Annotated in this window: 216 protein-coding genes, 4 tRNA genes and 1 pseudogene (1 of these 221 cut by a window edge); 141 read left to right on the forward strand and 80 right to left on the reverse strand. The window is 70.8% G+C overall.

The genetic code is table 11. The features are described from left to right. The first annotated feature begins 17 nt into the window (after positions 1-17). Complete coding sequence (sigJ, locus tag ACTU3I_RS06510; protein ID WP_442924845.1) at positions 18-893, forward strand: RNA polymerase sigma factor SigJ; 876 nt, start codon at positions 18-20, stop codon at positions 891-893. On the opposite strand, the gene ACTU3I_RS06515 is transcribed toward sigJ, so the two are convergent. Together ACTU3I_RS06515 and ACTU3I_RS06520 are read right to left on the reverse strand one after the other, a co-directional pair. Further along, positions 877-1,845, reverse strand: coding sequence for a DMT family transporter (locus ACTU3I_RS06515; RefSeq protein WP_442924846.1), 969 nt, complete (start codon positions 1,843-1,845; stop codon positions 877-879). The two genes, sigJ and ACTU3I_RS06515, sit on opposite strands and share 17 nt — an antisense overlap. Positions 1,846-1,851: 6 nt before the next feature. Then, positions 1,852-2,073: a hypothetical protein gene (locus ACTU3I_RS06520; RefSeq protein WP_442924847.1), complete on the reverse strand. Its 222-nt coding sequence runs from the start codon at positions 2,071-2,073 to the stop codon at positions 1,852-1,854. A gap of 75 nt (positions 2,074-2,148) precedes the next feature. Between ACTU3I_RS06520 and ACTU3I_RS06525 the strand changes: the two genes are divergently transcribed. Then, positions 2,149-2,982 (forward strand): siderophore-interacting protein, encoded by an 834-nt coding sequence (locus ACTU3I_RS06525; protein WP_442924848.1) that lies wholly within the window; start codon positions 2,149-2,151, stop codon positions 2,980-2,982. Between the two features lie 15 nt (positions 2,983-2,997). On the opposite strand, the gene ACTU3I_RS06530 is transcribed toward ACTU3I_RS06525, so the two are convergent. Together ACTU3I_RS06530 and ACTU3I_RS06535 are read right to left on the reverse strand one after the other, a co-directional pair. After that, positions 2,998-3,996, reverse strand: coding sequence for a DNA-3-methyladenine glycosylase family protein (locus tag ACTU3I_RS06530; RefSeq protein ID WP_442924849.1), 999 nt, complete (start codon positions 3,994-3,996; stop codon positions 2,998-3,000). A 134-nt stretch (positions 3,997-4,130) separates the two neighbouring features. After that, complete coding sequence (locus tag ACTU3I_RS06535; RefSeq protein WP_442924850.1) at positions 4,131-4,847, reverse strand: winged helix-turn-helix domain-containing protein; 717 nt, start codon at positions 4,845-4,847, stop codon at positions 4,131-4,133. A gap of 435 nt (positions 4,848-5,282) precedes the next feature. Between ACTU3I_RS06535 and ACTU3I_RS06540 the strand changes: the two genes are divergently transcribed. The 6 genes from ACTU3I_RS06540 (at position 5,283) to ACTU3I_RS06565 (ending at position 8,827) form a co-directional block, all read left to right on the forward strand. Beyond that, entirely contained in the window at positions 5,283-6,725 is a 1,443-nt protein-coding gene (locus ACTU3I_RS06540) for a GH1 family beta-glucosidase (RefSeq protein WP_442924851.1), read from the forward strand. A 34-nt stretch (positions 6,726-6,759) separates the two neighbouring features. Next, positions 6,760-7,299 carry a toxin gene (locus ACTU3I_RS06545; RefSeq protein WP_442924852.1) on the forward strand — a complete coding sequence of 180 codons (540 nt, stop codon included), beginning with the start codon at positions 6,760-6,762 and terminating at the stop codon, positions 7,297-7,299. A gap of 161 nt (positions 7,300-7,460) precedes the next feature. Then, positions 7,461-7,760, forward strand: coding sequence for a GNAT family N-acetyltransferase (locus tag ACTU3I_RS06550; RefSeq protein WP_442924853.1), 300 nt, complete (start codon positions 7,461-7,463; stop codon positions 7,758-7,760). Between the two features lie 7 nt (positions 7,761-7,767). After that, the gene (locus tag ACTU3I_RS06555; RefSeq protein ID WP_442924854.1) at positions 7,768-8,172 is read left to right on the forward strand and encodes a DUF1622 domain-containing protein; all 405 of its coding nucleotides are present in this window, start codon (positions 7,768-7,770) and stop codon (positions 8,170-8,172) included. A 78-nt stretch (positions 8,173-8,250) separates the two neighbouring features. Next, positions 8,251-8,484, forward strand: coding sequence for a hypothetical protein (locus tag ACTU3I_RS06560; protein WP_442924855.1), 234 nt, complete (start codon positions 8,251-8,253; stop codon positions 8,482-8,484). Position 8,485: 1 nt separating this feature from the next. After that, positions 8,486-8,827, forward strand: coding sequence for a hypothetical protein (locus tag ACTU3I_RS06565; RefSeq protein ID WP_442924856.1), 342 nt, complete (start codon positions 8,486-8,488; stop codon positions 8,825-8,827). Positions 8,828-8,955: 128 nt separating this feature from the next. On the opposite strand, the gene ACTU3I_RS06570 is transcribed toward ACTU3I_RS06565, so the two are convergent. Then, on the reverse strand, positions 8,956-9,708 hold the full coding sequence (locus ACTU3I_RS06570; protein ID WP_442924857.1) for an alpha/beta fold hydrolase: 753 nt from the start codon (positions 9,706-9,708) through the stop codon (positions 8,956-8,958). 64 nt (positions 9,709-9,772) lie between these two features. Here ACTU3I_RS06570 and ACTU3I_RS06575 point away from each other — a divergent pair, with 64 nt between their 5' ends. Both ACTU3I_RS06575 and ACTU3I_RS06580 read left to right on the forward strand, forming a co-directional pair. Continuing rightward, positions 9,773-10,066 carry a DUF2277 domain-containing protein gene (locus tag ACTU3I_RS06575; RefSeq protein ID WP_442924858.1) on the forward strand — a complete coding sequence of 98 codons (294 nt, stop codon included), beginning with the start codon at positions 9,773-9,775 and terminating at the stop codon, positions 10,064-10,066. Between the two features lie 6 nt (positions 10,067-10,072). Beyond that, positions 10,073-10,468: a nitroreductase family deazaflavin-dependent oxidoreductase gene (locus ACTU3I_RS06580; protein ID WP_442924859.1), complete on the forward strand. Its 396-nt coding sequence runs from the start codon at positions 10,073-10,075 to the stop codon at positions 10,466-10,468. 20 nt (positions 10,469-10,488) lie between these two features. Here the strand turns inward: ACTU3I_RS06580 and ACTU3I_RS06585 are convergent, their stop codons facing one another. Beyond that, positions 10,489-10,977: an 8-oxo-dGTP diphosphatase gene (locus ACTU3I_RS06585; protein WP_442924860.1), complete on the reverse strand. Its 489-nt coding sequence runs from the start codon at positions 10,975-10,977 to the stop codon at positions 10,489-10,491. A 115-nt stretch (positions 10,978-11,092) separates the two neighbouring features. Here ACTU3I_RS06585 and ACTU3I_RS06590 point away from each other — a divergent pair, with 115 nt between their 5' ends. From ACTU3I_RS06590 to ACTU3I_RS06600, 3 genes and pseudogenes are all read left to right on the forward strand, one after another. Then, on the forward strand, positions 11,093-12,247 hold the full coding sequence (locus ACTU3I_RS06590) for an exonuclease SbcCD subunit D (protein ID WP_442924861.1): 1,155 nt from the start codon (positions 11,093-11,095) through the stop codon (positions 12,245-12,247). After that, positions 12,244-15,237 carry an AAA family ATPase gene (locus ACTU3I_RS06595; protein ID WP_442924862.1) on the forward strand — a complete coding sequence of 998 codons (2,994 nt, stop codon included), beginning with the start codon at positions 12,244-12,246 and terminating at the stop codon, positions 15,235-15,237. Before ACTU3I_RS06590 ends, ACTU3I_RS06595 begins: the two co-directional genes overlap by 4 nt. Before the next feature lie 38 nt (positions 15,238-15,275). Then, positions 15,276-16,795, forward strand: a pseudogene (locus ACTU3I_RS06600) (MFS transporter). On the opposite strand, the gene ACTU3I_RS06605 reads toward ACTU3I_RS06600, so the two are convergent. The 4 genes from ACTU3I_RS06605 to ACTU3I_RS06620 are packed head-to-tail and all read right to left on the reverse strand — an operon-like array spanning position 16,783 to position 19,166. After that, positions 16,783-17,340 carry a 5'-methylthioadenosine/S-adenosylhomocysteine nucleosidase family protein gene (locus ACTU3I_RS06605; RefSeq protein WP_442924863.1) on the reverse strand — a complete coding sequence of 186 codons (558 nt, stop codon included), beginning with the start codon at positions 17,338-17,340 and terminating at the stop codon, positions 16,783-16,785. The pseudogene ACTU3I_RS06600 and the gene ACTU3I_RS06605 overlap by 13 nt on opposite strands. Positions 17,341-17,365: 25 nt before the next feature. After that, on the reverse strand, positions 17,366-17,494 hold the full coding sequence (locus ACTU3I_RS06610) for a hypothetical protein (RefSeq protein WP_442924864.1): 129 nt from the start codon (positions 17,492-17,494) through the stop codon (positions 17,366-17,368). 7 nt (positions 17,495-17,501) lie between these two features. Next, on the reverse strand, positions 17,502-17,690 hold the full coding sequence (locus tag ACTU3I_RS06615; RefSeq protein ID WP_442924865.1) for a hypothetical protein: 189 nt from the start codon (positions 17,688-17,690) through the stop codon (positions 17,502-17,504). Between the two features lie 9 nt (positions 17,691-17,699). Continuing rightward, entirely contained in the window at positions 17,700-19,166 is a 1,467-nt protein-coding gene (locus ACTU3I_RS06620; RefSeq protein ID WP_442924866.1) for a lipase maturation factor family protein, read from the reverse strand. A gap of 100 nt (positions 19,167-19,266) precedes the next feature. Here ACTU3I_RS06620 and ACTU3I_RS06625 point away from each other — a divergent pair, with 100 nt between their 5' ends. Next, positions 19,267-19,818 carry a hypothetical protein gene (locus tag ACTU3I_RS06625; RefSeq protein ID WP_442924867.1) on the forward strand — a complete coding sequence of 184 codons (552 nt, stop codon included), beginning with the start codon at positions 19,267-19,269 and terminating at the stop codon, positions 19,816-19,818. 112 nt (positions 19,819-19,930) lie between these two features. Here the strand turns inward: ACTU3I_RS06625 and ACTU3I_RS06630 are convergent, their stop codons facing one another. Then, positions 19,931-21,985 carry an NAD(+) synthase gene (locus ACTU3I_RS06630; protein WP_442924868.1) on the reverse strand — a complete coding sequence of 685 codons (2,055 nt, stop codon included), beginning with the start codon at positions 21,983-21,985 and terminating at the stop codon, positions 19,931-19,933. 100 nt (positions 21,986-22,085) lie between these two features. Between ACTU3I_RS06630 and ACTU3I_RS06635 the strand changes: the two genes are divergently transcribed. Continuing rightward, complete coding sequence (locus ACTU3I_RS06635) at positions 22,086-25,604, forward strand: TM0106 family RecB-like putative nuclease (RefSeq protein ID WP_442924869.1); 3,519 nt, start codon at positions 22,086-22,088, stop codon at positions 25,602-25,604. A gap of 48 nt (positions 25,605-25,652) precedes the next feature. Here the strand turns inward: ACTU3I_RS06635 and upp are convergent, their stop codons facing one another. Continuing rightward, the gene (upp, locus tag ACTU3I_RS06640) at positions 25,653-26,285 is read right to left on the reverse strand and encodes a uracil phosphoribosyltransferase (RefSeq protein ID WP_442924870.1); all 633 of its coding nucleotides are present in this window, start codon (positions 26,283-26,285) and stop codon (positions 25,653-25,655) included. Positions 26,286-26,329: 44 nt separating this feature from the next. Between upp and tadA the strand changes: the two genes are divergently transcribed. Then, complete coding sequence (tadA, locus tag ACTU3I_RS06645) at positions 26,330-26,791, forward strand: tRNA adenosine(34) deaminase TadA (RefSeq protein WP_442924871.1); 462 nt, start codon at positions 26,330-26,332, stop codon at positions 26,789-26,791. 43 nt (positions 26,792-26,834) lie between these two features. On the opposite strand, the gene ACTU3I_RS06650 is transcribed toward tadA, so the two are convergent. The 5 genes from ACTU3I_RS06650 to ACTU3I_RS06670 form a co-directional block, all read right to left on the reverse strand. Then, positions 26,835-27,797 carry an LLM class F420-dependent oxidoreductase gene (locus ACTU3I_RS06650; RefSeq protein ID WP_442924872.1) on the reverse strand — a complete coding sequence of 321 codons (963 nt, stop codon included), beginning with the start codon at positions 27,795-27,797 and terminating at the stop codon, positions 26,835-26,837. Between the two features lie 12 nt (positions 27,798-27,809). Beyond that, on the reverse strand, positions 27,810-28,751 hold the full coding sequence (locus tag ACTU3I_RS06655) for a cation diffusion facilitator family transporter (protein ID WP_442924873.1): 942 nt from the start codon (positions 28,749-28,751) through the stop codon (positions 27,810-27,812). A gap of 5 nt (positions 28,752-28,756) precedes the next feature. Further along, a complete protein-coding gene (locus ACTU3I_RS06660; RefSeq protein ID WP_442924874.1) occupies positions 28,757-29,869 on the reverse strand; it encodes an alpha/beta fold hydrolase in 1,113 nt (370 codons plus the stop codon). Between the two features lie 88 nt (positions 29,870-29,957). Continuing rightward, positions 29,958-30,623 carry an SRPBCC domain-containing protein gene (locus ACTU3I_RS06665; protein WP_442924875.1) on the reverse strand — a complete coding sequence of 222 codons (666 nt, stop codon included), beginning with the start codon at positions 30,621-30,623 and terminating at the stop codon, positions 29,958-29,960. A 22-nt stretch (positions 30,624-30,645) separates the two neighbouring features. Next, the gene (locus ACTU3I_RS06670; protein WP_442924876.1) at positions 30,646-30,990 is read right to left on the reverse strand and encodes an ArsR/SmtB family transcription factor; all 345 of its coding nucleotides are present in this window, start codon (positions 30,988-30,990) and stop codon (positions 30,646-30,648) included. Between the two features lie 67 nt (positions 30,991-31,057). Between ACTU3I_RS06670 and proC the strand changes: the two genes are divergently transcribed. Next, positions 31,058-31,903 (forward strand): pyrroline-5-carboxylate reductase, encoded by an 846-nt coding sequence (gene proC / locus ACTU3I_RS06675; protein ID WP_442924877.1) that lies wholly within the window; start codon positions 31,058-31,060, stop codon positions 31,901-31,903. Positions 31,904-31,964: 61 nt separating this feature from the next. Here the strand turns inward: proC and ACTU3I_RS06680 are convergent, their stop codons facing one another. Together ACTU3I_RS06680 and ACTU3I_RS06685 are read right to left on the reverse strand one after the other, a co-directional pair. Continuing rightward, complete coding sequence (locus tag ACTU3I_RS06680) at positions 31,965-32,636, reverse strand: potassium channel family protein (protein WP_442924878.1); 672 nt, start codon at positions 32,634-32,636, stop codon at positions 31,965-31,967. Then, entirely contained in the window at positions 32,629-34,071 is a 1,443-nt protein-coding gene (locus tag ACTU3I_RS06685; RefSeq protein ID WP_442925307.1) for a TrkH family potassium uptake protein, read from the reverse strand. The genes ACTU3I_RS06680 and ACTU3I_RS06685 overlap by 8 nt, the downstream gene beginning before the upstream one ends. A 100-nt stretch (positions 34,072-34,171) precedes the next feature. Here ACTU3I_RS06685 and ACTU3I_RS06690 point away from each other — a divergent pair, with 100 nt between their 5' ends. After that, positions 34,172-34,567 carry an ArsR/SmtB family transcription factor gene (locus ACTU3I_RS06690; protein ID WP_442924879.1) on the forward strand — a complete coding sequence of 132 codons (396 nt, stop codon included), beginning with the start codon at positions 34,172-34,174 and terminating at the stop codon, positions 34,565-34,567. Between the two features lie 11 nt (positions 34,568-34,578). On the opposite strand, the gene ACTU3I_RS06695 is transcribed toward ACTU3I_RS06690, so the two are convergent. Both ACTU3I_RS06695 and ACTU3I_RS06700 read right to left on the reverse strand, forming a co-directional pair. Continuing rightward, positions 34,579-35,367: an ABC transporter permease gene (locus ACTU3I_RS06695; RefSeq protein ID WP_442924880.1), complete on the reverse strand. Its 789-nt coding sequence runs from the start codon at positions 35,365-35,367 to the stop codon at positions 34,579-34,581. Then, entirely contained in the window at positions 35,364-36,248 is an 885-nt protein-coding gene (locus tag ACTU3I_RS06700) for an ATP-binding cassette domain-containing protein (protein ID WP_442924881.1), read from the reverse strand. The genes ACTU3I_RS06695 and ACTU3I_RS06700 overlap by 4 nt, the downstream gene beginning before the upstream one ends. A gap of 82 nt (positions 36,249-36,330) precedes the next feature. On the opposite strand from ACTU3I_RS06700, the gene ACTU3I_RS06705 reads away from it, so the two are divergent. From ACTU3I_RS06705 to ACTU3I_RS06730, 6 genes are all read left to right on the forward strand, one after another. Continuing rightward, positions 36,331-37,269 carry a TetR/AcrR family transcriptional regulator C-terminal domain-containing protein gene (locus ACTU3I_RS06705; protein ID WP_442924882.1) on the forward strand — a complete coding sequence of 313 codons (939 nt, stop codon included), beginning with the start codon at positions 36,331-36,333 and terminating at the stop codon, positions 37,267-37,269. Positions 37,270-37,372: 103 nt separating this feature from the next. Beyond that, complete coding sequence (locus tag ACTU3I_RS06710) at positions 37,373-37,564, forward strand: helix-turn-helix domain-containing protein (RefSeq protein WP_442924883.1); 192 nt, start codon at positions 37,373-37,375, stop codon at positions 37,562-37,564. Positions 37,565-37,648: 84 nt separating this feature from the next. Further along, complete coding sequence (locus ACTU3I_RS06715) at positions 37,649-37,747, forward strand: 30S ribosomal protein bS22 (protein WP_003792170.1); 99 nt, start codon at positions 37,649-37,651, stop codon at positions 37,745-37,747. A 75-nt stretch (positions 37,748-37,822) separates the two neighbouring features. Further along, on the forward strand, positions 37,823-38,116 hold the full coding sequence (locus tag ACTU3I_RS06720) for a rhodanese-like domain-containing protein (RefSeq protein WP_442924884.1): 294 nt from the start codon (positions 37,823-37,825) through the stop codon (positions 38,114-38,116). Between the two features lie 38 nt (positions 38,117-38,154). Continuing rightward, positions 38,155-38,439, forward strand: a complete 285-nt coding sequence (locus ACTU3I_RS06725) for a glutaredoxin family protein (protein ID WP_442924885.1) — start codon at positions 38,155-38,157, stop codon at positions 38,437-38,439. Next, complete coding sequence (locus ACTU3I_RS06730) at positions 38,436-38,738, forward strand: Dabb family protein (protein WP_442924886.1); 303 nt, start codon at positions 38,436-38,438, stop codon at positions 38,736-38,738. Before ACTU3I_RS06725 ends, ACTU3I_RS06730 begins: the two co-directional genes overlap by 4 nt. Before the next feature lie 7 nt (positions 38,739-38,745). Here ACTU3I_RS06730 and ACTU3I_RS06735 read toward each other — a convergent pair whose 3' ends face one another. The 6 genes from ACTU3I_RS06735 to aspS all read right to left on the reverse strand — a co-directional run bounded on the left by ACTU3I_RS06735 (position 38,746) and on the right by aspS (position 45,524). Continuing rightward, positions 38,746-39,918: a mechanosensitive ion channel family protein gene (locus tag ACTU3I_RS06735; protein WP_442924887.1), complete on the reverse strand. Its 1,173-nt coding sequence runs from the start codon at positions 39,916-39,918 to the stop codon at positions 38,746-38,748. Positions 39,919-39,956: 38 nt separating this feature from the next. Next, on the reverse strand, positions 39,957-41,060 hold the full coding sequence (locus tag ACTU3I_RS06740; RefSeq protein WP_442924888.1) for an ABC transporter ATP-binding protein: 1,104 nt from the start codon (positions 41,058-41,060) through the stop codon (positions 39,957-39,959). Further along, entirely contained in the window at positions 41,057-41,860 is an 804-nt protein-coding gene (locus tag ACTU3I_RS06745; RefSeq protein WP_442924889.1) for an ABC transporter permease, read from the reverse strand. The genes ACTU3I_RS06740 and ACTU3I_RS06745 overlap by 4 nt, the downstream gene beginning before the upstream one ends. Beyond that, positions 41,857-42,798, reverse strand: a complete 942-nt coding sequence (locus ACTU3I_RS06750) for an ABC transporter permease (RefSeq protein ID WP_442924890.1) — start codon at positions 42,796-42,798, stop codon at positions 41,857-41,859. Before ACTU3I_RS06750 ends, ACTU3I_RS06745 begins: the two co-directional genes overlap by 4 nt. Beyond that, positions 42,795-43,940 carry an ABC transporter substrate-binding protein gene (locus ACTU3I_RS06755; protein WP_442924891.1) on the reverse strand — a complete coding sequence of 382 codons (1,146 nt, stop codon included), beginning with the start codon at positions 43,938-43,940 and terminating at the stop codon, positions 42,795-42,797. Before ACTU3I_RS06755 ends, ACTU3I_RS06750 begins: the two co-directional genes overlap by 4 nt. A gap of 240 nt (positions 43,941-44,180) precedes the next feature. Beyond that, complete coding sequence (gene aspS / locus ACTU3I_RS06760) at positions 44,181-45,524, reverse strand: aspartate--tRNA(Asn) ligase (protein WP_442924892.1); 1,344 nt, start codon at positions 45,522-45,524, stop codon at positions 44,181-44,183. Positions 45,525-45,704: 180 nt separating this feature from the next. On the opposite strand from aspS, the gene ACTU3I_RS06765 reads away from it, so the two are divergent. The 6 genes from ACTU3I_RS06765 to ccsB are packed head-to-tail and all read left to right on the forward strand — an operon-like array spanning position 45,705 to position 51,103. After that, positions 45,705-46,388 (forward strand): DedA family protein, encoded by a 684-nt coding sequence (locus tag ACTU3I_RS06765; RefSeq protein WP_442924893.1) that lies wholly within the window; start codon positions 45,705-45,707, stop codon positions 46,386-46,388. A gap of 59 nt (positions 46,389-46,447) precedes the next feature. After that, positions 46,448-47,077, forward strand: coding sequence for a histidine phosphatase family protein (locus ACTU3I_RS06770; protein ID WP_442924894.1), 630 nt, complete (start codon positions 46,448-46,450; stop codon positions 47,075-47,077). Next, a complete protein-coding gene (locus ACTU3I_RS06775; protein WP_442924895.1) occupies positions 47,077-47,670 on the forward strand; it encodes a TlpA family protein disulfide reductase in 594 nt (197 codons plus the stop codon). Before ACTU3I_RS06770 ends, ACTU3I_RS06775 begins: the two co-directional genes overlap by 1 nt. Next, a complete protein-coding gene (locus ACTU3I_RS06780) occupies positions 47,667-48,419 on the forward strand; it encodes a cytochrome c biogenesis CcdA family protein (RefSeq protein WP_442924896.1) in 753 nt (250 codons plus the stop codon). Before ACTU3I_RS06775 ends, ACTU3I_RS06780 begins: the two co-directional genes overlap by 4 nt. Before the next feature lie 16 nt (positions 48,420-48,435). After that, positions 48,436-50,106 (forward strand): cytochrome c biogenesis protein ResB, encoded by a 1,671-nt coding sequence (gene resB, locus ACTU3I_RS06785; RefSeq protein WP_442925308.1) that lies wholly within the window; start codon positions 48,436-48,438, stop codon positions 50,104-50,106. Positions 50,107-50,110: 4 nt separating this feature from the next. Continuing rightward, a complete protein-coding gene (gene ccsB, locus ACTU3I_RS06790) occupies positions 50,111-51,103 on the forward strand; it encodes a c-type cytochrome biogenesis protein CcsB (protein ID WP_442924897.1) in 993 nt (330 codons plus the stop codon). A 95-nt stretch (positions 51,104-51,198) separates the two neighbouring features. Here the strand turns inward: ccsB and ACTU3I_RS06795 are convergent, their stop codons facing one another. After that, positions 51,199-53,157 carry a YhgE/Pip family protein gene (locus tag ACTU3I_RS06795; RefSeq protein ID WP_442924898.1) on the reverse strand — a complete coding sequence of 653 codons (1,959 nt, stop codon included), beginning with the start codon at positions 53,155-53,157 and terminating at the stop codon, positions 51,199-51,201. Beyond that, positions 53,154-55,916 carry an MMPL family transporter gene (locus tag ACTU3I_RS06800; RefSeq protein WP_442924899.1) on the reverse strand — a complete coding sequence of 921 codons (2,763 nt, stop codon included), beginning with the start codon at positions 55,914-55,916 and terminating at the stop codon, positions 53,154-53,156. Before ACTU3I_RS06800 ends, ACTU3I_RS06795 begins: the two co-directional genes overlap by 4 nt. Positions 55,917-56,034: 118 nt before the next feature. Between ACTU3I_RS06800 and ACTU3I_RS06805 the strand changes: the two genes are divergently transcribed. Next, on the forward strand, positions 56,035-56,661 hold the full coding sequence (locus tag ACTU3I_RS06805) for a TetR/AcrR family transcriptional regulator (RefSeq protein ID WP_442924900.1): 627 nt from the start codon (positions 56,035-56,037) through the stop codon (positions 56,659-56,661). A 9-nt stretch (positions 56,662-56,670) separates the two neighbouring features. Here the strand turns inward: ACTU3I_RS06805 and ACTU3I_RS06810 are convergent, their stop codons facing one another. Further along, a complete protein-coding gene (locus ACTU3I_RS06810) occupies positions 56,671-57,657 on the reverse strand; it encodes an o-succinylbenzoate synthase (RefSeq protein WP_442924901.1) in 987 nt (328 codons plus the stop codon). Positions 57,658-57,736: 79 nt separating this feature from the next. Here ACTU3I_RS06810 and ACTU3I_RS06815 point away from each other — a divergent pair, with 79 nt between their 5' ends. The 5 genes from ACTU3I_RS06815 (at position 57,737) to ACTU3I_RS06835 (ending at position 61,982) form a co-directional block, all read left to right on the forward strand. Beyond that, positions 57,737-58,072: a PadR family transcriptional regulator gene (locus tag ACTU3I_RS06815; protein WP_442924902.1), complete on the forward strand. Its 336-nt coding sequence runs from the start codon at positions 57,737-57,739 to the stop codon at positions 58,070-58,072. A 1-nt stretch (position 58,073) separates the two neighbouring features. Next, entirely contained in the window at positions 58,074-59,027 is a 954-nt protein-coding gene (locus ACTU3I_RS06820) for a permease prefix domain 1-containing protein (protein ID WP_442924903.1), read from the forward strand. 30 nt (positions 59,028-59,057) lie between these two features. Beyond that, complete coding sequence (locus ACTU3I_RS06825) at positions 59,058-59,843, forward strand: LLM class F420-dependent oxidoreductase (protein ID WP_442924904.1); 786 nt, start codon at positions 59,058-59,060, stop codon at positions 59,841-59,843. Then, positions 59,840-60,742 (forward strand): 1,4-dihydroxy-2-naphthoyl-CoA synthase, encoded by a 903-nt coding sequence (locus ACTU3I_RS06830; protein ID WP_442924905.1) that lies wholly within the window; start codon positions 59,840-59,842, stop codon positions 60,740-60,742. The genes ACTU3I_RS06825 and ACTU3I_RS06830 overlap by 4 nt, the downstream gene beginning before the upstream one ends. Positions 60,743-60,824: 82 nt before the next feature. Beyond that, entirely contained in the window at positions 60,825-61,982 is a 1,158-nt protein-coding gene (locus ACTU3I_RS06835) for an AMP-binding protein (protein WP_442924906.1), read from the forward strand. A 59-nt stretch (positions 61,983-62,041) separates the two neighbouring features. Here ACTU3I_RS06835 and ACTU3I_RS06840 read toward each other — a convergent pair whose 3' ends face one another. After that, on the reverse strand, positions 62,042-62,425 hold the full coding sequence (locus ACTU3I_RS06840; protein ID WP_442924907.1) for a VOC family protein: 384 nt from the start codon (positions 62,423-62,425) through the stop codon (positions 62,042-62,044). A 66-nt stretch (positions 62,426-62,491) separates the two neighbouring features. On the opposite strand from ACTU3I_RS06840, the gene ACTU3I_RS06845 reads away from it, so the two are divergent. Beyond that, positions 62,492-63,463 (forward strand): 1,4-dihydroxy-2-naphthoate polyprenyltransferase, encoded by a 972-nt coding sequence (locus ACTU3I_RS06845; RefSeq protein ID WP_442924908.1) that lies wholly within the window; start codon positions 62,492-62,494, stop codon positions 63,461-63,463. A 183-nt stretch (positions 63,464-63,646) separates the two neighbouring features. Here ACTU3I_RS06845 and ACTU3I_RS06850 read toward each other — a convergent pair whose 3' ends face one another. After that, positions 63,647-63,913 (reverse strand): DUF4229 domain-containing protein, encoded by a 267-nt coding sequence (locus ACTU3I_RS06850; RefSeq protein WP_442924909.1) that lies wholly within the window; start codon positions 63,911-63,913, stop codon positions 63,647-63,649. Positions 63,914-63,977: 64 nt separating this feature from the next. Between ACTU3I_RS06850 and ACTU3I_RS06855 the strand changes: the two genes are divergently transcribed. Genes ACTU3I_RS06855 through ACTU3I_RS06865 form a run of 3 tightly spaced genes read left to right on the forward strand, consistent with a single transcriptional unit; the run spans position 63,978 to position 67,060 of the window. Beyond that, on the forward strand, positions 63,978-64,409 hold the full coding sequence (locus ACTU3I_RS06855; RefSeq protein ID WP_442924910.1) for a PLD nuclease N-terminal domain-containing protein: 432 nt from the start codon (positions 63,978-63,980) through the stop codon (positions 64,407-64,409). A 2-nt stretch (positions 64,410-64,411) separates the two neighbouring features. Further along, positions 64,412-66,184, forward strand: coding sequence for a 2-succinyl-5-enolpyruvyl-6-hydroxy-3-cyclohexene-1-carboxylic-acid synthase (gene menD, locus ACTU3I_RS06860; protein WP_442924911.1), 1,773 nt, complete (start codon positions 64,412-64,414; stop codon positions 66,182-66,184). 18 nt (positions 66,185-66,202) lie between these two features. Beyond that, complete coding sequence (locus ACTU3I_RS06865; RefSeq protein WP_442924912.1) at positions 66,203-67,060, forward strand: PPK2 family polyphosphate kinase; 858 nt, start codon at positions 66,203-66,205, stop codon at positions 67,058-67,060. A gap of 179 nt (positions 67,061-67,239) precedes the next feature. On the opposite strand, the gene ACTU3I_RS06870 is transcribed toward ACTU3I_RS06865, so the two are convergent. After that, complete coding sequence (locus tag ACTU3I_RS06870) at positions 67,240-68,511, reverse strand: isochorismate synthase (protein ID WP_442924913.1); 1,272 nt, start codon at positions 68,509-68,511, stop codon at positions 67,240-67,242. Between the two features lie 43 nt (positions 68,512-68,554). Here ACTU3I_RS06870 and ACTU3I_RS06875 point away from each other — a divergent pair, with 43 nt between their 5' ends. The 8 genes from ACTU3I_RS06875 (at position 68,555) to ACTU3I_RS06910 (ending at position 75,520) form a co-directional block, all read left to right on the forward strand. Next, on the forward strand, positions 68,555-69,088 hold the full coding sequence (locus ACTU3I_RS06875; RefSeq protein ID WP_442924914.1) for a DUF402 domain-containing protein: 534 nt from the start codon (positions 68,555-68,557) through the stop codon (positions 69,086-69,088). Continuing rightward, entirely contained in the window at positions 69,085-69,822 is a 738-nt protein-coding gene (gene ubiE / locus ACTU3I_RS06880) for a bifunctional demethylmenaquinone methyltransferase/2-methoxy-6-polyprenyl-1,4-benzoquinol methylase UbiE (protein WP_442924915.1), read from the forward strand. Before ACTU3I_RS06875 ends, ubiE begins: the two co-directional genes overlap by 4 nt. A 9-nt stretch (positions 69,823-69,831) precedes the next feature. Further along, complete coding sequence (locus ACTU3I_RS06885; RefSeq protein WP_442924916.1) at positions 69,832-70,893, forward strand: polyprenyl synthetase family protein; 1,062 nt, start codon at positions 69,832-69,834, stop codon at positions 70,891-70,893. Positions 70,894-70,941: 48 nt separating this feature from the next. Next, positions 70,942-72,315 carry an FAD-dependent oxidoreductase gene (locus ACTU3I_RS06890; protein WP_442924917.1) on the forward strand — a complete coding sequence of 458 codons (1,374 nt, stop codon included), beginning with the start codon at positions 70,942-70,944 and terminating at the stop codon, positions 72,313-72,315. Positions 72,316-72,590: 275 nt separating this feature from the next. Then, positions 72,591-73,559, forward strand: coding sequence for an alpha/beta hydrolase (locus tag ACTU3I_RS06895; protein ID WP_442924918.1), 969 nt, complete (start codon positions 72,591-72,593; stop codon positions 73,557-73,559). Between the two features lie 26 nt (positions 73,560-73,585). Further along, positions 73,586-73,819: a hypothetical protein gene (locus tag ACTU3I_RS06900; RefSeq protein WP_442924919.1), complete on the forward strand. Its 234-nt coding sequence runs from the start codon at positions 73,586-73,588 to the stop codon at positions 73,817-73,819. A gap of 81 nt (positions 73,820-73,900) precedes the next feature. Further along, a complete protein-coding gene (locus ACTU3I_RS06905; RefSeq protein ID WP_442924920.1) occupies positions 73,901-74,884 on the forward strand; it encodes a PIG-L family deacetylase in 984 nt (327 codons plus the stop codon). Positions 74,885-75,217: 333 nt separating this feature from the next. Beyond that, a complete protein-coding gene (locus ACTU3I_RS06910) occupies positions 75,218-75,520 on the forward strand; it encodes a hypothetical protein (protein ID WP_442924921.1) in 303 nt (100 codons plus the stop codon). Here ACTU3I_RS06910 and ACTU3I_RS06915 read toward each other — a convergent pair. Then, positions 75,511-75,999 carry a YajQ family cyclic di-GMP-binding protein gene (locus tag ACTU3I_RS06915; protein WP_442924922.1) on the reverse strand — a complete coding sequence of 163 codons (489 nt, stop codon included), beginning with the start codon at positions 75,997-75,999 and terminating at the stop codon, positions 75,511-75,513. The genes ACTU3I_RS06910 and ACTU3I_RS06915 overlap by 10 nt on opposite strands. A 65-nt stretch (positions 76,000-76,064) precedes the next feature. Here ACTU3I_RS06915 and ACTU3I_RS06920 point away from each other — a divergent pair, with 65 nt between their 5' ends. Both ACTU3I_RS06920 and ACTU3I_RS06925 read left to right on the forward strand, forming a co-directional pair. Continuing rightward, positions 76,065-76,553 (forward strand): FBP domain-containing protein, encoded by a 489-nt coding sequence (locus tag ACTU3I_RS06920; RefSeq protein ID WP_442924923.1) that lies wholly within the window; start codon positions 76,065-76,067, stop codon positions 76,551-76,553. 106 nt (positions 76,554-76,659) lie between these two features. Continuing rightward, a tRNA-Tyr gene (locus tag ACTU3I_RS06925) sits at positions 76,660-76,744 on the forward strand. Positions 76,745-76,918: 174 nt separating this feature from the next. Here the strand turns inward: ACTU3I_RS06925 and ACTU3I_RS06930 are convergent. Further along, complete coding sequence (locus ACTU3I_RS06930) at positions 76,919-77,815, reverse strand: LysR family transcriptional regulator (RefSeq protein ID WP_442924924.1); 897 nt, start codon at positions 77,813-77,815, stop codon at positions 76,919-76,921. A gap of 104 nt (positions 77,816-77,919) precedes the next feature. Here ACTU3I_RS06930 and ACTU3I_RS06935 point away from each other — a divergent pair, with 104 nt between their 5' ends. Beyond that, a complete protein-coding gene (locus ACTU3I_RS06935; protein ID WP_442924925.1) occupies positions 77,920-81,351 on the forward strand; it encodes a bifunctional proline dehydrogenase/L-glutamate gamma-semialdehyde dehydrogenase in 3,432 nt (1,143 codons plus the stop codon). Positions 81,352-81,432: 81 nt separating this feature from the next. After that, positions 81,433-82,386: a hypothetical protein gene (locus tag ACTU3I_RS06940; protein WP_442924926.1), complete on the forward strand. Its 954-nt coding sequence runs from the start codon at positions 81,433-81,435 to the stop codon at positions 82,384-82,386. An 11-nt stretch (positions 82,387-82,397) separates the two neighbouring features. Here ACTU3I_RS06940 and ACTU3I_RS06945 read toward each other — a convergent pair whose 3' ends face one another. Next, positions 82,398-83,984, reverse strand: a complete 1,587-nt coding sequence (locus ACTU3I_RS06945; protein WP_442924927.1) for a phytoene desaturase family protein — start codon at positions 83,982-83,984, stop codon at positions 82,398-82,400. Positions 83,985-84,024: 40 nt separating this feature from the next. On the opposite strand from ACTU3I_RS06945, the gene ACTU3I_RS06950 reads away from it, so the two are divergent. From ACTU3I_RS06950 to ACTU3I_RS06970, 5 genes are all read left to right on the forward strand, one after another. Beyond that, positions 84,025-84,819 carry an inositol monophosphatase family protein gene (locus ACTU3I_RS06950; protein WP_442924928.1) on the forward strand — a complete coding sequence of 265 codons (795 nt, stop codon included), beginning with the start codon at positions 84,025-84,027 and terminating at the stop codon, positions 84,817-84,819. Between the two features lie 144 nt (positions 84,820-84,963). Then, a complete protein-coding gene (locus ACTU3I_RS06955; RefSeq protein ID WP_442924929.1) occupies positions 84,964-86,247 on the forward strand; it encodes a M23 family metallopeptidase in 1,284 nt (427 codons plus the stop codon). 66 nt (positions 86,248-86,313) lie between these two features. After that, positions 86,314-86,385 (forward strand) — tRNA-Thr (locus ACTU3I_RS06960). A gap of 25 nt (positions 86,386-86,410) precedes the next feature. Next, a tRNA-Met gene (locus ACTU3I_RS06965) sits at positions 86,411-86,484 on the forward strand. A gap of 325 nt (positions 86,485-86,809) precedes the next feature. Beyond that, positions 86,810-87,322: a GAF domain-containing protein gene (locus ACTU3I_RS06970; RefSeq protein ID WP_442924930.1), complete on the forward strand. Its 513-nt coding sequence runs from the start codon at positions 86,810-86,812 to the stop codon at positions 87,320-87,322. Here ACTU3I_RS06970 and ACTU3I_RS06975 read toward each other — a convergent pair. Next, positions 87,309-88,028: a hypothetical protein gene (locus tag ACTU3I_RS06975; protein ID WP_442924931.1), complete on the reverse strand. Its 720-nt coding sequence runs from the start codon at positions 88,026-88,028 to the stop codon at positions 87,309-87,311. The genes ACTU3I_RS06970 and ACTU3I_RS06975 overlap by 14 nt on opposite strands. Positions 88,029-88,068: 40 nt before the next feature. Here ACTU3I_RS06975 and ACTU3I_RS06980 point away from each other — a divergent pair, with 40 nt between their 5' ends. From ACTU3I_RS06980 to ACTU3I_RS07000, 5 genes are all read left to right on the forward strand, one after another. After that, positions 88,069-88,431 (forward strand): nuclear transport factor 2 family protein, encoded by a 363-nt coding sequence (locus ACTU3I_RS06980; protein ID WP_442924932.1) that lies wholly within the window; start codon positions 88,069-88,071, stop codon positions 88,429-88,431. Next, the gene (locus ACTU3I_RS06985) at positions 88,428-88,913 is read left to right on the forward strand and encodes a transporter substrate-binding domain-containing protein (protein WP_442924933.1); all 486 of its coding nucleotides are present in this window, start codon (positions 88,428-88,430) and stop codon (positions 88,911-88,913) included. Before ACTU3I_RS06980 ends, ACTU3I_RS06985 begins: the two co-directional genes overlap by 4 nt. Next, positions 88,910-89,890, forward strand: a complete 981-nt coding sequence (locus ACTU3I_RS06990; protein ID WP_442924934.1) for a cation transporter — start codon at positions 88,910-88,912, stop codon at positions 89,888-89,890. Before ACTU3I_RS06985 ends, ACTU3I_RS06990 begins: the two co-directional genes overlap by 4 nt. A 148-nt stretch (positions 89,891-90,038) precedes the next feature. Then, the gene (locus ACTU3I_RS06995) at positions 90,039-91,520 is read left to right on the forward strand and encodes an aldehyde dehydrogenase family protein (protein WP_442924935.1); all 1,482 of its coding nucleotides are present in this window, start codon (positions 90,039-90,041) and stop codon (positions 91,518-91,520) included. A 74-nt stretch (positions 91,521-91,594) separates the two neighbouring features. Continuing rightward, positions 91,595-91,741: a hypothetical protein gene (locus tag ACTU3I_RS07000; protein WP_442924936.1), complete on the forward strand. Its 147-nt coding sequence runs from the start codon at positions 91,595-91,597 to the stop codon at positions 91,739-91,741. Between the two features lie 23 nt (positions 91,742-91,764). Here ACTU3I_RS07000 and ACTU3I_RS07005 read toward each other — a convergent pair whose 3' ends face one another. The 3 genes from ACTU3I_RS07005 to ACTU3I_RS07015 form a co-directional block, all read right to left on the reverse strand. After that, the gene (locus ACTU3I_RS07005; protein ID WP_442924937.1) at positions 91,765-92,715 is read right to left on the reverse strand and encodes a helix-turn-helix domain-containing protein; all 951 of its coding nucleotides are present in this window, start codon (positions 92,713-92,715) and stop codon (positions 91,765-91,767) included. A gap of 135 nt (positions 92,716-92,850) precedes the next feature. Next, positions 92,851-94,137, reverse strand: coding sequence for an aspartate aminotransferase family protein (locus ACTU3I_RS07010; protein WP_442924938.1), 1,287 nt, complete (start codon positions 94,135-94,137; stop codon positions 92,851-92,853). After that, positions 94,134-95,171, reverse strand: coding sequence for a phosphotransferase enzyme family protein (locus ACTU3I_RS07015; protein ID WP_442924939.1), 1,038 nt, complete (start codon positions 95,169-95,171; stop codon positions 94,134-94,136). The genes ACTU3I_RS07010 and ACTU3I_RS07015 overlap by 4 nt, the downstream gene beginning before the upstream one ends. Positions 95,172-95,256: 85 nt before the next feature. On the opposite strand from ACTU3I_RS07015, the gene ACTU3I_RS07020 reads away from it, so the two are divergent. The 5 genes from ACTU3I_RS07020 (at position 95,257) to ACTU3I_RS07040 (ending at position 100,940) form a co-directional block, all read left to right on the forward strand. Further along, on the forward strand, positions 95,257-95,859 hold the full coding sequence (locus tag ACTU3I_RS07020) for a TetR/AcrR family transcriptional regulator (protein WP_442924940.1): 603 nt from the start codon (positions 95,257-95,259) through the stop codon (positions 95,857-95,859). Beyond that, positions 95,856-96,653: an SDR family NAD(P)-dependent oxidoreductase gene (locus ACTU3I_RS07025; protein ID WP_442924941.1), complete on the forward strand. Its 798-nt coding sequence runs from the start codon at positions 95,856-95,858 to the stop codon at positions 96,651-96,653. The genes ACTU3I_RS07020 and ACTU3I_RS07025 overlap by 4 nt, the downstream gene beginning before the upstream one ends. A 118-nt stretch (positions 96,654-96,771) precedes the next feature. Then, the gene (locus ACTU3I_RS07030; RefSeq protein ID WP_442924942.1) at positions 96,772-98,253 is read left to right on the forward strand and encodes an APC family permease; all 1,482 of its coding nucleotides are present in this window, start codon (positions 96,772-96,774) and stop codon (positions 98,251-98,253) included. Positions 98,254-98,390: 137 nt separating this feature from the next. Then, complete coding sequence (locus tag ACTU3I_RS07035; protein WP_442924943.1) at positions 98,391-100,430, forward strand: primary-amine oxidase; 2,040 nt, start codon at positions 98,391-98,393, stop codon at positions 100,428-100,430. Positions 100,431-100,457: 27 nt separating this feature from the next. Next, the gene (locus tag ACTU3I_RS07040) at positions 100,458-100,940 is read left to right on the forward strand and encodes a hypothetical protein (protein ID WP_442924944.1); all 483 of its coding nucleotides are present in this window, start codon (positions 100,458-100,460) and stop codon (positions 100,938-100,940) included. Between the two features lie 3 nt (positions 100,941-100,943). On the opposite strand, the gene ACTU3I_RS07045 is transcribed toward ACTU3I_RS07040, so the two are convergent. After that, a complete protein-coding gene (locus ACTU3I_RS07045) occupies positions 100,944-101,576 on the reverse strand; it encodes a TetR/AcrR family transcriptional regulator (RefSeq protein ID WP_442924945.1) in 633 nt (210 codons plus the stop codon). Positions 101,577-101,861: 285 nt separating this feature from the next. Here ACTU3I_RS07045 and ACTU3I_RS07050 point away from each other — a divergent pair, with 285 nt between their 5' ends. The 14 genes from ACTU3I_RS07050 (at position 101,862) to ACTU3I_RS07115 (ending at position 116,456) form a co-directional block, all read left to right on the forward strand. Beyond that, on the forward strand, positions 101,862-102,881 hold the full coding sequence (locus ACTU3I_RS07050; protein ID WP_442924946.1) for a sugar ABC transporter substrate-binding protein: 1,020 nt from the start codon (positions 101,862-101,864) through the stop codon (positions 102,879-102,881). Positions 102,882-102,949: 68 nt separating this feature from the next. Beyond that, positions 102,950-104,449: a sugar ABC transporter ATP-binding protein gene (locus ACTU3I_RS07055; RefSeq protein ID WP_442924947.1), complete on the forward strand. Its 1,500-nt coding sequence runs from the start codon at positions 102,950-102,952 to the stop codon at positions 104,447-104,449. Continuing rightward, on the forward strand, positions 104,446-105,435 hold the full coding sequence (locus ACTU3I_RS07060) for an ABC transporter permease (protein WP_442924948.1): 990 nt from the start codon (positions 104,446-104,448) through the stop codon (positions 105,433-105,435). Before ACTU3I_RS07055 ends, ACTU3I_RS07060 begins: the two co-directional genes overlap by 4 nt. Next, a complete protein-coding gene (locus tag ACTU3I_RS07065) occupies positions 105,432-106,454 on the forward strand; it encodes an ABC transporter permease (protein ID WP_442924949.1) in 1,023 nt (340 codons plus the stop codon). The genes ACTU3I_RS07060 and ACTU3I_RS07065 overlap by 4 nt, the downstream gene beginning before the upstream one ends. Positions 106,455-106,475: 21 nt before the next feature. Then, positions 106,476-107,897: an amidohydrolase family protein gene (locus tag ACTU3I_RS07070; protein ID WP_442924950.1), complete on the forward strand. Its 1,422-nt coding sequence runs from the start codon at positions 106,476-106,478 to the stop codon at positions 107,895-107,897. Next, positions 107,894-108,907, forward strand: a complete 1,014-nt coding sequence (locus tag ACTU3I_RS07075) for a Gfo/Idh/MocA family protein (protein WP_442924951.1) — start codon at positions 107,894-107,896, stop codon at positions 108,905-108,907. The genes ACTU3I_RS07070 and ACTU3I_RS07075 overlap by 4 nt, the downstream gene beginning before the upstream one ends. A gap of 111 nt (positions 108,908-109,018) precedes the next feature. Beyond that, complete coding sequence (locus ACTU3I_RS07080; RefSeq protein ID WP_442924952.1) at positions 109,019-110,158, forward strand: PucR family transcriptional regulator; 1,140 nt, start codon at positions 109,019-109,021, stop codon at positions 110,156-110,158. A gap of 207 nt (positions 110,159-110,365) precedes the next feature. Then, positions 110,366-111,775 (forward strand): amidohydrolase family protein, encoded by a 1,410-nt coding sequence (locus tag ACTU3I_RS07085; protein WP_442924953.1) that lies wholly within the window; start codon positions 110,366-110,368, stop codon positions 111,773-111,775. After that, complete coding sequence (locus ACTU3I_RS07090; protein ID WP_442924954.1) at positions 111,772-112,668, forward strand: NAD(P)-dependent oxidoreductase; 897 nt, start codon at positions 111,772-111,774, stop codon at positions 112,666-112,668. The genes ACTU3I_RS07085 and ACTU3I_RS07090 overlap by 4 nt, the downstream gene beginning before the upstream one ends. Further along, a complete protein-coding gene (locus tag ACTU3I_RS07095; RefSeq protein WP_442924955.1) occupies positions 112,665-113,765 on the forward strand; it encodes an LLM class flavin-dependent oxidoreductase in 1,101 nt (366 codons plus the stop codon). Before ACTU3I_RS07090 ends, ACTU3I_RS07095 begins: the two co-directional genes overlap by 4 nt. Then, positions 113,762-114,328: a carboxymuconolactone decarboxylase family protein gene (locus ACTU3I_RS07100; RefSeq protein WP_442924956.1), complete on the forward strand. Its 567-nt coding sequence runs from the start codon at positions 113,762-113,764 to the stop codon at positions 114,326-114,328. The genes ACTU3I_RS07095 and ACTU3I_RS07100 overlap by 4 nt, the downstream gene beginning before the upstream one ends. Further along, complete coding sequence (locus tag ACTU3I_RS07105) at positions 114,328-115,083, forward strand: alpha/beta fold hydrolase (protein WP_442924957.1); 756 nt, start codon at positions 114,328-114,330, stop codon at positions 115,081-115,083. Before ACTU3I_RS07100 ends, ACTU3I_RS07105 begins: the two co-directional genes overlap by 1 nt. Then, entirely contained in the window at positions 115,080-116,225 is a 1,146-nt protein-coding gene (locus ACTU3I_RS07110) for a flavin reductase (protein WP_442924958.1), read from the forward strand. Before ACTU3I_RS07105 ends, ACTU3I_RS07110 begins: the two co-directional genes overlap by 4 nt. Before the next feature lie 99 nt (positions 116,226-116,324). Beyond that, positions 116,325-116,456: a hypothetical protein gene (locus ACTU3I_RS07115; RefSeq protein WP_442924959.1), complete on the forward strand. Its 132-nt coding sequence runs from the start codon at positions 116,325-116,327 to the stop codon at positions 116,454-116,456. Between the two features lie 6 nt (positions 116,457-116,462). Here ACTU3I_RS07115 and ACTU3I_RS07120 read toward each other — a convergent pair whose 3' ends face one another. The 7 genes from ACTU3I_RS07120 to ACTU3I_RS07150 form a co-directional block, all read right to left on the reverse strand. After that, positions 116,463-117,293 (reverse strand): carbohydrate ABC transporter permease, encoded by an 831-nt coding sequence (locus ACTU3I_RS07120; RefSeq protein WP_442924960.1) that lies wholly within the window; start codon positions 117,291-117,293, stop codon positions 116,463-116,465. Then, complete coding sequence (locus tag ACTU3I_RS07125; RefSeq protein WP_442924961.1) at positions 117,290-118,237, reverse strand: carbohydrate ABC transporter permease; 948 nt, start codon at positions 118,235-118,237, stop codon at positions 117,290-117,292. The genes ACTU3I_RS07120 and ACTU3I_RS07125 overlap by 4 nt, the downstream gene beginning before the upstream one ends. After that, on the reverse strand, positions 118,237-119,469 hold the full coding sequence (locus ACTU3I_RS07130) for a sugar ABC transporter substrate-binding protein (RefSeq protein WP_442924962.1): 1,233 nt from the start codon (positions 119,467-119,469) through the stop codon (positions 118,237-118,239). The genes ACTU3I_RS07125 and ACTU3I_RS07130 overlap by 1 nt, the downstream gene beginning before the upstream one ends. 192 nt (positions 119,470-119,661) lie before the next feature. Continuing rightward, positions 119,662-121,020: an NtaA/DmoA family FMN-dependent monooxygenase gene (locus ACTU3I_RS07135; protein ID WP_442924963.1), complete on the reverse strand. Its 1,359-nt coding sequence runs from the start codon at positions 121,018-121,020 to the stop codon at positions 119,662-119,664. After that, the gene (locus tag ACTU3I_RS07140) at positions 121,013-122,317 is read right to left on the reverse strand and encodes an amidohydrolase family protein (RefSeq protein WP_442924964.1); all 1,305 of its coding nucleotides are present in this window, start codon (positions 122,315-122,317) and stop codon (positions 121,013-121,015) included. Before ACTU3I_RS07140 ends, ACTU3I_RS07135 begins: the two co-directional genes overlap by 8 nt. 23 nt (positions 122,318-122,340) lie before the next feature. After that, entirely contained in the window at positions 122,341-123,588 is a 1,248-nt protein-coding gene (locus ACTU3I_RS07145; protein WP_442924965.1) for an adenosylhomocysteinase, read from the reverse strand. Next, complete coding sequence (locus ACTU3I_RS07150) at positions 123,585-124,364, reverse strand: hypothetical protein (protein ID WP_442924966.1); 780 nt, start codon at positions 124,362-124,364, stop codon at positions 123,585-123,587. Before ACTU3I_RS07150 ends, ACTU3I_RS07145 begins: the two co-directional genes overlap by 4 nt. Positions 124,365-124,484: 120 nt before the next feature. Between ACTU3I_RS07150 and ACTU3I_RS07155 the strand changes: the two genes are divergently transcribed. Both ACTU3I_RS07155 and ACTU3I_RS07160 read left to right on the forward strand, forming a co-directional pair. Next, positions 124,485-125,855, forward strand: a complete 1,371-nt coding sequence (locus ACTU3I_RS07155; protein WP_442924967.1) for an O-acetylhomoserine aminocarboxypropyltransferase/cysteine synthase family protein — start codon at positions 124,485-124,487, stop codon at positions 125,853-125,855. Continuing rightward, positions 125,852-127,069, forward strand: a complete 1,218-nt coding sequence (locus ACTU3I_RS07160) for an acyl-CoA dehydrogenase family protein (RefSeq protein ID WP_442924968.1) — start codon at positions 125,852-125,854, stop codon at positions 127,067-127,069. The genes ACTU3I_RS07155 and ACTU3I_RS07160 overlap by 4 nt, the downstream gene beginning before the upstream one ends. A gap of 275 nt (positions 127,070-127,344) precedes the next feature. On the opposite strand, the gene mgrA is transcribed toward ACTU3I_RS07160, so the two are convergent. From mgrA to ACTU3I_RS07190, 6 genes are all read right to left on the reverse strand, one after another. After that, entirely contained in the window at positions 127,345-128,421 is a 1,077-nt protein-coding gene (gene mgrA / locus ACTU3I_RS07165) for an L-glyceraldehyde 3-phosphate reductase (RefSeq protein WP_442924969.1), read from the reverse strand. 56 nt (positions 128,422-128,477) lie between these two features. Further along, positions 128,478-129,182, reverse strand: a complete 705-nt coding sequence (locus ACTU3I_RS07170) for a hypothetical protein (protein ID WP_442924970.1) — start codon at positions 129,180-129,182, stop codon at positions 128,478-128,480. Beyond that, positions 129,179-130,453, reverse strand: a complete 1,275-nt coding sequence (locus ACTU3I_RS07175) for an LLM class flavin-dependent oxidoreductase (RefSeq protein ID WP_442924971.1) — start codon at positions 130,451-130,453, stop codon at positions 129,179-129,181. The genes ACTU3I_RS07170 and ACTU3I_RS07175 overlap by 4 nt, the downstream gene beginning before the upstream one ends. Then, positions 130,450-131,682 carry an acyl-CoA dehydrogenase family protein gene (locus ACTU3I_RS07180; protein ID WP_442924972.1) on the reverse strand — a complete coding sequence of 411 codons (1,233 nt, stop codon included), beginning with the start codon at positions 131,680-131,682 and terminating at the stop codon, positions 130,450-130,452. The genes ACTU3I_RS07175 and ACTU3I_RS07180 overlap by 4 nt, the downstream gene beginning before the upstream one ends. Then, positions 131,679-132,770 carry a nucleoside hydrolase gene (locus ACTU3I_RS07185; RefSeq protein ID WP_442924973.1) on the reverse strand — a complete coding sequence of 364 codons (1,092 nt, stop codon included), beginning with the start codon at positions 132,768-132,770 and terminating at the stop codon, positions 131,679-131,681. The genes ACTU3I_RS07180 and ACTU3I_RS07185 overlap by 4 nt, the downstream gene beginning before the upstream one ends. 110 nt (positions 132,771-132,880) lie before the next feature. After that, positions 132,881-133,459 carry a flavin reductase family protein gene (locus tag ACTU3I_RS07190; protein ID WP_442924974.1) on the reverse strand — a complete coding sequence of 193 codons (579 nt, stop codon included), beginning with the start codon at positions 133,457-133,459 and terminating at the stop codon, positions 132,881-132,883. 171 nt (positions 133,460-133,630) lie between these two features. Here ACTU3I_RS07190 and ACTU3I_RS07195 point away from each other — a divergent pair, with 171 nt between their 5' ends. From ACTU3I_RS07195 to ACTU3I_RS07210, 4 genes are all read left to right on the forward strand, one after another. Continuing rightward, positions 133,631-134,485 (forward strand): sulfurtransferase, encoded by an 855-nt coding sequence (locus ACTU3I_RS07195; RefSeq protein ID WP_442924975.1) that lies wholly within the window; start codon positions 133,631-133,633, stop codon positions 134,483-134,485. 75 nt (positions 134,486-134,560) lie between these two features. Then, complete coding sequence (locus ACTU3I_RS07200; protein ID WP_442924976.1) at positions 134,561-135,505, forward strand: ATP-grasp domain-containing protein; 945 nt, start codon at positions 134,561-134,563, stop codon at positions 135,503-135,505. Further along, positions 135,502-136,293, forward strand: a complete 792-nt coding sequence (locus ACTU3I_RS07205) for a hypothetical protein (protein ID WP_442924977.1) — start codon at positions 135,502-135,504, stop codon at positions 136,291-136,293. Before ACTU3I_RS07200 ends, ACTU3I_RS07205 begins: the two co-directional genes overlap by 4 nt. After that, a complete protein-coding gene (locus tag ACTU3I_RS07210) occupies positions 136,290-137,549 on the forward strand; it encodes an NtaA/DmoA family FMN-dependent monooxygenase (protein ID WP_442924978.1) in 1,260 nt (419 codons plus the stop codon). Before ACTU3I_RS07205 ends, ACTU3I_RS07210 begins: the two co-directional genes overlap by 4 nt. Positions 137,550-137,551: 2 nt before the next feature. On the opposite strand, the gene ACTU3I_RS07215 is transcribed toward ACTU3I_RS07210, so the two are convergent. Continuing rightward, the gene (locus ACTU3I_RS07215) at positions 137,552-137,905 is read right to left on the reverse strand and encodes a carboxymuconolactone decarboxylase family protein (RefSeq protein WP_442924979.1); all 354 of its coding nucleotides are present in this window, start codon (positions 137,903-137,905) and stop codon (positions 137,552-137,554) included. Between the two features lie 121 nt (positions 137,906-138,026). Between ACTU3I_RS07215 and ACTU3I_RS07220 the strand changes: the two genes are divergently transcribed. From ACTU3I_RS07220 to ACTU3I_RS07280, 13 genes are all read left to right on the forward strand, one after another. Then, positions 138,027-139,361 carry an aminotransferase-like domain-containing protein gene (locus ACTU3I_RS07220; RefSeq protein ID WP_442924980.1) on the forward strand — a complete coding sequence of 445 codons (1,335 nt, stop codon included), beginning with the start codon at positions 138,027-138,029 and terminating at the stop codon, positions 139,359-139,361. Between the two features lie 144 nt (positions 139,362-139,505). Then, positions 139,506-141,029, forward strand: coding sequence for an ABC transporter substrate-binding protein (locus tag ACTU3I_RS07225; RefSeq protein ID WP_442924981.1), 1,524 nt, complete (start codon positions 139,506-139,508; stop codon positions 141,027-141,029). Positions 141,030-141,052: 23 nt separating this feature from the next. Beyond that, on the forward strand, positions 141,053-142,075 hold the full coding sequence (locus ACTU3I_RS07230; protein WP_442924982.1) for an ABC transporter permease: 1,023 nt from the start codon (positions 141,053-141,055) through the stop codon (positions 142,073-142,075). Beyond that, the gene (locus tag ACTU3I_RS07235; RefSeq protein WP_442924983.1) at positions 142,072-143,019 is read left to right on the forward strand and encodes an ABC transporter permease; all 948 of its coding nucleotides are present in this window, start codon (positions 142,072-142,074) and stop codon (positions 143,017-143,019) included. The genes ACTU3I_RS07230 and ACTU3I_RS07235 overlap by 4 nt, the downstream gene beginning before the upstream one ends. Beyond that, entirely contained in the window at positions 143,009-143,884 is an 876-nt protein-coding gene (locus ACTU3I_RS07240; protein WP_442924984.1) for an ABC transporter ATP-binding protein, read from the forward strand. The genes ACTU3I_RS07235 and ACTU3I_RS07240 overlap by 11 nt, the downstream gene beginning before the upstream one ends. Then, positions 143,881-144,741, forward strand: a complete 861-nt coding sequence (locus tag ACTU3I_RS07245) for an ABC transporter ATP-binding protein (RefSeq protein ID WP_442924985.1) — start codon at positions 143,881-143,883, stop codon at positions 144,739-144,741. Before ACTU3I_RS07240 ends, ACTU3I_RS07245 begins: the two co-directional genes overlap by 4 nt. Before the next feature lie 17 nt (positions 144,742-144,758). Further along, positions 144,759-145,862: an LLM class flavin-dependent oxidoreductase gene (locus ACTU3I_RS07250; RefSeq protein WP_442924986.1), complete on the forward strand. Its 1,104-nt coding sequence runs from the start codon at positions 144,759-144,761 to the stop codon at positions 145,860-145,862. Then, positions 145,862-146,572, forward strand: a complete 711-nt coding sequence (locus tag ACTU3I_RS07255; RefSeq protein ID WP_442924987.1) for an alpha/beta hydrolase — start codon at positions 145,862-145,864, stop codon at positions 146,570-146,572. The genes ACTU3I_RS07250 and ACTU3I_RS07255 overlap by 1 nt, the downstream gene beginning before the upstream one ends. Further along, entirely contained in the window at positions 146,569-147,891 is a 1,323-nt protein-coding gene (locus ACTU3I_RS07260) for an O-acetylhomoserine aminocarboxypropyltransferase/cysteine synthase family protein (protein ID WP_442924988.1), read from the forward strand. Before ACTU3I_RS07255 ends, ACTU3I_RS07260 begins: the two co-directional genes overlap by 4 nt. After that, a complete protein-coding gene (locus ACTU3I_RS07265; RefSeq protein WP_442924989.1) occupies positions 147,891-148,931 on the forward strand; it encodes an LLM class flavin-dependent oxidoreductase in 1,041 nt (346 codons plus the stop codon). The genes ACTU3I_RS07260 and ACTU3I_RS07265 overlap by 1 nt, the downstream gene beginning before the upstream one ends. 196 nt (positions 148,932-149,127) lie before the next feature. After that, a complete protein-coding gene (locus ACTU3I_RS07270; protein WP_442924990.1) occupies positions 149,128-149,784 on the forward strand; it encodes a fasciclin domain-containing protein in 657 nt (218 codons plus the stop codon). A 67-nt stretch (positions 149,785-149,851) separates the two neighbouring features. Then, a complete protein-coding gene (locus ACTU3I_RS07275; protein ID WP_442924991.1) occupies positions 149,852-151,453 on the forward strand; it encodes a molybdopterin-dependent oxidoreductase in 1,602 nt (533 codons plus the stop codon). Between the two features lie 21 nt (positions 151,454-151,474). Further along, on the forward strand, positions 151,475-153,265 hold the full coding sequence (locus ACTU3I_RS07280) for a gamma-glutamyltransferase family protein (RefSeq protein ID WP_442924992.1): 1,791 nt from the start codon (positions 151,475-151,477) through the stop codon (positions 153,263-153,265). Positions 153,266-153,439: 174 nt separating this feature from the next. On the opposite strand, the gene ACTU3I_RS07285 is transcribed toward ACTU3I_RS07280, so the two are convergent. After that, positions 153,440-154,153 (reverse strand): hypothetical protein, encoded by a 714-nt coding sequence (locus tag ACTU3I_RS07285; RefSeq protein WP_442924993.1) that lies wholly within the window; start codon positions 154,151-154,153, stop codon positions 153,440-153,442. Between the two features lie 227 nt (positions 154,154-154,380). On the opposite strand from ACTU3I_RS07285, the gene ACTU3I_RS07290 reads away from it, so the two are divergent. Together ACTU3I_RS07290 and ACTU3I_RS07295 are read left to right on the forward strand one after the other, a co-directional pair. Then, complete coding sequence (locus ACTU3I_RS07290) at positions 154,381-154,839, forward strand: SRPBCC family protein (protein WP_442924994.1); 459 nt, start codon at positions 154,381-154,383, stop codon at positions 154,837-154,839. A gap of 97 nt (positions 154,840-154,936) precedes the next feature. Further along, a complete protein-coding gene (locus tag ACTU3I_RS07295; RefSeq protein WP_442924995.1) occupies positions 154,937-155,428 on the forward strand; it encodes a GNAT family N-acetyltransferase in 492 nt (163 codons plus the stop codon). On the opposite strand, the gene ACTU3I_RS07300 is transcribed toward ACTU3I_RS07295, so the two are convergent. Further along, on the reverse strand, positions 155,425-157,248 hold the full coding sequence (locus ACTU3I_RS07300; RefSeq protein ID WP_442924996.1) for a glycoside hydrolase family 15 protein: 1,824 nt from the start codon (positions 157,246-157,248) through the stop codon (positions 155,425-155,427). The genes ACTU3I_RS07295 and ACTU3I_RS07300 overlap by 4 nt on opposite strands. A 163-nt stretch (positions 157,249-157,411) precedes the next feature. On the opposite strand from ACTU3I_RS07300, the gene ACTU3I_RS07305 reads away from it, so the two are divergent. From ACTU3I_RS07305 to ACTU3I_RS07320, 4 genes are all read left to right on the forward strand, one after another. Beyond that, a complete protein-coding gene (locus tag ACTU3I_RS07305) occupies positions 157,412-157,972 on the forward strand; it encodes a Dps family protein (protein ID WP_442924997.1) in 561 nt (186 codons plus the stop codon). A gap of 62 nt (positions 157,973-158,034) precedes the next feature. Beyond that, positions 158,035-158,925: an SDR family oxidoreductase gene (locus tag ACTU3I_RS07310; protein ID WP_442924998.1), complete on the forward strand. Its 891-nt coding sequence runs from the start codon at positions 158,035-158,037 to the stop codon at positions 158,923-158,925. A gap of 122 nt (positions 158,926-159,047) precedes the next feature. Further along, positions 159,048-160,373 (forward strand): O-acetylhomoserine aminocarboxypropyltransferase/cysteine synthase family protein, encoded by a 1,326-nt coding sequence (locus ACTU3I_RS07315; protein WP_442924999.1) that lies wholly within the window; start codon positions 159,048-159,050, stop codon positions 160,371-160,373. Then, positions 160,370-161,692, forward strand: coding sequence for an LLM class flavin-dependent oxidoreductase (locus ACTU3I_RS07320; RefSeq protein WP_442925000.1), 1,323 nt, complete (start codon positions 160,370-160,372; stop codon positions 161,690-161,692). The genes ACTU3I_RS07315 and ACTU3I_RS07320 overlap by 4 nt, the downstream gene beginning before the upstream one ends. A 104-nt stretch (positions 161,693-161,796) precedes the next feature. Here the strand turns inward: ACTU3I_RS07320 and ACTU3I_RS07325 are convergent, their stop codons facing one another. From ACTU3I_RS07325 to ACTU3I_RS07345, 5 genes are all read right to left on the reverse strand, one after another. Beyond that, positions 161,797-162,957 carry a cystathionine gamma-synthase gene (locus tag ACTU3I_RS07325; RefSeq protein ID WP_442925001.1) on the reverse strand — a complete coding sequence of 387 codons (1,161 nt, stop codon included), beginning with the start codon at positions 162,955-162,957 and terminating at the stop codon, positions 161,797-161,799. Beyond that, positions 162,954-164,291, reverse strand: coding sequence for a cystathionine beta-synthase (locus ACTU3I_RS07330; protein WP_442925002.1), 1,338 nt, complete (start codon positions 164,289-164,291; stop codon positions 162,954-162,956). The genes ACTU3I_RS07325 and ACTU3I_RS07330 overlap by 4 nt, the downstream gene beginning before the upstream one ends. A gap of 164 nt (positions 164,292-164,455) precedes the next feature. Next, the gene (sufU, locus tag ACTU3I_RS07335; RefSeq protein WP_442925003.1) at positions 164,456-164,887 is read right to left on the reverse strand and encodes a Fe-S cluster assembly sulfur transfer protein SufU; all 432 of its coding nucleotides are present in this window, start codon (positions 164,885-164,887) and stop codon (positions 164,456-164,458) included. Then, positions 164,884-166,140, reverse strand: coding sequence for an aminotransferase class V-fold PLP-dependent enzyme (locus ACTU3I_RS07340; RefSeq protein WP_442925004.1), 1,257 nt, complete (start codon positions 166,138-166,140; stop codon positions 164,884-164,886). The genes sufU and ACTU3I_RS07340 overlap by 4 nt, the downstream gene beginning before the upstream one ends. Before the next feature lie 242 nt (positions 166,141-166,382). Continuing rightward, complete coding sequence (locus ACTU3I_RS07345) at positions 166,383-167,153, reverse strand: NADPH-dependent F420 reductase (RefSeq protein WP_442925309.1); 771 nt, start codon at positions 167,151-167,153, stop codon at positions 166,383-166,385. Here ACTU3I_RS07345 and ACTU3I_RS07350 point away from each other — a divergent pair. From ACTU3I_RS07350 to ACTU3I_RS07375, 6 genes are all read left to right on the forward strand, one after another. After that, the gene (locus tag ACTU3I_RS07350; RefSeq protein ID WP_442925005.1) at positions 167,132-168,004 is read left to right on the forward strand and encodes a DUF2510 domain-containing protein; all 873 of its coding nucleotides are present in this window, start codon (positions 167,132-167,134) and stop codon (positions 168,002-168,004) included. The genes ACTU3I_RS07345 and ACTU3I_RS07350 overlap by 22 nt on opposite strands. 10 nt (positions 168,005-168,014) lie before the next feature. Beyond that, positions 168,015-168,809, forward strand: coding sequence for a sulfite exporter TauE/SafE family protein (locus ACTU3I_RS07355; RefSeq protein WP_442925006.1), 795 nt, complete (start codon positions 168,015-168,017; stop codon positions 168,807-168,809). Positions 168,810-168,846: 37 nt separating this feature from the next. Then, positions 168,847-169,293 carry an FAS1-like dehydratase domain-containing protein gene (locus ACTU3I_RS07360; protein ID WP_442925007.1) on the forward strand — a complete coding sequence of 149 codons (447 nt, stop codon included), beginning with the start codon at positions 168,847-168,849 and terminating at the stop codon, positions 169,291-169,293. Continuing rightward, positions 169,290-169,688: a MaoC/PaaZ C-terminal domain-containing protein gene (locus ACTU3I_RS07365; protein ID WP_442925008.1), complete on the forward strand. Its 399-nt coding sequence runs from the start codon at positions 169,290-169,292 to the stop codon at positions 169,686-169,688. The genes ACTU3I_RS07360 and ACTU3I_RS07365 overlap by 4 nt, the downstream gene beginning before the upstream one ends. Positions 169,689-169,691: 3 nt before the next feature. After that, complete coding sequence (locus tag ACTU3I_RS07370; RefSeq protein WP_442925009.1) at positions 169,692-170,828, forward strand: UDP-N-acetylmuramate dehydrogenase; 1,137 nt, start codon at positions 169,692-169,694, stop codon at positions 170,826-170,828. A gap of 75 nt (positions 170,829-170,903) precedes the next feature. Beyond that, positions 170,904-172,292 (forward strand): SPFH domain-containing protein, encoded by a 1,389-nt coding sequence (locus tag ACTU3I_RS07375; RefSeq protein ID WP_442925010.1) that lies wholly within the window; start codon positions 170,904-170,906, stop codon positions 172,290-172,292. Between the two features lie 64 nt (positions 172,293-172,356). On the opposite strand, the gene ACTU3I_RS07380 is transcribed toward ACTU3I_RS07375, so the two are convergent. The 5 genes from ACTU3I_RS07380 to aceB form a co-directional block, all read right to left on the reverse strand. After that, a complete protein-coding gene (locus tag ACTU3I_RS07380) occupies positions 172,357-173,556 on the reverse strand; it encodes a pyridoxal phosphate-dependent aminotransferase (protein ID WP_442925011.1) in 1,200 nt (399 codons plus the stop codon). 50 nt (positions 173,557-173,606) lie between these two features. Then, positions 173,607-173,948, reverse strand: coding sequence for a hypothetical protein (locus ACTU3I_RS07385; RefSeq protein ID WP_442925012.1), 342 nt, complete (start codon positions 173,946-173,948; stop codon positions 173,607-173,609). A gap of 49 nt (positions 173,949-173,997) precedes the next feature. Beyond that, a complete protein-coding gene (locus ACTU3I_RS07390; protein WP_442925013.1) occupies positions 173,998-174,330 on the reverse strand; it encodes a YciI family protein in 333 nt (110 codons plus the stop codon). 239 nt (positions 174,331-174,569) lie between these two features. Continuing rightward, positions 174,570-176,165 (reverse strand): isocitrate lyase, encoded by a 1,596-nt coding sequence (locus ACTU3I_RS07395; protein WP_442925014.1) that lies wholly within the window; start codon positions 176,163-176,165, stop codon positions 174,570-174,572. Between the two features lie 25 nt (positions 176,166-176,190). Then, positions 176,191-177,825, reverse strand: coding sequence for a malate synthase A (aceB, locus tag ACTU3I_RS07400; RefSeq protein WP_442925015.1), 1,635 nt, complete (start codon positions 177,823-177,825; stop codon positions 176,191-176,193). 141 nt (positions 177,826-177,966) lie between these two features. Here aceB and ACTU3I_RS07405 point away from each other — a divergent pair, with 141 nt between their 5' ends. From ACTU3I_RS07405 to ACTU3I_RS07420, 4 genes are all read left to right on the forward strand, one after another. Further along, the gene (locus ACTU3I_RS07405) at positions 177,967-179,445 is read left to right on the forward strand and encodes a helix-turn-helix domain-containing protein (protein ID WP_442925016.1); all 1,479 of its coding nucleotides are present in this window, start codon (positions 177,967-177,969) and stop codon (positions 179,443-179,445) included. Between the two features lie 314 nt (positions 179,446-179,759). Then, positions 179,760-181,355 carry a glucoamylase family protein gene (locus ACTU3I_RS07410; RefSeq protein WP_442925017.1) on the forward strand — a complete coding sequence of 532 codons (1,596 nt, stop codon included), beginning with the start codon at positions 179,760-179,762 and terminating at the stop codon, positions 181,353-181,355. Positions 181,356-181,439: 84 nt separating this feature from the next. After that, positions 181,440-182,048, forward strand: a complete 609-nt coding sequence (locus ACTU3I_RS07415; protein WP_442925018.1) for a TetR/AcrR family transcriptional regulator — start codon at positions 181,440-181,442, stop codon at positions 182,046-182,048. A 27-nt stretch (positions 182,049-182,075) separates the two neighbouring features. After that, the gene (locus tag ACTU3I_RS07420) at positions 182,076-183,389 is read left to right on the forward strand and encodes a M18 family aminopeptidase (RefSeq protein ID WP_442925019.1); all 1,314 of its coding nucleotides are present in this window, start codon (positions 182,076-182,078) and stop codon (positions 183,387-183,389) included. 194 nt (positions 183,390-183,583) lie between these two features. Here the strand turns inward: ACTU3I_RS07420 and ACTU3I_RS07425 are convergent, their stop codons facing one another. The 5 genes from ACTU3I_RS07425 to ACTU3I_RS07445 all read right to left on the reverse strand — a co-directional run bounded on the left by ACTU3I_RS07425 (position 183,584) and on the right by ACTU3I_RS07445 (position 189,605). After that, a complete protein-coding gene (locus ACTU3I_RS07425) occupies positions 183,584-184,738 on the reverse strand; it encodes a glycoside hydrolase family 1 protein (protein WP_442925020.1) in 1,155 nt (384 codons plus the stop codon). A gap of 49 nt (positions 184,739-184,787) precedes the next feature. Continuing rightward, positions 184,788-185,678, reverse strand: coding sequence for a carbohydrate ABC transporter permease (locus ACTU3I_RS07430; RefSeq protein WP_442925021.1), 891 nt, complete (start codon positions 185,676-185,678; stop codon positions 184,788-184,790). 1 nt (position 185,679) lies between these two features. Further along, positions 185,680-186,615 (reverse strand): carbohydrate ABC transporter permease, encoded by a 936-nt coding sequence (locus ACTU3I_RS07435; RefSeq protein ID WP_442925022.1) that lies wholly within the window; start codon positions 186,613-186,615, stop codon positions 185,680-185,682. Between the two features lie 10 nt (positions 186,616-186,625). Beyond that, complete coding sequence (locus tag ACTU3I_RS07440) at positions 186,626-187,924, reverse strand: sugar ABC transporter substrate-binding protein (RefSeq protein ID WP_442925023.1); 1,299 nt, start codon at positions 187,922-187,924, stop codon at positions 186,626-186,628. 145 nt (positions 187,925-188,069) lie between these two features. Further along, positions 188,070-189,605, reverse strand: a complete 1,536-nt coding sequence (locus ACTU3I_RS07445) for a PucR family transcriptional regulator (protein WP_442925024.1) — start codon at positions 189,603-189,605, stop codon at positions 188,070-188,072. Between the two features lie 106 nt (positions 189,606-189,711). Here ACTU3I_RS07445 and gabT point away from each other — a divergent pair, with 106 nt between their 5' ends. From gabT to ACTU3I_RS07525, 16 genes are all read left to right on the forward strand, one after another. After that, entirely contained in the window at positions 189,712-191,064 is a 1,353-nt protein-coding gene (gene gabT / locus ACTU3I_RS07450; protein ID WP_442925025.1) for a 4-aminobutyrate--2-oxoglutarate transaminase, read from the forward strand. A 35-nt stretch (positions 191,065-191,099) separates the two neighbouring features. Further along, positions 191,100-192,476: a flavin monoamine oxidase family protein gene (locus ACTU3I_RS07455; protein WP_442925026.1), complete on the forward strand. Its 1,377-nt coding sequence runs from the start codon at positions 191,100-191,102 to the stop codon at positions 192,474-192,476. Beyond that, positions 192,473-193,360, forward strand: coding sequence for a universal stress protein (locus tag ACTU3I_RS07460; RefSeq protein WP_442925027.1), 888 nt, complete (start codon positions 192,473-192,475; stop codon positions 193,358-193,360). Before ACTU3I_RS07455 ends, ACTU3I_RS07460 begins: the two co-directional genes overlap by 4 nt. After that, positions 193,357-194,916, forward strand: coding sequence for an APC family permease (locus ACTU3I_RS07465; RefSeq protein WP_442925028.1), 1,560 nt, complete (start codon positions 193,357-193,359; stop codon positions 194,914-194,916). The genes ACTU3I_RS07460 and ACTU3I_RS07465 overlap by 4 nt, the downstream gene beginning before the upstream one ends. 15 nt (positions 194,917-194,931) lie before the next feature. Then, positions 194,932-196,293 carry an NAD-dependent succinate-semialdehyde dehydrogenase gene (locus ACTU3I_RS07470; protein WP_442925029.1) on the forward strand — a complete coding sequence of 454 codons (1,362 nt, stop codon included), beginning with the start codon at positions 194,932-194,934 and terminating at the stop codon, positions 196,291-196,293. Next, complete coding sequence (locus ACTU3I_RS07475; RefSeq protein ID WP_442925030.1) at positions 196,293-197,204, forward strand: hypothetical protein; 912 nt, start codon at positions 196,293-196,295, stop codon at positions 197,202-197,204. The genes ACTU3I_RS07470 and ACTU3I_RS07475 overlap by 1 nt, the downstream gene beginning before the upstream one ends. Then, positions 197,201-197,656, forward strand: a complete 456-nt coding sequence (locus ACTU3I_RS07480) for a hypothetical protein (RefSeq protein WP_442925031.1) — start codon at positions 197,201-197,203, stop codon at positions 197,654-197,656. Before ACTU3I_RS07475 ends, ACTU3I_RS07480 begins: the two co-directional genes overlap by 4 nt. A 163-nt stretch (positions 197,657-197,819) precedes the next feature. Further along, positions 197,820-197,892: transfer RNA gene (locus tag ACTU3I_RS07485), tRNA-Trp, on the forward strand. A 46-nt stretch (positions 197,893-197,938) separates the two neighbouring features. Next, entirely contained in the window at positions 197,939-198,214 is a 276-nt protein-coding gene (gene secE, locus ACTU3I_RS07490; RefSeq protein ID WP_442925032.1) for a preprotein translocase subunit SecE, read from the forward strand. Positions 198,215-198,277: 63 nt separating this feature from the next. Continuing rightward, entirely contained in the window at positions 198,278-199,414 is a 1,137-nt protein-coding gene (gene nusG / locus ACTU3I_RS07495; protein WP_442925033.1) for a transcription termination/antitermination protein NusG, read from the forward strand. Between the two features lie 116 nt (positions 199,415-199,530). Then, positions 199,531-202,536, forward strand: coding sequence for an alpha-mannosidase (locus ACTU3I_RS07500; RefSeq protein ID WP_442925034.1), 3,006 nt, complete (start codon positions 199,531-199,533; stop codon positions 202,534-202,536). 133 nt (positions 202,537-202,669) lie between these two features. Further along, positions 202,670-203,101 carry a 50S ribosomal protein L11 gene (gene rplK, locus ACTU3I_RS07505; RefSeq protein WP_442925035.1) on the forward strand — a complete coding sequence of 144 codons (432 nt, stop codon included), beginning with the start codon at positions 202,670-202,672 and terminating at the stop codon, positions 203,099-203,101. A 14-nt stretch (positions 203,102-203,115) separates the two neighbouring features. Then, positions 203,116-203,808 carry a 50S ribosomal protein L1 gene (rplA, locus tag ACTU3I_RS07510; protein WP_442925036.1) on the forward strand — a complete coding sequence of 231 codons (693 nt, stop codon included), beginning with the start codon at positions 203,116-203,118 and terminating at the stop codon, positions 203,806-203,808. Between the two features lie 103 nt (positions 203,809-203,911). Continuing rightward, a complete protein-coding gene (locus ACTU3I_RS07515; RefSeq protein WP_442925037.1) occupies positions 203,912-204,766 on the forward strand; it encodes an amino acid ABC transporter substrate-binding protein in 855 nt (284 codons plus the stop codon). Between the two features lie 32 nt (positions 204,767-204,798). Beyond that, complete coding sequence (locus tag ACTU3I_RS07520) at positions 204,799-205,464, forward strand: amino acid ABC transporter permease (RefSeq protein ID WP_442925038.1); 666 nt, start codon at positions 204,799-204,801, stop codon at positions 205,462-205,464. Further along, positions 205,451-206,224, forward strand: a complete 774-nt coding sequence (locus ACTU3I_RS07525; RefSeq protein ID WP_442925039.1) for an amino acid ABC transporter ATP-binding protein — start codon at positions 205,451-205,453, stop codon at positions 206,222-206,224. Before ACTU3I_RS07520 ends, ACTU3I_RS07525 begins: the two co-directional genes overlap by 14 nt. A gap of 11 nt (positions 206,225-206,235) precedes the next feature. Here ACTU3I_RS07525 and ACTU3I_RS07530 read toward each other — a convergent pair whose 3' ends face one another. After that, the gene (locus ACTU3I_RS07530; protein WP_442925040.1) at positions 206,236-206,679 is read right to left on the reverse strand and encodes a MarR family winged helix-turn-helix transcriptional regulator; all 444 of its coding nucleotides are present in this window, start codon (positions 206,677-206,679) and stop codon (positions 206,236-206,238) included. Between the two features lie 65 nt (positions 206,680-206,744). On the opposite strand from ACTU3I_RS07530, the gene ACTU3I_RS07535 reads away from it, so the two are divergent. Continuing rightward, entirely contained in the window at positions 206,745-207,119 is a 375-nt protein-coding gene (locus ACTU3I_RS07535; RefSeq protein WP_442925041.1) for a VOC family protein, read from the forward strand. A 37-nt stretch (positions 207,120-207,156) separates the two neighbouring features. Further along, entirely contained in the window at positions 207,157-208,761 is a 1,605-nt protein-coding gene (locus tag ACTU3I_RS07540) for an amidohydrolase (protein WP_442925042.1), read from the forward strand. A 6-nt stretch (positions 208,762-208,767) separates the two neighbouring features. Here the strand turns inward: ACTU3I_RS07540 and ACTU3I_RS07545 are convergent, their stop codons facing one another. Together ACTU3I_RS07545 and ACTU3I_RS07550 are read right to left on the reverse strand one after the other, a co-directional pair. Beyond that, positions 208,768-209,043: an acylphosphatase gene (locus ACTU3I_RS07545; protein WP_442925043.1), complete on the reverse strand. Its 276-nt coding sequence runs from the start codon at positions 209,041-209,043 to the stop codon at positions 208,768-208,770. 34 nt (positions 209,044-209,077) lie between these two features. Continuing rightward, a complete protein-coding gene (locus tag ACTU3I_RS07550; RefSeq protein WP_442925044.1) occupies positions 209,078-209,725 on the reverse strand; it encodes a LysE/ArgO family amino acid transporter in 648 nt (215 codons plus the stop codon). 69 nt (positions 209,726-209,794) lie between these two features. Here ACTU3I_RS07550 and ACTU3I_RS07555 point away from each other — a divergent pair, with 69 nt between their 5' ends. Next, the gene (locus ACTU3I_RS07555) at positions 209,795-210,685 is read left to right on the forward strand and encodes a LysR family transcriptional regulator ArgP (RefSeq protein ID WP_442925045.1); all 891 of its coding nucleotides are present in this window, start codon (positions 209,795-209,797) and stop codon (positions 210,683-210,685) included. Here ACTU3I_RS07555 and ACTU3I_RS07560 read toward each other — a convergent pair. From ACTU3I_RS07560 to ACTU3I_RS07575, 4 genes are all read right to left on the reverse strand, one after another. Further along, positions 210,672-211,706, reverse strand: coding sequence for an NADP-dependent oxidoreductase (locus ACTU3I_RS07560; RefSeq protein WP_442925046.1), 1,035 nt, complete (start codon positions 211,704-211,706; stop codon positions 210,672-210,674). The two genes, ACTU3I_RS07555 and ACTU3I_RS07560, sit on opposite strands and share 14 nt — an antisense overlap. 67 nt (positions 211,707-211,773) lie before the next feature. Further along, positions 211,774-212,319, reverse strand: coding sequence for a MarR family winged helix-turn-helix transcriptional regulator (locus tag ACTU3I_RS07565; RefSeq protein ID WP_442925047.1), 546 nt, complete (start codon positions 212,317-212,319; stop codon positions 211,774-211,776). A gap of 1 nt (position 212,320) precedes the next feature. Then, positions 212,321-214,012, reverse strand: a complete 1,692-nt coding sequence (locus tag ACTU3I_RS07570; protein ID WP_442925048.1) for an MDR family MFS transporter — start codon at positions 214,010-214,012, stop codon at positions 212,321-212,323. A gap of 99 nt (positions 214,013-214,111) precedes the next feature. Further along, a complete protein-coding gene (locus ACTU3I_RS07575; protein ID WP_442925049.1) occupies positions 214,112-214,780 on the reverse strand; it encodes a YqaJ viral recombinase family protein in 669 nt (222 codons plus the stop codon). A gap of 246 nt (positions 214,781-215,026) precedes the next feature. On the opposite strand from ACTU3I_RS07575, the gene ACTU3I_RS07580 reads away from it, so the two are divergent. From ACTU3I_RS07580 to rplL, 3 genes are all read left to right on the forward strand, one after another. Next, a complete protein-coding gene (locus ACTU3I_RS07580) occupies positions 215,027-216,016 on the forward strand; it encodes a type IV toxin-antitoxin system AbiEi family antitoxin domain-containing protein (RefSeq protein WP_442925050.1) in 990 nt (329 codons plus the stop codon). Between the two features lie 369 nt (positions 216,017-216,385). Continuing rightward, positions 216,386-216,901 (forward strand): 50S ribosomal protein L10, encoded by a 516-nt coding sequence (rplJ, locus tag ACTU3I_RS07585; protein WP_442925051.1) that lies wholly within the window; start codon positions 216,386-216,388, stop codon positions 216,899-216,901. Between the two features lie 44 nt (positions 216,902-216,945). Further along, the gene (gene rplL, locus ACTU3I_RS07590) at positions 216,946-217,335 is read left to right on the forward strand and encodes a 50S ribosomal protein L7/L12 (protein WP_442925052.1); all 390 of its coding nucleotides are present in this window, start codon (positions 216,946-216,948) and stop codon (positions 217,333-217,335) included. 64 nt (positions 217,336-217,399) lie between these two features. Here the strand turns inward: rplL and ACTU3I_RS07595 are convergent, their stop codons facing one another. Continuing rightward, positions 217,400-218,449 (reverse strand): LacI family DNA-binding transcriptional regulator, encoded by a 1,050-nt coding sequence (locus ACTU3I_RS07595; protein WP_442925053.1) that lies wholly within the window; start codon positions 218,447-218,449, stop codon positions 217,400-217,402. 250 nt (positions 218,450-218,699) lie between these two features. Between ACTU3I_RS07595 and ACTU3I_RS07600 the strand changes: the two genes are divergently transcribed. From ACTU3I_RS07600 to ACTU3I_RS07610, 3 genes are all read left to right on the forward strand, one after another. Continuing rightward, entirely contained in the window at positions 218,700-220,025 is a 1,326-nt protein-coding gene (locus ACTU3I_RS07600) for an ABC transporter substrate-binding protein (protein ID WP_442925054.1), read from the forward strand. Between the two features lie 100 nt (positions 220,026-220,125). Further along, positions 220,126-221,259, forward strand: a complete 1,134-nt coding sequence (locus tag ACTU3I_RS07605) for a carbohydrate ABC transporter permease (RefSeq protein ID WP_442925055.1) — start codon at positions 220,126-220,128, stop codon at positions 221,257-221,259. Continuing rightward, positions 221,259-221,680 carry the start of a carbohydrate ABC transporter permease gene (locus ACTU3I_RS07610; protein WP_442925056.1) on the forward strand. 550 nt of this gene lie beyond the right edge of the window, so only the first 422 of its 972 coding nucleotides appear in the window; the start codon lies at positions 221,259-221,261; its stop codon lies off the right edge, out of view. Before ACTU3I_RS07605 ends, ACTU3I_RS07610 begins: the two co-directional genes overlap by 1 nt.

The raw sequence follows: 221,680 nt of genomic DNA on the forward strand, positions 1-221,680 counted from the left end.
CGGGAGGAGGTGCGCGCGTGGAGTCTTCTGTCGAGTCGGAACGGCCGCAGCTGACCGCCATGGCCTACCGGATGCTGGGCACCGTCGCAGACGCGGAGGACGCCGTGCAGGAGACCTTCGTGCGCTGGTATCGCCTGAGCGACGAGGAGAGGGCCGGGGTGCGATCGCCCGGCGCGTGGCTCGGGCGCGTCGTCGGGCGGGTGTGCCTGGACATGCTCGGGTCGGCGCGCGTGCGACGCGAGCTCTACGTCGGCGAGTGGCTGCCGGAGCCGCTGCCGGAGCACTCGCCGCTCGTCGGCGCGCTCGGCGGGGACCCGCTGGAGCGGGTGACGCTCGATGACGCGGTCAGCATGGCCCTGCAGGTCGTCCTGGAATCGCTGAGTCCCGCCGAGCGGGTGGCGTTCGTGCTTCACGACGTCTTCGGCCTCAGCTTCGCGGAGATCGCGACGACGGTGGGGCGTTCGGAGGCCGCGACCCGCCAGCTCGCCGCCTCGGCGCGCCGGCACGTCCGCGAGCGACGCGCCGGGATGGCGCCGCGGGAGCGTCACGATGCGCTGATGCAGGCGTTCGCTCGGGCGTGCCTCAGCGGGGATTACGAAGCAGTGGTCGCCGTGCTCGATCCCGCTGTGGTGCTGCGCAGCGACGGCGGCGGCGTCGTCTCCGCCGCTCGCCGCCCGGTGCAGGGCGCCGACCGCGTCGCCCGGTTCGTCCTGGGCCTGCCGCGTCTGCAGCCCGATGGACAGCTCGAGGCCGTGGTCACGCCCGACGGGCTCGGCTTCGTCGCCCGTGTGGGCGGACAGCTCCACAGCGTGTGGACGCTCGGTGTGGCCGGCGACCTGGTCAGCGACCTGTGGATCGTCGCCAACCCCGAGAAGCTCACGCTCTGGGAGTGACCTCGGGGTCCGCCGCGGCCCGTTCGGTCGGTCCGGCCAGCTCAGCCGGTTCCGGGAGCGCCGATCCGGGCGGGCTCGGCTCGATCTGCGGCCGCGCGAGCGTCGCGATCACCACGCCCACGAGCGCGATGGCTCCGCCGAGTGCCTTGACGGGGTCCAGCGTCTCGCCGAGCAGGAGCGCGAAGCCGTACCCGAGCGCGGGGATCGCCGCCGTCGCGACCCCCGAGACCGCGGCGGGCACGCGCTCGGCGCCGTAGTTGTAGAGCACCAGGGTGGGCGCGGTGACCACGAGAGCGAGCACCAGGATGGCGATCAGTCCGCGCGGGTCGGTCGGCACGCTCGCGGCGCCGGTGAGCATCTCCCACCCCAGCCACGGGAGCATCAGGATCGTGCCCCACACTCCGGTCGCGGTCGCGAGCGACAGGGCGTCCGGGGCATCCGCGTGCCCGCCGTCGCGTCGGAGGAGAACCGTGTAGATCGCGTACGACGCCAGGGCGCCGATGTTGAGCGCGACACCGATGTCGACGCGGAATCCGGATGCGGCGACGAGACCCACGCCGAGGGTCGCGAGGGCGAGGCCGACGATGGTGCGCGTCGAGAGCCGCTCGCGGATCATCGCGACCGCGGCCACGGCGGTGAGGACGGGCAGGAGCGAGACGACGAGGGCGGCGGTGCCCGGCGTCGTGAAGAGCAGGCCGATATTGGCGAGCGAGTAATACAGAGTGACGCCGGTCAGGCCCAGGAGGATCGTGCGAGGCTGACGAAGCGTGCGCCAGAAGGCGGGGCGACGTGCCGCGAGCGGGACCAGCACGACGAGCGCGAGCGCGAACCGGCAGACCGACAGGACGGCCGCGGACCCGGTCTCCAGCGCCCAGCCCGACAGGACGTAGGCGAACGACCAGAGAACGACCGAGAGCCCGATCGCGCCGATGGGCAGCCAGCGAGCGGCCACCGCGTTTCAGAGCTCGATGCCGCGGTCGTCGTCGTTGACGCCGCTGTTGCGCCCCCGCCACGACTCGTAGGCGATGAGCCATCCGATCGACACCGCGGCACCGAGGACGATCCCGAGCCAGATGTTTCCGAAGATGAGACCGAACAGCACCCCGAGGGCGAGGAGGAGCACGGTTCCCAGCAGCCACTGCGTGCGGCCGCGCGGCCATCCGGTGCGAGGTTCGGGCATGTCTCCAGACTAGGGCCTCACCTCGCCGTTCCCCGCGTCACCGATAGGGTTAGGGCAACCTAACTTGGAGGCGCCATGGCACGCACGAATGCGAACGAGGGCCGTGTGAAGCCCGTCGATGCGACCCTCGGGACGATGCACGTCCTGCGCCGCGAGCGCATCTCGCCGTCATTCGCGCGGGTGACACTCGGCGGCGGGGACGTCGCGGCGTTCCGGTATCTCGGGTTCGACCAGTGGTTCCGCCTCTTCCTGCCGGTGAGCGAGGCGTCGCTGTCGCGTCTGCCCGCCACACTCGACACGTTCGCCTACCTGCGCTACCTCGCCATCGCCAAGACCGATCGTCCGGTGCTGCGCAACTACACCGTGCGCGCGTACCGCCCGGACGGTCCGGAAGGACCGGAGCTGGACGTCGACTTCGTGCTCCACGGGTCCGCCGCCGAGGGGACCTCGGGGCCGGCGGCGACGTGGGCGGAGACCTGCGCCGCCGGCGACGCGGTGGGCATCCTCGACGAGGGACTGATGTGCGCACCTCCCGCCGATCGGTCATCGGTCGCGGTGCTGGTGGGCGATGAGACCGCGGTCCCCGCCGCGATGGGGATCCTGGAATCGATGCCGCGCGACGCGCGAGGCACGGCGTACCTCGAGATCCCGCATCCGGACGATCGTCAGTCCGTCGATGCTCCGGAGGGCGTCGACGTGCGCTGGATCGTCCGCGAGGACGCTGCGGCGGTCCCGGGCGCTGCGGCCCTGAGCGCGCTGGTCGCCGACGCTCTGCCGGCCGGGCCGTTCTACGCCTGGGCCGCGGGCGAGCAGGCGCTCGCCGCCGGCGCCCGGCGGCACTGGGTGTCCGGCGGCGTGCCCAAGAACGCCATCCGCTTCTGCGGGTACTGGAAGGCGCGACGCCACTGAGTCGCGGATTCCGGCTCAGCGGTCGCGGTGGTCCTCCGGATGCAGTCGCGGGCCGCGGCGCGGCTCGAAGACGCCGCTGAGCAGGATCAACCGCACCACGCGCTGCCGGTGGCCCGCCCACGGCTCCAAGAGCTCCAGCATCCCGTCGTCGTCGACGCGGGAGCCGGTGAGGACGTAGCCCACCTGGTGCGCGAGGTGGAAGTCGCGGACGCTGACGGCGTCGGGGTCGCCGAAGGCCCGGATGCGGGTCTCGGCGCTCGTCCACACGCCCACGCCGTGGAGGCTCGTGAGGACGCGATCGCGGTCGTCGCCGCCGACGGCGGCCTCGGCCGCGCGCACGAGCGAATCGCCGCGGCGTGCCGCCTCGACGATCGTGCGCGACTGCGGCGGCTCGAGTCCGGCCCGATGCCACGCCCACGACGGGATGCGGCGCCAGCCCTCCATCGAGGGCGGAGCGAACATCGGCTGCGGCGTCGGGCCGGGGGCGCGTTCGCCGTACCACGTGACGAGGCGCCGCCACGCGCCGAAGGCCTGCATCCCGGTGACCTTCTGCTCGATGATCGCGCTGACCAGTGCGTCGAAGACCAGATCGGTGCGGCCGATCCGCAGATCGGGGTGCCGGCGCGAGACCTCGGCGATCAGCGGATGCGGTGAGGGGTCGAATCCGTCGGGGTCATCCAGCGCCCCGCACAGCGCGGGGAGCTGCGTCAGCGCCCAGTCGGCCCCGGGTCCCCACGCCGCGGCGCGGATGCCGCCTCCGCCGCTCTCGCGGATGGCGAGGGTCGCGATGCCGTCGGGGGTGCGGCTGACGCGCCAGAGAACGCCACCGACGCTCTGCAGGGTGGGGTCGCCGGCGCCGTGGCGCTGTGCGAGCACCGCGCGACGGATGTCGATCGGGTGGCGCGGCCGATACTCGGCCTCGCGGGCTCGGCCGGGTTCGGGGCGCGGGTCGCGGATCGTGCCGTCTCGCCGGGGGTCGCCGGCGAGCCGCGTGCGCACTCCGCTCGGCCTCATGCCGCCACCCTACGTCGGGCCGCCCCCATCCAGAGCCGCCTGCGGGCGCCGAGAACAGGAGATCTGCCGGTTTCAGGACGGATGACGCGCGGAACGTCCTGTTCTGAGCGAATCTCCTGTCGCGGGAAGACGGGTCAGAAGCGGTCGGGCGAGGGGGTGCCGTGGCCGTAGCGGATGACGACGTCGGCGTGGCGGTCGAAGCGGTAGCCGACGCCGCGCACGGTGCGCACGATGTCTTCGTAGGCACCGAGCTTCGCCCGCAGGCGCCGCACGTGCACGTCGATGGTGCGCTCGCCGGGCGTCTCGTCGTCGGTCGTCCCCTGCCACAGCGACGAGACCAGCTCGCTGCGGTCGATGGTGCGGCCCTCGCGCAGCACGAGGTACTGCAGCAGCTCGAACTCCTTGAAGGTGAACTGGGCCGATTCGCCGTCGAGCAGCACGCGCTTGCGCGAGATGTCGACGACGACGCCGCCCGGGACGCGGTCGACCTCTTCGGGCTCCTGCTTGGTGCGCGCCACGGCGGCGGGCTCGTGGAGCGCGAGGCGGACGACGTCCACATCCCGCCCGCCGGCGCCGGTGGGGGCGAGGGCGACTGTCGCGTAGGTCTGCGCGCTCGGGGCGAGATCGGCGATCGTGCGCCGGATCGCGTCGACGAGCACGTTGAGGCTGACCCCGTCGGCGGCGGCCTTCACCTCGTCGAGGCCGACGTAGAGGGCGAACCCGCGGGGCGCGGTGCCGGGGGGGAGGTTGCGCGACGCGGGCGCCGGCTCGGCAGGGGTCGCGTCGGTGGTCGGCACGGCGTGGAGGTGGCGGACGGGGGCGGGGCGGTCGAGGAGAGCGGGAGTCGACATGGAAGTGGTTGTCCTTGCGGAAGGAACCCGGGCGATGGCGGCGGGTTCGGATGCTGCGGGGAGGTGGGCCGGTGTCGGCCCGGGAATCGAGTTCTCCGGGTACGCGGGATCGCCACGAGGCCCAGTGTTCTCGGGGGACGTCATCGCTCGTCGTTCAGAGGATTCGAGCGGCGTCCGGCGGATTCACCGTGTCAGCGACACATTCGACACGAAACAACGCGGCCGGCCATCATCATGGCGGCAGTCCCGTTCGCCTCCCAGGCGGACAGAGAGCGTGCGTTGTCAGTCATGGGGCCGATTATGTCCGATTGCGTCGAAGTGCGTCAAATGAGGACTGCCCGCGGCGGCGTATATGACGAACTGTGACGACCCCCGGCATCGGCCGCTCGACGGCATCGGGAGGGCGTGGGAGCGGTCCCGTGTAGGCTTCCGCGGATGACGACGCACTCCGCCGCAGGCAACGCCGACTACCGCGATCGCGGCCTCGTGTTCCCCGCCGGATTCACGTTCGGGTCGGCGACGGCCTCGTACCAGGTGGAGGGCGCCGCGACCGAGGACGGCCGCGGCCCCTCGATCTGGGACAGCTTCAGCCGCACCCCCGGAAAGGTCTGGAACGGCGACACCGGCGACATCGCGTGCGACCACTACCACCGGTGGGAGGCCGACCTCGACCTCATGGCAGAGCTCGGGCTCGGCGCATACCGATTCTCGATCGCGTGGCCGCGCGTCATCCCCGCCGGGACCGGCGCCGTGAATCCCGCGGGGCTCGACTTCTACTCGCGGCTCGTGGACGGGCTCCTCGAGCGCGGGATCCGCCCGGTCGCCACGCTGTACCACTGGGACCTCCCGCAACCGCTGGAAGACGCCGGCGGATGGCCCGCCCGCGCGACCGCCGACGCCTTCGAACGGTACGCCGAGGTCGTCGGTGGGGCCCTCGGGGACCGCGTCCACACGTGGACGACGCTGAACGAGCCGTGGTGCTCGGCGTACCTCGGCTACGGGCAGGGCGGGCACGCCCCCGGGAGGCACGAGCCGGCGGCGGCCCTCACCGCCGTGCACCACCTCAACCTTGCCCACGGCAGGGCGATCCAGGCACTGCGGGCCACCTCCACGGGCGACCCCGAGTACTCCGTGACGCTCAACTTCCACGTCGCCCGCGGGCGAGGCGACCGCGCGGACGAAGCGGTGCGCCGCGTGGATGCCCTCACCAACCGCGCGTTCACGGGGCCGATGCTGCGCGGCGCGTACCCGGCCGACCTGCTCGAGGACACGGCATCCGTCACCGACTGGGCCTTCGTGGCAGACGGCGACCTCGCCACGATCGCCCAGCCCCTCGATGTGCTCGGGGTCAACTACTACTCGACGGTGACCGTGCAGATGTGGGACGGGGTGTCGCCGAAGCAGCAGCACGACGGACACAAGGCCGCACCGCGGGGCACGGCGTGGCCGGGGAGCGACGGTGTGCTGGAGTTCCTCGAGCCGCCGGGTCCGTACACGGCGATGGGCTGGAACATCGCGCCAGAGGGTCTCGAGGAGCTGCTGGTGTCGCTGCGCGGGCAGTTCCCCGATCAGCCGCTCATGGTGACCGAGAACGGCGCCGCGTTCGACGATGTCGTCGAAGGCGACGGATCGGTGCGCGACGCCGAGCGTCTCGATTACCTCCGTCGTCACTTCACGGCCGCCCATCGCGCGCTCGCCCGTGGCGTCGACCTGCGCGGCTACTTCGTGTGGTCACTGCTCGACAACTTCGAGTGGGGCTACGGCTACGCCAAGCGGTTCGGGATCGTGCGGGTCGACTTCGACACGCTCGAGCGCACCGTGAAAGACAGCGGCGCCTGGTACGCCCAGCTCGCGCGCACGGGGGTGCTGCCGGACTGACGCGCCCCGAACGCGCCCGTGGCAGGGTGGAGCGGTGAAGCTGCGGGTGGTCGGGGTGTCGGGGGCGGGCAAGACCCGGCTCGCGCGCTCGGTCGGCGCGGCCCTGAGACTGCCGGTCCTCGAGCTCGACGCGGTCTTCTGGGACGCCGGATGGGTCCAGCGCGACGTCGATCAGGCGCTCGCGCGCGTCCGCGACTTCGTCGCTGCGCATCCGGAGGGCTGGGTGATCGAGGGGAACTGGAGCTCGAAGCTCGCCGGGCTGCTGGACCCCGGCACCCCGGGCGGCGCGGACGCGTGGGTGTGGCTGGACTACCCGCGCCCCGTCGTGATGCGCCGCATCGTCGCGCGGACGCTCCGGCGGGGGCTCACGCGCGAGGAACTGTGGCACGGCAACCGCGAACGCCCTTCGGGCTGGCTGCGGTGGGATCCGGAGCGCAACGTCGTGCGGTGGGCCTGGGTGCAGCATCCGGTTCTGCGGGAGCGGATGCTGCGGCGTGCGGCTGCCGGGGAGCCGGTGGTGCGCCTGCGCAACCCGCGTGCCGCCGAGGAGTGGCTCGCCGGTTTGGGGCGCTGAATGTGGTTCGGGGCGACCGATGAGCGCCCCGAAGCACATCCCGCGCCCCAAAACCGGGGATGGACCCGGGGACGAACCGGGGATGGGCCCGGGGACGAACCGGGGATGCCCCGGAGGAGCGAAATCGCGCCGGGAGGGCGGCACGGGCGTAACCTGTCGTCGTGACCGAACTCCGCTTCACCGACGAGAAAGACGCCTCGCGGTACACCCTGCACCGCGGGGACGATCTCGTGAGCGTGCTCGATTACCGCGACGACGGGCGCACCGTGGCGATGACTCGGGCGTACACCATCCCGACGTTCCGCGGCCACGGGTACGCCGCCGAGGTCGTCGAGCGCGCCATCGCGCAGCTCGAGGCGGCCGGTGACCGCGAGGTCATCCCGGTGTGCTGGTACGTGGCCGACTGGTTCCAGGCCCACCCCGAGCGCGCCGGCATCCTGCACGCGCGTCGCTCCGCCTGACGTCCACATGGAAGACCTCTTCACGGCCGTCGCTGTCGCCTTCGAGACGATCGGCGCCGTGTCGATGGCCCTCGGCTTCGTGCTCGCCGTGATCCTCAGCATCCGCGCGTTCACCCGGCGACAGGGCGGTGCTGCGGCGTTCTCGGTGCTGCGGACGACGCTGGGCGGCGCGATCCTCCTGGGCCTGGAGGTGCTCGTGGCCGCCGACCTCATCCGCACCATCACGCAGAAGCCGTCGCTCGAAGACGCGCTCATCCTGGCCATCATCGTGCTCATCCGCACCGTGCTGTCGATCTCCATCCAGATCGAGGTCGACGGCGTCCTGCCATGGCGTCGGGCCCTGCTCACGAGCGGCGCGCAGGTGGTCGCCGGCGCCGTGACGCGCGATCGCGCCGCCTCCCGCGGCGAATAGACCGCCGGCCCCCGGCCGTCAAGCCCCTGCATCATCGCTCGCGTCCCGTCAGGGTGGGAGCAACGGAAGGAGCACGTCATGGACGAGCGCGATCTACCCGAGGGCGTCATCGACGCCGACCCGGCCGGCGGCTGGGAGAGCGGGAGCACGGCCGACGGTGAGACAGCGGAGCAGAGCGCGGATGCAGCCGGCTCGCCGGCGCTGACCGACGACGGGTCACCGGCCAACGTCGAGGGCGCGGCGGACGGCGTCGAGAGCGACGTGCCGACCCAGGGGATCGACCCCGACCTTTCGACGGACGAGGAGGCCTGACGTGTCGGACGCGAACGAGCCCGAGCGGGCGGACGAGGGCGCCACCGTCGAGCACGGCGAGGGCAGCGGCGCCGACACGGTCCAGGGCGGTGCCGTCGGTCCCGACGCCGGTGCCGGCGCGGGGACCTCGTCGACGGGCACGCAGGACGCCCCCGCCATGGACATGCACGACACCACCGACGAGGACCGTATCGCGGGCGTCGTCGCGCAGACCCGCCTGGACGTCGGCGACGCGTCGGAGGAGCGGATCCTCGACGTGCTCCGCCAGCGCTTCGACGACATCGGTCTCGAGCCCGGCGACGACCGCGTGCGCGCGCTCGCCGCCGAGATCGCGCACCGCTGACCCGCGGCATCCGGTGCCGGCGGCGGCGCGCTGCGCAACTCCTCAAGATTGGTGCGATGGCGGGCCGAAGCCCCCGGGATTCCGCGGCGCGCCGGCGACGCCGACCCGATCTTGAGGAGTTGGGACGACTACGAGGCGACGAAGGCGCGGATGAGGGCGACCGCGGCCGCGGCATCCCGGATCAGCGTCTCGTGTCCGCGGTCGGGAATCTCCTCGAGGCGCCCGTCGGGGACGCCGTCGGCGACGAAACGGCACCATTCCCTCGGGCAGACCGGATCGTCGGCGCCCCGCAGCACGAGGGTGGGAACGGCGACGCGCGCCAGCGAGTCCTCGGGCCGGTGGGCGAGCATGGCCCGGAACTTGCGGCGCAGGTGGGGCCCCGCCCGCAGATACTCACGCGCGCCGGCGAACAGCACCTTCGGGTGCTCGTCCCGCAGGTCGCGGGCGAGCCGTGCGATCTGCGGGAGAGGTCGCCGCGCGGCCCGGTCGACCGTGGGCGCGACCAGCACGAGGCACGAGACGAGCCCCGGATGCCGCGCCTCGACCTCCAGCGCCACCTGCGAACCCAGGGAGTGGCCGATCAGCACCACCGGGCCGGGAACGCGCGTGACGAGGTAGGCCGCGACGAGGTCGGCCATGCGCTCGATCGTGGGGGTGCGGGACGGCTCCGGCGCCTCGCCGTAGCCGGGCAGGTCGACGGCGATGACGTGGCCGTGCCGGCGGAGGAGCCTCGCGGCGTCGGCGAAGACGCTGCGGCCCATGCCGATCCCGTGGACGAGCACGAACGTCCGCTCCCCGGCTCCCGCCGCCTCGGCCACGAGCACGGACCCGTCATGCGAGAACGACGACACGGACGCGGTGTCGCTCAGTTCGGGTTCCACCCTGCGACGCTATCGAACGCGGCGGCTCTGGATCGCGGCGGCGCCCGAGCGTACGGTGGGCGCCATGTGCCGCAACATCCACACCCTCCACAACTTCGAGCCGGCCGCCACGAACGACGAGGTGCACGCCGCCGCGCTGCAGTACGTCCGCAAGATCGCCGGGACGACCAAGCCGTCGAAGGCCAATCAGGCCGCATTCGACCGCGCGGTGGCTGAGATCGCCCACGCCACGGGTCACCTCCTTGCCGACCTCGTTGCCGTGGCTCCCCCGAAGAACCGCGAAGAAGAAGCCGCGAAGGCGCGTGAGCGCGCCGAGCGCTCCGGTCGCTATGCGCCCCGGGTGCCGGCGGCCTCCTGAGCCGCCGTGGCCTCCCGTCTTCGCCGCGCGTACCTCAGGCTCCTCAACCGCACCCTCAACCCGATCACGCTGCGCGCCGCACGGCGCGGCCGTGGACCGTTCTCGCTCATCCGGCATGTGGGGCGCAAGACCGGTCGCGTGTACGAGGCGCCCGTCATCCTCGCCGACAGCGCCGGCGGACTCGTCGCCGAGTTGACGTACGGCGACACCGTGAACTGGTACCGCAACATCCGTCACGGCGGCGGCGAGGTCGTCCATCGCGGCCGGCCGTACCGCATCGTGTCGGTCGAGCCCCTCGAGCGCGAGGCAGGACTGCGGGCTTTCTCGCCCGTGCAGCGGACGGTGCTGCGGATGCTGCGCCGGCGCGAGTTCCGCCTGCTCCGGGTTGCGCCGATGGGCTGAGGGTGCGGGTCCGGCGGGCGTCAGCCGGCGGGGCGGAGCTCCTCGCCGACGACCGTCGCGAGGTCGTCGCCGAACGTGTAGGTCGCCGCGATCGAGCCCCCGGCCAGGACGGCGGGGAGCCACCGTGCGGCGTCATCCCACATGCGGTCGAACGGGATGTCGGCGGTGGCGAACCACGCCGGCACGATCTCCTCGGTCTCGACCGGCTCGCCGTCCCAGCGCCGGCACGTGAAGACGTGCGAGCGCTGCGACCACGCCGGGCGCGTGGGGAAGAGGTAGTCGAGCACGCCCGCCGCCTCGAGATCGGCGGCGTCGATGCGGAGCCCCGTCTCCTCGTGCACCTCCCGGACCGCGGCCTCGCGCACGCTCTCGCCGGCTTCCACCTTGCCGCCGATGCCGACGACCTTGCCGAGACCGAGGCCCGTGCGCTTGTAACCGAGGAGCACCTCGTCACCGCCGTCCGCCCGCGCGCGCAACAGGTAGACGACGCACACCCCGGGCAGATCCACGATCCGAGGCTAACCCGGCGATGTTACGGGTGGATGGCGCGGCTGGGCGCTCGCTCTCGGCGAACCGCCCGTGCGCTTTCGCGGCGATGTCGGCGGGGCGACGTACCGTGGCGGCATGCGCATCCTGCACACCTCGGACTGGCACATCGGGCGGTCGTTTCACGGCCACGCCACCCTCGATGCGCTGCGCGGCGTGCTCGACGCGATCGTCGCCCAGGTGCGCGAGCATCGCGTGGACGTCGTGGTGCTCGCCGGCGACGTCTTCGACTCCGCCGCGCCGTCGCCGGCGTGCTACACGCTGCTGACCGACGCGCTGAGCGCCCTCTCCGACGCGGGAGCGCGCATCGTGGTGACCAGCGGCAACCATGACTCCGCCGCCCGCCTGGGCTTCCAGGCGGCGCTGCTGCGGGAGGGCATCGCCGTGCTCACCGACCCCCGCGGTGTCGGCATACCGGTGACAATCGACGATGCCGACGGACCCGTGCACTTCTACGGCATCCCGTATCTCGAACCCGCCGTCGTCCGCGCGACGTGGGAGGGGACCGACCTCCGCAGCCAGGCGCAGACGATGGCGCACGCGATGACACTCGTCCGCGCCGACATGGCGGTCCGCGGCGGCCGGTCGGTCGCGATCGCGCACTGCTTCGCCGCCGGCGTCGAGGCGACACCCGGGGTCGAGCGGGAGATCCGGCAGGGCGGTCTCGACGTCGTGCCGCTGTCGACGTTCGACGGACCCGACTACGTCGCCCTCGGCCACATCCACGGTCGCTCTCAGCTGTCCGAGCGCGTGCGCTACGCAGGCGCCCCGCTGCACTACAGCTTCGGCGAGGCCGACAAGCCGCGCGGATCGTGGCTGGTCGACCTCGGGCCCGACGGGCTCGCGGCTGTCGAGTGGCTGCCGCTTCCCCTCCCACGACGGCTGGTCACCGTGCGCGGCACACTCGACGAGCTCCTCGCCCACCCCCGGTACGCCGAACACGAAGACGCCTGGGTGTGCGCCCAGTACACCGACGCCACACCGCAGAGCGACCCGATGCGGCGGCTGCTGCGTCGCTTCCCGTTCTGCGCGACCGTCCAGCACACGCCCGAGGGCCTTCCCGTCGCCGACGGTCTCGACTACGCCGAGCGCGTGCGCGCCGCGCACGACGACGTCGAGCTCTTCGACGCCTTCCTCGCGCACGTCCGCGCCGGCGAGGGCGCGACCGACGACGAACGCGCCCTGATCCGCGAGGTGCTCGACACCCGCACGCTCACCGAGGCGAGCCGATGAAGCTGCACCGCCTCGAGCTCGAGGGCTTCGGGCCGTTCCGCGAGCGCCAAGCGGTGGATTTCGACGCGTTCGCCGACGACGGCATCTTCCTCATCGCCGGCCGTACCGGCGCGGGCAAGTCCAGCGTCCTCGACGGCGTGTGCTTCGCGCTGTTCGGCGGCGTCCCCCGCTACGAGAACGGCGAGCGGCGCCTGCGCAGCGACCACTGCGACCCCGACGACCTCACCGAGGTCTCGCTGGAGTTCTCCACCGCGGGCCGCCGGTGGCGAGTGACGCGGTCGCCCGAGTACGAGCGCGCCAAGAAGAACGGGACAGGCCTCACGACGCAGTCGCCGCAGGCGCTTCTCGAGGTGTGGGGCGACGACACCTGGGTCGGGGTGGCTGCACGGCCGCGCGACGTCGGCGAGCGGCTCGACGAGATCGTGGGGCTCTCCCAGCAGCAGTTCCTGCAGGTCATCCTCCTCGCCCAGAACCGCTTCGCCCGGTTCCTCCTCGCCCGCAACGACGAGCGCCAGGCCGTGCTACGCACGCTCTTCGGCACGCGCACATACGAGCAGTACGCCGACATCCTCGACGGCCTGCGCAAGGAGGCCTCCCGCGCCCTCGAGTCGGTCGATGAACGCGTCCGGATGCTGCTCGACGAGGCCGAACGCGCCGCCGCGACCGCCGGTCTCACCGGCGACGAGCCCGTGGACGACGGCGACCTCCCTGCCCGGCTCGGCGAGGCGGTGCGAGTGGTCGAGCGCGCTGCGTACCGCGCCGAGGCGGCCGCGCACGAGCAGGCGCGCGCGGACGCGGAGCTCGACCGGATGCTGGCGCGCGAACGCACCCTGGCAGCGCTCGCCGAGCAGCAGCAGCAGCGTCTCGACGCCCGCGCCCGGCTGGCCCTGCTCGACCTCGATGCGCCGGCGATCGCCGAGGCGCGCGAGGTCCTCGCCGCCGCGCGGTCGGCGGAGGAGCTCCGCGGGGCGCTGGAGAGCGTCGAGCGCACCAGGGCCGTCGCCGACCGTGCCGACGCCGCGGCCGCCGCGGCCGTGGCCGCGTGGCTCGCCGCCGGCGAGTCGGCCGCCGCACCGCGGGCTCTCCAGCGCCGTGACGACCAGCTCGCCGCGATCATCGCCGCGTGCGACGCCGCCCTCGCCGCCGATGCCGAGCTCACCGAGGCGGAGGCGGAGCTCGCGGCCGCATCGGTCTCGGCGACCGAAGCCGACGAGGCGATCGCGATCCTCGACGAGCAGCGCGCCATCGTCCCCGCGACGCTGGAGAGACTCGCCGCGCAACTGGCAGCGGTCGCCGCCGCGCCGGCGCGGCGTGAAGGTGCGGCCGCGGCGCTCGCGCAGGCGAGGCAACGTCGCGACGCCGCCCGCGAGGCGGAAGATCTCGTCGCCGCCCTCCGCGACACGGAGCGCGAGATGCTGGCTCGCAGCACGGAGCTCGCCGCGAGCACCACCCGCCACACCACGCTTCTGCAGCGCCGCCTCGCGTCCTCTGCCGGCGACCTCGCGGCGGGTCTGGTCGACGGCGAGGCCTGCCCCGTGTGCGGCGGCACGGAGCATCCGCATCCGGCGGCGCCCACCTCCGACCCGGTGACCGACGCTGATCTCGACGACGCCGCGCGCGCCAAGGAGGCCGCGTGGGAGGCCGATCGCGTGGCCGCTGAGGCCTTCGAGACCGCGCGAGCGGCGCACGCCGCGGCGGCTGCGCGCGCCGGCGGGGTCGACCTCGCCGCCGCCGAGAGCGCGCTCGCCGAAGCCGAGACGTCGCTGACCTCGATCGAAGCGGATGCCGCGTCCGCCGAGCGTCTGACAGCGGAGCGCGATGCCCTCACCGCCGCCGACGCGGCGGCGGCCGAGGCGCGGACGACGCTCGTGGCCGACGCGGCGCGGCGGCGGCAGGACGCGGCGCTGGCCGCGCAGCGCGTCGCCGCGCTTCGGCAGCGCGTGGACGAGGCGCGGGGCGACGCGCCCACCATCGGCGAGCGGCGCTCCGACGCCGAGCGCCGCCGCGGGCTTGTCCGCGCGGTGCGCGACACGGCCGCGGAGGCGGCCGTCCATCGCCAGGTCGCGGCCGACGCCGCCGCCGACCGCGACGCGCGGCTCGCCGTGTCCCGCTTCGCCGACGTCGGTGAGGCGCGGGCGGCGCTCCGCAGCACCGCCGAGCGCGCGGCGCTTGACGAGCGGATCCGCGCGCACGACGCCGCCGACCGTGCCGACCGTCAGCGCCTGCTCGAGTTGGAGCTCGCCCTCGCCGACCAGCCCGACGCGCCGATCGACCTCGCACCGGTGCGCGCGGAGGTGGCAGCCGCCCGCGCGCACGTGACCGCGGCCGCGGAGGCGCGAACGCGCGCCACCGGCGACCTCGCCCACCTGCGCGACCTCGCCGAGAGAGCCGACGCGACGCACCGCAGCGTCTCCGAGGCGAGCGCCCGCGCGGCGGTCGTCTCCCGGCTGGCGAACACCGTGGCCGGACGAGCGCCGAACACCCATCGGATGACGCTCGAGGCGTTCGTCCTCGCCGCCGAGCTCGAGGAGATCGTCGCCGCGGCGAATCTGCGACTCGCGGCGATGTCATCCGGTCGATACCGGTTGCAGCACTCCGACGCCGTGGCGGCGCGAGGGGCGTCGTCGGGTCTCGGACTGGAAGTGCTCGACGCGTTCACGGGTCAGGCCAGGCCGCCGCAGTCATTGTCCGGGGGCGAGACGTTCCTGGCTTCTCTGGCGCTGGCGCTCGGACTCGCCGAGGTCGTCACGGCCCGGGCGGGCGGCATCCGGCTCGACACCCTCTTCGTCGACGAGGGCTTCGGCTCTCTCGACGACGAGACGCTCGACCTGGCCATGCGCACGCTCGACGAGCTCCGCCAGGGAGGGCGCACCGTGGGAGTCATCAGCCATGTCGCCGCCATGAAAGAGCAGATCCCCGCTCAGCTCGTCGTCTCCGCCGGCGCCGCGGGGCCGAGCATCATACGGCAGGGGAGCGCCGTTCCCGCCTGAGCATCCGGCGGACGCTCGCCCGGAGTAGCCTGTCAGGAATGTCCGACGCGCCAGCTTCTCGTCCCGCCGACGGTGCACCGCCGGTCACACGCGACATCGAGCTTCCGCCCTCGCACCGCTGGCGCGCGTACTGGATCGCCGTGTCGGTAGCGGCGCTGACGATCCTCGATCTGACGAAGGTCAACGTCGCTCTTCCGTCGATCGAGACCGCCCTCTCGGCCGGGCCGACGGAGCTTCAGCTCGTCGTCTCCGGCTACATCCTCACGTTCGGTCTGGTCCTCGTTCCCGCCGGTCGCCTCGGCGATCTGCGCTCGCGCCGGCTGCTGTTCATCTCGGGCTGTCGCTGTTCGTGCTCACGAGCCTGGGCTGCGCGCTGGCGCCCGACGCCGGGCTGCTCCTCCTTTTCCGCCTGCTGCAGGGGGTGGCGGCGGGCATCCAGATGCCGCAGGTCCTCGGCCTCGTGCAACAGCTGTTCGCCGGAGCGGAACGCGGGCGGGCCTTCGGTCTCTTCGGCGCGACCATCGGCATCGCCACGGCGTTCGGCCCCACGCTCGGCGGCCTCCTCATCGCCGTGGGGGGCGCGACCGACGGATGGCGCCTGATCTTCTGGATCAACGTGCCGCTGGGCATCCTCGTGCTGATCCTCGCCGCGTGGTTCCTCCCGAACACGCGCACGAAGTCCTCCCGCCGGCTCGACCTCGATCCCGTCGGCGTCGTCCTCTTCGCGCTGGTCGTGCTGTCGCTGATGTGGCCGTTCCTCTTCACGACCGGCTCGCCGGACGACGACCCTCGACGCTGGTGGCTGTTGGCGGCATCCGCGGTCTTCGTCGCTCTCTTCATCTTCTGGGAGCGGCGGTACGGGGCCCGCGGGCGATTGCCGCTCATGCCGTTCCAGATCTTCCGCGCCGGGTCGTTCCGCAACGGCGTCCTGGTCTCGTCGACCTACTTCGCCGCCGCCCCCGCCATGTTCCTCCTCGGCACGCTGTACCTGCAGACGGGCCTCGGGCTCGAGCCGGTCTACGCCGGAATGGTGACGATCGGCTTCGCCGTCGTCTCGGCCTACTCGTCGTGGCTCGGCGGGTCGCTGGTCAACCGGTTCGGACGGCCGCTCGTAGTGTGGGGGCTCGCCGGAATCCTCGTGACGGTCCTCGGCCTCGTCGCCGTCGTGCTCTACACCGACCCGGCCTGGACGGCATGGGCGATGGCGGGGGTCATGGTCGTCGGCGGCTTCGCGGGCGGCCTCGTGATCGCGCCCAACCAGACGCTCATGCTGGCCGACATCCCAGTGCGCGAGGGCGGTGTCGCCGGCTCGATCGGCCAGCTCGGTCAGCGCATCGGCACCGCGGTGGGCACGGCGGTGGCGCTCGCGCTCTTCTATGCCACGGTGTACCGCGAGCAGGGCGACGAATCCGATCTCGTCGTCTTCCACGACGCGTACGCCTCGGGCATGATCGCCGTGGCGGTCTTCGTCGGCCTCGCCCTCATCGCCGGTGTCGTCGACCTCGCCTCGCGCCGTCGGAACGGCGAGCCGATGACACCCGTGGATCAGACGCCGTAGACCTCGCGGACGTGCGCGCGCAGCTGGCGTGAGCACTCGATCACCGCCACATCCCAGAGCTCCGTCGCGCCGTCCTGCGCGCGGTCGGAGATCGCCTTGAGGATGCGGATCGGCACGCCGAACTGCGCGGCGACCCAGGCGTACGCGTAGGACTCCATGTCGACCATGCGCGCGCCGAGCGAGCGGATGGTGGCGACCGCGGCGGCGTCGTCGACGAAGTGGTCGCCCGTGGCGATGGTCACGCCCTCCCACGACAGACTCACGCGCGTGGGCAGGGCGATGTGCTGCCCGAGCACGCCGTCGAGGTCTTTGACGTCGTGCTGCACCGTCGCGTCGATGTCGTACACGCCCGGCTCGAGATCGGGGTCGATCGCCCCGGCGGTACCGACGACGACGATCTCGTCGTACGCCGATGCGTCGAGCGCGCGCGTCAGCGCATAGGTGGCGCGGAGCTTCCCGACGCCGGTGAGCAGGCGATCGAAGCCGGCGATCTCGGGTTCGAATGCGACGAGTTCGGACTCATGGGCGGCGACGAGAAGTCTCACCCCGCCATTGTGCCGTCTCCGCGGCTCAGCCGCCGCCGAGGATCCCGATCACGCCGCTGATGAGCATGTAGCCGCCGATCGCGCCGACGACGATCCAGATGCCGATCCGGGCGGGGGTGACGCCCTTCTTGGGGTCGTTGTCGAGAGGGGGCACGGAGTCCTCAGGGTCGGACGAGCACGAAGACGGCGGCGGCGAGGGTCAGCACCCCGCCGGCGAGGCCGATGGCGCCGACGATCGGGCCGCCGCCGAAGAGGAAGGCGGCCACGCCCAGCGCGAGGAACACCGCGCCGAGCGCGATCCCCACGATCGGGGCGACCCGCAGACGGCGGGCGGCGTGCTCCTCTTCCATCCCGCCAGGCTACCGGTTCGCCGATTCGGCTCTGCCCACCGGCCCCCGGATCGTCGCGAGTCTGGTTCGTGCCCAGACGTGACCGGTCGCCCGCCGCTCCGAGCGCGTGGTGAAGCGGTAGTGGTACGAGTCCACGCGCAACCAGGCCGGTCGTCGTCCCTCGAACGGATCGTGGGCGAGCAGGCGCAGCATCCGCGGATCGGCGTCCAGGAGGCGCGCCAGGAACTCCTCGAACCAGTCGTCGAGCGAGCGGCCCAGGGGGAGGAACCACATCAGCCAGTCCAGGCGCAGGTGATACGGCGCGATCTGAGGGGGGATGCGGGACACATCGCCGGGCTTGCCGCGGAACGCGTATTCGAGCCAGACGGCGTCGCGGTCGGCGGGATCATCGGACTCGGTGCCGACTATCACGTACTCCACCCGCCGGCGTGTCACGGTTCCGAACGCGCCGTAGGCGTTGGCGAGGTTCCAGCGGTTGAAGGCGGCGTTCATGAGCTGCCGCCGGGCGGTCAGGTTCCGAAGCGCCGGCCAGCTGATCACGGCGTAGGCGATGGCCACCGCGAGGGTGACCCAGAGCCAGGGCAGCGGCAGCACGGCCGCGGGGGCCGCCCCGGGCAGCCCCACGGCCGAGAACGCGACGATGATCGTGAGGACGTTCAGCCACGCGAAGTTGCCGGTGGCGACGAGCCACAGCTGCGTGGCGATGACGACCGCCGCCGCCGCGGTGCCGATCCACACGAACCCGTCCCAGGGGATCCAGACCCGCAGAGCGGGGACGAAGAGGAACCACGGCACGACGAGTTGCGAGAAGTGGTTGCCGAGCACCTCCCATTCGTGGAACCAGCGGGGGAGGAGGTGCGCCTGCCTGCTGAGCGGCCCCGGCATCGGCTGGGTCTCATGGTGGAACGTCAGCGCGCTGAGGTCGCGCCACTCCGCGCCGCCGCGGATCTTGATCATCCCGGCGCCGAACTCGAGGCGAAACAGCAGCCACCACAGCAGCACGACGACGACGGTGGGGGGCGGCGACGCGGACGACCCCAGGAAGCCGGCGAGGAAGCCCGCCTCCAGCAGCAGCATCTCCCATCCGAAGCCGTAGAAGGTCTGACCGATGCTGACGACCGACATGTAGGTCGCCCACACGAAGAGGAAGCACACGAGCGGCACCCACGGCGGCGCGAGCTGGGGGAGCCCGGCCACGAGGGCGAGGGCGACGGCGATCCCCGCGACGCAGATCGCGGTCAGACGGCGGTCGGAGTAGGGCCACCAGCGGAAGATCGTCGGATGCAGCAGCCGCCGCGCGCGCTTCGACGAGCGCGCCCACGCCAGCAGCCGCGGCGCGGGGGACAGTCCCCGTTCGCCCAGCAGCGCCGGGAACTGCGCGATCGTCGAGACGAAAGCGACGACGTACACGGCCGCGACGCCCCGCTGCACGACCTCACGCCCGAAGACGTAGGCGACCGCCGCGAACCCGTCCATGGGCCCGAGGGTAGAGCGCTCCGACCTCGGGCGCACGTGGGTTGCGTGCACGCCCGCGCGCTTGCCGAGCCGCTCCGGCGCGGGTGTCGTACCGTAGAACATGGCGCATTCATCCAGAACCGGAACCATCGTCGCGATCGTCGGTACCAGCTCGGACGACGCGCTCGACACGCTGGAGGGGCTGCCGGGCGTGGAGACCCTGAGCCTCCACGGCACCGAGCCGGCCCTGGCCGCGCGGCGCATCGCCGCGGCGACGACCCCCTGGATCGTCCACGACGCCGACCCCCTCGAGCACGTGGCCGCAGCGTGGGTGGAGCTCTACGAGGAGCGCGCGACGCTCGGAACCCTCGAAGTGGAGGTGGAGACGACGCTGGCCGACTTCGAGGCCGGCCGCGCCATCATGCCCGACTACTACGTCGTGCTCGACCCCGACCAGGCCGACGCGACGTGGCGGCACTGGTGGCTGGGCGCGCTCGGGCACCGTGCCCCTCGCCGCATCCTTCCCCTCGCCGCGCCGTCATCGCCCCGGGACGCGGCGTTGCGGCGTCTCCTGACGGCGCTTCCCACCTCGCGGCCCTGGCCGGAGCCGTCGTCGTGGCTGCCGGGGCTGCCGTTCGACATCCCCGACCGCGTCGGACTCCACGAGTCATAGCCGCTTCCCGGTCAGCGAGACTGCACCCCCGCCACGAGACAGCCGACGACGGACGCGGTCTCGTGGCGCAGATGGAGTTTCGCGGGGGGACGGGGCGACGGGGCGACGCGGGTCAGCGGGGGAACACGTCGGGCAGAGCGGCGTGGAGCTCGTCGAGCCACACGCGCGCGTTGCCGTCGGATGGCGCGCGCCAGTCGCCGCGCGGCGACAGCGAGCCCGCCGGCGACACCTTCGGCCCGTTGGGGATGGCCGAGCGCTTGAACTGCGCGAAGGCGAAGTAGCGCTGCAGGAAGACCTCGAGCCACTTCGCGATCGTGGGGAGGTCGTAGGCGTAGCGCTTGTCCTCGGGGAACCCCGGCGGCCATTCGCCCGCCTCCGCCTCCCGCCACGCGGAGTAGGCGAGGAACGCGATCTTCGACGGCCGGAATCCGAAGCGCAGGATGTGGTGGAGCGTGAAATCGTGCAGGGCGTAGGGGCCGATGCGGTCCTCCGTCGACTGCATCTTGCCGCTCGCGTCCGCAGGCACGAGTTCCGGGCTGATCTCGGTGTCGAGAACCGCCTGCAGCACGTCTTTCGCCTCGTCGACCTCGCCGGCGGCGATCACCCACCGGATGACGTGCTGGATGAGCGTCTTGGACAGCCCGACATTGACCGCGTAGTGGCTCATGTGGTCGCCGACGCCGTACGTCGCCCACCCCAGGGCCAGCTCCGACATGTCGGACGTGCCGATCACGAGTCCGCCGTGGTGGTTGGCCAGACGGAACAGATAGTCGGTGCGCAGTCCCGCCTGCACGTTCTCGAAGGTCACGTCGTGTACCGGCTCCCCCTTGGCGAAGGGGTGGCCCAGCTGCTCGAGCATCTCCTGCGCGGCGGGGCGGATGTCGATCGTCTCGATCGAGGCGCCGAGGGCCTCCGCCAGCGCGATCGCGTTGCTCTTCGTGCCCTCGCTCGTGGCGAACCCCGGCATCGTGTACGCGAGGATGTCGCTGCGCGGCCGACCCATCCGATCCATGGCGCGGGCGATCACGAGGAGGGCGTGCGTGGAGTCGATGCCCCCGCTGACCCCGATCACGGGCTTGGGCTGCCCGATTGCCGTGAGTCGCTGCTCGAGACCGGACACCTGGATGTTGAACGCCTCGTAGCAGTCCTGTGCCAGCCGCGCCGGGTCATCCGGGACGAACGGGAATCGATCGAGGGGTCGCCGCAGGCCGATCGCCCCGGCGGGAGGCGTCAGCACGAAGTGCACCGTGCGGAAGAACGGCTCGTCGGTGCGGCGGTTGTCGTCGAAGGTCCCCTGCCGGAGGCGATCCTGACGAAGCTTGTCGAGGTCGACGTCGACGACGCTTCGTCGCGGACCGTCGGGGAAGCGCTCGGTGGTGGCGAGCAGCTGGCCGCCCTCGTAGATCATCGTCTGCCCGTCCCAGGACAGGTCGTTCGTCGATTCGCCCTGACCCGCCGCGGCGTAGGCGTACGCGGCGAGGCAGCGCAGCGACTGCGATGAGGCGAGAAGGTTCCGGTCATCGGCCCGGCCGATGGTGATGGGGCTGCCCGAGAGGTTCAGCAGCACCGTGGCGCCGGCCAGCGCGGCACGGGAAGACGGCGGAACGGGGACCCACATGTCCTCGCACACCTCGGCGTGCACCACGAGCCCGGGCACGTCGAGGGATGCGAACAGCAGGTCGGGCCCGAAGGGTGCCTCGACGTCGCCCACGCGGATGTCCTCGCCCGCCTGATCGTCGCCGGCGGCGTACCAGCGGCGCTCGTAGAACTCGCGGTAGTTCGGCAGATACGACTTCGGCGCGACTCCGAGGAGCTCGCCGCGGTGGATGACCACCGCGCAGTTGTAGAGCCGATTGCGGTGCCGCAGCGGCGCCCCCACCACGAGCACCGGGAAGAGCTCGACGGATGCCTCGACGAGCCGGCCGATCGCGGCCTCCACCGCATCCAGCACCGGGTCTTGCAGGACGAGGTCGTCTATCGCGTATCCCGTGAGACACAGCTCGGGGAAAAGCGCCACCGCGACGGCGTCCTGGTCGCACTCGCGGGCGGTGGCCAGCACCGCGTCCGCGTTCGTCACGGGGTCGGCGATCGCCACCGGGATGGTGCAGGCGGCGACGCGTGCGAACCCGTGCCGGTAGGCGTTGTCGAAGGCAAGGCTCTCGCTCACGCACCCATCCTGGCAGGTGGCCGCGCCGGCGGCATCCGGGGTTGACCGCGTGCGCGGCGAGGTCGGAGGGCCCGGTTAGGGTCGGATGCGGAAGGGGAACATGCGGTACATCGAGAGCGAGGCCCGGCTCGTCTGGAGCGCGAGCGACCTGAAGGCGGCCGCGGAGTGCGAGTTCGCGTGGCTGCGCGCCATCGACGCCAAGCTGGGGCGGGTCGCGGCGGTCGAAGATCCCGACGATCCCACTCTCGAACGCGCGGGGCGCCTGGGCACCGCCCACGAGCTGGGGGTGCTCGCCGAATACCGCGTCCGTTACGGCGGGGGCGTCGTGGAGATCCCCGAGACGCGATCATCCGACGCCGCGGCGCTCGCCGACGCGGTGGCTTCGACGCGCAGGGCGCTGGAGTCCGACGCCGACGTGATCTATCAGGCAGCCTTCGCGACCGAGGAGTTCGTGGGCTTCGCCGATTTCCTCGTGCGCCCTTCGGCAGGCTTCGGGACCGGGAGGAGAGGGGCATGGCTGGTGCAGGACACCAAGCTCGCGCGGCATGCCCGCGTCACCGCGCTCATGCAGCTTGCGGCATACGTCGAACAGCTCGACCGCCTCGGTGTTCCGCGGTCCGACCGGGTCGAGCTGTTGCTGGGCGACGGCACCGTGAGCGAGCACGCCGTCGACGACCTCCTGCCCGTCTTCGAGTTGCGACGGGCGCGGCTGCGCGCGCTCATCGCCGATCGCCGCATCGATCTCGGTACGGCGGGGGAGCCCATCGCGTGGGGCGACCCAAGGGGCGAGCTCGCCGTGGTCGCGTGCGGGCGATGTGCGACGTGCGAGCTCGAGGTGGTCGCCTCCCGTGACCTGCTGCTCGTGGCGGGGATGCGCCCCGTCCAACGCGCGCGGCTCCTCGCCGCCGGCATCCGTACCATCGACGCCCTCGCCGACGCCGACGAGGCGCCGTCGGCGATGAGCGCAGACACGTTCGCGTCGCTGCGCACGCAGGCGCGGTTGCAGTTGCGAAGCCCCGCGCCCGCGGATGCCGCGGAGCCGGTGGTGCCGGTCTACGAGGTCGTCGAACCTCGCGCACTGGCCGCACTTCCCCGTCCCGATCTCGGCGACCTGTTCTTCGACTTCGAGGGCGATCCGCTCTACACAGAGGGCAGCGGAGCGCACTGGGGGCTGGACTACCTCTTCGGCTGGGTCGACCTGCGCGAGCAGTACTCCACGCTCTGGGCGCACGACTTCGCCGCGGAGCGGGCGGCGCTGGAGCGCTTCCTCGATCTGGTGGCCCTCCGTCGTCAGCAGCATCCCGACATGCACATCTACCATTACGCGCCGTACGAGCCGACGCACCTGCTCACCATGGCGGCGCGGTACGGCGTGCGGGAGGCCGACGTCGACCGGCTGCTGCGCGAGGGCGTGTTCGTCGACCTGTATCCGATCGTGCGGCGTGCCCTCCGGGTCGGATCGAGGTCGTACTCCATCAAGAAGCTCGAGCCGCTCTACATGGGCGACGAGGTCCGTACGTCCGACGTGCAGCGCGGCGACGACTCGATCGTGAAGTACGTGCAGGCGCGAGCCCTCGCCGCCGACGGCGACACCGACGCCGCCGAGGCCATCTTCGGCGATCTCGCCGATTACAACCGGTACGACTGCGTGTCGACGCGGCGCCTCCGCGACTGGCTCGTCGACCGCGCGCGCGAGGCGGGACTGGTGCCCGCGCGGGGCCTGGAACCCGAAGAGGTGGCATACGCCGAGTCGCCGCGCGCACTGGCGCTGCAGCGGTGGGCCGCCGACGCCCCCGAAGAGGAGGCTGCCGCGCTGCGGCTCGGGGCCGCCGCGATCGATTACTACCCGCGCGAGGCCAAGTCGTTCTGGGCCACGCACTTCCTGCGTCTGCGCGAACCCGTCTCGGTGTGGGAAGACACGCGGGACGTCGTGATCGTCGACGCCGGCCGCTCGCGTGTCGTCACCGACTGGCACTTCCCCGAAGAGGGCCGCGGCGGAGAACGGCGGATCCTCGAACTGCGCGGAGACATCGCGCCCGGAACGCGGCTGAGTGCCGGCGGGGAGCCGTTCGCGGTCTACGAGCTGCCGATGCCCTTCCCCTATCAGCCACGGCCGCGGTGGATCCACGGCACCAAGTGGGTCCGGGTGGTCGAGGTGCTCGACGACGGCGCGATCGTGGAGGAGACCGCCGTCGACGGCGCCACGTGGACGGAGCTGCCGATCGCCCTCACTCCCGCTGCGCCGCCTCGCGCGGGCAATCAGCAGGCCGCGATCGACGCGTGGGCGGATGCGGTGCTGGCCGCGTCGCCCGTCCTCCCGTACGACGCCGCGACCGACATCCTGCTGCGCCGTCCGCCGCGGACGCTCTCCGCCGGCCTGACGCCGTCAACGGGCGACGACGTGGCGGCGATCGTCCGCAGCGTCGCCGACCTCGACGGCAGCTACCTCGCCGTGCAGGGGCCGCCGGGGACGGGCAAGACCTACGTCGGTTCGCACGTCATCGCGCGGCTGGTCGCCGAACGCGGGTACAAGATCGGCGTCGTGGCGCAGTCGCATGCCGTCGTGGAGAACATGCTCGAGCGCGTGGTCGCGGCGGGGGCGCCGGCATCCCTCGTGGGGAAGACGCCGAAAGACCCCGACGGCACGCCGTCCTTCACGCCCCTGCCGCGCAACGGGATCGCTGCCTTCACCGCAGAGCACGCCGCCGGCGGGTATGTCGTGGGCGGCACCGCGTGGGACTTCAGCCACGAGGGCCGCATCCCCCGGGGAAGTCTCGATCTCCTGGTGATCGACGAGGCGGGCCAGTTCTCCCTCGCGTCAACGATCGCGGTGTCCCTCGCCGCCTCCCGCCTGCTCCTGCTCGGCGATCCGCAGCAGTTGCCGCAGGTGAGCCAGGGCACCCACCCCGAGCCGGTCGACACCTCCGCGCTCGGCTGGGTCATGGACGGTGCCGAGGTCGTGCCGCCCGAGTACGGCTACTTCCTCTCGCGCACTTGGCGCATGCACCCTCGGGTGGCCGCGCCGGTGTCGGTGCTGTCGTACGAGGGGAAGCTGGCGTCGCATCCGTCCACGGCGCTGCGCAGCCTCGACGGGATCGAACCGGGCGTCCACCCCGTGCCGGTGCGCCACACCGGCAACGCGACGTGCTCACCCGAGGAGGCCGCCGAAGTCTCCCGGATCGTCGCCGATCTCGTCGGCCGCACCTGGACATCCACCTCGGTCGACGACGAAGGAGCGGCGCGCACCCTGCCGCCGCGGGCCCTGCGTCCGGACGACATCATCGTCGTGACGCCGTACAACGCGCAGCAGGTCGCCGTGGAGGAGGCGCTCGCCGACGCCGGTCTCGCCGATGTCCGGGTGGGCACCGTCGACCGGTTCCAAGGTCAGGAGGCGGTGGTCGCGATCGTGTCGCTCGCCGCGTCATCGGGGCGCGATGCGCCGCGCGGACCGGAGTTCCTGCTCCTGCGTAACCGCATCAATGTCGCGCTGTCGCGCGCGATGCAGGCGGCGTACCTCGTCTACTCGCCGGGTCTGCTCGACGACCTGCCGCGCACTCCGGAGGGCGTCACCCGTCTCAGCGCCTTCGCGCGCCTCGTTTCTGCCGTTCGACTTGCGTGAATCGGCTGCCTCGCTCGCGCGAATGGCAGCCGATTCACGCAAGTCGGGTCAGACGGTGCCGTAGAGGCGGTCGCCGGCGTCACCGAGGCCCGGGACGATGTAGCCCTTCTCGTTGAGCCGCTCGTCGAGGGCGCCCAGGACGAGGGTGACGTCGCGGCCGTCGACCTGCCGTTCGATCGCCGCCACGCCCTCCGGGGCGCCGAGGAGGCAGATCGCCGTGACGTCCTGCGCGCCGCGCCGGAAGAGGAAGTCGATCGCGGCGCCGAGCGATCCGCCGGTGGCGAGCATCGGGTCGAGCACGAAGCACTGGCGGTCGCTGAGGTCGTCGGGAAGGCGCTCGGCGTAGGTCGAGGGCTCGAGGGTCTCCTCGTTGCGCACCATCCCGAGGAAGCCCACTTCGGCCGTCGGGAGGAGCTTCACCATGCCCTCGAGCATGCCGAGACCCGCGCGCAGGATGGGCACGACGATCGGCCGGGGCTCGCTGATCTTCACACCGACCGTCGTGGTGACCGGTGTCTGGATCTCGTGCGGCTCCACCCGCACGGCGCGGGTCGCCTCATACGCCAAGAGGGTGACGAGCTCCTCGGTGAGCTGACGGAACACCGGCGAGGGTGTGCGGTGGTCCCGCAGCACCGTGAGCTTGTGGGTGATGAGGGGGTGGTCGGCGACGTGCACACGCATAGGCTCAATCTATCCGCTCGACCCCGTTCCCACCTCGGAGCCGCATGACCATCCAGCCCGCCGACGCGCGCGCCATGCGCCGCGCCCTCGTGCTCGCGAGGGAGGCCGGCGCCGACGGCGACGTCCCCGTCGGTGCCGTGGTCACCGACGCGGACGGCGCGATCATCGGCGAGGGGCGGAACCTCCGTGAGCTCACCTCCGACCCGACGGCGCACGCCGAGGTGGTCGCGATGCGCGCGGCGGCGGCATCCGTCGGATCCTGGCACCTCGCCGGGTGCACGCTGATCGTCACGCTGGAGCCGTGCGCGATGTGCGCCGGCGCTGTGCTGCAGGCGCGTCTCCCGCGGCTCGTCTTCGGGGCGTGGGACGACAAGGCCGGGGCGGTCGGGTCGGTCTACGACATCGTGCGCGACCGTCGGCTGCCGCACCGCGTGGAGGTTCTCGCCGGCGTCGAGGCCGAGGCATCCGCCGCCCTCCTCCGCGATTTCTTCGGCAGCCGGCGTTAGTCCCCCGTCGACTCGCCAGCAAACGCGCGTTTTTCGCGTGAAATCACGCGCTTTCTGGCGACTCGACCGGATGCTGGCGCGGGAGGTGCGGAAGGACCTCGCTCCCGAGGAACTCCAGCTGGTCGAGATCGCGAAGATCCATGAGCTGGAAATACACGCGCTGGGCGCCCAGGGCTCGCAGCCGCTCGACCTTCGCCACGATCTCGTCGCGGCCGCCGGCGACGTTGCCGCCGTGCGTCCGGAAGTCGGCGAGGTCGCCGCCGATGGCTGTCGCACGCCTGCGCAGATCCGCCTCCGACGCTCCCGCGAGCGTCGGAGTGGCCACCGAGAGCTTCAGGGTGGCCGGGTCGCGTCCGAGGTCGTCGCAGGCCGCCCGCACGCCCGCGAACTTCTCGGCGACCACATCCTCGGGGACGAAACCGATGTTGAACTCGGTCGCGAAGCGCGCCGCGAGCGCAGGCGTGCGCCTCGGGCCGCCGCCGCCCACGATGACCGGCATGCGCTCCTGGACGGGCTTGGGGAGGGCGGGGGAGTCCTCGATCGTGTAATGGGTGCCCCGGAAGCCGAATCGCTCGCCCACCGGCGTCGACCACATGCCCGTCACGATGGCCAGCTGCTCCTCGAGAATGCCGAAGCGCTGGGCGGGGAAGGGGATGCCGTACGCGCGGTGCTCGCGTTCGGCCCATCCCGTGCCCAGGCCGAACTCCACGCGCCCGCCCGACATCTGGTCCACCTGCGCCACCTGCACGGCGAGCACGCCCGGCCAGCGGTGCGTCGCCGACGACACCAGGGTCCCGAGACGGATGGTGCTCGTCTCGCGTGCGAGCCCGGCCAGCGTGGTCCACGCATCCGTGCCGCCGGGGAGCGGATCGCCCTCGCCCATCCGCAGATAGTGGTCGGAGCGGATGAACGCGTCGAACCCGAGGCGCTCCGCTGCCAGCGCGAACGCGAGCTGATCGTCGTACGAGAAGCCCTGCTGGGGCTCGGTGAAAACGCAGTACTCCACGTTCCCAGTCTGTCAGCCGGGGACGGGGACGTCGCCGACGGCCGCGCGGTCGACGTCGGGCTCCAGATAGATCACACGCGCCACCGGCACCGCGGCCCGGATCCGCTGTTCGACGATGTCGATGCGATCCGCCGCCCCGGCGAGCGTCTCACCGGCGGGCAGGGCGATCTTGGCCGCGACCAGCAGTTCGTCGGGCCCGAGATAGAGCGTCTTGATGTGGATGACCCGGTCGACCTCCGGCCCGGCTTCGATGGCGCGGACGATGCGGTCGTGGTCGGCATCCGTCGCCCCCTCGCCGACGAGGAGGCTCTTGGTCTCGATGCCGAGCACGATCGCGACGAGAACGAGGAGGGATCCGATCGCCAGCGTCCCGATCGCGTCGAAGAGCGAATTGTGCGTCAGGGCGGTGAGCCCGACGCCGGCCAGCGCCAGGACCAGGCCGATCAGCGCGGCGACGTCCTCGAGGAGGACCACCGGGAGCTCCGGTGCTTTGGCGCGGCGCACGAACGACACCCATGACTGGCCCGGCTCACGGACGTGATTGCTCTCTTTGATGGCGGTGCGGAGCGAAAAGGACTCCAAGCCGATGGCGATCACGAGCACCACGATCGGAATCCAGACGTTCTCGAGCTCGTGAGGGTGGTTCAGCTTGTCGATGCCCTCGTAGATCGAGAACAGGCCTCCGACCGAGAACAGGATGATCGAGACGACGAACGCGTAGACGTAGCGCTCGCGACCGTATCCGAAGGGATGCTCCCGATCGGCGCGGCGCTTCGCCCGCCGCCCACCCAGCAGGAGCAGGAGCTGGTTGCCCGAGTCCGCCACCGAGTGGATCGCCTCGGCCAGCATCGACGCCGAGCCCGACAGGAGCCAGGCCACGAACTTCGCCGCGGCGATCCCCATGTTCGCAAGGAACGCGGCGATGATCGCCCGTCCGCCACCGGATGCACTCATATCCGTCAGTCCGCCGATCGCAGGATGATGGCCTCGGTCGGCGGTGCCGGGTCGGCGGGTGCGCCGACGTAACCGATGCGGGTGAGAAGAGCCGAGCGGAACTCCGCCGGGCGCTCGAGATGAGGGCTGTGGCCGACGCCCGGGAGGGCGAGCTCCGTGACGTCTCCGCCGCCGGCGGCGTAGGCCGTGAGGACGTCGCGCATCTGGCTGACCATCGGCTGCGGCGGCGCGACGTCGTCCCCCGGCCAGTCGGGGATGATGCCGAGCTTGCCGAGGCTTCCCGGCTCGGCCAGCGAGGCGTCCGAGACGATCGCGTCGACCTCGCCGCGGATCCACAGCACCGGCGGCTTCGGCTCGAGTGCGACGATGCCCGACACGTCGAAGTTGCGCGGGGCCAGGGCGTTGACGACGCCGGTCGAGCCCGGCGCGTAGCCGGGCCAGGTGTCGGTGTGGACGACGTCGCCGGGATAGTTGCCGACGGCCGTCGATGTCTCCAGAACCGCTGCCACCCACTCATCCTCATGGTCACTGGCATAACCGGGCGCGACGAACGTGGCGCGGAAGACGCTCCGCGGCGAGCTCTCGGCGTCGGCGGTCGTGTCGCGCTCGGTGAGCCGCGCGACGAAGGCGGGGTTGACCGCGCCGGCGCCGGCGCCGGCGTCCTCGTCCGAGAGCCTCGATCCGTCGCGTCGGGTGCCGCCCCATCCGTAGGGCGAGATCGGGGATTCCAGGGTGAGCGAGAGCACCGGATGCTCGAGCGCATACTGCAGCGCGACGGCAGCTCCCAGCGACCACCCCACGAGGTGCGGCGCCGGAATACCCAGCGCGTCCAGCGTGGCGGCGAGGTCGTCGCTGAAGTCCCTCACCCCGCGCGTGGCGTCCACCGGCGCGTTCTCGGTGCCGCCGTACCCGCGGAGGTCGATCGCGACGGCGCGGAGATCGCTCGGGAGATCCTGCAGCATCTCCTGCCACAGCCGCGACGAGCCCACCAGCCCGTGGAGGAAAACCACCGTGCGCTCGGCAGGCGTGGCGACGTCGTCGCCTTCCCTTTCCCACACGGAAACACTCAGTCGCGGCGTCTCGATGTGCCGCGAGACGATGCCGTCGAACAGCGTCATGACGTCCTCCGCATCCCGGTCGCGGGGCCCGTCGGGCGCCCGCGTTCCGATGATATCTCCGGGCGGGCGACTGCTGCGAAAGCCGGCGTCAGGTGGACGGGAGCTCCCGCCCCGTATAGAAGGCGAAGGTCGAGTCCGCTGCTCGCCCGGCCGACTCGGCGTCGCCCCCGGCCGCGATCTGCGCGCGGGCCCAGGCATCCGCGGCCCGGCGGACGAAGGCGTTGCCCTCGTCGCTCAGCATCCACGCCTCGCCCTGCTCCGGTGTGACCTCGGAGTTCCCCGGCAGGTAGAGGGCGAGGCCCAGGAGGCCGGCGTCCCAGCCGACGCCTGTCGCGCCGGGGCCGTACTGCTCCCAGAACCCCGGCGGGGCAGCGGCGACCGGGGCGATGTGGGTGAGAGTGAGCTCCGTGGCCGCGTCACCCCGCGCACGCAGGGCCACCGACAGCCACGACACGCCACCGCCGAACTCCCACGTGACGCGGTAGGACGCCGCCCCGTCCTCGGGCGGCGTGCACGACAGCACGGTGCCGCCGGCGTTTCCGACGACCTGGTACTGCCCGCCGACCCTCAGATCGCCCTCCACCGGCGCGAACCATCGGGCGATGCGCTCGCCGACGGTCGTGGCCTCCCACACGTCGTCGAGCGGGGAGGGGTAGGTCTGCGTGAGGCTCTGGACGCGGCATTCCGCGCCATCGACCATCTCTGTGCCGAGCGAGCGGCCCACCGCATCGACCTGTGCATTCACATCGACCATCAGCGTTCTCCTTCGTCTGCGATCACGGGGTGGGGGAGGTGCGGCGTCGCTCGTGGCGGCCTCGGGCCAGCTCGGTGCCGAGCGCGTCCAGGCGGGGCGCCCAGGTCGCACGGAACTGCGAGAACCAGCGGTCGGCCTCCGCCAGCGCCTGCGGATCGAGCGCGTACAGGCGCCGTGTTCCCTCCGCGCGCACCTGGGCGAATCCGTTCTCCCGCAGCACGCGCAGGTGCTGCGACACGGCGGGCTGGCTGATGCCGAACTCGCCCTGCACGACCTCGCCGACCTCGCCCGCGCGGCGCTCGCCGTCGGCCAAGAGCTCCACGATGCGCCGCCGGACGGGGTCGCCCAGGATGTCGAGAGCGTGCATGAGGCGATTGTTTCATGCACGCTTATATAAGGCAAGCCTGAATCATGCGCGCTCGTAGGATGGGCCCATGATCACCGCTGAGGCTGCCGAGATCCCGACCGTCGCCTTCCTGGGGGCTGGATCCATGGGCGGGGCGATCCTGCACGGCCTCGTCGCCTCCGGCGCTGCGCCGCGCATCCTTGCGACCAACCGGACGACCGCGAAGGCCGAGCCGCTCGCCGCGTTCGCGGGTGTGACCAGCATCGCCCTGGAAGAGGATCCCGACGGCAATGCGCGCGCCGCCGCGGCCGCCGACATCGTTCTCGTCGGTGTGAAGCCGGCCATGGTCCCCGACCTCCTTCGCGAGATCGCGCCGCACCTTCACGCCGGCACCGTCGTGGTGAGCCTCGCGGCAGGGGTGCCGCTTGCGACGTTCCGCGAGCTGCTGGGTCCGGACGTCGTCGCCATGCGATCGATGCCCAATACGCCGGCCTTCGTCGGGAAGGCCGTGACGGGGCTCGCCGCCGAGGAGGCGGCCTCACCGGACGACATCGCGGTGGTGCGCCGCCTCTTCGAGACGGTCGGTGCGGTGGTGGAGGTGCCGGAGGCGCAGATCGACGCCCTGTCCACGATCTCCGGATCGGGACCGGCGTACGTGTTCCTGCTCATAGAGGAGCTCACCAAGGCCGCCGAGGGAAAGGGCTTCGATCACGACCAGGCGCGCCTCCTGGCCGAGCAGACGTTCATCGGCGCGGCGGCGCTCCTGGCCGACTCCGATGACGACCCGGCGGAGCTGCGTCGCAAGGTCACGAGCCCGAAGGGGACGACCGAGCGTGCGATCGCCGTGCTGCAGGAGGCGGATCTGTCGGGGCTCCTCGGCCGCGCGACCGATGCCGCCCTCGCCCGCGCGCGTGAGCTCGCCGTCGGCGCCTGACCCAGTTGCGTGAATCGGCTGCGAAAACCGCGGTTTTCGCAGCCGATTCACGCAACTGCAGTCAGCGCTCGAGCGAAGCGAACCGCTCGATGTCGGAGTTGGTCCCCGACACGATGATGACGTCGTGGTTCGTCACCACGGTGTCGGCCTCGGCGTAGCGGAAGGGCTTGCCCGGGCTCTTCACCCCCACGACGGTGACGTTGTACTTCGTCCGCACACCCGACTCGTTCAGCCCGACCCCGCGGATGAATTTCGGCGGGTAGAGCTTGGCCAGCGCGAAGTCGTCGTCGAAACGGATGAAGTCCAGCATCCGCCCGCTGACGAGGTGCGCGACGCGTTCGCCCGCCTCCCGCTCGGGGTAGATGACGTGGTTGGCGCCTACGCGGGCGAGGATCTTGCCGTGCGCCTGCGACACGGCCTTCGCCCAGATCTGGGGGACCTTGAGGTCGACGAGGTTCGCGGTGATGAGGACGGATGCCTCGATCAGCGAGCCGACCGCCACGACGGCGACCTGAAAGTCCTGGGCGCCGATCTGCTTGAGGGCGTCGATGTTGCGCGCATCGGCCTGCACCGCATGGGTGACCCGCTCCGACCACTTCTGCACGAGATCGAGGCTCTCGTCGATTGCGAGGACCTCGCGATCGAGCCGATCGAGCTCGCCCGCGCAGGCGGCCCCGAATCGTCCGAGCCCGATGACGAGCACGGGAGCGTCGCTGCGGATGCGGTCAACCAACGATGGGCCTTTCCACGGGCAGCGAGTACAGCTGCGAACGGGATGTCGCGGCCACGGCCGCGGCGAGTGTCACTGTACCAATGCGCCCCATGAACATCGTGAGCGCGAGCACGTATTTGGCTGGGTCGGGGAGCTCGGCGGTGAGCCCGGTCGACAGCCCCACGGTCGCGAAGCCCGAGATGACATCGAACAGCACCTCCTCGATGGGGGCCTGTGTGATCTGGCCGATCGTCACGGTGGAGATCGCCACGATCGTCGCCCCCCACGCCACGACGGAGAGGGCTACGCGCTGCACATCGCTCGGGATGCGGCGGCCGAAGGCCTCGACCGACGGGCGGCCCTTCGCCTCCGACCACACGGCGAGAGCGAGCACGGCCAGAGTCGTGACCTTGATGCCGCCGGCGGTGGATGCCGATCCGCCGCCCACGAACATCAGCATGGATCCGACCACGAGGGTCGAGCCGTGCATGTCGCCGATGGGGATCGTGCTGAAGCCGCCCGACCGCGTCATCGCGGACAGGAAGAATGCTTGGAACGTCGTGTCCCACGCGTCGAGGCTTCCGAACGTCTTCGGGTTGTTGTACTCCAGCAGCAGGATCACCCCGGCGCCGGCGAAGAACAGGATCACGGTCGTGATGAGCGTCAGCTTGGTGTGGAGCGACCATCGCCGCACGTGCCAGTAGTGGCGCCACAGCGTGAAGATCACCGGGAACCCGATCGAGCCGAGGAAGACGCCGATCATGAGGACGGTGAGCAGGAAGTAGTCGTCGCCGAAGGGGACGAGGCCGTCGGCGTTGGGCACGAAACCGGTGTTGGTGAACGCCATGGCGGCGTAGTACGGCGCCTCCCACAGGGCCACCAGCGGGTCGATGCCGGCGAGGATCAGGGACGGATACAGCAGCACCGTGAGCCCGGCCTCGATGACGAGGGTGGACAGAGCGACGGTCGACAGCAGCTGACCGACCTCGCCGAGGCGCACCGTCTGGCCCTCGTTCACGGGGCCGCCGTGGGCGCGGAGGGGATTGGAGTCGCCGGCGGCAATGAGCTTCGCGCGGAGCCCGAGCCGCTTGGAGATGACAAGGCCCAGGATCGAGGCGAGGGTGAGCACGCCCAGGGCGCCGACGTTGACGCCGATGTAGGTGATGATGTGGCCGAGTGGCGACCAGTGCGAGTACATGTCGACCGTCGCGAGACCGGTCACGCAGATCGTCGACACGGCCGTGAACAGCGCATCGGCCAGCGGGGTGCGCTGGCCGTCAGCGGCCGCGGCGGGGAGCGAGTACAGCGCCGTGAACAGCAGGATCAACGCGACGAAGACGAGAACGGCGAACCGTGCGGGGGAGGACGTCGTCAGGTTCCGCACGGCGTCCCAGCCGCCGTCGAGCACGTGCCGCCATCCCGGGAGGGCCCGAGGTCGCACCGGCGCTGCCGCCATCGCGTCGCCCCTTCCGTCTCGCGGCGCGCGCTCGAGGGGAACGCTCCGGCCTGTGGACCCGCTCATGGTACTCCCGGACGGGCGCGGCTAATCTGAACGCATGGCGGACATCTTCGACGTGATCGCAGACCGCACGCGCCGAGACATCCTCCAGCTTCTTCTGGACCGCTCCCTCGCGGGTTCGGACGGCACGAGCGTCTCGCAGATCGTGCAGTCGCTGGGGATCAGCCAGCCCACGGTGTCCAAGCATCTCAAGGTGCTCCGCGACGCCGAGCTCGTCTCGGTGCGCGAGGACGGCCAGCACCGGTACTACAGCCTGCTGGCCGCGCCGCTGGACGAAGTCGACGACTGGCTCGTGCCGTTCTTCACGCTCGAAGACGCCGCCTCCCCGGCGCTGCCGGAGACGGCCGTGCATGCGGCCGAGGCGGTCGGTCGTGCCGCCGCATCCGCGAAGCACGTCGTGACCTCGGCCCTGCGGAAGTTCCCCGGCCGCTGAGGCCGGGCGCGTCAGCGACGGGCGGAGCGGCGCCGGAACAGCCAGGCGCCCCAGACGAGCGCTCCCGCCAGGATTCCGACGCACCAGGCGACGGCCCATCCGGCGGTCGCGGACACGTCGCTGCCGAAGAGGAGACCCCGGATCGTCTCGATGATGGGAGTGATCGGCTGATGCTCGGCGAGCCACTGAAGCCAGACCGGCATCGTGGACACGGGCACGAAAGCACTCGACAGATACGGCAGGAACAGCAGGACGAAGCCGTAGCCGTTCGCGCCCTCGGGGCTTCTCGCCGCCAGGCCGATCGCCGCGAAGAGATACGTGACGGCCAGGATCCACAGCGAGATGACGGCGATCGCCGCGATCCAATCCCCGAGCCCGCCGGTGGGGCGGAAGCCGACGGCGACGGCGACGCCGATGACGACGCCGGTGGCGAGGAGGTTTCTCACCAGGCTCGCCACGACATGTCCGGTCAGGACGGCACCCGCCCGAAGCGGCATGGTCCGGAATCGATCGATGATCCCCGTCTTCATATCGCCGGCGACATAGAGGGCGGTCGATGACGCTCCGAAGCCCGCGCACGTGAGGATGATGCCGGGCACGACGTAGTCGACGTATCCGCCGCCCGGCTCGAGGGCGCCGCCGAACACGAAGGTGAAAAGGAGCATGAGCATCACCGGCAGCAGGATCGCCATGAGCACGGACTCGCCGTCACGCAGCGAGTGCAGGAGGCTGCGCCGCACGAAGACGCGCTCCGCGGTGAGGCCGGACAGACGCGGGCGGATGGCGACGGAGGTGCTCATGAGGGGGTCCTTTCGGCAGCGGGGGCATCGGTGAGGGCGAGGAACACGTCGTCGAGCGTGGGGCGGTGAAGGATCACCGTTCCCTCCGCCCTCATCCCATCGAGCAGGTCGAGGGCCGCGCGCACGCCGCCGACGGTCCCGTCCGTCGGGATGCTCTCGACCAGCTCGCCGGCGTCGTCGAGAACGTGGACGGCGTCGCCGCCCACGCGCGCCTTCAGCTGCGCTGCCGTCCCGGTGGCGGCGAGCCGCCCGGCGTGCAAGACGGCGATCCGGTCGGCGAGGTGGTCCGCTTCCTCGAGGTATTGCGTGGTCAGAAACACCGTGGTCCCCGCCGCAGCAAGCTCTCGGATGACGGTCCACAGCTCCCGTCGGCTACGGGTGTCCAGTCCGGTGGTGGGCTCGTCCAGGAAGAGCACCGCGGGGGTGACGACGAAGCTGAGCGCGAGGTCCAGCCGACGTCTCATGCCGCCCGAGTAGGTGCCGACGCGCCGTGACGCGGCGTCCGTGAGCTGGAAGCCCTCGATCAGTTCGCCCGCGCGTCCGCGCGCCTCGCGCGGACTCAGGCCCGACAGCCGCCCGATCATCACGAGGTTCTCGGTTCCCGTGAGGGCGTCGTCCACGGCGGCGGACTGTCCGGTCAAGGCGATTCGGCGCTGGACGGCTCTCGGATGCTGGACGACGTCGAAGCCGGCGACCTCCGCGGTGCCCGCGTCCGGGTGCAGCAGCGTCGTGAGGATCGAGATCGTCGTGGTCTTGCCGGCGCCGTTGGGGCCGAGCAGGGCGAAGATCTCGCCCGGCGCCACCTCGAAATCGAGGTCGTCGAGAACAGGGCGACCGCGGAATCTCTTCGTCAGCCCGCGGACGATGATCGCCGGTTCCATGGCGGCTCCTTACTGTGTATGCCATAAACTGTGTATGACAATAACAGACTGTGTACGCAATAAACAGATCTAGGATGATGGCGTGTCAGACGAACGCGCCGAGGTCGAGCTTCCCCGCGGCATCGCCCTCACCTGGGGGGTCGCCGCCGACCCGCAGCGCGGCCCCAAGCGGGAGATGAGCGTCGAGCGCATCGTCGAGGCGGCGGTCGAGATCGCCGACGCGGACGGGCTCGCGGCCGTCTCGATGGCGGCGGTGGCCGCGCGCTTGGGATACACGACGATGTCGCTGTACCGGTATGTCAGCGCGAAAGACGATCTCATGCTCCTGATGCAGGAGCAGGCAACCGGGCTTCCTCCCGAGAGCATCGGTGACGAGGTCGGATGGCGCGCGCGGCTGATGGCGGTCTTCCGTGCCGCCGTCGGGGTCTACATCGAGCATCCCTGGGTGCTGGACATCTCCATCACCGGCTCCCCCGCCACCCCGAACTCCGCCGCTTACATGGACGTCATGCTGGATGCTCTGGGCGAGACGCCTCTCACCGAGGACGAGCGGTTGTCCGTGGCCCTGCTGGTGACAGGCCACGCGCGCTGGTACGGGACGATCCTGTCGGTGTATGCGCGGCAAGCGCGGGAGCGCGGCCTGACGCCGGAAGAGATCTCGGCGTCGGAAGACGCGCTGTTCTCGGCCCTCATCACCGCGGAGGAGTACCCCGCGCTCCGTCGCGCGGTGGAGGCGGGAGTCTTCCGGTCGGAGGCGGATCCGTTCACCTTCGGGGTGGAGCGGATCTTGGACGGCGTGGCGGCGTACATCGATCGACTGTCTGCGGGCGGTGAGCGCGATGCCCCCGCGGAATGGCTGTCTTCCGCATCCGCCCCCGCGCTCGCGGACGACAAGCGCTATCGGGAGGCACGCAAGGCGGTGCGCGACGCGGAGAAAGCGCTCCGCGACGCTCGAAAGCTCGAACGGCAGGCGCGGAAGGATGCGTCGGAGCGCGCCGCCCGCGCGGCGCGCGGGGCGTGAGGCGTTCCCCCCGAGCGCCAGTCACAGCAGCAACGTCGGTTTACACACGTCCCGCAAAGACCCTAGAGTGTGTCCAGCACACTGCTGGGAGGATGGAGACGCCATGGCTGAGTTGCCGGACGTTCGATTCCTCACCGTCGCCGAGGTGGCTGAGCTCATGCGGGTGTCGAAGATGACGGTCTACCGTCTCGTGCACGCCGGAGAACTCCCGGCGGTGCGGTTCGGACGCAGCTACCGCGTGCCCGAATCGGCCGTGGTCGAGGCCTTGCAACGGCCCGTCTCCGACGTCGGCTAGACTGATCCGAGGCATTTTTCCGCACCTGCCTGCTCCCGGGCGTCGCTGAGCGACTCCCAGACCCCTGACATAGTGAGGTTTTCCGTGGGTTCTGTCATCAAGAAGCGCCGCAAGCGCATGGCGAAGAAGAAGCACCGCAAGCTGCTTCGCAAGACTCGTCACCAGCGCCGCAACAAGAAGTAAGCGGCCACCGCACCGAGCGCCTGTCCGATGTGACGGGCGCTTCGTGTTCGTCCCATCCGAGGTCGAGGAGCAGTCATGCAGTCCATCACCGTCCAGCAGCTGCGCGAGCGTGAGGGCGTGCCCCTCATCGACGTGCGAGAGCCCGACGAGTTCGCCGCCGGTCACGTACCCGGGGCCGTGAACGTGCCGATGTCGACCCTCGGCGATCACCTCGACGAGCTTCCCGAGGGTCCGTTCGACGTGATCTGCCAGGTCGGGGGCCGCTCGGCACGTGTCGTCGAAGCGCTCACCGCGCGCGGTCTGGACGCGACGAACGTCGACGGCGGCACCGGCGCCTGGGCCGAGGCCGGCTACGACCTCGAGCGCTGATGGCGTCTGCCGCCTCCGCGGCTCAATAGGATCGAGGGGTGCCCACCCTGACGGTCATCGGCAAGCCCGACTGCCACCTGTGCGACGTCGCCGAAGAGATCGTCGAGACCGTCGTCGCGGGGCTCCCGGATGACGTCGCCGAGTCCGTCGTGATCGAGCGCTCCTCGATTTCCGACGATCGTGGACTGTACGACCTGTGGTGGGAGAAAGTCCCCGTCGTCCTCATCGACGGGGCACTGCACGCTCATTGGCGGGTCTCCGCCGACCGCCTCCGAGCCGCCGTGCTGAACGCCGCCGGCCCATCCGAAGGAGCCTCCGCGTGAGCATCCGCCACATCGTCCTCTGGAAGCTCGCGGCGGAGGACGCCGACACTCGCGCGCTCCACGCCGAGCAGGCCGCGGAGCGCCTGCTCGCGCTGGTGGGTGTGGTGGAGGAGATCCAGCGCATGGAGGTGGCCCCGAACGTGGCGTACCCCGCCACGAACTGGGACCTCGCCCTAGTCGCCGATTTCGCCGATGTCGATGCGCTCGAGCGTTACCAGGCGCACCCCGCACACCAGGAGGCGACGGCGTTCGTGCGGTCGGTCGTCTCCGATCGCGCCGCGATCGACCTTCCGATCTGACGCCGCGCTAACGCGGCGTCTGATCTTCGTCGTCTCCCGATTGCACGGGGATGGCGTTCGTGAACGCCGACGCGCGCTCCTCGGCGGCGCTGCTGCCCGTGAACAGGCCCTCGTGCCGCCCGGAGTGGGGTTCGGCGGTGCGGCGCGTCTCGGGGTCGGTCACGAGCACCCGCTGTACGGGAAGAGCCGCCGGCATCTCGCTCTGCAGCCACGTCACCATCGCCTCGCGCACGTAGCAGCGCAGATCGAACAGGGTGGGCGCGTCGGCGGCGGTGACCAGGATGCGGATGCGCACGAAGCCGCCGGTGGCCTCGGTCACCTGCAGCACGGACGCGCGCTGGTCCCAGAGGTCGGTGCGGGCGAGCACCGCCTCCAGCTGCGTCCGCATCCGCCCCGGTGACACGCGCCAGTCGACATCGAACTCCACCGAACCGAGCAGCTCGCTGCCCTGTCGCGTCCAGTTCTCGAACGGCTGCGACGTGAAGTAGGTACAGGGGAGCACCAGGCGCCGGTCGTCCCAGAGGTCGAGCACGACGTAGCTGAGGGTGATCTCGCCCACCCTGCCCCACTGTTCCTCGACGACCACGACGTCGTCGACGCGGAGGGCATCGCTGAACGCCAGCTGCAGCCCCGCGAACATGTTGGCCAGCACGGACTGCGCCGCGAGTCCCGCGACGATCGACGCGATCCCGGCCGACGCGAGGACGCTCGCTCCCACCGCGCGCACCGCCGGGAAGGTCAGCAGGATCGCCCCGATCGCGATCACGACGATGATCGCGATCGCGAGGCGCCGCACGATGAGGGTCTGCGTGCGGATGCGACGGGCGACGCGGTTGTCGGGGACGTCGATGCGGTGACGGCCCAGCGTCACGTCGGTGGCGAAGGTGACCAGCGCCGCGAGAAGCCAGGCCGACGCGACGATCACGAGGATCGTCAGGATCTGCGTGAGCGCCGGGAGCCACGAGGCGTCGGGGAACGCCAGACCGACCGCGATCCACACGCCGGCGAGCAGCACGACCACGCGGAAGGGGCGCCGGGCGTGGCGGATGAGGCTCTCCGGCCAATGCCGCCGGCGGGCGATGAGGCGCGTGATGAGGGCGACGACGGCCGTGAAGATCAGGGCGCCGACGACGGAGGCGACGAAGGTGAGTGCGAAGATCAGCCAGGGGTTGTCGAGCATGGGGACCCACCCTACGCAGCCCGCCTCCGCGGATGCTGTCAGCCGACGGGCCGCGCGAGGACGGGGCTCGGCACCACGCCGATACGCACCGCCTCCTCGAACTCGACCCGCTCGCCGGCGGCATGCTGCACGCGCACGAGCGTGCCGTCCGCCGTGCGCACCAGGGTGCGACGGTAGCTGCCGAGGAAGGTGCTCTCCTGCACGGTCGCATCCACGCCGGGCTCGCCGGCACCGACGAGGCGCACGTTCTCCGGGCGCAGGAACACCTCCCCGTGGCCGTCGGGCGCCTCGCCCTGCAGCGGCAGATCCATGCCCCAGACCTCCACGGTGCCGCCGCTCACGATGCCCGGCACGACGCTGGAGATGCCGACGAACGCGGCGACCCCCGCTGTCGCGGGGCGCAGATACAGGTCCTCGGGAGAGCCCACCTGCTCGATGCGGCCCGCCGCCATCACGGCGATGCGGTCGGACACGGCCAGCGCCTCCTCCTGATCGTGCGTGACGAACACCGTCGTGATCCCCAGGCGCAGCTGGATGCGGCGGATCTCGTCGCGTAGCTGCACCCGCACCTTCGCGTCGAGGGCGGACAGCGGCTCGTCCAGAAGCAGAACGCGCGGCTCGGTCACGAGCGCGCGGGCCAGCGCGACCCGCTGCTGCTGACCGCCGGAGAGCTGGTGCACGAAGCGGTCGGCGAGGTGGCCCAGCCCCACCAGCTCGAGAGCGTCGCGAGCGCGTCTGGCGGCATCCGCTCTGCCGACGCCACGACGGCGGAGCCCGAACGCGGTGTTGTCCAGCACGCGCAGGTGCGGGAAGAGCGAGTACGACTGGAACACCATCCCGATGTCACGCTTGTTGGTCGGCACCGCCGACACGTCGCGCCCGCCGAGGAGCACCTCGCCGCCGGTGGCTCGTTCGAGCCCGGCGAGAACGCGCAGCGCCGTCGTCTTGCCGCATCCGGAGGGACCGAGGAGCGATACGAACTCGCCGGGGGCGATGTCGAGATCGACACCGTGCAGGACCCGCGTCGCGCCGTAGTCCTTCACGACGCCGCGGAACTGCACGCGGGTCCCCTCGCCCGCCTCCGCCAGGAGGGCGTTGTCGGATGTGCGGGGCAGCGAGCGCGGGGCGTCGGCGATCGTCATGAGGTCTTCCTTTGCCGTGCGGCGCCGACGCGGCCGGCGCGACCGATGAGAAGCAGCAGCGCGAACGCGAAGGCGAGCGCGAGGAGGGTGAAGATGGCCGCGGTCCACGCGTCCTGCCGGTTGATGACGACCAGGGCGGTCTGCAGCACCTGACGGTTGAGCAGCGACGCGATCGTGAACTCGCCCAGGACCACGGCGACGGTGATCAGGGCGGCAGCGAGGAGTCCGGTGCGGAGGTTGGGCACGATCACGCGCACGAGCACGGTGAGCCAGCCGGCCCCGAGCGTGCGAGCCGCCTCGGAGAGAGTGCGCAGATCGATCGCATCGATCGAGGCCTGGATCGCGCGATAGGTGAAGGGCAGCACGAGGATGCCGTAGGCGAACGCGAGAGTCCATGCGCCGGTCCCGAGGGTGCGGCCGATCGAGAGGTAGATCGGCGAGAGCCCGACCACGAGCACGATGGCGGGAATCGAGATGGGCAGGAGGGCGAGGAACTCGAACACGCGGCGGAGGGCGGGGAAGCGCAGCGCGACCAGCACCATCGTCGGCGTGAACAGCACCAGGACGATCGCCACCGTGACCGCGGCGAGCAGGAGCGAGTTGCCGAGCCCGGTCCACAGCGGCGCGAGAGCCCGGGCGTTCGCGGGATCGAACAGGCCGGTCCACCGATCGAGTGTGTACCCGCCATCGGGCAGGCGCAGAGTGAACAGCAGCGTGCCGACGAACGGGACGGCGAAGAAGAGTCCCACCGCGACGCCGATCACCCAGCGGACGACCGCCGGTGGCGCGAGCGGATTCATGCCTGCCACCGTGCGGCGCGGCGCTGCACCAGCGCGTACGCCGTCATGACGACGGCCACGACGACGATCATCCCGAGCGCGAGCGCGCCGGCGAGGTTCTCTCGACCGAGGAGGGTCTCACTGGTCAGGGCGGTGCGGATCTGCAGTGGCACGATCTGCGAACCCTGACTCACGAGCGCGGCGGCGGTCGCATACGACGAGAACGCGTTGGCGAACAACAGCAGGAAACTCGCCAGGAACGACGGTGCGAGCACGGGAATGCCCACGTGCAGCCAGAAGCCGCCGCGCGTGCCGCCGAGCGTGAGATGTGCTTCGGCCCATTGCGGCTTCAGCGCCGACATCGCCGGGAAGAACGTGATCACCATGAGCGGAACCTGGAAGATGATGTAGGCGATCGCAACGCCCGGGAGCGAGTAGATCCAGGGACCGTCGGCGTAGAGCTCGATCCCGAACCAGTCGCGGAGCGCGACAGTGACCACTCCGGTCGTTCCGATCGAGGCGATGAGCGTGAACGCGAGCATGACACCGCCGAACTGGGCGAGCACACCGGATGCCGCGTCGACGGTCGTGCGGACGAAACCCGTCTCGCGAAGGCCCAGCATCGCCCAGCAGACGAGGGCGCCGACGAGGGCCCCGACGGCCGCGGTGACGACGGACACCCATGTGGAGTTCCAGAACGTGGCCAGGATGACGGGGTCGGTGAGGGCGGCGAGGTTCTCACCGGTGAGCGTCCCCTCCCCGTCGAACAGACCGGAGCCCAGCGCCAGGACGGTGGGGAGGGCGAGGAAGAGCAGGACGTAGGCGGCGAAGGGAACAAGCCCGAGCCACGACCAGTCGCGCGGCCGCCCGTCGCCCCGTGGCGCGGGAGCGGAAGGCTCCGGCGCCACGGGGCTCGTCACACGGTCCAGCGGGGGACCGTCGAGAACGTCGGTGGTCACTGGACCGCTGCGGCCCACTTCTCACCCAGCAGCGTCCCCGCGTTCGTGGACTGCTCCTCGGTGGGAACGACAGTCTCCTCGGGCGCTTCCGGCAACGCCGCGGCGAGGTCCTCGTCGATCGTGCCGGCCTCGACCATCGCCTCCATGCGGGCAGGACGTGCGCCGCCCTTCAGCCACAGGTTCTGCACGTCGTCGCTGTAGAGGAACTCCTGCCACAGGCGCGCGGCGGCCGGGTGCGGAGCATCCTTGTTGATCGCCTGGTTGTAGTAGCCGGCGTAGCCGATGCCGGGGAGAACGACAGTCTCCCACGTCGGCAGATCGGCCGTGTGGGCAGCGTTGAGGTAGTCCCAGTCGAAGACGACCGGCGTCTCGCCGCTGGCGACGGTCGCGCTGGTCACATCGAGCTTGAGCATGTTGCCCGCGGCGTTGAGGTCGCTGAAGAAGTCGATGCCCGGCTGGAAGTCGTCGAGCGATCCCTCGGACTGGACCGTGGCGAGACCGACCGCGGCGAACGCGGCGCCGGCCTGGGTCGGATCACCGTTGATGGCCACGGCACCGCGGTAGTCGTCGCCGAGCAGGTCGTCGAGCGTCTCCGGGGCGTCGAAACGGGCCGAGTCGTAGCCGATCGACATGTAGCCGCCGTAGTCTCCGACGAATAGACCCGACGGCTCCTTGAGGGCGTCGGGGATGTCGTCCCACGTCTGCACCTGGTAGGGGGCGAACCAGTCGGTGTTCTGCAGCGCGACGGTGAGGCCCAGGTCGAAGACGTCCGGCGCGGTGTCCAGTCCCTCGTTGGTCTCCGCGGCCTGGATCTCCTCGGCGCTGGAGATGTCGGGCGACTGCTCGTTGATCGTGATCTCGGGGTACTGCTCGGCGAACAGGTCGAGGATCTCGCCGTAGTTCGCCCAGTCGCGGGGAAGCGCGATGACGTTGAGCTGACCCTCGGCCCTGGCTGCCTCTTCGAGCTGCTCGAACGAGCCGAAGTCCGCGACGCTCGTGGCGGCGGCCGCGTCGGCGCCGGACTCGCTCTGGCTGGAGGCCTCTGCGGTGCCGCCGGCGCAACCGGCCAGGGCGAGGGCCGCGGCGGCGGCGAGGGCGACGCCCGCGACCAGTCGGCCGGGACGCAACAGGATGGATGACATGTGTTCCTCTCGGGTGCGACGACCCCGCGCACGGGCGAGGTCGGACGAGAGGAAGCTATGCGCGTCACATGACGGCTCGACCGTCCCCGGTTGAACTCGAGGTGGCCGGTCGCGCAACTCCTCAAGATCGCACTGCCCGGCCCGGCCAGGCCGCGCGTTCACGCGGTCGCCGCGATTGCCGGCGCCGCTCTTGAGGAGTTCGGCAGGCGTCTGTGTGCGAGAGGGGCTGCCGTGCCGGGACTACGGGGCGAGGCGGGTCGGACCGCGGAAGAGGAAGGTCACCTCGCGGATGCTGCTCTCGCCGAGGAGCAGCATCAGCAGCCGGGCGAGACCCATGCCGAAACCGCCGTGGGGCGGGGTGCCGTAGCGGAAGAAGTCGAGGTAGTCGGCGACGCCGGCCAGGTCGAGCCCCTTCTCCACGGCCTGCTCCTCGAGCACGCGCACGCGGTGCTCGCGCTGCGCGCCCGTGGTGATCTCGACGCCCTTGAACAGCAGGTCGTACGACTTCGTGAGCCCGGTGTCGGGATCGCGCATGTGGTAGTACGGGCGGATCTCGGGGTGGTAGTCGGTGACGAAGACGAACTGGTGGCCGTACGTCTCTTCGATGTAGGCGGCGACCTGACGCTCGCCCTCCGGGTCGAGGTCGCCGTCGGTGCGCGGGATCTCGTACCCGCGCTGCTTCACGGTCTCCCGCGCCTCGGCCAGCGGGATGCGCGGGAACGGCACGGTCGGAACGACGACGTCGATGCCGAACAGTTCCTCGATGTCGGCGCCGTGCTTGTCCTTCACGGCCTGGATGGCGAACTGCAGGAGCTCCTCCTGCATCCGCGCGACGTCTTCGTGCGAGTCGATCCAGCTGATCTCGGCGTCCACCGACGTGAACTCCGTCGCGTGCCGCGACGTGAACGACGGGTCGGCCCGGAAGACGTCGCCGATCTCGAAGATCTTGCCGAAACCGGCCGACTGCGCCATCTGCTTGAAGTGCTGCGGGCTCTGGGCGAGGTAGGCCGTCTTGTCTTCGAAGTACTCCATGCTGAACAGCTCGGCGTTGGACTCCGAGGGGCTCGACATGAGCTTGGGGGAGTGGATCTCGATGTAGTCGCGCTCGATCCAGTACGTGCGCATGGCGTGCTCCAGAGTCGTCTGCACGCGGAAGATGAGGTTGTTGCGTGCCTGACGCAGGTCGAGGAAGCGCCAGTCCATGCGCTTGTCGAGCCCGCTGTCGGCGGCGATGGGCGTCTCCGGCAGGGCCGCGGCGGCGATGTCGAGCGCACGCACCTTGATCTCCACGCCGCCGAGCTTCACGCGCTCGTCGTGCTTGAGCTCGCCGTGCACCGTGAGGAACGTGCCGGTCGCCAGGTTCGAGATCGACTCGGTCAGCGCCAGTGCGGCGGATGCGGCGGCATCGGCGTCGTCGGCGACCTCGCGCGTCGCGGGGTTCACCAGCTGCACCGCGCCCGTCTCGTCGCGCAGGATGACGAACTGCACCTTCTTCTGATCGCGCACCGTCTCGACCCATCCCGACACCGAGACGGCGCCGTCGGGGAGGGCCTGCAGCTGCTTCACGAGAACGCGTTCACTCACAAGGGGCAGTCTACGTGCGGGCCCCGAGCGTCACCGCCGGCGGCCTCGCGATGGTCGTGGCGGCCCCCGGTGACGTCGAGGAGAACATCCGGATAACCCGAACGACTGCGGGGGAGAGCCCCCAGGCTTCGACCAGGTCTCCCTTCGTAGGGTGGGAGCGGGCCGACCCCCGGAAACCTCATGACGAACACCCTCCTCGCCGCCAGCGCCTCTTCAGACGGCTCCTGGCTGACCGCGCTCGCCGACTGGACAGTCTCGCTCATGGAGGTGATCGGCCCGATCGGCGCCGGCGTCGCGATCGCCCTGGAGAACCTCTTCCCGCCGCTGCCGAGCGAGGTCGTGCTCCCGATGGCGGGGCTCACCGCCAGCCGCGGATCCTTCACCCTCGCCGAGGCGCTCATCTGGACGACCGTCGGATCGGTCATCGGAGCCTATGTGCTGTACGGGCTCGGCCGGTGGCTGGGCGCCGACCGCCTCCGCAGAGTCGCCGGGTGGATCCCCCTGATGAAGGTCGACGACATCGACAAGACCGTCGCGTGGTTCCGGCGTCACGGCGCCGCCGCGGTCTTCTTCGGGCGCATGATCCCTCTTTTCCGCAGCCTCATCTCGATCCCGGCGGGGGTGTCGGCGATGCGCTGGTGGACCTTCGGCCTCTTGACCGCCGCCGGGAGCGCCGTGTGGAACACGATCTTCGTGATGGCCGGGTTCCTCCTCGGCGAGAACTGGCACGTCGTCGAGGCCTACGCCGACATGCTGCAGTACTTCGTGATCGCCGTCGTCGTGATCGCCGTCGTCTGGTTCCTCGTCGTCCGCATCCGCGCGGCGGTGCGCTCCCGCCGCGATGAACAGCCCGACAGCGCCTGACCTCTCGACGGCGACCTTCCTCAGCCGTCCCTCAGCGGCCCGCGCCGTAGACTGATGACGTGCCCGCCGACCGCCTCCACCTCGTGCGCCACGGCGAGGTCGACAACCCTCGACGCGTGCTCTACGGGCGCCTTCCCGGGTTCGGCCTCAGCGCCGACGGCCGGCGGATGGCGCGGCAGGCGGCCGAGTACGTGCACTCGCTCGAGCGCCCCGTGGGCGCGCTCGTGGTCTCGCCGCTGCAGCGCACGCGCGAGTCGGCGCGGCCCTTCGAGGAGTTGTTCGGCCTCGAACCGGTGATCGATGAGCGCGTCATCGAACCGACCAACGTCTTCGAGGGCCGCCGGATGCAGCGGGTCTTCTACAACCCGTGGAACTGGCGCCACCTCGCCCAGCCGGCGCTCCCGAGCTGGGGTGAGGCGTACTCCGCGATCGCGTCGCGCATGCGGGAAGCCATGGACGCGGCGTGGGACGCGGCATCCGCGGGCGATGTGGTCATCGTGTCTCACCAGCTGCCGATCTGGGTGGCCCATCTCGACATCGCCGCGTCGCCTTTCCGGCATGACCCGCGACGGCGTCGTTGCGCGCTGTCGAGCGTGACGAGCTTCGAGCGGCGCGGCGGCGGGTGGACCGAGGTGGCCTACGCCGAGCCGGCCTCCACCGCCGGAGCAGTCGATGTGGGAGCGGTGTGATGCGTCGTGTGCTGGCGGCGGTGGCCGCCGCCGCGCTCGTCCTGGGCCTCGCGGCGTGCTCGAGCGACCCGCTCGCCGAGCAGTACCGCGCCGGTGACAACAAGGGATACATCGCCGCGAACGGTTTCGAAGCCGACGAGATCGCGCCGGCCGACCGGGGCGAGAGCGTCGAGTTCTCCGGTGTCCTGGAGACCGGGGACGAGGTCTCCCACGCCGACTACGCGGGCCGCGTGCTGGTGGTGAACTTCTGGTACGCCGCGTGCGGTCCCTGCATCGTGGAGGCTCCCAGGCTGCAGGAAGCCTACGAGAGCTTCGAAGGCCAGGACGTGTCGTTCCTCGGGGTCAACACGTACGACCAGCCCGCCACGGCCGCCTCGTTCGCCCGCGACCACGGCATCTCCTACCCGAGCATCATCGCCGTCGATGACGGGGCCGTGAAGCTCGCGTTCACCGAGCATGCGCCGCTCAGCGCGACACCCGTGACCCTCGTGCTCGATGCCCAGGGCCGCGTGGCCGCCCGGGTGATCGGCGAGCTCGCGGAGGCGTCGATCCTCGAGTCGATCGTCAAGACGGTCCTCGCGGAGTCGCCGTGAACCCCGGGGCCACCGTCGTTGACGGGGCGCTCTGGGTCGCGCTGCCGATCGCCCTCGCTGCGGGTCTGGTGTCGTTCCTGTCGCCGTGCGTGCTTCCCCTGGTCCCGGGCTACCTCGGGTTCATCGGCGGAACCGTCACGCCGCGTCGTGGCGCGTCCGCCGGCGCCCCGGGGCGGGGACGGCTCCTGGGCGGAGTGCTGCTGTTCATCGCCGGCTTCACGCTCGTCTTCATGACGGTGAACGTGCTGGGGGGCACGGTCGGTCGCTTCTTCGTCGAGTTCGCCGACCCGATCACGCGCGTCATGGGCGTGGTCATCATCCTGCTGGGCCTCGTCTTCATCGGCATGTTCGGACTCGCCCAGCGCACCTTCCGCCCGCAGGCCCGCAGCAACATCGGCCTCGTCGGCGCGCCGCTGCTGGGGATCGCGCTCGGGATCGGGTGGACGCCGTGCATCGGGCCGACGCTCGCCGCCATCTTCTCGGTGTCGTGGAACCTCGGCGACCCCGGACGCGCGGCGCTCCTGGGGCTGGCCTACTCGCTGGGCCTCGGCATCCCCTTCCTCCTCCTCGCCCTCGGTTTCGGATGGGCCACGCGCTCGGTGGCGTTCCTGCGCCGTCACATCCGTGCCGTGAACCTTCTCGGTGGCGTGCTGCTCATCGTGCTCGGCCTGCTCATGGTCACCGGCGTGTGGGCCGTGTGGATGTCGCAGCTGCAGGGGGTGATCGGCAGTGTCCCCCTCCCGCTCTGACGACGACGCCGTCACGATGACCGATCCGTCGCGACCCTCCGATCACGCCGACAACGACGGCGAGGTCACCTCACCCGCGCTCGGCGTCGTGGGGTGGCTCCGGTGGGGGTGGCGGCAGCTCACGAGCATGCGCACGGCGCTCGTCCTGCTCCTTCTTCTGGCCATCGCGGCGGTGCCGGGGTCGATCGTGCCGCAGCGCAGCGCCGACCCGAACGGCGTGACGCAGTACTTCACCGACAACCCGGGTCTGGCCCCGATCCTCGACAACCTCAGCATGTTCGACGTCTATACGTCGCCGTGGTTCTCCGCGATCTACATCCTGCTCTTCGTCTCGCTCATCGGATGCGTCATCCCGCGCACGCGGCACCACGCCAAGGCGCTGCGCTCCCGGCCGCCGCGCACGCCCGCGCGCCTCTCCCGACTCGACGACGTGCGCGAGGAGATCGTCGAGCTCGCCGACGGCGAGGACGCCGACACCCTCGCATCCGAGTCGGTGAGCCTCGCTGCGGCCCAGCTGCGCTCCTCCGGCTACCGCATCGAACGGTACGACGGGCGGGGGGCGTACTCCGTCTCGGCCGAGCGCGGATACCTCCGCGAGACCGGGAACCTCGTCTTCCACACCGCGCTCATCGGCGTCCTGCTCGCCGTGGGGATCGGCGGCGGATTCACCTACACCGGCCAGACCGTGCTCGTCGAGGGCCAGGGCTTCGCCAACAGCCTGCTGGACTACACGTCGTTCAATCCGGGGCGCTTCGTCGACGAGGAGCGGCTGGAGCCGTACACGATGACGCTCGACCGTTTCGACGTCTCCTACGTTCCCGCCGGTGAGCAGGGACAGGGGCAGGCCGGCGACTTCGAGGCCCACCTGACCACCCAACTGCCGGGCGCGGATCCCGCCGACGGCACCGTCCGCGTCAACTCTCCGCTCGACATCGCCGGCGACAAGGTCTACCTCATGGGCAACGGGTACGCCCCGACGATCTCGATCACGGATGCCGACGGGCTGGAGATCTACCGGAGCTCGGTGCCGTTCCTCCCGCAGGATGCGAACATGACCTCGCTGGGCGTCGTCAAGGTCGCCGACGGCCTTCCCGAGCAGATCGGACTCATCGGCTTCTTCTATCCGACCATGCAGCCGCTGAAGTCCGGCGCCTTCTCGTCGATCTACGGGGACCTGCAATATCCGATGCTGACTCTCGACGTCTACGAGGGCGACCTCGGCATCGACGACGGCACTCCGCGCTCGGTGTACACGCTCGACGTGAGCGACATGACCCAGCTCACCGGCCGCGCCGTCGACGTCGACTCGATCCAGCTGCTGCCGGGGGAGAGCGCTCCGCTGCCCAACGGGCTCGGGACGATCACTTTCGTCGACGAGTCCCCGGCGGGGGCGACGGATGCCGGGGAGTCGGTCAAGCGGTTCGTGTCGCTGTCGATCCACCGCGACATCGCCGCGCCATGGGTGCTCGCGTTCGCCGCGCTCGCCACCGCGGGGCTCCTCGCTGCGCTGTTCGTCCCCCGGCGGCGCATGTGGGTCAAGGCGACTCCGCGCGGGCGGACGGTGGTGCTCGAGTACGCCGGGCTCGCGCGCGGCGAGGACCCGACGCTCGCGGCCGCCGTCGAACAGCTCGCCGCCCGCAGCGGGGAGGCCGTCGAGGGGTGGCGGCGTACGCCGCACGTAGACTGAGACCATGCCCGGCACCGAATCCCCGTTCTCGCTCGACTCGGTCTCCGTGCTGCTGGTCTGGACCGCGATCGCGATCTACGTGCTGGCGTTCGGGGCCTACGCGTTCGACATCGCCCGCCGCTCCGACGTGGCCGTGAAGGCGCAGGATGCCGCGCGCGAGCGCGAGCTCGTCGCCGCCGGCGGCGCAGCATCCGCCCCCGCCGCCGCGAGCATCGTCCGCACGGGGGGTGCGGCAGCCGACAGGCCGCGATACGTGTGGGCGCGGATCGGCACGTCGCTGACCGTTCTCGCCTTCCTCTTCCACGTGGCCGCGGACGTCACGCGCGGCATCGCCGCCGGACGCGTGCCGTGGTCGAACATGTACGAGTTCGCACTCACCGGCACGATGCTCATCGTCGCGGTGTACCTCGCGGTGCTGCTGCGTTACGACCTGCGCTTCCTCGGGTCCTTCATCACCGGGCTCACCGTGATCCTCCTCGGCGGGGCGACGCTGGCGTTCTACGTGCAGGTGGTGCCGCTGGCTGATCCGCTGAAGTCGGTGTGGCTCGTCATCCACGTCTTCGTCGCGTCGCTGGCGACGGCGCTGTTCGCACTGGCGTTCGGCCTGTCGGTGCTGCAGCTCCTGCAGGCACGGCGGGAGCGGCGAGCGGCATCCGGGGGGTTCCTCCGAACCCTGCCGGCATCGGATGCGCTCGAATCGCTCGCCTACCGGTTCGCGATCGTGGGCTTCATCTTCTGGACCTTCACGCTCATCGCGGGGTCGATCTGGGCCAACGACGCGTGGGGCCGCTACTGGGGCTTCGACACGAAGGAAGTGTGGACCTTCGTCATCTGGGTGCTCTACGCCGGCTACATCCACGCGCGCGCGACCCGCGGATGGCGCGGCACGCGCTCGGCGTGGCTGTCGATCATCGGCTTCACGGCGGTGCTGTTCAACTTCACGATCGTGAACATGTTCTTCAAGGGCCTCCACGCCTACTCCGGCCTGACGTCCTGACCCGCTCGCGCCCGTGAGACGGCATGGGCGCCACGAGACAGCATCCGTCGGACGCAGTCTCGTGGCGCGGATGCGGTCTCGGGACGGCGGGAGCCTCAGGTCGCGAGGAGGGCGCGCGGCGACACCGAGCGGCGGCGGGCGACAGCGACCGTGGTCGCGACGAACGACAGCACCGCCCACACCGCGAGTCCGACGAGCGCCGAGCCCAGGCCGTCGCCTGCCGTGAGGCCGGCGAGCATGCCGTTGTAGGCGGGCGAGGTCGGCAGAAGACCGGCGACGGCGGAGAGCACCCCCGGCACGGTCGAGACGACGCCGGTCGCCACCGCCAGCACGCCGATGACGGCGGAGATCCACCGTCCCGCGCCGCCGAAGACGGCCACGAGCGCCTGATTCACGGCGGCGAACGCGATGCCCGCGGCAACCGATGCCAACGCGAAGGCCGACCACTCCGCCCAGCCGTACGACGCCGCCAGCTGCACGACAGCGGCCACGAGGAGGCCCTGCGCCGCGCCGATCCCGGCCGCGGGCAGCAGACCGCGAAGCGCGAGCATCGCCGACGGGCGGCGCGACGCGAGCGTGCGGGCGGTCACCGCGCGCAGCGCCACGAACGTGCCGAGGCCGCCGAACCACAGCGCGACGGTCACGAGCAGCGGCACCGCGGATGCCCCGAAAAGGTTCGTCTCGACGCCCTCGGCCGCGACGGGGTCGGCCACCACCGACGCCAGGCTCTGCGCCTCGTCCTCGGAGTAGGCGGGGATCTCGTCGACAGCGGTCTGCAGGCCGGTCGCGAGCTCGCCCGTGCCGTCTGCGACCCGGCCGACGCCGTCGGCCAGCGACTGGGCGCCGGTGGCGAGCTCGCCCGCGCCGCTGGAGAGCTGACCGGCGCCCGACGACAGCGCCCGCGCTCCGGCGGCGGACTGGGTGGCCCCGGCGGAGAGCTGATCCAGCCCGCCCTGCAGCGCACCGGCGCCGGCGGCGACCGAGTCGAGTTGGCCGGCGATCTGCTCCGGCGCGGCCGCGGCGAACTGCCCGAGGCCAGCGCCGACGCCGGCGGTCGCCTGGGCGGCGCCGGCGGCAGCCGGCTGGGTTCCCGTCGCGGTGGCCAGCGCGACGGAGGCCTGATCGCAGACCGGCCCCGGCGTCTCACAGGCCGCCGCCTGCAGCGCGGTGAGCTGACCGACGAGAGCGTCCACTCCCGAGGCGGCCCCGGCCGCGGCCGTGGCCGCCTGCCCCGCCGCTGCGGTGAGCTCCGCCGGCACCAGTCCCGACGCACGCAGCTGTGCGGCTCCGGCGGATGCTCCGGTCGCGAGCTGTCCGGCTCCGGATGCCGACTGCCCGATACCGCCCGCGATCCGGTCGAGACCGGTCGCGAGCTCGCCGGCGCCCGAGGAGAGCTGTCCGGCACCGTCGGCGAGTTGCGCGGCCCCGGAGGGCAGCTGGCCGGCGCCGTCTGCTGCCTGGCGTGCACCGTCCGCGAGCTGGGCGGCGCCGTCGGCGGCGGTGCCCAGCTGGTCGCCGAGAGTGGAGAAGCCGACGAACACGTTCTCGAGGTACACCTCCGACAGCGACGTGCCGAGAAGGGACGCGGCGGCCGAGGTCACCTGCGCCGAGATCGCGTCGTCGACCACGAGGCTGTCGGGGGGAGTGGTGACGCGGATGGTGGCCTGCTCGGGTGAGCCGCCGGGCGCGGTCGAGGTGGCGGCGGCCGAGAAGTTCTCGGGGATCATGATGACCGCGTCGTAGCTGCCGTCGGCGAGTCCCGCCGCGGCGTCCTCGTCGTTCGTGATCGTCCACGTGAGATTGCTCGGCAGCTCGTCGGAGCCTTCGACCAGGCCGGCGGTCAGCTGCCGGCCGAGCGGAACGGTCTGCCCGTCGAGCTCCACCGGCTCGTCGTCGTTGACGACGGCGGCGGTCATGGCGTCGAGCCGCTCGACGGGGTTGTACAGCGCCGTGACGAGCACGCCGCCGAGGATCACGGGAAGCAGGAGCGCCCCCACGATCGTGAGCCACGTGATGGGCCGGCGCGTTCCGGCGCGTTCGAGCAGGGCGGTCATGCGGTCACCTCGGTGAGGTCGGAGGTACGGGGGGATGCGGGGGTGACGGCGACGACGGATGCCTCGCGCCAACCGGCTTCGTCGAGCAGCCGACGCACCGCGGCGACGTCGGCCGCCGTGACGACCAGCGTCCACTCGCCGCGTGCTGCCGCGTCGCGGAGGGTCGCGGCCGCCTGGTCGCGGAGCGCTCCGTGCGCAAGCGCATCGGCGCCGCAGACGGCGAGGAGGCCGGGGCGTCCGCGGAGGGCCTCGCGCAGCTCGCCGAGCGGTTCCTCCGCCTCATCGAGCTGCGCGATGCCGACGTGGCTTCGCACCCACGCCTCGCGGCCGGGAAGGAGATGCCCTGCCACGCGGAGGCGCCCCTCGCTCGGCGAGGTGCGCCCGGCGAGGGTCAGCAGCGCCGCGCGCGCCGAGCGCGGGTCGGTCGATGTCAGGATCGCGGCGTCTCCGGCCTCCATCGAGAGCGTGAGGTCGTCGAACAGCGACACGTCGCGGACCTCGAGGCCGACGCCCTCCGCGGTCACGATCGCCGTCGAGCCGGCTCCTGGCCAGTCCTTGAGCGCACGCTCGCGTTCGACGGCCTCGCCTTCGACGTCGAGGGAGGGCAGCATCCGGTCGAGCCAGGCCGGCATCCACCAGGCCTTGTCGCCGAGGAGCGTCATGAGCGCGGGGATGAGCGTCATCCGCACGAGGAACGCGTCGATGGCGATGCCGGCGGCGAGGCCGAGCGCGATCGGCTTGATCGCCGAGTCGCCCTCCGGCACGAATGCGGCGAACACCGCGAACATGATGAGCGCGGCGGCGGTGACCACGCGCGCCGTCGCGGAGAAGCCCGAACGCACCGCGTCGACGGCGATCGTGCGCCGATCGGCGGATGCCCCCGCCCGCGCCCGTGCGTGGACGTAGTCCTCGCGCATCCGTGTCACGAGGAAGACCTGGTAGTCCATGGCCAGGCCGAACAGAACGCCCATGAGGACGATCGGCATGAACGAGATCACCGGGCCCTCGCGCGTGACATGCAGCAGATCGGCGAACCACCCCCACTCGAACACGGCCGCGACGACGCCGAAGGCGGCGGCGACGGACAGCAGGTACCCGAGTGCGGCGGTGAGGGGGACGGCGATCGAGCGGAACACCACCATGAGAAGCAGGAACGACAGCCCCACGACGAACAGTCCGAAGGGCACCAGGGCGGCGCCGAGGCGATCGGAGATGTCGATCGTGACAGCGGTGAACCCGGTGACCTTGAGGTCGATGCCGAATTCGTCCAGCCACTCGTCGTGGTGCGCGCGCAGCTCGCGCACGAGGTCGGCGGTGGCCGGGTCGTCCGGGGCGGTCTCGGGGACGATCTGCACGATGCCGGTGTCGGCGGTCTCATTGGGGGTCGCGAGCGCCACCTCGCGCACGCCCGGGATGCGCTCGACCTCGGCGGCGAGGTCGTCCATGAGACCGACGGGATCGGTGGAGGTCACGATCGTGCCGGTGAGGATCAGCGGGCCGTTGAATCCCTCGCCGAAGCGCTCGGCGGCGAGGTCGTAGCTCTGCCGTGCGGAGTTGGATTCCGGCAGCATCCCCGCGTTCGGGAGCGCGAGCGCGAGGCTTCCCGCGGGGATCGCGACGATGCCGAGTCCGAGCACGACCGCGACGGCCGTGACGAGCGGATGCTTCGACACCAGACGTACCCATCGATTGGTCCGGGGCGCGGGCACCGCAGCCGCCGGCCGCTTCCGCCGGGTGCGTCCCGCCGCCCGGCGTCCGACGAAGCCGAGCAGCGCCGGCGTGAGGGTGACCGAGACGAGAACCGACAGCGCCACGGCGACAGCGGCGGCGATCCCCATCGTGGTGAGGAAGGGGATGCCGGCGAACGACAGGCCGATGAGAGCGATGAGCACCGTGATGCCGGCGAAGGTCACCGCGGATCCCGCGGTTCCGGTGGCACGGGCCGCCGACTCCTCGGGGTCCATGCCGTCGCGCACCTGATCCTGATGTCGCGCGGCGATGAAGAGTGCGTAGTCGATCCCGACGGCAAGACCCAGCATCAGCGCGAGGAGCGGGGTGGTGGACGAGATGGGTGCGAAGGCGGTGGCGAGGAGGATCAGCGCCATCGACAGCCCGACGCCGACGATGGCGGTGGCCAGGGGGAGACCCGCCATCACGAACGAGCGGAACGTCACGAACAGCACGAGGAGGGCGATGACGAGGCCGACGGCCTCGGTGATCGTGACACCCGGGACCGAGTTGGCGAACAGGTCACCGCCCAGGGCCGACTGCGCCCCGTCGGGGAGGTCTGCGGCGAAGGCGTCGGCGGCATCGGTGAGCGCCTGCTTCGCCGACGCCGGGACGCTCGTGCCCTGGCCGTCGAACTGCAGCCGCACGATGGCGGCGTCCGCGTCGTCGGTGACGAGGCCCGACAGATTCTCATCGAACGGGTCGCTGACGGCCAGCACGCCGTCGACGCTCTCGAGGTCGGCCACGAGCCCCGCGATCGCGTCCGTGTACGGCTCTTCGTCGACCCGCTCGCCGTCGGCGGCCACGAGGACGACCTGGGCGCTCGTGCCGCTGACCTGCGGGAACGTGCGCGACAGCTGCGCGAGTCCCTCCTGAGCTTCGGTCCCGGGGATCGAGAAGGAGTTGTCCGTGCCCTGATTGAGGGCGAGCGCTCCGCCGCCGGCGGCCAGCAGCACGACGATCCACGCGATCAGCACGCGCCACGCGTGCCGGTACGACCAACGACCGAGCGTCGAGAGGAGTGTGGACACGGATGCTCCGATCAGATTCGAGCGAGTTCGATACAGCTCTGTATCCAATACACACATGTATCGTAGAGCCCGCCCGGCCGTGCCAGGCTGGGGGAACGATGTGAACCCGGGAGGTGTCATGACCGACGTCGCCAGTACGCCGCGGCGCCGCGAGGCGACCCGGCAGCGTCTTCTCGATGCCGCCGCAGCCGTGTTCGCCGAGGTGGGCCTGGACGCGACCTCGGTGGAGGCCGTCTGCGAACGCGCCGGCTTCACTCGAGGGGCGTTCTACTCCAACTTCGCGTCGAAGGAGGAGCTCTTCCTCGAGCTCGCCGCGACGGTGACGTCGGCGCGGGTCGCCGAGGTCGCCGAGCGCGTCGCGCAGCTCGAGGCGCAGGGCGGATTCGAAGGCACCGCGGTCGAGATCGTCGACCGCGTGCTCGACCTTCCCGGCGACGATCGGCTGGGCGTCCTCCTCATGAGCGAGATCCGCATGCACGCGCTGCGCAACCCGGAGATGGCGTCCGCATTCCTGCAGCAGGACGCCGACGTGTGCGGGAACATCGTGCGACTGATCGACGACATCGCCGCCGCGACCGGGCTTCGTCTGATGCTCCCGGCGGCGGAGGCGGCGCGGCTGCTGCTCTCGGTCTGGGAGGCGACCGTCACTCGCGCGGTGATGGCGGGACTCGACCGCACCGCCGCGCGCCGGGAGATCCAGGAGAGCATCGCCGGCGTCGTCCCGCTCCTCATCGCCCGGAGCTGACCGGGGGTCTCAGCCCGCCGCCAGCAACGCGTGGCAGCGGGTGAGCCGCTTCCGCCACCACTCCCGCCGATCGCCGGACGCGGCGAGCGCCTCCAGGCGCGCCGCATCCGGAACCACCGCGGTCACCGCGAGCGCGCCGTCGCGGGGCTGGAGAGGCGGGTCGGCGACGTCGGAGACGAACAGCGACCCCGTGCCGAGACCGCAGTCGTAGTCGAGCTCGGGGAGCGCCGCGGCGAGGGCGACGCCCATCGCGATGCCGACCGAGGTGTCGAGGGCGCTGGAGACGACGGCGGGCAGGCCGGAGGCGGCGACGAGGTCGCGCGCGCGCCGCACGCCGCCGAGGGGCTGCGCCTTCACGACGAGCAGATCGGCGGCACCCGCCCGTGCGACCCGCAGCGGATCATCCGCCTTGCGGACGCTTTCGTCGGCCGCGATGGGGATCCCCATGTAGGCGACGCGCTCGCGGAGCTGGGCGAGCTCGTCGATGCTCGCGCAGGGCTGCTCGGCGTACTCCAGGTCGTACGGCGCGAGCGCGTGCAGGGCGTGCTCGGCCTCGTCCACGTTCCAGCCGCCATTGGCGTCCACGCGGATGCGGCCCTCCGGCCCCATCCGCTCGCGCACCTCCCGCACGCGCGCGATGTCGTCGGCGAGGGATTGGCCGCGCTCGGCGACTTTGACCTTCGCCGTGCGGCAGCCGTGGAACCGTGCGAGCACCGCGCGGACGGCGTCGGCCGGGACGGCGGGCACTGTCGCGTTGACGGGCACGGTCTCGCGGACGGGGGCGGGTCGCTCCTCCCACCCGAACTCGACAGCGGCGGCGAGCCACGCGGCACTCTCGAGGTCGTCGTACTCGACGAACGGCGAGAACTCCGTCCAGCCGGACGGTCCCTCGAAGAGCATCGCCTCCCGTACCTGCACGCCGCGGAACCTCGTGTGCATCGGCAGGGCCACGACGTGCGCGTCCGCCAGCATCTCGTCGAGCGGAGGGAGAGTCATAGCCCCATCCTGCCGCGACGGCCGGGTGACGACATTGCGCGGTTGACTATAGTGTGCGCGACACAGTAACGTGCGAGATGTGAACGATGATGAGGTGCTCGCCAGCCATCTGCAGGAGATCCGGCGCGGGACGATCGTGCTGGCCTGTCTGCAGCTGCTGCGCGAACCCGGCTACGGCTACGGGCTCCTCGAGGATCTGGCCGGCCGCGGATTCCCCACCGACGCCAACACCCTGTATCCGCTCCTGCGGCGGCTGGAGAAGCAGGGCTACCTCACCAGCGAGTGGAACACCGACGAGACCCGCCCGCGCAAGTTCTACCGCACAAGCCCCGTCGGCGTGACCCTCGCCGACCGGCTTCTCACCGAGTGGCGCGCCGTCGGGCTTGCGGTCGCCGCGCTCGATCAGGAGGACTGACATGACCACCCTCACCGACCGCTACGTCGCGGCAGCGATGCGCTCCGTCCCGGAGAAGCAGCGGCCCGACCTCGGGGCGGAACTGCACGCCTCCATCGTCGACCAGGTCGACGCCCGCGTCGGAGCCGGCGAGGCGCCGGATGTCGCGGAGCGCGCTGTGCTCACGCAGCTGGGCGATCCCGACACGCTCGCGGCGGGCTACGTCGACCGGCCGCTCCATCTCATCGGCCCGCGGTACTTCCTGCCGTGGTGGCGGCTCACCAAGCTGCTGTGGGCGATCGTGCCCGCGTGCGCCGCCTTCGGCGTCGCTCTCGCTCAGGTACTCGCCGGGGCCGGCTTCGGCCAGATCGTCGGCGCCGTCGTGAGCGTGGTGATCGCGGTGATCGTCCACATCGGCTTCTGGACGACCGTGGTCTTCGCCATCGTCGAGCGCTCCTCCGGCAGCGCCGGCGCGGGTCTGGTCGGCTCCTGGAGCATCGACGACCTCCCCCAGGTCCGTGAGAGCGGCGCGAAGCTCAGCGATCTCATCGCCTCGCTGGTCTTCCTCGCCGTGGCTGCGGGCGCCGTCCTGTGGGACCTGTTCGTGGGGTTCGCCTTCCTCCCCGACGGCGAGCGGCTGTCGTTCCTGCATCCGGGGCTCGCGCCGTGGTGGATCGGCGGCCTCTTCGTGGTTCTGGCCCTCGAGGCGCTCCTGGCGATCTGGGTCTACGCCCGTGGACGCTGGGCGGGAGCCTCGGCGACGGTCAACCTGCTCCTCAACGTGGCCATCGTCGTTCCGATCGTGTGGCTGCTCCTTCAGCAGCGGATTCTCAACCCCGACTTCTTCCCGGCTCTGATCCCCGCTGACGGCAGCACCGTGGCGAGCATCCTGGCGACGGTGTTCGGATTCGGCGTCGTCGCGGTCGGCGCGTGGGACAGCATCGACGGCTTCCGCAAGGCACGGCGGAGTCGATGATCGGGCTCGCCGCCGCTCTAGGCTGAGTCCATGCTCCTGGACACCCCCGTACGCATCGGCGTGCAGATCGAACCGCAGCACGCCACCTATGCGCAGATCCGCGACGCTGTGTCGCGACTGGAGGAGATGGGCGTGGACATCCTGTTCAACTGGGACCATTTCTTCCCGCTCTTCGGCGACCCGGACGGCGCGCACTTCGAGTCGTGGACGATGCTCGGCGCGTGGGCCGAGCAGACCGAGCGCGTCGAGTTCGGCTCGCTCGTGAGCTGCAACAGCTACCGGAACGCCGATCTGCAGGCAGACATGGCCCGCACCCTCGACCACATCAGTGGCGGCCGCTTCATCTTCGGGACGGGCTCGGGCTGGTTCCAGCGCGACTACGACGAGTACGGCTACGAGTTCGGCACGCCCGGATCGCGCCTCAACGACCTGGCCGCCGGACTCGACCGCGTCGAGGCCCGGTGGGAGCGGGTGAATCCCGCCCCCACCCGCCGCATCCCGGTTCTCATCGGCGGCAAGGGGGAGCAGAAGACCCTGCGCATCGTCGCGCGTCACGCCGACATCTGGCACAGCTTCGTCGCACCGGAGGACCTTCCGCACAAGATCTCCGTCATCGAGAGGTGGGGCGAGACCGACGGCAGGGATGTCTCGGGCCTCCTCGTGTCGAACGAGCTGAAGCGACGCGACGAGGGCGTCGCCGACGCGCTGTTCGAGGCGGGGGCGCGGCTGTTCACCCTGGGCTGGGCGCCGTCGGACCCCGACTACGACACCGTGCGGCGGTGGCTGCGCTGGCGCGACGGGAAGAACGGCGCGTGACGGTCTCCGAGCTCTTCGACCCGGCGGAGTGGGTGGCCACCGCCGCGGATGAGCGGTACACCGACATCACGGCGCACGTCTCGCACGACGGACGCATCGCCCGCATCGCGTTCGACCGTCCGGAGGTGCGCAACGCGTTCCGGCCGCACACCGTCGACGAGCTGTATCACGCCCTCGACACCGCCCGGCAAGACCCGCGCATCGGCGTCGTGCTCCTCACCGGCAACGGACCGAGTCCGAAGGACGGCGGCTGGGCGTTCTGCTCCGGCGGCGATCAGCGCATCCGCGGACGCGACGGATACAAGTACTCCGAGGACGAGACGAGCGTGGCCGACCCCGCGCGCGCGGGGCGCCTCCACATCCTCGAGGTGCAGCGCCTCATCCGGTTCATGCCGAAGGTCGTCATCGCCGTCGTCCCCGGATGGGCGGCCGGTGGGGGGCATTCCCTTCACGTCGTGTGCGACCTGACGGTCGCGTCGGCCGAGCACGGCAGGTTCAAGCAGACCGACGCCGACGTCGGCTCGTTCGACGCCGGCTACGGCTCGGCGTATTTCGCGCGGCAGACCGGTCAGAAGCTCGCGCGGGAGGTGTTCTTCCTCGCCGAGGAGTACTCCGCGCAGCGCGCGTACGAGATGGGCGCGGTGAACCGCGTCGTGCCCCACGGCGACCTCGAGCGCGAGGCTGTCGCGATGGCGCGCACGATCCTCGGCAAGTCGCCGACGGCCATCCGGATGCTGAAGTTCGCGTTCAACGCCGTCGACGACGGCCTCGTCGGGCAGCAGGTGTTCGCCGGCGAGGCCACGCGCCTCGCCTACGGCACCGATGAGGCCGTCGAGGGCCGCGACGCGTTCCTCGGCAAGCGCGATCCCGACTGGTCAGGTTTCCCGTGGCACTACTGACGCCGCTCGTGTTGCGTGAATCGGCTGCCAAACCCGCCGGTTTGGCAGCCGATTCACGCAAGGGGCGGGGGCGGATGCGGCGATGAGGCTCGAGTCGGTGGGCGGCGACGACGCACGGGACGTGCTGCGCGCGCTCCGCGGCGCCGTGCTCGGCGCGGGCCCCGCCGTCGGCCTCGACTCCGCGGGGCGGACGCTGCCCCGCGACGTCCCTCCCGGGACGGCGGTCGTGCTCACCACCTCCGGGTCGACCGGGGTTCCGAAGACCGTCGCGCTCAGTCGCAACGCGCTCACCTCCAGCGCCCTCGCCACGGCTGAACGGATCGGAGCCGGCGCGTGGCTGCTCGCTCTCCCGGCGGGATACATCGCCGGCGTGCAGGTGCTCGTGCGCGCCCTGATCTCCGGGCGCGAGCCGGCGATCCTCAGCGGATCGTTCTCGCCCGAGGCCTTCGCCGCCGCCGCGGCGCTCATGACTTCCACCGACGGCGGCGAACGCGTCCCCAGCTACACCTCGCTCGTCCCCGTCCAGCTGCACCGGCTCCTCGACGCCGCATCCGCTGACCCCGACGTCGCCCAGGCGCTGCGCTCGTTCGAAGCGATCCTCGTCGGCGGTCAGGCCCTTCCCGACGCGCTGCGCGAGCGCGCCGCCGACGCCGGGGCGCGCATCGTGCGCACATACGGCTCGACGGAGACGAGCGGCGGATGCGTGTACGACGGCGTGCCGCTGGAGGGTGTGCGCATCCGCATCGTGGCGGGGGAGGTGCAACTGTCGGGTCCCGTGCTCGCCGACGGCTACCTCGACGACGAGGCGAAGTCCTCCGAGGCCTTCCCCCGCGACCCCGACGGTACGCGGTGGTACCGCACGGGGGACCTCGGGCTTCTCGACGAGGGGGTGCTGCGCATCCACGGCCGCGCCGACGCCGTGATCGTCTCAGGCGGCGTCAACGTCTCGCTCGACCGCGTGGAGCGCGTGGTCCGCAGCGTCCCGGGCCTGGAGTCCGCCGTGGTCGTGGGAGTACCGGATGCCACGTGGGGCGAGGCATCCGTCGTCGTCGCTCCGCGCGGCGAGGCGCTCCGCCGCAGCGAAGGCGAGCAGCTCGCGCGCGCCAGGGACGCGGTCGCGGACCAGATCGGCGCGCCCGCGCGGCCATCCCGCCTCGTGCTCGTCGACGAGATCGCACGCCTGGCCTCCGGCAAGCCCGACCGCGAGGCCATCCGCCGCCTCGTCGCCAACCTGCACTGACGGGGCCCCGACGGGAGGCACCTCCCGAAGGCACCGACGGGATGCGCGGACGGGAGCGGTCAGGCCGCGGTGCGGTCCCCGGTGTCCACGACGCAGAAGCGATTGCCTTCGGTGTCTTCGAGCACGATCCAGTCGGCGTCCTCGGGATAGGCGTGCCAGTCGACCTCGCGGGCGCCGAGATCGAGCAGCCGCTGCACCTCCGCGCGCTGGTCGTCGGCGTACAGGTCCAGATGGATGCGCGGCGGGTAGTGCTGCGGATAGCCGGTGACCGACAGGGCGAGGCTCGCCCCCGGAGCATCCCAGCCGTCCTTGTCGGGCGGGTCGAGGATCAGCCAGTCCTCGCTCGGTTCCGAGCGATCCACGTAGCCGAGGGCGCTGCGCCAGAAGGCGCCCGCGCGTGCGATGTCCTCGACGGTCAGAACGATCGTGCCCACAGTCAGCATGCCCCCCAGTGTGGGGGGTCGGCACGAGAACGGGAAGGACTTGCGATCGGCCTAATATGGCACTTCGTGGCCGCACAATCCCGATCCCGCCGATCCGGCACGTCCTCGCAACGCCGAAAGCCGCGAGGCAATCCGCAGAAGCGCCCCGCGCCCGCGGCGCCGCGAAAGGCCACCGCCGGCGACTGGATCGGCGCTGCGCGACTGCGCACGCTGCCCCTCGCCGTCAGCCCGGTGCTCGTGGGGACAGGGGCGGCGACCCTCGGCGGAGCCCCCCTCCACTGGGTGATCGCGCTGGCCTGCCTCGCCGTCTCGGTGTGCCTGCAGATCGGCGTGAACTACGCCAACGACTACAGCGACGGCATCCGGGGCACCGACGATGTGCGCGTGGGTCCGGCCCGCCTCACGGGCGGGCGCAAGGCGCGGCCGCGCACCGTGCTCGCAGTGGCGGGCGTCTTCTTCGCGCTCGCGGCGATCGCCGGTCTGGCCGTCGTCATCCGCACCGAGCAGTGGTGGATGCTGCTGGTCGGCGCCGCGGCCATCGTGGCGGCGTGGTTCTACACCGGCGGCAAGCGTCCGTACGGATACGCCGGGCTCGGCGAAGTGTTCGTCTTCGTCTTCTTCGGGCTCGTGGCGACGCTGGGTACGACATGGGTCCAGGCGCTCTCCCTGCCGCAGGAGGCCTGGTTCGGCGCCGTCGCCGTCGGCTTCCTCGCGTGCGCGGTGCTGCTGGTGAACAACCTGCGCGACATCGACCAGGATCGCGTCGCCGGCAAGCGCACGCTGTCGGTGCGGATCGGAAGGCGCGCCACCCAGTGGCTCTACACCGTGCTGGTCCTCGCGCCGTTCGGCATCGGCGTGTTCCTCGCGCTCCTCTATCCCATCGCGTGGCTGACGCTCCTCGCCCTGCTCGCGGCCCTGCCTGCGGTGCTCATCGTGTGGACCTACCGCGCGCCGCGAGAGCTCGTGATCGCCCTCGCGCTCACTTCGCTGACCTCGCTCGGGTACGCGGCCATGCTGTTCTGGGCGTTCGTGGGCTGAGTCGCGTCAGCTCCGGTCTCCCGGCTCGGGTGTCGCCCGGGGCCGCATCGCGCGTGAGGAGGCGGCGCGGGCTGCCACCTCGACGTTGCGGCCTCGTCATCACGTGTCCGTCGGGGTCGCTTCGCGCACGGTGAAGCGGCAGGAGGAGCCACCTCAGCCGGATCGCGGCATCCGGTCTCGCCCTCAGTTCCTGTCGTCGTCCTCGGCGCGCGCGTCGTCGACCGAGGTGCGCACGCGCGCCTGAGCCCGGCGCTGCGCGAGTTCCGAGGTGACGTCGTTCAGCGGCCGCCGGAGGAACAGCAGCGACAGGGCAAGCCCGATGAGGGCGGCGAAGATCGCGGCCAGCCACCACAGCTCCTGGAAGATGGGCAGGAGCATGAGGAGGCCGAACGGCACGAGGAACGCCAGCAACCGCAGCACCGAGTACAGCACAGCCGAGCGAGCGATCATCCTTCCATTCTAGGTCGCCGGGCGGTCCCGGCCCACGCTCAGCCTGCGCGCCTAGGATGAGAGCGTGGCAAGGCTGTTGCTCATCGTTGCGCTGGTAGGCGCCGTCTTCTGGGTCTACTCGATCGTCGACTGCGCCCTGCAGCCCGCCACCCGCCATCGCGGCGTGAGCAAGGCGGCGTGGCTCGTCATCGTGATCGTGCTGCCCGTGCTCGGCGGCATCCTGTGGTTCGTCGTCGGCAGGGCTCGCCGCTCCGCCGTCCAGGCTCGCCGGGCGCCGGATGACGACCCTGAATTCCTCGGGCGCATCGGCACGGTGTCAGATCAGGACGAGCGCATCCGCCGTCTCGAGGAAGAGCTGGCGCAGCTGGACGCCGAATCGGACGACGACCGGTTCCGCGCCGAACGCGACCCCGGGACCAAGCCGGACGCGACACCGCCGGCGCCCGGAACCGAGGGTGACGACGACGCCCGCGGACACCGCGGCGCGGTCGGCTGACGGTGCCGGCCGACCCCGCGCGCTCGAGCGCGGCCCCCGCGACGGACGCGGCGGCGGCCCTGCTGTGCGCCCTCGTCGGCCACGGCGTCGAGCACGTCGTCCTCAGCCCGGGATCACGCTCGCAGGCGCTGGCCCTGGTGGCCGCGGAGTTGGAGCGGGCGGATCGCATCCGGCTGCACGTGCGCGTCGACGAGCGGGTGGCTGGGTTCACCGCTCTCGGCATCGCCCGCGAGACGCGGATGCCCGCCGCCGTCGTCTGCACGTCGGGCACCGCCGTGGCGAACCTGCTGCCGGCCGTGCTCGAGGCCCATCACTCCGGCGTGCCGATGATCCTCCTCACGGCTGACCGGCCGCCCGAGCTGCGCGGTGTCGGGGCGAACCAGACGACACGCCAGCCGGGGATGTTCGCCCCCCAGGTGCGCTGGGATGCCGACCTCGCCGTTGCGGACGAGATCGACCCCGACGGATCGGCACCCCAGTCGACCGTCCTCCGCGCCGTCGTCGCCGACGCATTCGCGGCGGCGACGGGCACCGGCGGACGTCCAGCCGGCCCGGTGCACCTGAACCTGCCGTACCGCGAACCGCTGGCCGGTGACCTTCCGTCGTGGCTGTCGCAGCCGCCCGCCGGGACGGCCGGAGACGACACCGACGGCTCGTCGGGCGCGCTCTACCAGGGTGGCGGCGGCATCGGCGACGCGGATGCCGCGCCCGAGGCGGAAGCTCCCCTCATGCTCGCGCGGGGCCCGCGCACGATCGTGATCGCCGGCGCCGACGCGGGGCCCGGCGCCGAAGAGCTGGCGCACGCGGGGGACTGGCCGCTCGTCGCCGAGATCGTGAGCGGGGCGCGGTTCGGTCGCCATCTCGTGCACGGCTACCGCGAGCTGCTCGGCGAACCAGACCTGGGCGGCGCGGTCGAGCGCGCGGTGGTGTTCGGTCATCCGACGCTCAGCCGTGAGGTGGCTGCCCTGCTCGCGCGCGACGACCTCGATGCGATCGCGGTGCGCGGGCCGGGCGAACCGCTCAACCTGAACGGCGCCACGCGCACGGTCGGCGCGGTCGCGGTGGCGGCCGGTGCGGGTGACCGCGAATGGCTGGGTCGATGGATGCGTGCCTCTCAGGCCGCGGCGGTCGATCTGTCTCCGCCGGCCCCCGACGCCGACGGGCTGGCGTCGGCAGAGCCCAAGCAGCGACTGGGAGCGATCGCCGCCGAGGTCGCCGTGCTCCGCGCTCCGCTGGACCGCGCGGCCCTCGTCGACGCCGTCTGGCGGGCGACCTGGCCGCACGATCGGCTCGTCTTCGGCTCGTCGCGGCTGGTGCGGGTGGCCGACGCCGTCCTCGGCGGGAAGAAGGTCCCCGTCCACGCGAATCGCGGACTGGCGGGGATCGACGGCACCGTCTCGACCGCGATGGGCGTCGCCCTCGCCAGCCAGAGCCGCGGCCGCGCCGGGGTCACCCGGGTGCTCCTGGGCGACCTCGCCTTTCTGCACGATGTCGGCGCGCTCCTCCTGCCCGGAGCGGAGGACGAGCCGCGCATCCAAGTGGTCGTCGGCAACGACGGAGGCGGCACGATCTTCGACGGCCTGGAGGTGGCCGCCCGCGCCGGAGCCGATGCGATGGACCGCGTGCTGTACACGCCGCAGGGCGTCCGGCTGGAGCAGCTCGCGCTGGCGTACGGCTGGGAATACCACCGCCCCACGACGCGGAGCGCCCTCGACCAGCTCCTCACGGCTCCCGCGGGCGGGCGGCAGATTCTCGAGGTGCCGCTGGAGCGGTGAACGCGGCAGGATGAGGCGATGAAGACCTCGCCGAGCTGGACGCATCCTGTCTCCGACCTCCTCCGTGTCGACGCCGGCTTCCGCCTGGCGGACATCGACCCGCACGCCACCCCGGGCTACGACGGCACGAAGGCCGACGCCGCGCGAGAGCTCGCGGGCGGTGCCGCGCGCCTGAGCGACCTGCAGGAGCGCCTGTTCGCACAGAGCGTCGCCGGCGTCGCTCCCGGGTCGGTGCTGCTCGTCCTGCAGGCGATGGACACAGCCGGCAAGGGTGGGATCGTGCGGCACGTCGTCGGCGCGGTCGACCCGCAGGGCGTCGAGCTGGCGTCGTTCAAGAAACCGACCGAAGAGGAGCTCGCTCACGACTTCCTCTGGCGCGTCCGCCCGAGACTCCCCGCCCCCGGACGCATCGGGGTCTTCGACCGGTCGCACTACGAGGACGTGCTCATCGGTCGCGTGCGCGCCCTCGCCCCGCCCGAGGAGATCGAGCGTCGTTACGCGGCGATCGTGGATTTCGAGGCGGATGCGGTGGCCCGCGGCATCCGGATGGTGAAGGTGATGCTCCACATCTCGAAAGAGGAGCAGAAAGAACGCCTCACCGAGCGGCTCGACCGCCCCGACAAACACTGGAAGTACAACCCGGCGGACGTCGACGAGCGCGAACGGTGGGACGACTACATGGCGGCGTATCAGACCGTGTTCGAGCGCACGAGCCTCGCCACGTCGCCGTGGTTCGTCGTGCCCGCCGATCGCAAGTGGTACGCCCGTTCGGCGGTGCAGCAGCTTCTCATCGACGCCCTCGCGTCGCTCGATCCGCACTGGCCCGCCGCCGACTTCGACGTCGCCGCCGAGCGCGCGCGCCTGGCCGCGTCTTAGGCGAGGTCCCTTCGTCTCGTCGCTTCGCTCCTCGCTCAGGGTGCGAGGGGCCGGTTCCGGGCGCTGAGCGTGCGCGGGGCCGAGGGGCCGGTTCCGGGCGCTGAGCGTGCGCGGGGCCGAGGGGCGGGTTCCGGACGCTGAGCGAGCGCAGCGAGACGAAGCGGGAGGGCGCGACGGGGTCAGGCGAGAGCGTCGACGATCGGACGGAACTTCACGCGGGTCTCCACGAGTTCGGACTCGGGATCGCTGTCGGCGACGATGCCGGCGCCCGCGTACGCGGTCAGCGGCATCCGTTCGCCTTCGGCGTCCAGACCGAACTGCGCGCATCGCAGCGCGATGGCCCACTCGCCGTCCCCCGAGGCGCCGATCCACCCCACCGCGCCCGCGTAGCGACCGCGGTCGAAGGGTTCGAGCTGCCCGATGGCCTCCACGGCCGCTGCCGTCGGCGTGCCCGCGACCGCCGCCGTGGGATGCAGTGCGGCCACGAGGTCGAGCGAGCTGGATCCGTCGGCGAGATCACCTTCGACGTCAGTGGCGAGGTGCCACACGTTGGGAAGGCGCAGCGTGAAGGGCTGTTCGGCAGCGGCGAGCGCACGCGTGTGCGGGCGGAGCGATGCGAGCACGCTCTGCACGGCGAAGCGGTGTTCGTCCTGATCCTTCGTGCTGTCGGAGAGCGCCAGGGAAGCCTCGGCGTCCGCATCGGCGTCTGCCCCCCGCGCCGTCGTCCCCGCCAGCACGCGCGCGGTGACCGTGCCCCCGGAGACGGTGACGAGGGTCTCCGGGCTGGCGCCGAGGAGCCCGTCGACGGCGAAGACCCAGCAGTCGGGGTATCCGGTGAGCAGCGACCGGATGAGCCGGCGGAGGTCCGCCCCGGCCGGAACGGTCCCGACGAGGTCGCGGGCGAGCACGACCTTGTCGTACCGGCGTTCGGAGATGGCGGCGAGCGCGGCGCGGACGGCGTCCTGATACCCCTCGGCGCTCATGCGGCCGGGGCCGAGCGCCGCGGACCACTGCGGCCCGAAGGGCGAGCGCGGCGGAAGCTCCGGGCGCGGATCGGCATCGGCATCCGCAAGGCTCACGCGCGTCACCCACGCCCTGCCCCCGCGGCGTCCCACGACGAGGTCGGGAACGATGAGGGTGCTGCCGCGGGGCGATGAGGCGTCGAACGCGAGCGAGCCGAACCCGATCAGCCCCGTGCCGGCGATGCCGACCGGGTCGTCGATCACCGCGCGTGCCGTGAGCTGTCGCCAGCGCGCCGCCAGCTCGGCGGCCGGGGCCGAACTGCCGGCGGTCAGGGCGAGAACGGTGCCGAACGCGGCGAGAGTGTCGCCGCGGCGGCTCCAGAACAGCGGATCGTGCGTGGTCGTGTAGGGAAGGAGGTCCTCCGGGGCCTCGATCTCTCGCGTGACGACGCGCAGTCGGGGAAGCTCGGCCGCTCCGGGATGAGGCACGCTCTCAGCCTAGTTCTCGGCGAAGCGTCCCTAGACTGCGTTCGTGACCCCTGCTCCCGGTACCCGACTCGTCTTCCGCTGGCGCAAGTGGGACGGCTCGCCGCACTGGGAGCACGACTGCGTCTTCCTCGGCAGCGACGATCACGGCGACTGGCTCGGTCAGCCGGCCGGGTGGCGAAGCGCCCGCCCCGGTCGCGCGCTGCAGGCCCCGCACCCCAACGTCACGCTGATGCCTCCCAGCGGGGAGTGGGCTTACACCGCCAACGCCGCGCCGCACCCCACGCGCGTGTACATCGACGTCGCGTGGGACGTCGCCTGGAGCGCGGACGGGCAACCGACCGGGATCGACATGGATCTGGACGTCGTCGACGACGAGCGCCACGGAATCTTCATCGACGACCGCGACGAGTGGGACGACCACCGCGTCGCGCTCGGGTACCCGCTCGACATCGTCGATCGCCTCGAGTCGGTCACCGTCGACCTGGAGCGGCGCGTGCGGGCGAAGGAGGCGCCGTTCGACGAGGCGACCCGGGCCCGCTGGCTCGCGGTCCTCAGCCGCCTAGACTCGGACGCGTGACGAACGCCGAGCCGAACCGTGCCGACCTCGGCAAAGACCCGGCCCGCGTGAGCGGCATGTTCGACAAGGTCGCACCCGCTTACGATCGCACCAACACCGTCCTGAGCCTCGGCAATGACCGGCTCTGGCGCGTGGCGACCACCCGAGCCGTGAATCCGCGGCCCGGCCAGCGAATCCTGGATCTCGCCGCGGGCACGGGTGCGAGCGCGGTGTCGCTGGCGCGCAGCGGTGCGCACGTCGTGGCGGCGGATTTCTCGCCCGGCATGATCGCGGAGGGCCGGCGACGCCACGGCGCGCAGCGCAACCTCGAGTTCGTGCAGGCGGATGCCATGGCGCTCCCCTTCGACGACGCCGAGTTCGACGCGGTCACGATGTCTTTCGGTCTGCGCAACGTGAACGAGCCGCGCGTCGCCCTCCGAGAACTGCGGCGGGTCACCAAGCCCGGCGGCCGCGTCGTGATCTGCGAGTTCTCGCACCCCCCGTCGCCCGCCTTCTCGGGGCTGTACCGCTTCTACAACGACCGCGTCCTGCCGGTCGTCGCCCGCGCGGTCAGTTCTAACGCCGAGGCCTACGACTACCTCAACGAATCGATCCGCCAGTGGCCGGACCAGCGGACGCTCTCGGCGTGGATGCGTGACGCGGGCTGGGCCGACGTCGAACATCGCAACCTCTCGTTCGGCATCGTCGCCCTCCACCGCGGCTTCGCCCGCGGGGCGTCCGACGCGTCGGGGTAGGCTGAGGGGGTGACCCCCAGACCTTCCGCTGCGGGCTCGCAGATGGCGGGCAAGCTGGGTCTCACCGACCGCGTTTTCGCCGGCGCCCGCTCGCGCAAGCTGCTCGCCACTGTCGAGTCGGGACTCGACCGCGTCGAAGAGACGCTGGCCCTCGAGCTGCGCGTGGCCGACGCGCTCGCCGACGCGACCAGTCGCTACCTCTACGAGGCCGGCGGCAAACGCATCCGCCCGATGCTGGCGCTCCTCACCGCACAGCTCGGCGACGGCGCGACGCGCGCCGTCATCGACGGCGCGACCGCGCTGGAGATGACGCACCTCGGATCGCTCTACCACGACGACGTCATGGACGGCGCGGACGTGCGCCGCGGCGTCCCGAGCGCGCAGACGGTGTGGGGCAACAACGTCGCCATCCTCACCGGCGACCTGCTGTTCTCCCGCGCCAGCCAGATCATGTCGCGGCACGGGGAGCGCGCCATCCGGCTGCAGTCCGACACCTTCGAGCGGCTCGTCCTCGGCCAGATGCACGAGACCGTGGGGCCGCAGGAGAGCGATGACCCGGTCGCGTTCTACCTGCAGGTGCTCGCCGACAAGACCGGCTCGCTCATCGCCGCCGCCGCCGAAGCGGGCATCGTCTTCTCGAACGGACCCGAGCGGCTCGAAGAGCCGGTGCGCGTCTTCGGAGAGAAGGCCGGGGTGGCTTTCCAGCTGCTCGACGACGTCATCGACCTCTCCGCCGACGCCGACGAGACCGGCAAGGTCCCCGGCACCGATCTGCGCGCGGGCGTGCCCACCATGCCGTACCTGCTCCTCGGTCAGCGGACGGATGCCGCGTCCCGCGAGCTGCACGCGCGGATCGACGAAGGCGTGGCCCGCATCGCCGACGGCGCCGAGCCCGAGCTGCTGGACGACCCCCTCGCACGGTTGCGCGAACACGAGGCCACCCAGGCCACTTTGGACCTGGCCCACCAGTGGTCGGGCGATGCGATCGCCGCGCTCGAGCCGGTGCCCGACGGCGCTGTGCGCGAGGCGCTGACGCGCTTCGCGCAGGCCGTGGCCGATCGCTCCAGCTGACCGAACCATCCGACGCCCGACGTGTCGTCGGACCCGAAAGGACCTTCCATGACCAAGCTCAGGCTGGCCATCGTCGGCGCAGGACCCGCCGGCATCTACGCCGCAGACATCCTGCTGAAGGCCGAGCGGAAGTTCGACGTCTCGATCGATCTCTTCGAGCACCTGCCGGCGCCCTACGGGCTCGTGCGTTACGGCGTCGCGCCCGATCATCCGCGCATCAAGGGCATCATCACCGCTCTGCGCGAAGTGCTCGACCGCGGCGACATCCGCATCTTCGGCAACGTGCACTTCGGGACCGACATCACGCTCGAAGATCTCAAGCGGCACTACCACGCCGTGATCTTCGCCACCGGCGCCGTCCGTGACACCTCCCTCGACATCCCCGGCATCGACGCGCGGGGCTCCTACGGGGCAGCGGACTTCGTGAGCTGGTTCGATGGACACCCCGACGTGCCCCGCGAGTGGCCCCTGACCGCCGCCTCGGTCGCGGTCATCGGCAACGGCAACGTCGCCCTCGACGTCTCGCGCATGCTCGCCAAGCACGCCGACGATCTGCTCCCGACCGAGATCCCCGCGAACGTGTACGAGGGTCTCAAGGCCTCACCGGTCACCGACGTGCACGTGTTCGGCCGCCGCGGCCCGGCGCAGGTGAAGTTCACGCCGCTCGAACTGCGCGAGCTGGGCGAGCTCCGTGACGTCGACATGGTGGTGTACGACGAGGACTTCGACTACGACGAGGCCTCCAAAGCCGCCATCGCCAGCAACAAGCAGGTCATGGTCATCGACCGCGTGCTGCAGTCGTGGCGCAAGCGCGACTCGGTGAACAATGCCGGCGGGACCGCGTCTCGCCGACTGCATCTGCATTTCTGGGCGAAGCCGGTCGAAGTCAAGACGGATGCCGACGGCCACGCCTCGGCGTTCGTCTACGAGCGCACGCGCCCGGACGGCGAGGGCGGCGTCGCCGGCACGGGGGAGCTTCGCGAGGTGCCGATCCAGGCGCTCTACCGCGCCGTCGGCTACTTCGGCTCGCCACTGCCGGGGGTGCCCTTCGACAAGAGGCATGGCGTCATCCCGAACCACGAGGGTCAGGTGCTGCACAAGGACTCCAACGAGCGCGTGCCGGGCGTCTACGCCACCGGGTGGATCAAGCGCGGACCGGTGGGACTGATCGGCCACACCAAGTCCGACGCCATGGAGACCGTGCGTCACCTCATCAACGACCAGGGGTCGTGGTGGCAGCCGGAGAACCCCTCGGAGGAGGCGATCCCGGTGCTCCTCGCCGAGCGGGGTGTCGCGTGGACCGACCTCGACGGGTGGCACCGGCTCGACGAGCACGAGGTCGCCCTGGGGCTGCCGCACGAGCGTGCCCGAATCAAGGTCGTGCCCCGCGACGAGATGGTCACGATCTCGCGCGGGCAGTGACGGGAGCCGACCCCTCCTGCACAGGGCGCCGCCCGGGGGGGGGGGGTCCTCCACAGAACCCCGCGGCACCCGCCGCCGCGCTGTCCTCGCTCCGTGAGCATGGCTGAGCGAGACGATCCGCACCTCCGGCGGACGGCTCGTGAAGCCCCCGGTGCGGCTCCGCCGTGCGGGATCAGGGTGGCTCGGGAGGCGGCAGCGCGCGCCTCGCGGACGTTGGGGACTCCCGTCGTGCCGCGGCATCCTCCCGGGCTGCGCCTCCCCTCTAGGCTGACGACATGAGCGAGGAGTGGGGACCCGACATCCTGGGGCCCGGCTTCTCCCAGCGCACGCTGCCGCTCGGCCGGGACGACGGCGGCGAGATCGTCGCGACCCTCGTGCGCAGCGTCCCGCACCCCGCGGCGCGGCTCTTCGGCGCGTTTCGCGACGTCGACGTGCTGTACGTCCACGGGTGGTCGGACTACTTCTTCCAGACCGAGCTCGCCCGGTTCTGGACCGACCTCGGGGCGCGGTTCTACGCACTGGATCTCCGTCGTTACGGCCGGAGCTTCCGCCCCGGGCAGCGCCCCGGCGACGTGTCATCGCTCGATGACTACGACGCCGAGCTCACGGCGGCGCTCGCGGTCATCGAGACCGAGACGGCGACGGCGCGTCCGCTCGTGCTGCTGGGTCACTCCACCGGCGGGCTCGTGCTCACGCTGTGGGCGGCGCGTCATCCCGGTCGCGCGACCGCGCTCGTGCTCAACAGTCCGTGGCTCGAGCTCCAGCTCGGCCCGATCGGGCGCCAGGCGCTCACGCCGCTCATCAACGCCCGCGCCCGTGTCGATCCGCTGGGCCCGCATCCCGTCGTCGATCTCGGTTTCTATACGCGCGCCCAGCGGGAGCTCGGCTCGCTCCCGGATGCCCCGGACGGGTGGCGGCCGGAGCGGGGCTTCCCCACGCATCCGCGGTGGCTCGCCGCCGTCGTCGCGGGGCATCGCCGCGTCGCGGACGGTCTCGACGTCGGGTGCCCGGTCCTCGTCCTGCTCTCGACGAGATCTACGCCGCCCCTCCGGTGGCTCCCGGAGATGACCGCCACCGACTCGGTGCTGGTGGTCGACGACATCGCCCGCGCAGCCACGCGCATCGGCGAGCTCGTGACGATCGCGCGGATCCCCGAGGCGATCCATGACGTCTTCCTGTCCGCACCGACGCCGCGTGCCGCCGCGTTCCTGACGCTGGAGCGATGGATGCGGGCCATACGCTGAGACGACATCGCCGGCGAAAGGGCATCATGGCAAAGCAGGACCCCGAACTCCTCCTCAAGCGCGTCCTCCTGACGATCTTCGGCGTGCTCGCGATCGGTGGCGGCGTGATCTCGGTGACGGCGTGCGTGCGCGCTTTCGTGGTGCACGGTGACTCGCCCCTGATGCTCATCGGCATCCTCGGCGGGTTGGCCGCGATCGCTGCGGGGTTCTACTACCTCTACCTCGTGATGAACCCCTCGCGGTCCTTTCCTCGCCGCTGATCCGCTCTCGTGCGATGATCGGAACGAGATCGCATCATCCGGGGGGCATGCATGGGACGAGATCGTCGATGGCGTACGCCGATGGCAGCGATGCTCGGGGCGATGCTGATGGTCCTGGGCGCGTGCGCCGCCGACCCGGTGGCCGACCGTTCGCCCACGGCGTCGCCGGTCTCGACCGCGTCTCCCACGGCCGTGCCGGTCGTGCAGCCCACGGCCACACCGGAACCCCAGCCGACGCCGGAGCTGTGCGACGCGGGAAGCCTCGTCGCCATCTGGGCCCATTATGACGATGACCTCATCTTCGGACACACCCGCGTCGCCGATGCGCTCGCCCAGGGCCAGTGCGTCACGATCGCCTACCTCTCCGCCGGGGACGCGGGAAAGGGCCTCGACTATTCCCGCGGTCGCGAAGACGGCATCCGCGCGGCCTACGACACGCTCCGCGGATACGACGGACAGTGGAACCAGACCACCGACACGCTGGAGACGGGCGTCACCGTCGCGGAGTGGAGCCCGGTGTCCGACCCCCGGCTGACGCTCCTATCTTTCCGGCTCGTGGACGGCAACATCGACGGCAGCGGCTTCGCGAGCATGGGCTACGAGAGCCTCGAGAAACTCGCCAACGGCACCATCCCGACCGTGCGCGACGTCGACGGCCCGGAGAACCTCACGATCGACGACATCACGCACTCCCTGGTGGAGATCATCTCCGACGCCGAGCCCGACGCGCTCCTCACCGGGATGCCGCGCGAGGCCGTGGATCTGGCCAGGGGCGACCACTCCGATCACTCGTCGACCGCGTCGTTCGCCCGTGCCGCCTGGCGCAGCATGGAGTACGACCCCGCGGCCGTCAGCTTCGCCATCGGCTACCAGACGTCGGACTACGACCCGAACGTGTCGGGCGACGAGCTGGCACGAAAGGTGGCCGCCTTCGCCACCTACTCGCAGCACGATCCGGTTGTGGCGAACTGCCACGACCTGGACTCGTGCCTGAACATGCGCCTGTTCGGCGCGTGGCTGCAGCGAGAGTATGCCCGCGGCGCGTCGGAGCTCGACCTCGGCTGAGCGGTCCACAAGCCGGGATCCCCCGCCGGCGTCACCCGAATTGACGCCGGCCGGGGACCGACAGGCCGCAGGTGGAGTAACGGCGGTCCGGTCGACGTCCCCAGAACGAGCGACCGGTCCGTCACGTGCCCGATCCCCAAGGACGGACCCCCCTGGCTGGGAAGGACGATACCGTCCCCATCCCCCCGAAATGGGGAACATGAGAGAAGCCTCACACCACGCGCGGCGCGGGCGCGCGTGAGGGGAGCGGACGACCGGAGACCGCGCGCCGACGCCCTTCCCGATGTCGGGATGCGGCCCTAGAGTCGCATCCACGGCCGGAGAAGGGATCCGGTGCACGTGGGCGAATGGCATCCGATCATGGCGGCCGTCGAGGGCCCGACCGGGACATGGCGGATGGTCGATCCGCAGGGCGTCGAGTACGGCCGTATCGAGATCCGCCGTGTCATGAACGGAACGCAGGTCGCCTACAAGGCCATGCGTCGCGGCGCGGTGCTGGGATGGGCGAACACGCTGCGCCTCGCCTGCTACAAGGTGCACATGGACTACCTCGCCGCCATGAGCCCGGGCTACCGCTCGGCGGCCCCCACGCCGGACGAACTGGTGCCCGGTCGCGCTCGCGCGTCCTACCGGTAGTTGATGAACTGCAGGTCGACGTCGAGGTCGGCCGCCTTCAGCAGGCGCTGAACCTCCTGCAGGTCGTCGCGGCTCTTGGACTGCACGCGCAGCTCGTCGCCCTGGATCTGCGACTTGACCGACTTCGGGCCCTCGTCGCGGATGAGCTTGCCGATCTTCTTCGCGTTCTCCTGCGAGATGCCTTCCTTGAGCGTCGAGACGATCCGGTACTCCTTGCCGCTGGCGACGGGCTCGCCGGACTCGAGGCTCTTGAGGGAGATCCCGCGCTTGATCAGCTTCGACTGGAAGACGTCGAGGACGGCCGCGGCACGCTCCTCGGTGTTCGCCTTGATGAGGATGGACTCGCCGCTCCATTCGATGGAGGAGCCGGTGCCCTTGAAGTCGTAGCGCTGCTCGACCTCTTTGCGAGCCTGGTTGAGCGCGTTGTCGGCTTCCTGGCGGTCGATCTTGGAGACGATGTCGAAGGAGCTGTCGGCCATGACGCGAGTGTAATCCGACAACCGGCATCGGCCCCAGCCGGCGGGTTCTTCGTAAAATGGTGGCCATGCGTGCCCTGACCGAAGACGAATTGCGGGAATCGCTCGTCAACGCCGCGCCGGACGAGAAGCGGGTCGTCGCACTCCCGGTCGACTTCCTCCTCACTGATTGGGACCACCTGGACTTCCTCGCGTGGCGCGACCCGCGCACGCGCGGGCGGGGGTACCTCGTCACCGAACGCGACGGCGCGCCTACGGGCGTCGTGCTGCGGGCTGCCGAGGGGACCTCCCGGGCGCGTTCGGCGATGTGCAACATCTGCCACACGATGCAGCCCGCCGATCAGGTCGCCCTGTTCACGGCCCGCAAGGCCGGCTCGGCGGGGGACGCCGGTGCGAGCGTGGGCACCTACATCTGCGCCGATCTGTCGTGCCACGAGAACGTGCGCTTGGCGCCGCCGCTGGCACCGAGCGAGGTGCGGGCGAGCGTGGATCTGAAGATCGACGGCACCCGCCGACGCACCGAGGCCTTCGTGGAGCGCGTGCTCGAGGCATCCTGAACCCGCCACGGCGGCGTCGCCACGTGGTTCTGTGCGCGCCGCGCGGCAGAGTAATATGGGTGATCGCGCCTCTGGTCGACTGAGAAAGCCGGGCGGGTGCGCACCCGGCGAGTTACCCAAGCGGCCAAAGGGATCTGACTGTAAATCAGACTGCTCAGCATTCGGGGGTTCGAATCCCTCACTCGCCACCAAAGGTCTGAAGGGCTCCGCGCAGCGGGGCCCTTCAGACCTTTATCGGGCATTGCGGGTTCGGACCTCGGTTGGGCCCACACCGCCGGAGGCTCCGCGCGCTGCGGAGCGGCGCGTGGAGGGGCGGTGGGGAGAATCCCTCACTCGCCACCAAAGGTCTGAAGGGCTCCGCGCGCTCAGGGCTCGCTCGGGCGGATCGCGTCGAAGGCGTCCTGCAGCGCGTCCTGCACCGCGCGCAGCGCGGCGCGTTCGGTCGATCCGCGCCGCACCGCCGTGAAGATATCGCGACGAGGCATTCCGGGAAGTTCGACAGTGCGCACGGGCGCGGCGGCGCCGGCGTGCACGAGGTCCGGAATCATCCCGACGGCGTGCCCCGCGGCGACCAGCCGGACGTGCGCGGTGAGGTCGGCCAGCTCGAAGCGCACATCGGGTTCGAACCCGGCAGCGCGGCACTGCTGCGTGGCCCACTCTCGGGCGGCGGTGCCGCGCGGCTCGAGGACCCATGCCCGCTCGCGCAGGTCGGCGAGCTCCGCGGGCGCCTCGCCCGGTGGCAGCGCCAGACGCACATCGTCGTGCCCGAGGAGGGTGCGCTCCAGCCCCGATCGGTGCTCACGCGTGTGGCCCGGGTACTGCTCGGCGATCACGAGGTCGAATCCTCGGGCGGCAAGCTCGAACAGGCCCTCCTCCGGGGCGAGCTCGGCGACCTCGACGCGCAGCGTCGGCTCCCGCTCCGCCAGCAGGGTGAGCGCTGTGGGCACCAGCCCGTGCGCGGCCGATTGCATGACCGCGACGCGCACCGGGGCCAGCGACGGCTGCATGCGCTCCAGTTCTGCGCGTGCCTGCTCGTCCGCCTCCAGCATCCGGGCCGCGTGGGCTGCGAGCGCCTCGCCCTGGGGCGTCAGCCGGACGCGCCGGCCATCGGGCTGCAGGAGCGCCACCCCCGCCTCGCGCTCGAGCTGGGCGAGTTGCTGCGAGATCGTCGACGGGCTGTAGGCGAGCGCATCGGCCACCGCGGCGAGGGTTCCGCGCACCGAGAGCTCGTGCAGGAGACGCAGACGGCGAAGGTCGAACACGGGCGCTCGTTTCTTCGATCGATGTGAAGAATACCGATCATAAACCATCGCTTTTCACAACGGATGCGGAGCCGCAGACTGGGCGCACCGACGAAAGGATCGCCATGACCCTCGCGCCCGAGCACACACCGCTCGCTTCCCCCGCCGAACTCGCCGACGACGCCGTCGCGCTCGTGGAGGCGTGGCTGCGAGAGTCTCGCGGCGAGCCCGTCGACGCCTCCGCGCAGCGGTTGGCCGGCGTCCTCGGCGACCCCCACGGTCTCGACTTCACCGTCGGCTTCGTCGATGGCGTCGTGCGCCCGGAGGACCTCCGCGTCGCCGCCCGCAACCTCGCCGCGTTGACGCCGCTCATCCCCGCGTTCCTGCCCCTGCCGCTGCGCGCGGCCATCCGGCTCGGGGCGTTCGCCGCGCCGATCGCGCCGAGCATCGTCGTCCCGATCGCCCGTCGAGCGCTCCGGACGATGGTCCGCCATCTGATCGTCGACGCGACCCCGAACAAGCTCGGCCCCGCCATCCGCCGCATCCGAGGAGAGGGCGACGGCACCCGCCTCAACGTGAACCTGCTCGGCGAGGCGATCCTCGGCCGCGCCGAGGCGGCGCGCCGCCTCGAGGGCACGCGTCGCCTCCTCGACCGCGACGACGTCGACTACGTATCGATCAAGGTCTCATCGACCGTCGCACCCCACACGCCGTGGGCCTTCGACGCCGCCGTCCAGGACGCAGCGGATGCCCTGCGGCCGCTGTACCGCGCGGCACGGGCCGGTCGGAAGTTCCTGAACCTCGACATGGAGGAGTACAAGGATCTCGATCTGACCCTCGCGGTCTTCACGCGCATCCTCGACGACCCGGAGTTCCGCGACCTCGAGGCCGGCATTGTCCTCCAGGCCTACCTCCCCGACGCGCTCGGCGCCATGATGCGCCTGCAGGAGTGGGCATCGGCGCGCGTCGCCGGCGGAGGGGCGCCGATCAAGGTGCGGGTCGTGAAGGGTGCGAACCTGCCGATGGAGCGCGTCGACGCCGACGTCCACGACTGGCCGCTGGCGACGTGGCCGTCGAAGCAGGCGACGGATGCCTCGTACAAGGCCGTGCTCGACTACGCCCTGCGACCCGAGCACGTCGCCGCCGTCCGGATCGGTGTGGCCGGTCACAACCTGTTCGACATCGCGCTCGCGTGGCTCCTCGCCGAGCGGCGCGGCGTGACGGGCGGCATCGACGTCGAGATGCTCCTGGGCATGGCCACGGCCCAGGCGGCCGTCGTCCGCCGCACGGTCGGCTCGATCCTCCTGTACACCCCCGTCGTGCACCCCAAAGAGTTCGACGTCGCGATCGCCTACCTCATCCGCCGACTGGAAGAGGGGGCATCGAGCGAGAACTTCATGTCGGCGGTGTTCGATCTGGAATCGGACGAGGGGCTGTTCCGCCGTGAGCGCGACCGCTTCCTCGCCGCCGTCGCCGACATGCCCGCGAGCGTGCCGGCTCCCGCTCGCACGCAGGACCGCACCGCCGACCCCGAGCCGGCGCCGCGCGAGGGCTTCCGCAACGCCCCGGATTCCGACCCGGCGATCGCCGCGAACCGCCGGTGGGCCGAGGGCATCCTCGAGCGGATGCCGACGTCGACGCTCGGGAACGACACCGTCGCCGCCCACACCCTGACCACGACCGACGAGCTCGACGCCGTCATCGACGGCGCTGTCGCCGCCGGCGCGGCATGGCGGGCGCTGGGTGCTGCCGGTCGTGCGGAGATCCTCCACCGCGCGGGCGACATCCTCGAACGCCGTCGCGCCGACCTCATCGAGGTCATGGGTGCCGAGTGCGGCAAGGTGATCGAGCAGAGCGACCCCGAGGTCTCCGAGGCGATCGACTTCGCGCACTACTACGCCGAGCGGGCGCGCGATCTCGAGAAGGTCGACGGCGCGCAGTTCGCGCCGGCGCGCCTGGTCGTCGTGACGCCGCCATGGAACTTCCCCGTCGCGATCCCCGCCGGATCCACCCTCGCCGGCCTCGCGGCCGGCAGCCCCGTCGTGATCAAGCCGGCGAAGCAGGCGCGACGCTCGGGAGCGGTCATGATCGAGGCGCTGTGGGAGGCCGGCGTCCCTCGCGATGTGCTGCAGTACGTGCAGCTGGCCGACCGAGAGCTCGGCACCCGGCTCATCGCGCACCCCGCGGTCGAGCGCGTCGTCCTCACCGGGGCGTACGAGACGGCCGAGCTCTTCCGCTCCTTCCGTCCCGACCTGCCCCTGCTGGCGGAGACGAGCGGCAAGAACGCCATCATCGTCACCCCCAGCGCCGACCTCGACCTGGCGGCCAAGGACGTCGCCTTCTCCGCCTTCGGTCACGCCGGGCAGAAGTGCTCGGCGGCGTCGCTCGTCATCCTCGTCGGCTCGGTGGCCTCGTCGCGTCGTTTCCGCTCGCAGCTCGTCGACGCGGTCACCTCTCTCGAGGTGGGCGTCCCCGAGGATGCCGCCAGCCGCATCGGTCCGCTCATCGGTCCGGCCGATGGAAAGCTGCTGCGCGCGCTCACGACTCTCGAGCACGGCCAGCGGTGGCTGGTCGAGCCGGAGCGGCTCGACCAGGACGGTGCCCTCTGGCGCCCCGGCATCCGCGAGGGCGTGACGCCCGGGAGCGAATTCCACGTGACGGAGTACTTCGGGCCGGTGCTCGGGATCATGACGGCGGCGAGCCTGGACGAGGCGATCGGAATGGTCAACGCGATCGAGTACGGGCTCACCTCGGGGCTGCACTCCCTCGACGAGAACGAGATCGCCACATGGCTCGACGGCATCGAGGCGGGCAATGCGTACGTCAACCGCGGGACGACGGGCGCCATCGTGCAGCGCCAGCCGTTCGGGGGCTGGAAGAAGTCGGCTGTCGGGGCAGGCGCGAAAGCCGGTGGACCGAACTACCTCGTCGCGTTCGGGTCGTGGGCGGATGCCGCTCCTGCGGCCGCGCGCACCGACGCCGCCGTGGCTCCCGCGCTCGCCGCGGTGGCCGCATCCGACCGCCCGTGGCTGGCGGCCGCTCTCGCCACCGACATCGTCGCGCAGTCCGAGGAGTTCGGCGTCGCACGCGACGTGAGTGCCCTGGCGTCGGAACAGAACGTCTTCCGCTACGCGCCGGTACCCGTGACCGTGCGCCGGGAGGCCGCCTCGGAGGCCGAATTGGTCCGCGTCGTCGCCGCGGGTGCGCGCGCCGGTGCGCCGATCGTCGTGAGCACGGCGGAGGAGCTGTCACCGGCGGTGCGTGCGTGGCTGGACGGGGTCGGCGCCGCCGTCGCCGTCGAGAACGCCGGCGCATGGCACCGCCGCGCCGGACGGCTGGCCGGAGAGGGTGGCCGCGTGCGGCTTCTCGGTGGCTCGGCGAGCGATGTGGCGGCGGCGACGGCGGGCTCGCCCTCTCTCGCGGTCTACGCCGGACCGGTCGTCAGCGCGGGGCGTATCGAGATGCTGACGTTCCTCCGAGAGCAGGCGGTCTCGATCACCGCGCACCGATTCGGCACCCCGCGTCGCTACGAGGTGCCCACCGCGCTCGCTCGCTGACCTGTCCCCAGCTATGTCGACCTGCCCGGGCAGCCGGCGGGTGGCGTGCCAGGATGGACACAGCCGGACGAGAGGAATCCCATGACCGCGCCGCAGCAGCAGCATCCGACTCCGCCACTCACCGCCTCAGCCGAACGCGGACGAGGGCTCTTGCGGGCCGCGATCTGGGTGGCGATCGGCGCGCTCATCGCCGCCGCCATCGTCTGCGTCGTCTGGGTGCTCATCGGGCCGGAGAACGGCATCATCGGTCGTGCGTTCCTCACCATCCTGCTGCTGGCGGGCTTCGCGGGAGTCGCCATCCTCGACGCCTCCCTCGCGCCGCGCCGGCCGGCGTGGTTCGCGCTGACCAGCATGGTGACGTGGGTCGTCACGCTGCTGCTCGGCGCCTTCCTCGTGTGGATGCCGACGCGCTGGGACTTCGACGGCTTCGGGCGCTTCATCTCGTTCCTGGTCATCGTGCTCGTGCTGCAGCTCGCGCTGCTGCACGTGCGGCTCTACACCAAGGCGCTCGCGCGGCACGACACGGCCTTCACCCGCACGATCGGGATTCTCACGCTGGCGCTGGTCACGGCGCTCACGGTGATGCTGGTGCTGCCGCTGGCCTTCCACGAGTTCATCGACTTCGGCGACCTGTACTGGCGATTCGTCGTGGCCATCACGATCCTCGCCGCCGTGGGGACAGCGCTGATCCCTCTCGTGAACGCGCTCTTCGCGCCGAAGACGCCCCGCCCGTCGGCGCCGGCGCCGCTTGCGCCGTGGCCCACGTACGTCGACGGCGTGACGCCGCTTCCGGTGATGCCCGACGGGTCGCCGGACTGGAACGCGTACTACACGGGATACCCGACGTACGCGCAGCAGCAGCCCGCGCCGCACTACCCGCAGCCGCCGGTGCCCCAGCAGGCTCCGCCGGCGCAGCAGCAGCCGCCCGCATCTCCGGCGCAGCAGCAGCCGCCCGCTCCGCCCACCGCTCCGCAGCCCCCCGCGCCGCATCCCGGCTACCAGGGCTTCCCGCCGCCGCCCGCGCCGCCGCAGTAGGGTCCCGCGGACTACAGTGCGAGGAGCTCCCGTGCCGCCATCGCGGCATTGTGCCCGCCGATCCCGCTGACGGCCCCGCCGCGGCGCGCGCTGGAGCCGCAGTAGAGGATCCCCGGATGCTCCGTCGCGACGCCCCAGCGCTCGGCGGGCGAGTGCGCCTCACCGTCGAGCCACGGCCACGACAGCGGGCCGTGGAAGATGTCGCCGCCTGACAGGCCCAGCGACCGTTCGAGATCGACGGTCGTCCGCGCCTCGATGCACGGCGACCCGTCGGGCGCCTCGTAGAGGCAGTCCGCGATCGGCTCGGCGAGGATCGAGTCGAGGCTCCGCTGCGCGGCCGCGAGGAGCGACGCCCGTGCCGCCGCGGCATCCGTGTCGCTGATGAGCCGGTGCGGCACCTGGAGTCCGAAGAGCGTCAGCGTCTGCGCGCCTTCCGCCTGCAGCTGCGGGCCGAGGATCGACGGATCGGTGAGCGAATGGCAGTAGATCTCCGCTGGGAGCGGCTCCGGCACCAGGCCCGCGCTCGCCGTGGTGTAGGCCGACTCGAGCTGCGACATCGTCTCGTGCACGTGGAAGGTACCGGCGAACGCGGCCTCGGCGCGGACGGACTCGTCGCGGAGGCGGGGCAGCCGCCGCAGCAGCATGTTGACCTTCAGCTGCGCGCCCTCGGCGACGGGGCCGGACGCGGCGCCGGCCCCGCCGTCGTGCAGCAGCCGGGCGAGCACGTCGCGACCGACGCCGCTGAGCACCACGCGGCCGCGGAGGGTGTCGCCGCGTCGGTCGTCGATGCGCACCTCGCCGTCGGGCGTCACTGCGACGACGCGTGCGCCGGTGCGAAGCTCCGCGCCCGCGTCGCGTGCGGCCCTTTCGATCTCGGCGCTGACGCGCCCCATCCCCCCGACGGGAACGTCCCAGTCGCCGGTGCCGCCGCCGATCACGTGGTAGAGGAAGCAGCGGTTCTGTCGGAGCGAGGCCTCGTCGGCGGAGGCGAACGTGCCGATCAGTCCGTCCGTCAGCGCGATGCCGCGCGCGATGTCCGACTCGAGGGCCGACCGCAGCAGCGACCCCAGCGGACGCTCGACCACATCCGTCCACAGCGCGTCGTCGCCGAGCCGTCGCCGGAGCTCGGCGGTGGTGGGGAGCGGTTCGGTCATCGTCGGGAAGACCGTCTCGGCCAGCGGGGTCATGCGGCGCGTGAACGCGGCGTACCGCTCCGCCTCGCCGCGGTCTCCCACCGTGCGAGCGAACGACGCGGACGTGGCGTCGGCATCCGCGTTGTCCACGAGGATGCCTTTGGTGGGATCGGCCGGATCGGGCGTATACGACGAGTAGCGACGTCGGCGCAGATCGATGTGGAGGCCCAGGTCGCGGATGATCTGCCGGGGGAGCAGGCTCACGAGGTACGAGTAGCGCGACAGCCGCGCATCCACTCCCGGCCAGGGGCGCTCCGACACCGCCGCTCCACCGACGTGCCCGGCCTGCTCCAGCACGATCACGCTCGCACCCGATCCGGCCAGATAGGCGGCGGCGACGAGCGCGTTGTGGCCGCCGCCGACGATCACCACGTCGTGCGTGTACCCCGGTGTGCGCGCGTTCATGCCACCACGGTAACCGGAGGCGCGCGAGTAGCGTGGGTGCATGACCTCTGCCGCCGAGCTGCTCGATCTCGCCACCGACATCGCCCGGGAAGCAGGCGAGCTCGCGCGGACCCGCCGCGCCGAGGGCGTGACGGTGGCCGCGACGAAGTCAGCGCTCGCCGACATCGTCACCGAGGCCGATCGCGAGGTGGAGGCGCTCATCCGTTCCCGCGTGGCGGCGGCGCGGCCCGATGACGGATTCCTCGGTGAGGAATCGGGTGGATCCGCCCCCGATGCCGAGATCACGTGGGTCGTGGACCCGATCGACGGCACGGTGAACTACGCCTATGGGCTTCCGGCGTGGGCGGTGAGCATCGCCGCGGTTGCGGGATCGGCCGATCCGCAGGAGTGGGAGGCGCTCGCGGCGGTGGTCTACGCGCCGGCGATCGGCGAGGTGTTCGCCGCAGCGCGGGGGAGCGGGGCCTTTCTCGATGGGCGGCAGATCCACGTGAACGCCGAGGTCGGCCCGGCGGGCGCGCTGGTGGCCACCGGGTTCGGATACGACCCGGCGACCCACGCGGGCACGCTCGCCCAGATCGCCCGCGTGATGCCGATCGCCCGTGATCTGCGCCGCGGAGGTGCCGCATCCCTGGACCTGAGCTATGTGGCCGCCGGGCGGCTGGACGCCTACTACGAGCGGGGCCTGCAACCCTGGGATCACGCGGCCGGCGCGCTCCTCGTCACCGAGGCCGGGGGAGTGGTCTCGGGGGCTCCCGGCGGCCGCCCCGGGCGCGCCATGACGATCGCCGCCGCGCCGCCCGTCTACGATCGACTGGTTGACCTTCTCGAGTTCTGACGGGACCGCTTTCATGGCATTCTCAGGGGACCTCGGATAGTGTTTATCTGATCGTTACCTTCGTCACCCGATCGGCGGAGGTGCTTGAAGCGTTCGCCCCGAAGCCCGCCGCCCCCACGGCATGACCCGGAAGCACCCTGCGTCTTGATCGACTCCCGCCAGGCTGAAACCGCGCCCCCCCAGCGGATCAGCCCGACTCCCGACGCGCCCGCGCTCACGCGGGCGGAGCTTCGTCGGAGGGCCCAGCTCGAAACCGCGAAATCCGCCTCCGCCCCCCCGGAGCGCCGCCGCTCACGAGAGCGGGCGCCATCGGAGGAGGCGCTCCCCGCGGTCGCCGTCGAGGACCTCCCCGATCTCGCGCCCGAGGCGCTCGAGCTCCCCGACCTTCCCGCCGAGGTCCCCCTCGTGGTGGAGACCGCCGCCGCGGCGGTGGACGCCTCGCCGACCCGTGTTCCGACAGCTCCGATCTCCCTCCCCTCGCGCCGCTCGCGTGTGCGTCCGATCCGCGTCGAGCCGGATGCCGCGCCGCAGCCCGCCGACGAAGCGACCGCCGCGGGCGACGTCGATGCCGGTGCATCCGAACCGGGGGTCGACGAATTCGAGGCTGCCGCGCGCCTGTTCTCCTTCACCGGGGAGACCCCGGTCCAGGTCGCTGCCGCCGCGCTCGCCGAGGAGGAGGCACCCGCATCGCCGCGCCCCACGCAGGGGTCGTCGTTCCGCCGGGTGGCTGCCGCATCCTTCTCCGTCGGGGTCATCGGTGTCGTCGGCCTGCTCACCGTGGGGATGACGACGCCCGTCGAGGCCGTCGCCGCCGCCCAGGGCGGTACAGCAGCCGTCAGCGTGCTCGCCCCGGGTGACGTCGCCCCCGATGAGAGCGAGATCCAGGCCTACGTCGCTCCGGCGCAGGTGGAGAACCAGGCCGTGACGCGCACGGATGACTACAAGGTGACTTCCATCGCCGAGATCGCGGCGGAGTCGGGCATCTCGAACTTCTCGAACCTGTTCGTCAACAACCCGAACTCGCCGATCCAGTGGCCGTTCGCCGTCGGCGTGCCGATGAGCTACGGCTTCGGCATGCGCTCGGGCACGATGCACCAGGGCATCGACTTCACCCCGGGTGCGGGCGCACCGGTGCAGGCCATCGCCGATGGCACTGTGCGGATCGCGACGGAATCGGGCGGTGCCTACGGCGTGATGGTCATCATCGATCACGTCATCGACGGGGAACTCGTCTCCAGTCGCTACGGCCACATGCAGTACGGCTCGCTGCAGGTCGTGACCGGTCAGCAGGTGAAGGTCGGCACCTTCATCGGCCGTACCGGCAACACGGGCCGCTCGTTCGGCGCCCACACGCACTTCGAGATCCTCGCCGGTGGCACCACCGCAATCGACCCGCTGCCGTGGCTGCGGTCGCACGCCGGAGGCTGACTTCCGTGTGAAGCGGATGCCGACGCTCTGGTATTCTCGTCTAGTTGCCCGGACGCGTCCGGGCGCGCCCCGATAGCTCAGTGGCAGAGCACTTCCATGGTAAGGAAGGGGTCGTCAGTTCAATCCTGACTCGGGGCTCGCAGCATCCGCACGGATGCGTCGCGGCAGGGTAGCTCAGTTGGTGAGAGCGCACGACTCATAATCGTGAGGTCGCGGGTTCAAGCCCCGCTCCTGCTACATATATTCCAGATCAGCCCCGGTTTTCGCCGGGGCTTTCTGGATTACGGATCCCACGATCCCGCACGTACCTCGCTCATTCGAGGGGGGAGCCCGCGAGACTGCACCTCCGCCACGAAACTGCTGCGCACGACCGCAGTTTCGTGGCGGAGGTGCAGTCTCGCGGTTCGGGGCGGGGTCAGGGCTCGTCGCCGGACGGACGATCGGCCCGTCGCGGATATCGGCCATATGGGGGACCCTCGAGCGCCACGGGGACGCGGTGCCCGTCAAGGCACATGTCGGGCGCACACCCGCCGCGTAGGGTCGGGGCATGAGCGGAGGGACGATGCCAGAGCCCCGGACCTTCCGGGCACCGATGCGCTCGCGGCGCGACGACGTGGACCATGCTGCCGCGGTGGAGCGTGCGCTCACCCACGGCCTCGTCGGTGTCGGCGGCGTCGTGGCCGCAGCGCCGCCGACGGTGGCGGACGCCGCGGCTCACGTGGCCGCCGTGCACGGCGAGCGGATGGCCCGTCGTCTCGAGCGGTTCGCCGCGGTGCCTGCCGGCGTCCTGGTATGGACGCGCGACGGCGATGGGCTGACCTGGCTCGGTCGCCTGGCCGGGCCGTGGCGGTACGACGACACGGCGCAGGCGCGGGACCTTGATCTCCCGCATGTCCGTGACTGCGCGTGGCTGGACCACCCGACCGACGACGAGGCTGTGCCGCCGCGTGTGCACCTCGCGTTCCGCAGGGGCGGGCGCAACTGGCAGGAGATCCGCGATGCCGCCGCGGCGACGGCGACCGCGACGCTGTGGGTCGCCGAGACGACGGGGTCGGCCGGCTTCAGCCCTGGGTGAGCCGGTACGACGGCTGCCGCAGCATCCGCACCCACGGATAAGCATCCGCCCCGGGGAGCATGCGCCGCACAGCGTCGAAGCGCAGCTCGCGGTCGTCCTGATCGGGAGCGGTGCGAAGGGTCAGCTCGGCGAACGGATGCCAGCGCCCCGACGGAGTCGCGAAGCACAGGCGAAGGCGCCAGGGCGTGGCGCGCAGGACGGCCGCGAGGGCTTCGGGATCGGCGGGAAGGTCCCCGGGTGTGCGCGGAAGGGCGCCCACGAGCACCGGACCGGACGCGCCGCGGTACGGCAGGACGCACGTGAGCACCGCGCGGGCGGGGGAGAGGTGCGGGATCAGCGCGAAGCGCGATGGCACCGCGATCCCGGTGGAGGCGAGCTCGACGTCGGCCGGGCCGCCGTCGTCGTCGACCCGCAGAGCCAGGCCGATGACATCCGGGAGCCACGCGGGCAGGCCCACCGACCGCGAGACGCGCGCCACGACGGCCACCTCTTGCAACGGGGCGTCGTCGATCCAGGTGATCCCCGACCGCGTGTGCTGACCGCTCCAGCGCAGGTGCCCCTCGAGCACCACGCCGTGGGCGTGGATGGGACGGGGGTGTCGCAGACGCAGCAGGATCGCGAAACCCCCGCGCAGGACGGTGCCGGCGAGCTGGGCGAGGGCAGTCAGCATCCCGGCATCCTGCCCCACCTGCGGGGTGCGCCTCATCCCGTTGACCCGGGCAGCCGGGAGCGTTAGTCCTAGAGGCATGGAACTCCTGCAGGCATGGCTCGATCGCTATCTCGTCGCGTGGCGCACCAACGACGCGGAAGACATCCGCGCGCTGTTCACCGACGACGCCACCTACGCGGGGAGCCCGCTCGATCCCGAGCCGTGGTCGGGCATCGATGCCATCGTCGAGGGGTGGGTGGCGCATCGCGATGAGCCGGGGGAGTGGCGGTTCGAGGGCGCGCCGCTGGCGGCGACCGGGGACGTCGGCATCATCGAAGGACGCACCGACTACGCCGACGGCCGCACGTACGCCAACATCTGGGTCGTGCGCTTCGCCGACGACGGGCGTGCGCGCTCCTTCGTGGAGTGGTTCGTCGAGCCCGGTACGCCGTGGGCATGACGGCAGGCACCCTCCGACGCCTGTGTCGCGGCCTCGCGCTCGCCGCGCTCGCCGCCGTCCTCTCCGGCTGCGGACCCATCCCCGCCGACACCGACGGGACGACCGATCGCATCCGGGGCGATGAGATCCGCATCGGCATCACCCACAACCCGCCGTGGACCGACACATCGGGTCGGCTCCCCGCAGGGTCGGAAGTCGAGCTGATGGAGGGTTTCGCCGAGAGCCTCGATGCCGAGATCGACTGGGTGGAAGACAGCGAGGGCGTCCTCGCCGACGCGCTGCGCGAGGGCGACATCGACATCGCGATCGGCGGGTACACCGATGACACCCCGTGGACGGATCAGGCCGCCGTCACCGCGCCCTACCTCGAGGCGCGCAACGACAGCGGGGTGACGGAGAAGCACGTCATGCTGACGCGACCGGGCGAGAACCAGCTGCTCGTGCGGTTGGAGACCTTCCTCCGCGGGGAGGCCGGCAGATGACCCGGGACGTTCTGACGGAGACCCTTCCACCGCGGCAACAGCGGATGCTGCGTCGTGCCATCAGGCTGGAGTGGGCGACGCTGGCCTTCCTCGTCGTGACGATCGCCGCCGTGGGGATCGTCACGGGCAGCTCGCAGGCGATGCGCGCGGCCTGGATCGAGGATCTGCTGTCGCTCGCACCACCGATCGCCTTCCTCGTGGCCGTGCGCATCATCCGGCGCCCTGCGACACGCACCTATCCCTACGGATTCTTCCGGTCCGTCGGCGTCGCCCACCTGGTCGCCGGCGTCGCGCTGTTCGCGATGGGCGCGTTCCTGCTCGTGGATTCGGTCCTGACTCTGATCCGCGGTGACCGGCCGCCCATCGGAACTGTCGTGCTCTTCGGGCAGACGGTGTGGCTGGGCTGGCTGATGATGGGCGTGATGGCGCTGACCATCCCGCTGCCGATCTACTTCGGCCACCAGAAGATGAAGCTGGCCGAAGAGCTCCACAACAAGGTCCTCTACGCGGATGCGGACATGAACAAGGCCGACTGGATGACGGCTGTCGGCACCATCGTGGGCGTCGGCGGCATCGGCCTCGGGCTGTGGTGGACGGATGCGGCGGCAGCGACGTTCATCGCCGCGAGCATCCTGTGGGACGGCGTCAAGAACACGCGCGCCGCCGTCACCGATCTGATGGACACGCGCGGAACCACGTTCGACGACAAGAAGCCGCACCCCGACCTCGACAAGGTTCACGATCTGCTGTCGAGCCTGCCGTGGGTCAGCGACGTGCGCACGCGCACGCGCGATCAGGGGCAGTTCTTCCACGTCGAGGCTTTCGTGATCCCCAAGCGCGGACGGACGCCCTCGCTCCGCAAGCTCGCCGAGGCGCAAGAGGGATGCCGCGCCCTCGACTGGAAGATCCACGACATCGTGATCGTTCCGGTGGCGGAATTCCCTGAGAACACCAGCGCCAGGTCGGATGCCTCCTGACGTCACGACCGGTGACCGGCGTCGACCGTACGCGCCCGGTCATGCTCGAAGCGCTCCTCGTCAAGTGCCCGCCGCGGCAGCGGATGAGACTGGCCGTATCGGCGGTGCGCTGAGGGCGCCGCCGGGAAATCCACCGAAGGAGACGAAGATGTCGGATCCCACTCCCGCTCTCGCAGACCCCGCCGTCGACGGAGCCGCCCCCGCGGCGGAGCCCGCACCGGAGGCGGCGGTGACGGAGATTCTGGCGCGCGTGCAGGCGCCCGAGGGCCAAGGCCGCGCCATCCGTGACGCTGCCACCGGCGACGTGGTCGGCCGTGCGCCCGAGCACACCGTCGACGACCTCGACGCGGCGATCGCCCGCGCCAAGGCGGCGCAGCCTGCCTGGGATGCGCTCGGCCACGAAGAGCGCAGCCGCCTCCTCTTGGAAGCCGCCGACCGCATCGATGCCGCCGCCGAGGCGCTCGCCCGCCTCCTGTCACGCGAGCAGGGCAAGCCGCTCAACGGCCCCAACGCGCGCTTCGAGGTCGGCGCGTGCTCGGCATGGCTGCGGACGGCCGCGACCACCGTGCTCGAGCCGCAGGTCGTCGTCGACGACGGCGAGGTCCACGCCGAGCTGGTGTACCGGGCCGTCGGTGTGGTCGGCGCGATCGGGCCGTGGAACTGGCCCATGATGATCGCCGTCTGGCAGATCGCCCCTGCTCTGCGCATGGGGAACACCGTCGTGGTGAAGCCCAGCGAGTACACGCCGCTCAGCGTCCTCGCTCTGCTGGACGTTCTCAACCAGGTGCTGCCCGCCGACGTGCTGATCGGCATCTCCGGTGACCGGGAGGTCGGGGCGCGCCTGTCATCGCACCCCGACATCGACAAGGTGATGTTCACCGGCTCGACCGCCACCGGTCGCAAGATCATCGAGAGCTCTGCCGGCAACCTCGCCCGTCTCACGCTCGAGCTCGGCGGCAACGACGCGGGGATCGTGCTCCCCGACGCCGACCCGCAGGCTATCGCCGAGGGGCTCTTCTGGGGCGCTTTCATCAACACCGGACAGACGTGCGCCGCCCTCAAGCGGCTGTACGTCCACGACTCGATCTACGAGGATGTCGTCTCCGCGCTCGGTGCTCTCGCCCAGCAGATTCCGATGGGGCGCGGACTCGACGAGCAGAACGTGCTCGGACCTCTGCAGAACCGCCAGCAGTTCGACATCGTCTCGCGTCTGGTCGAGGACGCGAAGGCCCGAGGCGGCCGGGTCGTGGCGGGCGGTGAACCGGCACCCGAGCTCGGCGAGCTGTTCTACCGCGCCACGATCATCGCCGACGTCGAAGACGGGATCGCGCTCGTGGACGAGGAGCAGTTCGGGCCCGCGCTCCCCATCATCCGCTACTCCGACGTCGACGACGCGGTCGCCAGTGCCAACCGTCTCGATGTGGGTCTCGGTGCGTCGGTGTGGTCCAGCGACCGGGAGCAGGCCCGCGAGGTCGCCGCGCGCATCCAGGCGGGGACCGTGTGGATCAATTCCCACGGCGGTGTGCATCCGATGATCCCGTTCGGCGGGGTGAAGGGCTCGGGCTACGGTCTCGAGTTCGGCGTCGAGGGGCTCAAGGCCGTCTCGGTCCCGCAGGTGATCAACGGCTGATGTGACTCATCCCGAGCCCCCGAGGGCTCGCCCTGACGAATCCGCCGGCGCGCTGACGCCTCCTCTCCGGCGCGATGGCGGGCTTCGCCGGCACGACGTTCTGGCAGGCCGTCGCCAGCGGCCTGGCCCTCATCGCCGCGATCGGGTTGAGCGCGCTGACCCACGTCCTGCGGGTGCGCATGGCATCCGCGAAGGCGCGCCGGCTCGCGAAGGCGGCCTGAGCACGACGGCGTGCCGCCCCGCGTCAGGCCCGCGAGGGCCGCACCACGCTGGGCGGCATGCCGTAGTGGGAGCGGAAGGTGCGGCTGAAGTGGGCGGCGTCGACGAACCCGTTCTCCAGCGCGATCGCGGTGACCGAGCGATTCGCCGCGCCCGGATCGATCAGCTGGTCGTAGCAGCGCTCCAGCCGGCGATTGCGGATGACCGTGGACACCGTGGTCCCCTGGTCGTTGAACAGGGCGTGGAGGTGGCGCACGGAGATGAAGTGCGCGGCCGCGATCATCGGCGGCGCGAGGTCGGCCGATGCCAGGTTCTCGTCGATGAAGTCGAGGACCCGCCGCATGAGGTCGCCGTGAGGGGACGCGAACGTCTGCGCTCCCAGGCCGTCCTCGATGAGGGTCGAGATCAGGTCGATCGCGCCGCGACAGAGCCGCCGTGCCGGATGCGCCGGCATCTGGCCGACCTGACTGGACAGCGAAGCGACATACGGCCGGACGATCGCGCCCACCGGCGAGTCGGCCCCCAAACGGGTCGCGGTGAGCCGCGCCGTCAGGTCGGACGGGAGGGACAGCAGCTCCTTGGGGAACATCACGACGGAGATGCGGGTGTCGTCGGAGCACAGCAGCGAGTACGGCCGGTCGGTGTCGTAGAACGTCATATCGCCGGTGCGAAGCGCGGTCTCGCGCCCGCCCTGGACGATGAGACCCGTCCCGCGCTCGACGAGCGTGAACTTGTAGTAGTGCTGCGGCGCTTCGCGGATCAGCGACTCGGTGCGGTGCACGGAGTGGGCATCGGCATCGATGCCGAGGACGTGCACGTCGCCTGCCGCACGCCCGCGCAGGGCGGCGCGGAAGGACGACGGGTCGTTCGCCTGCACGTTCAGTGCCACCACCGCGTCGGCGATCGCGGTGCGGAAGCCGTCGAGGGGCAGGACGCTGTCGTATGTCTCGGGAGGCGGTGCGTGGTGTGCGGTCATGGTCTCACTCCAGCGTGAAACGTGAATCGTATATGATTCGAGCCACGGTATCACTCTTTCGTCCGGCGGGTGCCTCCCATTGTCGCGAGGTCACGTTTCCGCTCCGTTACGGTCGTGGGCCGGGGGCTTTCCGATTCAGCCGAGCACGGCGGCGACGGCGGCGCGGAGCGCTCCCAGGAGGATCGGGACCTCGGCATCGGTGATGGCCAGCGGCGGGCGGATCTTCAGCACCGAGCCGGTCGGGCCGATGCGGCTGAGAAGGACGCCCTCCGCCTTGACGGCCTCGACGATCGCCTTCGTCCGCGCGCCGTCGGGGATCGTATGGGCCGCGTCACCGAACACGCCGAACCCGAAGAACAGCCCGTCGCCCTTGACCGGGCCGAGCGTCGGGTAGGCGCCTGTCACCTCGGCCAGCTCGGCGCGGATGACATCGCCCAGGCGTGCCGATCGCGCCGCCAGCGCCTCGTCGTCGAGGACGCGCAGCACCTCGAGCCCGACGGCTGCGGACACCGGATTGCCGGCGAAGGTGTTGAAGTACTCGTTGCGGGAGCCGAACTCCTCCAGCAGCGCGTCGGTGGTCACGACGGCCGCGAGCGGGTGCCCGTTTCCGAGCGGTTTGCCGAGCGTCACGAGGTCGGGGACGAGGTCGTATCGCTGGTACCCCCAGAAGTGCCGACCCGTGCGCGCGAGGCCGGCCTGCACCTCGTCGCCGATGACGAGGCCGCCGGCCGCGCGGACGCGGGCTGCGACGCCCTCGACGAAACCGTCGGGCACGCGCGGGAGGCCCTCCGTGGAGAAGATCGACTCGAGGATCACCGCGGCGACGCCGTACGTCTCGCGAAGCTCGTCGATCGCGGCGTCGACGCGCTCGAGGGCATCGTCCCGTACCCGGTCGGAGTCGGCTCCGGCGTAGGCGGCGGCATCCAGGTCGGGCACCGCGAACGCCCGCACGTTGTCGGCGAGCCCCTCGTGCGTCTTCAGGCCGGTGGTGGCCGCGGCCAGCAGCGAGGTGTTGCCGTGATAGCTGAAGTCGGTGACGAGGATGCCGCGTGAGGCGGTGTGCTGCATCGCGATGCGGAAGGCGAGCTCGTTGGCCTCGGAGCCGCTGTTGGCGAAGAGCACGCGATCCAGCTGCGGCTCGAACCGGGCGAGCAGCGTCTCGGCGTACTCCACGACCCGCTCGTTCAAGTAGCGGGTGTGGAGATTCAGCGTCGCCGCCTGCCGGCACATCGCGTCGACCACGCGAGGATGCGCGTGGCCGACGTGCGGCACGTTGTTGTACGCATCGAGGTATCGCCGCCCGCGGTCGTCGGTGAGCCAGACGCCCGATGCCGACACGAGATGCACGGGTTCGTCGTAGAAGAGGGGCGAGTGGCGCCCGATCGTGGCGAAGCGGCGCGCGAGGAGGTCGTCGGTGGTCATCGGTGCGTCTCCGATCGGTGCGGCGAGGTGCGCCAGGGGGCGGGCTCCCCCGCAGTGAGGGCGCCGGCGACGTCGGCGACCCACGGCGCCACGAAGGCGGCGATGAACTCGGATGCCGGGTCGGCGGGGCGCTGAGCGGCCCAGCCGAGATAGGTCAGTCCCCGCGCGAGCATGAGATCGTCCCAGACGGCCAGTTCCTCCGCGGCGAGCGGGCGGCTCTGCGCGTATCCACTCTGTACGGCGTATTCGAACTCGAGATAGCGCGGGTTGCGCGCGTGGTGGAACACCGCGGTGACGAGATCGAACGCGTACCAGCCGGTGCCGAAGTCGTCGAAATCGATGAGGACGACGCCGGCCGGTGTCAGCATCACGTTCTCGGGGGTCGCATCGGCGTGGATCACGCCGAAGACCTCCCTCGACCTGTCGAGTGCGGACAGCGTCCCCTGCACGTGGTCGCGGCCGCGCGAGATGGCACGGCGGGCATCGGGGGAGAGTCCCGCCAGGGCCGTGGGATCGCCCCACAGCGGCCGATCGCCGGCGAGTCCGTCGGCGTCCCACGCCGGTCGGCGGAAACCCTCCGGAGTGCCGATCCGGCCCGCCGCGGCGTGGAGCCTGCCGATCACCGTGCCGATCTCGGCGAAGGCGTCGGCGTGCGGGTCGTGGCTCCCCGACAATGCCCCCTCGATATCGCCGAAGGGAGTCGCATCGGCGATCCACTCCTGCACCGAGACCAGACGAGCGTGCCCCGCGGCGGCGACGACGCTGACGAGTTCGCCGTCGTCGGCACGGCGCACGCGCGGGACGGGAACTCCCGCCTCGGAGAGGGCGTCGAGATAACGCAGCTCGGTGCGGATCTCGTCGTCGTCGTGGTACCCGGGGCGATGGAGGCGCACGGCATAGCATCCCCCGTCGCTCGCGGTCACCCGGAAGACGTGATTCTCGCGGTACTTCACGAACTCCACATCGGCGGCGGGATCGATGCCGTAGCGCGCGAGCGCGTCCCGGACGAGGCGCGCGGCGCTGTCGAGTTCCATGGTTCTCCTCTGGTGGGGCTGCGCACACTCTGCCATACTCAAAGTTCAATTTCCAGAATCGAAGTCTGGATTCGAGGGGGACAGCATGCGCGAGCAGCGTCGTCAGCGGATGCGCGAAGACATCGTCGCCGCGACCCTCGTCCTGCTCGAGCGAGACGGCCTCGACGGCGTCAGCATCGAGCGCATCGCGGCACAGGCGGAGATGGCGCGCGCGACGATCTACGCGCACTTCCCCGACGGGCGTGACGAGATGCTGCGCGCGGCCTACGACGCGGCGGGCCGGATGCTCGTGAATCGAGCGCGTGCGGCGTCCCAGGGCGGCGCGACGTGGGAGGAGCGCATCCTGACCTACGCGCAGACGATGATCGACTTCTCCCGTTCGCCGACCCTCGGCAGCTTCTACAGCGTGTCGGGGCCGAGCCTGATCGGCTTCCGTGAGGGGGGTGGGGAGGGCTCGCGCGGCTACCGCGAAGACATCCGTGCCGAACTCACGGCCGCCCGGGAAGCCGGCGAGCTCTCGCCCGGCGCCGATCCGGAGGCGCTCGCCGTGCTGCTGTCCTCGAGCCTGCGCGATGCGGGGATCGACGCGGCCCGCCACCCCGACTCCGCGGTGCGCTACGTCGACGCCGTGCGCTACATCCTGCGGGGCCTGCGTGCCGCGCCGCCATCCGGACAGGAGCAGTCATGACCGAACCCGCACCCGTCGTCGCCATCACCGGCGGTGGCACCGGCATCGGGGCCGCTGCGGCGGAGCGCTTCGCGCGCGAGGGCTGGCGCGTGGCGGTCGTCGGTCGCCGTCCGGCGCTGCTCGACGCTGTTGCGGCGCGCACCGGTGCGCTCCCCGTGACCGCGGATGCGGCGGATCCCCGCCAGGCCGCCGGGGCGATCGCGACCATCCTCGAGGCTTACGGGCGCCTCGACGCCGTCGTCGCCAACGCCGGCGGGCACGGATTCGCGACCCTGGAGGCGACGACCGACGAGGACTGGGCGGCGAGCCTGCGCGGAAACCTCGACTCGGCGTTCGTCTTCCTCCGTGCCGCGGTGGAGCCGCTTCGCCGGGCGCGAGGGAGTGTCGTGGTGGTGTCATCCCTGGCGGGGCTCGCCGCCGGCCCGAGCACCCTGGGCTACACGACCGCCAAGCACGCGCTGATCGGCCTCACCCGTTCGATCGCCCGCGACTACGGCAACGACGGTGTGCGGGCGAACGCCATCTGCCCCGGATGGGTCCGCACGCCCATGGCCGACGCCGAGATGGACGAGTTCGCCGCCGCGGCGGGGCTGCCCGATCGCGCCACGGCCTACCGCACAGTCACCGCCGATGTGCCGCTGGCGCGCCCGGCCGAGCCGGCGGAGATCGCCGACGTGATCCACTTCCTGGCGTCCCCGGCGTCGTCGTACATCACCGGTGCGGTGCTCCCTGTCGACGGCGGTGCCGACAGCGTCGACCTCCCGACCACCGCCTTCGCCCGCGCCGGGATGTGAGGCGCGGGGGCAGGCGCGCGGCGAGCCTGCACGGACGGTCAAGGGCCCCGCACCGCGCGGCAACAGCCCGGTGGCACGGATGAGCAGAATCGTCAGCATCCGGCCAAAGGAGGTCTGTATGTCCGCACCCGAAAACGCCAGCCTGAAGAAGAACCAGCTCGGCGTCCCGTCCATCGTGTTCCTGGTCCTCGCCGCCGTCGCGCCGCTCACCGTCGCGATCGTCGTGCTCCCGCTCGCCATCGCCTTCGGCAACGGCGGCGGCATCCCCGTCGCCGTGATCATCGTCGCTGCCGCCCTGCTCCTGTTCGCCGTCGGCTACGCGCAGATCTCGAAAGAGCTCGTCAGCGCGGGGGGCTTCTACGCCATCGCGGTGAAGGGTCTCGGCCGGGCGGCGGGACTCGTGACCGGCATCATCGCCACCCTCGGCTACAACTTCTTCGTCGCCGGCGCGCTCGGCACCATCGGGTTCTTCACCGGGATGGTCGTGCTGCCGGCGCTGTTCGGCTTCGAGCTGCACTGGTTCCTCGTGGCCGTCGTGCTCTTCGTCATCGTGTTCCTCCTCGCGCGCGCGGGCATCCACGTCAGTGCCGTGGTGCTGGGAGTCGCGTTGATCCTGGAGATCGTGATCCTTCTCGCGTTCGCCGTCTCCGTGCTCGTGCAGGTGGGCTTCAGCCTCGAGGCCTTCACGCTGGCGTTCAGTCCCGAGATCCTCGTGGGCGGCTCGATCTGGATCGGACTGCTGATGGTGGCCACGGCCTTCATCGGCTTCGAGGCGACGGCTCTCTTCGGCGAGGAGGCGCGCGACCCGCGCCGCACCATCCCGCGGGCCACGTACGCGGCGATCATCCTCATCGGTGTCCTTCACGCCATCGTCGGATGGGCGATCGTCAGCGCGCTGGGGGTCCCGGAAGCGCAGGGTGCGGCGCTGGACAGCCTTGCCGCCGGGGACCTGACGCTCGTCCTCATCGACACCTATCTCGGACCTGTCATCGGCGCGATCGCCCTCGTGCTCCTGGTGGTGAGCCTTTTCGCGGCGCAGCTGGCGTTCCACAATTCCGCTGCTCGCTACCTGTTCGCCCTCGGCCGCGCGCGCGTGCTGCCCCAGTGGCTTGCGACGACCAACCGCAACGGGGCGCCGCAGCGCGCGTTGCTGGTGAATCTCCTGTTCGCGATCGTCGTGGCCGCCCTTTTCGCGGTCTTCGTCGAGACCGACCCCGACGGCAACCCGCTGCCGCCCGTTCTCACCCTCGTCCCCGTCGGCCTCGGGTTCGGCACGCTGGCGGTCATGATCGTGCAGGCGATCGCCGCGCTCGCCGTCGTGGTGTATTTCCGTCGCAAGCGCGACCCGCGATGGTGGTCGACGTTCATCGCTCCCGGGATCGGCTTTCTCGCACTGCTCGTCTTCAGCATCATGGCCATCGTGAACTTCACGCTGGTCGCCGGATCCGAGGCGGTCTACGTGCAGCTCCTGCCGTGGCTCCTGGTCCTCGCCGTGATCGGCGGGGTGGCCTATGCCGCCTATCTGAAATCCCAGCGGCCCGCGATCTACGAGGGCCTGAACCAGGATCTCGAGCGTTTCGACGAGCTCGCCCCGCTGTGATCCCGCTTCGGTGGCGGTCTCCGTGACCGCCGCCGAAGCGTTCACTTGCCAGAAACGTGCTTGCCATCAATAATGAGCACACGCTCAATAAAGATGTTGTGAGGACCGCCGACGGTCCATGATGCGAGGAGCCCCCGATGACAACCGCCGTCTCCCATCCGCTGACTCCGCTCAGCGTCGACGAGATCCGAAACCTGCGCGGCTTCCTGGCCGACGAGGGCCTCGTGACGGAGAGCACACGGTTCTCCTACATCGCCCTGCGCGAGCCGGACAAGAAGGACGTCCTCGCGTGGCATCCCGGGGTCGCGCTGCCACGGGAGGTGGCCGTCCTCCTCACCGACCTCGCGACCGGCGCCGTGAGCGATCTGGTGGTCGACCTCGGTGCGCGCGTCCTGCTCGCTCGTCGTGACGTCGACGTCGCCGCCGAGGGCTTCGGGCCGGTCTTCGACGAGGATTTCGAAGCCGTCGACCGCATCGTGAAGGCCGACGACGGCTACGTCGCCGCGCTCGCTCGTCGCGGAGTCAGCGACCTCGAGAAGGTCGTCGTCGTGGCGCTGTCAGCCGGTGTCTTCGGATACGAGGACGAAGTGGGGGTGCGGATGATCCGCGTCCTGTCGTTCTTCCGCGAGTATCCGACCGACTCCTACTGGGCGCACCCCATCGGGGGCCTCGTCGCCCATGTGGATCTGCAGGCCCAGCAGATCGTCCGCCTCGTCGAGACCGCAGAGGCGTTCGTGCCGACCGAGAACGGCGACTACCTCGATCCGCAGGTGCGCGGGCCGCTGCGGACGACCCTGAAGCCGATCTCGATCACGCAGCCGGAAGGCGTGAGCTTCACGCTCGAAGACGGCGTGCTCCGCTGGGAGAACTGGTCGGTGCGCGTGGGCTTCAACGGGCGCGAGGGACTCACGTTGCATCAGCTCGCCTATCGTGACGGTGGCATCGACCGCCCCGTGATGTACCGGGGATCGGTCTCGGAGATGGTCGTCAACTATGGCGACACGTCACCGACGAACGCGTGGCAGAACTACTACGACGTCTCGGAGTATCAGTTCGGCCGCCTCGCCAACTCGCTCGAACTCGGGTGCGACTGCGTCGGGGAGATCACCTATCTCGACGCGGTGGTGGCGGATGACTTCGGCATGCCCCAGACGATCCGCAACGCCGTCTGCATCCACGAGGAGGACTACGGCATCCTCTGGAAGCACAACGACGCGATCACCGGTACGAGCGAGACCCGCCGCCAGCGTCGCCTCGTGATCTCCTTCTTCGTGACGGTCGGCAACTACGACTACGGCTTCTACTGGTACCTCTACCTCGACGGCAAGATCGAGCTCGAGGCCAAGGCGACCGGCATCGTGTTCACGAACGCCTACCCGGGCGGGGACTACCCCTACTCGACCGAGGTCGCACCGGGCCTGGGAGCGCCGGTGCATCAGCACCTCTTCTCGGCGCGCCTGGACCTGACGGTCGACGGTGTCGCCAACGCCGTCGAGGAGGTCGACGTGGCCCGCGTCCTCCGCTCGGAGGGAAACCCGTGGGGCAACGCCTTCGCCCGCACGCACACGCGTCTGGCGCGGGAGTCCGAGGCGGTGCGCGACGCAGACAACCGCGTGGACCGCACATGGCGGATTCTCAGCACCGACAAGACCAATCGCCTCGGGCGGCCCACCTCGTATCTGCTGCTGCCGGAGGGCAAGCCGACGCTCCTCGTCGACGATGAGGCCTTCGTGCGCCCGCGTGCCGAATTCGCCGCCCATCACCTCTGGGTGACGCGATACGACCGTGACGAGATGTGGGCAGCGGGGCGGACCACGAACCAGAATCCCGGCGGATCGGGCCTCCCGGCATACATCCGAGCCGACCGCTCGATCGACGGGGAGGACATCGTCGTGTGGCACACGTTCGGGCTCACGCACTTCCCCCGCACCGAGGACTGGCCGATCATGCCGGTGGACTACGCCGGCTTCACGCTCGTCCCGCATGGGTTCTTCGACCGCAACCCCACCCTCGACGTCCCCGACCTCGGGGGTGGCGACCACTGCGCCGCGCCGGCGGCGGGAGGTGCGGCCGACCACGGCCTCGCCAATGCCGACCCCGATCACGGCGCGCACGATCACGGCGCGCACGATCATGGTGCGCACGATCACGGTGCGCACGGCCACGCCGGGCGCTGAGAGAGCAGTAGACGCCCCGTGCTGGCGGTGACCGCAGCCTGCGCGGGCGTGATGGCGGCGGGCGGATGCTGCCTGGCGCAGAGTCGCTGGCGCGCACGCGCGCTCGCCGTCGTGATGGCTGTCGCCTGCCTACCGTTCCTCCCCGCCACACTGCGGATGGCAGCCGGCCTGCTGCTGCTCTCCCTGGCCATGGTGCTGAGCGTCGGGGTCCGTCGGCTGACCCCGCGTGAACGTGCCCTCGACGTGCATCGCGCCGTCGGCGGCGCCCTCATGGCCGGCATGCTCCTCGTCGGCGGGCACGACTTCGCCGCAGGATCGACGGCGCACGTCCACGGTGCGGCGCTCTCACCGCACCTGCTGCTCGCGGCGGGGGCGATCGCCTACCTGGGCTGGAGCGTCACGGCGCTCACCCGGCGGGCTCACCGGCCCGTCGGGGCCGCCGCGAGGGTCGAACTCGTCGGGATGGGCGCGATGTTCGCGCTCCTGGTGGCGGCGATGGCTCTGGGCTGAGACCTAATCGGCGAGTGGGTCCGGCGCGACCAGTGCGCGTCCGCGATCCGTCGCCCACGGGTCGAGGATGCTCCGCACCAGGGTCCACTGCGCCGTCGGCTCGGACAGCGGGGCGTCGAGCACGAACGTGACCTGGTGGCCGAGCGAGAGCACCAGCAGGGCATCCGCAAGGGCAGCGGTGGGGGTATGCGCGACGAGTTCGGCGTCGGCGACCGCCTGCTCCAGGTGGATGCGGAACTCGTCCTGCCAGCTCCGCTCGGCGAACGCGCGGCGCACGTTCTGATGCCGTGACGCCGTCACGCGCCCCCAAAAGTTCACCACGACGAGCGCCTCGTCCTGCGTGGTCTTCGTCAGCGGCAGGATCTGCTCCAGCATCCGCACGAGCGCGCCGAGTCCCCGGTGATCACCGACGTGGTCGGCGATCCGCGCCCCCGTGCGCTCGAAGACGGTGGCGAATGCCAGAGCGAGCACCTCGTCGAAGTTGGCGAAGTAGTGCCAGAGGGCACCGGTCGCGACACCGAGCTCTTCGGCGAGACGTCGCGTGGTTGCGGCCTCCATGCCCTCGCGAGCGACGAGCGTCAGGTAGGTCTCGACGATCTCGCGTCGGCGCGCATCCCTGTCGACGATCTTCGGCACGCATCGATTCTGTCGCACGGAACTTCCGCTCCGCTCCCGCCCTCAGCCCGACATCGTCGGAGACCGACCTCACGGGTTACGTGATTCCGCGCGCCGTTCTTCACGTCGCTCGACACTGCGACGGACGTCTTCTGTGCGGTCTACTTCGATTCGAGCGAAGGCGCTCGGCGACGTGATGGCGAAGACGCCCACCGAGAAAGCGAGGAACGCATGAACAGGATCGGCCATGGAATCCGTTCGACACACGCGGTTGCGCGAGGAGCATCCGGACCTCGGCGGGGACGGGTGCGCGGCATCGCCGGTGCTCTCGCCGTCGCCGCGGCAATGGTGCTGACCGCGTGCTCGGGCGGCGCTGCTGCCCCCTCCACCGGTGACCCGGCCGCCGAAGGCGACGGCAGCGTCGCCGGCAAGCGCGTGATCATGGTGCACTGCGGGGACATCAATCCCTGGTGCGCCGTCTACAACAAGACCATCATCGATGGCCTCGAGGCCGAGGGCGTCACTGTCGAATATCTCCAGGATCCGTTCGACGTCGCGCTCCAGATCCAGAACCTGCAGTCGGCGATCGCTCAGCGACCGGACCTCATCCTGCTCGCGCCGACCGACGACAACTCCGTGGTGCCCTCGCTGCAGCAGGCGAAGGCGCAGGGGATCCCCGTGATCGTGAGCAACTCGCGGCTGGCTCCGGGAGCGGAAGACCTCGCGATGACGGTCGACGCCGACCACGGGTCGCTCGGAAAATTCGCCGCGCAGAACATCGTGGAGGGTCTGCAGGCGCGCGGTCTCGAAGAGGCCAACATCATCGCGCTCGCCGGGTCGGACACGACAGCCACGAGCGGGGAGCGGATGAAGGAGTTCAAGGCCGAGCTGGCGAAATACCCGGGCTACAAGCTGGTCGAGGAGCGCAACACCGATTGGGACCCGGCAGCGGCCGGTCGGATCGCCACCCAGCTCTTCGCGGAGTATGAGAGCAAGGGCGGAATCCAAGCGGCCTACGGGATGGCCGACTATCTCGCAAACGCGGTCATCCAGAGCGCTGTTCAGGCCGGAATCCCCGTCGGGGTCGAGAACGACGGACTGATCGTGACCGGCAGCAACTGCTTCAAGGTCGGCATCGACAACATCAAGGCGGGCCTGCAGTACGGAACGGGCACCCAGACCCCCACGGCCGAGGGCGAGTGGGTCGTGCAGTGGGCGCTGAAGTTCCTCGCGGACGGAGAGATTCCGCCCGTGAACCTCAACACGGTGCACCGGGTGACCGCGGAGAACGTGGACGAGTTCGCCGCCGAGTGCAGCACCTCCTGATCCCCATCCGGTCGACACGCTGAACGGGAGCGGTCCGCGCGGCGGGCCGCTCCCGAAGGAGCCCCATCATGACGACAAACACACCCCCTCGCCTGGATGTGCGAGACATTTCCAAACGCTACGGCGCGGTACAGGCTCTCGCCGGAGTGAGCTTCCGCGTGCAACCGGGAGAGATCCACGCTCTGCTGGGCCACAACGGCGCCGGCAAGAGCACCCTGGTGAAGGTCTTGGCCGGCCTCGTGCAGCCCGACGGCGGTGAGGTGCTGATCGACGGTGCGGCCGTCGAGCCGCGCTCACCCCGCCAGGCGCAGGCGAACGGGGTCGCCCTCGTCGATCAGGAGCTCAGCCTCGTGCCTACCCTGTCGGTCCGCGAGAACCTGACCTTGGGCGCGGCACGCGGTCATGTGCCCGACCCCCAGGCGCTGCGGGAGATCCTCGACTCCCTGGGTCTGTCTCGCGTCCAGTTCTCCGACTCCGTCGGGGCGCTGCCGCTCGGCGAGCAGCAGCTCATCGAGATCGCGAGGGCGCTCAGCCGGGACGCGCGCATCCTCATCCTCGACGAGCCGACCGCGACACTCAGCGACCACGAGATCGAGATGGTCTTCCGCGCCGTGCGCCGGATGGCTGCCGACGGCAGGTCGATCATCTACGTCTCCCACCGACTCGGTGAGATCCTGGACCTCTGCGACCGCGCGACGGTCTTCCGCGACGGCACATGCGTCGGGACCGAGGATGTGCGAGGCCTCACCCGCCAGTCGATCGTCGAGATGATGCTCGGTCATCTGCCGGAGGTGAGCACGGAGGTGCGGCCGCCGAGTGGTGAAGGTACCCTCGTCGAGATCCGCGATCTCGCCGTCGCACCCCGCCTCGTCGGGTTCGACCTCGCCATCGCGCCGGGCCAGATCGTCGGGCTCGCGGGCCAGGTCGGATGCGGGGCCAGCGACGTGCTGCGCGCCCTGGGTGGCCTCGTTCCGCACGCGGAGGGGGAGGTCGCGGTCGACGGCAAGCGACTGAAGCTCGGCGAGCCGCTTCGCAGTGCGCGGGCCGGCGTCCTCTACACCACGAGCGATCGCAAGATCGATGGGCTCTTCCTCAGCCACTCGATCGCCCGCAACCTCGTCTCCACACGCCTGCCCCGCGTGAGCATCACCGGCTTCGTCGACTCATTGCGTGAGCGTCGCGCGGTGAAGCGCCTGCTCGAGCTCACCGGCATCGCACCGGGGCGCCGGCGCACACCGGTGGGCGCGCTGAGCGGCGGTAATCAGCAGAAGGTCCTCGTCGCACGGTCTCTCGACAAGGACGGCTGTCGCCTGCTGGTGCTCGACGAGCCGACCCGCGGCGTCGATGTCGGAGGGCGCGCCGAGATCCACGATCTGGTGCGTGACGCGTCCCGCAACGGCAGCGCTGTGCTGTTCTCCTCCACGGAGCTCGATGAAGTACTGGAGCTGTCGGACACCGTCGTGACGATGTTCGGCGGGCGGGTCGTGTCCGTTTACACGCGGGGCGCCGTCACCCCCGCGCAGGTCCTCACCGACATGACCCATGGAAAGCAGGTTCAGGCCGCATGAGCGCGACGACCGACATCCGCCCCCCGGAAACCGGCGCCGCCGCCACGTTCGCGCGTCACCTCCCGCCTGCCCGGGTGGCTGCGCTGGCGTTCATCGTGCTGCTGCTCATCGGATCGCTCACGACGGACGGGTTCTACACCCTTGCCAACATGCGCGCGATCCTCAACTCCGCCGCTGTCGTGGGCATCATCGCCGTCGGCGCCGCCGCCATCGTGATCGGCGGCAACCTCTTCTCGATGTCGCTGGGAACCACCGTGGCCGTCTGTGCGATGGCATTCCTCAGTCTGCTGGGCGCGGGGCTCGTCCCGGCGATCATCGGCACCCTCGTCCTCGGCGCTCTCATCGTCGGCGTCCAGGGGTACGTGGTCGGCCGATTCGGGGCGAACCCGATCATCATCACCATCGGCGCCGGGGCCCTGCTGGAGGGCGCAGCCACGTGGATCTCGGGCGGCACCTCGGTGAATCCGCCGCCCGGTTCGCCGGATTTCTCCTTCCTGGCGGCGCCCCTGCTCGGCATCCCCTTTCCGGTGTACGTGTTCGTCGTGGTCGTCGTCCTGGGCGAGATCGGACTGCGGCGGAGCGTGTTCGGTCGGCAGCTCATCCTGATGGGCGCCAGTCCGAAAGCCGCCCGCGCCGCCGCGCTGCCGGTGACGCGTTTGACGACAGGGGCATTCGTCATCGCCGGGGTGACGGCAGGGATCGCCGGTGTTCTGCTCGGCGCCTTCAACCAGAGCGGCACCCTCACGACGACCGGCACCCTCACCTACGACGCGATCGCCGCGGTCCTCGTGGGAGGGCTCGCAGTGGCAGGTGGACGAGGGTCGGTGCTGCAGGCCGCGGCCGGGGCGATCCTCATCGCCGCGGTCTCCGACATGCTCCTGCTGCGTGGGTTCTCCCCGCCGTTGCAGATGCTCATCCTCGGGCTGATCGTCGGCGCAGTCGTCGTCCTCAACTATGTGAACTCGAGAACCGGAGAAGCGCGATGAGGCTCACGACCACAACCACGCTGGTGACCGCATCCGCGCGCTCACGCCGCGGCCGGATCGTGTCCCTCTGGCCGATCGCGTTCGCTGTCGGCATGCTGATCGTGCTGTTCGTGATCCCCACCCTCAGCGGCCGCTCAGTGACGATCTTCAGCGTCTACAACTCACTGCAGAGCTACGCGGCGCTCGGACTGGTCGCGTTGGCGCTCGGGCTGACCATGATCATCGGGGAGTTCGACCTCTCGGTCGTGGGGACTTACGCGTTGGGCGGGATGATCGCGGTCAAGCTGGGCGGCGAGAACCCGATCTACGGCGCGCTCGCCGCACTCGTCGTCTGCGGTGCCTTCGGCGCGCTGCAGGGGTTCCTGGTGGCGCGCTTCGCAGTCAACTCCATGGCTGTCACGCTCGCCGGTTATCTCGTCGCCCTCGGCGCGACGGGAACGATCGGCGACAACCGGAGCCAGCCGTACGCGAACTTCGACGTCACCGGGGCCCTCAACAGCCCCTTCCTGGGCGTTTTCTCGCTACGCAGCGGCATCGCGATCGTCGTGATCGCCGCCCTGGCGGCACTCTTCCTTGCCACTCCGCTCGGCCGAGACCTGCGTGCGACCGGTGGCGGGAGGCGGGCGAGCCGCACCGCTGGGGTCCGCGTCACCCCGATCGTCATCGGCACTTTCGCGACCTCGGGCATGCTTGCTGCACTGGGAGGGACACTCCAGAGCTACGGTGTGGCCACTGCCGCGTCCAACCCCGGTCTCAGCCCACTCATCTTCGCGGTGACGGCGGCGCTCCTGGGTGGAATCGCCCTGACAGGAGGTCGCGGCACCCCGGTGGGGATCGCGGCCGGGGCTCTCGGTCTGTGCTTCCTGTCGCAGTTGTTCACCGACATGGTCAGCCCTCAGTACGTCACGAGCCTCGTGACCGGCACGCTCCTCGTGATCGTGACGGTGTTCGCAACTCCAGTCGTACTTCGAAATCTCGCCCGCGCTCGCCAGGTGCGAACGCGACAGTCCGCCGCTTGAGTGATCTTTCCAGGAGAAGCCATGCAGAAAAAGCTCATCACGAACGCCTTCGTCATCACGATGGACCGGCAGCGCCGTACCATCTCGCGGGGCGAGGTGCTCGTGGGCGATGACGTCATCCTCGCGGTGGGCCACGACCTCCCGCGGGACGACGCGGAGATCATCGATGCGCGCGGGGGTATCGTCATGCCCGGCTTCGTCGACAACCACCGGCACATGTGGCAGACGAATCTCCGCTCGATGCTGGCCGATTGGACGCTGCACGAGTACATGCGGGGCATCCGGTTCAGCATCTCGCCGGTGCTCCGGCCGGAGGACATCGCGGCGGGCAACTACATCGGCGCGCTCGAAGCCTTGAATGCGGGGGTGACCACGGTCTTCGACTACTCCCACAGCAACAACAGCCCCGACCACGCCACTGCGGGGGTGGAGGCACTGCTTCGCAGCGGCATGCGGGCGGTCTACGGCTATGGTCTCGTCCCGGCCCCTGTGGATCATCCCGCATTCACGAGTGTGGAGGACCGGATCGCCGACGCGCACCGTATCCATGACGAGCTTCTGCCCTCCCGGCGTGCGCTCGTCACGATGGGCTTGGCACTCACCGAGACGGGCCTCATCCCATGGAGCGACAGCGTGAAGGAGATCCAGGCCGCGCTGGACATGCGGATCCCGCAGTCCATCCACAACAACAACTACTTCGGCGTCACCGTCTCGCAGGGTGTGGCACCGATGCATCGGGCGGGGCTGCTTCATGAGAGCCAGATCCACGTTCATTGCAACACCAGCACGCCGGACGAGTTCCGCATGCTGGCCGACGCGGGCTGCACGGTCGTCTCCACCCCCGACACCGAGATCCAGATGGGCATGGGCCACCCGATCTTCAACGAAGCGAGGAAGTACGGGATCCGGTCGACCGTCGGGTGCGACATCATCACTCTCAACGGCGGCGACATCGTCGGACAGTTGAGGCTCGGTCTGCAGGATGCCCGTGTACGGGTGAACGACACTTTCAATGCCCGCAAGGAGATGCCGCTCGTGCTCGAGACGAGCGCGATGGACGCCCTGGCATGGGGCACGATCAATGGCGCCGAAGCGCTCGGCCTGGGTTCGGTGACCGGGAGCCTGGAGAAAGGCAAGCAGGCGGACATCATCGTGATCAGCGGCGACGAGCCCAACATGTGGCCGATCCTGGAAGAGGCCGGAATGGTGGTCTTCCACTCGCACCCGGCTGACATCGACACGGTGCTGGTCGGGGGGAAGATCGTCAAGAGGGGCGGTCGCCTCGTCGGAGTGGACTACGCCGCGGCACGACGCATGGCGGAGGAGTCGCGGGACGCGATCCTGGACGCGGTGCGGCAGAGCACCGGCGTGGTGCTCCCCCCCGAGGAGAGCATGTCGCTCATCTCCGTCGAGGAGACGGCCGTGCGGAACATGAGCCGATGACTGACGCACAGCGTGTCGGTGCAGCGATCGTCGGTCTCGGATGGTGGGGATCGACCATCGCCGCCAACCTTGCAGACAGCACGCATATCCGACCCGTCCTGGGCGTCGACCCCGATGCCGTGCGCCGAGCCGAGATCGAAGGCCGCGGCGTGCGCACGACCGACTCCTTCGAGAAGGCGCTGGCAGATCCCGAGGTCGAAGCCGTCATCCTGTGCACCCCGCACGCCCTCCATGCCCAGCAGATCATCGCGGCCGCGGCCGCGGGCAAACACGTCTTCAGTGAGAAGCCGTTCACCGTCACCTCGGCCGAGGCCACAGCGGCGCTCGCGGCAGCCCGGGAGGCGGGCGTCCACGTGGGGATCGGACACGAGCGCCGGTTCGAGCCCGCCGTGCAGCAAATGCAGCGCCTCGTCGCCGACGGCGACCTCGGGACCCTTCTCGTCTTCGAGGGCAACTTCAGTCAGGACAAGTTTCTCTCGCTCCCGCCCGACAACTGGCGGTTGTCGGCCACAGCGGCACCGGTAGGACCCCTCTCGGCCACCGGCATCCACCTGGTGGATCTCGCGATCAGCGTGCTCGGAGAGCCCGTGGACGTGTGGGCGCGGCTGGGGACGCTCGCGACCTCGTTCGGCAACGGCGACACGTTGACGGTCACGCTCGGCTTCGCCTCGGGCGCCACAGCCTGCATCACGGCCGTGCTCGCGACCCCGTTCATCGGGCGCGTGTGCCTCATCGGCTCCGAGGGCTGGTACGAGATCCGCGACCGTAGCCACCCCGAGCGATCCACCGGATGGGACGTGCGTCTCGCCCGCCGCGACGCCGACATCGAGGAGACCCACCTCCCCCCGTTCTCCGGGGTGCGCGAGAACCTCGAGCGGTTCGCGCGAGGCATTCGTGGCGAGGCCCCCTATCCTGTTGCTGCGAGAGATATCCAGCGAAACGTCAACGCCTTCGAGGCGATCGTCCGTTCAGCGTCGAGTGGCCGGATCGAGCACGTCCGAGCATCCTGAGGTCGGGGAACAGTCGTGATGCAGTCAGATTCCAGCTTCCCGCTGGTTCTGCCGCGATGGTCCCTGCGGAGGGTTCTCGAGCACCCACTTGACTCGCTGCGAGAGCGCATCGTGAAACGGTGCTCGGCCGCGGCGTTCCCCTCTCTCATTGACGACGCGCTCTTCGTGGAGTCGCTTTCGTGCAGCGTCGCCGAGAACGTCCGCGCCCTGAGGGACGTCCTGGTGGGGGACATCACGCTCGACGACGTGCCCCTGGAAAACCGCCTGCGCTTCACGAACATGGAGGCGCAGATGCGCGTCACCCAGGTCGCGATGCAGCGCTCGTATCGCCTCAGCTTCTTCCTGCAGTGGCAGGAATGGTCGCAACTGGTTGCCAGCATCGCCGAGCGGCTTCAGGTGGGCGCCACGGAGCAGGCGCGTGCTCAGCAGTCCCTCGCGGCGACAGTGATGGTGTACCACGATGCGGTCGTCTCGCAGATGTCGGCGAACCTGGCGGCATCGGAGGAGGCGATGAACAGCTCGCGGCACCACATCCGCCAGCGCCTCATCGAGGGACTGCTCGCCGGCGACGACGCACTCGACCCGGCCGACCTTGTGACACTCGACTACGCCGTCGACGGCGAGCACGTCGCGGTGCTCCTTCCGAACGTCCCTGCGCCGTCGGCGGGGCGGGTGCTCGCGACACTGCGGCGTGCCATCCCGCTCGAGAGAAGCCTCGTGTACGGGCGCAACATCGAGTCTGCCGTGCTGTGGCTTGGCTCCAGCTCACCCTGGACGCCGCAGCGGATCGCGGACCTGGTCGATGTGTTGCGCACCTCGGGCGAGACCGCGTCGGTGAGCGCGGCGGCGTCGGGACGCGCCGGTCTGCGGGAGGCGCACGCCCAAGTCGAGAGCATCGAAGAGATCCGGCGCGGCATGACCGCCGGCCAGGTCGCCTCCGGAGTCCTGCAGTTCGCGGACGTGCGGCTGGAGATCCTCCTCACCCAGAGCCCGGCGCTGGCGCAGGAGTTCGTCCGACAAGAACTCGGCCCTCTCGCGGCGGACACCGTCGACGCCGCGCGCCTGCGGGACACGATCGCGGCATCCTTCCGTTTCGGCAGCCATGTCGCAGCGGCCGAGAGTCTCGGACTCCATGAGCACACCGTGCGGAACCGCTTGCAGCGTGCGCAGGAACTGATCGGCCCGCTCCAGGATCGGCGAACGGAACTGCAGGTCGCCCTCCGCCTCCGGCGTCTCTACGCCACCGGCTGAGGCTCCCGTCCCCAGGTGCGGCGAGGGATGACGGCGTCAGGGCGTCGGTTCCCCCCAAGAGCGGTGTCCCGGGCCCCGCCGACTTCCGGGACTCACGCAAACCGTGAAAGCGGGCACGGCGTTCTCATGCCTTCGCACACTGCGGGGGATCGGCGGACTCGCTTGACTTCACATCAGAGCCTTGCTGGACGACAAAGGAGTGACCCCATGGCTTCTCGCACTCTCATCAAGAACGGCACCGTCATCAGTGTCGACCCGGCCATCGGTCAGCTCGACTCTGGAGACGTGCTCATCGAGGATGGCAAGATCCTCGCCGTGGCGCCGAACATCGACGCCGATGACGCGGAGATCATCGACGCCGCCGGCGCCATCGTGATGCCGGGATTCGTGGACTCGCATCGGCACCTGTGGCAGTCGGTCATCCGTCACATCGGATCCGACTGGACCCATGGCCAATATCTGATGGGTGTCCACTTGGGGTTGAGCGGAGACTTCCGTCCAGAGGACACGTACAACGGAAACCTCCTGGGTGCGCTGGAGGCTCTCGACGGCGGGATCACGACGCTGCTCGACTGGTCCCACAACCTCGACACGCCCCAGCATGCGGACGCCGCCGTCGAGGCGCTGAAGGCCTCCGGCATGCGTTCGGTGTTCGCCCACGGCGGGGGCGCCACGATGTGGAACCTGCCGAGCACGGTTCCGCACACGCGCGACGTCCTGCGGATTCGCGACCAGTACTTCTCCTCGGCCGATCAGTTGGTGACGATGGCGTTCGCGCTGCGCGGCCCGCAGTTCAGCGTCCCGGAGGTCGCACACGCCGACTGGAGGCTCATCCAGGAACTCGGGACCCGCGTGACCGTGCACAACGGGGATGGCGAGTGGGGCAAGCAGCGTCCGGTGGCCTGGATGCGCGATCACGGGATGCTCAACGAGCGCGTCACCCACGTGCACTGCTGCACGCTGGCCGACGACGAATACCAGATGATCGCCGACTCGGGCGGCAGCGCATCGGTGTCCGCCGACGTGGAGGCCCAGATGGGCATGGGGTGGCCCGCGACCGGCAAGCTGCTCGATGTCGGCGTGAGGCCGAGCATCTCCGTCGACGTATGCGTGTCCAACGGCGGTGACATGTTCAACGCCATGAAGGCGACCATCGCCATCCAGCGCGCTCTCGACAACGCCGCCGAGGAGACGCCGGGGGAGCAGGAAGAGCTTCGGCTCAGCTGCATGGACGCGATCGAGTTCGCCACGATTCAGGGAGCCCGCGCGTGCGGCCTCGATCACGTCACCGGCTCGCTGACACCCGGGAAGGACGCCGACGTCATCATCGTCCGGGCCGACGGTCTCGGGATGGCGCCCCTGAACAATCCCGCGGGCGCCCTCGTCTACTCGGGTCACAACGGCCTGGTCGACACGGTGTTCGTTCGGGGACAGGTCGTCAAGCGCAACGGCCGCCTGGTGCGCGATGACGTGAGGGACGTCCAGCGCCGTGCAGTGGAGTCTCGCGACTATCTCTTCCGCGCGGCGCTGGATCGTCCCTCGACAGCCGACGCCCGCATCGGCGGGTCGTGGATTCCCGGAATCCACAAAGTGCAGCGCGAAGCGACGGAGGCATGAGCGCCGGTCGCCGGGTCGGTATCATCGGTCTGGGCGCGATGGGGCGACCGATCGCCGACGCGCTCACACGCGCGGGCTACGGGGTCGTGGGCTACGACCTCTCCGATGCCGCGCGTGCCGCGCACGTCGATGCCGGCGGGATCGCGGCCGAGGACGTCGCCGCAGTCGCCCACGCAGCCGATGTCATCCTCACCTCGCTACCGAGCGCGCGGGCCGTGCACGCGGTCCTCGCGGAGATCGGCGCGACTGGCCTCCCGCGCACCGTCGTGGAGACAAGCACGCTGACTCTCGGGGAGAAGATGGCGGCGCGCACGGTGGCTGACGACAGCGGCTTAGTCCTCTTGGACTCCCCGCTGAGCGGAACGAGCGCTCAGGCGGCATCCGGAGACGTCGTCGCCTATCTCAGCTACGACGGCCGGCCCGATCTCACCGCCGTGGAGCCGATCATGTCGGCGTTCGCCCGCACGGTCTACCACGTGGGGCCGTTCGGCAACGGGACGAAGACGAAGCTGGTCGCGAACTCCCTCGTCGCCGTGCACAACCTCGCCGCGGCCGAGGCGCTCCTGCTCGCGGAGCGTTCGGGACTGGACCCCGCCGCGACACTGGAAGCCGTACAGGACGGCGCCGGGGGATCGAAGATGCTGCGGGTGCGCGGCCCGCTCATGCTGAACGGGGCATATGAGCCGGCAACGGCCAGCGTCGACATCTTCGTCAAGGACCTCGGTGCGATCCGGGATCTCGCCGCGGCTTCCGGTACCCCGATGCCCCTCGTCGAGGAGACGTCGGCCGTCTACGCCACGGCCGCCCGCCAGGGTCGCGGGACCCATGACGCGGCGTGCGTGTACGAGGTCCTCCGCACTTCACCCACTGACTCCGGGAAGGAACCGATATGAGACTCGGATATTTCGCGATGCCGCTGCACCCCCACGGGCGCACGTGGCAGGAGACGCTCACCGAGGATCGCGAGGCTGTCATCCTCGCGGACCGCCTGGGCTTCCATGACGCCTTCATCGGGGAGCACCTCACCGATGAACATGAGAACGTCACGAACAGCCTGTTGTTCCTGGCCACGCTGATCTCCGAAACCTCGCAGATCAAGCTGGCGACCGGGACGACCAACCTCTCACAGCAGCACCCCGTGCTCGTGGCGGCGAACTCCGCGATGTTCGACCACCTCGCCGACGGCAGGTTCATCCTCGGCATCAGCCCCGGGGCGCTCGCGTCGGACGCCGAAGCGCTGGGCATCCTCGATACGGATCGCAACAAGCTGTTCGCCGACGCCATCGAGGTGATCACCGCGATCTGGGAGAGCGAGCCGCCCTACGAGCTCAGGTTCCCCGGCAACCAGTTCGAGGTGTCGACCGCGCGGTCGTTCGATCGCGATCTCTCGGTGGGGATCCTTCCCAAGCCGCTCCAGGAGCCGCGACCGGAGATCGTCGGCACCGTCGTGGCACCGTTCTCCAAGGGCGTCATCGCCATGGGTCAGAAGGACTTCCACCCGCTCTCGGCGAACTTCCTCCTCCCGCAGTGGGTGAAGACGCACTGGCCGAACTACGTCCAAGGGAAGCAGTCGACCGGCGCGGAGGCCGACACCAGCGACTGGCGTATCGCTCGCACCATCTTCGTCGCCGACGACGCCACGGTCGCCGAAGACTACGGGCGACGGCGTGAAGACAGTCCGTATCGCTTCTACTACTCGCAGATGCTGAAGAAGATGCGACGTCTGGGACGACTCGAGCTGTTCAAGTCCGATCGCGACATGCCGGACGAGTCTGTCACGCTCGAAGGCATCATGGACGACCTCGTGATCAGCGGAACGCCGGAGCAGGTCGCCGCCGAGATCCTCGCCTTCCGCGAGGAGGTCGGCGACTTCGGAGAGATCGTCTACGCGGGGATGGACTGGGTCGATGAGGGCCTGGGCCGCCGATCGATGGAACTGATGGCGAACGAGGTCATGCCCATCGTGAACACGGAGGTCGGACGGTCATGAGCGCTGCGTTCTCGCGGCTCTCCCTCCCCGCGGAGGAGGAGTGGACGGACGCGCAGCGTGAAGCGTCCGCAGCCATCCGCTCGGGACCGCGGGGCGCGCTGTTCGGTCCGTTCGTGACTCTCCTGCATGCCCCCGAGCTCATGACACGGGTGCAGCGAGTGGGTGAATATCTCCGCTTCTCCAGTGCCGTTTCGAACGATCTCTTCGAGCTGGCCATCCTCACTGTCGCCCGTCACTGGCACCAGGAGTTCGAGTGGGACTATCACTGCCCGTTCGCTGTTGCGGCAGGAGTGCCCGTCGAGGTGGTGCGCGACATCGCGGAGCATCGTCGACCGTCGTCGGGGCGAGCCGAGTTCGGCTTCGTATGGGAATTCGTCGACTCGCTGCTCGCGCAGGGCAATGTGACGACCCCGGTCTTCGACGCCGTTGCCTCCCTCGGAGAGCAGATCGTGGTCGAGCTCGTCTCCACGGTCGGCTACTACACGATGCTGGCGCTCACCATGAACGTCGCGGGCACGGCGCCGACGGGCCGGCCCGATCACCTGCCGGGGATGGTGCCCTGATGCCCCGCCCCGTCGTCGTGCTCCATCCGCTCGGGTCGGATCGAGACTTCTGGGCGCCGGTGCGGGAGCATCTCAGCGACCGTGACGTCTTCGCGCTCGACATCGCCGGGCACGGCAGTGCCCCGCAGCTGCCACTCAACGCCCACATCGACGTGCCCGCCGGACAGCTGATCTCGGAGCTGGAGTCCCGGCTCACCGGCCCGGTGGACCTCATCGGCGTGTCCCTGGGGGGCCTGCTGGCGCAGAGAGTGGCCGTTACCCACCCCGCCCTCGTTCACCGACTCGTGCTCGCCGACACGGTGACGCGCTACCCGGAGCCTATGCGGCGCATGTGGGCCGATCGCGCGGAGACGGCGCGCTCTGTCGGGATGGAGCCGATCATCGCACCGACCCTCGGCCTCTGGTTCACGGAGGACTTCGCCCGGGCTCGCGGCCCGGTGGTCCGTCGGTGCGAGCAGAGCCTCCGCGAGATGCCGGGTGAGGCCTATGCCCGGGCCTGCGAGCTCCTCATCGGAGTCGACCTCGACGCCGATGCCCCGCGCATCGCGGCTCCGACGCTCGTCGTGTGCGGTGAACGGGACGGGCAGGTCTTCCTCGATGCCGCCCCCCGTCTTCGGGATCGCATCCCGCACTCACGGTTGGACTGGCTCCCGGGCGCCCACGCCGCCGCCGTCGAGCATCCGGCCGAGTTCGCCCGCGTCGTCCGGGCCTTTCTCGACGACACCCCCGGCCCTGCTCAAGGAGATTCATCATGAACGACTCGAAGACCGCGCTGCCCGCCGTAGACGGGCGGGAGTTCCGCAACGTGGTGGGACACCTCGCCTCAGGGGTGACCGTCATCACCACCGGCTCCTCCCAGCGCAGGCACGGGATGACTGCGAGCTCGGTGACCTCGCTCTCCGCCGATCCGCCACTGATGCTGGTGTGCATCAACAACTCCGCACCGACGGCGACCGCGGTGGCCGAGACCGGCCATTACGCCGTCAACATCCTGGCCGAGCGCGGTGGAGATCTGGCCTATCGATTCGCTGCCCCGAGCACGGACAAGTTCGCCGGGGTCGCGGTGCGGGAGGGCGTTCTGGGAGCGCCCCTCCTGGAGGACGCCCTGGCGCGGATCGAGTGCGAAGTCGTCGAGTCGGTCGTAGGAGGCACTCATACGATCTACATCGGCCGCGTCGTCAAAGCGGAGGCCGGTCAGGGGCAGCCCCTGACGTATTTCCGCGGCGGGTTCGGGAAATTCGCGCAGGTCCGGGACGATGCCGTCTACCGTGCTCTGCGCCACTCCGTTCTCACACGCGAGTACGCGCCGGGCGCCGTTCTCAGCGTCGCCGACCTCGCGGTGACGCTCGAAGCGGAGGAGTCGTCCATCTTCTACGCGCTCACGCGCCTGAGCGGGGACGGGCTGGTCCGTCGGGAACTGGACGCCGGCTACGTCGTGCTGCCCTTCGACACGAGGTCGTCGGACGCGACTTTCGACGCGCGACTGGTGATCGAGCTGGGCGTGATCGAGAAGGTCTGCGGCGAGGTCGCCCCGCAGTCGCTCGATGAGCTCGAGGCCCGGTTCGACGAGATGGCGGCGCTCCTCGTCGAGGACCGCTTCGTCGATTTCGACGCCTACCTCGAGGCGAACTACCGCTTTCACGAGAGTTTGGTCTCGCTCGCGGACAGCCCGGTGCTGACCGCGATGTTCGAGGGTCTCGCGATCAAGTCGGTGATGACCCGAAGCTTCGGCGCGACAGCGGAGACCTCCCAGCGTTTCGTCGACGTGCAACGCCAGATGGTGCAGGCGCTCCGCGCCGGCGATAAGACGCGCGCTCAGGGGTCGGCGGTGAAGTACTCCGAGATCGCCAAGGACCGCGCGCGGGAGGTGCTCGCCCTCAGCGGCGGAGTCATGTGACCCGGCATCCGTTCCTATCCTCGCGCCGCCCCGCGCGCAACCCGCATGGCGCGGACGTCGCGGCTTCGTATCGTGGGAACGGCTGAAAGGAGCTTTCCGATGAGCAGTCCCGTCCCCCCGATCTCACCCGATGACGAGAATCCCGCCGACGAGCTGAAGACCGACGTCGTCCGCGACGTCGAGCGCGAAGACACGATCACCGGCGACTTCACCGCGACTGACGACGACTGACGTCGTTCAGCGCCCCGTGCCGACGGCGATGCCGTCCTTGACGTAGCGCTGTGCGGCGAAGATGACCACGAGCGCGGGAAGGCTCGCCACGAGCGACGCCGCCATGGTGGCGGCCCACGTGTTGAGGTTCGAGTTCGACAGCGCGTAGATGAACACCGTCACGGGGTACATCTCGTTGCGCGTGACGAGCGTCAGACCGAAGAGCAGGTCGCCCCAGGCGAACAGGAACGTGAAGACGGCGGCCGTGATGATCGCGTTGCGCGAGAGCGGCACCACGATGCGTCGGAGGGTGCCGAGCGGACCGAGGCCGTCGATCGTGGCCGCCTCGATCACCTCGGTGTCCAAGCGCAGCATGAACGAGCGCATCAGAATGATCGCGAACGGGATGCTCGCGGTGGAGTTCGCCAGGATCAGTCCGAGATACGAGTTCAGAAGACCCCACGTGTTGAACATCGCGTAGAAAGAGTTGGCCAGGACGATGCTCGGGATCATCTGAGCGAGGAGCAGCAGGATGAGGCCGATGCTGACCGCGCGCGAGCGCAGCCGGCTGAGGGAGTAGCTCGCCGGGATCGCGACGAGGAGCGTCAGCGCCACCGACCCGAGGGCGACGAGGATGCTGACGCGAAGCCCGTCGAGACCGCCGCTTTCCAGCGCCTCGCCATATCCGGTCACGCTGGCCTCGGTCGGCCACCAGTCGGTGTTCACGGAGTTGGCCCCCGGTTGCAGCGAGGCCGACACCATCCAGTACACCGGAAACAGGTAGATCGCGAGGATCGCGACGGTCAGCACCGTCCACAGCCAGCGGCGGTGCCGACGGCGGGTGAGAGGACCACTCATCGTTCTGTCCTCTCGCGGCGCGCCGACAGCCAGGTGTAGACGATCGCGAACCCGAGACTGATGACGAGCAGCAGCATCCCGTATGCGCCGGCGTGACCGAACTCGAAGAGCTGGAACGCCGACCGGTACGAGAGGACCCCGAGGGTCATGGTGGAGTTGGCGGGCCCGCCCTGCGTCAGCGCGAGGACGAGGTCGACGATGAGCAGTGTGTAGACCACGCTCATCACCACGAGCACCGAGATCACCGGCCAGATGGCCGGGATGATGATGTGGAACAGGCGCTTGACCGCTCCGGCGCCGTCGAGCTGCGCGGCCTCGAGCTGCTCGGGCGGCACCTGCTTGAGCGCGGCCGACAGGATCGTCGACCAGTAGGGCAGGCTCGCCCACACCGCCACGACGATGACGGCCGCGAGGGCCGTGGCGGGCTCAGCCAGCCACGCCGTCCCGGGGAGCCCGAACGCCCCGAGGACGTCGTTGATCGCCCCCTGCCCCGCCAGCAGAGACTTCCAGATCGTCGCGACCACCACGGCCGGAAGCAGCCAGGGAAGGAGGATCAGCAACGGCAGCCAGCGGCTGCCGGGGAAGCGCCGGTTGAACAGCAGCGCCAGTGCCATGCCGAGGACGAGCTCTGCGGAGACCGCCGTCACCGTGATGATCAGCGTGTTGGCGATGGCGGTGCCCGTGACGGGCGAGGCGAAGATGTCGACGAAGTTCTGCAGGCCGACGAACGGCGCCTTGCCGGTGATGAAGGTGCCCGTCGTGAAGTCGGTCGTGCTCATGAACACGCCGTAGCCGAGGGGAAAGAGGAAGAACACCGCGAAGAACGCGATCGCGGGAAGGAGGAACACCCACAGCTCGACGCCGCGACGCCGAGTGAGGGTCAGCCGGAACCGGCCGGAGGCGGAAGCCCCCGGCCGGTCGGTCGCCACGGAGGGCGAGGTCATCAACCCTGGAGGGCCTTCGCGACGGCATCCGCGGCGCTGTCGCCGTTGACTGTCGCGTTCTGGATCGCGTCGACGTACTGCTGCTGGAGCGTGTTCCACTCGGTGCCCAGCTCAGCGGAGTTGTAGGCGCCATTGACCGAGTCGACGAACGACTGGGCGGCCGGCACCTCGGCGACGAAGGCCTCCTGCGCGGCGGTCAGCGCGGGGATGTAGCCGCCCTGCACCGCCGTCTCGACCTGGTTCTCCTCGGCGGCGCGGCAATCCACGAGCGCGGCCGCGGCAGCCTTGCGGTTGGCGTCCTCCTGCTCGGCGATGCCGTAGGCGTATCCGAGGAGGTTGACCTTCCCCTCTTCGCCCTCGAGCGTGGGGATCGGTGCCGTGGCGTATTCGAACGGGATGCTGGTGTCGACGAGGTTCCAGGGACCCGAGACCGTGATGGCGGCGGTGCCGGAGGTCCACTGGTCGATGGAGTCCCAGCCCCAGTTCACGAACTCCTTCGAGAGGCTGCCATCGGCGACGAGCTGCTTGTACAGGTCGATCGCCGCGAGCGAGCCCTCGCTCTCGGGGTCGGCGGGGTCGCCGCCGGCGCTGAGGAGGAAGGGCAGGAAGTACACCGGCGTCGAGCCGTCGCCGCCGATGCCCGGGAGCGCGATGCCCTGCTGGTCGGCGGTGGTCAGTGCCTTGGCGGTCGTGACGAGCTCCTCGAAGGTCGCGGGCGGGGTCTCGATGCCGGCGGCGGCGAACGCGTCGACGTTGTAGAACAGCGCGTAGTCCTCGACCTGCACCGGCAGACCGTAGAGGGCGCCGTCGTACTCGCCGAGCGCGGCGACGCTCTCGGCCTGGCCGTCGGTCGAGAGCCCGAGCTCGCCGAGGTCGGCGAGGACGCCCTGCGAGGCGAGCTGAGGCAGCTGCGTGTCGGTGCTGAGGAGGGCGATGTCGGGGAGCGACTGGGAGCTCGCTGCCTGCAGCAGGCTCGTGGTGTAGTCACCTGACTGCGTCTGCACGTCGACCGTGATGCCGAGGTCCTCGGCGCACGACTCGAAGTAGCCCTTCTGCAGGGTCTGGTACGGGTCGAAGTCGATGTTGTTCCACACCGTCAGTTCGACGCCCTCGAAGCCCGTGGCATCCCCGGACGGGGTGCCCGACGAGGAGCAGCCGGCGAGGAGGAGGACGGCGGCCGCGCCGGCGGCCAGGGGAAGAGCGCGTCGTGCGCGCGTCACCGGAGATGTCATTCGTGCTGTGTCCTTAATCGGGCCGGAGGTGCACCGGAGCCGTCGGGAGTAAAGGAACGGCGGATGCCGTGACAGCAGTTTCGCGGTTCGACGTTTCCGGCGCGTGACAGGCGAAACACGCGGTCACGAAACCGTGCCGCGCGGGCCGGCGCTGTTGTGCGGACGGACGGACGGACGGCCGGCCGGCCGGCCTCAGGCCCGCGCAGGATGCGACGGGGGAAGCCGGTCGGAGCGGTCGGCGCGCATCCGGGAGCGAAGCGTTCCGTCCTGGGGCCGGCCACCGAACAGTCCGCGCTCGCGGAGCCGCGGCGCGAGCAGCTCGGCGAAGTCCTCCAGAGAGCCCGGGGAGACGAACTGGTGCAGGAGGAACCCATCGACCCCCGACTCCTCGACGAAGCGCTCGATGTTCGCAGCCACCGCATCCGGAGTGCCGATGTACCGGTCGTCGGCGAAAGCCGTGACCGAGGCGAACTGCCGGCGGATGTCGCCGGCGAGCACCGGCGGGGTGTCCGAGCGCGTGGCGGCGGTCTGAGTGTGCGTGGTCTGCTGCTTCGTCAGCGGCTCGTCGTCGGCGTAGCGGGCGAAGTCGATGCCGCTCCAGCCGGCGTACGCCGCCAGCTGGGCGTCGCTGCTGTAATGCTGCTGGAAGCCGTCGAGTTTCTCCTGCACGGCGATGTCGGTCGGAGCGATGAGCAGGTTCATGCCGACGACGGCGCGGATGTCTTCGGGGTCACGGCCGAGCTCGGCCGCGCGGGCCCGGATCCCGGCGAGGCCCGAGCGGATCGCCGCGGGATCGGAGTCGCCCACGAAGATCAGCTCGGCATGCCGCGCGGCGAACTCGCGCCCGCGCGCCGACCATCCGGCCTGGATGAGGTAGGGCGTGCGCTGCGGCGACGGGATGCTGAGGTGCGGCCCCGCGACGCGGAAGCTGTCGCCGACGTGGTCGATCGGATGCACGCGCGAAGGCTCGGCGAAGAGGCGCCGAGCCTTGTCGCCGACGAAGGCGTCGTCGTCCCAGCTGCGCTCCCACAGCGCGTAGACGACCTCGAGGAACTCGTCGGCCCGGTCGTAGCGGCGATCGTGCGCGAGGACGTCGAGCCCGAAGTTCGCCGCCGCGCCCGGCAGGTACGAGGTGACGATGTTCCACGCTATCCGCCCCGCCGTGAGGTGGTCGAGCGTGCTGAAGCGCCGAGCGTGCGCGAAAGGATGCTCGTACGTCGTCGAGACCGTGGCCCCGAACGCGATGCGCTCGGTCACGGCGGCCAGCGCCGGGATGTGCAACAGCGGGTCGTGGGCGGGAAGCTCGACGCCCCACTCCAGCGCGGTCGCCGCCGACCCGCGATACGTGTCGTAGAGCCCCAGCACGTCGCCGAAGAAGAACAGGTCGAACCCGGCCTCCTCGGCCGTGCGGCCAAGGTTGAGCCAGTACCGCAGCCCGGTGGCGGTGAGGCGCTCGTCTGCGGGGTGGGTCCACAGGCTCACCGCTCCGGATCCGTTGCCGACGCACGCCTGCTCGTACAGGCCGAAGAACAGCGGACGAGCTTCAGACACCGGCGTTCTCCTTCGCGGAGTCGGCGTTCCACAGCATCCGCCCGCCGACCAGGGTCGCCAGGGCCTCGGATGCTCCGGATTCGACGAGCTCCGCCAGGGCGTCGCCGGGCGTGGTGGCGGCGACGGGGAAGACGGCGAGATCGGCGCGGGCGCCGGGAGCAAGCGTGCCGGCCGGGGCGGGATCGATGTCCAAGCCGAGCGCGCGCGCCCCGCCCGCGGTGGCGGCGGCGAACAGACGCGCATGCAGATCGTCGTCGGTGTAGCCCTGCGCGCGCGCCAGGCGGTGCAGCTCCACCACATCGTCGAGCACGTTCAGCGACGGTGAGGAGGAGAGCGAGTCGGTGCCGACCGCGATCGGGTTCCCCTCGCGGAGGTAGTCGGCGATGGGCGGCGGTTCGAGGCCGATGACGGCGTTCGATCGCGGACAGAGCGCAACGGACACGCCGCGTTCGCGCAGCAGCCGGCGGTCGTCGGCGTCGACGTAGATGCCGTGCGCGAGGTGCGTGGTGGGACCGAGGGCGCCGAGGCCGTCGAGGTAACCCATGACGCTCTTGCCGCTCCCGCCGCCCTGCAGCAGCGCGAACTCGCCGCGTCCGTTCGCCCGCCAGCGGTCGGCGAGCTCGCCGGTGCCGGTGCGGACGTAGGCGTCCTCCCACGCCGACTCCGCGGCGTGGATGTGCGAGCGCACGCCGAGCTCTCGGGCGAGACGGGCGAGATCGCGGATCACCGAGGTGTCGAGGGAGTAGATGGCGTGCGGCGAGATGCCGGTCGGCGGAGGGGAGGGCAGGCTCCGCAGCTGATCGAGCACGGTGGCGCGGCCACCGTCGGCCCATGCGGCATCCGTCCAGCCGAGCACCTCCCAGAAGACGACGCCCGAGAGGCCGGCGTCGTGGACGGCGGAACCGGCGTCGGGGTCGGTGACGATCTCGGCGACCGCGCTGGTGCCGCTGCGAAGCGACAGCCAGACACCCTCCGCGGCGGAGCCGAGCCAGTCGTGCTCCCGCTCGTACAGGGCCATGAACGCCTGCATCCACGTCTCGAAGCCGCGATGGGTCGCCTGCCCGACCTCGGCCATGTGCGTGTACTGCAGATGGGTGTGGGCATTGACGAGCCCGGGCGTGAGCACGCCGTCCCATTCGACGCGGTCGACGCGCGCATCGCCCAGCCGCGCCGTGACCTCGTCGTGGGTTCCCACGTCGACGATGCGGTCGCCGTGGACGACGACGGCGCCGTCGGCGAGCGGCGGGCCGGCGACGGGGAGCACGGCGCGAGCGCGATGGACGGTGACAGCGGTCATTCGGATTCTTCCTGGTTCGGGTGTCAGGATCGCGGGCGCCAGGAGGCGAGGAAGTCGCGCTGGGCGTCGGAGGGGATGTCGACCCCGCCCCCGAAGGAGGCGAGCGCGTGGGCCGCGACTCGGTCGTCGGCGGCTGCGGGGAGGATGTGCACAGCCGTTTCGAGCTCACCGCGGGAGCGCACGAGGTGTTCCACGGCGGCCAGCTGCACCCCGAACGACAGGTCCATGATCTGCACCGGGTTGCCCTCGGCGGCGCTGACGTTGATGCAGTTGCCGTCGTCGAGGATCCGGATGCTGCGGCCCGAGGGAAGTCGGAGGGTCGACACCGCGCCCGCCCGCTCGGTCTCCACGGTGCCGGCGCTCGCCGCATCCGCCAGGGCGATCTCCTGCCCGACACCGCCCCCGACGGCGACGGCGGCGCCCTCGGGGAGGCGCTCGAGGTGTTCCAGCGAGATCGTGTGGGCGATGCCCGTCGCCGAGATCAGGATGTCGGCGTGGGATGCCGCGTCGGCGAGCGGTTCGACGGCGTAGCCGGCGAACACGGCCTGGAGGGCGGCGACCGGGTCGACCTCCGACACGGTCACGCGCGCTCCCAGGGCGGCCGCCGCGCGGGCGATGCCCGACCCCACCCGCCCGAAACCGGCCACGGCCACCTCACGGCCGGCGATCGGTTCGCCGAGGAGGTCGGCCACGGCCAGCACGACCGCCTGGCCGGTGCCGTGGGCGTTGTCGAACAGCGACTTCGTTCGGGCGTCGTTGGCGGCGATGACGGGAGTTCCGAGCTCGCCGCGGCGCTGCATCTCGCGCAGCGGACGCACGCCGCTCGTGGTCTGCTCGGTGGCCCCGATCAGATCGCGGACGAGCGCGGGACGGTCGGTGTGGGCGATGCGGATCGTGGCCGATCCGTCGTCGACGATCACATCGGGGCGCCAGTCCAGGAGCGCCAGCACGTTCTCGCGATCCTCGGCAGCCCCCGCAGCGCGGAACGCGAACACCGGGATGCCGGCGTGGTCGAGAGCGGCGGCCACGGCGTCGTCGGTGTTCCGGCCCGCGCACGAGACGGCGACCTCGGCGCCCGCCTCGGCGAGGACGAGCGCGACGTTGGCGGTCTTCGGCTCGAGCACGTCGGAGACGGCGACCCGTACGCCGCGAACGATCCCCGACTCAGCGAGCTCGCGGGCGAGCGCGGTGGTCGCCGGCATGAAACGGCGTGCCCACGCGATGCGCTCGGCCCCCTCGCGCCACAGCGCCGGATCGGCGATGCGGCTCATGCGAGCACCAGCTCGGCGAAGCGCGCGTCGGCGGTGGCGGGGTCGGTCGCGACGAGGGCCGAAGCGGCGACGAGCACGTCGGCGAGATGCCGGTCGAGGTCGGTCGAGGCACGCGGGTCGGCGATGGGTGGCGGCGTTGCGACGACCCACGTGCGCGCACCCGTCTGCGTGACGAACTGTCGTGCGGGTTCTCCGTCGGCAGCGCCGAGCCCGCTGCCGTCGAAGGAGGCGTCGATCGCCACGCCGCTCACGGTCGCCGGGTCCAGCGCGGCCGTACCCTCGCCCGTCACGACGACGTAGTCGACGGCCGGCCATGTCTCCGGGTCGCTCGCGAGCACCTCGATCCCCTCGAGGCGAGCCTGCAGCCGTACGCCGGGGTCGGCTGCGGCGCGGAGCACGCGAGCACCGCCGCGGCGCAGCATCCGCGCGAGGGCCGCGGCGATCGCGCCGTCCCCGACCACGGCCGCACGGGCGCCGGGGAGGACGAGGTTGGTGCGGTGTGACAGCGCCCGCACGATCTGCTCTCCCCGTGCCTGGGCGAGCACGGCCGCGAACGAGGGCAGTTGACCGATCGGTCGCCCCTCGGCGGTGATTCGGATGTCGAGGCGCCACGCCTCACGGACGGCGGCGGCGACCGCATCCGGAAGCGCCGGGGCGTCGCGCCACAGCACGACCTCGGGCTGGGCGGGGCGGGAGCGGTCGTCGAGGACCCGTCGAGACAGCGCCAGCGCGTGCAGCGGGGCATCGACGAGCGGCCAGGAATGTGCGGACGTCACGGCCGAAGATTACGGCGCGGCGGCTTGCCGGCGCCAATCGCGACCAGCGACGTCGTGCGCGCGTGACGGAGCATGACGGCGAAGCGGCGGGATGCGGCGGCGCCCTCTACGGTCGGAGGCATGAGCGAGGTACCCGACGCCGCGCCGTCGCCCGAGGCGGCCGATCCGGTCTACGACTGGGACGCCTACGGCTTCGACACCCGGCAGGTGCACGCCGGCGAGTTCGACGAGCCGGCCTACGGTGCCCGCACCGCACCCATCTACCTCAGCGCCGCCTTCCGGTTCGACTCGTTCGACGAGGCGACCCGCCGCTTCGGCGGAGAGGACCTGGGTCACATCTACTCGCGCAACCTCAATCCCACCAACGGGGTCGCCGAGCGCCGGATCGCCTCGCTCGAACGGGGCACGGGGGCCATCGTCGTCGCCTCCGGGCAAGCCGCGATCACGGCCGCGGTGCTCGGCCTCGTCGGTGCGGGGGAGAGGTTCGTCTCCACCGCGAGCATCTACAGCGGCACGCGGATCCTGTTCGGCCGCACCTTCGCGCGGTTCGGCGTCGACGTCGACTACGTGTGGGACCCGGGCGACGAGGCTGAGTGGGAGGCCGCGATCGGGCCCGACACCAAGGCGATCTTCACCGAGACGATTCCCAATCCCAAGAACGACGTCGTGGACATCCCGGCGGTGGTGCGGATCGCGCGACGCCACGGCATCCCGGTGATCGTCGACAACACGATCGCGACGCCGTATCTCAGCCGCCCTCTCGAGGACGGGGCGAACGTCGTCGTGCATTCGGGGACGAAGTTCCTCACCGGTCATGGCGCGGCGATCTCGGGGATCATCGTGGACGGCGGCAACTTCGACTGGGCGAACGCGGGGCGTGCGTATCCCGGCATCACCGAACCCGCCGCGCCCGGCAAGCCCTCGATCCTCGAGGTGCACGGTCGGCGTGCGCTCGAGCTGTACCTGCGCGGCGGCATCGTGAACGACCTGGGGCCGGCGCTCTCGCCCGTGCACGCGTTCCTCCTGCAGCAGGGCATCGAGACGCTCTCGCTGCGGATGGAGCGGCACCTCGACAACGCCGTCGCCGTCGCGCGGCATCTGGCGCAGCATCCGGCGGTCGTCGACGTCGACTACGCGGGCTTGCCGGGGCATCCGCTGCACGGCGTCGCCGAGCGGGCGTACGGCGGGCGGTCCGGGTCGGTCTTCGCCGTGACGGTGCGCGGCGGGCGGGCGGGCGCCGAGGTGTTCGTCGACAGCCTTCGCGTGATCAGCCGCATGACCAACATCGGGGACGTGCGCTCGATGGCGCTTCATCCGGCGACCACGACGCATCTCACCTTTTCGCAGGAGCTCCGCGATCGCCTCGGCATCGCCGACGGGCTGGTGCGTCTCTCGATCGGCATCGAGACGGTGGCCGATCTGCTGGGCGACCTCGACCAGGCCCTGGAGGCCGTCGAACGCCGCTTTCCCGCATCCGAGGAGGATCGATGACCGCCACCGTCACGCGCAGCCACTGGACCGGTGTCGCCGACGCCGCCGAGCACGTCCGGTGGGACGCCGTCGCCCAGGCCGTGGCCGACGCGCTCGCCGTGGACGTGCTCGAGCGCGATCGCCGCGGGGAGCCGCCGTTCGCGGAGGCGGCGCTCCTCAAGGATTCCGGTCTCACGACGCTGCTCGACCCGGCCGAGGTCGGCGGAGGCGGCGGGCACTGGTCGTCGGCACTGCGCGCGGTGCGCATCCTCGCGCGCGTCGACGCCTCCATCGCGCAGCTTCTCGGCTACCACTACGCCAACGAGACCAACATCGCGTTCGTCGCCGATCCGGCCGAGCGCGACGGATGGTTCCGGCGCAGCGTCGAGGGGCGCTGGGTGTGGGGCGATTCGGTCAACCCCGTCGACCCGTCGCTCGTGCTGACCGTCGACGGCCAGGGCTACCGCCTGAACGGCACGAAGCGGTTCTCGACGGGCTCTGCGGTGGGCGACGCACTGCTCGTCAACGCCGTGGTCGACGAGGGCCCGGAGGCGGGGCGGCTCGCCTTCGCCGTGCTGCCGGCCGGGCACGAGGGCGTCGAGGTCCTCGACGACTGGGACCACCTCGGGCAGCGCCTCACCGCGAGCAATTCGGTGCGGTTCACCGACGTGCCGGTTCGAGCGGAGCATGTGCTCGGGTTCGGCACCGACGAACCGTTCCAGAGCCTTGTGACCCCCGGCATCCAGCTGATCTTCGGCAACCTCTACTTGGGGATCGCGGAGGGGGCGCTCGCCCAGGCGCGGGGGTTGACGAACGCGCGGTCCAACGCCTGGTTCCTCAGCACCGCCGACCGCTACCGCGACGACCCCTTCGTCCGGCGGCTGTACGGCGAGCTCGTGTCGCAGGTCGCGGCCGTCGAGGCGCTGACCGATCGGGTCAACGCCGTGTACGACGCGGTCATCGCCCGCGGCGCCGACGTCACGGCCGAGGACCGCGGCGATCTCGCTATCCAGGTCGCACGGGTGAAGGTCGTCTCCAGCGACACGGCCGTGGACGTCACGACACGCGTGTTCGAGGCGACCGGATCGAGCTCCACCGCGACGCGGGTCGGACTCGACGCGCATTGGCGCAACATCCGGACGCACAGCCTCCACGACCCGGTGGACTACAAGAAGCTCGAGGTCGGGGCCGACTTCCTCACCGGGGTCCGCCAGCCCATCTCGCTCTACACCTGAGCCCGCGGCGCGCGGGGCCCCGGCGGCGGCGTGCACAACTCCTCAAGATCGGGGCCTGTGTGGCCGGATCGGGGGGCGGGAGCGGGTGCGACCCGGTTCTTGAGGAGTTCGGCACGTCCCGCCGGCCCGCGCAGCGGCCCGGGGGAGGCGGCGCGGAGCGGGGCGTGCACAACTCCTCAAGATCGGGGCCTGTGTGGCCGGATCGGGCGTGTGGGAGCCGGTGCGGCAGCCGGTTCTTGAGGAGTTCGGACCCCCGGCCGACGCCGGCCAGGGCGTCAGAGGTCGGAGGACTGCGACCAGATGTTCACGGCGTCGCCCTCTTCGGCCGTGATCGCGTCGATCTCGGCGCGCTCCTGGTCGCTGAAGGTCGTGTTTCCGAGCGCGGCGAGGTTCTCATCAAGCTGCGCCGTCGAGGATGCTCCGATCAGCACCGACGTCACACTCCGGTCGCGCAGCAGCCACGCGATGGCGAGCTGAGCGAGCGACTGCCCGCGGCGCTGGGCGATGTCGTTCAGCGCACGCACGCGCGCCAGGTTCGACTCCGAAAGGTGCCGGTCGTTGAAGGAGTAGCGGTTGCTCGCGTGCGAGGCCTCCGGATCGTTGAGGAACTTGCTCGTGAGAAGGCCCTGCGCCAGCGGCGTGAACGCGATGAGACCGAGCCCCAGCTCGTCGAGGGCGCCGACCAGCTCGTCCTCCACCCAGCGGTTCAGCAGGTTGTAGGCCGGCTGGTGGATGACCAGCGGCGTGCCCAGGGACGCGGCGATCTCGGTCGCGCGACGCGTCCGCTCGGCGGAGTACGACGACAGGCCCACGTACAGCGCCTTCCCCGACCGCACGATCGCGTCGAGCGCTCCGATCGTCTCCTCCAGCGGCGTGACCGGGTCGACGCGATGCGAGTAGAAGATGTCGACGTAGTCGGTGCTCAGCCGCTCGAGCGACTCGTCGAGACTGTTGACGAGATACTTGCGCGACCCGAAGTCTCCGTACGGACCCGGCCAGTGCGACCAGCCGGCTTTCGTCGACACGATCAGCTCGCTGCGGTAGGGCTTGAAATCGGTGCGCAGCATCCGCCCGAAGTTCTCTTCGGCCGAGCCGTTGGGCGGGCCGTAGTTGTTCGCCAGGTCGAAGTGGGTGATCCCGCGGTCGAACGCGTGCCGGAGGATCTCGCGCTGCGTGGCGAAGGGACGGTCGTCGCCGAAGTTCCACCACAGGCCGAGCGACAGCGGGGGAAGGAGGAGCCCGGTGCGCCCGACGCGACGGTAGGCGAGGCCGGTGTACCGGTCGGCGGCCGCCGCATAGGGGCGGTGGATGTCGGGGACGGACGCGTCTAAGCGCACCTCGAAATCGGACATGGTCTCTCCCTTCGGCGGCCGGTCACGGCCGCTCTCACACTGTCACACCTGCACTGTCACACCTGGTCGAGGCGTCCGGCACCATCGAATGCGCGAGTACCGTGCGCCACGGGCGTGGACGGGCCGAGGCCCAGAACCGCTCGAGCTCCGCCAGCAGCTGCGCGTGAGCCTGTCAGTGGCGGCAGGCTCGGGTCGAGCTCGCCCACGTGGGTGAGATCGAGCACCACATCGACGTCGGGCGGCGGGTCTGCTCCGGGCCCGAGAGCGACCGTGACCGGCTTGTCGACGACATCCGTGGGGAGGGTGAGCGGGCCCCCGATCGCCGGATATCCGGGGTGGGAGATCCGGAGGATCCGCGCGTCGTCGACATACACGCCGGCCTCCGCGTCGCCCACGATGCTGGTCAGCGGCCAGCTCTCCCACAGGTGCGACACGAGTGAGAGCAGGCCGGCATCGGATGCCGCCAGCCCAGCCCGCCGTCCGTGGAGGCTGCTGAGCGTCGAGATGCTGCGCGCGAGGTTCACCGGATGCTGCCGGTCGCCGGCGATCGGCACGACGATGAGGCGCTCGGTCACCGCGAGGAGGAAGGCGGCTGCGACCGTGCGGTCCGGCCCCGGCCCCGAGACGTCGCCGAGGATCAGCACGTCGGCGGCGGCGTCGAGCCGCTTCCCGAACGCGCGTCTCGCTGCCAGCGAGCCGCGGACCTCGGCGGCGAACGCGGCCAGCAGGTCCTCGCCCGCTCGCAGGATGACGGCGCTCATCGGGGCATCTCCCGCATCCACCGCGTGAATCCGGTGGCAGGGCCCTCGGCGAGGAGCCCCCGCGCGCGCAGCACCGGGGTCACATGCTCGGCGAACTCGCGCAGCCCCCACGGGTTGGTGTCGAACAGCAGATTGAACCCATCGGCCGCTCCCGCCTCCACCCACTCGATCATGATGTCGACGAGGCGCTCGGGCGTCCCGACGAAGAGCTGATGCCCGAAGCCGGCGAAGTAACGCAGCACCTCGCGGACGCTGAGGTTCCCGGACGCCCCGTACGCGGCGATCGCGTTGCGAAAGCCCACGGGCGCCGCCGCCGGGTCGCCCGCGAGCCGCGCGATCTCCGCCACGGCGGGGGCGTCGAGGTCGAGGCTCCGGGGGTCGATCCCGAACATGGCGGTGAACCTTCGGAGGACGTAGCCCTCGGGGCTGCGGTCGTGGATGGTCCGGAAGCGCCGCTCCGCCTCCTCCTCCGTCGATCCGACGACGAGGTGGATGCCGGGGAGGACGAGCGGCGCCGGCCGGCCCAGCTCCGCAGCTCGGCGGCGGAGGTCGGCCGCGTTCGCCGCCGCGGTGTCGCGCATGGTCTCGGCGGCGAAGACGGCGTCGGCGCTCTCGGCAGCCAGCTGCCGGCCCCGCGGCGACCCGCCGGCCTGCACGATCAACGGGGCGGCGTCGTCGAGCATCTCGCGCACGTGGTCCGCGACGCCGAGCTCCATGCGGGCGAGCGTGCGCGGATAGTACGGGCCGTCGTGCACGTAGTCGGTCCCCGCCCGTACGGCGGCGAGGAACCCGCCGTACGCGGCGAGGAAGTCCTCCGCCCGTTCGTAGCGCGCCTCGCGGCTCGGTTCGCCGTCGAGGCCGAAGTCGGCGAGCGCGTTCCCGGTCACTCCGGTGACGACGTTCCAGCCGAACCGTCCGCCGCTGTACGCGCCGAGGGAGAGCAGCCGGCGGGCGAGTTCCACAGGGTCGTTCGTACTCGTCGACACCGTCGAGATGATCCCGAGGTGCTCGCTCTCGGCCGCGACGGCCGAGAGCGCGGCGAGGGGCTCAACGAGCCGGTTCGGGCGGATCGCCGGGTTGGAGGCGAGACCGGGGGAGTCGGCGAGGAAGATCGCGTGCATTCCTGCGCGTTCGGCCGTGCGGGCGGCGTCGCGCCAGAACTCCGCATCGAGCACCCGCAGCGGGTCCTCGCCCGGCGCGCGCCACGCCCCGGCATCCGTGCCGTAGTCGTACACGTTCGCGCCGAGCACGAGCGTCCGATCCGGGGTCACCGGGTGCCCGTCCCCACGTACCAGATCTCCGGCAGCTCCGTTCCGGCGACCGACCGCGCCCCGAGCGCCCGCGCCTTCAGATGCGCGGGATTGTGGTTCGCGAGCGTCCGGGCGTTGCGCCAATGGCGGTCGAAACCGCGCCGGGAATCGACGAGCGAGCCGCCGCCGAGGTCGAAAAGGGTTTGGGCTGCCCGGAGGACGAGGGACGGCACGACGGTCTGCGCACGGGTGACCGCGCGATGGCCGGCGAGGGTCTGCTCGTCGGCGGGGAGGGCGAGGTCGTCGCCGAGCGTTCGGGCGGCGTCGCGGACGGCGGCCAGCACCACCGCGGCGATGCCTTCGAGATCTCCGACGCGCTCCTGGATCTGCGGGTCGCCGGCGGGGGTGGATGCCGCGGCATGACTGAAGTGGCGGGTGCGGCCGCGCAGCCAGGCCACGGCGTCGTCGTGCACCCGGAGGGCGATCCCCGCGAGGGTGGCGAGGTGGGTGATCTGCATGACGGCGTCGAGATTCCCCAGCCGGTCGGCCGGTGTCCCTTCCCCGACGGCGACGTGGGCGGCGTCGACGGCGACATCGGTGAACTCCGCGGTGCCGGATGTGGTCAACCGCTGCCCGACGCCGAACCAGTCGTCGCGCAGCACCACGCCCTCCGCATCGGCACGCACCGTGGCGACGAGGTGCCGGCCGTCGTCGTCGGAGGCCAGCACCGACACCCAGTCGGCGTATCCGGTTCCAGTGGCGTACGCCTTGACGCCGGTGAGCCGCAGCGTCCCGGTTGCATCCGTCCGCAGCGAGGTGGCCACTGTGCCGGTGCGGCCCTCTCCCGACTCGGTGATCGCTCCGGCGAAGATCTGGCCGGCGGCGATCTCGGCTGCCCACTGCGGGTCCTCACCGCGGATGACCGCGCGCGCGACCTGGTCGGTGAACGTGGTGTGCGTGCGAAGGCTCTGGGTCACGTTCGAGTCCGCGCGGGCCAGCAACACCTGCAGCTCGACCTGCTGAGCGAAGGACAGGCCGGATCCGCCCGCCGTGCGCGGGAGGCGCGCGGCGGTCACGCCCAGGCCGGCGAGCCGGCGGATGTCGGCGGCGAGGCCGCGGTCGGGGTCACCATCTCCGTCACGTGCGACCGCCGCCGTGGCGATCCGCGCGATCACGTCATCGACCGCGGATGCTGCCCCTCCGGGAAATCCCGCGTCGGCGGCGGAGGTGGGTCCGAGGTCGTCGCTCATCTTTCCTCGACACCCGACGGGCCGCCGCCCGGCCAGTCGGCGGGCGCCCGGCGCCCGGCGGGATCGAGCGGACCCCTCGTCGCGCCGTAGGCGAGGGCGTGGACGAATCGCCGACGGAACTCCGTCAGGTCGAAGCTCGTCACCGCACGAGTGCTCGGCCCCTCGGGAGTCCCGAACACCAGCGGGAGGCCGTCGGAGGTCAGCGCGACGCGCGTCGCGAGTGACGCGCCGTAGGGCGTGAAGTCGACAGGACCCTCGATCCACCCTGTGACGATCTCGGGGCGGTGGAGGATCACGGAGGCCAGCCCGTCGTGCGCAGAGGAGATGCGCCGGCCCCACTTGTATTGATAGAAGTCGTTGTAAGCATCCAGCGCCGTGCCGGCGAACCGCGCCCACGGCAGGTCGGAGCCCAGCAGGAGCGCCGTGACGTGTTCCTCGAGCACGGCCTGGGCGGTGACGTTCACGCCCACCATGATGAGGTTGCCGTTGTTGACCGCGCCGAACACGCGCTCGGCGGCGAGACGGTCGTTCGCGGTGTTGGCGTCGGTGATCGTCGCGCCGCCCGGCGCGGGGTAGGGACCCGCACCGCCCATCAGCACGATGGAGCGGAACTTGAGGAACAGCTGCGGGTCCTGCTCCAGCGCCAAGGCGATGTTCGTCAGCGGCCCGAGAGGATGAAGATCGATCTCGCCGGGGTACTCGTTGGCGATGCGGACGAGGTAGTCGGCCGCGCTCTCGTCCGCCAGCCGCGGCTCCGGCCGTTCGAACCCACGGTCACCGAGCCCGTCATGGCCGTGGACGAACCACGCGATGGACGCCTCGCCCTCGAGAGGGCCGGCCGCGCCGCCGTAGATCGGGATTTCTCCCCGGCCTGCGACATCCAGGACGTAGGCGACGTTTCGCGCCGAGTCGGTCACCGAGCAGTTGCCGTAGATGGTCGTGATCCCGAGGATCTGCACGTCCGGCTGGGCCAGCAGATAGAGGAGGGAGTGCGCGTCGTCGAGTCCGGTGTCGGTGTCGACGACCACCCACTGCTTGCCGGGCTGCGGCGCTGGCGATGCGGACGGGAGGGGGGACGAATCGGGCATGGCACGCTTTCGGCAAGACGACGAGATGCCGGCGCACGCCGGCTCCGCCAGCATGCCTCGTCCGGGGTGGTCGGCGCGGATTGTGTTACCGCGCGTTTCCGTGCCCTCGCTCAGTCGAGGGCCGAGTGCTCACCCAGGCGGTGCCAGACCCGGTTGTGGTAGACGAGTGCGTTGCCGACCGTCCCCGCCTCGATGTCCCTATTCACGTGGGACTGCAGCGCGTGCGCGGCGATGACGGTGGACCCGCCGGCCTCCATCCGGTTCACGACGGCGCACCGCAGCCAGGCGCGGACGCCGGTGAACACCGGCTCGCCCGTGGCCAGCCGCGTCCAGGAGGTCCGGTCGGCGAACCGGTCGATCCCGCTGGTGGCGGCGGTGCGGGCGACGACGATGTCGTCGGCATCGAGAAGGTGCACCACGATCGTCGATGCCGCCGAGATCGCCGGTGCCGCCGACGACGCGGCGGTGACAGAGAAGACCAGGAGAGGCGGGTCGACGCTCACCGAGGACACCGACGTCGCGGTGAGGGCGACGGGTCCGTCCGGACCCTCCGCGGTGATGACGGCGACTCCGCCCGGGTGGCCCCGGAAGACGGCCTTGAAGTCGTCGGGCGTCACCGATCCCCCGAGCGCGTGCACGGGGTGCGGAGCCGGGTCGGACGGACGCGCCGTCGGCGGGACTGCAGTCATAGCAACGACGCTAATCCCGCCCACTGCGGTCGAGGGTCGTGCGCGACACACTCCGTCATCCCGAACACATCTCCGCACCGCGGATGTCGTCGTATTGCGCCGGTTTGCCGCGCGTTGCCCCGTGTGTCGGGCCGGCTGGACATCGCCCGAGCGGCGCGCAGACTTCTGCGCATGCCTCCCCTTCTTCGCGTCGAAGACGTTGCGGCGGCCCTGTCGGCGGGCACCGCCGTGCGGCTGCTCGACGTGCGGTGGCGGCTCGACATCCCGGAGGGACGCCCCGCCTACGTGGCGGCGCATCTGCCGGGCGCTGTCTACGTCGACCTCGAGACCGAGCTCGCCGCCGGCGGCAACCCCGCGATCGGGCGCTATCCACTGCCGGATGCCGCCGGCCTGTCGGAGTCCGCTCGCCGCTGGGGGATCCACCCAGGCGACCTGGTGGTGGCGTACGACGACAACGACGGCGTCGCCGCGGCGCGCCTGTGGTGGTTGCTCCGGCGCCGCGGCGTGGACGTGGGGGTCCTCGACGGCGGGCTTCGCGCCTGGGTCGCGGCGGGGCATCCGATCGAGCGCGGTGACGTGGCGCCCCGGCGCGGCAGCGGAGAGCTTCCGGATGCCGACCCGGGGACCGTCACGATCGAGGAGGCGGCCCGCGCCCCCGCCGAGGGGCAGCTCGTCGATGTCCGCGGCCCCGACCACTACCGCGGGCTGACCGCGGGTGCGGAGCCGGCAGCAGGCCACATCCCCGGGGCCGTCAACGTGCCCACGTCGTTGCACATCGCCGCGGACGGTCGGATGGTGGCGCCCGATCTGATCCGCGCCACCTTCGCGCGAGCAGGGGTCGACCTCGCCCGGCCGATCGTGCTGTATTGCAGCGTCGGCATCGCGTCCGCGCACAGCGCCCTGGCCCTCGCGCACGCGGGCGTCGAAGCCCGCGTCTTCCCCGGATCGTGGAGCCAGTGGGCGCACGCCGCCGGGCGACCGGTCGCCGTGGGTCCCACGCCGTCCGACCGATTCAGCGGCTGGTGAGGACCGACAGCCTTTTCGTGACGCTGCGTTCCGACGCACTCGCCGGGACCGACGAACAGTGCCTAGCGTGGAGTCATGACCGACCCGCGCGTCTATGTGATCCACGAGAACGCCGAATGGTTCCCGCCGTTCGCCGCCGCTTTCGACGCGGAAGGGGTGCCGGCGGAGGAGTGGCTCCTCACCGACGGATCGGTCGATCTGTCCTCGCCGCCACCGGAGGGCGTCTTCTGGTCGCGGCTGAGCGCGTCGGCGCACACGCGGGACCACGCCGCGTCCAAGGAATACGGCCGCGCTCTGCTGCGGTGGCTCGAGGCTCACGGCCGCACCGTCGTGAACGGCAGCGCCGTGCTCGAGCTGGAGGTCAGCAAGGCCGCGCAGCACACCGCCCTCTCGGCGGCGGGGATCGAGGTGCCGCGGACGGCCGCCGTCTTCGGCACCGCCGACCTGTGCCGGCGTGCGCGGGACTTCGCCGCACCCTTCATCTCCAAGCACAACCAGGGCGGCAAGGGCCTGGGGGTCCGGCGGTTCGACAGCCACGAGGAGTTCGACGCGTGGGTCGCCGGCCCCCAGTTCGAGCCCTCGCCCGACGGCATCACGCTGTTGCAGGAGTTCCTTCCCGCTGCAGCTCCCTTCGTGACGCGGGTCGAGTTCGCCGGCGGCGAGTTCGTCTACGCCGTTCGGGTCGACACGAGTGCGGGGAGCTTCGAGCTGTGCCCGGCCGAGGCGTGCGCCCTTCCCGGTGCCGACGGCGCCGAGCCGCCGCCGCTGTTCTCGCTCCGCCCCGATATCGACGCCGCGTCGCCGATCGTGCGGCAGTACGAGGCTTTTCTCGCGGCGAACGGCATCGAGGTGGCGGGGATCGAGTTCATCGAGACCGTGGACGGACGGACCGTGACCTACGACGTCAACACGAACACGAACTACAACCCCGACGTCGAGGCCACCGCCCCGGCATCCGGCCCGCGCGCGATCGCGCGGCGGTTGGGCGCGCTGCTGGGCGTCGTGCCCGTCGCCGGATGACGGCGGCGCCGCTGCGTGTGCTCGCGCTCGGCCCCGCCGAGCGCGCCCGCCTGAGCGTGGATCGGGGCGCCCTCCGCGCCGCGTCCGACGCGCTCGCCGACGTCGAGCCCGTTGCGCTGCTGCTTCCGGAATCCGGTGCCGGGCACTTCGACGCGGCAGTGGCGGTCGCCGGATGGCTGCGGGCCTTCCCCGCGGCATGGTTCGTGCTCGCCACCCGTGGCGAATCCGCCGGGCACCCCTACAACTTCGCGCGGCGCCTCGCCTCCCTCGACCAGCTGTCGGGAGGTCGCATCGGATGGCGGCACGAGGCGGGCGCCGACGTCTCCCGCTCCGACGACTACGTACGGGTGGTGCAGCAGCTCCTCCGCTCCTGGCCGCGGGAGACCATCGCCGACCGGCGGGATGCCCCGCACTTCGCCGATGTCGCGCCGATCCGCCGGCTCGGGGTGGTCTCCTCCTACGCGGTCGCGGGGCCCCTCAACGTCCCGAGCAGCCCCCAGCTCCTCCCTGTCCACATCGGGACGGATGCCGCCGGCGCAGATCCGCACCGACACGTCGATCTCGTCGTGCGCGGCGCGGTCTGGGAGAGCCTCGACGGGCGACGGGCGGCGGAGGTCGTGCGCGCGGACTCGGTGGAGGAGTTCGTGACGGCCGTCTCCTCCGGGCCCCGCGCCCCGCAGGTGCCGCAGACGCTCCGCGAACGGCTGGAGCTCACCGCGCCGGTGCTGACCGAGCTTCCGGGCGCGAGCGCGCGGTTCGATGCCGCCGCCCCCGCGGAGGCCTCATGACCGGCTCCGCGCGACGGCACCTGACGATCAACGTCAACGTGCTCGGTGTGGGACAGCGCCCGGCGGCGTGGCGCTCACCCGACATCACCCCTGGCGCCATCATCGACCTGGCGCATTGGGAACGGGTCGCCCGGATCGCCGAGCGGGGCCTCCTCGACGCGCTCTTCCTCGCCGACCGCCCCGCGATCACCGATCCGCGCAGCCGCCCGGTGCAGTACCTCGATCCCAGCGTGCTGGTGCCGGCCATGGCCGCCGTCACCGACCACCTGGGCTTCGTCGCCACGGCATCGACGACGCTCAACGAGCCGGTCGAGCTCGCCCGCCGCCTGTGGGCTCTCCACGGCGCGACGGGCGGGAGATTCGCCTGGAACGCCGTCACCACGTGGGACGTCGAGGCCGTGCGCAACTTCGGCATCGCCGAGCTCCCCGACCGCTCGGCGCGGTACGCCCGCGCCGAGGAGTTCGTGACGCTGGTGAAGAGGCTGTGGGCCACGGCCGGCACCGATGAGGTCGTCCGGCACCGGGGGCCCTCCCTCACGGTCGAGGCGGGGTTGGAGATGCCCGCGCTCGTTCCCGGCCGTCCCGCCGTCGTGCAGGCGGGCGGCTCGGCGCCGGGGCTCCGCCTGGCGGGGCTCGTCGCCGACGGGGTGTATTCGATCGACGCCGACCCGGACGACGCGGTGGAGCATCGGCGGTTCATCCGCGAGGCGGCTGTCGCGGCAGGGCGATCGGCCGACGAGGTGCGCGTGTATCCGGGACTGGCGCTCGTGCTCGGGAGCACCGAGCGCGAGGCATGGGAGAGGTTCGATTTCTGGGAGCACCAGGCGCCCCCGACCTACAGCCTTCACGAGCTCGGCAAGGCGCTGGGCGCAGATCTCTCCGACGTCGACCTCGACAGCCCGCTCCCCGCCTCGGTGATCGAGGAGGCCGATCGACCCGGAGCCGGATGGTCCGACGGATACCGCGCCGTGCTGCTGTCCCGCATCCGGCGTGAGCGCCCCACCGTCCGGGCGCTGCTGCGCGACTTCGGCGGGTACGGTCAGCGCTTCCTCGCCGGCACTGCGGAGCAGATCGCCGATTCGATGGAGCAGTGGTTCCGTGCCGGGGCCGCCGACGGGTTCAACGTCATGATCGACCTGTTCCCGTCGGGACTGGAGGACTTCGTCGACGCCGTGGTGCCGGAGTTGCAGCGGCGCGGGCTCTTCCGGCGCGCGTACGACGAGGTCGCGATCCTCTCGAGGTTCCGCGCGCCGTAACGTCAGTGCGTGTGCGGCTGATCCTCGGGATGAGCGAGCTTGAACGCCAGGCGGCCGTGGGCGAATCCGCCGCCCGCGCGGATGGCCGTCGCGACCCACGCCGCCTCGGCGAGCTCGGTGTCCGTCGCGCCGGCGGCGACGGCCTTCTGCGAGTGGGCGTCGATGCAGTAGACGCACTGCGTGGTGATCCCGACGGCCAGGGCGATGAGCTCGCGGTACTTCAGCGGGATCTCCCGGCCCTCCTTCGCGAACACCGAGGCGTCGAACGCGGTGAACGCCGCGAGGATGTCGGGCGTCTCCTGCTTGTAGACGCGCGTGAAGGTCTTGTCCGCGTCGCGGTCGAAGTAGTCGGTCATCGAGCCCTCGCTTTCGTTTCCCCTCGACGCTACGGACCTCACCTGCTCCCACCGAATCCTGTGTCGTCCTGTGTCGGGTGTCGCGTGGGTAGGGTGGGCGGTGAGCATATCGGGGGCAGAAGTGAACACAACCGTGGTCGACGCGTGGACGCAGCGCGTGACGGCGCGTACGGCGACGGGGATCGCGGCGGAGCTCGCCGCCCTGGTCCGCGAGGGGGCGCTGGCCGACGGCGAGCGGCTGCCGACGATCCGCGAGGTCGCCGATCGGTTGCAGGTCAGTGTGGGGACCGTCGCCGACGCCTGGGCCTCGCTGCGGGAGCAGAAGCTCATCGAGACGCGCCGGCGCGGCGGCACACGCGTGATCGCTGCTTCCGCACCGGTGTTCCGCGGCTGGTCGACCGTGGACTTCCTGCTGGCGAGCCCCGACGTCTCGTTGCAGCCGTCGCTGGAGAAGGCGTTGGCGGCGGGCCTGACGCGGCCGGGCGTCAATGCCTGGGGCCGCGAGCACATGGTGGGCGATCTCCGCGCCGCGGTCGAAGCGAGCTGGCCGTTTCCCGCGCAGGCCTGGCTGACCGCGGGCGGCGGAACCGAGGGGCTGTGGCTCGCCACGCGTGCTGTCGTGCGTCCCCATCGCCCGGTGGCGGTCGAGGAGCCCGCTCCTCCCGGGTACCTCACGCTCGTACGGGAGATGGGAGCCGAGGTCATCGGGCTGCCGGTCGACGACGAGGGCCCCGATCCGGCCGCCCTTCGCGCGGCTGTCGCGCGCGGCGCCGGCGCTGTCGTCCTGCAGCCCGGCGGGCCCTTCTCGTCGCGGTCGGTGCTCAGCGCCGCGCGGCGACGGGAGCTCATCGCCGTACTAACGGGAACGGACGTCGCGATCGTCGAAGACGATTCCCTCGGCCCGCTCTCGAGCGTCCCGGTGCGGACGCTCGGCGACGCCCTTCCCGACCAGACCCTGCGCGTTCTGAGCTTCTGCAAGGCCTACGGGCTCGATCTCCGCACCTCCGTCGTCGGCGGAGCGCGCGACCTCGTCGACCGCGCGATCGCCGCGCGCAGCGGAGGCATCGGCTCGAACAGCCGCATCCTGCAGCACGCCCTCGCCGTGCTCCTGGAGGACGCCGATGCCGCCTCCCACGTCGCCCGCGCGCGCACGCACTACGCGACGAGACGCTCCCTCGCCCTCCGGGAGTTCGCGAATGCGCGCCTGGTCGCCCGTGCGGGGGAGGGGAGCATGGTGCTGTGGGTCGACGTCCCCGACGAGCGCGCCGCGGTGCTCGCACTTGCCGCGCGGGGGATCGTCGTCGAGGGCGGCTCCGCCGCGTATGCCTCCCCGCCCGCGCAGCCGGTCATCCGCCTCTCGATCGCCCAGCTCCCGGAGGAGACGAGCCTCGTCGCCGAGCTCGCGGCCACCGTTGCCCGGGCCGTCGCGGGGGACCTGCGGCTGGTCTTCGACTGATTATGTTCAGTAAAATGATCGTTTTGTGACTTAAGGAACGGAAACATAACGCAACTCTCGGAGCATCGCGGCTCCGCGCGGCTAGCTTGCTGAATCGACGGCCCGTGATGCGGGCCCCTGCCGCCCACCCGAGAGTTGACGCCCGTGACGCGCCCTTCCCGTACCCTCGCCGCCCTGGCCCTGACCGCCGCCCTGGCGCTGACCGGATGCGCCGCATCCGCCGGCACCGCCTCCTCCGCCTCCAGCGCCGGGCAGACCGGCGGCACGATCACGTGGGGATGGGACCTGCCCTCCACGTGGGACCCGGTGACCTCGGCCGTCGGCAACGACCTGCACGCGCTGGCCCTCGTCTACGAAGGCGTGACCGAGCAGGACGCCCAGGGTGAGGCCGTCCCGGGCCTCGCAGAGAGCTGGGACTACAACGAAACCGGCAACGAGGTCACGTTCCACCTACGTGAGGGGCTCACGTTCTCCGACGGCACGCCGCTGGACGCCGAGGCCGTCCGGGAGAGCCTGCTGCGCGGCCGCGACGGAGAGGACTCCACCGTCGCCGCCCAGCTCGCCGTCGTCACCGACATCGTCGCCGACAGCGCGACCGACGTCCGACTCGTCCTGGACCAGCCCGACTTCCAGATCCCGCTTCTCCTCTCCGGCAAGACCGGACAGATCGTCAGCCCCGCGGCCGTGGAGGCGGATGCGGCGGGCCTGGCCACGCAGCCGGTGGGTGCCGGACCGTTCGTGCTCGAGGAATACGTCCCCGACTCGCACGCCACGCTGAAGAAGAACCCCGACTACTGGAACGCCGAGCACATCACGGTCGACGAGTTCGTCCTCAAGCGCACACCCGACCCCGCCGTGGCGGTCGCGGGCCTGCAGAGCGGGCAGTACAACATCGTCAGCATCCCCGCCTCGCAGGTCGAGAACGTCGAGGCCGCCGGCTTCGAGGTGCTCACGCAGGAGGTGCTCCCCGTCCGGGTGATCGACGTGAACAACACCGTGGCGCCGTTCGACAACCCGCTGGTGACGCAGGCGATCAGCCACGCGCTCAACCGCCAGGAGCTCATCGACGTCGCCAACTTCGGCTACGGCGAGCCGCTGTGGCAGCCGTTCCCGGACGGCTACGTCGCCCACAATGACGAGCTCGACGACCTGTACCCGTACGACCCCGAGCGGGCGGAGGAGCTGCTCGCCGAGGCCGGGTACCCCGACGGCATCGACATCGAGCTCTCGGTGTACGCGGAGGAGCCCCTCGCAGAGCAGATCCAGCAGCAGCTCACCGCGGCCGACATCCGCACGACGATCGTTCCGCAGACGCCTGGCGAGAACAACTACATCACGCGCAAGTACCCGTTCGCGCTCGACCAGTTCAACGCCCGTCAGTCGCCGGTGCAGTCCCTCGAGGTGCTGTTCGGCGAGCAGGGGCTGATGAACCTCGGCCGCAACACCCCCGCCGACCTCCCCGCCGCCATCGACGCCGCCCGTGCGCTGCCGCTGGACGACCCGGACTACCCGGCGGCGATCCAGAACGCCACGGCGACGGCGGTGACGCAGATGCCGAACGTGTTCCTCTTCTCGGTCACGCGCTTCTTCGCCTACACCGACGACGTGTCGGGGCTCCAGGGGCACATCGACACCTGGCGCTTCGAAGACGTCACCGTCGCCCCGTAACGGAATCGATTCTCGGAGCCCCCGTGACCCAGCTCGCCGTTCGACCCGGCACCGTCTCGGCGGTGCGCGCATCCTCCCTCGCGCGCACCGCCCGGACGCTGGCGAGCGCGCTCCTGCGCGCGCTCGCCGTCGTGCTGCCGGTGCTGGTCATCGCGACGTTCGCGATCTTCGCCCTCGGATCGCTCAGCGGGCAGGACCCCGCGTCGATGGTGCTGGGCGAGACCGCCCGTCCCGAGGACATCGAGCGGATGCGGGCGTTCTTCGGTCTGGACCAGCCGCTCCTGGTCCGGTACGGCGACTGGCTGCTGTCGGCCGTGCAGGGTGACCTGGGCTTCTCGTGGTTCACCCGCATCCCCGTCATCGACAGCATCGCCGCGCGGCTTCCGGTGAGCTTCGGCATCGCGCTCTACGCGCTCCTGATCGGCACCGTCGTGGGAGCCGTCCTGGGGATCACCGCGGCGCTGAACAACGGCGGGTGGGTCGACCGCGCGGTCACCGCCCTCGCCTCCTTCTTCTCCACGATCCCCGGGTTCGTCGCCGCCGTCGCCCTCGTCGTCGGGTTCTCGGTCGTCTTCCCGATCTTCCCCTCCGGCGGCTACGTCCCACCCGAGCAGGGCGTCGGGCTGTGGTTGCGATCGATCACCCTCCCCGCGATCGCGCTGAGCATCACGCCCGCCGCCGCGGTCGCGAGACAGCTGCGCACGGGGCTCGTCGGGACGCTGCAGGAGAACTACATCGTCGGCGCGACAGTCCGCGGTTTCAGCCGCAGCCGGGTCGTGTTCGTCCACGCGCTGCGCAACGGCTCGGGTCCCGCCCTGGCCGTGCTCGGCACCTACGTTCCCTGGCTCATCGGAGAGGCAGTGATCGTCGAGACGGTCTTCGCCCTTCCCGGCCTCGGGCTCCTCACGACCCAGGCCGCGCTCCAGGGCGACGTGCCCGTCGTCCAGGGGGCGCTGTTCGTCTCCATCCTCCTCGTGGTGGCGTCGTCGGCGCTGGTCAACGTTCTCCTGGTCACGCTTCGCCCGTCCGCTCGGAGGCAGCAATGAACCGCGGATTCCTCGCCGCGCTGCGCACGCCCGCCGGCGTGCTGGCATCCGTCGTCCTCGTCGGGGTGCTCTTGCTCGCCGTGTTCGGCCCGGCGCTCGCGCCCTACCCGCCGAACGAGCAGGATCCGGCCGCCGTCCTCCAGGGCCCGTCGGCGGCGCACTGGCTCGGCACCGACTACGTGGGGCGCGACGTCCTCAGCCGGCTCCTGGCCGGCACGCCCCTCTCGGTCTTCACCGCGGTGGAGGCCGTCGGCATCGGCCTCGTGCTCGGCGTTCTTCCCGGCATCACGTCGGTGTACTTCGGCCGGGCGTGGGAGTGGATCACGCTGCGCGTCATGGACGGACTCCTCGCCCTTCCCTTCATGGTCTTCGCCATCGCGGTGGCCGCGCTCCTGGGAAACGGTCTGCAGCCGGCGATGTTCGCCATCGGCATCCTCATGGCCCCGGGCATCTACCGCATCACGCGGTCCGCGACGCTGAGCTTCACCCACACGCAGTACAACACCGCGGCCGAGCTGTTCGGATCGAGCACGCTGCGCACCATCCGCGTGCACGTGTGGGGCAAGATCATCCCGGTGCTGGTGGTCGTCACCGCCAACGCCGTCGGCAGCGGCCTCATCGTCGTGGCGAGCCTGACGTTCCTCGGCATCGGCGTGCAGCCTCCGCAGGCGACGTGGGGTGGCATGCTCGCCAGCGACTTGGGCTACCTCTACCAGCGACCGTACGGACCTCTGATCCCGTCGCTGCTGATCATGGCCACCGTCGGGGCCCTGAACTGGCTCGCCGACGCCGTGCGCGACACCAGCGGCGACCAGGGGCGCGCGCGCATCGAGGCCTCCGGAGCCGGCGACCGCTTCGCCCTGTTCCGCCTCGGGCGACGGGCGGATACCTCCGCCCCGGTCCCGTCCGCCGTCGACCGGAAGGAGCCCGCCGGTGTCCAGTAGTGTCCTGGAGAGCCCGCAAACGACCGAGCAGCCGAGCTCCGCCCGCTCTCGCGGCGAGCAGCCGCTCGTGCGCATCGAAGGTCTCCGCCTCGCCGCCGCCGGAGGTCGCCGGGAGGTCGTGCACGGCATCGACCTCGAGGTGCACCGCGGCGAGACGGTCGGCATCGTCGGTGAATCGGGAAGCGGCAAGACCCTCGCGTGCCGCTCGCTCCTCGGCATCCTGCCGCACGGCATCACCCGCACCGCCGGATCGCTGACGTTCGACGGGCTCGATCTGACGACTCTGCGCGAGCGCGATTGGCGCCGGGTGCGGGGATCCCGCATCTCGGCGGTGTTCCAGGACCCGGCCTCCTACCTGAATCCCTCCATCCGCGTCGGCCGCCAGCTCGACGAGGTCTTCCGAGTGCGGCTGGGTCACTCGCGTGCCGGCGCCCGCCGCGCGAGCATCGCCGCGCTCGAGCGACTCGGCCTGGTCGATCCCGCGCGGGTGTACGCGCAGTACCCGCACGAGCTGTCCGGCGGGATGCTTCAGCGTGTGCTGCTGGCCATCGCGCTGGCCGCCGAGCCCGAGCTCCTCCTCGCCGACGAGGCCACGACGGCGCTCGATGTGACGGTGCAGGCCGAAGTCCTCGACCTGCTCGCCGAGCTCCGCCAGGCCGGTGGGCTGACCGTCGTGCTCGTCTCCCACGATCTCGCCGTGGTATCGCAGGTGTGCGACTACGTCTATGTGCTCCGTGAGGGCGTGGTGGTCGAGGAAGGCGCGACCGCCGGCATCCTGCGCACACCCGCCCACCCGTACACTCGATCGCTTCGCGACAGCCATTTGCGGTACGGCATCGAGCGCCTCTCGGGCGGCGCAGCATGAACGCGCTGCTGCGAGTGCGCGGGCTCGACGTCGCCCTGGGCCGCCTGCACAAGACGCCCATTCTGCACGAGGTCGACCTCTCCGTCGGGCGTGGCGAGATCGTCGGCCTCATCGGCGAGACCGGATCGGGCAAGACCACCCTCGCCCGCGCCATCCTCGGCCTCGTCCCCGCGGCGGCCGGCACCATCGCCGTCGACGGCGAGGACATCACCGGCCTGCGCGGCCGCCGCCGCCGCGCGTTCCGTCGGGCCGGCGGCATCCAGTACGTCTTTCAGGATCCGCTTCGCAGCCTGGATCCCGACCGCACGATCGCGGAGTCGGTCGCCGAGCCCCTCCAGATCCGTCGCGAGCCGCGCGCTCGCATCCGCGAGGCCGTTCGCGAAGCCCTCGAGCTCGTGGGCCTGCCGGCCGACCTGGCGCCGCGGTACCCGGGGCAGATCTCCGGCGGTCAGCGTCAGCGGGTCGCGATCGCCCGTGCCATGATCGCCGGACCGCGCCTGCTGATCTGCGACGAGCCGGTGAGCGCGCTGGACGCAGCCAGCCGCGTCCACGTGCTCGAGCTCCTCGAGCGGTTGCGAGCCGAGCGCGGCGTCTCGATCCTCCTCATCACGCACGACCTGGGCACCCTCGCCGGTCTCGCCGACGCGGTCGGCGTCCTCTACCGCGGCCGGCTCGTCGAGCACGGCCCCGCGGCGCGCGTACTCACCGAGCCGCAGCATCCGTACACCCGCCTCCTGCTGTCCTCCGTCCCCACCATCGACGGCACCGCGTCGTCGGCCGAGGAGCGGCGGATGCTCCGCGCCGCCGTCGCCGCAGAACCCGTCCTCGCCTCCCCCTCGGCGCCCTCGGCGCCCTGACAGAACGGAACAACCGCATGTCCATCGAGATCCTCGGCATGGTGTCGACGAATCACGTCTCCGAGAGCGTCGGCGGGGGTGGCCCGGTGATCGACGAGCCGTACCTCACCGACTTCGCCCGCGCACACGACAGTGCCGGGTTCGACCGCATCCTGGTCGCTCACAGCTCGGCGAGCCCCGACGCGTTCGCCGTCGCCCAGCACGTGCTGAGCCGCACCGAGCACGCCGGCGTCCTCATCGCCCACCGGCCCGGTTTCGTCGCGCCGACACAGGTCGCGCGGCACCTAGCGACCCTCGACGCCTTCAGCGGGGGTGGGCGCGTCGCCATCCACCACATCACCGGCGGGAGCGACGCCGACCAGGCGCGCGACGGCGACTACGTCGAGAAGGACGCGCGCTACCGCCGCACGGCGGAGTTCATCCAGGTGCTCCGCCAGACGCTGTACGGCGAGGCGCCGTTCGATTACACGGGCGAGTTCTACCGCGTCACCGATGCGTTCAGCCCCGTCAAGCCGGTGACGGATGCGGGTATCCCGATCTTCTTCGGCGGCCTGTCCGACGCCGCGATCGAGGTCGGCGGCGCGCACGCCGACGTGTACGCGCTGTGGGCCGAGCCGCTCGCGGCCACCAAGGACCGCATCGAGCGCATCCAGGCGGAGGCGGCGCGGCACGGACGCACGGTGGAGTTCTCCGTGTCGCTGCGCCCCATCGTCGCCGAGACCGAGGACGCCGCGTGGGCGCAGGCCGACGCGTACTACCGCGCCGCCGAGGAGCGACTGCATGCGAGCCCCCTCGCGGCGCAGTGGCGAGTCCGGCAGGGGGAGAGCAACGCCGTCGGCGCCCAGCTGCTCAACGCGCACGCCGCCGAGAAGGATGTGCACGACGAGCGGCTGTGGTTCGGCCTCAACCGCCTGACGGGCGGCGGCGGCAACTCCACCGGCCCCGTCGGCACGCCCGAGCAGGTCGTCGAGTCGATCCTGAAGTACTACGACCTGGGGGTCCGGAAGTTCCTCATCCGCGGCTACGACCCGCTCCGCGACGTGCAGCAGTGGGGCACCGAACTCGTCCCGCTGCTGCGCTCCCGTGCGGCGGAGCGCGAGCAGGTCGGGGCGCTCGTCTGATGTCGTCGGCGATCACTGTGCGCTCCGAGCTTCTCGAGCTCGTCGAGCCCCCGGCGACCGTCCGCGGGACGGTGCTTCTTCTTCCCGGACGCGGCGACGACCCGAGCTACTACCGCCGCCTTGCCGCGCGCCTGGCCGTCGACGGGTATGCCTCGCGCGTCGCGCCGGCGCCGGTCGAGTCGGCCGCCGACGTGGCGGCGCTGTGGGAGGCGGATCCCGACGCCGAGGGCGTCCGCCTCGTCGTCGGCGTCGACACGTCGGCGGGCTTCCTCGCCGCCGCGCTCGCCGGGGGCGCGGTGGCGCCGTCGGGCGCGGTCTTCGCCGGCACGGCAGTTCCGGCGGGCGTCGTCCCGGAGGCGGGCGAAGAGCTGGCGGCGCGAAGCGCGTGCCCCATCCACCGCGGCGTCGTCGAGCGTGCCGACGCCGCACCGCTGGCCGCGTCGACGATCATCCCGACGTGGCCCGAGGATGCCGCATCCGTTCCCGTGCTCGCGATCCACGGGGGCGCCGACACCATCGCCCCACTCGAATCGGTCTCGCCGCTGTACGACGGATGGCGCGCCGATGTGGTGACGGTCACGGGCGGACTGCACGACGTGCTCAACGACGTCCACCACCGCAGCGTCTCCGCGGAGATCGTGGCGTTCCTCGAGCGCCTGCGGCTGGACGCGGACGCCGCGCCCATCCTCGTGAAGGTGCGCACGCGATGACGGGTTTTGCGACCCGGCAGATCCGGGCAGGCGCAGACCTCGCCGTCGCGCCCAACCCGGCTGTCGTGCCGATCTATCAGACTGCCGCATACGAGTTCGCCTCGTGGGCCGATGCCCGCGACATCTTCGCGCTCCGCCAACGCGGCAACCTCTACAGCCGCACCGGCAGCCCCACCCAGTCCGTGCTCGAGCAGCGCGTCGCCGCGCTCGACGACGGCGTGGGGGCGCTGGCCACGGGCTCGGGGCAGTCGGCGGTTGCCCTGACCCTGCTCGCCCTCGCCGCCCCCGGCGGGCACGTCGTCGCCGGGGCGCAGCTGTACGGCGGCACCGTCGACCTCCTCACCGACACGTTCGCCGACTTCGGCATCGCGGCGACGCTCGTCGACCAGGACGACCTCGCGGCCTGGCGGGCGGCGGTCACCCCGCAGACGCGCGCCTTCTTCGTCGAGAGCGTCGGGAACCCGACCGCGGCCGTCGCCGATCTCGCGGCGATCGCCGAGATCGCGCACGAGGCCGGCGTGCCGCTCGTGGTCGACAACACGATCGCCACTCCCGCGCTCCTGCGCCCCAAGGAGTTCGGCGCCGACATCACCGTCTACTCCGCCACCAAGTACCTCGGTGGCCACGGCTCGTCCCTCGGCGGTGTCATCGTCGACCTCGGCACGTTCGATTTCGGCGCCGACCCGGAGCGCTGGCCGCAGCTGACCAAGCCCTATCCCCGGGTCGGCGACGTCGTGCTGTGGGACCGGTTCGGCCGAGACGGAAGCGCCTACCTGGTGCTCGTGAAGACGAAGTGGGCGCATGACCTGGGGCCGGCCCTCTCGCCGTTCAACGCTCATCAGATCCTCACCGGCATCGAGACGCTCGACCTGCGGATCGCCCGCCAGTCGGCGACGGCGGCGACGATCGCGCGGCACCTGGCGGAGCATCCGGACGTCGCGGTCGTGCACCACCCGGCCGTCCCCGGGAACCCCTCGGCGGAGCGCGCCGCGCGATACCTCCCGCACGGCGTCAGCGGCGTGTTCTCGTTCGACCTGGCCGCGGGGGAGGAGGCGGTGCCCGTGTTCGTCGATGCGCTCGGTGCCTTCACCCTCGCCGCCAACATCGGCGACGCTCGCTCGCTCGTCATCCACCCGACCACCACGTCGCACTCGCATCTCACCGATGAACAGCTCGCGCTCGCCGGCTTCTCGCGCGCGACGGTGCGGCTGTCGATCGGGCTGGAAGACCCGGCCGACCTCGTCGCCGACCTCGATCAGGCGCTCGCGCTGGTGCGGGCCGAACAGTCGCCGGCGTTGGCCGGCGGACAGGAGAAGTGATGCATTTCGGACTGTGGGCGCCGGTGTACGGCGGGTTCCTCCGCAACGTCGAGGACGAGGGCATGCCCGCCACGTGGGCGACCATCCGCGACGTGTCCCTCACCGCCGACCGGCTCGGCTACTCCACGATGCTCATCCCCGAGCTCTATCTCAACGACCGCAAGGGGCCGAGCGCGCCGAGCCTGGAAGCGTGGTCGCTCACGTCGGCGGTGCTCGCCGTCACCGAGCGGCTGCGCGTCATGACCGCCATCCGCCCCGGGTTTCATCTGCCGGCCGTGGCGGCCAAGACGATCTCGACGATCTCCGACCTCGCGCCCGGGCGCCTGGCGCTCAACGTCGTCGCGGCGTGGTGGGCGGAGGAGGCCAAGCAGTTCGGTGGCCGCTTTCCGGCGCACGACGAGCGGTACGACCAGGCGCGGGAGTTCGTCGAGGTCGTGCTCGGGACGCTGACCACCTCGCCCTTCGACTACCGAGGGCGATTCTTCGAGGCGGACGGGACGGTCGTGGAGCCCAAGCCCGCGACCCTCCCCGCCGTCTTCGCCGGCGGGGAGAGCGAGTCGGGTCGCGAGGCGATCGCCGGTTTCGCCGACGCGTACGCGATGCACGGCGGCACGGTCGAGGAGGTGCGCGAGAAGGTCGCCGACCTCAACGAGCGGCGCCGGCGGCTCGCGGGGGAACCGATGCGCGAGTTCGCGATGGCGGCGTACGTCATCGTCCGCGACACCGAGGCCGAGGTCCAGCGCGAGCTCGAACGCATCACGACCGTCGATCCGGCCTCGCCGGGATACGCGTCGTTCCAGGAATTCACCGCCAACTCGGCGCTGGATGTCGCCGTCTCGGCGCGCGAGTACTCGGTGGGTACGCGGGGCCTCCGGCCCAATCTGGTGGGGACCGCCGAGCAGGTGGCGGAGCGCATCAGGGCGTATCAGGAGGCCGGGGTGACGCTGCTGCTCATCCAGTCCTCACCCCTCGCCCCGGAGCTCGAGCGCATCGCCGCCGAGGTCTTCCCCCTCGTGGAGCACGCTCCCGCTCTGGCCTGACCCGCCCCATCGAGCTGCGTCTTGTGGTCGATATTCCGCGTGTTTTCCGACCACACGGCGCAACTCGATGCATGCGGCCGGATGGATTTCCATCCGATCGAGAGAGGGTTCCGAAGAGTTCGTGCGGGCCGCTTCCGGCCCGCACCGCCCCCGGGCGGCACAGCAGAGCCGCAGGCTCTTGAACTCGGAGGAACTCATGCTCAAGAAGAACCACGTCACCGCTGGTCTTGCTCTGGTACTGGCCTCGACCTTCGCGCTCGCAGCTTGTTCGAGCGGCTCTTCGTCGGAGATGACGGAGGAGAGTGCAGCGCCGTCGATGGAGTCCAGCGCGCCCGCGACCGACACGATGGACCCGGCAGCCGACCTCGTGGGCGCCGGCTGCGCCGATTACGCCGAGGCGGTGCCGGACGGTGCGGGCTCGGTCGAGGGCATGGCGCAGGACCCCGTGGCGGTGGCGGCGTCGAACAACCCGCTCCTGACCACGCTGGTGGCAGCCGTCAGCGGTCAGCTGAATCCCGAGGTCAACCTCGTCGACACCCTCAACGGCAGCGAGTTCACGGTCTTCGCGCCCATCGATGACGCCTTCGCGAAGATCGACCCCGCCACGATCGAGACGCTCAAGACCGACACCGCGCTGCTGACGTCGATCCTCACCTACCACGTCGTTCCCGGGCAGGTCTCGCCGGACGAGATCGCCGGTACCCACACCACCGTGCAGGGCGGGGATGTCGAGGTGACGGGCGAGGGTGACATGCTCATGGTCAACGACGCCACGGTCATCTGCGGCGGCGTGAAGACCGCGAACGCCACCGTGTACCTCCTGGACACGGTGCTGATGCCCCCGGCCGCCTGATCACAGAACGACCGGCGGGGTCGCGGAGTCTCCGGGCTCCGCGACCCCTCGTGCGAAGGGAGACGCCATGGCGACGCATCCGCGAGCGCGGACCGCAGCGTGGGCGGCCGTTGTCGGACTGATCTCCGCCGGCGTGCTGCTGGCGGCGAGCGAGCTGGTGGCGCTGTTCGCGGAGCCGGATGCGAGCCCGCTGCTCGCCGTCGGATCCTTCGTGATCGACATCGTCCCTCGGCCGCTGAAGGAGTTGGCCATCACGCTCTTCGGCTTCGCCGACAAAGCCGTGCTCCTGGGAAGCGTGGGGCTGGCTGCGGCGATCGGCGCGGCCGTCGCCGGTCTCGCGCAATACCGGCGACCGCCGCTCGGGGCGGTGCTGCTGGCCCTCGGGGGCGCCGCCGCCACCGCCGCGATCGTCACGCGCGCCGGTGCGGGTGCGGCGTCCTGGGCGCCGCCCCTCCTCGGCACGGCCGCCGGGATCGTCGTTCTCGTGCTCCTCACCCGACGCCTGCGTCGGTGGCGGGATGCCGACGGTGCGCGCCGACCGGACGCGCCAGCAAGCGCGGCGGGCGGACCCGGTGCGATGGCGGGCGCCGAGCGGGAACGGGTGGATCGGCGCGGCTTCCTGACGATGGCCGTGATCGCCGCGGCATCCGCTGTCGTCGTGGGCGTGGGGGCGCGGGTCGTGAACGCGGCGACCACGTCGGCTCGCGCGGTCCGCGAGGCGCTGCGGCTTCCCACGCCGCGGAGCCGAGTGGTCGTCCCGGAGGGCGCGGAGCTCGACATCCCCGGGCTGTCTCCCCTGTTCACGCCGAACGACGACTTCTACCGCATCGACACGGCCCTGACCGTGCCGACGATCGACCCCGCCTCCTGGCGCCTTGTCGTCGACGGGCGCGTCGACGAGCGCGTCGAGCTCAGCTTCGACGATCTGCTCGCGATGGGCGTCGACGAGTACGCCGTCACCCTGACGTGCGTCTCGAACGAGGTCGGCGGCGACCTCGTCGGCAACGCGCTGTGGCTGGGCGTGCCGGTGCGCGACATCCTCGCTCTCGCCGGGCCGCAGGCAGGGGCGGATATGGTGCTCTCGCGCAGCGTCGACGGGTTCACCGCCAGCACCCCGCTCAGCTCGCTCACCGACGACGGCGTGGACGCCATCCTCGCCGTCGGGATGAACGGAGAGCCGCTGCCGCTGGAGCACGGCTTCCCGGTGCGGATGGTGGTGCCCGGGCTCTACGGATACGTGTCGGCCACGAAGTGGCTCACCCAGCTCACCGTCACGACGTTCGCCGACGACGAGGCCTACTGGACGCCGCGGGGCTACAGCGCGCAGGCGCCGATCAAGTTCTCTTCGCGCGTGGACACTCCGAAGATCGGCACGCCCGTCCGTGCCGGTCGCATCCCGATCGCCGGCATGGCGTGGGCGCAGAGCGTCGGCATCGAACGCGTCGAAGTGCAGATCGACGACGGTCAGTGGCAGCAGGCGACGCTCTCGACCGCGGTCAACGACGACACCTGGGTGCAGTGGTTCCTCGAGTGGGACGCCGAGCCCGGCACGCACTACGTCACGGTGCGCGCCGTCGACAAGGCCGGGAATCTGCAGATCCGCGAATCCGCGCCGATCGCGCCCGACGGATCCAGCGGTTGGCAGCGGACCCTGGTGTCGGTGACCTGACGCCCGGGGGACAATGGCCGGATGCCGCGTTCCCCCTGGTCACCGCCGCCCGCCTTCACGACCCGACCCACGCTCACCGGATCGTTCGGCATGTCGGCCTCGACGCACTGGCTCGCGACCGGCGCGGCCCAGAGCGTGCTCGAGCGCGGCGGCAACGCGTTCGACGCGGCCGTGGCGGGGTGCCTCGTCCTGCACCTGGCGGAGCCGCATCTGAACGGCCCGGCGGGCGACCTCGTCGGCCTCGTCGCACCGAACGGCGCCGCGTCTCGCGTTCTGAGCGGGCAGGGCCCGGCGCCCGCCGCCGCGAGCGTGGCGCACTACCGATCGCTCGGGCTCGAGAGCGTCCCGGGCGCGGGCGGACTGGCGGCGGCCGTCCCCGGCGCCTTCCCGGCGCTGCTCCTTCTCCTCCGGGAGCACGGCACGTGGGAGTTCGCCGACGTCGCCGAGTATGCGATCTCCGCCGCCGAACACGGTGTTCCGGTGACGCCGGCGTGGGCGGGTGCGGTGCGCAGCGTCGAGGGGCTCTTCCGGGAGGCGTGGCCGACGTCCGCGGCGTTGTGGATGCCGGGCGGGCGGGTGCCGCGGGCCGGCGAGACGTTCCGCAACCCCGAGTGGGCCGCTGCGCTCGGCCGGCTCGCCGCATCCGCCGACGGCGCCACGCGGACAGACCGCATCGACGCCGTGCTGCGGAACTGGCGGGAGGGATTCGTCGCGCACGAGCTGACCGCGTTCCTCGCGCGCCCGCATCGCCACTCCGACGGCGGAGACTACGCCGGTGTGCTGACCGCCGACGATGTCCGCGGCTTCGACGCCTCGTGGGAGCGGCCGGTGTCGTACCGCTTCCGCGGGGTCGACGTGCTCAAGGCGGCCGCCTGGGGGTCGGGGCCGGTGCTGCTCCAGGCCCTCGCGATCCTCGCGACCTTCCCGGACGATGCACTGGACCCCTCGACCGGCCGCGGCGCGCATCTCGTCGTCGAGGCGCTGAAGCTCGCCTTCGCCGACCGCGACGCGTACTACGGCGAGGATGCTCACGAGGTGCTCCCCCTTCTTCTCAGCGACGAGTACGCGCGGGAGCGCGCCGCCGTCATCTCCGACGAGGCGAGCCCCCAGTGGCGCCCCGGCGTGCTCCCCGGGCGCCCGGCGTTCGTGCCGCCGCTCCTCACCGAGACCGGCGTCGACGGCGGAAGCGTCGGCGAACCGACGGTGCGTGCGACGGGGGAGACGCGAGGGGACACGTGTCACATCGACGTCGTGGACGCTCACGGCAACCTCGCGAGCATCACCCCGTCCGGCGGATGGCTGCAGTCCTCGCCGGCTGTGCCGGGCCTGGGCCTTGCGGCGGGGACCCGCCTGCAGATGACGTGGCTCGACGAGTCGGCGCCGGCTGCTCTTCGCCCGGGTGCGCGCCCCCGCACCACCCTCTCCCCGACGCTCCTGGCCGCGGGAAGCACGGTGGTCGAGGCGCTGGGGACGCCCGGCGGCGACCAGCAGGACCAGTGGCAGCTGCCGTACGTGCTCCGTCGCATCATCGGTGGCTACTCGCCGCAGGCTGCCATCGACGCCCCGACGATGCACACCACGCATCTCCCGAGCTCGTTCTGGCCCCGTGCGTGGGAACCGCTCGGCGTGGTGGTGGAGGACCGGCTCGGAGACGACGTCATCCGCGAGCTGCGTGCTCGAGGCCACGAGGTGTCTGTGGTCGACGGCTGGTCGCTCGGCCGGCTGTCGTCGGTGTCGCGCGATCCGTCGGACGGCACGCTTGCCGCCGCCGCGAACCCGCGCGGCGGGACGGGCTACGCCGCCGGCCGCTGACCTCGCGTTCGAGTGTCAGCCGCGGTCGCTCTGTCCCGCTCGACGCGGCCCGACATGACACTCGACCGCATCGCGACAGGGGTCGGGTGGCAGGTCGCGCCGCTGTCGCCGACGTGAGACGGCATGACCTGACACCTGAGCGCGCAGGGAGACACGTCAGAGCGCGGCTCCGGATCAGCGAGTGAGCGCGAGGACGAGCAGAACGGCCCCGAATACGATGCCGACGCCGAGCATCGCGACCGATGCGACGGTCACCGACAGCCGCCGGTAGCGACCACTGCGCAGCACGCCGGCGCTCACGGCGAGCACGGCGAAGAGCGCGACCTCCAGGGCGATGCCGATCCAGGCGACCGCCGGGGCCACCGGGACCGCGAACGCGAAGAGCACCACCGCGATGAGCCCGATGACGCCCCCGATCACGATGCGGACCATCGAGCCGCCGGTCTTGTCGGCGACGCGGCCGAGGCGATCATCCGGCCGGTCGTCCGGTGAGCCGGGGTCGCCGTCGCTGGCGGCAGGTCCGGCGGCGCGGCTGCCGCGTGCGTGCGCGGGGTCGACGCCCGGTTCATACTCCTGCGCGAGAGAGGGCGCGGGCTCGACCGGGCGGTCGGGCGAGTCCGCCTCCGCGACAGAGGACCCGGAGCTGCCGGATCGGCGATGCCGCACGTCGAAGCCACTCGCCATCGATCCGTCGCCGTTGCGGGTGCCCACGCCGGGGATGTCGTTCTGCGTCGAGATGTTCTGCACGGGGGCCCGGTCGCTGTCGTCGATGCGCGTGGCGTCTGCGGCACCGGTGTCGGCCCCGCGGCCGCCGGCGGGCACTTCGGCGGCGTGGCCGTCCGAGGCCTCGGCGTCGTCGAGGCGCTCCCGGGGGATGTCGTCGCTCATTGGGGTGCTTCCTTCCATCGGCTGATCTCACGCTAGGAACCTCTGCGACCGGTCCGGAGGGGCTTGACACCCGGATGCCCCGGACATGGAGGGCGATCCGGGGCTTGTCAATCCCCACCCCGCTCGGCGCGGACTGCGATGGGCTGGATGCCGTCCGACAAACGACGCAGTCCGAAAACGAGACGCCGTCCGAAAAGCGAGACGCCGTCCGACAACCGAGGAGTGACATGGTCCAGATCATCGAGACGATCGACGTCGACGTGTCCGTGCGCACGGCATACAACCAGTGGACGCAGTTCGAGTCCTTCCCGTCCTTCCTGGACGAGGTCGTGTCCATCACGCAGCGCGACGACACCCACCTGCACTGGAAGGTGCGCGTCGGAGGCGTGGAGCGCGAGTTCGACGCCGAGGTGACCGAGCAGCACCCGGATGAGCGCGTCGCGTGGCGCAGCACCGGGGGCGAGACCGACCACGCCGGTGTCGTGACCTTCCACAAGCTCAGTGACACCAGCACCCGTGTCACCGTGCAGATCGACTGGGAGCCCGAGGGGCTCCTCGAGAAGGTCGGGTCGCTCGTGGGCGCCGGCTCTCACGCCGTGAAGAAGGACCTCAAGAACTTCAAGGAGTTCATCGAGGGCCGGGGTGCCGAGACCGGCCAGTGGCGCGAGGACGTCCCGCGCGACTGACGCCACGCGCGCAACGTGCTGCGCCCCGGCCGTGGACCACGACGACCGGGGCGCAGACGCGCGTGCGCAAAGATATGCAGGAACCCCGAGGAGCAGCGTGAGTGAAACAGGCCCGTCGAGCGAACCGGCTCGCGTTCGACCGATCCGACCCGGCGATGCCGGCGAGGTCCTCACCCTCCAGCGCTCGGCCTTCGTCTCCGAAGCGCTCATCTACCGCAGCGTCGACATGCCACCGTTCACGCAGACCCTCGAAGAGCTCGAAGCCGAGCTCGTCGAGAACCTCGGATGCGTCGCGCTGAAGGGGGCGCGCATCGTTGCAGCCGCCCGCGCACAGCTCGATGGCCCGCTGCTGCTGATCGGGCGCATCGCCGTCGCTCCCGACGTGCAGGGGGAGGGTCTCGGCTCGCTCATCCTCGACGCCGTGGAGGATCGGGGCCGCCAGGCCGGCGCGACCGAGGCGGAGCTGTTCACCGGGCGACTGAGCGAGGCCAACATCCGGCTCTACGAACGTCAGGGCTACCGCGAGACCGAGCGCGCCGGGGGCGAGAACGGCGACGACCAGATCTTCCTGCGCAAGCGCCTCAGCTAGCGTTCCCGGTCGCGGAGCATCCGCGCCGGGACGAGCTCGCGGATGGTGAGCGCCGCGCTGACGACGGCGAGATGGCTGAGCGCCTGGGGGAGGTTTCCCCAGAACGCGCCGTCATCCTCGGCGATCATCTCGGCGAAGATCCCCACGTCGTTGGCGTACCCGACGAGCTCATCCATCGCGGCGACGGCCTCGTTGAAACGGCCGATGCAGGCGAGCGCCCCGGCCCGCCAGAAGGCCGAGGCGACGAAGGTGTGCTCTTCCTGGTCCATGCCGCTGTAGCGGTACAGGAGCGGACCGGCGCCGAGATCGCGGCTGATCGCATCGATGGTCGCCGCCATCCGCTCGCCGCGGTCGAATCCGCTCTCGGCGTGGAGCAGCACCGACGTGTCGAGGTCACCGCTGCCGGGGTACATCACGTAGCTCCCGACTTCGTCCGACCACCCGTGCTCCGCCACCCACGCCGCGATCCGGTCACGCTCCGAGCGCCACCGCTCCGGGCTCCCCGGGATGGCACCCTGCTCGACGAGGAAGACCGCGTCGTTCAGCGCCTGCCAGCATCCCATCTTCGACGACGTGTAATGGCGCAGTTCCGCCAGCTCCCACATGCCCGAGTCGGGTTGGCGCCAGAGGTCGCACGTCCGGTCAGCCATCGCCGCGAGCGATCGCCCCGTCGCCACATCGAGGATGTTGCCGGCTTCGACGTAGGTGCGGCAGATGGCGAAGAGGTCGCCGTAGACCCCGAGCTGCAACTGACCGTGCGCGGGGTTGCCCGTGACGACGGGCCCGATCCCCTGCCAGCCGGCGACGTCGTGCTCGCGCGACCCGTCGATCACCTCGCCGCGGAGGGAGTAGAACACGTGCAGCTCCGGGCCGTTGCGACGGATCGTCTGCAGGAGCCACGAGATCGCCGCGTGCGTCTCCTCCCGCAGTCCGAAGCGCACGAGAGCGTGCGTGGTGTACGCCAGATCGCGTACCCACGCGAAGCGGTAGTCCCAGTTCTTCCCGCCGCGCGGGCTCTCCGGGAGCGATGTCGTCGCTGCGGCGGCGATCGCGCCGGTCGGGGCGTACACGAGCAGCTTCAACGCGAGGGAGCTGCGCTGCACGAGATCCTGCCAGGGGCCGTCGTAGGAGAACTCGCGCGACCAGGCGCGCCAGCCGTCGATCGTCCGGTCGATGCCGCGCTGGACGTTCGCCGGCACCGGAAGGTGAAGCGGCTCGCCGTCGGTGCCGACGAGGACGAGGATGGAGCGAGAGCCCTCGCTCGTGGTGAACTCCCCCTGGACGAGCGGGCCCGCGTCGCCGTCGGCCTCCGGGTGCTCGGCGCCGTGGCCTTCGCCCACGACCGCGAGCGAGATGTCACCCACCCGCAGGATCGATGCGCCGTCGCGCTTCTCGATCCACGGTGCCGCCGTCTGAAACCGCGTGCCCGGTTGCACGCGCCACCGGAACCGCACGCGCCCGGAGATCCCCTCGATGCGCCGGGCGAGCTCCGCCCAGGGGAGCCTGCCCGCCACCCCCGTGACCAGGGCGTCCGTCACGCGGGCCCGACCGGATGCCGTGGTGAAGGTGGTCTGCAGGACGTTCGTGCGAGCGACGTAGCGCCGCCTCACGGTGTACTCCTCGTCGGGCTCGAGCTCGATGCGCCCGCCCGTCTCGGCGTCGAGGATTCCCGCGAACACCGGCAGGGAGTCGAGCGAGGGGACGGGCAGCCAGTCGATCTGCCCGCGCCGCCCGACGAGCGCGATCGTGCGTCCGTCGCCGATGGGGGCGTACTCGCGCAGATCCCGGTGCCGCGGCCGGGCGTCGTCGTTGCGGCTCATGCCGCCACGGTAGACAGCGCCCGGACCGCCGGCCGCGGGGTTGCATCCGCGCGGACGCGGCACTACGGCACTAGCAACCTCCTCGGGCCCCAGCAAGCCCCGGCCGGGGGCGGGGGCGCCGGACTACCGTCGAGACAGCACCACCGATCTCAGGAGGACGAGTATGGCCACGACCGCCAAAGACACCGCCACTCGCAACCGCCGCCGTCCGGCGCGCGGCGGCGCGGGAGCCGGCCTGACGAAGGAGGAGAACGCAGAGAGCGGCTTCACCGCGTCGCAGCAGCTCAGCGACAACCTGCAGAAAGTGCTGGTCGACCTCATCGAGCTGTCGATCCAGGGCAAGCAGGCCCACTGGAACGTCGTCGGGCGGAACTTCCGCGACACCCACCTGCAGCTGGACGAGGTGATCGAGTCGGCGCGCGAGTTCAGCGACACCGTGGCCGAGCGGATGCGGGCGCTCCACGCCCTTCCGGACGGCCGCAGTGACACCGTGGCCGAGACGACGACCCTTCCGGAGTTCCCGCAGGGCGAGATCGACACCGCCGAGGTCATCGACCTCATCACGGAGCGTCTCGACGCGGCAGTGTCGACATGCCGCGATGTGCACGACGAGGTGGACGAGGAAGACCCCACGAGCGCCGACATCCTGCACGCGATCCTCGAGCGTCTCGAGCAGCTGTCGTGGATGGTCAGCGCCGAGAACCGCACGCCGGCCAAGCGGTAGCGCCCGCCGCCGCCCGCCGCAACCCCGGCGGGCGGCTCCGGCGCCCCGCTTAGCGTGGCGCCATGGCTGACATGTACACCGCTCAAGACCCCACGACGCAGTACCCGCGGCCGCCCTTCCCGCCGCAGCAGCAGGAGGGACCCGGCGACGTCCGTCGGATGGACCCGGCCCCCGACCACGGCGAGACCACGTACGTCGGACTCGGGCGCCTCCCCGGGCGCAAGGCTCTCATCACGGGCGCCGACTCCGGGATCGGCCGTGCCGTGGCGATCGCCTACGCCCGCGAAGGCGCCGACGTGGCGCTGAGCTATCTCCCCGAGGAGCAGCAGCAGGCCGAGGAGGTCGCGGCGCTGATCGAGGCGGAGGGCCGCACCGCCGTCCTTCTTCCCGGCGACCTCCAGGACGAGGCGACCGACATCGAGGTCGTGGACAAGGCCGTCGCCGAACTCGGCGGGCTCGACATCCTCGTGATCAACGCGGGCACGATGCCGACCGTCGACAGCATCGACGACTTCGAGACGGCCACCCTCGACCACGTCGTGAAGGCCAACATCTATCCGCTGTTCTGGTTGACCAAGGCCGCCTCCGCGCACCTGAAGCCCGGCGCCGCCATCATCACCACGTCGAGCGTGCAGGGATTCCAGCCCTCGCCGTCGCTCGCGGAGTACGCCGTGTCGAAAGCCGGAATCGCGAACTGGACGCGGGCGCTCTCCCAGCAGCTCATCGAGCGTGGCATCCGCGTCAACGGCGTCGCCCCCGGCCCGGTGTGGACACCGCTGCAGCCGGCGTTCGTGCCGGTGGAGAAGATCGAGCACTTCGGGGAGCAGACCCCGATCGGCCGCGCTGCGCAGCCGGTCGAACTCGCTCCCGCGTTCGTCTTCCTCGCCTCGCAAGAGGCCAGCTACGTCGTCGGCGAGACGATCGCGGTGACCGGCGGCATGCCCGTGCACTGACCCGCTCAGGCATCCGGGCGCGTGTCGCCCTGTGACGCCCGACTCCGCCGCACGATGTCCCGACGTCTACCGTCGGTTCAGGCGCTCGGCGGATCGGGCGTTTCAGCGACTCGGGAGCAGGGATGTCGGCAGCAGGCGTCGAGGGATGGAACTTCGCCACGCGTCAGGTGCACGCGGGCGTCGAACCGGAGGGGACGCACCATCCGCGCGCGACGCCGGTTTACCTGACGGCCGGGTTCGTCTTCGACGACTTCGACCAGGCGTCAGCCCGCTTCGCCGGCACCGACGACGGGCACGCTTACACACGCGTGTCCAACCCCACGCACGCCGCGCTCGAGCGCCGCATCGCGGCGTTGGAGGGCGGCTCCGGCGCGACGTTCCTCGGCAGTGGCCAGGCTGCCGTGTCGACCGCGCTGCTTGCGCTGGCCGCCACCGGCGACCACATCGTGGCGGCGTCGAGCCTTTACGAGGGCTCCCGCGAGCTGCTGCGCGAGAACTTCGCGCGCCTCGGCATCGACGTCACCTTCGTCGCGCGGACTCGCGACCTCGAGGCATGGGAAGCGGCAATCACGCCCCGCACGAAGGCGCTGTTCGCCGAGACGATTCCCAACCCCAAGAACGATCTGCTCGACATCGCCGGCGTCGCCGACATCGCCCACCGTGCCGGCGTGCCGCTCGTCGTCGACAACACCCTCGCGAGCCCGTACCTCCTGCGCCCGATCGAGCACGGCGCGGACATCGTCGTGCACTCGGCCAGCAAGTTCCTCTCCGGCCACGGCACGGTCCTGGGCGGGCTCGTCGTCGACGGCGGCTCTTTCGAGTGGGCGCGCGACCCGGCCCGCTACCCGCATCTCGCCGTGGAGCGCGGCATCGACGGCCGTACGCTCCTGGAGCGTGCGGGGCAAGGAGCCTATCTGGAGTACGTCCGCACGCTCGCGATGCGCTTCGGCCCCGCCGCATCGCCGCTGAACGCCTTTCTCATCCTGCAGGGGATCGAGACGCTGTCGCTGCGCGTGCAACGACAGTCCGACAGCGCTCTCGCCCTCGCACGCTGGCTGGAGCGGCAGCCGGAGGTGGAGTCGGTGGACTACAGCGGATTGGACTCGAGCCCGCACCGCGACCTCGCCCGCCGCTACCTGCCGCGCGGTCAAGGGTCGGTGTTCGGCTTCACCGTCCGCGGTGGTCGGCCTGCCGCCGAGGCTACCGTGAACTCCCTCGAGCTGTTCACGCGGATGACGCATCTCGGCGACGTGCGATCGCTCGTGCTGCATCCCGGCTCGACGACGCACGTCTTGCGCACCGAGGACGACCGCCTCGCCTCCGGCATCGATCCGGGTCTGCTGCGGCTCTCGATCGGCGTGGAGGACCCGGAGGATCTCATCCGCGATCTTGCTCAGGCGCTCGCCGTCGGGCGCGCCGCGATGGTGCAGGCAGCCGGCACCCGATGACCCGGCAGCAGCATTTCGGCTGGTTCCTCTCCCGCGGCTTCGGCCCGCACGGCTGGGCGCGCCCGTACCTCGAGTGGGACTACGACTGGCGGCGTCCCGACCTCTACCAGCAGTCCGCGCGCCAGCTCGAGCGGGCAGGGTTCGATTTCGTGCTGATCGAGGATGCGCTCTCGGTCGGCATCAGCCCGGCCACCCTCGACCTGCGTGTGCGGAAGGCGTACGGCGGGCCCAAGCACGACCCGTGGACCCTGGCGCCGTACCTGTTCGCCGCCACCGAGCATCTCGGCGTCATCCCGACGGCGAACCCCGCGGCCTGGCATCCGTACACCGCGGCACGGCAGTTCGCGTCGCTCCAGCACCTGAGCGGTGACCGGCTGGGTCTCAACGTCGTCACCGACGTCGGCTCGGCGCATCACTTCGGGCAGGACCGGCTGCCGCACGACCAGGCGTACGACCGCGCGCAGGAGTGGCTCGACGCGCTGCGCCTGCTGTGGCGGAGCTGGGACGAGGACGCCCTCATCCGCGACCCCCACACGCAGATCTACGCCGACGGCGCCAAGATCCGCGCGGTGGAGCACCGCGGTCGGCACTGGAGCTTCGACGGACCCCTGAACGCCGAGCCGCTGGAGTCGGAGCCGGTGATCGCGTCGCCCGGCGGGTCGCCCCGCGGGATCGGGTTCGCGGCCGGCAACTCGCAGATCCAGCTCGCACTGTCGAACCTCGACGTCGACGCCGTCCGCGCCTACCGGCAGCGGGTCCGCGAGGCCGCCGTGGCGGCAGGTCGCGGCGCCGACGACATCCGCACGCTTTTCGTCTTCAAGCCGATCGTCGCCAGCTCGGCCGCCGAGGCCGACCGCATCGTCGAGGCATCGGCGCATCCGGATGACGCGGCGCTTCGCGAGGTCGCCGAGGCATGGTCGAGCGACCTCGAGACCGACCTCACCGTGCTCGACCTGGACGCCCCGTTGGACCCGGCGATCTTCGGTGAACACGTGTCTCAGGGGACGATCAAGGGACTTCGCGGGCGCTTCGCCTCGTTCGACGGCGTGCCCATGCGCGACATCCTCGCCGGCAAGGCCCGCCTCGGTCGCATCGGCGACGGGATTAGCGGCACGGTCGGCACGGCGGAGGAACTCGCCGACCTCATCGAGCAGCTCGGCGAGGAGGCCGACAACGACGGCCTGATCTTCTCCGGTGACCTGCACCCCGTGACGCTCCACCGTGCGCTCGACGAGCTGGTTCCCCTGCTGCGCCGCCGCGGCATCCTCCGCCGCGATTTCGTTGCCGGCGGCCTCGCCGCGAACCTCTCGGCGTTCTGACGCGCGTCGCGACGTTTCGTCTCGCTGCGCTCGCTCACGTCCGGGACCCCCGGCGCCGTCCTCGCTGAGCGAGGAGCGCAGCGACGAGACGAAGCGCGGCGGGATCAGAGGGCGGTCAGCGCCTGCTCCAGGTCGGCCTGCAGATCGGCGAGCGACTCGATGCCGACGGACAGGCGCACGACCTCGGCCGGAACCGCCAGCTCCGTGCCGCGCACCGACGCGTGCGTCATCTCGTCGGGGTAGTTCACCAGCGACTCGACGCCGCCCAGCGACTCGGCCAGCTGGAACAGCCGCGTCGACTCGGCGAAGCGGCGCGCGGATGCGGCGTCGGCGAGGGCGATCGAGACGATGCCCCCGAATCCCCACATCTGCGCTTTCGCGATGTCGTGACCCGGATGCTGCGGCAGGCCCGGGTAGTAGACCTTCGCGACGCGGTCGTGCCCGGCGAGGAATTCGGCGACGGCTTGCGCGTTCTCGCTGTGCCGCTGCATCCGCAGCCCCAGCGTCTTGATGCCGCGGGTCGTGAGCCACGCATCCATCGGCCCGGAGACGGCGCCGGCGGCGAACTGGAGGAATCGCACCCTCTTGGCCAGGGCGTCGTCGGAGAGGACGAGCGCACCCCCGACGACGTCGGAGTGGCCACCGAGGTACTTCGTCGTGGAGTGCACGACGACGTCGGCGCCGTGCGTGAGCGGGCGCTGCAGGGCCGGGGACGCGAACGTGTTGTCGACCACGACGAGCGCGCCGGCATCGTGACCGAGGCGCGCGAGCCCCGCGATGTCGGTGACGCGCAGGAGCGGGTTGCTCGGCGTCTCGACCCAGAGGATCTTGGGTGCGCGCTCGGCGATCGCTGCCCCCACCGCGTCGAGGTCGCTCATGTCCACCACGCGCAGCTCCACGCCCCACGGCCCGAGGATGCGGGCGAGAAGGCGGTAGGTGCCGCCGTACACGTCGTTGCCGAGGAGCACCTCGTCGCCCGGGGCGAGGACCGCGCGCAGGAGCGCGTCCTCGGCGGCGAGACCCGACGCGAAGGACAGCCCGTGGCGTCCGCCCTCCAGCGCGGCGAGCTGCTCTTCGAGGGCGGTGCGGGTCGGGTTGCCGCTCCGGCCGTATTCGTACCCGGCGCGGAGAGTGCCGATGCCGTCCTGCACGTAGGTGGTGGACAGGTGAAGCGGCGGGATGACCGCCCCCGTCCCGGGGTCGGCGGCCTGCCCGGCGTGGACGGCGAGGCTGTCGAACGACAGGACGGTGGGATCGACGGTCACGAGGGGGCTCCTTCGGAGGTGGGCAGATCGGCGGAGAGGAGAAGGGCGACGGGCCGGCCGGCGTCGGTGACCAGCGCGATGCCGGTGCGGGCCGCGACGGAGCGAGCGTCCGCCGCGGGCGTTCCGAGTCCCACGAGGGGGAGGGGATCGCGCGACACCGCGCTCACCGGCGCATCGGATGCCGCGGCGGCGAGATCGTCGGAGAACGCGGCGCCGGAGACCTCGCCGAGCACCGGCTGCTCCGCGGATGCGACGGGTGCGGCGGGGAGCCCGGCGTCGCGGAGGACGGCGCGGGCGTCGTCGGCCCGCATGTCGGGAGAGAGGAGCACGAGGTCGCGCCGCGGCAGGTCGGCGACCGTCGGGCCGGGAGGCGGAGCGTCGACGGCGAACCCGCGTGCCAGCATCCACTCGTCGTCGAAGACCTTCGCAAGATAGCCGCGTCCGGAGTCAGGAAGGAGCACGACGACCACGGCACTGTCGGGAAGGTCGCGCGCGACGCGCAGCGCCCCGGCGACTGCCATGCCGCTGGAGCCGCCGACGAGGAGTCCCTCCTCGCGCGCGAGGCGGCGGGTCATCGCGAAGGCCTCGGCGTCGTCGACCGCGACGATCTCGTCGACGACGGACGGGTCGTAGGCCTGCGGCCAGAAGTCCTCGCCGACGCCCTCGACGAAGTAGGGGCGGCCGGTGCCGCCGGAGTAGATCGAGCCGAGCGGGTCGATGCCGACGACGCGCACCGCTTTGTCCGACACCTCTGCGAGGTACCGCCCCGTCCCGCTGATCGTGCCGCCGGTGCCGACCCCGGCGACGAAGTGCGTGACCTCGCCCCCGGTGTCGCGCCAGATCTCGGGGCCGGTCGTCTCGTAGTGGCTGCGCGGGCCGTTCGGGTTGTCGTACTGGTTGGGCAGGAACGCCCCCGGCGTCTCGGCGACGATGCGGCGCGACACGCTGTAGTACGAACGCGGGTCGTCGGGGGCGACGGCGGTGGGCGCGACGACGACCTCGGCGCCGTAGGCCCGCAGCACGGCACGCTTGTCGTCCGAGACCTTGTCGGGGACGACGAAGACGCAGCGGTACCCGCGCTGCTGGGCGATCAGGGCGAGCCCGACCCCGGTGTTGCCGCTGGTGGGCTCGACGATCGTGCCGCCGGGGCGCAGGTGGCCGTCGCGCTCGGCCGCGTCGATGATGTTGGCGGCGATGCGATCCTTCGACGATCCGCCGGGGTTGACGAACTCGATCTTCGCCAGGACGGTGGCGCCGATGCCCTCGGTCACGCGGTTCAGGCGGACGAGGGGGGTGTTGCCGATGAGGTCGGTCACGCTCGAGGCGTAGCGCACGGGTGCATTCCTTCGGTGGGCCGCGCGGAGAGGCGGGCGCTGTCAGGGGTCGTCGGAGGCGGCGCGGAGGCGCTCAGCGACAACAACGACAGGTCTGCACCGCCCCAGCATATCGGCGGCGCGGTGGCGCGCAACTCCGCTCGACGCACGTCGACACGGGCGCTCTACGCCGTCTTGAGGCAGGCCTCCAGCGCCACCCACGGCAGCATCGCGCACTTCACGCGGGTGACCAGGCGCGCGACACCCTCGAACGCCGCCGCGTCGCCGAGCCGCTCGGAGGGCTCGAGGTCGCCGCCCCCGCGCAGGAGCGCGCGGAACTCGTCGATCAGCGCAATCGCCTCGTCGCGGGGGGCGCCGGCGGCCAGATCGGTGAGCACCGATGCGGATGCGGTGGAGATGCTGCATCCGTGGCCGTCCCACACGAGCGTCTCGAGACGGCCGTCGGGGGACAGCGTGATGCCGACGGTGACCTCGTCGCCGCACGTCGGGTTCAGCTCATGGTGGGTCACCTCGGCCGCGGAGACGTCTCCGCGGCCGATCGGGCGCCGGCTGTGATCGAGGATGACCTCGCGGTACAGATCGCTCAGATCGCTCATCGGTCTGCTCCGAAGAACGCGCGGACGTCGCCGAGGGCCTCGCCGAGAGCGGCGATGTCGGCTGCGTCGTTGTACACGTACGCGCTGGCGCGCGTCGTGGCGTGCACCCCGAGCCTGCGGTGCAGCGGCTGCGCGCAGTGGTGGCCGGTGCGCACGGTGATGCCGCGGTCGTCGAGGAACTGGCCCACGTCGTGCGCGTGCACCCCGTCGACGACGAAGCTCACCAGCGCCGCGCGCTCGGCCCCGGCGGCGGGCCCGAGGATGCGCACGCCGTCGACGCGTGACACGGTCTCGACGAGCTCCTGCGCGAGTTCGTGCTCGGCGGCGGCCACGGCGCTCATGCCGATCGCATCGAGGTAATCGACGGCGGCTCCGAATCCGACCGCTTGGACGACGGGCTGCGTGCCGGGCTCGAAGCGGTGGGGCGCCGGGAGGAACTCCGCCCGCTCGAGCGTCACCGAGGTGATCGCCGAGCCGCCGGTGCGCCCGGGCGGCAGGGCATTGAGCAGCTCCGAGCGGCCGTACAGCACGCCGATCCCCGTCGGGCCCAGCATCTTGTGCGCCGAGAACGCGGCGAAGTCGACGCCGAGACCGTGCAGGTCGAGCGGTCGGTGCGGCGCCGACTGACAGGCATCCAGCACCGTCACCGCCCCCGTCCGTGCGGCCAGATCGACGACGTCGCTCACCGGAGCGATAAAGCCCGTGACGTTCGAGACGTGCGCGAAGGCGATCACGCGGGTCCGCTCGGTGACGACCCCTGCCATCGCGTCGACCGACCACAAGCCCGCGTCGTCCACCGGCACGGCCCGCAAGATCGCGCCGGTACGCGCGGCCAGCCGCTGCCACGGGATGAGGTTGGCGTGGTGCTCCGCCTCCGTGACGACGATCTCGTCCCCCGGGCCGAGGACGAGGGCACCCTCCCCGCTGAGGGTGGCGTCGGTGAGCGACCACGTGAGCACGTTGAGCGCGTCCGTGGCGTTCTCCGTCCAGACGATCTCGTCGTCGGCCGCTCCCACGAAGCCCGCCACCCGGGTGCGTGCGCGCTCGAAGGCCCCCGTGGCCGAGCCGGTCGCGGCGCTGGATCCGCGATGCACCGCGGCGTACGCCGTCTCGGTGAAGTCGCGCTGTGCGTCGAGGACGACGCGCGGCGGCTGCGAGGTGGCCCCCGAGTCGAGGTAGATCTGGCCCGAGCGTGCGGCGAGGAACGGAAAATCCTCGCGGACGCCGAGAGTGGTCGAACTGGGCGGTGTCATGATTCCTCCTGGCCCGGATGCATGCCTTCCAGTCTCCCGCTTTTCGCGGCAGCGCGATCTATCAGAGAGCGATGCGCAGCGTCAATAGTCATTCGTTCGCCTCCCGGCCGGGTTACGTTTCTGATGTTCGACCCCCGCAGCAGCCGCCCCGGATCAGTGTTCGGGTCACCGTTTCGAGAGGCGGTGCGGGGAAGACGGCCTCCGGCGCGCAGGGCTTCCGCCGCCGGGGGCCGTGATTTCTTTCAGCGCCGGGCCTGCGCCAGGTTCGCCTCGAGTTCTTCTCTGGTCTGGCGCGGTCCGTAAGCCGGCTGGTCGCGTTCCACGCGCCAGCTCTCGGAGAGGGGTCCGATGTTGACGGTGTCGTAGCCGAACTCGTCGTACACGGTCGTCACGACCGCGGCGGCGTCGGCGAAATCGCTCGCGGTCGCCAGGGCGCGCCGACCGGGAGTGCCCGGTGCCGTGCCGTCGGCGAGGATGTCGCCGCTGTGGATGTGATTGAAGGCCTTCGCGACCTTCGACCGGGACAGGTGCTCCTGAAGGAGGCCGGAGGTCGTCGCCGCCTTGCGGTCGAGCTCGGGGAAGTGGCCGTCGCGTTCGAAGTAGTAGTTGTTCGTGTCGAGGACGACCTTCCCGGCGAGGGGCGCCGCCGGGATCTCCCGGTAGGCCTTCAACGGCACCGTCACGATCACGAAGTCGCCCTGCTCGGCGGCTTCTTCAACCGTGCCGGGCGTGACGCGATCGCCGATCTCGGCGGCGAGCCGCGCCAGGGTCTGCGGCCCGCGCGAGTTGGCGAGCACGACGTCGTACCCCCGGTCGGCGAGCCCGCGCGCCAACGTCGATCCGATTCGTCCTGCCCCGATGATCCCTACTCGCGTCATATCGCCTGCAACGCGCGTCGCGCGGCGGGGATTCCATGCTGGGGGATGTCCGTTCCGCGCCGATAGGCTGAGGCGCGGGAACACCCGTTCTCCGAAGCCGAAACGAGACCGCCATGACCACGACGCCGCCGGGATGGTACGACGACGGCCAGGGCGCGCTGCGCTGGTGGGATGGCGCGCAGTGGACGGAGCACGTCCACACGCCAGCGCCGGGAACGACGCCCGTGGCGGATGCGGCGCCCGCCGCTGCGCCGGAGCCCACGCCCCCGCCGGCCGAGCAGGTCGCCCCCGCGGCGCCGGAGCCCGCGGCTCCCGAGCAGGTCGCCTCCGCGGCGCCCGCCGCTGCGCCGGAGCCCGCGCCCGCGGCGCCCGAGCAGGCAGCCCCAGCGGCTGCCTACCCGCAGGCCTATCCGGGTGCCCCCGCGGGCCCCGCCGGCGGAGCACCCGCCGATCCGTCCGCGTACCCGGCTTCCGCCGCACCGACCGCGAAATCCAAGCTGTGGATCCTGTGGGTCGTTCTCGGCGGCGTCCTCCTCGTCATCATCATCCTCGCCGCCATCTTCATCCCACTCGTGATCGGATGGTTCAGTTCTGCGGCGTCCCCCCAGGACGCCGATCAGCGAGCGGCCGTCGAAGCGGTCGAACTGTACGACGACGCGTGGGGCGACGGCGACTGCGACGCGTTCGAGCAATCGACGACGTCGGCGTATCGCGAGAGCATCAGCCTCACCGACTGCGCGAGCTTCGAGGACGACGCGGAATCGTTCGACTCGTCCACCGACGACTACGACATGCGGGTCACCGACGTCGAGACCGTCAGTGACGACCGCATCGAGGTGGTCACCACCGAGACGTACCTCTACCTGGTCGACGAACAGGGCGAGCCGCTCGACCAGCCCGAACAGATGCGTGACGTCTTCCGGTACGTGCTCGTCCCCGAGGGCGACGGCACGTGGGTGATCGACGCGCTCGACTACGACGAGTGACCGGCACCGCATGACCGACGCCGTACCCGCGCGCCGCGGCGCGCGCTTCGTTCTGACGTGCATCGGGATCGGGCTGCTCGCCGGCCTCATGTCGGGGCTCTTCGGTGTCGGAGGGGGCACCGTCATCGTGCCGTTGCTGGTCCTCCTCCTCGGATTCGATCAGCGCCGCGCGGCGGGAACCTCTCTGGCGGCGATCATCCCGACCGCCACCGTCGGGGTCGTCTCGTACGCGCTGAGCGGCTCGGTGGCATGGATCCCCGCCATCATCCTGGCCGCAACGGCCGTCGTCGGCGCACAGATAGGAACCTGGCTCCTGCCGCGGGTGTCGCAGACCGCCCTGCGGTGGGGTTTCGTCGTCTTCCTCGCCGCCGTGATCGTCAGTCTGTTCCTGGTGATCCCCTCGCGCGATGCCGAGCTCGAGCTGACGTGGATCACCGGTGCCGGACTGGCCCTCCTCGGGCTCATCACCGGAACCCTCGCGGGCCTCCTCGGCGTGGGGGGCGGCATCATCGTCGTCCCGGCGCTCCTGCTGGTGTTCGGCACCAGCGACCTCGTCGCCAAGGGCACGTCGCTGCTCATGATGATCCCGACCGCGATCTCCGGCACGATCGGCAACGCGCGCCGGCGAAATGTCGACGTCTTCGGTGCGGTGCTCGTCGGCGTCGCCGCCTGCACCACGACCGCGCTCGGTGCCTGGCTCGCCACGATCGTGAACCCGTTCGTGGGCAACATGCTCTTCGCCGCGTTCCTCGTGTTCATCGCGGTGCAGATGGCGCTGCGCGCTCTCCGTGGGCGCAAGCGCTGACCCGGGGGCGTCGCATCGGCGCCGATAGGATGACACGGTGCCCGTGAATCCCGAACTGGTCGGTCGCGTCTTTCCCCCCACCCCCTCGTATCTCGTGGGGCGGGAGAAGGTACGCGAGTTCGCCCGAGCCGTCTTCGCCCCCGCGTCCGTCCACACCGACCCCGACGCGGCCAGAGCCCTGGGGTACGCGGATGTGGTCGCGCCGCCGACCTTCGCCATGGTCATCCAGGACCTCGCGCTGCAGCAGCTGCTGGCCGAGGCCGACTCGGGCATCGAGCTGTCACGCACGATCCACGGCGAGCAGCGCTTCCGCTACACCCGCCCCATCGTGGCCGGCGACGAGCTGACGGCCACCCTCGCCGTCACGGGCATCCGCGCGCTCGGCGGCAACGCCATGGTCACGAGCGAAGCCGAGATCCGCGACGCGAGCGGCGAGCACGTCGTGACCGCGACGACGGTTCTCGTCGTGGGGGAGGCGGCATGACCGTCGCCGTCGGGGACGTCCTGGCCGAACGCTCGGTGCATCTGGACCGGGAATCGCTCGTGCGCTACGCCGGGGCATCCGGTGACTTCAACCCCATCCACTACCGCGACGACATCGCCGCGGCCGTCGGCCTCCCGGGTGTCCTCGCCCACGGCATGCTGACGATGGGCATCGCGATCGGGACGCTCGGTGAGGCGATCGGCGATCCCGCCCGCATCCTCGAATACGGCGTACGGTTCACCCGCCCGGTCGTCGTCGACCCCGAGACGGGCGCCGATCTCATGGTCATGGCGAAGGTGGGTGCGGTCGAGGACGACGCCTTTCGCGTCGACCTGACCGTCACCTTCGCCGAGGCGACGGTGCTGGTCAAGGCCCAGGTGCGCGTGCGGGCCTGACGCATGACCGAGATCCCGCCCGTCCCCCTCGCCGAGCTGACGACGTTGCGCACCGGCGGCGCGCCGCGGCGCCTGATCGTCGCGGATTCCGCCGAAGAACTCGTCTCGACGCTGCGCACGCTATGGGCCGAGGCCGAGCCGTGGCTCGTGGTGGGCGGCGGATCGAACCTCTTCGTCGGCGACGAATCCTTCGACGGCACCGTCGTGCTGGTGAGGACAGCGGGAGTCGAACGGCTCCCCGGGTCGCGCCCCGGCACCGTGCGTCTGCGGGTGCAGGCGGGCCACGACTGGGATGAGCTCGTCGCGGCGACGGTGGCCGAGGGGCTCGCGGGCATCGAGGCGATGTCGGGCATCCCCGGCACGGTGGGTGCGGCCCCGGTGCAGAACATCGGGGCGTACGGGCAGGAGATCGTGCAGACGCTCGTCGAGGTCGAGCTGCTCGACGAGGGCACCGCCGAGGTCTCGACGGTGCCGGCGCACCAGCTGGGGCTCGGCTTCCGCACCTCCGTGCTCAAGCAGCACTACGGCAGCGTCGCGCAGCGCTCCGGCGTCATCCTGTCGGTCACGCTCGAGCTCGAGGAGGTCGGCGACGGAGAACGCCCGGTCGCCGGCGAGCAGCTGCGCACCGCGCTCGGCCTCGAGGCCGGCGCATCCGTGACCCTCGCCTGGATCCGCGACCACGTCCTGGCCACGCGGCGCCGCAAGGGGATGGTGCTCGACGACGACGACGCCGACACGTGGGGTGCGGGGTCGTTCTTCCAGAACGCCATCGTGTCGGAGGCGTTCGCCCGCACGCTCCCCGCCGAGTGCCCCCGGTGGTCGCTCGCCCCGGAGGTGGACACGGTGCTCGTGATCCCTCTCGCCGCCTTCGACGGGGTCGTGCCGCCGCCTTCGAGCGCCGCCGCCGAGGTGAAGGTCAGCTCGGCCTGGCTCATCGAGCACGCCGGCATCGGCAAGGGTTTCCGGTTGCCGCGGTCGCGCGCGGGCATCTCCACGAAGCACACGCTCGCCCTCACCAACCGCGGCGGGGCGACGGCCGCCGAGCTCGCCGAGCTCGCGCGCTTCGTCCAGCAACGCGTGCAGGCCGAGTTCGGTCTCATCCTGCAGCCCGAGCCGGTTCTCCTCGGCGTCGAGCTGTAGCTCCGGCGCGTTCGCCGGCACTCGATAGGGTGGGGGTTCCGCCGTCGCGCTGCCGCGCCCATCGAAGGAGAGCCCATGGACATCGCCGCCCTCGGAGCCGTCGGACTGCTGGTGCTGCTCGGCGTCGGCGCCGCGATCGTCGTCCTCATCATCGTGCTGATCCTCATCCGCGCGTGGTACCGCGTGGCCAAGGCCGACGAGGCGCTGGTCATCGTCGGAAAGCGGCAGAAGAGCGCGGCCGGGGATTCGCGTATCACCGTGATCACGGGCGGCGGAGCGATCGTCAACCCGCTCACGCAGCGCGCGGAGATGATCTCGCTGCGGGCCCGGCAGATCAAGATGGAGCCGACCGCGCAGTCGTCCAACGGCGTCACGGTGAATGTCAGCGGTGTGGCGCTGGTGAAGATCGGATCCGACCCCGAGTCGGTGCGCCGGGCGGCGGAGCGCTTCGCCTCACAGGACAAGGCGATCGAGCAGTTCACCACCGAGCAGCTCGAGGGTGCGCTCCGCGGCGTCGTGGCCACCTTGACGGTCGAGGAGCTCATGCGCGACCGGCAGCGGTTGTCGGACCAGATCGCGGAGGGGATCAAGGCGGACCTGTCGAGCCAGGGACTCATCCTCGACTCGTTCCAGATCCAGGGGATCACCGACACCAACGGATACATCTCCGCGCTCGGCGCGACCGAGGTCGAGCGGGTGCGACGCGAAGCCGAAGTGGCGCGCATCAATGCGGAGCGTGAGATCCGCGCGCGTCAGATCGCCACCGACGAGGCCAACCTCATCGAGCAGACAGCGCTCGACAAGAACACCGCCGCTGCCAAGGCCGAGGTCGGGCGTGCGAACGCCGAGGCGGAGCAGGCCGAGGCCCTCGCCCGCGCGGAGCGCCAGCAGGCGGTGCTCGTGCAGGAGGCGCAGAACACCCAGGCACGGCTCGAGTCCGAGGTCAGCCGGGTGGCGGACGCCGATCTGTACCAGCGACAGAAGGATGCCGACGCCGACGCCTACGCCGACATCAAGGATGCCGAAGCCCGCGCGCAGATCGCCGCCCAGGAGGCGACGGCGGTGCGTCTTCGGGCGGAGGCCGACGCCGATGCCATCCGCCTCGCCGGTGAGGCGCGGGCCACTGCCATCCGCGCCGAAGCGGAGGCGCTCGCGCAGAACCAGGAGGCGCTCCTCGCGCAGCGTGCCCTCGAGGCGCTCGTGCCGATGATGGCGGAGTTCGCAAAGGGGTTCGATCGCGTGGGCTCGGTCACGGTGCTCGGCGGCGAGGGCGCGAGCGGACATCTCGCCGCGGAATCGGCGACGGGGATGCGCTCGACGTTCGAGGCCGTGCGCGCGGCGACCGGCATCGACCTCAGCGCGATCATCCAGGGTCGCGCGATCGGCGAGGCCTTCGCGGACGCGACAGCCCGCAACGGCGCTCCCCCCGCCGCGCCGGCGGATCAGGCCGCGGACACGGAGTGAGTCGCTCGACTCGCCAGGAAATGTCGGAAAATGCGTCGAAACTCGACGTTTATTGGCGACTCGATCAGGTGAAGAGGGACTGCAGGCGCTGCACGCCCTCGAGAAGCTGGTCGTCCCCGAGCGCGTACGACAGGCGAAGGTAGCCGCTCGGACCGAATGCTTCACCCGGCACGACGGCGACCTCGGCCTCGTCGAGGATGAGGTCGGCGAGCTCGAGCGTGGTCGTGGGAGTCTGGCCACGCCATTCGCGGCCGAGCAGGCCCGTGACATCCGGATAGACGTAGAACGCCCCGAGCGGATTCGGCACCTCCACGCCCGGAATCTTGGCGAGCTCCGACACGATGAGACGCCGGCGGCGGTCGAAGGCGAGGCGGAACTGCTCGGCCTCGTCCTGCGGCCCGCTCAGGGCTGTCAGGGCCGCGCGCTGGGCGATGTTGTTGACGTTGCTCGACAGATGCGACTGCAGGTTGGCCGCGACCTTGATGGCATCGGTGGGGCCGACCATCCAGCCCACGCGCCATCCGGTCATGGCGTATGTCTTGGCGACGCCGTTGACGAGGATCGTCTGCTCCGCCAGCTCGGGCACCGCCTCGACGATCGACACCGCGCGCGCGCCCTCGTAGACCAGGTTCTGGTAGATCTCATCGGTGATGACCCAAATGCCGTTCTCGAGCGCCCAGCGCCCGATCTCCCGCGTCTCCTCGGGTGTGTACACGGCGCCGGTGGGGTTGGAGGGCGAAACGAACACCAGCGTCGTGGTGCGGTCGGTGCGCGCAGCCTCGAGCTGGTCGACCGTCACCTTGTAACCCTGGTCCGCTCCGGCGAAGACCTCGACGGGCGTGCCGTCGGCCAGACGGATGGCTTCGGGGTAGGTGGTCCAGTAGGGCGCCGGCAGGAGCACCTCGTCGCCGGGGTTCACCACGGCCTGGAACGCCTGGTACACGGCCTGCTTGCCGCCGTTCGTGACGATGATCTGCGACGGCGCGACCTCGAGGCCGGAGTCGCGCAGCGTCTTGGCGGCGATCGCCTCCCGCAGCACCGGGAGCCCGGCGGCGGGGGTGTAGCGGAAGTTCGCGGGGTCGCGCAGCGCCTCGGCGGCAGCATCCACGATGAACTGCGGGGTCGCGAAGTCGGGCTCACCCGCCGCATAGGAGATGACGGGCCGCCCGGCGGCCTGCAGGGACTTGGCCTTGGCATCGACCTTGAGGGTCGCCGACTCGGCGATCGCGGAGAGCTTGCGGGAGAGCGGAGCGCGAGAGGTCACGGGAACGAGCCTACCGGCGGAGCACCGGCGAGGCCGGGCGTGTTTCGGGCTCAGCCCACCGCAAGTGAGCTGAGCCACAGCAGCGTCAGCGGCATCAGCATCAGCACGCCGAGGACCACCGCGACGACCGAGAGCACCCAGCGACCGCGCCGCCTCACCGCGACGCCGATACCGACCCCGCCGAGCACCACCACGACGGCACCCGTGATCGCGAGAAGCGGGATGAAGACGATCCCGAGCCACCACAGGGCGTTCATCTCGGGGATGAGCCCGATGAGGAAGATCGCGAGGGCGGGGAGGAGCACGATCCCGGCGACGCAGACGGCGACGATGCCCAGGACGTCGACGGGTCGGCGGGTGCGCGGTGCCGCCGACGGGAGTGTGTAGGCCATCGCCTTCCTTCCGCTCCCGACCACCTTGGCATACGGCGCGAAGGAGCCGTCAGGTCAGCGGCCAGAAGGGCCGCACCTCGATGGCGCCATGGGTGGCCATCGGATGCTGCGCAGCAAGGCCCACCGCCTCGTCGAGGTCGCGGCACTCCAGGACGTCGAACCCCGCGATCCACTCGTGCGTCTCGGCGAACGGCCCGTCGGTGACGAGGAGGCGTCCACCCCGGCGCCGCACCGTGCGGGCGCCGGTCGGCGGCTGCAGCCGATCGCCCTCGCGCCAGGCGTCGCGACGATCGACCTCGGCGCCCCACTCCTCGATCGAGAGCGGAGGCGTCTCGGCGCCGTCGTTGTCGGGGTCGGCGACCACCAGCATCAGGAATTTCATCACAGCACTTCCCTTCGTCGAAGCGACGTTACGTAAGGACGTCGTGCGACGTGCCGGCGGATCGACAATTCGTGCAGAACTCCTCACATTCGGGTGCCGAGGTGCCCGTCGGGGACGAATCCGCTGCCCGCCCGCCGATTCTTGAGGAGTTGCGCAGGCGGCGTTCGCGCGACGCGGCCGGCGGATGACGCACGGATGCCCCGCGCGCCAGAGCGCTCGGGGCATCCGTCGGGAGAAACTCAGCCGAACTGGTTCATCGTGTTGTCCTTGCCGCCCGCCTTGAGTGCGGCGTCGCCGGCGAAGTACTCCTTGTGGTTGTCGCCGATGTCGCTTCCCGCCATGTTCTGGTGCTTGACGGTGGCGATGCCCTCGCGGATCTCGCGGCGCTGGACGCCCTTCACGTATGCGAGCATGCCGTCGTCGCCGAAGTACCCCTTCGCGAGGTCATCGGTCGACAGCGCCGCGGTGTGGTACGTGGGCAGCGTGATGAGGTGGTGGAAGATCCCGGCACGCGCCGAGCCGTCCCGCTGGAACGTGCGGATCTTCTCGTCAGCCAGCTGCGCCAGCTCGGAGCCGTCGTAGTCCACGCTCATGAGGTTCGCGCGGTCGTAGCCCGAGACATCCGCGCCCTGCTCCACCAGCAGGTCGTACGCCTGCTGACGGAAGTTGAGCGTCCAGTTGAACGACGGGCTGTTGTTGTAGACGAGCTTCGCGTTCGGGATCTCCTCGCGGATGCGGTCGACCATGCCGGCGATCTGCTCCACGTGCGGCTTCTCGGTCTCGATCCACAGCAGGTCGGCACCGTTGCGCAGCGACGTGATGCAGTCGAGCACGACGCGGTCCTCGCCCGAGCCGGCACGGAACTGGTACAGGTTGCTGGCGAGGCGCTTCGGGCGCAGGAGCTTGCCCTCGCGCCGGATGACCACGTCGCCGTTGCTGAGCTCGGACTCGGAGATCTCGTCGACGTCGAGGAACGCGTTGTACTGGTCGCCGAGGTCGCCGGGCTCGCTGGAGACCGCCAGCTTCTGGGTGAGGCCGGCCCCGAGCGAGTCGGTGCGCGCGACGATGATGCCGTTGTCGATGCCGAGCTCGAGGAAGGCGTAGCGGACGGCGTTGAGCTTCGCGATGAAGTCCTCGTGCGGAACCGTGACCTTGCCGTCCTGGTGGCCGCACTGCTTCTCGTCGGAGACCTGGTTCTCGATCTGGATGGCGCAGGCGCCGGCCTCGATCATCTTCTTGGCGAGGAGGTACGTCGCCTCGGGGTTTCCGAAGCCGGCGTCGATGTCGGCGATGATCGGCACCACGTGGGTCTCGTGGTTGTCGATCTGCGACTGGATGAACTCGACCGCGGTCTCGTCACCGGCGCGGCGGGCGTCGTCGAGCTGGGTGAACAGCAGATCGAGCTCGCGGGTGTCGGCCTGGCGGAGGAACGTGTAGAGCTCCTCGATGAGGGCGGGGACGGAGGTCTTCTCGTGCATCGACTGGTCGGGCAGCGGACCGAACTCCGAACGCAGCGCCGCCACCATCCAGCCGGACAGGTAGAGGTAGCGCTTGTTCGTTGTCTTGAGGTGCTTCTTGATCGAGATGAGCTTCTGCTGTCCGATGAAGCCGTGCCACACGCCGAGCGACTGGGTGTAGACCGAGGAGTCCTCGTCGTACTCCGCCATGTCACGCCGCATGATGTCCGCCGTGTACTGGGCGATCTCGAGGCCCGTCTTGAACCGGTTCTGCGCGCGCATCCGGGCGACGTACTCGGGGTTGATGGCGTCCCAGCTCGAGCCGTACTGCTCCTTCAGCGCGCGGACGGCCTGGATGTCGTCGTCGTAGGTTGTCATGTCTCTCCTTGCGTTTCGGTTCAGGTCAGTCGAAGTAGCGGGCGTACGCGGGGGAGGTCAGGAAGGCCGGGAACTGCTCCCGCAGCGCCACCTCCCGGAACACCTCCGCGGCGTCGTCGAAGCGATCGCCATCGTGGCGGGTCGCCTCGCCGAGCACCCGGTCCACCAGGCCCTCGACGTACTCGCGGGTGATCGGGGTGCCGTCGTCCGTGGCGCGGTCCTGGTGGATCCACTGCCAGATCTGCGACCGCGAGATCTCGGCGGTCGCCGCATCCTCCATGAGGTTGTCGATCGCGACGGCGCCCTGGCCGCGCAGCCATGCCTCGATGTAGCGGATGGCGACGGCGACGTTGCCGTGGACCCCTGCGGCCGTGATCGGCAGGCCGATGTGCACGTTCAGCAGCTGACGCGCGATGGCGTCCTCGCTGGCGCCGAGCTCCGACGAGGTGTCACTCTGCCGGTCGATCTGGTTCGGACGCTCGCCGAGCACGGCGTCGAACTCCGCGGCGGCGATCGGGATCAGGTCGGGGTGCGCCACCCAGGTGCCGTCGAAGCCGTCTCCGGCCTCGCGTCGCTTGTCGGCGGCGACCTTCTCGAAGGCGCGCTCGGTCACCTCGGGGTCGCGGCGATTGGGGATGAAGGCGCTCATCCCGCCGATCGCGAAGGCGCCTCGCCGGTGGCACGTCTGCACCAGCAGCTCGGTGTAAGCGCGCATGAACGGCACCGTCATCGTGACCTCGCTGCGGTCGGGCAGCACGAAGCGCGCCCCGCGGCCGCGGTAGTTCTTGATGATCGAGAAGATGTAGTCCCAGCGCCCGGCGTTCAGGCCCGCGGCGTGGTTGCGCAGCTCGAAGAGGATCTCCTCCATCTCGAAGGCGGCGGGAAGCGTCTCGATGAGCACCGTCGCGCGGATGGTGCCGAAGGGGATCCCGATGTACTCCTCGCTGAAGGTGAAGACGTCGTCCCAGAGCTTGGCCTCTTCGCTGGACTCGATCTTCGGCAGGTAGAAGTACGGACCGCGCCCGCTGTCGATGAGCTGCTGCGCGTTGTGGAAGAAGTACAGACCGAAGTCCACCAGCGAGCCGGATGCGGCCATCCGCCGCCCCGCGCGATCGGTGTACTCGATGTGCTTCTCGGTGAGATGCCATCCGCGCGGGCGCATCACGATCGTCGGCGTGTGCTCCGCCGTGACGCGGTAGCTCTTGCCCTCGGGGCTGGAGTACTCCAGCTGCCCGCGGATGGCGTCGAACAACGACAGCTGACCGCCGATGACGTTCTGCCAGGTCGGTGAGGTGGCATCCTCCTGGTCGGCGAGCCAGACCTTCGCGCCGGAGTTGAGCGCGTTGATGGTCATCTTCGGGTCGGTCGGGCCGGTGATCTCCACGCGGCGGTCTTCCAGCCCCGGGCCGGCGCCGGCGACACGCCACGTGTCGTCTTCGCGGATGTGTCGCGTGTCGTCGCGGAAACGCGGGTCGTGTCCATTGCCGATCTCGAACCGGCGACGCAGGCGGTCGGCGAGGCGGTCCTGACGGCGACCACCGAAGCGGGCGTGCAGTTCGGCCACGAAGGCGAGCGCCTCCGGGGTGAGGATCTCGCCGTACCGCTCGCCGAGTGCGGCGGTGACCGAGATCGGCGCGGCGGTGGGGGCCTGGATCGTCATGGCGGTCTCCTTCTCTCTGCCGGGGACGAAGCTGCGTCCCGTGGGGTGGTAGAACCAACCATCCGTGAAGTTCGGGGGCGCGACTGGACATTTCTCGTGTGAAGTTTTCGCAAACTTCTGCGTTCGTGACAGAATCGCGACATGACCACCGTCGTGCGCGTACCCGAAGAGGCGGACCTTCCCGACGATGAAGAGGTGGACCCTCTCACCATCGGCCGTCGCATCCGTCAGCTCCGCGCCGAGCGCGGCATGACCCTCGACGACCTCGCCGCCGCCGTGCAGCGCGCCCCGAGCCAGCTGTCGATGATCGAGAACGGGCGCCGCGAGGCCAAGCTGTCGATGCTGCAGGCGATCGCGCGCGCTCTAGGGACGAGCCTTGACGCCCTGCTCGCGTCCGAGCCGCTGAACGAACGGGCGACCATGGAGATCGCGCTCGAGCGGGCGATGCGGGGGCAGACCTTCCAGTCGCTGGGCATCGCCCCGTTCCGCGTGGGCAAGTCGGTGCCCGACGAGGTGCTCCGGTCGCTGCTGGCGCTGCAGGGCGAGATCGACCGGCTGCGGGACGAGCGGTCGGCGACGCCCGAGGAGGCGCGACGGGCGAACGTGGCGCTGCGGCGCCTCATGCGCACGCAGGACAACTATTTCCCCGACCTCGAGAAGAGCGCGCGCGACATCCTCGCCGCCGTCGGGCATCCCGGCGGTCCGCTCACTCAGCGCACCGCGAGCGACATCGCCGGGCATCTCGGCTTCACGCTGCACTACGTGCCCGACCTTCCGCAGACCACGCGCAGCGTCGCCGACATCCGCAACGGCCGGCTGTACCTCTCCAGCCGCGTGACGGCGAAGGGAGACCCGAGGACGGCCGTGCTGCAGGCGCTGTCGAGCCGGATCCTCGGGCACAGCGAGCCGACCAGCTACGCGGAGTTCCTCCGGCAGCGCGTCGAGACGAACTACCTCACCGGTGCCCTGATGATCCCCGAGGAGTCGGCGGTCACCTTCCTCTCCGACGCCAAGGACGCGCGGGCGATCAGCATCGAAGACCTGCGCGACGCGTACTCGGTCTCCTACGAGACTGCCGCGCACCGCTTCACGAACCTCTCGACCGTGCACCTCGGCATCCCGGTGCACTTCCTCAAGGTGCACGAGTCCGGGACGATCACGAAGGCCTACGAGAACGACGATGTGAACTTCCCGACCGACCAGCTCGGATCCATCGAGGGCCAGTTGTGCTGCCGCCGGTGGACGAGCCGCGTCGTCTTCGACGTCGACGACCGCTTCAACCCGTACTACCAGTACACCGACACCGGAAACGGGACGTACTGGTGCACGGCGCGCGTGGAGAACTCCAGCGAGGGCGCCCACTCCGTGAGCGTGGGTGTGCGCTTCGATGACACCAAGTGGTTCCTCGGCCGGGACACCCCGAACCGGGGCGTCTCGAAGCACTCGGTGGAGGTGTGCTGCCGCCGCGCGCCGCAGGAGCTGGAGTCGGCGTGGCGCGATTACGCGTGGCCGAATGTCCGTACGCCGCGAACGCTCCTCGCCACCCTCCCGACCGGCGCCTTCCCGGGCGTCGACACGACCGAGGTGTACGAGTTCCTCGACGCGCACGCCCCCCGCTGACGGCCGGGGTGGACAACACTCCGGATGCATCGGACGCTGAGCCGCCGCACCCGCGCGCCGGCGCGCCGCAAGGTTCGAGGTGCCAGCTGCGGCCGCATCACGGCGCGGATTCCGGCGCGGAGTGACACCGGAGCCGCGCTGGCGGGTTTCGGAGTGGCAGGCGGGGTCGGATGACGGGGGAGGATGCGGCCGTTCCTGCCACCCGAGCGCGGCGCGGCAGCCGCGGACCGCGGGGAGGGTTGTGCGAAAACCTATCGTGTGTAAGGTTTTAAGCGATGCTCCGTCCCCCCGGAGCGCTTTCGATGAGGAGAGCCATGAAACGCATCGCCGCACGCCTCGCCGCCCCGCTGACAGCCGCCGTGCTCGTCACCGGAGTGATCGCCGCCTCGCCCGCCGTCGCGGGTCAGGGTCATCCCGGAGGCGGGGGCGACCCCCATCCGGGGCACGCGACGTCCACGCTCGAGCGGTACGCCGCCGACACGTGGGCGTCGATGGCCGCCATGACCGATGACGAGACCGGGCTTCCCGCCGACAACATCGGCGGGGACCTCGCCGAGGACACCGCATCCGCGTACACGTCGCCCACGAACATCGGCGGCTACCTCTGGTCCACGATCACCGCGCGGGATCTGGGCATCATCGGCACCGACGAGGCGCGCGAGCGGATGACCGCGACCCTCGCCACGCTCGAGACCCTCGAGCGCAATGCCGCCAGCGGCATGTTCTACAACTGGTACGACCCCGACACGGGGGCGAAGCTGACGACGTGGCCGGAGAGCGGCGACGTCGTGCATCCGTTCCTCTCGACGGTGGACAACGGATGGCTCGCCGTCGGCCTTCGAGCGGTGCGCGAGGCGGAGCCCGCCCTCGCCGATCGCGCACAGGCCCTGTACGCCGGGATGCACTTCTCCGCGTTCTTCGATCCCGCCGGCGCGGCAGGCCTCCCCGCCGGCACGAACCGCGGTGGCTTCTGGGAGGAGCCGCCGGGCGACGGCTGCGCCGTCGAAGCCCCGATGTACAACGGCTCCGGTGCGACGGCGTTCTACACATGCCACCACTACGACACGACAGTGAGCGAGAGTCGTATCGCGACATACCTCGCCGTCGCCGACGGCACGATCCCCGCGACCGGACTCTACGGAACCCATCGCACGATGCCGGCCGGATGCGATTGGGCCTGGCAGGAGCAGCTCCCCGAGGGCGAGACCCGCTCGTACGACGGCGTCAGCGTCTACGAGGGGACGTATTCCTACGACGGCATGCGGTTCGTCCCGAGCTGGGGCGGCAGCATGTTCGAAGCGCTCATGCCCGATCTCTTCATCCCCGAGGCGCAGTGGGGTCCGACGTCGTGGGGAGTGAACCACCCGATCACCGTCGCCGTGCAGGAGAAGCACGGCCTGAAGGACGCCGGGTACGGATACTGGGGCTTCTCGCCGGCGAGCGATCCTTTCGGCGGGTACGCCGAGTACGGCGTCGACCTCGCGGGCATGCGCTCGGACGGCTACGGCTCCGACCGCGAGAAGACCGATGTCGACATCGATCGCCCCGGATGCGCCGAGGGCGCGAACCCCGATCCCGAGTTCGGGGACGGCGTCGTCACGCCGCACGCGTCCTTCCTCGCGCTGCCGTACGACACGCGAGGCGCGCTGAAGAACCTGCGCAACATCGAGAAGAAGCTCGGCGCCTACGGCCCGGGAGGGTTCTACGACGCTGTGGCCACGGGCAGCGGCACGATCGCGAAGCGATACCTGTCGCTGGATCAATCGATGATCCTCGCGGCGATCGGCAACGAGCTGACCGGCGACTCCCTCAAGGCGTACGTGGTCGACGACGCCATGGAGCGCAACCTCCGGCCCGCGATCGCACAGCAGGTGTTCGGCTCGGCGTGGGGGCGCGGCCCCGGCCACTGACGTCTTGCGTGAATCGGCTGCTATCGCGGCGCGAATAGCAGCCGATTCACGCAAGTCGGGAAGGATGGGAGCGAGGAGGCGGACGTGAGCACGAACCCCGAGCGCCCGCGGCGCGGCAGCTACGCGAAAGGCCAGGCCCGGCGGCAGCAGATCGTGGAGGAGGCCGTCGTCGTCTTCGCACGATCGGGGTTCACGAGCGGGTCGCTTCGCGAGGTCGCCAAGCGCGTGGGGCTCACCCCCGCGGGCCTCCTCCACCACTTCGCGAGCAAGGAGGAGCTCTTCGCCGAGGTGCTCCGCCAGCGCGACGAACGGGTGCGCGCGGCCGCCGGCGACCCCGCCGAGCACACCCTCGTCGAGCAGGCGACCAAGGTGGTCGCGTACAACCAGTCCACCCGCGGCCTCACATCGCTGTACACGACGGTCTCGGCGGAGGCCACCGACCCCCAGCATCCGTCCCACGACGAGTTCGCCGAGCGCTACCGCTCGACGGCCGCCGCCTCGGCCGCGCTGCTGCGCGCGGGGCAGGAGGCGGGGGAGATCCGCGCCGACATCGACCCGGATGCCGCGGCCCGCCTCATCGGGGCCGTCATGGACGGGCTCCAGCAGCAGTGGCTCCTCGACGACTCGGTGAACATGACCGCGATCTTCGCCGAGTTCGTCCGCGGCTATCTGGTCGCTCCGCGGCGCGGCTGACGCGCCCCGCCGGCGAACTACCATCGGATGCACGCCCGAGACCCGGAGGTGCCCGTGCCCCATGCGGCCGATGCGCTCGCCCACGCCGACGACCTCGCTGATTTCGTCGCGTCGTCCCCGTCCAGCTTCCACGCCGCCGCCGAGGTCGCGCGACGGCTCGCGGATGCCGGCTTCACAGCGCTCCGCGAAGACGAACCCTGGCCGGATCAGCCCGGCGGGCGGTTCGTCGTGGTGCGCGACGGGGCCGTGCTCGCGTGGATCGTCCCCGGCGGGGCGACAGCTGCCACCGGGGTGCGCATCTTCGGCGCGCACAGCGACTCGCCTGGCTTCAAACTCAAGCCGCGGCCGACCACCGGCCGGCTCGGCTGGTTGCAGGCCGGTGTGGAGATCTACGGCGGCCCGCTGCTGAACTCGTGGCTGGATCGTGAGCTGCGCCTGGCCGGGCGGCTCGTGCTCGATGACGGCTCGGAGGTGCTCGCGGCCTCCGGTGCGCTCCTGCGTCTGCCGCAGCTAGCCATCCATCTCGACCGCGAGGTGAACGACCGGCTCGCCCTGGACCGGCAGGGCCACACGCAGCCGGTGTGGGGGCTCGGCGAGGCCGATTCGGCAGATCTTCTCGCCGAGCTCGCGGATGCGGCGGGCGTCGACGCCGCCCGCATCCGCGGCTACGACGTGGTCACCGCCGACGCAGCCCGCGGCGCGGTGTTCGGGCGGGACGACGTGTTCTTCGCGGCCGGCCGGCTCGACGACCTCGCCTCGGTGCACGCGGGGGCCGGCGCGCTCACCGCGGCCGCCGACGGATACGACGCCGACCACATCGCGATGCTGGCGGTGTTCGACCACGAGGAGGTCGGGTCGGGCACGCGTTCGGGTGCGGCGGGGCCCTTCCTCGCCGACGTGCTCGAGCGCATCCGGCTCGCGCTCGGTGCCGACCGCGAGCAGCAGCTCCGCGCGTTCGCGGCGAGCTGGTGCGTCTCCAGCGACGTCGGGCACGCGGTGCATCCGAACTATCCCGAGAAGCACGACCCTGTCGTGCAGCCGCGGCTCGGGGAGGGGCCGATCCTCAAGATCAACGCCAACCAGCGCTACGCGACGGACGCGGTGGGTGCGGCGGCGTGGAACGGATGGTGCGCCGCCGCCGGCGTGGCGTCGCAGGAGTTCGTCTCGAACAACGCCGTCCCCTGCGGCTCGACCATCGGACCGATCACGGCGACGCGCCTGGGGATCCGCACGGTCGACGTCGGCATCCCGATCCTGTCGATGCACTCCGCCCGCGAGCTCGCCGGCGTCGCCGACCTGTGGTCGCTCGCCCGCGTCGCCGAGGCGTACTTCCGCTCCTGAGCTGCCGGATGTCGCCGGGCCCGCTCCGGACGCCGAGCGCCGGCGCGTGCCGTACTCAGTCTGGGCGAGTAGCGCGGCGTCGCAGAGCTGTGACTTTCCACGGATGCGGCGTCGGACCCGGGTCACTGAGACTGAGTACGGCCCGGGAACAGGCGCGGACACGGGCCAACCTCGGCTTCGAGCGGGCGGGCGAATCAGGGGAGGGCGTTGCGGCGCGCGACCGACCCGAGCCACGCGAGGCTCGGCTTCGGCGCGCGGGCGAAGGTCTCGCGATCCCACGCGATGAGGCCGAACGTCGGCCGGTAGCTTCCCCACTCGTAGTTGTCGAGCGCGCTCCAGTGGAGGTAGCCGCGCACGTCGACCCCCTCCGCGAGGCACGCCTCGACGGCCTGCAGGGCGCCTGTCGTGTACGCGATCCGTCGCTCGTCATCGGCCGTCGCGATGCCGTTCTCGGTGACGTACACCGGGACGCCGGCGCGCCGCCACGCGTTGCGGATGCCGTCGCCCACGGCCGCCGGGTAGTACTCCCACCCGGTGAGCGTGCGCTCGGCGTCGTCGGGGATCGGGAGCGGGCCGGCGGTGCCGATCCTCGTGCGGGTGTATGCCTGCACGCCCACCCAGTCGTCGCCGGAGGCCGCGTCGAGGAAGACGTCCTCGCGTGATGCGCCGTACTCCGCCGCGACGTCTTCGGCGCCCGGCTCCGGCTGGTAGGCCTGCGTCGCCACGGTCCACCCTGCCTGACCGCCCGCCCCGCGTACGAGCTCGACGGCGCCGCGGTGCGCGGCGATCAGGCGGTCGGTCACCGCGGGAACGCCGGGCGGCAGGCCGACGGAGGGGAAGCCGACGTCGGGGTCGGCCAGCACCGACACCATGTTCGGCTCGTTGACGGTGCACACCAGCCGCACGTCCTCGAGCACCGGCAGCGCCGCCTCGACGTAGCGGCGGAACTCGTCCACGGCGGCGTCGCGGTGCCATCCGCCGTCGCGCGTGAACCACACCGGGTTCGTGAAGTGATGAAGGGTCACCATGGGCTCGAGCCCGCGCTCCCGCGCCGCCGCCACCATCCGGCGGTAGTGCTCGATCGCGGCGCGCGAGACATAGCCGCGTTCGGGCTGGATGCGGGCCCACTCGATGCTGAAGCGATACGAGGTGAGCCCGGCCCGGGCGAGCAGGTCCATGTCCTCGCGATACCGGTGGTAACTGTCGGCGGCGTCACCCGAGGGCTCCTCGACCGGGGCGCCGGCGAGGTGGCCCCACTCGCGCTGCCACCAGTCGGAGTTGACGTTGCCGCCCTCGATCTGGTGCGCGGCGGTGGAGGCGCCCCACAGGAAGCCGGGGGGAAAGGTCATGCGGGGAGGTCCTTCCAGGAAGCGGATGCCGCGGTGCGCGGGCCGAGGGTCATTTGATGCCGGTCAGCGCGATGCCCTGCACGAAGTAGCGCTGCAGGATCACGAAGATCGCCAGCACCGGCACGACCACCACCACCGCGCCGGCCATCATCAGGCCGTACCGGGCGGCGTTCTGGCCCACCGAGTACAGGGCGAGGGCGACCGGCAGGGTGTACATGTCCTCGGTGGTGGCCACCACGAGCGGCCAGAGGAAGTTGTTCCAGCTGCCGAGGAACGTGAGGATCGTGAGCGTCGCGACGGCGGGCCCGCACAGCGGCATGACGACGCGCAGGAAGATGCGCCACTCTCCGGCGCCGTCGATGCGGGCGGCCTCGAGCAGCTCGTCGGGGAGTCCGGAGATGAACTGGCGCATGAGGAACACGCCGACGGGGGTGATGAGGAACGGCAGGATGAGGCCCGGATAGCTGTTGACGAGTCCGAGGTTGGCGGTCAGGACGAACAGGGGGACGAACGTCACGACGCCCGGCACCATGAGGGTCGCCAGCACGAGGGCGAAGAGCAGCTTCTTGCCGCGGAACTCCAGCTTCGCCAGCGCGTAGCCCACCATCGAGGAGAACACGATGTTGCCGAGCGTGACGAAGACGGCCACGACGATGCTGTTGAAGAAGAACGTCGCGAAGTCCAGGCGTCCGAACAGCGTCGTGTAGTTGTCGAGCGTCGGATCGCTCGGGAGGAACTGCGTCGGGTTCTGGCGGATCTCGGCATCCGTCTTGAACGATCCGAGGAGCATCCAGACGAACGGCATGATCATGACGACGAGGCCCACCGCCAGCACGACGTAGAGCCACCAGCGCGGGCGCCCGGCCAGCGGGCTCCGCCGCCGACGGGGTGCCTCGGGCGTTCCGGTCACGGCGACCGGGTTCTGCGAGAGCGTGGTCATGTCAGTCCCTCCGTCCGAGCAGGCGGAACTGGATGAGCGAGAGCGCCACGATCGCCAGGAAGAGCACGTAGCTGGCCGCCGAGGCGTAGGCGTAGTTCCCGAAGCCGAACTGGTCGAACGTGTACATCGCGGTGGAGAGGGTGGCATCCAGTGGTCCGCCCTGCGTCATGACGTAGGGCTCCTCGAAGAACTGGAGGAAGCCGATGCCGGTGATCACGGCGGCGAAGAGCAGCGTGGGCCGCAGCGCCGGCAGCGTGATGCTGCCGAAGCGCTGGAACGCGTTCGCGCCGTCGACCATCGCCGCCTCGTGGTGCTCCCGCGGCACGGTCTGCAGGCCTGCCAGGAAGATCACCATGAGCGTGCCGATGTTGCGCCACACCGCCATCGCGATGAGCGAGGGCAGCGCCCACGTCGTCGATTCGAGCCAGTTGGGTCCGTCGATGCCGAAGATCGCCAGGAAGCCGTTGAGAAGGCCATCCGGTTGCAGGATGAACCGCCACACGATCGCGATCGCGACGATGCTCGTGACGACGGGGGCGTAGTAGCCGACCCGGAACACCGTGCGGATGCGGGTGATTCCCTTGTCGAGCGCGAGCGCGACCAGGAGGGCGAGGGCCATCGTGAGCGGGACCCCGGCGATCACGAACACCAGTGTGTTGAGCAGAGAGCGCAGGAATCTCGGGTCTTCGAACAGGCGCGCGTAGTTGGCGAGGCCGACGAAATCGACGTTGAAGGGCGTCTGCAGGTCGCGCGTGGTGAGGTCGGTGAAGCTCATCGCGAACGAGGCGATGATCGGACCCGCCATGAAGACCAGGAACAGGATGACGAACGGGGCGGCGAACAGCCACGCCGTGAGCGTCCTCTTTCGGCTGCGCCGCGCGGCCCCCGCTCGGGGGGCCGGCGCGCGCGGCGGAGCCGGTGCGGTGACGGCGGTCATCGGATGCGACCTACTGGCCGGTGCCGATCGAGTCGGCCTGCTGCTGGATCGTCGCGACGGCCTCCTGCGGCGTGGTGTCGCCGCGCGTGACCTTCTCCAGCTCCTGGTCGATGACGCTCGACACCTGCGCCCACGTGGGGATCGCCGGGGGAGCCTTCGAGTCCTGCAGCTGGTCGCCGAAGACGCTCAGGTACGGATCCTCGGCGAATGTCGGGTCATCCCATGCCTCCTGCACGCTCGGCAGATCCGTGGAGATGTCGTACCACGCCACCTGGGTCTCGGGCTGGCTGAGCCATCGCACGAACTTCCACGACGCGTCGCGGTTGTCGGTGTCTTCGAACACGGCGAGATTGCCGCCGCCTGTGAAGCTCGTGCGGCTGGCGTCTCCGGGCACCATCGCGACGCCGAACTTGTCGGCGAACTCCGGGCCGCCCTGCTCCTGCAGGAGACTCACGTGGAACGGGCCGCTGAAGAACGCGCCGACGTTGCCGTCGATGAACTCCTGCTCGATCTCCCCTGTCTCCAGTCGCACCGGTTCGGAGATCCCCTGCTCGAAGAAGCTGGAGTAGAAGGTGAAGGCCTCCTCCCACTCCGGGGTGTCGAAGGTGAACTCGGTGCCGTCCTCGTTCAGGATGTCTCCGCCGGCCTGCCACGCCAGCGGGGTGACGTACTGCCACGAGTCGAAGCCGCCGGGAGGGAGCGAGACGCCCCACTGCGCGCCGGCGCTCTGAAGACCCTGCGCGAAAGCGGTGTACTCGTCCCACGTGGCGGGCGGCTCCACGCCGGCTGCCTCGGCGAGATCGGTGCGGTAGTAGAGCACCCGCGTGTCGACATACCACGGCACGCCGTACGCGACGTCGTCCACGACCGAGGTCTGCCATGAGCCCTCGAAGAAGCTCGACTCGTCGACGAGGCCGTCGGGGGTCGGCTCGAACGCGCCCGTGGAGGCGAACTCACCCACCCAGGTCGACCCCAGCATCGTGACATCCGGCGTCTCGCCGCCGGCGATGGCGGTGGCGATGCGGTCGTGGGCACTCTCCCACGGCACCGCGGTCACTTCGATGTCGACGTCAGGGTTGTCTTCCTCGAATCGCTCGGCCAGCTGGTCGAGCACCTCGCCCTCGTTGCCCATGGCCCACACCTCGACGGTGCCGCCGGCGGGGGAGTCGTCGATCGCGTCGCCGGACTGCGGCCCGGAGCCGCCGCCGCCGTCGTTGCGCCCGCAGGACGTGAGGGCGAGCGCGCCGATCGCGAGCACGGCGCCGGCGGTGAGCCAGCGCGCGGAGCGGTGCTGCATGCGAATGGTCATGGGATCTGGCCTCCGTCTTCGGTGACGCCGGAGCGGCGTCGCTGCCTTCCGAAAACGCACCCGGGGGGAGTACGCGACAGTGACGATACTCCAAAAACTGAACAGGTGGAAGGTTTTGAGCGATCTCGTACGCGAGGGGCCGGCGTCAGAGACCGGAGACCTGCAGCGCCGCCCACAGCTCGGCGCGCGCGGGGAAGGAGGCCAGATCGATCCCGAGGACGCGCTCGGCCGAGGCGATGCGCGTGCGGACGGTGTGGCGGTGCACGCCGAGGGCGATGGCGGCCGCGTCGATGCGCGCGTCGCTCTCCAGCCACGCGCGGAGCGTGGGCACGAGCTCGGTCCCCCGCGTCGTGTCGTGATCGATCAGCGGTGCGAGAGCCGCGGCTGCGAGCACTCTCGCGAGATCGCTGTCGAGGGCGCCGAGGACTCCGGATGCCGCGGTCTCGCCGAAGCGGGCGACCGATCCGCGCTGGCGGCGCAGTGCCGCCCTGGCCTCGTCGGCGGCGCGGGGGAACTCCTGCCAGGTGGCGGCGGCGGAAAGGCCCACCCGCACCGGGAAACGGTCCGCGAGGGTCTCCGGGAGGGCAGAGCCGGGCGCGACGACGACGACGAGCCCCTCGGACCCGCGGCCGAATAGCAGGGGCGCGGGGTCGGCGACGCCGCCCGCCAGCCACTCCGACACCGTCTCCAGCAGGGCGCCCGACGCCTCGACCACCCCGACCGCGATCGCCCCGGGCGCGAGCGCATGGCCGAGCTCGCGGGCGAGGCGCCGCGCCAGCCCCAGATCGCCGGCGAGGAGCGCCGCGACGGAGCCGGCCCGAAGCATCCCGTGCGCGCGCTGAACTCCCTCGTTCTGCTCGAGGGCCAGGCCCGCCATCGCGATGACCGAGGTGACGACGGCCCGGCTCTCGGCGTCGAGGTCTCCCGACGCGATCGCCAGGACGCCGCGCAGGTGCCCGCCGCGGCCGAGCGTCTGCAGCGAGAACGGCGTGGGGCCGATCCGCAGCGAGGAGCCGGCCCGCGCGGCGCGTCGCAGCACCGTGGCCACCTCGCCGTCGAGCTCGTCGCGAGTGGCGGCATCCAGTGCGCCGGCGGGGTGCTCGCGGCGCAGGTCCCCCGCCGAATCGAATAGGCCCACCCAGGCGTCGAGCTGGCGGGCGAGTTCGGCGACCGTCGCGTCGAGGCCGTCGGGGCGGAGGGCGGCGAGCGAAACGGCGCGCTGCGCCGCCAGCGCCCACGTGCGCCGGGCGTACGACTCTGCCGCCGTCGCCTCGGCGTTCGCCCGCGCGACGGCGATGAAGGGCGTGCGGTACGGCACCTCGAACAGGGGCATCCCGTTGTTCGCGCAGGCGGCGATGAGGAGCGACGGTATCCCCGCGCGGACGACCTCGGTGCCGAAGCCGAGGGCGACCACGCCTCGCTCGGCGAGACGGCGGACGTAGGCGGCGAAGAGATCGGGGTCGTCCTCGGCATGGGCGAACTGCGTGCCCGTCGTGAGGAGCACGAGACCCTCCGAGAGGAACGGCGTCGGGTCGGCGAGATCGCTGCTGTGCACCCATCGCACCGCGCGGTCCAGCGCCTGCCCGGGCAGTGCGCTCTCGTCGCAGGCCAGCCTCAGGTGCAAGTCCTCGCGGGCGAGGAGCGCGCGCACGGTCGGCGGGGACGTGAGGCGATCGGTCATGGGCTCATGCTCCCATCGGGGGCTTGGACACCGTGTACAGGTGCCTCCTGCGAATGTACACGACGGCGAATGCAACGCCCTCGTGCGCCTCCCTACCATCGCGATCATGACTCCCGCCGTCGCCGCCCCCGTCCTCGGAGGACCCGCGCTGCCGCAGCGCCGCTCCCTCGTCACTGCGCTCCCCGGGCCACGCTCCCAGGAGATCCTCGACCGCAAGGCCGCCGCGGTCGCCTCGGGCGTCGGCCACACCGTCCCGATCGCCGCCGTCGCCGCCGGCGGCGGAGTCGTCGTCGACGCCGACGGCAACTCGCTCATCGATCTCGGCTCGGGAATCGCCGTCACCACGGTCGGCAACGCCCACCCCGCCGTCGTCGCCGCCGTGCAGGAGCAGGTCGCCCGCTTCACGCACACGTGCTTCATGATCTCGCCGTACGAGGAGTACATCGCCGTGGCCGAGGCGCTCAACCGGCTCACCCCCGGCGACCACGCCAAGAAGAGCGCCCTGTTCAACAGCGGCGCCGAGGCGGTGGAGAACGCGGTCAAGATCGCCCGCAAGGCCACCGGCCGGCAGGCGGTCGTCGCATTCGACCACGCCTACCACGGCCGGACGAACCTGACCATGGCCCTGACCGCGAAGAGCATGCCGTACAAGAGCGGCTTCGGTCCCTTCGCCTCGGAGGTCTACCGCGCCCCCCTGTCGTACCCCTATCGCGATGGCCTGACCGGCTCGGATGCCGCGGCGCGCGCGATCAGCCTGATCGAGAAGCAGATCGGCGCCGACAACCTCGCCGCCGTGCTCATCGAGCCGATCCAGGGCGAGGGCGGCTTCATCGTCCCCGCCGACGGGTTCCTCCCGGGGCTGGCTGATTGGTGCCGTGAGAACGGCGTGGTGTTCATCGCTGACGAGGTGCAGACGGGGTTCGCCCGCACGGGCGCGATGTTCGCGAGCGAGCTGTTCGGGGTGGTGCCCGATCTCATCACGACGGCCAAGGGCATCGCCGGCGGCCTCCCGCTGGCCGCCGTCACCGGGCGCGCCGACCTCATGGACGCCGCTCACACCGGCGGCCTCGGCGGCACGTACGGCGGCAACCCGCTGGCGTGCGCCGCGGCGCTGGCTGCGATCGAGGCGTACGAGAGCGAGGATCTCCCCGCCCGCGCGCGCGCCCTCGGGGACATCCTCGGCGAGCGTCTTCGCGCCCTCGCCGCGGCCGATCCGCGCATCGGCGATGTGCGCGGGCGCGGCGCGATGATCGCGGCGGAGTTCGTCGATCCCGCAACGGGCGCGCCGGATGCCGCGTTGACCTCCGCCGTGGCGAAGGCGTGCCTGGCGGAGGGAGTGATCGTCCTCACGTGTGGCACGTACGGGAACGTCATCCGGTTCCTGCCGCCGCTGGCGATCGACGACGACCTGCTCCGCGAAGGCCTCGAGGTCGTGGCCTCCGCCCTGGCCGGGGTCTGAGCATCCCGCAAGACGTCGCATCCGAAGGGGGAACGATGAAAGAACTGACCAGAGACGTCGTGATCGTCGGCGCCGGAGCCGCCGGTCTCACCGCCGCGAACGATCTGCGCGCGGCAGGGCTCTCCGTGGTCGTGCTCGAGGCGCGCGACCGCGTCGGCGGGCGGCTGTGGACGGATGAGATCGACGGGGCGATGCTCGAGATCGGCGGCCAGTGGGTGTCGCCCGATCAGCAGGCGCTCATCGACACGGTCGCCGACCTGGGCCTCGAGACCTACGCCCGCTACCGCGACGGCGACAGCGTGTACGTGGGGCCCGATGGCACGGTCGCCCGGTTCACGGGCGAGGTGTTCCCCGTCTCCGCCGACACCGAGCGCGTCATCGCGCGGATCACCGCCCGGCTGGACGAGATGGTCGCCGAGATCGACCCCGACCGCCCGGAGGCGCACGAGAAGGCCGCCGAATGGGACGCGATCTCCTGGGACGCGTGGCTGCGCGCACAGACCGACGACGACGAGGCGGTGCGAAACCTGGCGTTCGCCACCGGGTCGGCGATGCTCACCAAGCCGACGCATTCGTTCTCGCTGCTGCAGTCGCTCCTCATGGCCGCGTCAGCCGGCTCGTATTCGAATCTGGTCGACGCCGACTTCATCCTCGACAAACGGGTCGTGGGCGGGCTGCAGCAGGTTCCGCTCCTCCTCGCCGAGCGCCTGGGCGACGACGTCGTGCTGAATCAGCCGGTGCGAACGCTGGAGTGGTCCGCAGCGACCGCCTCGGCGAGCGGGTCGGTGGTCGCCCGCACCGACGAGGTCGCCGTACACGCCCGTTTCGCGATCCTCGCCCTGGCCCCGGTGCTGTACCCGCGCATCTCGTTCGTGCCGCCGCTCCCGCGCCGCCAGCATCAGATGCACCAGCACCTCTCGATGGGGTTCGTCATCAAGGTGCACGCGGTATACGACCGCCCGTTCTGGCGTGAGCAGGGACTGAGCGGTACGGCATTCAGCCCCTACGAGCTGTGCCACGAGGCATACGACAACACCAACGCGGGCGATCCGCGGGGGACGCTCGTCGGGTTCGTCTCCGACCGCAGCGCCGACGACGTCTTCCGCCTCTCCGCCGAGGAGCGCCGCGAGCGCATCCTGGAGTCGCTGTCGCACTACTACGGACCCGACGCGAAGGAGCCGATCGTGTACTACGAGAGCGACTGGGGCACGGAGGAGTGGACCCGCGGGGCTTACGCCGCGAGCTTCGATCTCGGCGGACTGTCGCGCTACAACGCCGACCTCCGCACCCCGGTCGGCCCCATCCACGTCGCCTGCAGCGACATGGCCGGCGCCGGATACCAGCACGTGGACGGCGCCATCCGCCAGGGTCACCGCGCCGCCGCCGAGATCGTCGAACGGTCGCGCTCATGAGCCGCCCGGTCGTCGTCGGATACACCGCCACCGATGCCGGAGCGGATGCGGTGGCCGTCGCCGCCCGCCTCGCCCGGGCCACCGGGGCGCCGCTGGAGATCGTGCTCGTCCTCCCCGACGAATCACGCAGCGTCATCACACCGCCCGACGCCGGCTACGCCCGACTGGTCCGCGATCGTGCGGAGGAGTGGCTCCAGAGCGTCGGCCACTCGCTTCGCGATGCCGTGTCGCCGCGATCGTCGGTGCGCTACGGCGAGTCGTTCGCGGAGGGACTCCTCACCGCCGCCCACGAGCTCGACGCGGCGTTCATCGTCGTCGGCGCGGCCAACGGCGGACTGCGAGGCCGCCACTTCCTCGGCTCGGTCGCGAGCGAGCTGCTGCACTCCTCCGACGTGCCGGTCGTGCTGGCTCCCGAGGGGGCCCGCGCCGTGGACCCCGCGACGCCCGTCACCCGGATCACCGCCGCCCTCGGCTCGCGACCGGGAGCCGACGTCCTCCTCGAGGAGTCGGTGGCGCTCGCCGCCGCCGCATCCGTCCCCCTTCGCCTCGTGTCGCTGGAGACGATGGATCTCCCCGCGGGGCTGGACACCGCCGCCATCCGCGTCGTCGGTGCCAACCACGCCACGCGCGTGCTGGAGGCCGCACGCGCGGCCCTTCCCCGCGACGTCGCCAGCGAGGCGGTCGTGGGCGGAGGGGACGACATCGAGGACGCCGTGCAGACGCTGCCGTGGGATCCGGCCGAGCTCGCCGTCGTCGGTTCCAGCCGCCTCGCCCAGCCGCGGCGCCTCTTCCTCGGCTCGACCGCGGCGAAGATGCTGCGAGTCCTCCCTGTTCCGCTCATCGTCGTGCCTCGCACGCGCTCCGAAGAAGGAGGGCGCTCATGACCGCTCCCGAAGGTGCCCCGCTCGCCCCCGCCGGCGAAGGCGGCGGCTTGTCGAAGAAGGGGTTGTCGGCGGGGACGGTGGGCCTTCTCGGCGCCGTCGTCATCGGTATCTCCTGCATCGCCCCGGCCTACACCCTGACGGCAGCCCTCGGGCCCACCGTCTCGGAGGTCGGCTTCCAGGTCCCGGCGATCATCCTGATCGGGTTCATCCCGATGCTTCTGGTGGCCTTCGGGTATCGCGAGCTCAACAAGCAGATGCCCGACTCGGGCACCTCCTTCACCTGGGCGGCGCGGGCCTTCGGCCCGTGGATCGGATGGATGGCCGGCTGGGGGCTCATCGCGGCGACCATCCTCGTGCTGTCCAATCTGGCGGGCATCGCGGTGGAATTCCTCTTCCTCCTCATCGACCAGCTCGCCGGAAGCCCCGGCACCATCGCCGAGCTCGCCTTCAACCCGTTCATCAACGTGACGGTGTGCCTGCTGTTCATGCTCGGGGCGACGTTCGTCTCCTACCGCGACATGCAGACCACGCAGAAGCTGCAGTACGTCCTGGTGACCTTCCAGGTCGTCGTGCTCGTGATCTTCTCCATCGCGGCGTTCGTGCACGTGGCGCAGGGCAACGCCTTCGACGCGAGCCCGGTCGAGCTGTCGTGGTTCAACCCCCTCGCCGTCGGATCGTTCACCGCCGTCGTGGCGGGGCTGTCGCTGTCGATCTTCATCTTCTGGGGGTGGGATGTCACCCTCACCATGAACGAGGAGACCAAGAACCCCGAGAAGACCCCCGGCCGCGCGGCGACGCTCACGGTCATCACGATCGTCGTGCTGTACCTGCTGCTCTCGATCGCGCTCCTGACCTTCGCCGGCACGGGCGAGGGGGAGCTGGGCCTGGGCAACCCCGACATCCAGGACAACGTCTTCTTCTACCTGAGCGGGCCGATCCTCGGGCCGCTGGCGTTCCTGGTCTCCCTCGCCGTGCTGACCAGCTCGGCGTCGTCGCTGCAGTCGACCTTCGTGTCGCCGGCGCGGACGCTCCTGGCCATGGGGCACTACGGCGCGCTGCCGAAGAAGTTCGCCTCGGTCACGCCCCGCTTCTTCACGCCGGGGTATGCCACGATCGTCTCGGCCGTGGTCGCCTCCGTGTTCTACGCGGTGATGCGCTTCGTCAACGAGAACGTGCTGTGGGACACGATCACGACGCTCGGGCTGATGATCTGCTTCTATTACGGGCTGACTGCGTTCGCCTGCGTCTGGTACTTCCGCCGGCAGTGGTTCGACTCGGCGCGCAACGTGTTCTTCACCCTGCTGTTCCCGCTCGTGGGCGGCATCATCCTCGTCGCGCTGTTCGTCATCACGCTCGTCGAGAGCCTCGACCCCGATTACGGCAGCGGCACCGAGTGGTTCGGGCTCGGAAGCGTCTTCGTGCTGGGTGTCACGATCATCGGCGTGGGGATCGTGATCATGATCTGGCAGGCGATCCGGCGCCCGGCGTTCTTCCGCGGCGAGACGCTGTCCAAGGATGCCCCGCTGAGCGCACGCCGTTCGCGGCAGACTGTGTGAGAGGAAAGGAACGTCATGAGCGAATATGCCGTCGTGAACCCCGCTACGGGGGAGAAGCTCGCCGAGTACGACACCCTGACCGACGCCGGTGTCGAGGGCGCGATCGCCGCCGCCACCGACGCTTACCGTTCCTGGTCGCGCACGCCCGTGGACGAGCGGGCCGCGGCGATCCGCCGCGTCGCCGAACTCCACCGCGAGCGACGCGAGCACCTCGCCGCCCTGATCGTCCGCGAGATGGGCAAGCCGCTGGAGGCGGCGCTCGGAGAGGTCGACTTCGCCGCCGACATCACCGAGTTCTACGCCGACCACATCGATCGGATCACCGGCGATCAGCCTCTGGACATCCTCGGCGAGGGGACGGCTGTCATCCGTCGCTCCGCGCTCGGACCGCTCCTGGGCATCATGCCGTGGAACTTCCCGTATTACCAGGTGGCGCGGTTCGCGGCGCCGAACCTCGCGGTGGGGAACACCGTCCTGCTCAAGCACGCCCCGCAGTGCCCCGAGTCGGCCGAGGCGCTGCAGCTGATCTACCGCGACGCCGGCCTCCCCGAGGGTGCCTACGTCAACGTCCGCATCACGAACGACCAGGCGGCCGCCATCATCGCCGACCGACGCGTGCAGGGCGTATCGGTGACCGGCTCGGAGCGGGCGGGCGCCGCCGTGGCCGAGGTGGCGGGGCGCCACCTCAAGAAGGTCGCTCTCGAGCTGGGCGGGTCCGATCCGTTCCTCCTGCTGTCGACCGACGATCTCGACGCGGCCGTGCAGTCGGCGGTCGACGCGCGCCTGGACAACACCGGGCAGTCGTGCAACGCCGCCAAGCGGTTCATCGTCGTCGACGAGCTGTACGACGCCTTCCTCGAGAGGTTCACCGCGCGGATGTCGGCGGCGACGGTCGGCGACCCGCTGGCGGAGGACACCGTCCTCGGTCCGCTGTCGTCCGAAGCGGCCGCCGAGCGGCTCGCCGAGCAGGTCGAACGCGCGGTGGCCCAGGGCGCGAAGCTCGTGACGGGAGGCACGCGCGACGGCGCCTTCTTCGCCCCGACGGTGCTCACCGGCGTGACGAGCGACATGGACGCGTACGGCGAGGAGTTCTTCGGCCCGGTCGGTGTCGTCTACCGCGTCTCCGGTGAGGACGAGGCGATCGCCGTGGCGAACGGGACGGGGTTCGGCCTCGGCTCCTACGTGTTCACCACCGACCCGGAGCAGGCGGAGCGCGTCGCCGACCGCATCGAGGCCGGCATGGTCTACGTCAACGTCGTGCTCGCGGACTCTCCCGAGCTTCCCTTCGGCGGCGTCAAGCGCAGCGGCACCGGGCGCGAGCTGGGGCTCCTCGGCGCCGACGAGTTCGTCAACAAGAAGCTCATCCGCATCGCCTGATGGCGCTCCCGCCTGACGCCTCGCCCCTGGATGACGACCTCGTCATCCAGGCGATGGTGTCGGGCATCCGCCGGCGGCGCCGCCGTCGCCGAGCATGGATCGCGGGAGGCGTCGTCGCCGCGGTGCTGATCGCGGCGGGTGCGACCGCGGGGATCGCGTGGTGGGTGACGGACGCCCGCGAGCGTGCGCTCGCCGAGAGGGCGGTGACCTCGGCGCAGCAGGCGGTCGTCACCGCGGCGGTGGAGGCGACCGCCGAGGTCTCGGCGCAGATCGACAGCCAGAAGGCCGCCTACCGCAGCGCCGTGGCGGTGTGGCAGTCCGCCGAGCAGACCGCGGCGAGCTTTCAGGGCGAGAACACGGCAGCCACCGCCTCGGCGCCGAACCCCGGCGGTGCGTCGATGCCGGGGGGTGACGCCGATGCTCGGGCGCTCCTGGACGGCATCGGGGGCGCGGCGGTGCAGATCGTGTACGACGGCGGCCCGCAGAACTGCGGATACTCCGCGGCCGACGAGAACTTCTTCCTCGCCCTCGGCGGGTGCTACGACAGCCGATTCCGCAACACGGTCTTCCTCGCGTGGGACAGCGGGGCGCGACGATCGGACATCTGGCCGATCTTCGTCCACGAGGCCATGCACTGGTATCAGTGGGACCGCTTCTCGACGTACTTCGCCGCGGCCGACGGTGTCGGGGTGGGACAGGACGCCTATCGGACCCAGATCGAGTCGGATGCGAGCTGTCGTGCGGTCGTGCAGCACGGCGTCCCCGCCTCCGCCTACGAGGGGTCGAGCGCGCCGTGCGATGTCGCCGGATGGCACGAGAACTGGCTGGTCGAGCAGCTCGCGGGGCTCGGCGTTCCGACGGCCGCTCCCGATCCCGAGGCCTTCGAAGTGCGGGAGGTGACGCGGCCATGAGCTCCCTCAGACGTGGAGCGCTCGCCCTCGCCCTGGCGCTGTGCGGCGTGCTCGCCACCGGCTGCGCCCCCGGGCCGTCGCCCGAGGTCGTCACCGATCGTGCCCGAGGACTTTTCGACGGCCTGGTCGGGGACCTCTCCGCCGTCGACCCCGGCGTGCTCCGCAGCGTGGAGATCACGCCGGCGTCGGAGGAGGCGTGCGGGGACGAGGAGCAGCCGGGCGTCCAGACGTCCTTCGTCGCCACCGGCACGCTGTCGATCACGGCGGAGGACGACGCCGGCCGCACGATCCTCGACGCCCTGTCCGACGATCTCGACGACGAGGAGTGGGATCGTATCCGCACGTCGGAGGACGGTCAGGACGCCTGGGCATCCGAGGACGGGATCGTCATCACCACCACGCTGGCCTCGCCCGCCATCGTGGTGGCGGTGTTCACGTCGTGCCGCGCCTGAGACGGCCCGGGCCCGCCGTCTCGTTCGCGAGGCCCTGGGCGATGACGTAGACTCGCTGTGCAGTAGAAGTCTGCATTCTTTCGCCGTGCCCGCCGGTCGGGCCGACCCCTTTCGGATGAGTCACGGTGGCGGAGTGCGGGCACCCGAGGCCCTCGCGGTCTCTAGGGCGGTAGCTCAATTGGCAGAGCAGCGGTCTCCAAAACCGCAGGTTGCAGGTTCGATTCCTGTCCGCCCTGCGCGCCGGCGCATGCTGGCACACGGAAGGCAACTCAGGTGGGTTCGATGGTCCAGGATGAGCCGAACGGCGAGCTCGTCGCCAAGCGCGACGCAGCGCGTGAGAAGAAGCCGAACTTCTTCGTGCGCATCGCCGTCTTCGTCCGTCAGGTCTTCGCGGAGCTTCGCAAGGTCGTCACCCCGACCCGCTCGGAGCTGCTGAAGTTCACGGCGGTCGTCCTCGGCTTCGTCGTCGTCATGATGGCGCTGGTGTACGGCCTGGACGTGCTGTTCGTGTGGGTCACCACCGCCGTGTTCGGCGTTCCGGGCGGCGCGACCCCCTGAGCTGCGCCGTGCGCGCTTGCGGGCGCCGAGAACGCCCGCACCATCAACGGAAGAGATCATCAAGTGTCTGAAAGATATGTCGACGACGCCGACTGGGCGACCGCGGCCGAGCAGTCCAGCGAGGACGACGAGGCCCAGGAGGGCAACATCCTCGCCTCGGAGGACCGTGCCAACTCCGCCGCCGAGCACAACGCGGTCCACGTCGTCGATGACGACGAGGACGAGTCGTTCGACGACGACATCGACGTCGACGACCCCGAAGCCGACGCGATCGTCAACGACGCGCTGACCATCGATGAGGCCGCAGAGGCCGAGGCCGCGGCCGAGGTGCTGACGGACTCCCTGGCCGACGAAGAAGCCGAGCGAGCTGCCGAGGAGGCTGACGACGTGACCCCGTACGACGGACCGGATGTCAACGGCGATGAGGACGAGCCCGTGCTCGACCGCCGATTCGTCGAGGAGGTCGAGGAGGCCGAAGGCGTCGTCGACGAGGTCGAGGCATCCGTCGATCCCGCCACCGCCGCCGAGGAGCCGGAGGGTTTCGACCCGACCGTGAACCCCGATGACGAGGAGTCGGACGAGGACCCGTACGAGGCGTTCCGCCAGGACCTGCGGATGCTGCCGGGCAAGTGGTACGTCATCCACTCCTACGCCGGGTTCGAGCGCAAGGTGAAGGCCAACATCGAGCAGCGCAAGTCCACGCTCGAGGTCGAGGACGACATCTACCAGGTCGAGGTCCCGATGGAGGACGTCGTCGAGATCAAGAACGGCCAGCGCAAGATGGTCACGCGCGTGCGCATCCCCGGCTACGTGCTGGTGCGCATGGAACTCAACGAGGACACCTGGTCGGTCGTTCGTCACACGCCCGGTGTCACCGGGTTCGTCGGCAACGCGCACAATCCCACGCCGCTGCGCTTCGAAGAGGCCTTCAACATGCTGAAGTCGCTCGTCGAGGTCAAGGAGGTCGCCCCCGCCAAGGCGGGCGCCGCCAAGGGCGCGGCGACGCAGGCCCGCAGCATCCCGGCCGAGGTCGACTTCGAGATCGGCGAGACGATCACGATCAAGGAGGGCTCGTTCGCGGGTCTTCCCGGTTCGATCAGCGAGATCAAGCCCGAGAGCGGCAAGCTCACGGTGCTCGTGTCGCTGTTCGAGCGCGAGACTCCGGTCGAGCTGTCGTTCGACCAGGTCACGAAGCTCTGACATCCGTCGAGGAACGCCCCGCTCGGCTCCGGCCGGCGGGGCGTTCCTCGTTCCCGGTGCCGGGAGGCGCTGCGCATCCGGCTACCCTCTCCTGAGCCGCTTCGGAAGGAACCCTTATGCACGACGACATCGCGCTGACCGCCGGTCGCGCCACTCGCGTCCTGCGCGAGCGGATCCTGCCCGCCGTGTACTCGCACAGCGCCCCGCTCACCGTCGAGGCCCACCCGCTCCCCGGCGAGCCGGTCCCGCCGGCGGAGGGTCTCGCGCTGGAGTACATGCCCTACGAGGTGGGAACGCCCTGGGGACCGGCGTGGAGCACGACGTGGTTCCGCCTCACCGGCGCGGTGCCGGCAGAGTGGCGAGGCCGCCGGGTGGAGGCGCACATCGATCTCGGGTTCGACGTCAACATGCCCGGCTTCCAGTGCGAGGGACTGATCTACCGCGCCGACGGAACACCGGTGAAGTCGATCAACCCGCGCAATCAGTGGGCTCTCGTCGCGGAGTCGGCGGACGGCGGCGAAGAGGTCACGCTCTTCCTCGAGGCGGCGGCCAATCCCGTGCTGCTGGACTACCACCCCTTCCTCCCGACGGACGAAGGCGACATCCTCACGTCGTCGCCGAATCCGCTCTACACGACGCGGCGCATGGACCTGGCCGTCTTCGAACAGGAGGTGCACGAGCTGGCCCTCGACGTCGACGTGCTCCTGGAGCTGCAGGCCGAGCTCGGCGAGGGGCCGCGGCGGATGCGCATCCTCCAGGCCCTCGACGACGCGCTGGACGTGCTCGACCTGCAGGACGTCGCCGGGACGGCCGCGGTCGCGCGCGCCGAGCTCGCCGAGGTGCTCGCCTCGCCGGCCGAGCCGTCGGCGCACGAGGTGTGGGCCGTCGGGCACGCGCACATCGACTCCGCGTGGCTGTGGCCGGTGCGCGAGACGATCCGCAAGGTCGCACGCACGGCGGCGTCGATGACCGAGCTGATCGACGAGACCGACGACTTCATCTACGGCATGTCCAGTGCCCAGCAGTACGCCTGGCTCAAGGAGCACCGGCCCGAGGTGTACGCGCGCGTGCGCGCGGCCGTCGCCGGTGGCAGGTTCCTCCCGCTCGGCGGCATGTGGGTGGAATCCGACACCGTGATGCCGCACGGCGAGTCGCTCGTCCGCCAGTTCCGCTACGGCCAGCGGTTCTTCGAAGAGGAGTTCGGCATCCGCTCGCGGGGCGTGTGGCTCCCCGACAGCTTCGGCTACTCCCCGGCGCTTCCGCAGCTCGTCCGCCGCGCCGGCTTCGAGTGGTTCTTCACGCAGAAGATCTCGTGGAACCAGGTGAACAAGTTCCCGCACCACACCTTCCTGTGGGAGGGCATCGACGGCTCGCGGACGTTCGCGCACTTCCCGCCGATGGACACCTACAACTCGCGTCTGTCCGCCGCCGAGCTCGCTCTCGCATCGCGCCAGTTCCGGGAGAACCGGCGCGCCACCGGGTCGATCGCGCCGGTGGGGTGGGGCGACGGCGGCGGCGGGACGACGCGCGAGATGACGGGGCGGGCCCGCCGGTTCGCCGACCTCGAGGGCGCGCCGCGGGTGTCGTGGCAGCATCCGGACGCCTTCTTCGAGACGGCCCGCGCCGAGATCGCCGATCCGCCGGTGTGGGTGGGGGAGCTCTACCTCGAGCTGCACCGGGGGACCCTGACCTCGCAGCACCAGACGAAGCAGGGGAACCGGCGGAGCGAACACCTCCTCCTGGAGGCGGAGGCGTGGTGGGCGACGGCGGCCGTCCGCACCGGGGCGGACTATCCGTACGACGAGATCGACGCGCTGTGGAAGCAGGTGCTGCTCATGCAGTTCCACGACATCCTGCCGGGGACGTCCATCGGATGGGTGCATCGCGAGGCCGTCGCCGAGTACGCGCGCATCCGCACTGCTGCCGAGGACCTCATCGCCCGCGCACTCGCGCTCCTCGTCGGCGACGGGGCGACGCCGTTGGTCGCCAACGCCGCTCCCGTGCCGGTCGCGGGTGTCGTCTCGCGCGGCGCGGCCGCCGCGGCCCCTTCGCGCGACGCCGCGAAGCTGATCGAGCGCGACGATTCGTTCGTGCTCGACAACGGCGTGGTGCGGATCATCGTCGACGACCGCGGCCTCGTGGCCTCGGCGATCGACCTCGCCACCGGCCGCGAGGCGATCGCCGACGGCGGCGCGGGCAACCTGCTGCAGCTGCATCAGGACTTCCCGAACATGTGGGACGCGTGGGACGTCGACCGGTACTACCGCAATGCGGTCACCGATCTCGTCGCCGTCGACGCCATCACGCCGCTGCGGGAGGACGACGGTCGCGTCGGCGTGCAGGTGACGCGGTCCTTCGGTGCGTCCTCGGTGACTCAGCGGCTCACCCTCGCGCCGGGTGCACGCACGCTCGTCATCGATCAGGAGACCGACTGGCACGAGACGGAGAAGTTCCTGAAGGTGGCCTTCCCCCTCGATGTGCGCGCGGAGCACACGGTCGCCGAGACGCAGTTCGGAGCCCACCGTCGCGTCACTCACACCAACACCTCGTGGGAAGCGGCGAAGTTCGAGACGTCGATGCACCGGTTCGTGCTGGTGGAGGAGCCCGGCTTCGGCGTCGCGCTGGTGAACGATTCGAGCTACGGCTACGACACGGCACGGACGGCGGGCGAGGAGGGCGTCTCCACGACCGTGCGGCTCTCGCTCCTGCGCGCGCCGCGCTTCCCCGATCCGCAGACCGATCAGGGTCTTCAGTCACACCGCTACGGGCTCGTCGTGGGGACCGACCTCGCCGGTGCGACAGCGGAGGGCGTCGCGCTGAACATGCCGGCGCGCAGCGTCCGCGGCGCGGCGGGCTTCGCGCCGCTCGTGGCCGCCGACGACGGCGTGCAGGTCTCGTCGGTCGCCCTCGCCGCCGACCGCTCCGGCGACGTCGTAGTGCGCCTCTACGAGCCGACCGGCGCACGCGTCTCCGCCGTGGTGCGCTTCGGGATGCCGGTCGGGCGGGTGCGCGAGGTGTCACTCCTCGAAGACGACCTTCGCGACGTGCCCGCCGCCGACGGAGCCGTCACCGTCCGGCTGGGCGGATTCGAGGTGCGGACGCTCCGGGTGACCCCGGCCTGACCTGGCCGGGCCGCCCGGAGCCGCGTATACTTGTGGGGTTGTCCGTTCTCGGACGACGCACACCCCCACCACTGCCAGGATCCGCCTGGTTCGTGGAAGCGCGCCATCCGGCGCACGAAAGTAAGGAAAGAACATGGCACCGAAGAAGAAGGTGACCGGCCTGATCAAGCTCCAGATCAACGCCGGCGCCGCCAACCCGGCGCCGCCGATCGGCCCCGCGCTCGGTCAGCATGGCGTCAACATCATGGAGTTCTGCAAGGCGTACAACGCCGCGACCGAGTCGCAGCGCGGCAACGTCATCCCCGTGGAGATCACCGTCTACGAGGACCGCAGCTTCACGTTCATCCTGAAGACCCCGCCCGCCGCCGAGCTGATCAAGAAGGCCGCCGGCGTCGCGAAGGGCTCGAAGACCCCGCAGTCGGCCAAGGTGGGCAAGCTCACCAAGGAGCAGGTGCGTCAGATCGCCGAGACCAAGCAGCCCGACCTGAACGCGAACGACATCGAGGCCGCAGCGAAGATCATCGCCGGCACCGCCCGTTCCATGGGCATCACGGTCGAGAGCTGAGGGGGAGAGTAATCATGGCTACCAAGTCCAAGGCATTCCGCGCCGCAGCGGAGAAGATCGCGCCCGACACGTTCTACACCCCGAGCGAGGCCGTCGCCCTCGCCAAGGAGACCGGCTCGGCGAAGTTCGACTCGACCGTCGAGGTCGCGCTGAAGCTCTCCGTCGACCCGCGCAAGGCCGACCAGATGGTCCGCGGCACCGTCATCCTGCCCCACGGCACGGGTAAGACGGCGCGCGTCATCGTGTTCGCGACCGGCCCCGCGGCGGAGGCCGCGATCGCCGCCGGCGCCGATGAGGTCGGTGGCGCCGAGCTCATCGAGAAGGTCGCCGGCGGATACACGTCGTTCGACGCCGCCGTGTCGACCCCCGAGCTCATGGGCCAGGTCGGTCGCCTCGGTAAGGTGCTGGGCCCCCGCGGCCTCATGCCGAACCCGAAGACCGGCACCGTGACCCCCAACCCGGCCAAAGCCGTCGAGGAGATCAAGGGCGGAAAGATCGAGTTCCGCGTCGACAAGCACGCCAACGTGCACTTCGTCGTCGGCAAGGCCTCCTTCACTGCCGAGCAGCTCGACGAGAACCTCAATGCCGCGCTCGAGGAGATCGTTCGGCTGAAGCCGTCGAGCTCGAAGGGCCGCTACATCCAGAAGGGCGCGGTGTCGACGACGTTCGGTCCCGGCATCCCGCTGGACGTCAACGCCATCGCCTGACACCTGTCCGGTACGAAGGGCCCCGCCTCCGGGCGGGGCCCTTCGTCGTGCGTGCCGCGGTAACGAGCGGTAACGCGCCGGCCCCCGCCCCGCGGATGCTGTGATGTACTCGATCGTCCCCTTCCCCACCCCGTTCGTCAGGATCTCCATGCCCACCGCTCGTCGCCTCTCCGCCCTCGCTCTCGCCCTCGGGACCGCTCTCACCCTCGCCGCGTGCGGCAGCAGCGGCTCGTCATCCGGAGCAGCCCCCTCCGCCGGCGACGACTTCGACCTCGTGAGCGCCGGCACGCTCACGGTCGCCACCGAAGGCACCTACCGCCCCTTCACGTTCCATGACGCGTCGGGCGATCTCGTCGGCTTCGACGTCGAGATCGCCGAAGCCGTCGCCGACAAGCTGGGCCTGGACGTGAAGTTCCAGGAGACGCAGTGGGACGCCATCTTCGCCGGCCTGGATGCGGGGCGGTTCGACGTGATCGCCAACCAGGTGTCGATCAATCCCGAGCGCGAGGAGAAGTACCTCTTCAGCGAGCCGTACACCGTCTCGCCGGGCGTGATCGTGGTCCCCGAGGACGACGACTCCATCTCGAGTTTCGACGACCTCGCCGGAAAGACCACCGCCCAGTCGCTCACGAGCAACTGGTACGAGCTGGCCACCGAGGCCGGCGCGAACGTCGAAGCCGTCGAGGGCTGGGCGCAGGCCGTGGCGCTCCTGCAGCAGGGCCGCGTCGACGCGACAGTCAACGACAATCTCACCTTTCTGGACTACGAGAAGAACGAGGGGCCGACGGGGCTGAAGATCGCCGCGGAGACGGATGACCCCGCGTACAACGCGTTCGCGTTCACCCGGGACAAGCAGGCCCTCGTCGAAGCCGTCGACGCCGCTCTGGCCGAGCTTCGCGAAGAGGGTGTGCTGGCTGAGATCAGCGAGAAGTACTTCGGGGCGGATGTCACCCAGTAGCGGCGATCCCCGCGACGCGGCAGGGTGGCGCCATGGGTGAGACCTGGACGCTCGTCGTCGACTCCTTCTGGCCGTTGCTGCTGGCCGGGCTGACCGGGACCATCCCGCTCGCCCTCGCGTCGTTCGCGATCGGTCTGGTCCTCGCGCTCGCAGTGGCGCTCCTGCGGCTCTCGCGCAACCCCGTCCTGTCGGCGGCCGCGCGGTTCTACGTCTCGGTCATCCGGGGCACGCCGCTGCTGGTGCAGCTGTTCGTGATCTTCTACGGGCTCCCCACGATCGGCGTCGTCATCGACCCCTGGCCGGCGGCCATCATCGCGTTCTCGCTGAACGTCGGCGGCTACGCCGCCGAGGTCATCCGCGCGGCGATCCTGTCCGTCCCGCAGGGGCAGTGGGAGGCTGCGCACACCGTGGGCTTGTCGCCCACGAAGACGCTCACCCGAATCGTGCTGCCGCAGGCCGCGCGCGTGTCGGTGCCGCCCCTGTCGAACACGTTCATCTCGCTGGTGAAGGACACCTCGCTCGCATCGCTCATCCTCGTGACGGAGCTCTTCCGCGTGGCGCAGAACATCGCCGCCTTCTCGTACGAGTTCCTGGTCATCTACTCCGAGGCGGCGCTCATCTACTGGCTCTTCTGCCTTGTCCTGTCCACCGGGCAGAGCGCCCTCGAGAGGAGGCTCGATCGCTATGTCGCTCACTGAGACGCCGCTCCTCGAGGTACGCGGGATCACGAAGAGCTTCGGATCGCAGACCGTCGTCGACGGCGTGGACTTCACCGTGCGTCGCGGCGAGGTCGTCGTCCTCATCGGACCGAGCGGGTCGGGGAAGACCACGGTGCTGCGATGCCTCAACGGCCTGGCGACCCCCGACAGCGGCACGCTGACATTCGACGGCGGGCCCTCGCTCGACTTCGCGGCGCCTCCGGCGAAGGCTGATCTGCGGGCGCTCCGCGACCGGTCGGCGATGGTGTTCCAGCATCACAACCTCTTCCCGCATCTCACGGTGCTCCAGAACGTCACGGAGGGTCCGGTCTCCGCGCACGGCGTCCCCCGCGCGGAAGCGGTCGCCCGCGCGGAGGCGTTGCTCGCGCGATTCGGGCTCGCCGACAAGCGCGACGTCTATCCGTTCCAGCTGTCCGGCGGGCAGCAGCAGCGCGTCGGCATCGTCCGCGCTCTCGCGCTCTCGCCCGACCTGTTGCTGTTCGACGAGCCCACCAGTGCGCTGGACCCCGAGCTCGTGGGGGAGGTGCTCATCGTCCTGCGGGAGCTCGCTCGCGAGGGATGGACCATGGTGGTGGTCACCCACGAGCTGGGCTTCGCCCGACAGGTGGCGGATGAGGTGCTGTTCTTCGACGAAGGGCGGATCCTCGAGCGCGGTGCACCCGCTCAGTTGTTCACGAACCCCGCGCACGATCGCACCCGCCGCTTCGTCGACCGGATCCTCCGGCCTCTTCAGGACTGACCGGCCCGGCGTCAGGCGCCGTCGGCGAGGAGGTTGTCGCGGCAGATCCCGAGCAGCGTCAGCAGGCGCGACTGATCGGCGGCCGAGAGACCGAGGACGAGCGCATCCGCCACCCCCACCACGGCCTCGTGGGCCGCCCCGATGGCGTCGTCGCCCGCGCGGGTCAGCATCGTGCCCCGCTCCCGCCGCGGGCCTGGCTCGTCGGCCCGCTCGACGAGGCCCCGCTTGTCGAGCCCCTGGAGCAGCACGTTCATCGACTGCCGCGACACGAACACGCGGCGGGCCAGCTCGGATGCCGTGATCCCCGGAAGGTTCTGAAGCCACTGCAGGCACGCGTACTGCGGGACGCTCAGCCCCAGCGGTCGGAGGGCGTCGTCCATGCGTGAATGCAGGACCGACTGCGTCTCCTTGATCAGCAGACCCAACTGCTCGGGGGCGGACGACTCCGTTTCCATGTCAACAGCTTGACATACTCCGGGATTTATGTCAGGATATTGACACTGAAAGAAGGAGATGCGCCATGACCGAGAAGACGATCGCCCTCGACTTCGTGTCGTTCCAAGTGCGCGACGTGGAGACGTCGGCGCGGTTCTACGAGCAGACGCTGGGCCTCACGCGCGTGCCGACACCGAATCCGGAAGCGGCGGTGTTCAGCGCGGGGGCGACGACATTCGCCGTTCGCGCGCCCCTCCCGGGCACGGATCTCGACGCGATCCCGCAGCCCGGAGCCGGCGTCGCCGTGTGGTTCGGCTCCGACGACGCGGGGCGCCTCCACGCCCGGCTCGCGGCCGAAGGCGTCCCCATCGTCCAGGAGCCCTTCGCGGGGCCTTTCGGGGTGCAGTTCGCCTTCCGCGACCCCGACGGGTACGTCGTCACGGTGCACACGCGCGCCTGACCTCGCCCGGCCGCGCGTGGGCGGCAGACTGGGGACCGTGACCGCGCTCCTCATCCGAAACGCCCGTCTGTGGTCGGCCGGCTTCCTCGCAGGCGATGCGGTCGCCATCCGGGACGGACGGATCGCGGCGATCGGCGACGCGGCGGAGATCTCGATCCGCGGCGCCGACGAGCTCGACGCGCGAGGGGGCCTCGTCACCCCCGGCTTCGTCGACGCCCATCTGCACCTGGGGATCGCGGCCGTCGACGCCGTCCGCTGCGACGTCACCGGGATGGCCGGCATCACCGACGTGGCCGCCCGCGTCCGGGAGTTCGCCGCCGCGTCCGAGGCGGCGTGGGTCGTCGGCGGCGGATGGGAGCCCACGCTCTTCCCGCCGTCCGGGCCCACCGCATCCGCACTCGACGCGCTCGTCCCGGATCGGCCGGCCTTCCTCCTCAACGTCGACCACCACGGCGCGTGGGTGAACTCCGCGGCGCTTCGGCTCGCGGGCATCGACGCGACGACTCCCGATCCCGCAGACGGAAGGATCGAACGGCTGCCGGACGGCACGCCGAGCGGGATGCTCCACGAGGGGGCCGCGCAGCTCGTGGCACGCATCCTCCCGCCGCCCGATCTCGCCGCCCTCGCCGGGGCGCTCGCCCGGCGTTCTGCAGACCTGCACGCGGTCGGGATCACCGGTTGGCAGGAGGCGGCCCTCGGCGAGTACGGCGGACTTCCCGACTTCACGGCGGCCTACCATCGCGCCCTGGGTGCCGGCGCGCTCCGCGGCCGCGCGACAGGGGCGATCTGGGTGCCGCGGGACCTGGACGAGGACGGCATCGACGCATTCGTGGCGCACTGCGTGCAGCGGCGGGAGGACAACCGCGCGGCCGGCTTTCCCACCGGCACGGCGAAGCTCATGCTCGACGGCATCGTCGAGAGCCGCACGGCGGCCGTCCTCGCCCCCTACCTCGACGGCGGGGAGGGACTGTCGTACTTCTCGCCGTCGATCGTCGAGCGGCTCATTCCCGCGCTGAACGCCGCGAGGATCGCCGTCCACGTGCACGCCATCGGCGACCGCGCGACCCGCATCGCGCTCGACGGCTTCGCCCGCGCCGCCGAGCCCGATCGGGCGCGCGTGCGCAATCACATCGCGCATCTCCAGCTCATCGATCCTGCCGACATCCCTCGCTTCTCCGCGCTCGGGGTGACCGCGAACGTGCAGCCGTTCTGGGCGTGCGAGACGGCCTTGATGCGGGAGCAGACCCTCCCCGCGCTCGGACGCGAGCGCGTCTCCCGGATGTACGCTTTCGCCGCCCTGCGTGATGCCGGCGCCGCGCTCGCGATGGGTTCCGACTGGCCGGTGTCGAGCCTCGACCCGTGGCAGGGCATCGCCGTCGGCGTGACGCGGCGGCCGGCGGGGGAGCCGGATGCGACGCCCCTGGGCCCGGCGCAGGCGCTGCCCCTGGCCGTGGCCCTCGAGGCGTACACCCGCGGGTCGGCCGTGCTCCTCGGACTCGAGGGAGGCGGGGAGCTGCGGGTCGGGTCACCCGCCGACCTCGCGATCGCCGACCGGGATCCGTTCGGCGTCCCCGTCGAGGAGCTCGCGGGCACCCGCAACGCGGCCACCGTGCTGGCGGGCGAGATCGTCTTCGGGGGCTGAGCCGGCTCACGCCGTGGGCAGCACTCGGAACCCGGGGTTTCCGGCGGCCGGCACGTCGGTGACGACGACCTCGTCCACTCGCGCGCCGGGAGGCCCCTCGTGGAGGAAAGCGAGCGCCGCGTCGACGGCATCGCCGGAGCCTTCGATCTCGGCCTCGACCGTGCCGTCGGCGCGGTTGCGCACCCATCCGGTGAGCCCCAGCTCGTCGGCGCGCGCCTGAGCGGTGTATCGATACCCGACGCCCTGCACCCGGCCCCGGACTCTCACGTGGACGCGTCTCATCCCTCCATGGTGCCTCGCGGATCGCCGGGCGTGCTCATCCAGGGAGCACCAGACTGACGGCCAGGGCGATCATCACGACCGCGATCGCGCCGTCGAGGATGCGCCACGCCCTCGGCGTCGCGAGCCAGCGGCTCAGATAGCGGGCGCCGAGCGCGAGGCCGAAGAACCACAGAACGCTCGCGCTCATCGCCCCCGCTGCGAAGATCCATCGGGCGTCGCCGTGCGTGCTGGCCACCGATCCCAGGAGGAACACCGTGTCGAGGTAGACGTGCGGATTAAGCCACGTCAGCGCGAGGCACGTCAGCAGCACCGGGGTGAGGCGTGTGCGGGTCGCGGTCGCGCCCGCGCGGGTCGCGACGCCGTCCGCGCCGCCGGGGCGCACCACGAGCCCGTCACCCGTCGGCCGCCAAGCGCGACGGGCGGCGAGCAGGCCGTACCCCGCGAGGAACAGCGCACCCGCCCAGCGCACGACAACGATCAGCCACGGCACCGCCTGGAGCACGAGTCCCAGCCCCGACACCCCGAGCGCGATCAATGCGGCATCCGACGCCGCACACACCGCGGCCACGACGACGACGTGCTCGCGCCGAAGGCCCTGTCTGAGGACGAAGAGGTTCTGCGCGCCGATGGCGACGATGAGGGAGAGGCCCAGGCCGAGGCCGGCGGCGAGCGAGGCGAGCACACTGCGACGGTACGGAGCATCCGACCTTCAGTCCAGTTCAAGATTCTTGCGTAGCATTAGCATTGCTGCATGTCGATCCCGCTCGATCTCGCCCGAACCCTGGCCGTCGTGGTCGACGAAGGGACGCTCGACGCCGCTGCTCGGAGGCTTCACGTCACCCCGTCGGCGGTGAGCCAGCGGCTGAGGACGCTGGAAGACCGGCTCGGGCGGGTTCTGCTGGTGCGCACCAAGCCCGCTCGGGCCACCGAGGCAGGCCTCGCCGTCGTGCGGCTGGCGCGCCAGCTCGACCTGCTCGAGCACGACGTGTGGGAGGCGGTCGGCGGTGGCGGCGGCGCCGCCGTGATCCCGCTCGCCGTCAACGCCGACTCGCTCGCGACGTGGTTCCTCCCGCCCCTCGCGCGGGTCGCGGAGCGCCGCGCGGTCGGTTTCGAGCTGCATCGCGATGATCAGGACTTCACGGCGGCTCTCCTGGAATCCGGCACGGTGATGGGCGCCGTCACGTCGCGCGAGGCGCCGGTGGCCGGATGCCGCGTGCAGACGCTGGGCACTCTCCGATACGAGGCCGTCGCCGGTTCCGCCTTCGCCGAGCGCTGGTTCGGGCGCGGCGTCGACGTCGAGTCGCTGAGGGTTGCGCCGGTGGTGGACTTCGACCGGCGCGACGACCTGCAGTCGCAATGGCTCGCTGCGCGGGGCGTCACGGACTCACCGCCCCGCCACCTCGTGCCCGCATCCGCTGATTTCGCCGCGGCCGTCCGTCTCGGCCTCGGGTGGGGGCTCCTGCCGCGCTTCCAGTCGGACGAGGCGCTGCGCTCGGGTGCGCTGGTGCTCCTCGGCGGGCCGCCGGTGGACGTGCCGTTGTACTGGCAGCAGTGGAATCTCACGTCGCCGCTGTTGGCGGAGGTCGCCGAGGAGGTGGTGGCCGAGGGACGGCGGGTGTTGACGCCGGTCAGTCCCCGCTGACCTGCAGCACGATCTTGCCGCGCGCGTGCCCCGCTTCGATCTCGGCGTGCGCGGCTGCTGCCTCCCGGAGGTCGTACACCCGATCGATGTAGACCTGCACCGATCCCGAGTCCAGCAGCCGCGCGATCGTCGCGAGGGTGCCGCCGTCCGGGATGACGGCGTACCCGGTGGCGCGCACGCCGGCGGCCGCGGCGTCTTCGGCCAGCCCCGGCCAGCCGCTCGTCGGCGCCTCGATGAGGAGGCCCCCCGGTCGCAGCACCGCGAGCGAGCGGGTGCCCGTGTCGGTGTCGCCGTTGCCGACGAGGTCGATTACGACGTCGACCGGCGCGCTCACCTCTTCGAAGCGGTGCTCCGCGTGGTCGATCACGACGGCGGCACCGAGCTCCCGGAGCCACTCGGCGTTGCGGGCGGATGCCGTGGCGGTCACGTGCGCGCCGAAATAAGCGGCGAACTGCACGGCGAAGTGGCCCACGCCGCCGCTGCCGGCGTGGATGAGGATCCGCTGCCCCTCGTGGGCGAGCGCCGTCTCCACCACGAGCCCCCACGCCGTGAGCGCCGCGAGCGGCACTCCGGCGGCCTCGACGTGCGAGAGCGCGGCGGGCTTGCGGGCAAGCGACAGCGACGGCGCGACGACGTACTCCGCATACGAGCCCGGGGTGCGGGGGAAGGCTGCCATCCCGAAGACCTCGGTGCCGGGAGGGAAGGGATGCGACGCGTACGGCGCCTTCACGACGACGCCGCTGAAGTCGAACCCGAGGGTCGTCGGGTAGCCGCCGAGCGCGGGAGACAGCCCGTCTCCCGCGCGCGTGCGGACGTCGATGCGGTTGACGCCGGCGGCGACCACGCGCACCAGCACCTCGCTGAGCACGGGGGAGGGCACGGCCACCTCACCGATGCGCAGCACGGCGGCGTCGCCGGGGGCGTCGACGACGATGGCGCGCATCCGCGCGGGCGGATCGGCGGGAGCGGCGACCAGTGTCGCAGTCGGGGAGGACTCGGGGCGCAGCGGCCGGAATCTCATCCGTCGCTCCTTCCGTGCGGTCGGCGATGGCAGCACGTGCCGTGGGACGCTGACCAGTCAATCCGAGCTATGTCTCGACGGTGTTACGCGAGTGTTCCTGTGTCGAGAAGCCGGGCTCGCCCGCGGCGTCCGGGGCCGTCCCCGCGGCCAGGGCCTGCAGCAGCGACGCCGCATGGCGGATGTCGGGGACCGACCAGTCCACCAGCGCCTGGCCGAGGCGTCCCATATGCGGGGCGCGCGCGATCTCCAGGCGCTCCAGACCGAGGGGGGTGGCAGAGATGACGCGGGATCGCCGGTCGGCCGGATCGGAGGTCCGCTCGACGAACCCGAGGGTTTCCAGCTCGCTCACGCTGCGACTGAGCAGACCCTTGTCGGCGCGGAGGCGCTCGCCGAGCGATGACAGGGTGACAGGTCCGACGCGGGCGATCATCGAGAACACCTTGAAGGTGCCGGGCAGCATCCCCGGGCTCGCCGCCTCCGCCGTCTGGGCGATGAGGGTGCGGAAGACGCCGATCAGTTCGGCGAACGACCCCTCGAGCGCGCGGATGGCCTCCGCGCGCTCGCCTCCGGCGTCCGGGTGATCGGGCGCCGGAGGCGATGCGGTCGAGGTCATGTCACTCATCCTGCCCGGTGCCGGCCGCGCGGCGCCCGCCGCGACCGGAGTCGGCGGCGGTCGGAATCGATCCGGTCGCCGCCAGCGCCGCCATGCCCTCCTCCGTCGACACGGTGGCGAAGTCCGCTTCGCTCGCCGCGATGCGCTCCGCCGTCGTCATCCGGGTCAGGGGGCGGTTGGGGAGGAACAGGATCGCGATGAGCGCGATGATCGCCAGCGGCACGGCCACGAGGAACGCGGCCGCGATGCCCTGGGCGTAGACGTCTTCATAGATGAACCGGATGACCTCGGGCAGCGTCGACACCTGCGGGAGTGTGCTCGAGGTCAACTGCTCGGCCACCGCCGGAGCATCCGCCCCCAGGGTGGCGACGGCAGCGCCGATCTCGGTCTTTCGGTCCGCGAAGAGGGTGGGAACCATGGCGGCGACCACGGCCCCCATCACCGACACTCCCACCGTGCCCCCCAGACTCCGGAAGAAGGTCACCCCCGAGCTGGCGACGCCCATCATCGTGGGATCCGCGGAGTTCTGGACGACCAGCACGAGGTTCTGCATCGTCATGCCCACGCCGGCACCGAGGAGCGCCATGTAGATCGCGACGAGGACGAACGGGGTGTCGTAATGGATCGTGGCCAGAAGCGACGACCCGGCGATCAGCAGGACAGCACCGAGCACGAGAAACGACTTCCACTTGCCGAAGCGCGTGATGAGCGCGCCGACGACGATGGAGGCCACGAGCAGGCCGGCGATCATCGGGATCGTGAGGAGCCCGGCCTCGGTCGGGGTCGCGCCGCGGGCGAGCTGCATGTACTGGCTGAGGTACACCGAGGTGCCGAACATCGCCAGGCCCGTGGAGATCGAGGCCACGGTGGCCAGGGTGAACGTCGCGTCGCGGAAGAGGCGCAGCGGCACCAGCGGCTCGGCCACCTTGAGCTCGACGACGATGAAGAGGATGGTAGCCAGGACCGCGCCGCCGACCATGAACGCCGTCTCGACGCTCGCCCACTCGTACGAGTGCCCGGCGTTGGTGATCCACAGCAGCAGCAGCGACACGGCCGTGGACAGCAGGACGATCCCCAGGTAGTCGATGCGCACGCGGCGCGGCGGGTGCTTGGGGAGGTGGAGCGTGCGCTGCATGATGATGAGCGCGGCCACGGCGAAGGGCAGGGCGACGAAGAAGTTCCAGCGCCAGCCGAGGGAGTCGGTGATGACGCCGCCCAGGAGCGGGCCGCCGACGGTCGCCACCGCCATGACGGCACCGAACAGGCCCATGTAGCGGCCGCGCTCGCGCGGGCTGATGATGTCGGCCATGATCACCTGGCTGAGCGCCGCGAGGCCGCCCGCTCCCAGGCCCTGCACGGCGCGGAAGGCGATGAGCATCTCGGAGTTCTGCGAGAACCCGGCCGCGGCGGTCGCCAGGACGAACAGGGCGATCGCGAGCTGGATGAGCAGCTTCCGGTTGAACAGGTCGGCGAGCTTTCCCCAGATCGGCGTCGAGATCGCCGTGGTCAGAAGCGTCGCGGTGACGACCCAGGTGTACACGTTCTGGTCGCCGGAGAGATCGTGCACGATGACCGGCAGCGACGTCGAGACGACCGTGGAGGCGAGCATCGACACGAACATGCCGAGGAGCAGCCCGATGAGGGCGGGGAGGACGCGACGGGTTGACGTCGGCGCCGGGGTTTCGGTGGCCATACAGGGCCTTTCGCGGAGAAGCCGGACCCGCGACGTCATCGGCGCGATAGTTGATGAAGATCAACTATACGACGATTGGTTGACTTCCGTCAACTATCTTCACTCGGCCAGCGCGAGGGCGCGGAACCTCTCGCGCGGCTGCGCCGGCACGCTGTCGCGGCGGGCGAGGGTCGTCCGGCGGTGCAGCTCGTCGATGAGGGCCGTGGCGAGGCCGACGAGCGTCGCGATCTCCTTCTCGTCGCGATCCACCCACTGGCAGCGCGGTTCGTCACCCACCGGCACGAAGCCGTCGTGCTCCTCCCACGCCACGAGGGTGCGCTCGGCGCCGAGGACGTGCTGCTGCCACCACACCTGGCGGAGGTAGGTGCGAGGGATGCTCCGCCAGCTCTTGTTCGTGGTCTTGATCTCGGCGAGCACAACCCGGCCCGCCGCATCCACCGTCACGCCGTCGGGGGTGGCGAGGTGGCGCGGCTCGACGACGGCGTGGAAGAGCGCGGACGAGGGGGAGATGCCGTGCGTGGCGGCCACCCATGCGGCGATCTCGGGCTCGCGGCGGCGGCCGTGCGCCGTGTAGGCGTTACCGGAGAATCCCGAGCCCTGCAGCTTCGCGTCGGCGGCGCGGGGGATGGCTCGAGCGCTCGTGAGGGTCGCGACATCCGTCGCCGTGATGCCGCGCGAGCGCGCCCGCACCCACGCGACGCGATCGCGGGAATCGGCAACGATGCGTGCCGCGAGCTCGGGGCTGCGGGCGCAAAGCTCGGGGGACATGCCTCCGACCCTAACCCCGTCGCTCCCGGCCGCCCGCGCAACCCGCCGCCGCCCGTGCCCCTGCGCCGAACGCATATGGCATTCACCAGCGCACACCGGATTCCGGCGAACGACGTATGCGTTCGCATGCACGATGTGCGCTCGCGGACAGGCCCACCCTCCTCCCCAGGTGTGCCGGGACGGACGGGCTCCACAGAATCGCGCTGCGGGCCACGCGGTGGGTGTCGATGCCGCCAGCGTGAGGGCATGACCCGCCACCTCCTGCTGCCCGAGCTCGACACCGCGCTGCTCTCTCGTCACGATCTTGTGCGATCAGGGATGACGGACGAAGCCATCGCGCGGGCGGTCGAGCGGGGCGACCTGGTGCGCGTTCGTCGCGGCTGGTTCATGGACGCGCGAGACCATCGAGAGCTCTGGCCGGAGTCGCGTCACCGGGCGGAGGTACTCGCGGTCACCCGGGAGATGCGTGGCGGGACCGCCGTGGTATCCCACGTCTCGGCGGCCGTGTTGTGGGACCTTCCGCTCTACCGCACGACGCCGAGCCGCGTTCATGTCACGGTGAGCGGGGGCCTTGCTGCACCGAGCACTCCGAGCGTCTTCCGTCACCGCGACACGCTTGAAGACTCGGATGTGACGACGATCCGCGGCATCCGATGCACAACGCTGGAGCGCACGGTGTGGGATGTCCTTCGCACCGCCTCCCTCGAGGCGGCGGTGGCCTGCGCGGATGCCGCGCTGCGGCTCACTGCCGTCACCGACCGTGCCGTCGACGAGGAACGCGCAGGGCTTTGGCGACAGGCTCTGCGCGACCGCGCCGGGCAGAGCGTCGGCGCACGCGGGGCCCGCCAGGCGCGATGGGTCATCGAGTTCGCCGACGGGTTGGCGGAGCTTCCCGGCGAGAGCGTCAGCCGGCTTCATCTGCATCGACTCGGCTTCCCGGCGCCGCGATTGCAGGTTCGGGTGCCCGGGCCGGCAGGCCGCGACTACTGGGTGGATTTCGGATTCGACGAGATCGGGGCATTCGGTGAGTTCGACGGAGTGGGTAAGTACCTGGAATTGGCGCTGCGCAGCGGTCGTACGGTGGAGCAGGTGATGCTGGACGAAAAGCGACGAGAGGACTGGATCCGCGGCACGACGCAGCGTCGCCTCGCGCGTTGGGGCTCGGAGCACATCGGCACTCCCGAGGTGCTCGGGCAGCGCCTCGCCGGGTTCGGGATCCGCCCTCCGCGCGGGTGATGCGCGTCATCCGTTCGCGAGCGCACATCCCGTTCGCGAGGGCATACGCAATGCCGGCGAAGAAGATGTGCGCTCGCGCACTCAATGTGCGGTCGCGGGAAAAGGGGCCGGGATTTTGCGACACCGGGAGGGGGCGCGTAGAGTGGGGGTAAGCCAAAGACCGCCGGTCATCGGCGTGCGCGCAAGCGCACCCGATCGAAGCTCTGCGAATGCAGGGGCCCGCGCAGGTGTACGAACGAAAGTCCCGAATCGGGAACCGAGCTCCGTGCGCATGCGCCGGAGCTCTTCTGCTTTCCGGGGTGGGGAATCCGGATGCTGCGGCCCGGCGCCCCGTCACTGCGGCGCGTCTCGTACACACAAGGAGTGGCCATGGCGCAGAAGGATGCATCGGTCGCCGAGCTCACGAAGAACTTCGAGGACTCGACCGCCGTTCTGCTGACCGAGTACCGCGGTCTGACGGTTGCCCAGCTCAAGGAGCTGCGCAACAGCATTCGTCAGGACGCGGAGTACGCCGTGGTGAAGAACACGCTGACCAAGATCGCCGCGAGCAACGCCGGTGTGACGGGTCTGGATGACGAGCTCAAGGGCCCGTCCGCCATCGCCTTCGTGCACGGTGACCCTGTCACCGTCGCCAAGGGCCTGCGCGCCTTCGCCAAGGCTAATCCTCTTCTCGTGATCAAGGGCGGCTACTTCGATGGCGCCGCTCTGACCGCGGATGAGGTCAACAAGCTCGCCGATCTCGAGAGCCGTGAAGTCCTGCTGGCGAAGCTCGCCGGTGCGATGAAGGCCTCGCTGACCAAGGCGGCATACGTCTTCAACGCGCTCCCGTCGAAGGCCGTTCGCACGGTCGACGCGCTGCGCGAGAAGCAGGAGTCCGCGGCCTGACATCGGGTCCCGGCGTAGTACAACCCCAATCAAGGAGATACATCATGGCAAAGCTCAGCACTGAGGAGCTGCTCGACGCGTTCAAGGAGCTCACGCTCATCGAGCTCAGCGAGTTCGTGAAGGCCTTCGAGGAGACCTTCGACGTCACCGCGGCCGCTCCGGTCGCCGTGGCCGCTGCCGGCGCTCCCGCCGGTGGTGCCCCCGCCGAAGAGGAAGAGGTCAAGGACTCCTTCGACGTCATCCTCGAGACCGTGGGCGACAAGAAGATCCAGGTCATCAAGGTCGTCCGCGAGCTCACCTCGCTCGGCCTCGGCGACGCCAAGGCGCTCGTCGACGGCGCGCCCAAGCCCGTGCTCGAAGGCGCCAACAAGGACGCCGCCGACAAGGCCAAGGCCGCCCTCGAAGAGGCCGGCGCTTCGGTGACCCTGAAGTAACACCTCGCGAAGAGAAAAGGACCCCGGATGCCTCGGCATCCGGGGTCCTTTCGCGTCGAGGGCGTCAGCTGCGGCTGAGGCCGGTGTCCGAGACGGCGACCGACATGGCCGGATGCACCGGCGCGGTGGAGCTGCGCACGACGAGGCGGGCCTGCAGCCGCCGGTCCTCGCGCGTGACCTCGGGGTCGCCGATGGCGCGGACGAGCATGTCCACCGCTGCGCGTCCCTGCTCCCGCGGGATCTGCTCGAGGGTGGTGAGCGCGAACATGTCCGCGTACTCGTGGTCGTCGATACCCACCACGCTCAGCTCGCTGGGCACCGCGATCGCGAGGCGACGCGCGGCGATGATCGCCCCGATGGCGACCTCGTCGCACGCCGCCACGATCGCGGTGGGCCGCTCGCGCGCTTCGCTGAGGAGATCGACGGCGGCGGCGTATCCGCCGGGCATCGTGACATCAGCCCTCACATGGCGGGCAGCGTCGTCGAGCCCGGCGTCGGCCATCGCCTGCTGGTATCCGCGCAGGCGCAGGCGATCGACGTGCTCCCAGTGCGCCGCCGCGGCGTCGCCGCCGAGGAAGACGATCGCGCGGTGGCCGAGTGCGAGCAGATGCTCTGTCGCGCGCCGCGCGGCCTGCACGTCGTCGATGGCGACGACGCTGGAGTGCTCCGGCTCGCCGACGACGCTGACGACGGGTCGGCCGAGGCGTTCCAGACATGCCGTCTCGGCGTCCGAGGGCTCGAGCCCCACGACGATGAGCCCGTCGAAGCGACGCCGCGGGAGGAAGTCCTCGACGATGCGGCGGCGATCCGCGGTGCCGGGCGGGGCGGTGTACAGAGTGAGGTCGAGGTCGCGCTCGAGGAGCGCCGATTGCACGCCCGCGAGCACCTCGGCGAAGAACCATCGCGACACCGTGGGCATCAGCACTCCGACCGTCTGCATCCGCCCGGTCGCCAGACTCACGGCGCTCGTGGTGGGGACGTAGCCGATCGACGCGGCCGCCTCCGCCACCCGCAGCCGGGTGTCCTCGGACACGTAGCCGCTCCCGGTGAGGGCGCGGCTCGCGGTGGACTTGGAGACGCCCGCCAGGCGCGCGACGTCGGCGATGCCTCCCATGCGTCTCCGTCCTCGCCGACAGCGGTGGTCCCGGTCACACAGTAATGGGGGAGCGCCAAAAGTGGAACCGGTTGCGATCCGGTAACAATGGCGGGAACCGCTCCCAGGCGAGCGGGAGAGCGCTCCCAAAGTGTGGTTATGTACTCGTGATCAATCAACGTTGTGCGTAGCGCGGATGTCCAATAGCGTGTCCTGGAATCGGTTCCCTACGGGACCGCGCACCACACGTGACTCGAAGAGGAGGAACCACATGGGCATGTCACAGCACCGTCGCCTACTGGCGCCGTTGGCCCTGGTCGGCGTGGCCGGCATCGCGCTCGCGGGCTGTTCGGGCGGGCCGGGATCGTCGACGGGCGGCGGAGGCGGCGGCGAAGAGAACGTCGTGACCGTCTACGGCACGATCGCCGACACCGAAGCAGAGCTGCTCGAAGAATCCTGGGCTGACTGGGAGGAAGAGAACGGCATCGACATCGAGTACGAATCCTCGAAGGAGTTCGAGGCGCAGATCGCGGTTCGCGCGCAGGGCGGCAACGCCCCCGACCTGGCGATCTTCCCGCAGCCCGGTCTCATGAGCGACATCGCCGCGCAGGGCTTCCTCAAGCCCGTTCCCGACGCGGTGCAGGCCAACATCGACGAGGGCTGGAGCGAGGACTGGGCTCAGTACGGCCAGTACGACGGCACGCAGTACGGCGCGCCGCTGATGGCCAGCGTCAAGGGCTGGATCTGGTACTCACCCGCCCAGTTCGCCGAGAACGGGTGGGAGATCCCGACCGACTGGCAGGGGATGCTGGATCTGACCACGCAAGCGCAGTCCACGCTGGGCACCGCCCCCTGGTGCGTCGCGTTCGGCTCGGATGCGGCCACCGGATGGCCCGGCACCGACTGGATCGAAGACATCGTCCTGCGTCAATCGGGCCCCGAGGTCTACGACCAGTGGGTCGCCAACGAGGTGCCCTTCACCGACCCGCAGATCGCCTCGGCGTTCGACGAGTTCGGCAAGATCGCTCTCGACCCGAACTACGTCAACGCGGGCTTCGGGGGCACGGACACCATCGTGACGACGCCCTTCGGTGACGCCGCCACCGCCCTGGCGGACGGCACGTGCGCGCTGCACCACCAGGCCTCGTTCTTCGACGGCTTCATCACCGACGCCGGCGCGACCGTCGCTCCCGATGGAGACATCTGGGCGTTCCTCATGCCGCCGTTCGAGGCCGGCTCCGAGGGCAACGTGGTCACCGGCGGCGGCGAGATCGTGGCAGCCTTCAGCGACGACGAGGCGACGCAGAAGGTGCAGGAGTACCTCTCCAGCGCCGACTGGGCAAACTCGCGCGTCAGCCTCGGCGGTGTGATCTCGGCGAACAAGGGTCTCGACCCGGAGAACGCTTCCAGCGACATCCTCACCGAGGCCATCACGATCCTGCAGGACCCGGAGACGACGTTCCGCTTCGACGCGTCCGACCTCATGCCTTCGGCCGTGGGTGCGGGCACGTTCTGGAAGGGGATGAACGACTTCGTGAACGGCACGCCGACGGCGACCGTGCTCGAGCAGATCGAATCCGGCTGGCCCTCCAGCTGACCGTTGTCCGTGATGGGGTCGTCCGCATGATGCGGGCGGCCCCGTCGCAGACTTCCCGGGTCCCCCTCGAGTCCACCGCCGCACTCGAAAGGTTGCGCACATGACCGCCTTCTTCCAATGGCTCAGTACCCTGTCGCCCTGGCTGGAGATCCCGATCATCATCGGCGTCTTCGTCGTGATCGTCGCGCTGATCCTCGTCCTCGTCGAACTCGCCCCGCGCAACGGCAGGGGCTTCCTGATCCTGCGCCTGCTCGTCTGCGTCGGCACCCCTGCCCTCGTCCTGTGGCTCTTCCAGTCGTATCAGTGGGCGATCATCGCCGCCGCGTTCGTCGGCCTGGGCATCTTCCTGCTCGATCTCCGCGCCAAGAACGGCGCGGGCTCCCTCTTCCAGCTTCTCGCCTTCCTCGCACCGGCCATCATCCTGCTGGTCGTCGGGCTCGTCGTTCCGGCCATCCAGACCACCGGGCAGGCCTTCATGAACCGCGGCGGCTCCGCCTTCGTGGGGCTGGACAACTTCGCGTGGATCTTCACCCAGCCCCAGGGCATCCGGGTCGTGCTCAACACGATCGTCTGGGTCATCGTCACGCCGATCGTCTCCACGATCGCGGGTCTGGCCTACGCGTACTTCATCGACAAGGCGCGGGGGGAGAAGTACTACAAGATCCTCGTCTTCCTGCCGATGGCCATCTCCTTCGTCGGTGCGTCGATCATCTGGCGCTTCATGTACACCTCGCGCCCCGCCGATCAGGAGCAGATCGGGTTCCTCAACCAGGTCATCGTGTGGTTCGGCGGCCAGCCGCTGAACTTCCTCGCCGCCGATCCGTGGAACACGCTCTTCCTCATCGTGGTGCTCATCTGGGTGCAGACCGGTTTCGCGATGGTGATCCTCTCCGCCGCGATCAAGGGCGTCCCCACCGAGCAGCTCGAGGCCGCCGAGCTCGACGGCACCAACGCGTGGCAGCGCTTCATGAACGTCGTCGTGCCCGGCATCCGCCCGGCGCTCGTGGTCGTCCTGACGACGATCGCCATCGCATCGCTGAAGGTCTTCGACATCGTCCGCACCATGACCGCCGGCGCCAACAACACATCCGTCATCGCGAACGAGATGTACACCCAGCTGCGCAGCTTCGAATCCGGACGGGCCGCGGCCTTCGCCGTCGTGCTGTTCGTGCTCGTGCTGCCGCTGGTGATCTACAACGCGGTGCAACTGCGCAAGCAACAGGAGGTGCGCTGATGAGCGCGGTGATGCCGGTCGAGCTCCCCGTCGACGACGACACCAAGAAGGAACTCCGCCGCGGCGAGCGGCGCGCCGAGAAGGGCATCAGCGCGGGCGCCAAGCGGAAGCTGTCTTCGCGCTGGGCGACGCTGGCCGCCCTCGTGATCGCCGTCCTGTGGACGCTGCCGACCTTCGGGCTGTTCATCTCGTCGTTCCGGCCGCAGCAGGAGATCCAGTCCACCGGATGGTGGACGATCTTCTCCAACTGGGGCTGGACGCTCGACAACTACGCCACGGCGCTGCAGGCGGGCAACAGCCAGCTCAACATGGCTGGCGCGTTCGTCAACTCCATCGCGATCACGCTGCCCGCGACGGTCATCCCGATCTCCCTCGCGCTGCTGGCGGCCTACGCGTTCGCATGGATGGACTTCCGCGGGCG

This window comes from Microbacterium sp. RD1 (assembly GCF_052220165.1).
Lineage (GTDB): Bacteria > Actinomycetota > Actinomycetes > Actinomycetales > Microbacteriaceae > Microbacterium.

What these genes read in the sequence shown, in the direction of transcription:
- ACTU3I_RS07085 (WP_442924953.1), top strand. Translation starts at nt 110,366, where the DNA reads ATGGCTTCTCGCACTCTCATCAAGAACGGCACCGTCATCAGTGTCGAC.
- ACTU3I_RS07215 (WP_442924979.1), bottom strand. Translation starts at nt 137,905, where the DNA reads ATGACCGACTACTTCGACCGCGACGCGGACAAGACCTTCACGCGCGTC.
- ACTU3I_RS07385 (WP_442925012.1), bottom strand. Translation starts at nt 173,948, where the DNA reads ATGGCCTACACACTCCCGTCGGCGGCACCGCGCACCCGCCGACCCGTC.
- sufU (WP_442925003.1), bottom strand. Translation starts at nt 164,887, where the DNA reads ATGAGCGATCTGAGCGATCTGTACCGCGAGGTCATCCTCGATCACAGC.
- ACTU3I_RS07120 (WP_442924960.1), bottom strand. Translation starts at nt 117,293, where the DNA reads ATGAGTGGTCCTCTCACCCGCCGTCGGCACCGCCGCTGGCTGTGGACG.
- ACTU3I_RS07420 (WP_442925019.1), top strand. Translation starts at nt 182,076, where the DNA reads ATGCACGCCCGAGACCCGGAGGTGCCCGTGCCCCATGCGGCCGATGCG.
- ACTU3I_RS06835 (WP_442924906.1), top strand. Translation starts at nt 60,825, where the DNA reads ATGAGGCTCGAGTCGGTGGGCGGCGACGACGCACGGGACGTGCTGCGC.
- ACTU3I_RS06740 (WP_442924888.1), bottom strand. Translation starts at nt 41,060, where the DNA reads ATGACGATCGCCGACGCCCCGCGCTCGCTGCCCCGCACATCCGACAAC.
- ACTU3I_RS07570 (WP_442925048.1), bottom strand. Translation starts at nt 214,012, where the DNA reads ATGGCCACCGAAACCCCGGCGCCGACGTCAACCCGTCGCGTCCTCCCC.
- ACTU3I_RS07055 (WP_442924947.1), top strand. Translation starts at nt 102,950, where the DNA reads ATGACGACAAACACACCCCCTCGCCTGGATGTGCGAGACATTTCCAAA.
- ACTU3I_RS07235 (WP_442924983.1), top strand. Translation starts at nt 142,072, where the DNA reads ATGAACCGCGGATTCCTCGCCGCGCTGCGCACGCCCGCCGGCGTGCTG.
- ACTU3I_RS07245 (WP_442924985.1), top strand. Translation starts at nt 143,881, where the DNA reads ATGAACGCGCTGCTGCGAGTGCGCGGGCTCGACGTCGCCCTGGGCCGC.
- ACTU3I_RS06890 (WP_442924917.1), top strand. Translation starts at nt 70,942, where the DNA reads ATGACCAAGCTCAGGCTGGCCATCGTCGGCGCAGGACCCGCCGGCATC.
- ACTU3I_RS06995 (WP_442924935.1), top strand. Translation starts at nt 90,039, where the DNA reads ATGTCGGATCCCACTCCCGCTCTCGCAGACCCCGCCGTCGACGGAGCC.
- mgrA (WP_442924969.1), bottom strand. Translation starts at nt 128,421, where the DNA reads ATGTCCGATTTCGAGGTGCGCTTAGACGCGTCCGTCCCCGACATCCAC.
- ACTU3I_RS07140 (WP_442924964.1), bottom strand. Translation starts at nt 122,317, where the DNA reads ATGACCGCTGTCACCGTCCATCGCGCTCGCGCCGTGCTCCCCGTCGCC.
- ACTU3I_RS06670 (WP_442924876.1), bottom strand. Translation starts at nt 30,990, where the DNA reads ATGCACGCTCTCGACATCCTGGGCGACCCCGTCCGGCGGCGCATCGTG.
- ACTU3I_RS06700 (WP_442924881.1), bottom strand. Translation starts at nt 36,248, where the DNA reads ATGGAACCGGCGATCATCGTCCGCGGGCTGACGAAGAGATTCCGCGGT.
- ACTU3I_RS06980 (WP_442924932.1), top strand. Translation starts at nt 88,069, where the DNA reads ATGGAACTCCTGCAGGCATGGCTCGATCGCTATCTCGTCGCGTGGCGC.
- rplA (WP_442925036.1), top strand. Translation starts at nt 203,116, where the DNA reads ATGGCTACCAAGTCCAAGGCATTCCGCGCCGCAGCGGAGAAGATCGCG.
- ACTU3I_RS07020 (WP_442924940.1), top strand. Translation starts at nt 95,257, where the DNA reads ATGCGCGAGCAGCGTCGTCAGCGGATGCGCGAAGACATCGTCGCCGCG.
- ACTU3I_RS07340 (WP_442925004.1), bottom strand. Translation starts at nt 166,140, where the DNA reads ATGACACCGCCCAGTTCGACCACTCTCGGCGTCCGCGAGGATTTTCCG.
- ACTU3I_RS06685 (WP_442925307.1), bottom strand. Translation starts at nt 34,071, where the DNA reads ATGGCGGCAGCGCCGGTGCGACCTCGGGCCCTCCCGGGATGGCGGCAC.
- ACTU3I_RS07470 (WP_442925029.1), top strand. Translation starts at nt 194,932, where the DNA reads ATGAGCGAATATGCCGTCGTGAACCCCGCTACGGGGGAGAAGCTCGCC.
- ACTU3I_RS06985 (WP_442924933.1), top strand. Translation starts at nt 88,428, where the DNA reads ATGACGGCAGGCACCCTCCGACGCCTGTGTCGCGGCCTCGCGCTCGCC.
- ccsB (WP_442924897.1), top strand. Translation starts at nt 50,111, where the DNA reads ATGCCCGGCACCGAATCCCCGTTCTCGCTCGACTCGGTCTCCGTGCTG.
- ACTU3I_RS07090 (WP_442924954.1), top strand. Translation starts at nt 111,772, where the DNA reads ATGAGCGCCGGTCGCCGGGTCGGTATCATCGGTCTGGGCGCGATGGGG.
- ACTU3I_RS07065 (WP_442924949.1), top strand. Translation starts at nt 105,432, where the DNA reads ATGAGGCTCACGACCACAACCACGCTGGTGACCGCATCCGCGCGCTCA.
- ACTU3I_RS07275 (WP_442924991.1), top strand. Translation starts at nt 149,852, where the DNA reads ATGGCGACGCATCCGCGAGCGCGGACCGCAGCGTGGGCGGCCGTTGTC.
- ACTU3I_RS06595 (WP_442924862.1), top strand. Translation starts at nt 12,244, where the DNA reads ATGAAGCTGCACCGCCTCGAGCTCGAGGGCTTCGGGCCGTTCCGCGAG.
- ACTU3I_RS06825 (WP_442924904.1), top strand. Translation starts at nt 59,058, where the DNA reads ATGCTCCTGGACACCCCCGTACGCATCGGCGTGCAGATCGAACCGCAG.
- ACTU3I_RS06820 (WP_442924903.1), top strand. Translation starts at nt 58,074, where the DNA reads ATGACCACCCTCACCGACCGCTACGTCGCGGCAGCGATGCGCTCCGTC.
- ACTU3I_RS07565 (WP_442925047.1), bottom strand. Translation starts at nt 212,319, where the DNA reads ATGACCTCGACCGCATCGCCTCCGGCGCCCGATCACCCGGACGCCGGA.
- ACTU3I_RS06560 (WP_442924855.1), top strand. Translation starts at nt 8,251, where the DNA reads ATGGACGAGCGCGATCTACCCGAGGGCGTCATCGACGCCGACCCGGCC.
- ACTU3I_RS07280 (WP_442924992.1), top strand. Translation starts at nt 151,475, where the DNA reads ATGCCGCGTTCCCCCTGGTCACCGCCGCCCGCCTTCACGACCCGACCC.
- ACTU3I_RS07030 (WP_442924942.1), top strand. Translation starts at nt 96,772, where the DNA reads ATGTCCGCACCCGAAAACGCCAGCCTGAAGAAGAACCAGCTCGGCGTC.
- ACTU3I_RS07320 (WP_442925000.1), top strand. Translation starts at nt 160,370, where the DNA reads ATGACCCGGCAGCAGCATTTCGGCTGGTTCCTCTCCCGCGGCTTCGGC.
- ACTU3I_RS06520 (WP_442924847.1), bottom strand. Translation starts at nt 2,073, where the DNA reads ATGCCCGAACCTCGCACCGGATGGCCGCGCGGCCGCACGCAGTGGCTG.
- ACTU3I_RS06945 (WP_442924927.1), bottom strand. Translation starts at nt 83,984, where the DNA reads ATGAACGCGCGCACACCGGGGTACACGCACGACGTGGTGATCGTCGGC.
- ACTU3I_RS07200 (WP_442924976.1), top strand. Translation starts at nt 134,561, where the DNA reads ATGACCGACCCGCGCGTCTATGTGATCCACGAGAACGCCGAATGGTTC.
- ACTU3I_RS06660 (WP_442924874.1), bottom strand. Translation starts at nt 29,869, where the DNA reads ATGACGCTGTTCGACGGCATCGTCTCGCGGCACATCGAGACGCCGCGA.
- ACTU3I_RS06935 (WP_442924925.1), top strand. Translation starts at nt 77,920, where the DNA reads ATGACCCTCGCGCCCGAGCACACACCGCTCGCTTCCCCCGCCGAACTC.
- ACTU3I_RS07405 (WP_442925016.1), top strand. Translation starts at nt 177,967, where the DNA reads ATGACCACCGTCGTGCGCGTACCCGAAGAGGCGGACCTTCCCGACGAT.
- ACTU3I_RS07455 (WP_442925026.1), top strand. Translation starts at nt 191,100, where the DNA reads ATGAAAGAACTGACCAGAGACGTCGTGATCGTCGGCGCCGGAGCCGCC.
- rplK (WP_442925035.1), top strand. Translation starts at nt 202,670, where the DNA reads ATGGCACCGAAGAAGAAGGTGACCGGCCTGATCAAGCTCCAGATCAAC.
- ACTU3I_RS07370 (WP_442925009.1), top strand. Translation starts at nt 169,692, where the DNA reads ATGACCGAGATCCCGCCCGTCCCCCTCGCCGAGCTGACGACGTTGCGC.
- ACTU3I_RS07560 (WP_442925046.1), bottom strand. Translation starts at nt 211,706, where the DNA reads ATGAGATTCCGGCCGCTGCGCCCCGAGTCCTCCCCGACTGCGACACTG.
- secE (WP_442925032.1), top strand. Translation starts at nt 197,939, where the DNA reads ATGGTCCAGGATGAGCCGAACGGCGAGCTCGTCGCCAAGCGCGACGCA.
- ACTU3I_RS06940 (WP_442924926.1), top strand. Translation starts at nt 81,433, where the DNA reads ATGACCGCGCCGCAGCAGCAGCATCCGACTCCGCCACTCACCGCCTCA.
- ACTU3I_RS06920 (WP_442924923.1), top strand. Translation starts at nt 76,065, where the DNA reads ATGCGTGCCCTGACCGAAGACGAATTGCGGGAATCGCTCGTCAACGCC.
- ACTU3I_RS07260 (WP_442924988.1), top strand. Translation starts at nt 146,569, where the DNA reads ATGACGGGTTTTGCGACCCGGCAGATCCGGGCAGGCGCAGACCTCGCC.
- ACTU3I_RS07515 (WP_442925037.1), top strand. Translation starts at nt 203,912, where the DNA reads ATGTACTCGATCGTCCCCTTCCCCACCCCGTTCGTCAGGATCTCCATG.
- ACTU3I_RS07290 (WP_442924994.1), top strand. Translation starts at nt 154,381, where the DNA reads ATGGTCCAGATCATCGAGACGATCGACGTCGACGTGTCCGTGCGCACG.
- ACTU3I_RS07105 (WP_442924957.1), top strand. Translation starts at nt 114,328, where the DNA reads ATGCCCCGCCCCGTCGTCGTGCTCCATCCGCTCGGGTCGGATCGAGAC.
- ACTU3I_RS07205 (WP_442924977.1), top strand. Translation starts at nt 135,502, where the DNA reads ATGACGGCGGCGCCGCTGCGTGTGCTCGCGCTCGGCCCCGCCGAGCGC.
- ACTU3I_RS07255 (WP_442924987.1), top strand. Translation starts at nt 145,862, where the DNA reads ATGTCGTCGGCGATCACTGTGCGCTCCGAGCTTCTCGAGCTCGTCGAG.
- ACTU3I_RS06690 (WP_442924879.1), top strand. Translation starts at nt 34,172, where the DNA reads ATGGCGGACATCTTCGACGTGATCGCAGACCGCACGCGCCGAGACATC.
- ACTU3I_RS07500 (WP_442925034.1), top strand. Translation starts at nt 199,531, where the DNA reads ATGCACGACGACATCGCGCTGACCGCCGGTCGCGCCACTCGCGTCCTG.
- ACTU3I_RS07060 (WP_442924948.1), top strand. Translation starts at nt 104,446, where the DNA reads ATGAGCGCGACGACCGACATCCGCCCCCCGGAAACCGGCGCCGCCGCC.
- ACTU3I_RS07435 (WP_442925022.1), bottom strand. Translation starts at nt 186,615, where the DNA reads ATGACCGCCGTCACCGCACCGGCTCCGCCGCGCGCGCCGGCCCCCCGA.
- ACTU3I_RS06720 (WP_442924884.1), top strand. Translation starts at nt 37,823, where the DNA reads ATGCAGTCCATCACCGTCCAGCAGCTGCGCGAGCGTGAGGGCGTGCCC.
- ACTU3I_RS06915 (WP_442924922.1), bottom strand. Translation starts at nt 75,999, where the DNA reads ATGGCCGACAGCTCCTTCGACATCGTCTCCAAGATCGACCGCCAGGAA.
- ACTU3I_RS07180 (WP_442924972.1), bottom strand. Translation starts at nt 131,682, where the DNA reads ATGAGCGACGACCTCGGACCCACCTCCGCCGCCGACGCGGGATTTCCC.
- ACTU3I_RS07555 (WP_442925045.1), top strand. Translation starts at nt 209,795, where the DNA reads ATGTCGATCCCGCTCGATCTCGCCCGAACCCTGGCCGTCGTGGTCGAC.
- ACTU3I_RS07530 (WP_442925040.1), bottom strand. Translation starts at nt 206,679, where the DNA reads ATGGAAACGGAGTCGTCCGCCCCCGAGCAGTTGGGTCTGCTGATCAAG.
- ACTU3I_RS07125 (WP_442924961.1), bottom strand. Translation starts at nt 118,237, where the DNA reads ATGACCTCGCCCTCCGTGGCGACCGACCGGCCGGGGGCTTCCGCCTCC.
- ACTU3I_RS06810 (WP_442924901.1), bottom strand. Translation starts at nt 57,657, where the DNA reads ATGACTCTCCCTCCGCTCGACGAGATGCTGGCGGACGCGCACGTCGTG.
- ACTU3I_RS06735 (WP_442924887.1), bottom strand. Translation starts at nt 39,918, where the DNA reads ATGCTCGACAACCCCTGGCTGATCTTCGCACTCACCTTCGTCGCCTCC.
- ACTU3I_RS06745 (WP_442924889.1), bottom strand. Translation starts at nt 41,860, where the DNA reads ATGAATCCGCTCGCGCCACCGGCGGTCGTCCGCTGGGTGATCGGCGTC.
- ACTU3I_RS06530 (WP_442924849.1), bottom strand. Translation starts at nt 3,996, where the DNA reads ATGAGGCCGAGCGGAGTGCGCACGCGGCTCGCCGGCGACCCCCGGCGA.
- ACTU3I_RS06950 (WP_442924928.1), top strand. Translation starts at nt 84,025, where the DNA reads ATGACCTCTGCCGCCGAGCTGCTCGATCTCGCCACCGACATCGCCCGG.
- ACTU3I_RS07250 (WP_442924986.1), top strand. Translation starts at nt 144,759, where the DNA reads ATGTCCATCGAGATCCTCGGCATGGTGTCGACGAATCACGTCTCCGAG.
- ACTU3I_RS07535 (WP_442925041.1), top strand. Translation starts at nt 206,745, where the DNA reads ATGACCGAGAAGACGATCGCCCTCGACTTCGTGTCGTTCCAAGTGCGC.
- gabT (WP_442925025.1), top strand. Translation starts at nt 189,712, where the DNA reads ATGACTCCCGCCGTCGCCGCCCCCGTCCTCGGAGGACCCGCGCTGCCG.
- ACTU3I_RS06775 (WP_442924895.1), top strand. Translation starts at nt 47,077, where the DNA reads ATGCGTCGTGTGCTGGCGGCGGTGGCCGCCGCCGCGCTCGTCCTGGGC.
- ACTU3I_RS07575 (WP_442925049.1), bottom strand. Translation starts at nt 214,780, where the DNA reads ATGTCCCCCGAGCTTTGCGCCCGCAGCCCCGAGCTCGCGGCACGCATC.
- ACTU3I_RS07305 (WP_442924997.1), top strand. Translation starts at nt 157,412, where the DNA reads ATGGCCACGACCGCCAAAGACACCGCCACTCGCAACCGCCGCCGTCCG.
- ACTU3I_RS07285 (WP_442924993.1), bottom strand. Translation starts at nt 154,153, where the DNA reads ATGAGCGACGACATCCCCCGGGAGCGCCTCGACGACGCCGAGGCCTCG.
- ACTU3I_RS07465 (WP_442925028.1), top strand. Translation starts at nt 193,357, where the DNA reads ATGACCGCTCCCGAAGGTGCCCCGCTCGCCCCCGCCGGCGAAGGCGGC.
- rplL (WP_442925052.1), top strand. Translation starts at nt 216,946, where the DNA reads ATGGCAAAGCTCAGCACTGAGGAGCTGCTCGACGCGTTCAAGGAGCTC.
- ACTU3I_RS06695 (WP_442924880.1), bottom strand. Translation starts at nt 35,367, where the DNA reads ATGAGCACCTCCGTCGCCATCCGCCCGCGTCTGTCCGGCCTCACCGCG.
- ACTU3I_RS06625 (WP_442924867.1), top strand. Translation starts at nt 19,267, where the DNA reads ATGGCGCATTCATCCAGAACCGGAACCATCGTCGCGATCGTCGGTACC.
- ACTU3I_RS06765 (WP_442924893.1), top strand. Translation starts at nt 45,705, where the DNA reads ATGACGAACACCCTCCTCGCCGCCAGCGCCTCTTCAGACGGCTCCTGG.
- ACTU3I_RS06795 (WP_442924898.1), bottom strand. Translation starts at nt 53,157, where the DNA reads ATGACCGCCCTGCTCGAACGCGCCGGAACGCGCCGGCCCATCACGTGG.
- ACTU3I_RS07440 (WP_442925023.1), bottom strand. Translation starts at nt 187,924, where the DNA reads ATGACCATTCGCATGCAGCACCGCTCCGCGCGCTGGCTCACCGCCGGC.
- ACTU3I_RS07310 (WP_442924998.1), top strand. Translation starts at nt 158,035, where the DNA reads ATGGCTGACATGTACACCGCTCAAGACCCCACGACGCAGTACCCGCGG.
- ACTU3I_RS07480 (WP_442925031.1), top strand. Translation starts at nt 197,201, where the DNA reads ATGAGCTCCCTCAGACGTGGAGCGCTCGCCCTCGCCCTGGCGCTGTGC.
- ACTU3I_RS06755 (WP_442924891.1), bottom strand. Translation starts at nt 43,940, where the DNA reads ATGTCATCCATCCTGTTGCGTCCCGGCCGACTGGTCGCGGGCGTCGCC.
- ACTU3I_RS07210 (WP_442924978.1), top strand. Translation starts at nt 136,290, where the DNA reads ATGACCGGCTCCGCGCGACGGCACCTGACGATCAACGTCAACGTGCTC.
- ACTU3I_RS07190 (WP_442924974.1), bottom strand. Translation starts at nt 133,459, where the DNA reads ATGACTGCAGTCCCGCCGACGGCGCGTCCGTCCGACCCGGCTCCGCAC.
- ACTU3I_RS07100 (WP_442924956.1), top strand. Translation starts at nt 113,762, where the DNA reads ATGAGCGCTGCGTTCTCGCGGCTCTCCCTCCCCGCGGAGGAGGAGTGG.
- ACTU3I_RS07155 (WP_442924967.1), top strand. Translation starts at nt 124,485, where the DNA reads ATGAGCGAGGTACCCGACGCCGCGCCGTCGCCCGAGGCGGCCGATCCG.
- ACTU3I_RS07355 (WP_442925006.1), top strand. Translation starts at nt 168,015, where the DNA reads ATGACCGACGCCGTACCCGCGCGCCGCGGCGCGCGCTTCGTTCTGACG.
- ACTU3I_RS06535 (WP_442924850.1), bottom strand. Translation starts at nt 4,847, where the DNA reads ATGTCGACTCCCGCTCTCCTCGACCGCCCCGCCCCCGTCCGCCACCTC.
- ACTU3I_RS07015 (WP_442924939.1), bottom strand. Translation starts at nt 95,171, where the DNA reads ATGGAACTCGACAGCGCCGCGCGCCTCGTCCGGGACGCGCTCGCGCGC.
- ACTU3I_RS06665 (WP_442924875.1), bottom strand. Translation starts at nt 30,623, where the DNA reads ATGGTCGATGTGAATGCACAGGTCGATGCGGTGGGCCGCTCGCTCGGC.
- ACTU3I_RS07520 (WP_442925038.1), top strand. Translation starts at nt 204,799, where the DNA reads ATGGGTGAGACCTGGACGCTCGTCGTCGACTCCTTCTGGCCGTTGCTG.
- aceB (WP_442925015.1), bottom strand. Translation starts at nt 177,825, where the DNA reads ATGACGATCCAGGCCCCCACCGCCGCGCCGATCTCGGTCACCGCCGCA.
- resB (WP_442925308.1), top strand. Translation starts at nt 48,436, where the DNA reads ATGACCGATCCGTCGCGACCCTCCGATCACGCCGACAACGACGGCGAG.
- ACTU3I_RS07300 (WP_442924996.1), bottom strand. Translation starts at nt 157,248, where the DNA reads ATGAGCCGCAACGACGACGCCCGGCCGCGGCACCGGGATCTGCGCGAG.
- ACTU3I_RS06850 (WP_442924909.1), bottom strand. Translation starts at nt 63,913, where the DNA reads ATGATCGCTCGCTCGGCTGTGCTGTACTCGGTGCTGCGGTTGCTGGCG.
- ACTU3I_RS07390 (WP_442925013.1), bottom strand. Translation starts at nt 174,330, where the DNA reads ATGAAATTCCTGATGCTGGTGGTCGCCGACCCCGACAACGACGGCGCC.
- ACTU3I_RS07075 (WP_442924951.1), top strand. Translation starts at nt 107,894, where the DNA reads ATGACTGACGCACAGCGTGTCGGTGCAGCGATCGTCGGTCTCGGATGG.
- ACTU3I_RS07410 (WP_442925017.1), top strand. Translation starts at nt 179,760, where the DNA reads ATGAAACGCATCGCCGCACGCCTCGCCGCCCCGCTGACAGCCGCCGTG.
- ACTU3I_RS07115 (WP_442924959.1), top strand. Translation starts at nt 116,325, where the DNA reads ATGAGCAGTCCCGTCCCCCCGATCTCACCCGATGACGAGAATCCCGCC.
- ACTU3I_RS06540 (WP_442924851.1), top strand. Translation starts at nt 5,283, where the DNA reads ATGACGACGCACTCCGCCGCAGGCAACGCCGACTACCGCGATCGCGGC.
- ACTU3I_RS07025 (WP_442924941.1), top strand. Translation starts at nt 95,856, where the DNA reads ATGACCGAACCCGCACCCGTCGTCGCCATCACCGGCGGTGGCACCGGC.
- ACTU3I_RS07580 (WP_442925050.1), top strand. Translation starts at nt 215,027, where the DNA reads ATGACCCGCCACCTCCTGCTGCCCGAGCTCGACACCGCGCTGCTCTCT.
- ACTU3I_RS07265 (WP_442924989.1), top strand. Translation starts at nt 147,891, where the DNA reads ATGCATTTCGGACTGTGGGCGCCGGTGTACGGCGGGTTCCTCCGCAAC.
- ACTU3I_RS07160 (WP_442924968.1), top strand. Translation starts at nt 125,852, where the DNA reads ATGACCGCCACCGTCACGCGCAGCCACTGGACCGGTGTCGCCGACGCC.
- ACTU3I_RS07270 (WP_442924990.1), top strand. Translation starts at nt 149,128, where the DNA reads ATGCTCAAGAAGAACCACGTCACCGCTGGTCTTGCTCTGGTACTGGCC.
- ACTU3I_RS06525 (WP_442924848.1), top strand. Translation starts at nt 2,149, where the DNA reads ATGGCACGCACGAATGCGAACGAGGGCCGTGTGAAGCCCGTCGATGCG.
- ACTU3I_RS06655 (WP_442924873.1), bottom strand. Translation starts at nt 28,751, where the DNA reads ATGAGTGCATCCGGTGGCGGACGGGCGATCATCGCCGCGTTCCTTGCG.
- ACTU3I_RS06970 (WP_442924930.1), top strand. Translation starts at nt 86,810, where the DNA reads ATGCCAGAGCCCCGGACCTTCCGGGCACCGATGCGCTCGCGGCGCGAC.
- ACTU3I_RS06865 (WP_442924912.1), top strand. Translation starts at nt 66,203, where the DNA reads ATGAAGACCTCGCCGAGCTGGACGCATCCTGTCTCCGACCTCCTCCGT.
- ACTU3I_RS06895 (WP_442924918.1), top strand. Translation starts at nt 72,591, where the DNA reads ATGAGCGAGGAGTGGGGACCCGACATCCTGGGGCCCGGCTTCTCCCAG.
- ACTU3I_RS06840 (WP_442924907.1), bottom strand. Translation starts at nt 62,425, where the DNA reads ATGCTGACTGTGGGCACGATCGTTCTGACCGTCGAGGACATCGCACGC.
- ACTU3I_RS06620 (WP_442924866.1), bottom strand. Translation starts at nt 19,166, where the DNA reads ATGGACGGGTTCGCGGCGGTCGCCTACGTCTTCGGGCGTGAGGTCGTG.
- ACTU3I_RS07595 (WP_442925053.1), bottom strand. Translation starts at nt 218,449, where the DNA reads ATGGGAGGCATCGCCGACGTCGCGCGCCTGGCGGGCGTCTCCAAGTCC.
- ACTU3I_RS06555 (WP_442924854.1), top strand. Translation starts at nt 7,768, where the DNA reads ATGGAAGACCTCTTCACGGCCGTCGCTGTCGCCTTCGAGACGATCGGC.
- ACTU3I_RS06575 (WP_442924858.1), top strand. Translation starts at nt 9,773, where the DNA reads ATGTGCCGCAACATCCACACCCTCCACAACTTCGAGCCGGCCGCCACG.
- ACTU3I_RS07375 (WP_442925010.1), top strand. Translation starts at nt 170,904, where the DNA reads ATGGACATCGCCGCCCTCGGAGCCGTCGGACTGCTGGTGCTGCTCGGC.
- ACTU3I_RS07460 (WP_442925027.1), top strand. Translation starts at nt 192,473, where the DNA reads ATGAGCCGCCCGGTCGTCGTCGGATACACCGCCACCGATGCCGGAGCG.
- ACTU3I_RS07545 (WP_442925043.1), bottom strand. Translation starts at nt 209,043, where the DNA reads ATGAGACGCGTCCACGTGAGAGTCCGGGGCCGGGTGCAGGGCGTCGGG.
- ACTU3I_RS07095 (WP_442924955.1), top strand. Translation starts at nt 112,665, where the DNA reads ATGAGACTCGGATATTTCGCGATGCCGCTGCACCCCCACGGGCGCACG.
- ACTU3I_RS07350 (WP_442925005.1), top strand. Translation starts at nt 167,132, where the DNA reads ATGACCACGACGCCGCCGGGATGGTACGACGACGGCCAGGGCGCGCTG.
- upp (WP_442924870.1), bottom strand. Translation starts at nt 26,285, where the DNA reads ATGCGTGTGCACGTCGCCGACCACCCCCTCATCACCCACAAGCTCACG.
- ACTU3I_RS07195 (WP_442924975.1), top strand. Translation starts at nt 133,631, where the DNA reads ATGCCTCCCCTTCTTCGCGTCGAAGACGTTGCGGCGGCCCTGTCGGCG.
- ACTU3I_RS07365 (WP_442925008.1), top strand. Translation starts at nt 169,290, where the DNA reads ATGACCGTCGCCGTCGGGGACGTCCTGGCCGAACGCTCGGTGCATCTG.
- ACTU3I_RS06975 (WP_442924931.1), bottom strand. Translation starts at nt 88,028, where the DNA reads ATGAGGCGCACCCCGCAGGTGGGGCAGGATGCCGGGATGCTGACTGCC.
- proC (WP_442924877.1), top strand. Translation starts at nt 31,058, where the DNA reads ATGATCACCGCTGAGGCTGCCGAGATCCCGACCGTCGCCTTCCTGGGG.
- ACTU3I_RS06990 (WP_442924934.1), top strand. Translation starts at nt 88,910, where the DNA reads ATGACCCGGGACGTTCTGACGGAGACCCTTCCACCGCGGCAACAGCGG.
- rplJ (WP_442925051.1), top strand. Translation starts at nt 216,386, where the DNA reads ATGGCGCAGAAGGATGCATCGGTCGCCGAGCTCACGAAGAACTTCGAG.
- ACTU3I_RS07070 (WP_442924950.1), top strand. Translation starts at nt 106,476, where the DNA reads ATGCAGAAAAAGCTCATCACGAACGCCTTCGTCATCACGATGGACCGG.
- ACTU3I_RS07185 (WP_442924973.1), bottom strand. Translation starts at nt 132,770, where the DNA reads ATGCCCGATTCGTCCCCCCTCCCGTCCGCATCGCCAGCGCCGCAGCCC.
- ACTU3I_RS07395 (WP_442925014.1), bottom strand. Translation starts at nt 176,165, where the DNA reads ATGACAACCTACGACGACGACATCCAGGCCGTCCGCGCGCTGAAGGAG.
- ACTU3I_RS07010 (WP_442924938.1), bottom strand. Translation starts at nt 94,137, where the DNA reads ATGACCACCGACGACCTCCTCGCGCGCCGCTTCGCCACGATCGGGCGC.
- ACTU3I_RS07145 (WP_442924965.1), bottom strand. Translation starts at nt 123,588, where the DNA reads ATGAGCCGCATCGCCGATCCGGCGCTGTGGCGCGAGGGGGCCGAGCGC.
- ACTU3I_RS07130 (WP_442924962.1), bottom strand. Translation starts at nt 119,469, where the DNA reads ATGACATCTCCGGTGACGCGCGCACGACGCGCTCTTCCCCTGGCCGCC.
- ACTU3I_RS07170 (WP_442924970.1), bottom strand. Translation starts at nt 129,182, where the DNA reads ATGAGCGCCGTCATCCTGCGAGCGGGCGAGGACCTGCTGGCCGCGTTC.
- ACTU3I_RS07605 (WP_442925055.1), top strand. Translation starts at nt 220,126, where the DNA reads ATGACCGCCTTCTTCCAATGGCTCAGTACCCTGTCGCCCTGGCTGGAG.
- ACTU3I_RS07445 (WP_442925024.1), bottom strand. Translation starts at nt 189,605, where the DNA reads ATGACCGATCGCCTCACGTCCCCGCCGACCGTGCGCGCGCTCCTCGCC.
- ACTU3I_RS07035 (WP_442924943.1), top strand. Translation starts at nt 98,391, where the DNA reads ATGACAACCGCCGTCTCCCATCCGCTGACTCCGCTCAGCGTCGACGAG.
- ACTU3I_RS07475 (WP_442925030.1), top strand. Translation starts at nt 196,293, where the DNA reads ATGGCGCTCCCGCCTGACGCCTCGCCCCTGGATGACGACCTCGTCATC.
- ACTU3I_RS06615 (WP_442924865.1), bottom strand. Translation starts at nt 17,690, where the DNA reads ATGGAAGAGGAGCACGCCGCCCGCCGTCTGCGGGTCGCCCCGATCGTG.
- ACTU3I_RS06805 (WP_442924900.1), top strand. Translation starts at nt 56,035, where the DNA reads ATGACCGACGTCGCCAGTACGCCGCGGCGCCGCGAGGCGACCCGGCAG.
- ACTU3I_RS07430 (WP_442925021.1), bottom strand. Translation starts at nt 185,678, where the DNA reads ATGACCACGCTCTCGCAGAACCCGGTCGCCGTGACCGGAACGCCCGAG.
- ACTU3I_RS07110 (WP_442924958.1), top strand. Translation starts at nt 115,080, where the DNA reads ATGAACGACTCGAAGACCGCGCTGCCCGCCGTAGACGGGCGGGAGTTC.
- ACTU3I_RS07425 (WP_442925020.1), bottom strand. Translation starts at nt 184,738, where the DNA reads ATGACCTTTCCCCCCGGCTTCCTGTGGGGCGCCTCCACCGCCGCGCAC.
- ACTU3I_RS06710 (WP_442924883.1), top strand. Translation starts at nt 37,373, where the DNA reads ATGGCTGAGTTGCCGGACGTTCGATTCCTCACCGTCGCCGAGGTGGCT.
- ACTU3I_RS07005 (WP_442924937.1), bottom strand. Translation starts at nt 92,715, where the DNA reads ATGACCGCACACCACGCACCGCCTCCCGAGACATACGACAGCGTCCTG.
- ACTU3I_RS07600 (WP_442925054.1), top strand. Translation starts at nt 218,700, where the DNA reads ATGGGCATGTCACAGCACCGTCGCCTACTGGCGCCGTTGGCCCTGGTC.
- ACTU3I_RS06905 (WP_442924920.1), top strand. Translation starts at nt 73,901, where the DNA reads ATGGCAGCGATGCTCGGGGCGATGCTGATGGTCCTGGGCGCGTGCGCC.
- ACTU3I_RS07000 (WP_442924936.1), top strand. Translation starts at nt 91,595, where the DNA reads ATGGCGGGCTTCGCCGGCACGACGTTCTGGCAGGCCGTCGCCAGCGGC.
- tadA (WP_442924871.1), top strand. Translation starts at nt 26,330, where the DNA reads ATGACCATCCAGCCCGCCGACGCGCGCGCCATGCGCCGCGCCCTCGTG.
- ACTU3I_RS07315 (WP_442924999.1), top strand. Translation starts at nt 159,048, where the DNA reads ATGTCGGCAGCAGGCGTCGAGGGATGGAACTTCGCCACGCGTCAGGTG.
- ACTU3I_RS07525 (WP_442925039.1), top strand. Translation starts at nt 205,451, where the DNA reads ATGTCGCTCACTGAGACGCCGCTCCTCGAGGTACGCGGGATCACGAAG.
- ACTU3I_RS06635 (WP_442924869.1), top strand. Translation starts at nt 22,086, where the DNA reads ATGCGGTACATCGAGAGCGAGGCCCGGCTCGTCTGGAGCGCGAGCGAC.
- ACTU3I_RS06900 (WP_442924919.1), top strand. Translation starts at nt 73,586, where the DNA reads ATGGCAAAGCAGGACCCCGAACTCCTCCTCAAGCGCGTCCTCCTGACG.
- ACTU3I_RS06590 (WP_442924861.1), top strand. Translation starts at nt 11,093, where the DNA reads ATGCGCATCCTGCACACCTCGGACTGGCACATCGGGCGGTCGTTTCAC.